Origin of the sequence: Arthrobacter sp. B3I4 (assembly GCF_030816855.1) — a bacterium.
GTDB lineage: Bacteria > Actinomycetota > Actinomycetes > Actinomycetales > Micrococcaceae > Arthrobacter.
Genome location: NZ_JAUSYK010000001.1, coordinates 730,064 through 960,749 on the forward strand (window position 1 = coordinate 730,064; position 230,686 = coordinate 960,749).

Annotated in this window: 195 protein-coding genes, 2 tRNA genes, 6 rRNA genes and 4 pseudogenes (2 of these 207 cut by a window edge); 121 read left to right on the forward strand and 86 right to left on the reverse strand. The window is 65.7% G+C overall.

All coding sequences use genetic code 11. The features are described 5' to 3' along the window. The 5 genes in view from QFZ61_RS03505 to pknB are tightly spaced (at most 6 nt apart) and all read left to right on the forward strand, a layout consistent with a single transcriptional unit that may run on beyond the window. On the forward strand, positions 1 to 1,035 hold the 3' portion of the coding sequence (locus QFZ61_RS03505; RefSeq protein WP_373427123.1) for a PP2C family serine/threonine-protein phosphatase. The gene continues 675 nt to the left of window position 1, outside the view; 1,035 of the gene's 1,710 nt are visible here — the last part of the coding sequence; its start codon lies beyond the left edge, outside the window; its stop codon occupies positions 1,033 to 1,035. After that, complete coding sequence (locus QFZ61_RS03510) at positions 1,032 to 2,489, forward strand: FtsW/RodA/SpoVE family cell cycle protein (RefSeq protein WP_307033347.1); 1,458 nt, start codon at positions 1,032 to 1,034, stop codon at positions 2,487 to 2,489. The genes QFZ61_RS03505 and QFZ61_RS03510 overlap by 4 nt, the downstream gene beginning before the upstream one ends. Next, entirely contained in the window at positions 2,486 to 3,943 is a 1,458-nt protein-coding gene (locus QFZ61_RS03515; protein ID WP_307033350.1) for a penicillin-binding protein 2, read from the forward strand. The genes QFZ61_RS03510 and QFZ61_RS03515 overlap by 4 nt, the downstream gene beginning before the upstream one ends. Next, on the forward strand, positions 3,940 to 5,766 hold the full coding sequence (locus QFZ61_RS03520) for a protein kinase (RefSeq protein WP_307033352.1): 1,827 nt from the start codon (positions 3,940 to 3,942) through the stop codon (positions 5,764 to 5,766). Before QFZ61_RS03515 ends, QFZ61_RS03520 begins: the two co-directional genes overlap by 4 nt. A 6-nt stretch (positions 5,767 to 5,772) precedes the next feature. Further along, positions 5,773 to 7,773 (forward strand): Stk1 family PASTA domain-containing Ser/Thr kinase, encoded by a 2,001-nt coding sequence (gene pknB / locus QFZ61_RS03525; protein ID WP_307037984.1) that lies wholly within the window; start codon positions 5,773 to 5,775, stop codon positions 7,771 to 7,773. A gap of 13 nt (positions 7,774 to 7,786) precedes the next feature. Here pknB and QFZ61_RS03530 read toward each other — a convergent pair whose 3' ends face one another. Continuing rightward, positions 7,787 to 8,428, reverse strand: a complete 642-nt coding sequence (locus QFZ61_RS03530) for an aminodeoxychorismate/anthranilate synthase component II (protein WP_307033354.1) — start codon at positions 8,426 to 8,428, stop codon at positions 7,787 to 7,789. Between the two features lie 289 nt (positions 8,429 to 8,717). Between QFZ61_RS03530 and QFZ61_RS03535 the strand changes: the two genes are divergently transcribed. Together QFZ61_RS03535 and QFZ61_RS03540 are read left to right on the forward strand one after the other, a co-directional pair. After that, positions 8,718 to 8,972 (forward strand): cell division protein CrgA, encoded by a 255-nt coding sequence (locus QFZ61_RS03535; RefSeq protein ID WP_307033356.1) that lies wholly within the window; start codon positions 8,718 to 8,720, stop codon positions 8,970 to 8,972. A 115-nt stretch (positions 8,973 to 9,087) separates the two neighbouring features. Then, a complete protein-coding gene (locus QFZ61_RS03540) occupies positions 9,088 to 9,693 on the forward strand; it encodes a DNA-3-methyladenine glycosylase I (protein ID WP_307033357.1) in 606 nt (201 codons plus the stop codon). An 853-nt stretch (positions 9,694 to 10,546) separates the two neighbouring features. On the opposite strand, the gene QFZ61_RS03545 is transcribed toward QFZ61_RS03540, so the two are convergent. After that, a complete protein-coding gene (locus tag QFZ61_RS03545; RefSeq protein WP_307033359.1) occupies positions 10,547 to 11,440 on the reverse strand; it encodes a rhomboid family intramembrane serine protease in 894 nt (297 codons plus the stop codon). A 7-nt stretch (positions 11,441 to 11,447) separates the two neighbouring features. After that, a complete protein-coding gene (locus QFZ61_RS03550; RefSeq protein WP_307033361.1) occupies positions 11,448 to 11,993 on the reverse strand; it encodes a peptidylprolyl isomerase in 546 nt (181 codons plus the stop codon). Between the two features lie 154 nt (positions 11,994 to 12,147). On the opposite strand from QFZ61_RS03550, the gene QFZ61_RS03555 reads away from it, so the two are divergent. Beyond that, on the forward strand, positions 12,148 to 13,083 hold the full coding sequence (locus QFZ61_RS03555; RefSeq protein ID WP_307033362.1) for a hypothetical protein: 936 nt from the start codon (positions 12,148 to 12,150) through the stop codon (positions 13,081 to 13,083). Between the two features lie 147 nt (positions 13,084 to 13,230). Further along, entirely contained in the window at positions 13,231 to 14,106 is an 876-nt protein-coding gene (locus QFZ61_RS03560; RefSeq protein ID WP_307033364.1) for a glycosyltransferase family 2 protein, read from the forward strand. A gap of 3 nt (positions 14,107 to 14,109) precedes the next feature. On the opposite strand, the gene QFZ61_RS03565 is transcribed toward QFZ61_RS03560, so the two are convergent. From QFZ61_RS03565 to dnaA, 12 genes are all read right to left on the reverse strand, one after another. Further along, on the reverse strand, positions 14,110 to 15,024 hold the full coding sequence (locus QFZ61_RS03565; RefSeq protein ID WP_307033366.1) for a DMT family transporter: 915 nt from the start codon (positions 15,022 to 15,024) through the stop codon (positions 14,110 to 14,112). Between the two features lie 119 nt (positions 15,025 to 15,143). Continuing rightward, positions 15,144 to 15,219: transfer RNA gene (locus QFZ61_RS03570), tRNA-Ala, on the reverse strand. 68 nt (positions 15,220 to 15,287) lie between these two features. Beyond that, on the reverse strand, positions 15,288 to 15,431 hold the full coding sequence (locus QFZ61_RS03575; protein WP_373427124.1) for a DLW-39 family protein: 144 nt from the start codon (positions 15,429 to 15,431) through the stop codon (positions 15,288 to 15,290). 32 nt (positions 15,432 to 15,463) lie between these two features. Then, positions 15,464 to 15,537 (reverse strand) — tRNA-Ile (locus QFZ61_RS03580). Between the two features lie 97 nt (positions 15,538 to 15,634). Continuing rightward, a complete protein-coding gene (locus QFZ61_RS03585; RefSeq protein WP_307033368.1) occupies positions 15,635 to 16,273 on the reverse strand; it encodes a DUF3566 domain-containing protein in 639 nt (212 codons plus the stop codon). After that, on the reverse strand, positions 16,270 to 18,978 hold the full coding sequence (gyrA, locus tag QFZ61_RS03590; RefSeq protein WP_307033370.1) for a DNA gyrase subunit A: 2,709 nt from the start codon (positions 18,976 to 18,978) through the stop codon (positions 16,270 to 16,272). Before gyrA ends, QFZ61_RS03585 begins: the two co-directional genes overlap by 4 nt. A gap of 57 nt (positions 18,979 to 19,035) precedes the next feature. Next, complete coding sequence (gene gyrB / locus QFZ61_RS03595; RefSeq protein WP_307033372.1) at positions 19,036 to 21,120, reverse strand: DNA topoisomerase (ATP-hydrolyzing) subunit B; 2,085 nt, start codon at positions 21,118 to 21,120, stop codon at positions 19,036 to 19,038. 397 nt (positions 21,121 to 21,517) lie between these two features. Beyond that, the gene (locus QFZ61_RS03600) at positions 21,518 to 22,087 is read right to left on the reverse strand and encodes a DciA family protein (protein ID WP_307033374.1); all 570 of its coding nucleotides are present in this window, start codon (positions 22,085 to 22,087) and stop codon (positions 21,518 to 21,520) included. Then, positions 22,084 to 23,298, reverse strand: coding sequence for a DNA replication/repair protein RecF (recF, locus tag QFZ61_RS03605; RefSeq protein WP_307033376.1), 1,215 nt, complete (start codon positions 23,296 to 23,298; stop codon positions 22,084 to 22,086). The genes QFZ61_RS03600 and recF overlap by 4 nt, the downstream gene beginning before the upstream one ends. A 22-nt stretch (positions 23,299 to 23,320) precedes the next feature. Continuing rightward, positions 23,321 to 24,205 (reverse strand): phosphogluconate dehydrogenase (NAD(+)-dependent, decarboxylating), encoded by an 885-nt coding sequence (gene gnd, locus QFZ61_RS03610; RefSeq protein ID WP_307033378.1) that lies wholly within the window; start codon positions 24,203 to 24,205, stop codon positions 23,321 to 23,323. Between the two features lie 165 nt (positions 24,206 to 24,370). Beyond that, entirely contained in the window at positions 24,371 to 25,495 is a 1,125-nt protein-coding gene (dnaN, locus tag QFZ61_RS03615) for a DNA polymerase III subunit beta (RefSeq protein WP_307033381.1), read from the reverse strand. 573 nt (positions 25,496 to 26,068) lie between these two features. Continuing rightward, positions 26,069 to 27,490, reverse strand: coding sequence for a chromosomal replication initiator protein DnaA (dnaA, locus tag QFZ61_RS03620; RefSeq protein ID WP_307033383.1), 1,422 nt, complete (start codon positions 27,488 to 27,490; stop codon positions 26,069 to 26,071). 464 nt (positions 27,491 to 27,954) lie between these two features. On the opposite strand from dnaA, the gene rpmH reads away from it, so the two are divergent. The 8 genes from rpmH to QFZ61_RS03660 all read left to right on the forward strand — a co-directional run bounded on the left by rpmH (position 27,955) and on the right by QFZ61_RS03660 (position 33,746). After that, the gene (rpmH, locus tag QFZ61_RS03625; protein WP_003800212.1) at positions 27,955 to 28,092 is read left to right on the forward strand and encodes a 50S ribosomal protein L34; all 138 of its coding nucleotides are present in this window, start codon (positions 27,955 to 27,957) and stop codon (positions 28,090 to 28,092) included. A gap of 41 nt (positions 28,093 to 28,133) precedes the next feature. Continuing rightward, complete coding sequence (gene rnpA / locus QFZ61_RS03630) at positions 28,134 to 28,544, forward strand: ribonuclease P protein component (protein WP_307033385.1); 411 nt, start codon at positions 28,134 to 28,136, stop codon at positions 28,542 to 28,544. Further along, a complete protein-coding gene (yidD, locus tag QFZ61_RS03635) occupies positions 28,537 to 28,944 on the forward strand; it encodes a membrane protein insertion efficiency factor YidD (RefSeq protein ID WP_307033387.1) in 408 nt (135 codons plus the stop codon). The genes rnpA and yidD overlap by 8 nt, the downstream gene beginning before the upstream one ends. A 16-nt stretch (positions 28,945 to 28,960) precedes the next feature. Beyond that, positions 28,961 to 29,935, forward strand: coding sequence for a membrane protein insertase YidC (gene yidC / locus QFZ61_RS03640; protein WP_307033389.1), 975 nt, complete (start codon positions 28,961 to 28,963; stop codon positions 29,933 to 29,935). Then, the gene (locus QFZ61_RS03645) at positions 29,935 to 30,543 is read left to right on the forward strand and encodes a R3H domain-containing nucleic acid-binding protein (RefSeq protein WP_307033391.1); all 609 of its coding nucleotides are present in this window, start codon (positions 29,935 to 29,937) and stop codon (positions 30,541 to 30,543) included. Before yidC ends, QFZ61_RS03645 begins: the two co-directional genes overlap by 1 nt. 14 nt (positions 30,544 to 30,557) lie before the next feature. After that, on the forward strand, positions 30,558 to 31,208 hold the full coding sequence (gene rsmG / locus QFZ61_RS03650; protein WP_307033393.1) for a 16S rRNA (guanine(527)-N(7))-methyltransferase RsmG: 651 nt from the start codon (positions 30,558 to 30,560) through the stop codon (positions 31,206 to 31,208). 85 nt (positions 31,209 to 31,293) lie between these two features. After that, entirely contained in the window at positions 31,294 to 32,361 is a 1,068-nt protein-coding gene (locus tag QFZ61_RS03655) for a ParA family protein (protein ID WP_307033395.1), read from the forward strand. A 68-nt stretch (positions 32,362 to 32,429) separates the two neighbouring features. Continuing rightward, positions 32,430 to 33,746, forward strand: coding sequence for a ParB/RepB/Spo0J family partition protein (locus QFZ61_RS03660; protein WP_307033398.1), 1,317 nt, complete (start codon positions 32,430 to 32,432; stop codon positions 33,744 to 33,746). Positions 33,747 to 38,353: 4,607 nt separating this feature from the next. Here the strand turns inward: QFZ61_RS03660 and trxA are convergent. The 5 genes from trxA to QFZ61_RS03685 all read right to left on the reverse strand — a co-directional run bounded on the left by trxA (position 38,354) and on the right by QFZ61_RS03685 (position 44,423). Beyond that, a complete protein-coding gene (gene trxA / locus QFZ61_RS03665; RefSeq protein ID WP_307033399.1) occupies positions 38,354 to 38,680 on the reverse strand; it encodes a thioredoxin in 327 nt (108 codons plus the stop codon). 35 nt (positions 38,681 to 38,715) lie between these two features. Continuing rightward, positions 38,716 to 39,672, reverse strand: coding sequence for a thioredoxin-disulfide reductase (gene trxB, locus QFZ61_RS03670; protein ID WP_307033401.1), 957 nt, complete (start codon positions 39,670 to 39,672; stop codon positions 38,716 to 38,718). Positions 39,673 to 39,857: 185 nt separating this feature from the next. Next, positions 39,858 to 41,501 carry an ABC transporter substrate-binding protein gene (locus QFZ61_RS03675; protein ID WP_307033403.1) on the reverse strand — a complete coding sequence of 548 codons (1,644 nt, stop codon included), beginning with the start codon at positions 41,499 to 41,501 and terminating at the stop codon, positions 39,858 to 39,860. 170 nt (positions 41,502 to 41,671) lie between these two features. Next, the gene (murJ, locus tag QFZ61_RS03680; protein ID WP_373427187.1) at positions 41,672 to 43,771 is read right to left on the reverse strand and encodes a murein biosynthesis integral membrane protein MurJ; all 2,100 of its coding nucleotides are present in this window, start codon (positions 43,769 to 43,771) and stop codon (positions 41,672 to 41,674) included. A 103-nt stretch (positions 43,772 to 43,874) separates the two neighbouring features. Further along, complete coding sequence (locus tag QFZ61_RS03685) at positions 43,875 to 44,423, reverse strand: NUDIX hydrolase (protein ID WP_307033407.1); 549 nt, start codon at positions 44,421 to 44,423, stop codon at positions 43,875 to 43,877. Between the two features lie 169 nt (positions 44,424 to 44,592). Here QFZ61_RS03685 and QFZ61_RS03690 point away from each other — a divergent pair, with 169 nt between their 5' ends. From QFZ61_RS03690 to QFZ61_RS03710, 5 genes are all read left to right on the forward strand, one after another. Then, on the forward strand, positions 44,593 to 46,065 hold the full coding sequence (locus QFZ61_RS03690) for a CCA tRNA nucleotidyltransferase (RefSeq protein WP_307033409.1): 1,473 nt from the start codon (positions 44,593 to 44,595) through the stop codon (positions 46,063 to 46,065). Next, positions 46,066 to 46,650, forward strand: a complete 585-nt coding sequence (locus tag QFZ61_RS03695) for a histidine phosphatase family protein (protein ID WP_307033411.1) — start codon at positions 46,066 to 46,068, stop codon at positions 46,648 to 46,650. A gap of 685 nt (positions 46,651 to 47,335) precedes the next feature. Further along, positions 47,336 to 47,476 carry a hypothetical protein gene (locus QFZ61_RS03700; protein WP_307033413.1) on the forward strand — a complete coding sequence of 47 codons (141 nt, stop codon included), beginning with the start codon at positions 47,336 to 47,338 and terminating at the stop codon, positions 47,474 to 47,476. 69 nt (positions 47,477 to 47,545) lie between these two features. After that, positions 47,546 to 49,015, forward strand: a complete 1,470-nt coding sequence (locus QFZ61_RS03705) for a glycosyltransferase family 87 protein (protein WP_307033416.1) — start codon at positions 47,546 to 47,548, stop codon at positions 49,013 to 49,015. 5 nt (positions 49,016 to 49,020) lie between these two features. Beyond that, entirely contained in the window at positions 49,021 to 50,460 is a 1,440-nt protein-coding gene (locus QFZ61_RS03710; protein WP_307033418.1) for an NAD(P)/FAD-dependent oxidoreductase, read from the forward strand. On the opposite strand, the gene QFZ61_RS03715 is transcribed toward QFZ61_RS03710, so the two are convergent. Beyond that, positions 50,457 to 51,155 carry an ABC transporter ATP-binding protein gene (locus QFZ61_RS03715; RefSeq protein ID WP_307033420.1) on the reverse strand — a complete coding sequence of 233 codons (699 nt, stop codon included), beginning with the start codon at positions 51,153 to 51,155 and terminating at the stop codon, positions 50,457 to 50,459. The two genes, QFZ61_RS03710 and QFZ61_RS03715, sit on opposite strands and share 4 nt — an antisense overlap. Positions 51,156 to 51,208: 53 nt before the next feature. Then, on the reverse strand, positions 51,209 to 52,300 hold the full coding sequence (locus QFZ61_RS03720; protein WP_307033422.1) for an ABC transporter permease: 1,092 nt from the start codon (positions 52,298 to 52,300) through the stop codon (positions 51,209 to 51,211). A gap of 186 nt (positions 52,301 to 52,486) precedes the next feature. Here QFZ61_RS03720 and QFZ61_RS03725 point away from each other — a divergent pair, with 186 nt between their 5' ends. The 10 genes from QFZ61_RS03725 to QFZ61_RS03770 all read left to right on the forward strand — a co-directional run bounded on the left by QFZ61_RS03725 (position 52,487) and on the right by QFZ61_RS03770 (position 66,307). Then, complete coding sequence (locus tag QFZ61_RS03725) at positions 52,487 to 53,800, forward strand: sensor histidine kinase (protein ID WP_307033424.1); 1,314 nt, start codon at positions 52,487 to 52,489, stop codon at positions 53,798 to 53,800. Beyond that, positions 53,797 to 54,453: a response regulator transcription factor gene (locus QFZ61_RS03730; protein ID WP_307033426.1), complete on the forward strand. Its 657-nt coding sequence runs from the start codon at positions 53,797 to 53,799 to the stop codon at positions 54,451 to 54,453. The genes QFZ61_RS03725 and QFZ61_RS03730 overlap by 4 nt, the downstream gene beginning before the upstream one ends. Before the next feature lie 74 nt (positions 54,454 to 54,527). Continuing rightward, a complete protein-coding gene (locus tag QFZ61_RS03735) occupies positions 54,528 to 56,504 on the forward strand; it encodes a penicillin-binding transpeptidase domain-containing protein (RefSeq protein ID WP_307033429.1) in 1,977 nt (658 codons plus the stop codon). Between the two features lie 57 nt (positions 56,505 to 56,561). Continuing rightward, a complete protein-coding gene (locus tag QFZ61_RS03740; RefSeq protein WP_307033431.1) occupies positions 56,562 to 58,244 on the forward strand; it encodes an ABC-F family ATP-binding cassette domain-containing protein in 1,683 nt (560 codons plus the stop codon). 165 nt (positions 58,245 to 58,409) lie between these two features. Then, positions 58,410 to 59,594, forward strand: a complete 1,185-nt coding sequence (locus tag QFZ61_RS03745; RefSeq protein ID WP_307033433.1) for an MFS transporter — start codon at positions 58,410 to 58,412, stop codon at positions 59,592 to 59,594. A 108-nt stretch (positions 59,595 to 59,702) separates the two neighbouring features. Further along, the gene (locus QFZ61_RS03750) at positions 59,703 to 61,205 is read left to right on the forward strand and encodes a bifunctional phosphatase PAP2/diacylglycerol kinase family protein (protein ID WP_307033435.1); all 1,503 of its coding nucleotides are present in this window, start codon (positions 59,703 to 59,705) and stop codon (positions 61,203 to 61,205) included. Positions 61,206 to 61,329: 124 nt separating this feature from the next. Then, entirely contained in the window at positions 61,330 to 62,274 is a 945-nt protein-coding gene (locus QFZ61_RS03755; protein ID WP_307033437.1) for an ABC transporter ATP-binding protein, read from the forward strand. A gap of 3 nt (positions 62,275 to 62,277) precedes the next feature. Continuing rightward, positions 62,278 to 63,171: an ABC transporter permease subunit gene (locus tag QFZ61_RS03760; RefSeq protein WP_307033439.1), complete on the forward strand. Its 894-nt coding sequence runs from the start codon at positions 62,278 to 62,280 to the stop codon at positions 63,169 to 63,171. Positions 63,172 to 63,428: 257 nt separating this feature from the next. Then, positions 63,429 to 64,871, forward strand: a complete 1,443-nt coding sequence (locus QFZ61_RS03765; RefSeq protein WP_307033441.1) for an amino acid permease — start codon at positions 63,429 to 63,431, stop codon at positions 64,869 to 64,871. A gap of 98 nt (positions 64,872 to 64,969) precedes the next feature. Continuing rightward, the gene (locus QFZ61_RS03770) at positions 64,970 to 66,307 is read left to right on the forward strand and encodes a M18 family aminopeptidase (RefSeq protein WP_307033442.1); all 1,338 of its coding nucleotides are present in this window, start codon (positions 64,970 to 64,972) and stop codon (positions 66,305 to 66,307) included. Positions 66,308 to 66,332: 25 nt separating this feature from the next. Here the strand turns inward: QFZ61_RS03770 and QFZ61_RS03775 are convergent, their stop codons facing one another. Continuing rightward, complete coding sequence (locus tag QFZ61_RS03775) at positions 66,333 to 67,019, reverse strand: DUF1345 domain-containing protein (protein WP_307033445.1); 687 nt, start codon at positions 67,017 to 67,019, stop codon at positions 66,333 to 66,335. A gap of 246 nt (positions 67,020 to 67,265) precedes the next feature. Between QFZ61_RS03775 and rpsF the strand changes: the two genes are divergently transcribed. The 6 genes from rpsF (at position 67,266) to QFZ61_RS03805 (ending at position 70,784) form a co-directional block, all read left to right on the forward strand. Beyond that, positions 67,266 to 67,571, forward strand: a complete 306-nt coding sequence (gene rpsF / locus QFZ61_RS03780; RefSeq protein WP_307033447.1) for a 30S ribosomal protein S6 — start codon at positions 67,266 to 67,268, stop codon at positions 67,569 to 67,571. Between the two features lie 53 nt (positions 67,572 to 67,624). Further along, complete coding sequence (locus QFZ61_RS03785; RefSeq protein ID WP_307033449.1) at positions 67,625 to 68,209, forward strand: single-stranded DNA-binding protein; 585 nt, start codon at positions 67,625 to 67,627, stop codon at positions 68,207 to 68,209. 122 nt (positions 68,210 to 68,331) lie between these two features. Further along, positions 68,332 to 68,571 (forward strand): 30S ribosomal protein S18, encoded by a 240-nt coding sequence (gene rpsR / locus QFZ61_RS03790; RefSeq protein ID WP_003800144.1) that lies wholly within the window; start codon positions 68,332 to 68,334, stop codon positions 68,569 to 68,571. A 17-nt stretch (positions 68,572 to 68,588) separates the two neighbouring features. Next, positions 68,589 to 69,041: a 50S ribosomal protein L9 gene (gene rplI / locus QFZ61_RS03795; RefSeq protein ID WP_307033451.1), complete on the forward strand. Its 453-nt coding sequence runs from the start codon at positions 68,589 to 68,591 to the stop codon at positions 69,039 to 69,041. 155 nt (positions 69,042 to 69,196) lie between these two features. Continuing rightward, positions 69,197 to 70,057, forward strand: coding sequence for a PhzF family phenazine biosynthesis protein (locus QFZ61_RS03800; protein ID WP_307033452.1), 861 nt, complete (start codon positions 69,197 to 69,199; stop codon positions 70,055 to 70,057). Positions 70,058 to 70,157: 100 nt separating this feature from the next. After that, the gene (locus QFZ61_RS03805; protein ID WP_307033454.1) at positions 70,158 to 70,784 is read left to right on the forward strand and encodes an FMN reductase; all 627 of its coding nucleotides are present in this window, start codon (positions 70,158 to 70,160) and stop codon (positions 70,782 to 70,784) included. A gap of 13 nt (positions 70,785 to 70,797) precedes the next feature. Here the strand turns inward: QFZ61_RS03805 and QFZ61_RS03810 are convergent, their stop codons facing one another. After that, on the reverse strand, positions 70,798 to 71,370 hold the full coding sequence (locus tag QFZ61_RS03810; RefSeq protein ID WP_307033456.1) for a hypothetical protein: 573 nt from the start codon (positions 71,368 to 71,370) through the stop codon (positions 70,798 to 70,800). A gap of 3 nt (positions 71,371 to 71,373) precedes the next feature. Beyond that, the gene (locus QFZ61_RS03815) at positions 71,374 to 71,841 is read right to left on the reverse strand and encodes a hypothetical protein (RefSeq protein WP_307033458.1); all 468 of its coding nucleotides are present in this window, start codon (positions 71,839 to 71,841) and stop codon (positions 71,374 to 71,376) included. A gap of 578 nt (positions 71,842 to 72,419) precedes the next feature. On the opposite strand from QFZ61_RS03815, the gene dnaB reads away from it, so the two are divergent. Next, entirely contained in the window at positions 72,420 to 73,802 is a 1,383-nt protein-coding gene (gene dnaB / locus QFZ61_RS03820) for a replicative DNA helicase (protein ID WP_307033460.1), read from the forward strand. On the opposite strand, the gene QFZ61_RS03825 is transcribed toward dnaB, so the two are convergent. Beyond that, positions 73,799 to 74,758: an acyl-CoA thioesterase gene (locus tag QFZ61_RS03825; RefSeq protein WP_307033462.1), complete on the reverse strand. Its 960-nt coding sequence runs from the start codon at positions 74,756 to 74,758 to the stop codon at positions 73,799 to 73,801. The two genes, dnaB and QFZ61_RS03825, sit on opposite strands and share 4 nt — an antisense overlap. Before the next feature lie 111 nt (positions 74,759 to 74,869). Here QFZ61_RS03825 and QFZ61_RS03830 point away from each other — a divergent pair, with 111 nt between their 5' ends. The 3 genes from QFZ61_RS03830 to QFZ61_RS03840 all read left to right on the forward strand — a co-directional run bounded on the left by QFZ61_RS03830 (position 74,870) and on the right by QFZ61_RS03840 (position 77,316). Next, complete coding sequence (locus tag QFZ61_RS03830) at positions 74,870 to 76,225, forward strand: MATE family efflux transporter (protein WP_307033464.1); 1,356 nt, start codon at positions 74,870 to 74,872, stop codon at positions 76,223 to 76,225. Positions 76,226 to 76,291: 66 nt separating this feature from the next. Further along, entirely contained in the window at positions 76,292 to 76,879 is a 588-nt protein-coding gene (locus QFZ61_RS03835) for a hypothetical protein (protein ID WP_307033466.1), read from the forward strand. Between the two features lie 89 nt (positions 76,880 to 76,968). Next, entirely contained in the window at positions 76,969 to 77,316 is a 348-nt protein-coding gene (locus tag QFZ61_RS03840) for a hypothetical protein (protein WP_307033468.1), read from the forward strand. Between the two features lie 23 nt (positions 77,317 to 77,339). Here QFZ61_RS03840 and QFZ61_RS03845 read toward each other — a convergent pair whose 3' ends face one another. Further along, positions 77,340 to 77,882: a CGNR zinc finger domain-containing protein gene (locus tag QFZ61_RS03845; RefSeq protein WP_307033469.1), complete on the reverse strand. Its 543-nt coding sequence runs from the start codon at positions 77,880 to 77,882 to the stop codon at positions 77,340 to 77,342. A 71-nt stretch (positions 77,883 to 77,953) separates the two neighbouring features. Between QFZ61_RS03845 and QFZ61_RS03850 the strand changes: the two genes are divergently transcribed. Next, the gene (locus QFZ61_RS03850; RefSeq protein ID WP_307033471.1) at positions 77,954 to 78,991 is read left to right on the forward strand and encodes a DMT family transporter; all 1,038 of its coding nucleotides are present in this window, start codon (positions 77,954 to 77,956) and stop codon (positions 78,989 to 78,991) included. A gap of 58 nt (positions 78,992 to 79,049) precedes the next feature. On the opposite strand, the gene QFZ61_RS03855 is transcribed toward QFZ61_RS03850, so the two are convergent. From QFZ61_RS03855 to QFZ61_RS03865, 3 genes are all read right to left on the reverse strand, one after another. Next, the gene (locus QFZ61_RS03855; RefSeq protein WP_307033473.1) at positions 79,050 to 81,377 is read right to left on the reverse strand and encodes a cation-translocating P-type ATPase; all 2,328 of its coding nucleotides are present in this window, start codon (positions 81,375 to 81,377) and stop codon (positions 79,050 to 79,052) included. An 85-nt stretch (positions 81,378 to 81,462) separates the two neighbouring features. After that, the gene (locus QFZ61_RS03860; protein WP_307033475.1) at positions 81,463 to 81,693 is read right to left on the reverse strand and encodes a heavy-metal-associated domain-containing protein; all 231 of its coding nucleotides are present in this window, start codon (positions 81,691 to 81,693) and stop codon (positions 81,463 to 81,465) included. Between the two features lie 67 nt (positions 81,694 to 81,760). Beyond that, on the reverse strand, positions 81,761 to 82,108 hold the full coding sequence (locus QFZ61_RS03865; RefSeq protein WP_307033477.1) for a metal-sensitive transcriptional regulator: 348 nt from the start codon (positions 82,106 to 82,108) through the stop codon (positions 81,761 to 81,763). A gap of 376 nt (positions 82,109 to 82,484) precedes the next feature. Between QFZ61_RS03865 and QFZ61_RS03870 the strand changes: the two genes are divergently transcribed. The 7 genes from QFZ61_RS03870 to QFZ61_RS03900 all read left to right on the forward strand — a co-directional run bounded on the left by QFZ61_RS03870 (position 82,485) and on the right by QFZ61_RS03900 (position 88,775). Next, on the forward strand, positions 82,485 to 83,624 hold the full coding sequence (locus QFZ61_RS03870; protein WP_307033479.1) for an exo-alpha-sialidase: 1,140 nt from the start codon (positions 82,485 to 82,487) through the stop codon (positions 83,622 to 83,624). Between the two features lie 9 nt (positions 83,625 to 83,633). Next, on the forward strand, positions 83,634 to 83,921 hold the full coding sequence (locus QFZ61_RS03875) for a MoaD/ThiS family protein (RefSeq protein WP_307033481.1): 288 nt from the start codon (positions 83,634 to 83,636) through the stop codon (positions 83,919 to 83,921). A 172-nt stretch (positions 83,922 to 84,093) separates the two neighbouring features. Then, the gene (locus QFZ61_RS03880) at positions 84,094 to 84,849 is read left to right on the forward strand and encodes an ABC transporter ATP-binding protein (RefSeq protein WP_307033482.1); all 756 of its coding nucleotides are present in this window, start codon (positions 84,094 to 84,096) and stop codon (positions 84,847 to 84,849) included. Next, positions 84,836 to 85,546 carry an ABC transporter ATP-binding protein gene (locus tag QFZ61_RS03885; protein ID WP_307033484.1) on the forward strand — a complete coding sequence of 237 codons (711 nt, stop codon included), beginning with the start codon at positions 84,836 to 84,838 and terminating at the stop codon, positions 85,544 to 85,546. The genes QFZ61_RS03880 and QFZ61_RS03885 overlap by 14 nt, the downstream gene beginning before the upstream one ends. 6 nt (positions 85,547 to 85,552) lie before the next feature. Beyond that, positions 85,553 to 86,434: a branched-chain amino acid ABC transporter permease gene (locus tag QFZ61_RS03890; protein ID WP_307033486.1), complete on the forward strand. Its 882-nt coding sequence runs from the start codon at positions 85,553 to 85,555 to the stop codon at positions 86,432 to 86,434. Next, positions 86,434 to 87,522, forward strand: coding sequence for a branched-chain amino acid ABC transporter permease (locus QFZ61_RS03895; RefSeq protein WP_307033488.1), 1,089 nt, complete (start codon positions 86,434 to 86,436; stop codon positions 87,520 to 87,522). The genes QFZ61_RS03890 and QFZ61_RS03895 overlap by 1 nt, the downstream gene beginning before the upstream one ends. Then, the gene (locus QFZ61_RS03900; RefSeq protein ID WP_307033490.1) at positions 87,519 to 88,775 is read left to right on the forward strand and encodes an ABC transporter substrate-binding protein; all 1,257 of its coding nucleotides are present in this window, start codon (positions 87,519 to 87,521) and stop codon (positions 88,773 to 88,775) included. The genes QFZ61_RS03895 and QFZ61_RS03900 overlap by 4 nt, the downstream gene beginning before the upstream one ends. Positions 88,776 to 88,783: 8 nt before the next feature. On the opposite strand, the gene QFZ61_RS03905 is transcribed toward QFZ61_RS03900, so the two are convergent. The 9 genes from QFZ61_RS03905 to QFZ61_RS03945 all read right to left on the reverse strand — a co-directional run bounded on the left by QFZ61_RS03905 (position 88,784) and on the right by QFZ61_RS03945 (position 98,093). Further along, positions 88,784 to 89,401 (reverse strand): PadR family transcriptional regulator, encoded by a 618-nt coding sequence (locus QFZ61_RS03905; RefSeq protein ID WP_307033492.1) that lies wholly within the window; start codon positions 89,399 to 89,401, stop codon positions 88,784 to 88,786. Between the two features lie 69 nt (positions 89,402 to 89,470). After that, entirely contained in the window at positions 89,471 to 90,883 is a 1,413-nt protein-coding gene (locus tag QFZ61_RS03910; protein WP_307033494.1) for an aminomethyl transferase family protein, read from the reverse strand. Positions 90,884 to 90,970: 87 nt separating this feature from the next. After that, positions 90,971 to 91,843, reverse strand: coding sequence for a formyltetrahydrofolate deformylase (gene purU, locus QFZ61_RS03915; protein WP_307033496.1), 873 nt, complete (start codon positions 91,841 to 91,843; stop codon positions 90,971 to 90,973). A gap of 9 nt (positions 91,844 to 91,852) precedes the next feature. Continuing rightward, a complete protein-coding gene (locus tag QFZ61_RS03920) occupies positions 91,853 to 92,749 on the reverse strand; it encodes a methylenetetrahydrofolate reductase (RefSeq protein WP_307033498.1) in 897 nt (298 codons plus the stop codon). 162 nt (positions 92,750 to 92,911) lie between these two features. Continuing rightward, positions 92,912 to 94,405 (reverse strand): aldehyde dehydrogenase family protein, encoded by a 1,494-nt coding sequence (locus QFZ61_RS03925; protein ID WP_307033500.1) that lies wholly within the window; start codon positions 94,403 to 94,405, stop codon positions 92,912 to 92,914. Continuing rightward, on the reverse strand, positions 94,402 to 95,481 hold the full coding sequence (locus tag QFZ61_RS03930; RefSeq protein ID WP_307033502.1) for a VOC family protein: 1,080 nt from the start codon (positions 95,479 to 95,481) through the stop codon (positions 94,402 to 94,404). Before QFZ61_RS03930 ends, QFZ61_RS03925 begins: the two co-directional genes overlap by 4 nt. Before the next feature lie 26 nt (positions 95,482 to 95,507). Beyond that, positions 95,508 to 96,587: a 4-oxalomesaconate tautomerase gene (locus QFZ61_RS03935; protein WP_307033504.1), complete on the reverse strand. Its 1,080-nt coding sequence runs from the start codon at positions 96,585 to 96,587 to the stop codon at positions 95,508 to 95,510. Continuing rightward, positions 96,574 to 97,284: a 4-carboxy-4-hydroxy-2-oxoadipate aldolase/oxaloacetate decarboxylase gene (locus QFZ61_RS03940; RefSeq protein WP_307033506.1), complete on the reverse strand. Its 711-nt coding sequence runs from the start codon at positions 97,282 to 97,284 to the stop codon at positions 96,574 to 96,576. The genes QFZ61_RS03935 and QFZ61_RS03940 overlap by 14 nt, the downstream gene beginning before the upstream one ends. Then, positions 97,281 to 98,093, reverse strand: coding sequence for a PIG-L deacetylase family protein (locus QFZ61_RS03945; RefSeq protein ID WP_307037988.1), 813 nt, complete (start codon positions 98,091 to 98,093; stop codon positions 97,281 to 97,283). The genes QFZ61_RS03940 and QFZ61_RS03945 overlap by 4 nt, the downstream gene beginning before the upstream one ends. A gap of 101 nt (positions 98,094 to 98,194) precedes the next feature. Here QFZ61_RS03945 and QFZ61_RS03950 point away from each other — a divergent pair, with 101 nt between their 5' ends. After that, positions 98,195 to 99,607: an aminomethyl transferase family protein gene (locus tag QFZ61_RS03950; RefSeq protein ID WP_307033508.1), complete on the forward strand. Its 1,413-nt coding sequence runs from the start codon at positions 98,195 to 98,197 to the stop codon at positions 99,605 to 99,607. 6 nt (positions 99,608 to 99,613) lie between these two features. On the opposite strand, the gene QFZ61_RS03955 is transcribed toward QFZ61_RS03950, so the two are convergent. Next, entirely contained in the window at positions 99,614 to 100,312 is a 699-nt protein-coding gene (locus tag QFZ61_RS03955) for a GntR family transcriptional regulator (protein WP_307033510.1), read from the reverse strand. 60 nt (positions 100,313 to 100,372) lie between these two features. Between QFZ61_RS03955 and QFZ61_RS03960 the strand changes: the two genes are divergently transcribed. Further along, a complete protein-coding gene (locus QFZ61_RS03960) occupies positions 100,373 to 101,185 on the forward strand; it encodes an NAD(P)-dependent oxidoreductase (RefSeq protein ID WP_307033512.1) in 813 nt (270 codons plus the stop codon). Between the two features lie 48 nt (positions 101,186 to 101,233). On the opposite strand, the gene QFZ61_RS03965 is transcribed toward QFZ61_RS03960, so the two are convergent. The 3 genes from QFZ61_RS03965 to QFZ61_RS03975 all read right to left on the reverse strand — a co-directional run bounded on the left by QFZ61_RS03965 (position 101,234) and on the right by QFZ61_RS03975 (position 104,287). After that, positions 101,234 to 101,494 carry a hypothetical protein gene (locus QFZ61_RS03965; protein WP_307033514.1) on the reverse strand — a complete coding sequence of 87 codons (261 nt, stop codon included), beginning with the start codon at positions 101,492 to 101,494 and terminating at the stop codon, positions 101,234 to 101,236. 115 nt (positions 101,495 to 101,609) lie between these two features. Beyond that, complete coding sequence (locus QFZ61_RS03970; RefSeq protein WP_307033516.1) at positions 101,610 to 103,304, reverse strand: alpha-amylase family protein; 1,695 nt, start codon at positions 103,302 to 103,304, stop codon at positions 101,610 to 101,612. Next, entirely contained in the window at positions 103,301 to 104,287 is a 987-nt protein-coding gene (locus tag QFZ61_RS03975) for a TIGR03885 family FMN-dependent LLM class oxidoreductase (protein WP_307033518.1), read from the reverse strand. Before QFZ61_RS03975 ends, QFZ61_RS03970 begins: the two co-directional genes overlap by 4 nt. 117 nt (positions 104,288 to 104,404) lie before the next feature. On the opposite strand from QFZ61_RS03975, the gene QFZ61_RS03980 reads away from it, so the two are divergent. Further along, positions 104,405 to 105,481 (forward strand): ATP-dependent DNA ligase, encoded by a 1,077-nt coding sequence (locus QFZ61_RS03980; RefSeq protein ID WP_307033520.1) that lies wholly within the window; start codon positions 104,405 to 104,407, stop codon positions 105,479 to 105,481. A 168-nt stretch (positions 105,482 to 105,649) separates the two neighbouring features. Here the strand turns inward: QFZ61_RS03980 and QFZ61_RS03985 are convergent. Further along, a pseudogene (locus QFZ61_RS03985) lies at positions 105,650 to 106,970 on the reverse strand (MFS transporter). A gap of 372 nt (positions 106,971 to 107,342) precedes the next feature. Here QFZ61_RS03985 and QFZ61_RS03990 point away from each other — a divergent pair. The 12 genes from QFZ61_RS03990 (at position 107,343) to QFZ61_RS04045 (ending at position 118,851) form a co-directional block, all read left to right on the forward strand. Continuing rightward, entirely contained in the window at positions 107,343 to 108,080 is a 738-nt protein-coding gene (locus QFZ61_RS03990) for an IclR family transcriptional regulator (RefSeq protein WP_307037990.1), read from the forward strand. A gap of 123 nt (positions 108,081 to 108,203) precedes the next feature. Then, a complete protein-coding gene (locus QFZ61_RS03995) occupies positions 108,204 to 109,085 on the forward strand; it encodes a shikimate dehydrogenase (protein WP_307033522.1) in 882 nt (293 codons plus the stop codon). Further along, positions 109,085 to 111,046, forward strand: coding sequence for a bifunctional sugar phosphate isomerase/epimerase/4-hydroxyphenylpyruvate dioxygenase family protein (locus QFZ61_RS04000; protein ID WP_307033524.1), 1,962 nt, complete (start codon positions 109,085 to 109,087; stop codon positions 111,044 to 111,046). Before QFZ61_RS03995 ends, QFZ61_RS04000 begins: the two co-directional genes overlap by 1 nt. A 48-nt stretch (positions 111,047 to 111,094) precedes the next feature. After that, the gene (pcaH, locus tag QFZ61_RS04005) at positions 111,095 to 112,003 is read left to right on the forward strand and encodes a protocatechuate 3,4-dioxygenase subunit beta (RefSeq protein ID WP_373427125.1); all 909 of its coding nucleotides are present in this window, start codon (positions 111,095 to 111,097) and stop codon (positions 112,001 to 112,003) included. Continuing rightward, positions 111,996 to 112,598 (forward strand): protocatechuate 3,4-dioxygenase subunit alpha, encoded by a 603-nt coding sequence (gene pcaG, locus QFZ61_RS04010; protein WP_307033525.1) that lies wholly within the window; start codon positions 111,996 to 111,998, stop codon positions 112,596 to 112,598. The genes pcaH and pcaG overlap by 8 nt, the downstream gene beginning before the upstream one ends. Next, entirely contained in the window at positions 112,595 to 114,091 is a 1,497-nt protein-coding gene (locus tag QFZ61_RS04015; protein WP_307033527.1) for a lyase family protein, read from the forward strand. Before pcaG ends, QFZ61_RS04015 begins: the two co-directional genes overlap by 4 nt. Next, entirely contained in the window at positions 114,084 to 114,902 is an 819-nt protein-coding gene (locus QFZ61_RS04020; RefSeq protein ID WP_307033529.1) for an alpha/beta fold hydrolase, read from the forward strand. The genes QFZ61_RS04015 and QFZ61_RS04020 overlap by 8 nt, the downstream gene beginning before the upstream one ends. Further along, positions 114,899 to 115,357: a 4-carboxymuconolactone decarboxylase gene (gene pcaC, locus QFZ61_RS04025; RefSeq protein WP_307033530.1), complete on the forward strand. Its 459-nt coding sequence runs from the start codon at positions 114,899 to 114,901 to the stop codon at positions 115,355 to 115,357. Before QFZ61_RS04020 ends, pcaC begins: the two co-directional genes overlap by 4 nt. Positions 115,358 to 115,380: 23 nt before the next feature. Continuing rightward, a complete protein-coding gene (locus QFZ61_RS04030) occupies positions 115,381 to 116,595 on the forward strand; it encodes a thiolase family protein (protein ID WP_307033532.1) in 1,215 nt (404 codons plus the stop codon). A 4-nt stretch (positions 116,596 to 116,599) separates the two neighbouring features. Then, positions 116,600 to 117,259, forward strand: a complete 660-nt coding sequence (locus QFZ61_RS04035; RefSeq protein ID WP_307033534.1) for a 3-oxoacid CoA-transferase subunit A — start codon at positions 116,600 to 116,602, stop codon at positions 117,257 to 117,259. After that, complete coding sequence (locus QFZ61_RS04040; RefSeq protein WP_307033536.1) at positions 117,259 to 117,927, forward strand: 3-oxoacid CoA-transferase subunit B; 669 nt, start codon at positions 117,259 to 117,261, stop codon at positions 117,925 to 117,927. Before QFZ61_RS04035 ends, QFZ61_RS04040 begins: the two co-directional genes overlap by 1 nt. A 105-nt stretch (positions 117,928 to 118,032) precedes the next feature. Beyond that, positions 118,033 to 118,851 carry an IclR family transcriptional regulator C-terminal domain-containing protein gene (locus QFZ61_RS04045; protein WP_307033538.1) on the forward strand — a complete coding sequence of 273 codons (819 nt, stop codon included), beginning with the start codon at positions 118,033 to 118,035 and terminating at the stop codon, positions 118,849 to 118,851. 21 nt (positions 118,852 to 118,872) lie between these two features. Here the strand turns inward: QFZ61_RS04045 and QFZ61_RS04050 are convergent, their stop codons facing one another. Both QFZ61_RS04050 and QFZ61_RS04055 read right to left on the reverse strand, forming a co-directional pair. After that, positions 118,873 to 119,499, reverse strand: coding sequence for a hypothetical protein (locus tag QFZ61_RS04050; protein WP_307033541.1), 627 nt, complete (start codon positions 119,497 to 119,499; stop codon positions 118,873 to 118,875). A gap of 108 nt (positions 119,500 to 119,607) precedes the next feature. Further along, positions 119,608 to 119,841: a hypothetical protein gene (locus QFZ61_RS04055; protein ID WP_307033543.1), complete on the reverse strand. Its 234-nt coding sequence runs from the start codon at positions 119,839 to 119,841 to the stop codon at positions 119,608 to 119,610. Positions 119,842 to 120,045: 204 nt separating this feature from the next. On the opposite strand from QFZ61_RS04055, the gene QFZ61_RS04060 reads away from it, so the two are divergent. After that, positions 120,046 to 121,068, forward strand: a complete 1,023-nt coding sequence (locus QFZ61_RS04060) for a diacylglycerol kinase family protein (protein ID WP_307033545.1) — start codon at positions 120,046 to 120,048, stop codon at positions 121,066 to 121,068. A 6-nt stretch (positions 121,069 to 121,074) separates the two neighbouring features. On the opposite strand, the gene mscL is transcribed toward QFZ61_RS04060, so the two are convergent. Beyond that, complete coding sequence (gene mscL / locus QFZ61_RS04065) at positions 121,075 to 121,545, reverse strand: large conductance mechanosensitive channel protein MscL (protein WP_307033547.1); 471 nt, start codon at positions 121,543 to 121,545, stop codon at positions 121,075 to 121,077. 194 nt (positions 121,546 to 121,739) lie between these two features. Here mscL and QFZ61_RS04070 point away from each other — a divergent pair, with 194 nt between their 5' ends. The 4 genes from QFZ61_RS04070 (at position 121,740) to QFZ61_RS04085 (ending at position 125,527) form a co-directional block, all read left to right on the forward strand. Further along, complete coding sequence (locus tag QFZ61_RS04070; RefSeq protein WP_307037994.1) at positions 121,740 to 122,816, forward strand: FUSC family protein; 1,077 nt, start codon at positions 121,740 to 121,742, stop codon at positions 122,814 to 122,816. Positions 122,817 to 122,943: 127 nt separating this feature from the next. After that, positions 122,944 to 123,723, forward strand: a complete 780-nt coding sequence (locus tag QFZ61_RS04075) for an IclR family transcriptional regulator (RefSeq protein ID WP_307033549.1) — start codon at positions 122,944 to 122,946, stop codon at positions 123,721 to 123,723. Positions 123,724 to 123,827: 104 nt separating this feature from the next. Then, a complete protein-coding gene (locus QFZ61_RS04080) occupies positions 123,828 to 125,018 on the forward strand; it encodes a 4-hydroxybenzoate 3-monooxygenase (protein WP_307033550.1) in 1,191 nt (396 codons plus the stop codon). Positions 125,019 to 125,134: 116 nt separating this feature from the next. Beyond that, complete coding sequence (locus QFZ61_RS04085) at positions 125,135 to 125,527, forward strand: nuclear transport factor 2 family protein (RefSeq protein ID WP_307033552.1); 393 nt, start codon at positions 125,135 to 125,137, stop codon at positions 125,525 to 125,527. A gap of 38 nt (positions 125,528 to 125,565) precedes the next feature. Here QFZ61_RS04085 and QFZ61_RS04090 read toward each other — a convergent pair whose 3' ends face one another. The 3 genes from QFZ61_RS04090 to QFZ61_RS04100 all read right to left on the reverse strand — a co-directional run bounded on the left by QFZ61_RS04090 (position 125,566) and on the right by QFZ61_RS04100 (position 129,621). Then, positions 125,566 to 127,377 carry an iron ABC transporter permease gene (locus QFZ61_RS04090; protein WP_307033554.1) on the reverse strand — a complete coding sequence of 604 codons (1,812 nt, stop codon included), beginning with the start codon at positions 127,375 to 127,377 and terminating at the stop codon, positions 125,566 to 125,568. After that, positions 127,374 to 128,438, reverse strand: coding sequence for an ABC transporter ATP-binding protein (locus QFZ61_RS04095; RefSeq protein WP_307033556.1), 1,065 nt, complete (start codon positions 128,436 to 128,438; stop codon positions 127,374 to 127,376). Before QFZ61_RS04095 ends, QFZ61_RS04090 begins: the two co-directional genes overlap by 4 nt. A gap of 79 nt (positions 128,439 to 128,517) precedes the next feature. Further along, entirely contained in the window at positions 128,518 to 129,621 is a 1,104-nt protein-coding gene (locus QFZ61_RS04100; protein WP_307033558.1) for an extracellular solute-binding protein, read from the reverse strand. Positions 129,622 to 129,848: 227 nt separating this feature from the next. Here QFZ61_RS04100 and QFZ61_RS04105 point away from each other — a divergent pair, with 227 nt between their 5' ends. Further along, complete coding sequence (locus QFZ61_RS04105) at positions 129,849 to 130,895, forward strand: FAD-dependent monooxygenase (protein WP_307033560.1); 1,047 nt, start codon at positions 129,849 to 129,851, stop codon at positions 130,893 to 130,895. A 15-nt stretch (positions 130,896 to 130,910) separates the two neighbouring features. Here the strand turns inward: QFZ61_RS04105 and QFZ61_RS04110 are convergent, their stop codons facing one another. The 3 genes from QFZ61_RS04110 to purB all read right to left on the reverse strand — a co-directional run bounded on the left by QFZ61_RS04110 (position 130,911) and on the right by purB (position 134,050). After that, positions 130,911 to 131,579 carry a histidine phosphatase family protein gene (locus QFZ61_RS04110; RefSeq protein ID WP_307033562.1) on the reverse strand — a complete coding sequence of 223 codons (669 nt, stop codon included), beginning with the start codon at positions 131,577 to 131,579 and terminating at the stop codon, positions 130,911 to 130,913. 53 nt (positions 131,580 to 131,632) lie between these two features. After that, a complete protein-coding gene (locus QFZ61_RS04115) occupies positions 131,633 to 132,502 on the reverse strand; it encodes an endonuclease/exonuclease/phosphatase family protein (protein ID WP_307033564.1) in 870 nt (289 codons plus the stop codon). Positions 132,503 to 132,592: 90 nt separating this feature from the next. Then, positions 132,593 to 134,050, reverse strand: a complete 1,458-nt coding sequence (purB, locus tag QFZ61_RS04120; protein ID WP_307033566.1) for an adenylosuccinate lyase — start codon at positions 134,048 to 134,050, stop codon at positions 132,593 to 132,595. Positions 134,051 to 134,236: 186 nt separating this feature from the next. Here purB and QFZ61_RS04125 point away from each other — a divergent pair, with 186 nt between their 5' ends. Together QFZ61_RS04125 and QFZ61_RS04130 are read left to right on the forward strand one after the other, a co-directional pair. Further along, complete coding sequence (locus QFZ61_RS04125; protein WP_307033568.1) at positions 134,237 to 134,533, forward strand: hypothetical protein; 297 nt, start codon at positions 134,237 to 134,239, stop codon at positions 134,531 to 134,533. Continuing rightward, complete coding sequence (locus tag QFZ61_RS04130) at positions 134,533 to 135,978, forward strand: hypothetical protein (RefSeq protein ID WP_307033570.1); 1,446 nt, start codon at positions 134,533 to 134,535, stop codon at positions 135,976 to 135,978. The genes QFZ61_RS04125 and QFZ61_RS04130 overlap by 1 nt, the downstream gene beginning before the upstream one ends. Positions 135,979 to 135,993: 15 nt before the next feature. Here the strand turns inward: QFZ61_RS04130 and QFZ61_RS04135 are convergent, their stop codons facing one another. Then, positions 135,994 to 136,422: a phage holin family protein gene (locus tag QFZ61_RS04135; RefSeq protein WP_307033572.1), complete on the reverse strand. Its 429-nt coding sequence runs from the start codon at positions 136,420 to 136,422 to the stop codon at positions 135,994 to 135,996. A gap of 59 nt (positions 136,423 to 136,481) precedes the next feature. On the opposite strand from QFZ61_RS04135, the gene QFZ61_RS04140 reads away from it, so the two are divergent. From QFZ61_RS04140 to QFZ61_RS04155, 4 genes are all read left to right on the forward strand, one after another. Further along, the gene (locus tag QFZ61_RS04140) at positions 136,482 to 137,600 is read left to right on the forward strand and encodes a histidinol-phosphate transaminase (RefSeq protein ID WP_307033574.1); all 1,119 of its coding nucleotides are present in this window, start codon (positions 136,482 to 136,484) and stop codon (positions 137,598 to 137,600) included. Positions 137,601 to 137,747: 147 nt separating this feature from the next. After that, complete coding sequence (locus tag QFZ61_RS04145; RefSeq protein ID WP_307033576.1) at positions 137,748 to 139,016, forward strand: thiamine pyrophosphate-dependent dehydrogenase E1 component subunit alpha; 1,269 nt, start codon at positions 137,748 to 137,750, stop codon at positions 139,014 to 139,016. Then, the gene (locus tag QFZ61_RS04150; protein WP_307033578.1) at positions 139,016 to 139,996 is read left to right on the forward strand and encodes an alpha-ketoacid dehydrogenase subunit beta; all 981 of its coding nucleotides are present in this window, start codon (positions 139,016 to 139,018) and stop codon (positions 139,994 to 139,996) included. Before QFZ61_RS04145 ends, QFZ61_RS04150 begins: the two co-directional genes overlap by 1 nt. An 11-nt stretch (positions 139,997 to 140,007) precedes the next feature. Next, complete coding sequence (locus QFZ61_RS04155) at positions 140,008 to 141,537, forward strand: dihydrolipoamide acetyltransferase family protein (protein ID WP_307033580.1); 1,530 nt, start codon at positions 140,008 to 140,010, stop codon at positions 141,535 to 141,537. Positions 141,538 to 141,782: 245 nt separating this feature from the next. Here the strand turns inward: QFZ61_RS04155 and QFZ61_RS04160 are convergent, their stop codons facing one another. After that, positions 141,783 to 142,073, reverse strand: a complete 291-nt coding sequence (locus QFZ61_RS04160) for a hypothetical protein (protein WP_373427126.1) — start codon at positions 142,071 to 142,073, stop codon at positions 141,783 to 141,785. 271 nt (positions 142,074 to 142,344) lie between these two features. Between QFZ61_RS04160 and QFZ61_RS04165 the strand changes: the two genes are divergently transcribed. Beyond that, complete coding sequence (locus QFZ61_RS04165; protein WP_307033584.1) at positions 142,345 to 143,946, forward strand: AMP-binding protein; 1,602 nt, start codon at positions 142,345 to 142,347, stop codon at positions 143,944 to 143,946. 50 nt (positions 143,947 to 143,996) lie between these two features. Here the strand turns inward: QFZ61_RS04165 and QFZ61_RS04170 are convergent, their stop codons facing one another. From QFZ61_RS04170 to QFZ61_RS04180, 3 genes are all read right to left on the reverse strand, one after another. After that, positions 143,997 to 144,428 (reverse strand): universal stress protein, encoded by a 432-nt coding sequence (locus QFZ61_RS04170; RefSeq protein ID WP_307033586.1) that lies wholly within the window; start codon positions 144,426 to 144,428, stop codon positions 143,997 to 143,999. Positions 144,429 to 144,476: 48 nt separating this feature from the next. Then, complete coding sequence (locus tag QFZ61_RS04175; RefSeq protein WP_307033588.1) at positions 144,477 to 145,769, reverse strand: PLP-dependent aminotransferase family protein; 1,293 nt, start codon at positions 145,767 to 145,769, stop codon at positions 144,477 to 144,479. A 137-nt stretch (positions 145,770 to 145,906) separates the two neighbouring features. Beyond that, positions 145,907 to 146,470 carry an NAD(P)H-dependent oxidoreductase gene (locus QFZ61_RS04180; protein WP_307033590.1) on the reverse strand — a complete coding sequence of 188 codons (564 nt, stop codon included), beginning with the start codon at positions 146,468 to 146,470 and terminating at the stop codon, positions 145,907 to 145,909. A gap of 121 nt (positions 146,471 to 146,591) precedes the next feature. Here QFZ61_RS04180 and QFZ61_RS04185 point away from each other — a divergent pair, with 121 nt between their 5' ends. From QFZ61_RS04185 to QFZ61_RS04210, 6 genes and pseudogenes are all read left to right on the forward strand, one after another. Beyond that, positions 146,592 to 147,197, forward strand: a complete 606-nt coding sequence (locus QFZ61_RS04185; protein WP_373427127.1) for a TetR/AcrR family transcriptional regulator — start codon at positions 146,592 to 146,594, stop codon at positions 147,195 to 147,197. 364 nt (positions 147,198 to 147,561) lie between these two features. Continuing rightward, complete coding sequence (locus QFZ61_RS04190; RefSeq protein ID WP_307033594.1) at positions 147,562 to 148,548, forward strand: ABC transporter permease; 987 nt, start codon at positions 147,562 to 147,564, stop codon at positions 148,546 to 148,548. Between the two features lie 2 nt (positions 148,549 to 148,550). After that, positions 148,551 to 149,558: an ABC transporter permease gene (locus QFZ61_RS04195; protein WP_307033597.1), complete on the forward strand. Its 1,008-nt coding sequence runs from the start codon at positions 148,551 to 148,553 to the stop codon at positions 149,556 to 149,558. After that, positions 149,555 to 151,828 (forward strand): ABC transporter ATP-binding protein, encoded by a 2,274-nt coding sequence (locus tag QFZ61_RS04200; protein ID WP_307033599.1) that lies wholly within the window; start codon positions 149,555 to 149,557, stop codon positions 151,826 to 151,828. Before QFZ61_RS04195 ends, QFZ61_RS04200 begins: the two co-directional genes overlap by 4 nt. A gap of 47 nt (positions 151,829 to 151,875) precedes the next feature. After that, positions 151,876 to 153,592: pseudogene (locus tag QFZ61_RS04205) on the forward strand (ABC transporter family substrate-binding protein). Positions 153,593 to 153,723: 131 nt separating this feature from the next. Further along, positions 153,724 to 154,807: pseudogene (locus tag QFZ61_RS04210) on the forward strand (Gfo/Idh/MocA family oxidoreductase). 74 nt (positions 154,808 to 154,881) lie between these two features. On the opposite strand, the gene ald reads toward QFZ61_RS04210, so the two are convergent. Next, positions 154,882 to 156,000, reverse strand: coding sequence for an alanine dehydrogenase (gene ald, locus QFZ61_RS04215; RefSeq protein ID WP_307033602.1), 1,119 nt, complete (start codon positions 155,998 to 156,000; stop codon positions 154,882 to 154,884). Positions 156,001 to 156,243: 243 nt separating this feature from the next. Between ald and QFZ61_RS04220 the strand changes: the two genes are divergently transcribed. Next, positions 156,244 to 157,464 carry a CdaR family transcriptional regulator gene (locus QFZ61_RS04220; RefSeq protein ID WP_307033604.1) on the forward strand — a complete coding sequence of 407 codons (1,221 nt, stop codon included), beginning with the start codon at positions 156,244 to 156,246 and terminating at the stop codon, positions 157,462 to 157,464. 22 nt (positions 157,465 to 157,486) lie between these two features. On the opposite strand, the gene QFZ61_RS04225 is transcribed toward QFZ61_RS04220, so the two are convergent. From QFZ61_RS04225 to ptsP, 3 genes are all read right to left on the reverse strand, one after another. Beyond that, complete coding sequence (locus QFZ61_RS04225) at positions 157,487 to 157,720, reverse strand: hypothetical protein (protein WP_307033605.1); 234 nt, start codon at positions 157,718 to 157,720, stop codon at positions 157,487 to 157,489. Between the two features lie 74 nt (positions 157,721 to 157,794). Then, positions 157,795 to 158,232: a helix-turn-helix domain-containing protein gene (locus tag QFZ61_RS04230; RefSeq protein WP_307033607.1), complete on the reverse strand. Its 438-nt coding sequence runs from the start codon at positions 158,230 to 158,232 to the stop codon at positions 157,795 to 157,797. A gap of 38 nt (positions 158,233 to 158,270) precedes the next feature. Next, positions 158,271 to 159,956: a phosphoenolpyruvate--protein phosphotransferase gene (gene ptsP, locus QFZ61_RS04235; RefSeq protein ID WP_307033609.1), complete on the reverse strand. Its 1,686-nt coding sequence runs from the start codon at positions 159,954 to 159,956 to the stop codon at positions 158,271 to 158,273. Positions 159,957 to 160,144: 188 nt separating this feature from the next. On the opposite strand from ptsP, the gene QFZ61_RS04240 reads away from it, so the two are divergent. The 3 genes from QFZ61_RS04240 to QFZ61_RS04250 are packed head-to-tail and all read left to right on the forward strand — an operon-like array spanning position 160,145 to position 164,086. Further along, positions 160,145 to 160,870: a TetR/AcrR family transcriptional regulator gene (locus QFZ61_RS04240; RefSeq protein ID WP_307033612.1), complete on the forward strand. Its 726-nt coding sequence runs from the start codon at positions 160,145 to 160,147 to the stop codon at positions 160,868 to 160,870. Between the two features lie 58 nt (positions 160,871 to 160,928). Further along, positions 160,929 to 162,938 (forward strand): PTS mannitol transporter subunit IICBA, encoded by a 2,010-nt coding sequence (locus tag QFZ61_RS04245; RefSeq protein ID WP_307033614.1) that lies wholly within the window; start codon positions 160,929 to 160,931, stop codon positions 162,936 to 162,938. Next, the gene (locus tag QFZ61_RS04250; RefSeq protein WP_307033616.1) at positions 162,938 to 164,086 is read left to right on the forward strand and encodes a mannitol-1-phosphate 5-dehydrogenase; all 1,149 of its coding nucleotides are present in this window, start codon (positions 162,938 to 162,940) and stop codon (positions 164,084 to 164,086) included. The genes QFZ61_RS04245 and QFZ61_RS04250 overlap by 1 nt, the downstream gene beginning before the upstream one ends. Positions 164,087 to 164,205: 119 nt before the next feature. Here the strand turns inward: QFZ61_RS04250 and cycA are convergent, their stop codons facing one another. Next, positions 164,206 to 165,672, reverse strand: coding sequence for a D-serine/D-alanine/glycine transporter (gene cycA / locus QFZ61_RS04255; RefSeq protein WP_307033618.1), 1,467 nt, complete (start codon positions 165,670 to 165,672; stop codon positions 164,206 to 164,208). Positions 165,673 to 165,814: 142 nt separating this feature from the next. Between cycA and QFZ61_RS04260 the strand changes: the two genes are divergently transcribed. Together QFZ61_RS04260 and QFZ61_RS04265 are read left to right on the forward strand one after the other, a co-directional pair. Further along, positions 165,815 to 166,279, forward strand: a complete 465-nt coding sequence (locus tag QFZ61_RS04260) for a MarR family winged helix-turn-helix transcriptional regulator (protein ID WP_307033620.1) — start codon at positions 165,815 to 165,817, stop codon at positions 166,277 to 166,279. 49 nt (positions 166,280 to 166,328) lie between these two features. Continuing rightward, positions 166,329 to 167,555 carry an MFS transporter gene (locus QFZ61_RS04265; protein ID WP_307033622.1) on the forward strand — a complete coding sequence of 409 codons (1,227 nt, stop codon included), beginning with the start codon at positions 166,329 to 166,331 and terminating at the stop codon, positions 167,553 to 167,555. A 107-nt stretch (positions 167,556 to 167,662) separates the two neighbouring features. Here QFZ61_RS04265 and QFZ61_RS04270 read toward each other — a convergent pair whose 3' ends face one another. The 3 genes from QFZ61_RS04270 to QFZ61_RS04280 form a co-directional block, all read right to left on the reverse strand. Next, a complete protein-coding gene (locus QFZ61_RS04270; protein WP_307033623.1) occupies positions 167,663 to 169,102 on the reverse strand; it encodes a sugar porter family MFS transporter in 1,440 nt (479 codons plus the stop codon). 126 nt (positions 169,103 to 169,228) lie between these two features. Further along, complete coding sequence (gene rraA / locus QFZ61_RS04275) at positions 169,229 to 169,714, reverse strand: ribonuclease E activity regulator RraA (RefSeq protein WP_373427128.1); 486 nt, start codon at positions 169,712 to 169,714, stop codon at positions 169,229 to 169,231. A 71-nt stretch (positions 169,715 to 169,785) separates the two neighbouring features. Then, a complete protein-coding gene (locus QFZ61_RS04280; protein ID WP_307033625.1) occupies positions 169,786 to 170,877 on the reverse strand; it encodes a thermonuclease family protein in 1,092 nt (363 codons plus the stop codon). Between the two features lie 427 nt (positions 170,878 to 171,304). Between QFZ61_RS04280 and QFZ61_RS04285 the strand changes: the two genes are divergently transcribed. Genes QFZ61_RS04285 through QFZ61_RS04295 form a run of 3 tightly spaced genes read left to right on the forward strand, consistent with a single transcriptional unit; the run spans position 171,305 to position 174,048 of the window. Beyond that, a complete protein-coding gene (locus QFZ61_RS04285) occupies positions 171,305 to 172,504 on the forward strand; it encodes an NADP-dependent malic enzyme (RefSeq protein WP_373427189.1) in 1,200 nt (399 codons plus the stop codon). A 35-nt stretch (positions 172,505 to 172,539) separates the two neighbouring features. Further along, positions 172,540 to 173,040, forward strand: a complete 501-nt coding sequence (locus QFZ61_RS04290; RefSeq protein ID WP_307033629.1) for a DUF456 domain-containing protein — start codon at positions 172,540 to 172,542, stop codon at positions 173,038 to 173,040. Between the two features lie 42 nt (positions 173,041 to 173,082). After that, positions 173,083 to 174,048: a hypothetical protein gene (locus tag QFZ61_RS04295; RefSeq protein ID WP_307033631.1), complete on the forward strand. Its 966-nt coding sequence runs from the start codon at positions 173,083 to 173,085 to the stop codon at positions 174,046 to 174,048. A gap of 42 nt (positions 174,049 to 174,090) precedes the next feature. Here QFZ61_RS04295 and QFZ61_RS16940 read toward each other — a convergent pair. Continuing rightward, positions 174,091 to 174,775: pseudogene (locus tag QFZ61_RS16940) on the reverse strand (LysE family translocator). A gap of 102 nt (positions 174,776 to 174,877) precedes the next feature. Here QFZ61_RS16940 and QFZ61_RS04310 point away from each other — a divergent pair. Beyond that, positions 174,878 to 175,333: an Lrp/AsnC family transcriptional regulator gene (locus QFZ61_RS04310; RefSeq protein WP_307033634.1), complete on the forward strand. Its 456-nt coding sequence runs from the start codon at positions 174,878 to 174,880 to the stop codon at positions 175,331 to 175,333. 8 nt (positions 175,334 to 175,341) lie between these two features. Here the strand turns inward: QFZ61_RS04310 and QFZ61_RS04315 are convergent, their stop codons facing one another. Next, positions 175,342 to 175,800 (reverse strand): Lrp/AsnC family transcriptional regulator, encoded by a 459-nt coding sequence (locus QFZ61_RS04315; protein ID WP_307037999.1) that lies wholly within the window; start codon positions 175,798 to 175,800, stop codon positions 175,342 to 175,344. Positions 175,801 to 176,132: 332 nt separating this feature from the next. On the opposite strand from QFZ61_RS04315, the gene gluQRS reads away from it, so the two are divergent. Then, the gene (gluQRS, locus tag QFZ61_RS04320) at positions 176,133 to 177,029 is read left to right on the forward strand and encodes a tRNA glutamyl-Q(34) synthetase GluQRS (RefSeq protein ID WP_307033636.1); all 897 of its coding nucleotides are present in this window, start codon (positions 176,133 to 176,135) and stop codon (positions 177,027 to 177,029) included. A gap of 9 nt (positions 177,030 to 177,038) precedes the next feature. Further along, a complete protein-coding gene (locus QFZ61_RS04325; RefSeq protein WP_307033638.1) occupies positions 177,039 to 177,650 on the forward strand; it encodes an HD domain-containing protein in 612 nt (203 codons plus the stop codon). 7 nt (positions 177,651 to 177,657) lie between these two features. Here QFZ61_RS04325 and QFZ61_RS04330 read toward each other — a convergent pair whose 3' ends face one another. From QFZ61_RS04330 to QFZ61_RS04345, 4 genes are all read right to left on the reverse strand, one after another. Then, a complete protein-coding gene (locus tag QFZ61_RS04330; protein WP_307033640.1) occupies positions 177,658 to 178,974 on the reverse strand; it encodes an ATP-binding protein in 1,317 nt (438 codons plus the stop codon). A 151-nt stretch (positions 178,975 to 179,125) separates the two neighbouring features. After that, positions 179,126 to 179,713, reverse strand: a complete 588-nt coding sequence (locus tag QFZ61_RS04335; RefSeq protein ID WP_307033643.1) for a DUF305 domain-containing protein — start codon at positions 179,711 to 179,713, stop codon at positions 179,126 to 179,128. A gap of 725 nt (positions 179,714 to 180,438) precedes the next feature. Beyond that, positions 180,439 to 181,395, reverse strand: a complete 957-nt coding sequence (locus QFZ61_RS04340; RefSeq protein WP_307033645.1) for an L-lactate dehydrogenase — start codon at positions 181,393 to 181,395, stop codon at positions 180,439 to 180,441. 18 nt (positions 181,396 to 181,413) lie between these two features. After that, positions 181,414 to 182,031 carry a uracil-DNA glycosylase gene (locus tag QFZ61_RS04345; protein ID WP_307033647.1) on the reverse strand — a complete coding sequence of 206 codons (618 nt, stop codon included), beginning with the start codon at positions 182,029 to 182,031 and terminating at the stop codon, positions 181,414 to 181,416. A gap of 348 nt (positions 182,032 to 182,379) precedes the next feature. On the opposite strand from QFZ61_RS04345, the gene QFZ61_RS04350 reads away from it, so the two are divergent. Further along, on the forward strand, positions 182,380 to 182,889 hold the full coding sequence (locus tag QFZ61_RS04350) for a hypothetical protein (protein ID WP_307033649.1): 510 nt from the start codon (positions 182,380 to 182,382) through the stop codon (positions 182,887 to 182,889). Here QFZ61_RS04350 and QFZ61_RS04355 read toward each other — a convergent pair. Further along, on the reverse strand, positions 182,865 to 184,274 hold the full coding sequence (locus QFZ61_RS04355) for an HNH endonuclease signature motif containing protein (RefSeq protein ID WP_307038001.1): 1,410 nt from the start codon (positions 184,272 to 184,274) through the stop codon (positions 182,865 to 182,867). The two genes, QFZ61_RS04350 and QFZ61_RS04355, sit on opposite strands and share 25 nt — an antisense overlap. Positions 184,275 to 184,406: 132 nt before the next feature. Here QFZ61_RS04355 and QFZ61_RS04360 point away from each other — a divergent pair, with 132 nt between their 5' ends. Beyond that, entirely contained in the window at positions 184,407 to 184,931 is a 525-nt protein-coding gene (locus QFZ61_RS04360) for a hypothetical protein (protein ID WP_307033651.1), read from the forward strand. Between the two features lie 11 nt (positions 184,932 to 184,942). Here the strand turns inward: QFZ61_RS04360 and QFZ61_RS04365 are convergent, their stop codons facing one another. Further along, positions 184,943 to 186,463: an amidohydrolase gene (locus QFZ61_RS04365; protein ID WP_307033653.1), complete on the reverse strand. Its 1,521-nt coding sequence runs from the start codon at positions 186,461 to 186,463 to the stop codon at positions 184,943 to 184,945. A 378-nt stretch (positions 186,464 to 186,841) separates the two neighbouring features. Between QFZ61_RS04365 and QFZ61_RS04370 the strand changes: the two genes are divergently transcribed. The 4 genes from QFZ61_RS04370 to QFZ61_RS04385 are packed head-to-tail and all read left to right on the forward strand — an operon-like array spanning position 186,842 to position 190,483. After that, a complete protein-coding gene (locus QFZ61_RS04370; RefSeq protein ID WP_307033655.1) occupies positions 186,842 to 187,204 on the forward strand; it encodes a hypothetical protein in 363 nt (120 codons plus the stop codon). Further along, positions 187,201 to 188,256, forward strand: coding sequence for a zinc-dependent alcohol dehydrogenase family protein (locus QFZ61_RS04375; protein ID WP_307033657.1), 1,056 nt, complete (start codon positions 187,201 to 187,203; stop codon positions 188,254 to 188,256). The genes QFZ61_RS04370 and QFZ61_RS04375 overlap by 4 nt, the downstream gene beginning before the upstream one ends. Next, entirely contained in the window at positions 188,253 to 188,702 is a 450-nt protein-coding gene (locus QFZ61_RS04380; protein ID WP_307033660.1) for a flavodoxin, read from the forward strand. Before QFZ61_RS04375 ends, QFZ61_RS04380 begins: the two co-directional genes overlap by 4 nt. Then, positions 188,699 to 190,483, forward strand: a complete 1,785-nt coding sequence (locus QFZ61_RS04385) for a DUF4389 domain-containing protein (RefSeq protein ID WP_307033662.1) — start codon at positions 188,699 to 188,701, stop codon at positions 190,481 to 190,483. The genes QFZ61_RS04380 and QFZ61_RS04385 overlap by 4 nt, the downstream gene beginning before the upstream one ends. Positions 190,484 to 190,550: 67 nt before the next feature. Here QFZ61_RS04385 and QFZ61_RS04390 read toward each other — a convergent pair whose 3' ends face one another. The 3 genes from QFZ61_RS04390 to QFZ61_RS04400 form a co-directional block, all read right to left on the reverse strand. Next, positions 190,551 to 191,684 carry a sulfite oxidase gene (locus tag QFZ61_RS04390; protein WP_307033664.1) on the reverse strand — a complete coding sequence of 378 codons (1,134 nt, stop codon included), beginning with the start codon at positions 191,682 to 191,684 and terminating at the stop codon, positions 190,551 to 190,553. A gap of 157 nt (positions 191,685 to 191,841) precedes the next feature. Next, positions 191,842 to 192,846 (reverse strand): aldo/keto reductase family protein, encoded by a 1,005-nt coding sequence (locus QFZ61_RS04395; RefSeq protein WP_307033666.1) that lies wholly within the window; start codon positions 192,844 to 192,846, stop codon positions 191,842 to 191,844. 40 nt (positions 192,847 to 192,886) lie between these two features. Beyond that, complete coding sequence (locus tag QFZ61_RS04400) at positions 192,887 to 193,249, reverse strand: hypothetical protein (RefSeq protein ID WP_307033668.1); 363 nt, start codon at positions 193,247 to 193,249, stop codon at positions 192,887 to 192,889. Positions 193,250 to 193,577: 328 nt separating this feature from the next. Between QFZ61_RS04400 and iolB the strand changes: the two genes are divergently transcribed. Together iolB and QFZ61_RS04410 are read left to right on the forward strand one after the other, a co-directional pair. Next, positions 193,578 to 194,471 carry a 5-deoxy-glucuronate isomerase gene (iolB, locus tag QFZ61_RS04405; RefSeq protein ID WP_307033670.1) on the forward strand — a complete coding sequence of 298 codons (894 nt, stop codon included), beginning with the start codon at positions 193,578 to 193,580 and terminating at the stop codon, positions 194,469 to 194,471. 74 nt (positions 194,472 to 194,545) lie between these two features. Then, entirely contained in the window at positions 194,546 to 194,974 is a 429-nt protein-coding gene (locus QFZ61_RS04410) for a YchJ family protein (RefSeq protein ID WP_307033672.1), read from the forward strand. Here the strand turns inward: QFZ61_RS04410 and QFZ61_RS04415 are convergent. From QFZ61_RS04415 to QFZ61_RS04425, 3 genes are all read right to left on the reverse strand, one after another. Next, positions 194,971 to 195,918, reverse strand: a complete 948-nt coding sequence (locus QFZ61_RS04415; protein WP_307033673.1) for a hypothetical protein — start codon at positions 195,916 to 195,918, stop codon at positions 194,971 to 194,973. The genes QFZ61_RS04410 and QFZ61_RS04415 overlap by 4 nt on opposite strands. Before the next feature lie 166 nt (positions 195,919 to 196,084). After that, positions 196,085 to 198,100 carry an acyl-CoA dehydrogenase family protein gene (locus QFZ61_RS04420; RefSeq protein WP_307033675.1) on the reverse strand — a complete coding sequence of 672 codons (2,016 nt, stop codon included), beginning with the start codon at positions 198,098 to 198,100 and terminating at the stop codon, positions 196,085 to 196,087. 63 nt (positions 198,101 to 198,163) lie between these two features. After that, positions 198,164 to 198,478 (reverse strand): hypothetical protein, encoded by a 315-nt coding sequence (locus tag QFZ61_RS04425; RefSeq protein ID WP_307033677.1) that lies wholly within the window; start codon positions 198,476 to 198,478, stop codon positions 198,164 to 198,166. Positions 198,479 to 198,798: 320 nt separating this feature from the next. On the opposite strand from QFZ61_RS04425, the gene QFZ61_RS04430 reads away from it, so the two are divergent. Genes QFZ61_RS04430 through QFZ61_RS04440 form a run of 3 tightly spaced genes read left to right on the forward strand, consistent with a single transcriptional unit; the run spans position 198,799 to position 204,616 of the window. Next, positions 198,799 to 200,253, forward strand: a complete 1,455-nt coding sequence (locus tag QFZ61_RS04430; RefSeq protein ID WP_307033679.1) for a DUF3375 family protein — start codon at positions 198,799 to 198,801, stop codon at positions 200,251 to 200,253. After that, positions 200,250 to 201,137 carry a DUF4194 domain-containing protein gene (locus QFZ61_RS04435; protein ID WP_307033681.1) on the forward strand — a complete coding sequence of 296 codons (888 nt, stop codon included), beginning with the start codon at positions 200,250 to 200,252 and terminating at the stop codon, positions 201,135 to 201,137. Before QFZ61_RS04430 ends, QFZ61_RS04435 begins: the two co-directional genes overlap by 4 nt. Then, positions 201,134 to 204,616: an ATP-binding protein gene (locus QFZ61_RS04440; RefSeq protein WP_307033683.1), complete on the forward strand. Its 3,483-nt coding sequence runs from the start codon at positions 201,134 to 201,136 to the stop codon at positions 204,614 to 204,616. The genes QFZ61_RS04435 and QFZ61_RS04440 overlap by 4 nt, the downstream gene beginning before the upstream one ends. A 31-nt stretch (positions 204,617 to 204,647) precedes the next feature. On the opposite strand, the gene QFZ61_RS04445 is transcribed toward QFZ61_RS04440, so the two are convergent. Together QFZ61_RS04445 and QFZ61_RS04450 are read right to left on the reverse strand one after the other, a co-directional pair. Next, positions 204,648 to 205,142, reverse strand: a complete 495-nt coding sequence (locus QFZ61_RS04445; protein WP_307033684.1) for an FBP domain-containing protein — start codon at positions 205,140 to 205,142, stop codon at positions 204,648 to 204,650. A gap of 411 nt (positions 205,143 to 205,553) precedes the next feature. Then, positions 205,554 to 205,841, reverse strand: a complete 288-nt coding sequence (locus tag QFZ61_RS04450; RefSeq protein ID WP_307033686.1) for a YciI family protein — start codon at positions 205,839 to 205,841, stop codon at positions 205,554 to 205,556. Positions 205,842 to 205,935: 94 nt separating this feature from the next. On the opposite strand from QFZ61_RS04450, the gene QFZ61_RS04455 reads away from it, so the two are divergent. Genes QFZ61_RS04455 through QFZ61_RS04465 form a run of 3 tightly spaced genes read left to right on the forward strand, consistent with a single transcriptional unit; the run spans position 205,936 to position 209,109 of the window. After that, a complete protein-coding gene (locus QFZ61_RS04455) occupies positions 205,936 to 206,424 on the forward strand; it encodes a MarR family winged helix-turn-helix transcriptional regulator (RefSeq protein ID WP_307033688.1) in 489 nt (162 codons plus the stop codon). Between the two features lie 46 nt (positions 206,425 to 206,470). Next, on the forward strand, positions 206,471 to 208,288 hold the full coding sequence (gene glsA, locus QFZ61_RS04460) for a glutaminase A (protein WP_307033690.1): 1,818 nt from the start codon (positions 206,471 to 206,473) through the stop codon (positions 208,286 to 208,288). A gap of 59 nt (positions 208,289 to 208,347) precedes the next feature. After that, a complete protein-coding gene (locus tag QFZ61_RS04465) occupies positions 208,348 to 209,109 on the forward strand; it encodes an SGNH/GDSL hydrolase family protein (protein WP_307033692.1) in 762 nt (253 codons plus the stop codon). 61 nt (positions 209,110 to 209,170) lie between these two features. Here the strand turns inward: QFZ61_RS04465 and QFZ61_RS04470 are convergent, their stop codons facing one another. From QFZ61_RS04470 to QFZ61_RS04480, 3 genes are read right to left on the reverse strand one after another with little or no spacing between them, the layout of a single operon-like run. After that, positions 209,171 to 209,965, reverse strand: a complete 795-nt coding sequence (locus tag QFZ61_RS04470; protein WP_307033694.1) for an FAD:protein FMN transferase — start codon at positions 209,963 to 209,965, stop codon at positions 209,171 to 209,173. Between the two features lie 40 nt (positions 209,966 to 210,005). After that, positions 210,006 to 210,548 carry an FMN-binding protein gene (locus QFZ61_RS04475; RefSeq protein WP_307033695.1) on the reverse strand — a complete coding sequence of 181 codons (543 nt, stop codon included), beginning with the start codon at positions 210,546 to 210,548 and terminating at the stop codon, positions 210,006 to 210,008. After that, positions 210,545 to 211,981 carry a ferredoxin reductase family protein gene (locus QFZ61_RS04480; RefSeq protein ID WP_307033697.1) on the reverse strand — a complete coding sequence of 479 codons (1,437 nt, stop codon included), beginning with the start codon at positions 211,979 to 211,981 and terminating at the stop codon, positions 210,545 to 210,547. The genes QFZ61_RS04475 and QFZ61_RS04480 overlap by 4 nt, the downstream gene beginning before the upstream one ends. Positions 211,982 to 212,443: 462 nt before the next feature. Here QFZ61_RS04480 and rpmB point away from each other — a divergent pair, with 462 nt between their 5' ends. From rpmB to rrf (QFZ61_RS04510), 6 genes are all read left to right on the forward strand, one after another. Further along, positions 212,444 to 212,680, forward strand: a complete 237-nt coding sequence (rpmB, locus tag QFZ61_RS04485) for a 50S ribosomal protein L28 (RefSeq protein WP_011693744.1) — start codon at positions 212,444 to 212,446, stop codon at positions 212,678 to 212,680. Beyond that, positions 212,680 to 212,847 (forward strand): 50S ribosomal protein L33, encoded by a 168-nt coding sequence (rpmG, locus tag QFZ61_RS04490; RefSeq protein ID WP_056737121.1) that lies wholly within the window; start codon positions 212,680 to 212,682, stop codon positions 212,845 to 212,847. Before rpmB ends, rpmG begins: the two co-directional genes overlap by 1 nt. Before the next feature lie 4 nt (positions 212,848 to 212,851). Further along, complete coding sequence (gene rpsN / locus QFZ61_RS04495; protein ID WP_043485315.1) at positions 212,852 to 213,157, forward strand: 30S ribosomal protein S14; 306 nt, start codon at positions 212,852 to 212,854, stop codon at positions 213,155 to 213,157. A gap of 679 nt (positions 213,158 to 213,836) precedes the next feature. Then, positions 213,837 to 215,362, forward strand: a 16S ribosomal RNA gene (locus QFZ61_RS04500). Between the two features lie 554 nt (positions 215,363 to 215,916). Next, positions 215,917 to 219,044: ribosomal RNA gene (locus QFZ61_RS04505) — 23S ribosomal RNA — on the forward strand. A 213-nt stretch (positions 219,045 to 219,257) separates the two neighbouring features. Beyond that, positions 219,258 to 219,374: ribosomal RNA gene (gene rrf, locus QFZ61_RS04510) — 5S ribosomal RNA — on the forward strand. Together the 16S, 23S and 5S rRNA genes form the textbook arrangement of a ribosomal RNA operon. 216 nt (positions 219,375 to 219,590) lie before the next feature. On the opposite strand, the gene QFZ61_RS04515 is transcribed toward rrf (QFZ61_RS04510), so the two are convergent. Then, entirely contained in the window at positions 219,591 to 221,963 is a 2,373-nt protein-coding gene (locus QFZ61_RS04515) for an HAD-IC family P-type ATPase (RefSeq protein WP_307033699.1), read from the reverse strand. 653 nt (positions 221,964 to 222,616) lie between these two features. Here QFZ61_RS04515 and QFZ61_RS04520 point away from each other — a divergent pair. From QFZ61_RS04520 to QFZ61_RS04540, 5 genes are all read left to right on the forward strand, one after another. Next, positions 222,617 to 224,142 (forward strand): 16S ribosomal RNA (locus QFZ61_RS04520). A gap of 554 nt (positions 224,143 to 224,696) precedes the next feature. Then, positions 224,697 to 227,823, forward strand: a 23S ribosomal RNA gene (locus QFZ61_RS04525). 235 nt (positions 227,824 to 228,058) lie between these two features. Beyond that, positions 228,059 to 228,175: ribosomal RNA gene (rrf, locus tag QFZ61_RS04530) — 5S ribosomal RNA — on the forward strand. Positions 228,176 to 228,482: 307 nt separating this feature from the next. After that, positions 228,483 to 228,770, forward strand: coding sequence for an HU family DNA-binding protein (locus QFZ61_RS04535; protein WP_011776355.1), 288 nt, complete (start codon positions 228,483 to 228,485; stop codon positions 228,768 to 228,770). 109 nt (positions 228,771 to 228,879) lie between these two features. Further along, positions 228,880 to 230,686: the 5' portion of a cytochrome c oxidase assembly protein gene (locus QFZ61_RS04540; RefSeq protein ID WP_373427129.1), read on the forward strand. The gene runs 347 nt beyond the window's last position; 1,807 of the gene's 2,154 nt are visible here — the first part of the coding sequence; it begins with the start codon at positions 228,880 to 228,882; its stop codon lies off the right edge, out of view.

The window sequence follows — 230,686 nt, forward strand, 5'->3', positions numbered from 1 at the left end:
ACCAAGGACCTGCGCGAGTGCGCCGAAATCCTCGTCGACCTCACTCTCGAGGCGGGATCACCGGACAACGTGACGGTCGTCGTGGTCGACATCGCAGAGCAAACGCCCGACGACGTGAGCACCGCCGCGGTCCAGGTTGTCCCCCGGCCGCCCGCAGCTGCTGCTGCCCTGCCACCGGCGCTGGCCGCCAAACCGCCGGCCGCAGCAGCCGGCAGTGCAGGAAGCACGTACGCCGGGAGCTCCGAGACCAAGGACGATACAACCGGGAGCAACTCCGGGAACGTCCCTGCCGGCGGTCCGGACCAGTCCAAAGACCCCGGGTCTCCCACCGACCCCCACCTCGGCGAGCACCTCTCCGCCGAAGTTCTGCGTGAAGAACTCTCCGGCCGCCCCCACGAGCTCGTAGGCGCGGCGGCTGCGGCGGCGGAGTCAGGTTCGATACCGTCCATCGCAGGCCGGACGGTGGCCCGCCGGGCCGCCACCATGCTGACGCACAAAGCGGACCCGGCCAAAGAAACAGGCGAAGAGGACAAGCCGCCGCTGAAACGACGCCGCTGGCTCACCATCTCCATTGCCTCCGCGATTGTTGCCGTCCTCGGAATCGGCCTGTGGCTTGGCTACGCCTGGACCCAGACCCGCTACTACATCGGAGAGCACGACCAGCATGTGGCCATCTTTAACGGGGTCTCCCAGCAGTTGGGCCCCATTCCGCTTTCCACCCTCGAAACGGTGACGGATATCCGTATGTCCGACCTGCCGGAGTTCTCGCAGCAGCGGGTGCGCCAGACCGTCCCCGCCAGGGACCTCTACGATGCCCAGCGGATCGTGAAAAACCTTGAGCGGACCGGTACGACGTCTCCTGCCGACGAGTGCCTGACGCCGTCGCCGACCGCCAGCGCTTCTCCCGGCGCCAGCGGCAAGCCACCCGCGACCGCCGCACCTGCGCCCGCACCGTCAGGGTCGGCGACCGCCACGGCAGCGTCCGGGTCGCCGGCGCCTTCACCGTCCCCGACTAACTGCGAGGGGGGCAAATGACTTCCATTGACCCCACTCCGAAACCCCGCCGCAACGCAGAACTCGTGCTGTTGGTCCTGGCCCTTATTGTGGGCATCGGCGCCAACGCCCTCGTGGGCGTCGACCGGCAAAAGGCCTTCGACACCGACTTCTGGTTCCAGTCCGGGCTGTTTACCGCGGCGGCGCTGGCCTTCCACGTGGTGCTCCGCATCCGTGCGAAATATGCTGACCCGGTAATACTTCCGCTGGTGGTTGCCCTTAACGGCCTTGGCCTGGCCATGATCCACCGTTTGGACAGAGTGGGCGAAGACACCGGAAACAACCAGCTGCGCTGGACCCTCGTGGCGATGGCCGTAGCGATCGCTGTCATTTTTTTTCTCAAAGACCACCGGATTCTGCGCCGGTTTACTTATATTTCCCTAGCTGCCAGTGCCGTGCTGCTGATCCTGCCGCTGATCCCCGGCATCTCCGCCGGAGAGGTGCTCGGGGCCAGTGTCTGGATCAAGCTGGGGTCCATGACCTTCCAGCCCGGTGAAATCGCGAAGATAACCCTCGCCATATTCTTTGCCGGGTATCTTTCGTCCAACCGCGATCTCATCCTCCTCGCCGGCCGCAAAATCGGCCCTGTGCAGTTCCCCCGGTTCAAGGACCTCGGCCCAATGATTACCGCCTGGCTGGTCAGCATCGGTGTGCTGATCTTCCAGCGCGACCTTGGTACTTCGATCTTGTTCTTTGGCTTGTTCCTGGTCATGATCTACGTCGCGACCAGCCGGATCAGCTGGGTCATTATCGGCGTGGTCCTTATGGTGGTAGGCGGATTTGCGGCGTCGAAGGTTTTCGCGCACGTTGCGCTCCGCATCGACGGCTGGATCAATGCCTTCACCGAGGAGGTCTACGGGCGCGAATTCGGCGGCAGCCGCCAAATCGTCGAGGGGCTCTTCGGGATGGCCAATGGCGGCCTGGTCGGCACCGGTCTGGGCCAGGGCCGTCCTAATCTTGTTCCGTTTGCCAACAGCGACATGATTGTCGCGTCCTTCGGCGAAGAACTGGGGCTGATCGGCGTTTTTGCCATCGTCCTGATGTATCTGCTGCTGTTCACCCGAGGGTTCCGTGCTGCTCTGGGCACCCGCGACGCGTTCGGCAAACTGCTAGCCACCGGGCTGTCCTTTGCCGTGGCGCTGCAGTGCTTCGTGGTGATCGGCGGTGTCACTCGGTTGATCCCACTCACCGGCCTGACCACGCCGTTCCTGGCCGCCGGTGGGTCCTCGCTGCTGGCGAACTGGATCATTGTCGGGCTGTTGCTGATGATCTCCCACACAGCCCGCGGACCTGTCCATACCACCCCGCTGCCCCCGGGGCAGGAACCTGACACGACGAAGGACGCTTCCCCCATGCCGGCCCAGCCCGCGGCGGCTCCGGTCGGCCGCACCAGCCCCAGCTCCGAAGCCCCGACCGAGGCGGTGAAACACCTGTGAACCAGGCAATCCGCAATTCCTGGATCGCCGCGATCGCGATGTTCGCGCTGATCTTCGGCGCGCTCAGCTACGTGCAGGTGGTAGGCGCGGACGAGCTTAAAGCCAACGCGTGGAACAAACGCACCCTGCTGCAGAACTACTGCAACGACCGGGGCGCCATCATCGTCGGCGGAACCGCCGTCGCGCAGTCCGTTCCGGGCAGCGAAAGCTGCCAGTTCCAGCGCAGCTACACCCAGCCGGAGCTGTATGCCGGCATCACCGGCTACTTCTCGAAGAACTACGGCCTGACCGGCATGGAACTGGCGATGAACGAACAGCTCGCGGGCAGCTCGGACCAGCTGTTCCTGGACCGCGTCGGCCAGTTGTTCCTCGGCAACCAGCCCAAGGGTGCCTCGGTAGAACTGACGCTGGACCCGAAACTCCAGAAACTGGCGTTCGACCTGATTCCGGAGGGCCAGCGCGGCTCGATTGTGGTCACTAACCCCAAGACCGGCGCGATCCTGGCGATGGTCTCCAAGCCCTCGTACGACCCCAACTTGGTCGCTACCCAGGACGCGGAGGCCGAGGCGGCCAACATCACAGCCTTGAATAAGATTCCCGGCATCAACCTGAACCAGTCCGTCAGCGGACCCACCGGGGCGCTGCTGGCGCCCGGATCCGTCTTCAAAATCATCGACACGGCGGCAGCCCTCAGCTCGGGCAAATACAACAAGGACAGTGTGCTGCCGAACCCCGCCGAGCTGTCTTTCCCGGGGATCCAGTACACGCTGCCCAACTACGCCGGAGGCAACTGCTACACCCGGGACACCGCCTCGTTCGCCTTCGCCCTGCAGCAGTCCTGCAACACCCCGTTTGCCAAGATCGCCCTCGACCTGGGGCAGAAAGCGATCGAGGACCAGGCATCGAAGTTCGGCTTCGGCCAGGGCTTTGGCGACCAGCTGAAGCTGGACTTCGCCAAGAGCACGTTCCCCAGCGAACCGCTGGACCCCTCCGGTCTGGCGCAGTCTGCCATCGGCCAGCGCGACGTCAAGGCGACTCCGCTGCAGATCAACCTGATGACCGCCGCCATTGCCAACGGTGGCGTCGAAATGAAACCCAGCCTGGTCAAGGCGGTCCGGTCCCCGGATCTGCGGGTCATCAGCGAGCCAAAGCCGGAGAAGTTGCGGACCTCCACCACCCCGGAGATTTCGCGCCAGATCACCGAGTGGATGACGAGCGTGGTGAGCGAAGGCATCGGCCGGGGAGCCGCGGTGCCCGGCGTCGAGGTGGCTGGCAAGACCGGCACGGCCGAGCTCGGGAACGGCCTGAACAATTCTTGGTTTACCGGGTTCGCTCCGGCAAATGACCCGCAAGTGGCTGTCACTATCGTCATGCAGGGCGTAGACATCACCACCGGCGCACAGCTAACCAGTCCGAATGCGAAGAAGATTTTTGAGGCGGTGTTGAATAAGTGAGGCCTACATCGGGAATCACCCTCGGCGGCAGATTCCAGCTGACCACACGCATTGCGATCGGCGGCATGGGGGAAGTCTGGAAGGCCAAGGACCTCATTCTTGGCCGGATCGTCGCCATCAAGGTCCTCAAAGAGGAATACACCGGCGACCCCGGATTCCTGCAGCGCTTCCGGGCCGAAGCGCGGCACACCGCCTTGCTCAACCACGTCGGCATTGCCAACGTGTTTGACTACGGCGAGGAGGAGGGCTCCGCCTATCTGGTCATGGAACTCGTTCCCGGCCAGCCGCTGAGCAGCATTATCGAACGTGAGCAGGTGCTCTCCCCGGACCGAACCCTGTCAATGATCTCGCAGACGGCGCGGGCCCTCTCCGTGGCACACGCCCAGGGTCTGGTGCACCGCGACGTCAAGCCCGGCAACCTGCTCATCACCCCGGAGGGGCGGGTCAAGGTCACGGACTTCGGCATCGCGCGGCTGGCGGACCAGGTTCCGCTGACGCAGACGGGCCAGGTAATGGGCACGGCACAGTACCTCGCCCCCGAGCAGGCGACCGGGCAGACGGCGACCGGAGCCTCGGACATCTACTCGCTGGGCGTCATTGGGTACGAATGCCTTACCGGGCACCGCCCGTTCTCCGGAGAATCGCAGATCGCGATTGCCTTGGCCCAGGTTAACGACGCGCCGCCGCCGCTGCCGGAGTCCCTGCCGCGACCGGTGCGTGCCCTGCTGATGTCGATGCTTGCCAAGGACCCCAAAAACCGTCCGGCCGACGCGATCAAACTGGCCGAAGCGGCGGAGGCGATCCGCAACGGTGACATTGCAGCGGCCCACGCTGCTGTGCCCGGCATGCTGCTGTTCGACGCGCCCGCCACCGGCCCCATCACGGCACCCGTTGACGTCCCTACGGCTGCCACCGGCGTCATCGGCACCTCAGAGGACAAGTCAACGTCGGCTCTCCCGGTCGTCGGCGCAGCCGGAGCCGGTGCCGCCGCGGGGCTGGCCGCGGGAGCCGCCGCTGCCAGCGGCTATGGTGCCCGGAACGCGCTGTCCCGCGCCAACGCGCTGGGCGCCGAGCGCACCTGGGTCCAGGAGGAAGAGGACTACGACGGGTACGAGCCCGAGGAGGAACCACAGCGGCGGGGGCGCAGTCCGTGGACCTGGCCGTTGATCGCCCTGATCCTGCTGGTGCTCTTTGCTTTGGTGGGTTTCGTCCTTTCACAGGCCGGCATGCTGTTCCCCTCACCGTCGGCCACCAGTTCAAGCGCCAAGGCCAGCACGTCGAGCGCGGCCCCGACCTCCAAGAGCCCGAGTCCCACCCCGAGCCCGTCGAGCAGCTCGGCTACGCCGACCCAGACGACGCCGCCGGCGATCAACCTCGTTCCTGAAGAGTATCTGGGCAAGCCTTACCAGGAGGTCCGGAGCAAACTGATAGGCCTCGGACTGGGCGTCACAGGTGAAGAGGTGTTCAACGATTCCGCTCCGGGAACAGTTACAGAGATCAACCCCGCCGGGTCGGTCCCACCTGGCACAACTATCACAGTGAGCTATTCGAAGGGCCCGAGACCAGTCGCCGTTCCCCGGCTGGATCCCGGTGCCTCCGAGACTGCCGTCCAACAGGCGATCGAAGCCGCCGGTCTGCGCTGGCAGAAGGGCGACCCGGTTGACGGCAAGAAAAACCAGCAGCCGGGCACGTTCGTAAGTTCCGAGCCCGCCTCCGGTTCACAGGTACCGGCCGGTTCCGTGGTCACCTACCATCTCGCCGCCGCCCCGGCACCGGCGTCGCCGTCGCCGTCGCCCACCCCGAGCGTCAGCTCCACCAAGTAGGCAATGATGTCCACTTCGCCACGCACTCCTTCGCACCGGGAGGACAGCAGCCCGGAAAGCGCCCAGCGCGTCCTCAGCGGACGGTATGAGCTGGGTGAGCTGATCGGCCGCGGCGGCATGGCCGATGTGTTCCGGGGAGTGGACACGCGGCTGGGTCGGACGGTGGCCATCAAGCTGCTCCGTCCCGATCTGGCGCGCGACCCGCAGTTCCAAGCAAGGTTCAAGCGGGAAGCGCAGGCTGTTGCAGCACTGAACCACCCGTCAATTGTGGCCATCTTTGATACCGGGGAACACGCGGTGCCGGGCGGCCACGACGACACCGTCCGGGTGCCCTATATCGTGATGGAATACGTCTCCGGCAAGACCATCCGGGACCTTATCCGGGCCAAAGAAGTCACTATCGACCAGGCAATAGATTTTGCACTCGGCGTACTCTCCGCCCTCGACTACAGCCACAAGGCCGGGATTGTCCACCGCGACATCAAACCGGCCAACGTAATGTTCTGCCCGGATTCCAACAGCGTGAAGGTGATGGATTTCGGCATCGCCCGGGCCATGGCCGATTCCTCGGCGACCATGACACAGACCCAGGCCGTCGTCGGAACTGCGCAATACCTGTCCCCGGAACAGGCACGCGGGGAGACCGTCGACGCGCGGAGTGACCTCTACTCGGCGGGCTGTCTGCTTTACGAGATGCTGACCGGACGGCCGCCCTTCATTGGTGACAGCCCCGTCTCGGTCGCCTACCAGCACGTTCGCGAGATTGCCGAACCCGCCAGCAGCCTCAACCCCGAGGTTTCCGAAGCGTTGGACAGCGTCCTGACCAAGGCGTTGCAGAAAAACCGGGCCGACCGTTTCCAGGACGCCGCTGCCTTTCGGCGCGCGCTCCGGGCGGCGCGTAGCGGCGTCGCCGTCACAGCTCTGCCGGCCAGCGAAGCGCCCACTGATCCCAATAACACCGTCGCATCCCCGGAAGCGGTTCCGGCCACCGCGCTGTTCTCCTTGACGGGTGCCAAGTTCCTCGACGACGCCCCTGGCAATCGTATTCAGCCGGACCCAATCAGCGGCGAGGCGCTCACCGCGGCCTCCGACGGCCATGAGCTACCGCCGGACACGGGGGGCCTGCCCCTAAGCCTGCCCCCCGAACGCGAGCCGACCGACAAGCAGAAATCGCGCCGCAGGACGGGGATCGCCGCGCTCGTGGTCTTCACGCTGCTGGTGCTCGCCGGCGGCGGTCTGTGGCTCTACGACATGGTGAACCAGCAGCCACCGCCGGTCGCCAAAGTGGACGTCCCCACGGTGACATCGCTGACTGAATCGGAGGCCTTACAAAGGCTCTACAACGCGGGCTTCAAGCCCCAGTTGAGCCGGATACAGCATGAGACGATACCGAAGGGAACCGCCGTCGGCACGGTGCCGTCGGCGGGAAGTTCGCTGGAACGGAATTCGGACGTTACGCTCAACATTTCCGAAGGCCCCAGCGTCATTAAGATTCCCACAGACCTCCCGGGCCGGACCGAGGCGGACGCGAGAGACGTACTGCGGCGAACCGGTCTGACGGGAGCGCCCAAGACCACGCTCAACAACAGCCCTACCGTTCCGACCGGCATTGTGATCACCACTAATCCCGCACCCGGCCAGAGCGTGGCAGTAGGAAGCACTGTGGAGATTATCGTGTCCACGGGCAAGGTGGCCGTCCCGCAGCTCATCGCGCTTCCGCAGGCGGAAGCGGAGGCTGCGCTGAAGAACGTCGGGCTCGTCGCAATCTTCAGGGAAGCAGAGAACACGCAGGTCGAACCCGGGAAGGTCACCGGGCAAAGTGATCCCGCCAACGCCCAGGTCGAGCAGGGCAAGACAATTACTGTCACCGTGGCAAAGGCACCCCCGCCGCCTCCGCCGCCGCCCTCGCCGACCCCCTCACCATCGCCGTCGGTGACCAAGACCAACGCCAAGGATTCGATCAAGGACAGCGCCGAGAAGCTTCTCGCCGACCTGACAGCCCCCTAGGGGCGGCTGGCCTTTAGTGCTGGATCAGCGGGCTCAGGGTTGCCGCCCGCGCCGATGCACCGGTCATGCCAAGCGATTCCAGCCAGTTGCCCAGCATCAGGTAACCGCCCTCGGTCAACACCGATTCGGGGTGGAACTGGACTCCAACCAGGGGGGCGCTGCGGTGCTGCAGTCCCATGACGACGCCGGTTCCGGTTTCGGCGGTTATTTCCAGGACCGCCGGGATGCTTTCGCGCACCGCAGCCAGCGAGTGGTAGCGGGTGGCGGTGAAGGGCGAGGGTATCCCGGTGAAGACGCTTGTTCCGTGGTGTTCCACCAGCGACGTCTTCCCGTGCATCAGTTCGGGGGCATGCGTGACCCGGCCTCCGTACGCCTCGGCCAGCGCCTGATGGCCAAGGCAGACACCCAGCATGGGCTTCTGGTGACCGCCGCACCACTTAATCAGGTCGATGCAGACGCCCGCGTCGCCAGGCGCCCCAGGCCCGGGCGAAACAAGGACGCCGTCACGGGCCTCTGCCATTTCGATAGCCTCGGCCAACGTCACGTCGTCGTTGCGGACCACAGTGGTTTCTGCACCGAGTTCCTGAAGGTAGCCGACAAGCGTGTAAACAAAGCTGTCGTAGTTGTCTACGACCAGGATCTTGGTTGTGCTCATGGGTGCTTTGCTATGCCAATCGTCGAATCAGTGAACGGGCCAAAGTGCCCCGTCCAGGAGAACAGGAACTCAACCATCAATACCAGCACTCCGGCCGGCAAACCAGCGCCGCGATCATACCCACCACGGTGGGCCCGGCAATCGTCGGAAAAGCGGCCTGAACAACAGCTAGAATTGGCTGCAATTAGGATTTTGCACCAACCTAGACAGCGTTGACCGCCGGCCGTTCCTCCTCAAAGGGTAGCAAGCCGGGTCACAAGCTTGTTATCCAGCCCGCCAAGGAGGACCCGTGCCCGAGTCGAAGCCGCGTAAGAGGACTGCCCCTGCGCAGCAGCAAACTCCTGCAGCGCAGGCGTACAAACCGAACCCGGTGTGGTTTAAACCTGTGATGTTCGGCCTGATGATCATCGGGCTGCTGTGGATCATTACGTTTTACATCAGCGAAGGCACCCTTCCGGTCCGTGACTGGGCCTCATGGAACATCGTCGCGGGCTTCGGCATCGCCATTGTGGGCTTCCTGATGACTACGCGCTGGCGCTCCTGAGCCCTGCCCATCTCTTCCAGCAAGCCGGCGCACCCTGTGTGCCGGCTTGCTTGTTCTGGGCAGCACACTTCGGTAGCGTGCGCCGGTACCCCTGGCCCCATCGAAGGACTTCCCAATGACAACGGACGTTAGCGGTTGCATCATCGGCGATGACGGTCTAGCCCGGCCCGCCTGGGCGGCCGTAGATCCCCTGCTCCGCACCTACTACGACACCGAGTGGGGCCTGCCGGTGCGGGACGAGCAGGGACTCTACGAGCGGATCAGTCTCGAAGCATTCCAAGCGGGCCTGTCGTGGGCCACCATTCTCCGCAAACGCCCGGCCTTCCGCGCAGCCTTCGCAGACTTCCACCCCGAGACCGTGGCTGCCTTCAGCGAAGCAGACGTCGAACGTCTGATGCAGGATGCGGGCATTGTGCGTAACCGGCTCAAGATACGGGCCGCAATCACCAATGCGCAGGCCACCCTGAACCTGAGGAGCGACGGCGGTCTAGTCGACTTCATCTGGAGCTTCCGGCCGCAGGTCACGCCTGAGCCCACCGCATTGGATCAGATCCCGACCAGCTCAGCCGAATCACTGGCGCTTTCCAAGGGCCTGCGGAAGCGCGGCTTCGTATTCGTTGGTCCCACCACGATGTATGCCCTGATGGAAGCCATTGGGATGATCGACACCCACCTGATGGAGAGCCACCGGCGTGGCACGGCGGGAATTTGGCCGCGGTAGTAGCCCTCCGAACCGGTCGCCCGGTCCTGAACCCCTGTGCACAAGTCTGCGCGGGTTATCCACAGCCTGTGCGCACGTCCAGCAGGGGTGTCATGAGCCCGGGCCGTGACAGCCTGCTGTGGCGCATCGGACCGTACAAAGGCACTTTACCTGGATGAAGTTACACGGTTGTGAGTTATTAACAGTGTGGATGAACTGTGGATAACCAGGGGAGGCCTCATCTGGGCCTTCGCCACTCGCCGCGACGGGTACCCGCGCGCCACGGGCAGCCGCCTCGTGCCGCCGAGCCTTCATCCTGGGCCGGCAACCACCAAGGGCGAGTTATCCACTTAGCAACAGACAAGTACCCACAAGTTATCCACACTTGGGGAAAAGTAGCTTCTTCAGGGTCGAGGGTCGCGGAAGAACGTACTGCAGCGGCGGCAGGAACGGGAAAACTCCAAGCCTCAAGTTATTAACACTGTGAACAAGCCTGTGCATAAGCGCTCCTTATACGGCCGCACCACAACTGCGAGGGATCCCTTCGACAGCTGAGCAGCGGGTTTGCCGCTCCTGCGCGGCCTCAGAGACGAACCTCTGCCCGGGACGGAGACTCTTAGGGCAGGAGTGTCCTCGGCGCGTTCTGGGGACCACCGTGCTGCCGTGGCGCCGAAGCCTGTGGTTATGCACATAACCACAAGGCTGGTGGCGAAAGTTATCCACAAGTGTGGACAGAGCTGGGGAACGCTCGCACACTTTCGCTACCTGACGCTCCGGAGTGCGGATTTACCGGTGAACTACACACATGTAAGTTACCAACAGTGTGGATAACCGCTGTGGAAAACCGTGGGGACCGCAACCAGGCTCGGGCGGATCAGACCGGCAGCGCTGCCGTACCGACGCGCAACGCCGTTGCCGCCGCGAGCAGACCTACCACGACGAGGAGTCCGGCCAGCTGGAGCAGCCCCTGCCTCCGGCCGCGGGGAGCGTACGCAATGACCGCAGCGCAGAGCGCACCGGTAATCAGGCCACCCAAATGGGCCTGCCAAGCGATCTGCGGAACGACAAAGCCGATGGCGCCGTTGATGGCGATCAGGACCCACAGTTGCTTCGTGTCCCCGCCGCGGTGGCGCTGGACAACCACCATGGCGCCGAAGAGGCCGAAAATGGCGCCGGAAGCACCCACGACGCCGCTGACCGGCTGCCCTGGAACGTAGGCAGGCGTAAGGAGGAGGTAACCGACGGACCCGCCTACGGCTGAGACCAGGTATACAGCTAGGAAGCGGATGCGCCCGAGGAGGGGTTCCAGCGCCTGGCCAAATATCCACAGCATGTACATGTTGAGCACGATGTGGAGGATGAAACCCTGGGAGTGGAGAAAAGCGGAGGTGAGCATCCGCCACGGCTCGAAGACCCCGTATTCGGGAGTCGCATAAACGGTGGCGAAGGCGAGGTTTCGGTAGGCAGCGTCGCCGGGAACTATCCACTGCAGCACATAAAGCAGGGCGCAGGCGGCGATAATCCCAAGGGTGGCCAGCGGTTTCCCCGCCGCGACGGTGCCGCCGTAGGGCGACCGCACAGCCGGCGTCGTACGTTTTGCTTCGTTGACGCAGTCAATGCACTGGAACCCGACGGCGGCCGCCCGCTGGCAATCGGGGCACGCAGGGCGCCCGCACCGCTGGCACCGCACATAGGCGGGCCGGTCCGGGTGCCTTGGGCACACCGGAACCTGCGCGGACGGCTCTGCCGACGGAATTCCGTAGCTCATGGGCTGGCTAGAGCTGCTCTACGTCGATGCTGTTGATGACGACATCTTCAACCGGGCGGTCGCCCATGCCGGTGCGGACGCCCTCGATGGCGTCGACGACCTTCTTGGATTCCTCGTCCGCCACCTCGCCGAAGATGCTGTGCTTACCCTGCAGCCAGCCGGTCGGGATGGTTGTAATGAAGAACTGCGAGCCATTGGTGCCACGGCCCATCTGGATTCCGGCGTTCGCCATGGCCAGCTTGTACGGCTCGTTGAAAGTCAGTTCCGGGTGGATCTCGTCGTCGAACTTGTAGCCCGGTCCGCCGACGCCACGGCCCAGCGGGTCGCCGGCCTGGATCATGAAGTCTTTGATGATGCGGTGGAAGATCGTGCCGTTGTAGAGCGGCGTGCCGGTCTTGTCCTCACCGGTTTCAGGGTGCGTCCAGGCCTGCTCACCGGTGGCCAGGCCGACAAAGTTCTTGACGGTCTTGGGTGCGTGGTTGCCGAAAAGGTTGACGACGATGTCGCCGAGGCTCGTGTGGATGGTTGCTTTTGCAGTTGCGATGGCAGTCATGGCCCTATTCTTCCACGCAACGAGTCTGGCCACAGGGGCGCACACCCAGTTCCGCGCTGGGTGAAATCGGCCTGAAATCCACCTGAAGAATAGCCCGTGGGGTCCCGGACCCGTAGGCTAACAACAGAACCGTCACATTAATCGGGAGGTAGTTGTGAAGAAAACGGATCGTATTGCCCGCGACCTGGAGCAGTCTGTGGCCAGCGCAGTAGAGAACGCCAGAGAATGGGCCACCCCGCGGGTTGAGGCCGCAGTTGACTGGGCCGTTCCGCGCGTACAGCACACGGTGGACACCGCTTCCCCCAGGATCCAGGAGGGCCTGAAGTCTGCGGCCCACAACCTGGCCGGCGGCGTCGCGACCGTGACCCCCCGCATTCAGGACGGACTGGCCCAGCTTGCGCCGAGGATCCACGACGCCGTCGAAGGGGCAACCCCGCGGCTGCACGAAGCCTTGGACAGGGCCACCCCCGTCATCGCCACCGCCCGCGACCGGGTCGTTGTCGACTACCTCCCCAAGCTATCCGACCAGATCGGTCTGGCCTCGGAGGTGGTGCACCGTACCCTCGAAGGAGCCCCGGCCCACGTGGATGCCGTGGCCCAGCGCCTGGTGGACACCGGCGTCATCCGCAACTTCCAGGAACAGGTGCAGTCAGCCAGCCAGCAGCTCAACGTCGCAGCTGCCGAGGCCAGCCGCGCGGTCAACGATGAATTGGCTGGGCCGCAGAAGCCCAAGCACCGCGGTTTCCTGATTCTCGGCGTCATCGCGGCTGCCGCCGCTGCCGGCGTCGCCGCTTGGAAGGCCTCAAAGCCTGTCGAAGATCCCTGGAAGACTCCGGCCCCCGTCAATCCGGTAGCCCCGGCTCCGGTGCCCGCCACCACGGTCACCGACGTCAAGGACAGCGGCGGCGATACTGCCGTTGCTTCGACCGCGACGGCGGATGCGGCCGACAAGCAGGCGGAGGCATCCTCGGACCTGGGCGCTGATGCAACGGCCAAGACCGAGGACGAGTTGACGGCCCCGGTTGCCACGGATGCTAAGACCGCGATCCGCAACATCGCCGCCAGCTCCAACGGCGAAGAGAAAAAGTAGCCCGACACCCGCCGCGTGCGGGCCGGAGTACGTGCAGAAGGAGGGATTTCGCCGATCGGCGGGATCCCTCCTTTTACTTTGCCACCAACCTGTTGCACCGGGGCCGCCGCAGGCTTCACAACCGGTTCAGGTGCTAAATTTGGGGTGATGTCACCCGCTGAATCCCTTGTGGATGCCCCCTACGATGCCGTGCGTGCCCCGGCCGTGTCCATCGTCATCCCGGCCTACAACGAGGAAAGCGTCATTCGGCAGTGCCTCATCGCCGCCGTCTACCAGTCCGTACCCGCCCACGAAATCATTGTGGTGGACAACCTGTCCAAGGACCGGACGGCGGACATCGTTCGGCAGATGCAGCAGGAGTACCCGGAGAGCCGGATCGTCCTGCTCAGCCAGGACACGGACCAAGGCCTGATCCCCACCCGCAATTACGGGCTTGATCACGCCACGGGTGAGATCCTAGGCAGAATTGACGCCGACTCCGTGCTGGAGCCGGACTGGGTGGAACAAGTCCAGAAGGCTTTCGCGGACGACTCCGTGCACGCTGCCACGGGTCCCGTGGTGTACTACGACATGCCAATGCGGCGTTTCGGTCTCAAGGCTGATGACAAGATGCGCCAGTTCATGCTCAAGCTGGCTAAGCACCAGTACCACTTCCTCTTCGGCTCCAATATGGCGCTGCGGCGCTCCGCCTGGGAGACAATCCGGCTGGAGACCTGCCGGGATGAAAAGGACGAGATGCATGAGGACATTGATCTCTCCCTGCATCTGGCCGAGCACGACCTCCGGATCCAGTACTGGCCGCAAATGGTGTCCGGCATGTCGGCCCGCCGACTCGAGGACTCGCCCCGGGATTACCGCTATTACGTCACTCGGTTCGACCGCACCTACAAGGCGCACAACGTGAAGAAGATGGCACTAAAGGCGCCCATGGTGGTCTTTTTCTCCGTGTATTTCCCGGCAAAACTGCTGCGTGCCATCCACACCGTCAACACGGCACAACCGGCCCGCCGCGGCGGGCAGTAGCGCTCAGTCCGTCCCCAGCTCGGCCAGGCGCTCCGCGTTGCGCCGTGTCGAACGGGAGCGCCGCTGGCCGGCCGCGACGACGGCGAGACCCACAAGGATCATCACCAGGCCGGCATAAGTTCCGCCCGGAAGCGTTTCACCAAGGAACGCCGCCGCGAGCAGCGCCGCACCGGGAATTTCCAGCAGGATGATCATCGAAACCAGCAACGGGCTCATCGTCGCCAGCAGGTGGTTGAACGCGGTGTGTCCCACCAGCTGCGCGCAGACCGTGATAGCCAGGATGCCAAGCCAGCCGGTCGCGTCGAAGCCTGCCAACGGCTGGCCGCTCGCCAGGGCGAGCACAGCGACGACCGCAGCGCACATGCCGTAACAGAGCGTCGTATAGACGCTGGTACCCATGGTCTGCCGCGCCTTGCCGCCGGCGAGCGTGTAAACGCCAGCGAGCATACCCCCGACGACGGCGAGGAGGTCGCCGGTCAGGGCGGTCGGGGAAGTGCCCATATCGAAGCCGGTGATTGCCACTACACCGGCGAAAGCCAGCCCCAGCCCGGCCAAGACCTGCCAGCTGTGCCGGACGCCGCGAAAGACTTGGAAAACGGCAATCCAGCCCGACTGCAGACACACCAGTGCGGTCGCGGCAGCCACCGACGTCAGTTGGAGTGAGGTGATGAAGCAGGCGAAGTGGAACGCCAGCGCCACCGCCGCGGCGAGTGACCAGCGGAACTCGCTGCCACTGACCCGGCCGAACTGCCGGGGCTGACGGACCAGAACGGGACCGGACATGACGACTGCGCCAATAGCGTTGCGCCAGAAAGCGATGGCCAGGGCGCTCACGGAGGTGGCACCCAGCGTGGCAGCAATCAGAGGCCCGGAGGAGGCAACGCCCAGTACACCGAGCGCCGCGAGGAAGAAGTTCACGCCTCCACAGTAGTGCTCCCGCACAGGTGCCCGCCGTCAGCGCCCTCAGGGTGGGGCCGGGGTGGGCGTGAACGCAAAAGGTCCCGGCCAGCTTTTCCGCTGGCCGGGACCTTTTCCTATGGTGGAGGCACGGGGACTCGAACCCCGAACCCCCTGCTTGCAAAGCAGGTGCGCTACCAATTGCGCCATGCCCCCATAAGAAGCAACCCGTCAATCATACCCCAGTGCCGGACCGCCGTTTCCGGCTCCCAGCCTGGCTTGGGCTAATCGACCGTATCGGTCGACTGGCTCCAGACTGCCTTACGGGCCTCGGATTCCTGCACTTTCCTGTAGAGCAGGACGCCTGCGATCGTGGCTGCAACTGCCAGCAACTTCTTCACACGCACCCCGTTCCGATCCAGTTTCACGTGGATCTTTACAGGAACCTGTACAGGTTCCGTGGGCGTACCAGGACTTGAACCTGGGACCTCTTCGTTATCAGCGAAGCGCTCTAACCGCCTGAGCTATACGCCCCGATGCCTCATCGGGCCGAGATATGACTTTACAGCACATCCCGGCCCGATCCAAAATCGAGGTCTTTTCCCGGGGTTCACCGGGAGGAAGGGGCCATTTAGTCGTCGGTGAGGGTCACACCGATGCCGCCGACCAGGGTGGCGGCAATGTTGTACAGCACTGCGGACAGCATCGACAGAGCGGTCAGCAGGACCACATTGATCACCGCGATGATCACGGCAAAGGAGGCAACCTGGCCGAGGGACGCGACCTTCTTCAGCTCGAAGCCGCCGCTTTCAGATCCGGCAAGGGTGCCCAGCAGGCTGTCCACCTGGTCAAAGATGCCGGTCAGATCCAACACTGTCCAGAGCACGATCGCGGCAACGACAGTGACGATACCGAGCGCTACGGAGAGCAGGAAGGCCATTTTCAGGACGGACCAAGGCTCAACTTTGCTCACGAGCAACCGTGCACGCCTGACCTTGGCCTTCGGTGCCGGCCGGACCAGGCCCGGCTGGCCCGGCCGCTGGGCCGCGGCCTCCGGACGCTGTCCGGCGGCCGCAGGACGCTGGCCCGGCGTCGCAGGGCGCTGGCCCGGCGTGACGGGCCGTTGCCCGGGCGTGGCCGGCCGTTGGCCGGTTCCAACGACGCCGGGGCGCTGCTGGGGACGCGAGGGCGCGTTGACCCGCGGGGCAGCAGGCTGGCGCGCGCCGCCGGGACCACTGCTCGATTTGGGATAGGACTCGGAATTACTCACGCGTTACCTCCGGTGTTGTCTTCGTCCAGCTCGGCATCGCCTGATGACTCATCTGAATCGGGGGCCGGTACTGATTCTGTCTCTACGGACCCCTCGCGCGATCCGTTATCTCCAGCCAACGTTACGTCATCTTGCTCCGCAGCCTGATCTTCGGCCTCGCTTTCGGGGCCTGTTTCGTCAGTGTCCAGGCCGCGTTCGCTGTTCCGGGCCACTTCGATGATGCGGTCGTTCTTGTCAGGCTTGGCGAAGATAACGCCCATGGTGTCGCGGCCCTTGGCAGGCACCCCGGCCACCGACGAACGGACCACCTTGCCGCCTTCCATGACAACCAGGACCTCGTCCTCTTCCTGGACGATCAGGGCCCCTACGAGGTGCCCGCGTTCCTCCTGGTACTTGCCGACCTTGATGCCCAGCCCGCCGCGGCCCTGAAGGCGGTATTCCTCCACCGCGGTGCGCTTGGCGAACCCGCCTTCGGTGACGATGAAGACGAACGAGCCGTCCCGAACGACGTCGGCGGCTAGCAGTTCGTCATCCTCACGGAACTTCATACCGGTGACACCGGAAGTGGCGCGTCCCATCGGGCGCAAGGCTTCGTCCGTGGCAGTGAACCGGATGGACTGTCCCTTGCGGGAAACCAGCATCAGGTCGTCGCTCTCGGACACGAGCTGGGCGGAGACGAGTTCGTCACCGTCGCGCAGGTTGATCGCGATCACACCGGCGGAGCGGTTGGTGTCGTAGTCCTCCAGCCGTGTCTTCTTGACCAGACCGCGCTTGGTGGCGAGCACCAGGTAGGGCGCGTGCTGGTAGTCGCGAAGGTCCAACACCTGCGCGATCCGCTCGTCCGGCTGGAAGGCCAGCAGGTTCGCGACGTGCTGTCCCTTGGCGTCACGTGCTGCTTCGACCAATTCGTAGGCCTTTGCGCGGTAGACCCGGCCCAGGTTCGTGAAGAACAACAGCCAGTGGTGCGTGGTCGTAACGAAGAAGTGCTCCACCACGTCGTCTCCGCGTAGCTGGGCGCCCTTGATGCCCTTGCCGCCGCGCTGCTGGGACCGGTAGTTGTCACTGCGGGTGCGCTTGACGTAGCCGCCCCTGGTGATGGTGACGACCATTTCTTCTTCGGGGATCAGGTCCTCCATCGACATGTCGCCGTCGAAGCCCATCAGCACCTTGGTCTTGCGGTCATCCCCGTGTTTATCGACAATCTCGGCCAGCTCGGTACTGATAATCTCGCGCTGGCGCTCCTCCGAGGCGAGAATCGAGTTGTATTCCGCAATCGCAGCTTCCAGTTCGGCGTGCTTGTCCTGGATCTTCTGCCGTTCCAGGGCAGCGAGCCGGCGCAGCTGCATGTCCAGGATGGCCCGGGCCTGCAGATCGTCGATGTCGAGCAGCTCCATCAGGCCGTCGCGGGCCATTTCGGTGGTGGTCGACGCACGGATCAGCGCGATGACTTCGTCGAGTGCATCCAGCGCCTTCAGCAGCGCACGAAGGATGTGGGCTTCTTCTTCTGCCTTCCGCAGCCGGTAGCGGGTGCGCCGGGCGATGACGTCCATCTGGTGGGTGACCCAGTGCCGGATGAATGCGTCCAGGCTAAGCGTGCGCGGCACGCCGTCGACAATTGCCAGCATGTTGGCCGCGAAGTTGTCCTGCAGCTGCGTGTGCTTGTAGAGATTGTTCAGCACCACCTTGGCCACGGCATCGCGTTTGAGCACGATCACCAGGCGCTGGCCGGTGCGGCCGGAGGTCTCATCGCGAAGGTCCGCGATGCCGGAAATCTTGCCGTCCTTGACGAGCTCGGCAATTTTGATGGCGAGGTTGTCCGGGTTGGCCTGGTAGGGCAGTTCGGTGACAACCAGGCAGGTGCGGCCCTGGAGTTCCTCAACGTTGACGACGGCGCGCATGGTGATGGAGCCGCGGCCGGTGCGGTAAGCGTCCTCGATGCCCTTGTGGCCCAGGATCGTGGCACCGGTCGGGAAGTCGGGTCCCTTGATCCTCTGGATCAGTTCCTCGAGCAGTTCTTCACGGCTGGCAGTCGGATTGGCCAGGTACCACTGCACGCCGTCGGCCACCTCGCGGAGGTTGTGCGGCGGGATATTGGTGGCCATGCCGACGGCGATGCCGGAGGAACCGTTGACCAAAAGGTTCGGGAAACGCGCCGGCAGGATGGTCGGTTCCTGATTCTTGCCGTCGTAGTTGTCCTGGAAGTCGACGGTTTCCTCGTCGATGTCCCGGACCATTTCCATGGCCAGCGGGGCCATCTTGGTTTCGGTGTAACGCGGGGCGGCTGCACCATCGTTGCCGGGCGAGCCGAAGTTGCCCTGGCCCAGTGCCAGCGGGTACCGCATGGTCCAGTCCTGGATCAGCCGGACCAGGGCGTCGTAGATCGCGGTGTCTCCGTGCGGGTGGTACTGGCCCATGACCTCGCCGACGACGCGGGCGCACTTGTTGAAGGAGCGGTCGGGGCGGTAGCCGCCGTCGAACATCGCGTAGAGCACGCGGCGGTGGACGGGCTTGAGTCCATCGCGGACGTCCGGCAGCGCGCGCCCGACAATTACGGCCATGGCGTAGTCGAGGTATGAGCGCTGCATTTCGGTCTGCAGGTCGACCTGCTCGACACGGTCGCTCAGGACGTCGGTATCAAGGACGGTGCCTTCAAGCACGGCTTCCGCGCCGGATGCGGGCGGGACCTCGGGTGTTTCGTCACTCATAGTCTATGTTTTCCGTTTCAGGTATATATCGGTTCTGGAATATGCAGGGCTGGGCCGCTAGATATCGAGGAACCGAACGTCCTTGGCGTTCTGCTGAATGAAGTTTCGGCGGGACTCCACGTCTTCGCCCATGAGGACCGAGAAGGTCTGGTCGGCTGCCAGGGCATCGTCCATGGTGACCTGCAGGAGGGTGCGGTGGTCCGGATCCATGGTGGTGTCCCAGAGTTCCGTGTAGTCCATCTCGCCGAGGCCCTTGTAACGCTGGATGCCGTTGTCCTTCGGGATGCGCCGACCCGCAGCCTGGCCGGAGAGCAGCTTTGCGTCCCGCTCCCGGTCGCTGTAGACGTAGTCGTGCGGGGCGTTCGACCACTTGATCCGGTACAGCGGCGGCTGGGCCAGATAGACGTAGCCGTTCTCAATCAGCGGGCGCATGTAGCGGAAGAGCAGCGTCATCAGCAGAGTCGTGATGTGCTGGCCGTCGACGTCGGCATCGGCCATCAGGACGATCTTGTGGTACCGGAGCTTGGCCAGGTCGAAGTCCTCACCGATGCCGGTGCCGAAGGCGGTGATCATGGACTGGACCTCGGCGTTGCCCAGGGCCTTGTCGAGCCGGGCGCGCTCGACGTTCAGGATCTTGCCACGAAGCGGCAGGATTGCCTGGGTCTCCGGGTTGCGTCCGCGCTTGGCCGAGCCGCCTGCCGAGTCACCCTCCACGAGGTAGACCTCGCACTTCTGCGGGTCCTTGGAGGAGCAGTCGGACAGCTTGCCCGGCATGCCAAAGGATTCCAGCGGGCTCTTGCGGCGTGCGTTGTCACGGGCCTTGCGGGCAGCCATACGCGCCTGGGCCGCGGAGATGGCCTTGCGGATCACGTCGCGGGCCGGGCCTGGGTTGCGTTCCAGCCAGTCACCGAGGCCGTCGGTGACCACGCGCTGGACGAAGCCCTTGACCTCGGAGTTGCCAAGTTTGGTCTTGGTCTGGCCCTCGAACTGCGGCTCGGCCAGCTTGACCGAGATGACGGCGGTCAAGCCCTCGCGGATGTCGTCACCGGTGAGGTTGTCATCCTTTTCCTTGATGATGCTCTTTTCACGCGCATACCGGTTGATCAGCGAGGTCATCGCGGCGCGGAAGCCTTCTTCGTGCGTTCCGCCCTCGTGGGTGTTGATCGTGTTCGCGTAGGTGTGGACGCTCTCGGAGTACGCGTTCGTCCACTGCATCGCCATCTCCAAGGCGATGTGCCGTTCCGTGTCTTCCGTCTCGAAGGCAATGACGTCCTCGTGCACGACGTCGACCTTCTTGCCGGAGTTCAGGTGCTTCACGTAATCGAGCAAACCCTCGTCGTACTGATACACCACCGTGTGAAAATCTGCGGGAACCTCGCCCTCAGTCTCCAGGCCGTCAAGATCCAGGTCTTCGTCTTCGGACGCTTCCGCCGCGCGGCGCTCGTCGGTCAGCGTGATGCGCAGCCCCTTGTTCAGGAACGCCATCTGCTGGAACCGGGCCCGCAGCGTCTCAAAGTCGAAGTCCGTGCTCTCGAAAATGGTGGGATCCGGGTAGAACGTCTGGGTGGTTCCGGTCTCGTTCGTTTCCTCGCCCTTCACCAGGCCGCCCTGGGGCTTGCCGCCGTCGGCAAAGGACATCCGCCAGACGTGGCCCTGCCTGCGGACCTCGGTATCGACGCGGCTTGAGAGGGCGTTGACGACGGAGATACCCACACCGTGGAGGCCGCCCGAGACCGCATAGCCACCGCCACCAAACTTACCGCCGGCGTGCAGGATGGTCATGACCACTTCCACCGTCGGCTTGTGTTCGGTGGGGTGCATGTCCACGGGAATGCCGCGGCCGTTGTCCACGACCGTTACGCCGCCGTCGGCCCGGAGGACGATTTCAATGTGCGTGCAGTAGCCCGCCAGAGCTTCGTCAACGGAGTTATCGACAACTTCATAGACCAGGTGGTGCAGACCACGGGGCCCGGTGGAGCCGATGTACATACCCGGGCGCTTCCGAACAGCTTCCAGACCCTCAAGCACGGTAATGTCGCTGGCGCCGTAGCCGTGCGGCTTCACCGCTTCCGCGGGGGCGTCCGCTGACGCACCTCCCGCTGCTGGGTCCGCTGCCGGGAAATCTGTATTGTCGTTAGCCACAGGCGCTTTCGACTCCTCTATGTTCGTTGAAGGCCGGCCGGAACCGCTTTCCAAGGAAAACGGACACCGCCAGCAGGCACGTCACTGATGGCGCCCGTGGCAGCTCCGTGAGCCGGTCTCCGCACAGAAAATTGCGTCGGAAACGGACTCAGTCGACGTTTCACCGGCGCCCAGTTATCTCCTGCGATTCTACCGTGTTATAGGACCGATTCCCGCATTCCGGAGGGCCAAACGGCTGGCAAAGTGCCGCTGGGAGGCCGCTGACTCCGTCTGCAAGGCTCCGGGGGTCCTTCCGCTGGGTGCCTATACCGGCCCGGGGCGTCTGAGCGCCCTACACGCCGTTCGCGGATTTTTCAATCTTTTTGGAACAACTGCTTCATAACGGCGGCTGCGGCTGCTAACCGTAAGTATCGCGTGGACCGCGTCCGTTCACGGTACGGGCACCCTTCCGCCAGCTGGGCGCTGCAGGGCCGAGCACCTGGATCTTGGTTACCACACCGTCACCGAGCTCCACGCGGAACTTTTCCAGCAGGCTCAGGCTAAGCAGCCGCAGCTGAGTCGCCCAAGCGGTCGAGTCGCAGCGCACATGCAACGTCGTGTCTTCAAAGCTCTCCGGGGTGCAGTGGGCCGAGATCTCCGGTCCAACAAGGGCCGGCCACTGCGCCATGACCGAGCCGACCGCCACCGGGGAACTCCAGCCGCGTTCTGCCACCAACCGTCCCACTACCTTGCCGAGGCCCAGCGGATCCCGTCCGGTTCCGTGGAACTGACTGAAGCCCCGCGTGCCGGCACCGCGCAGCGGTTTCTGGCCGCTTTTCTGGCTGCTGCCGGGGCGGGGCGGTGCTTTCCGGCGGATCTCACCTCGAGCTGCCGCGGCATCCCGCATGCGGTTCAGCGCTGCCTGGGCCGCATCGATGTCATCGGGATCGCGGCCCGGCTGCAGACCGCCGTCGGTGTCCTTGTTCATCGGTTGTCCGGCTCCTCGATTCCTCCCGGAATGACCTTTACCCGCCGCCCGGCCAGTTCCGCCGGTATGTCGTCCTCGACGGCGGCGGTCACCAGGACCTGTTCCGCGCCGGAAACGATTGCGGCCAGTTTACGCCGCCGCTGAACATCCAGCTCGGCGAAAACGTCATCCAAAATCAGGATCGGGGCGGACCCGCCGGTGCGTGCGTCATCGAGCATCACATAGTAGGAGGCCAGGCGCAGGGCCAGGCACATTGACCAGGTTTCCCCGTGGGAGGCATAACCCTTCGCCGGGGCCTGGCCCAGGACCAGTTCGAGTTCGTCCCGGTGTGGCCCTACCAAGGAAATCCCGCGTTCCAGTTCCTTCCGGCGCGACGCTGCGAAAGCCCGCACGTAGCGTTCGGTCAGGTCGTCGACGCTGAGCAACCGCAGGTCTTCGGCTGCGTCTGCCGGAGGCCCCGCCGCGGTCCCCGCTCCGCCGCGCGCTGCTTCGCCATCGTCGTCGACCACCCCCTGAAGAGTCGAGCGGTACACCGCTCCGGCCGCTTTGGAGCCGTCCGTGAGCTGGGAGTAAGCGTTCCTCAGGTGCGGCTGAAGCCGTTCCACCAATTCCAGCCGTGCGTGCAGGAGTTCGGCTCCAGCTCTCGCCATATGCTGGTCCCAGACATCAAGGGTTGCTTCATGCCCGGACGTGAATTTGCCGGTGCGGCCGGACTTCAGCAACGCGTTGCGCTGTTTCAGTACGCGGTCGTAGTCGCTGCGCGTGGCCGCGTGGCGGGGAATAAGGCTGACCAGCAGTTCATCGAGGAAACGGCGTCGGCTGGACGGATCGCCCTTGACCAGGGCGAGGTCCTCGGGGGCAAAGAGCACCGTCTGGCAGATCCCCAGGATGTCCCGGGCCCGGACCGGGTTGCTGCGGTTGATGCGGGCCCGGTTGGCCCGGCCGCCGTTGATTTCCAGCTCCAGCACGGTCGATTGCCCCCCGCGGACCAGTTTGGCCCGGACCAGAGCCCGGTCGGTGCCGAACCGAAGCAGCGGAGCATCGGAACTGACACGGTGCGAACTGAGGGTGGCCAGGTAGCCGACGGCTTCCATCAGGTTGGTCTTGCCGATGCCGTTGGAGCCCACGAGTACCGTGACCCCCGGCTCCAGGGTGAGGTCGACCTGGGCATAGCTGCGGAAATCTGTCAGCGACAGTTGTTCAAGGTACACGCCGTTTTCAGGACTCCGGGACTTACTTGGCCGGCCGGGTGGAGTGTCCGCCGAACTGGTGGCGCAGCGCTGAAACCATCTTCATCGCCGGTGAACTGTCTTCGCGGGAAGCGAAGCGGGCGAACAGTGCCGCGGTGATAGCCGGGGCCGGAACGGCGTTGGCGATCGCTTCCTCGACAGTCCAACGTCCCTCACCGGAATCCTCGACATAGTCGTCGATGGATTCCAGTCCCGGGTCCTCGTCCAAGGCTTTGACCATCAGGTCCAGCAGCCAGGAGCGGACGACGGTTCCCTTCTGCCAGGCCCGGAACGTTCCCGGCAGATCGGTGACGATGTCCTTGGCCGCAAGGAGTTCATAGCCCTCGGCGTAGGCCTGCATCAGGCCATATTCAATACCGTTGTGCACCATCTTGGCGTAGTGCCCGGCGCCTACACCGCCCACATGGACGAAGCTGTCGGCGCGGTCACCTTCCGGCCGCAGCGCATCGAAGACCGGGAGTGCGCGTTCAATATCGGCTGTATCCCCTCCGGCCATCAGGCCGTAGCCGTTCTGCAGGCCCCAGACGCCGCCCGATACCCCGCAATCCGCGAAGCGGATCCCCTTTTCAGCAAGGGCGGCAGCGTGTTTCTGGTCTTCGGTGAAGCGGGAGTTCCCCCCGTCGATCACGAGATCACCGGCGTCCAGCTTGCTCCCCAGTTCCGTAATCACGGCGTCCGTGATGGCGCCGGAGGGAACCATTACCCAGATCAGCCGGGGGGCGGGCAGGGCGGAAATGAGCTCGTCCACGCTGGCGACATCCGAGATTTCTGCGTTCCGGTCAAATCCGGTGACCTCGAGCCCAGCATTGCGCAACCGTTCGCGCATGTTGAAGCCCATTTTTCCGAGACCGATAAGTCCGATGTGCACGGGTGGAACTCTTTTCTGCGCTGGTGGGAGGGTGGGAAGCCCAACTGCGTGGGCCCACGCCGCCAGGGTTCCCTGGCCGTGGGGCCCCATCGGCGAGGGTCCCTGCCTGAGCTTGCGAAGGCTGGGAGCCGATGGGGACTTGCGAGGCGAAGGCGGCGGTGGGGTCTAGTTGGGCAGGCGGACCGGCATCACCAGATACCGGTAGTCGTCTTGGTCTTCGCCATCGGCATCCTGCTGGGCGGTGATCATCGCCGGTTTGGGAGCTGTGGTGAAGGAGAACCGGACGAACTTGGTCTCGATGACGCTCAAGCCCTCGATCAGGTAGTGAGGGTTGAAGGCGACCGTGATGTCTTCGCCGCTCAGCTGGGCCTCAAGCTCTTCAGAAGCCTGGGCGTCCTCGCCGGTTCCGGCGTCGAGGTGTAGCTGGCCCTGGGTAAACGCGAGCCGCACCGGGGTGTTCCGCTCAGCCACAAGAGACACGCGGCGGACAGCTTCCACCAGTTCCTGGGTCTGGACTGTGGCGTGGATCGGCGTCGAATCCGGGAAAAGGGAACGGATCTTGGGATAGTCACCATCGACGAGGAGCGACGTCGTGGTGCGGCCGCCGCTCTCGAAACCGATCAGCCGGCTGTCGTCCTCGGCCAGGGCGAGGTTGATGTCCCCGCTGCCGCCAAGCGTCTTGGCGACTTCGTTGAGGGTCTTCGCCTTCACCAGGGCGCTCGTGGAGATGCCCGGGGTGGCAGGCTTCCACGGTACTTCGCGCATCGCCAGGCGGTAGCGGTCGGTGGCCAGCAGGGTAATCAGGTCGTCCTCGATTTCCATCCGGACACCGGTAAGGATGGGCAGCGTGTCATCCTTGCTGGCCGCGATGATCACCTGCGAGACAGCCTGCGCGAACGAGTCGCCGGCCACCGTTCCGCTGATGGGAGGAAGTCCGGGCAACGGCGGGTATTCCGCTTCCGGCATGGTAGCCAGGTGGAAACTGCTCCGGCGGCAGGTCAGGGTGACCTTGTTGCCGTCTGTTTCAATTTCGACGGGTGCGGACGGCAGGCTGCGGCAGATGTCTGCGAGCAGGCGGCCGGATACCAGGATCGTGCCCTCGGTGCTGATGTCGGCGGGGATTTCGAGGCGGGCCGAGGTCTCGTAGTCAAAGCTTGAGAGGCTGACCGTGCCGGCTTCGGCTTTGAGCAGCAGACCGGAAAGAACCGGAACAGGCGGACGCGGCGACAACGACCGGGCGGTCCAGGTCACTGCTTCGGCCAGAACGTCCCGTTCGACTCTGAACTTCACGGAAGGGTGCCGCCTTTCATTGCTGCTGATAATGCCAAACGTGTCAAGCCCCGGGCTCACCGCTTGTGGTGCCTGATCTGCCAAGAAGGGTAAGTGCACGCGTCCCGGTGCGGCTTGCTGCTCCCGGCTCCGGAAGTCGAATCACACGAAAGATTCCGGGACGGACGCACTGCAGACAGCTTAGCCCCAAGAACGGACTTCTCCCATCCCTGGCTTACACCAGTGTGGTTCGAAGCGGGGTTTCGAGCTGGTCAGGGGCAGTTGGCGGAGGGGTGAGAAGAAACTGTTGTTTGAGGGAATTTCATTTTCTTGGGATTAGTAGTGTTAATAACTGCTGTGGAAACTGTGGATAACTCAGTCTGGCCGTGTCGTTCCGCGGTTAAGCCCTGTTCATGGACTGTGGGGGAAGCAGGTTTTAAACAGGGTGTGGATGGGGACAACATTTTGGGGCGTTTCGCCAGTCCACAGGCGCCTTAAGGGTTTTAAGCCCATTGACCGCCGTTGTCCCCTTAACTATCCACAGGGTTGTCCACAGCGCACTGCTAATAAGGTAAGAGTGCGCCGTGTGGGCGTTCAGGAATTGCGCTGTTGCTGCTTGATCCGGTTGGTCAGTTCGGTCACCTGGTTGTAGATGACCCGGCGCTCCGCCATCAGCTCGCGAATCTTCCGGTCAGCGTGGATGACCGTGGTGTGGTCACGGCCACCGAGTTCCTGGCCAATCTTGGGGAGCGACATGTCGGTAAGCTCCCGGCACAGGTACATGGCGATCTGCCGCGCGGTGACCAGGGTGCGGGTGCGCGACTTGCTGCAGAGCTCCTCCATGGTCAGCTTGAAGTAGTCGGCCGTCTGGGTGAGGATCTGCGCGGACGTGATCTCCTGGGCGCCGTCGTCCGTGATCAAATCCTTGAGTACCATCTCGGCAAGGGCTACATCTACCGGCTGGCGGTTCAGGCTTGCGAAGGCGGTGACGCGGATCAGGGCACCTTCAAGTTCGCGGATGTTGCTGGAAATTTTCGAGGCGATGTATTCCAGCGCGTCGTCAGGAGCGGAGAGTCCTTCACTCAGCGCTTTCTTACGCAGGATGGCGATGCGGGTTTCCAGTTCGGGCGGCTGGATATCGGTCAGCAGGCCCCACTCGAAGCGGGACTTCATGCGGTCCTCAAAGCCTGCAAGCAGCTTGGGCGGCTGATCCGACGTGATCACGACCTGCTTGTTGTTGTTGTGCAGGGCGTTGAACGTGTGGAAGAACTCCTCCAGCGTGCGGTCCTTGCCGGCGAGGAACTGGATGTCATCGATTAGCAGGACGTCAACATTGCGGTACGTCGTCTTGAAACTGGTGCCTTCGTCGTCGCGGATCGAGTTGATGAAGTCATTGGTGAACTCCTCCGAGTTCACGTAGCGGACCCGGATGCCGCTGTAGAGCCGCCGGGCGTAGTGGCCGATGGCGTGTAAGAGGTGCGTCTTGCCGAGGCCGGAGTCACCGTAAATGAACAGCGGGTTGTAGGCCTTGGCGGGAGCTTCCGCGACGGCGACGGCGGCCGCGTGGGCAAAGCGGTTGGACGAACCAATCACGAAGGTGTCGAAGACGTACTTAGGGTTGAGCCTGCCGAATTCGTGGGACGTGCTCGGAAGCATCGGCTGCGGCTTCAGCTCCACCATGGGATCAGCAGCGAGGGCCAGCTCGGGGGCAGGTTCCGGTTCCACGTGCACCGGCACAAGGTCGGTGTCGACGTCGATCGCGCAACGGATCTCGTCGGAAAATACGCTTCGCAGAGCGTCATCGAGTGCTTCCTTGACCTGGGTCTGCAGCACCTCGCGGGTAAGTTCGTTGGGCACGGCGACAAGCAGGGTCGAACCGATCAAGCCCTGGGCCTGGGCCAGGATCACAAAGCCGCGTTGACGGGGGGTGACACGGTGGTCGTTCTCCAGAAGGCTGACCACCCGCCGCCAGGAACTTCCGACGGTGTTCGCGTGGTTGGCTTCGTCTACCGTCATCAATCAGTTCCTCAAACCTTGCTTGCCTGCGTTTCCTGCAGCCGCAAGCCCTGAACCAGGCTGCTGGTCCCGGCTTAATCCACAGGGTTGTACACACTCAGTGGATAATGGGCTACTGAGCCACTCTAGGGGATGAAAACGGCAGAAGATAGCTGGCATTCCCCCTGTGGATAATTACACCGGTGTGGTTCCGGAACGGAGTCCAAAAGGCGGTTCATCCACAGGCGATGGGGCAGGTTAGCCACAGCTTGGGGACAGGCGATAGCGCCGCCCCCGGTTTGACTCTGGGGGGCGGCAGGCCCTAACGTTGTGAAGTCCCATGTGCACGCCTATCGCCTCATTTGAATCTCTCCCGACGCCCCGCGTCTTGCGAGCCGAGGTAGGCGGCACATACAAAACTTAGCGTCGACCAGTTCTTCCCCTTGATCGGGTGGGCGCACCTTTGATCCACTGGAGTAACTAACGTGAGCAAGCGGACTTTTCAGCCGAATAACCGCCGTCGAGCCAAGAAGCACGGCTTCCGCCTTCGTATGCGTACCCGTGCCGGCCGCGCCATTCTGGCAGCCCGTCGTGGCAAGGGCCGTACCGAACTGTCGGCCTAAATAACTGACTCATCGGTCACCCTCCCTATGCGAGTTGAGCGGTGCTAGCCACCCGGAACCGTCTACGGACACCGACCGATTTTTCAACAACTGTACGTTCCGGCGTCCGCAATGGACGCCGGAACTTAGTGTTATATACGGCAGCCCTGGCTGCCGGAGAACCAAGCCGGATCGGTTTCATCGTTTCCAAGAGTGTCGGGAACGCTGTTGTTAGGAACCTCGTTAAGAGGAGACTGAGAGAAGCCGGCGCTTTGTCGTTGCAGAAATACCCCACCGGGTTCGCTATCGTGGTTCGGGCACTGCCCGCCTCGGCGGTTGCAGGCTGGGATAGCTTGCGCTTCGACTATGACGCCGCTCTTGAGAACAACATGAAACGGTTGGGCAGCCGCCTTCCACAGGCCGCTTCTACAGTTTCTTACGAGACAACACAGGAAGGGACCCCGCGTGCGTAACTCAAGTGCCGCCGTCGTCCCCGTTCCTGAATCACGTCTCAAAGCCGCCGCAATCTGGCTTGGCCAGGCGGTCTGGAATCTGCCCCGCAACCTCCTCATCCTGCTGCTGATGACTTACCGGAAGCTTGTCTCACCGCTGTATGGACAGGTCTGCCGCTTCTTTCCCAGCTGCTCGGCCTATGCGCTGGAGGCGGTCACGATACATGGGGCCGTGAAGGGCAGCTGGCTTGCGGCCCGGCGCCTCGCTCGCTGTCATCCGTGGAATTCCGGTGGTGTGGACCATGTCCCCGCCGGGCACCGGGAGTGGCCAGCAGGCCACACCCCCAGAATTGTTGTGCTGAACAACCCGGACAAGTACCTGGCTGCGCAGTCTGATGGAGAAGGCCGCCCGGCGGCCTGACGAATAGGGATATCGTATGGACTTCTTTGAAACAATCATGTTTCCGTTCAAGTGGCTGGTTTCCATCATCATGGTGGGCTTCCACGACGGACTGAGCGCCATCGGCCTCCCGGCCGCCAACGGCTGGACCTGGACCCTGTCCATCATCGGTCTGGTGTTGGTCATCCGTGCCGCTCTGATCCCGGTGTTTGTCAAGCAGATCAAGGCCCAGCGCGGCATGCAGCTCCTGCAGCCGGACCTGAAGAAGCTTCAGGATAAGTACAAGGGCAAGACCGACCAGCTCTCCCGCCAAGCCATGGCGCAGGAGCAGATGGCGATGTATAAGAAGCACGGCACCAACCCGTTCTCTGCCTGCTTGCCGATGCTGATCCAGATGCCGTTCTTCTTCGCGCTCTTCCAGGTCCTTTCTGGAATCAGCAGCGCCAAGACCAGCGGCAAGGGCATCGGCGCCCTCAGCCATGACCAAGTCGTGCAGTTCGATGAGTCCAGCATTTTCGGTGCCCCGTTGTCGGCTTCCCTCCTGCACGGCGGTGGCGGCAACCAGATCGCGGTATGGATCCTCTCGATTGTGATGATCCTTGCGATGACGGCCTCGCAGTTCATCACCCAGAAACAGATCATGGCAAAGAACATGTCTGAAGAGGCCATGGCGAGCCCGTTCATGAAGCAGCAGAAGATGATGCTCTACGTCCTGCCGCTTGTTTTCGGCGTCGGTGGCATTAACTTCCCCATCGGTGTCCTCATCTACTGGACCACGACCAACCTTTGGACCATGGGCCAGCAGTTCTTTGTCATCCGCCGGATGCCGACGCCGGGATCCCCGGCCGCCAAGGCTCTGGAGGAGCGGCGCGCCGCGAAGGGCTTGCCCTCGCTGCCGCTGACGGGTGCCCGGAAGGCCGACGCCGAGGCTGAAGCGGCGGCTGCTGCGGCCGCCGTGACCGCCAGGAGCCAGCGCGTCCAGCCACAGCGCAAGAACAGGAAGAGGAAGTAATGTCTGCCGAGAGCACCGAACACGATATTTCCCCCGAACAAGGCCAGGACGACGTCCGGGACGGCGTCCTGGAGCACGGCCCCGGAGAAGTCTCCGAGGAGTCCGAGGACGCCGGCCGGGACGCGGACAAGCGGACCTCAGCCGGCCGGTTGGAGGAGGAGGGCGACGTTGCCGCCGACTACCTCGAGGAGCTGCTCGACATTGCCGATATCGACGGCGATATCGACATCGAGGTCCGCAACGGCCGCACTTATATCTCCATCGTGGCGGACGAGGAGGGCTCGGGGCTGGAGAACCTGGTAGGCCGTGACGGTGAAGTGCTGGAAGCTCTCCAGGAGCTGACCCGCCTTGCCGTGCTTTCCGCTACGGAGAGCCGATCCCGTCTGGTGCTGGACATTGACGGCTACCGTGCCGGCCGCGCCGGCGATCTGCAGCAGATCGCCGAGGACGCCATTGCTTCCGTGAAGGAAACGGGTGCGGCGGTTGCCCTCGCGCCGATGAGTGCGTATGAACGCAAGATTGTCCACGACGCCGTGGCCGATCTTGGGTTCGTCAGCGAATCTGAAGGCGAAGGTGCCGACCGGCACATCGTTGTCTCTGCAGACTGATTCCGGATAGCTTGATGGTGGAAATTACCGCGGCTGAACTTAAAGCCGCTGAGTCTGTATTCGGTGACCGGCTGGACCTTGCAAAGCGCTACGTTGAGCACCTCGCCACCTCCGGCACTGAGCGGGGCCTCATCGGCCCGCGGGAGGTTCCCCGGTTGTGGAGCCGGCACGTCCTCAACTGTGCGGTGATCGAGCGCGAGATCGCCCACGGGAGCCACGTCGCCGACGTCGGGAGCGGGGCTGGCCTCCCGGGACTTTGCCTTGCGATCGCCAGGCCTGACCTCGAATTGACCCTGATCGAGCCGCTGGAACGACGGGTGATCTGGCTGCAGGAAGTGGTCGATGATCTCGGCCTGGAAAACGTTACGGTGATGCGGACCCGGGCGGAACTGGCCGTGGGCCAGGTTGAGGCGGACGTCGTCACCGCGCGTGCCGTCTCTGCCCTCTCCAACCTCGCCGGCCTGACCATTCCGCTGCTCGCAGGCAAGGGTGAAGTTGTGGCCATCAAGGGCCGAAGCGCCGCGGAGGAAGTGGAGAAAGCTGCCAAGGCGATCCGCAAGCTCGGCGGCGTGGAGACCTCTGTGAAGGTAGTCGGCGAGGACCTTCTCGAAGAGCCAACGACTGTTGTTCGGATAGTTGTGAATAAGCCCCGAAAGATTGCCTAGCACCAGCCCGGTGCCCGCGCTCTTTTTGCGGAAGAGGTTAGGCTAGTTACCGGCAGCAAAAGCCGAACGAGAGTGAGAGTGGCAAGTGACCAGCAGCGAAGCCTCCACACAACGGATACCTCCGTTCGTGTCCCTGGGGTCAGCACGGGCGTTCACGGCACCTGCCGTCGCTTCCAAAAACTCACCAAAGCAAACCACTACGGTTGCTAACCGGCCTGGTTCGGCCAAAGTTTCACGTGAAACTTCGGCTTCCCCGGCCCGCAACGTACTGGACTCCATCGACGACTCCAGTCCAATCGCTCGTGAGCTGGCGCACGAGAACAAACGGCGTGAACGATTGCTGGGACGGGAACTTCCCAAACCTGACAAGACCCGTATCTTCACCGTCTCCAATCAGAAGGGCGGGGTGGGAAAGACCACCACCACCGTCAACATTGCCGCAGCGCTTGCCGCCGCTGGCCTGAATGTGCTGGTCATCGACATCGATCCCCAGGGCAATGCCTCGACGGCGCTCGGGATTGAGCACCACGCCGACGTCGACAGCATCTATGACGTCCTCATTAATGACGTGCCCCTGCAAGACGTTGTGGCACCCTGCCCGGACATCTCCAGGCTCCTTTGTGCGCCGGCCACGATCCACCTTGCGGGGGCTGAAATCGAGCTCGTCAGCCTCGTCGCCCGTGAACAGCGTCTCCGGCGCGCCATCGATGTTTATGCCAAGGAACGCGCCAAGAACGGCGAGGAGCGGCTGGATTACATCTTCATCGACTGCCCGCCAAGTCTGGGACTGCTGACGGTAAACGCCTTCTGTGCCGCCAGCGAGGTCCTGATTCCCATCCAGTGTGAGTACTACGCATTGGAGGGACTGAGCCAGCTGTTGAAGAACATCGAAATGATTCAAAAGCACCTCAACGCTGATCTGGTGGTCTCCACCATCTTGTTGACGATGTACGACGGACGCACCAATCTGGCAGCCCAGGTGGCCGCAGAAGTCCGCGAGCATTTCCCGGAGCAGGTCCTGGGCGCCGTAGTTCCGCGGTCGGTGCGCATTTCCGAGGCACCTAGCTACCAGCAGACGGTCATGACCTACGACCCTTCCTCCAGCGGTGCACTCTCCTACCTGGAAGCCGCAGCGGAAATTGCTGAACGTTAGACTTTTCTCAAAACTTGCACTAGCTAGAGCCGGAGCATGCCGGGCTCTTCCATCGGAGGGATTTATCCATGAGCGATAAGCGACGTGGCCTCGGCCGCGGCCTCGGCGCGCTAATTCCAAGTTCCGCCTCGGCCAACGCCTCCGGAAACGGCTCGGCCCCGTCCCGGCCCGTTGACTTGTTTTTCCCCGAGGCGAGAAAACGCCCCGTGGACGCCCAAGCGCAGGAAGAGATCTCAGTTGCTGAGCCACCCGTAGCGGAGAGGACGACGACCTCCGCCGCTTCGGATGAGGCTGCGTCGGTGCGGATCGATGAAGTGGCCGCGTCGGGCGAAACGGGGACACGGCCTAAAACTGCTCCGTCGAAGACTCCTTCCTCGAAGGCTCCGGTCCGAACCGGAGGGACCGAGGAAGATCTGCCGGCAGTGCCGGAGTCTACCGGTGCCAAGAAACAAGCCGGCCGGAAAGCCACAACAGCGAAAACGGAAGCTGCAGAGTCGGTCCCGCCGGCAGCTGACGTTGCGTCTGTTCCGCTTGCCGAGCGAGACAACGGCGTGGACTTGGTCGAGGTGCCAGGCGTTCGTTTCGCTGAGATTCCGGTCTCGGATATCCATCCGAACCGGAAGCAGCCACGTTCGGTCTTCGATGAGGACGACATGGCAGAGCTTGTGCACTCAGTCCGCGAAATCGGCGTGCTACAGCCAATTGTGGTGCGCACTTCAACCGAACAAGGTGGAGAACCGTACGAGCTCGTGATGGGCGAACGCCGGTGGCGTGCAGTGCAGGCGGCCGGACTCGACACCATCCCGGCAATCGTCCGCGACACCACAGATGACGACCTTCTGCGCGACGCCCTTCTGGAGAACCTGCACCGGAGCCAGCTGAACCCGCTGGAGGAGGCGGCGGCCTACCAGCAGCTGTTGGAGGATTTCGGAACGACGCACGAGCAGCTCGCTGACCGAATAGGCCGCTCGCGGCCGCAGGTATCGAACACGCTTCGCCTGCTGAAACTCCCGCCCCTTGTACAGCGCCGGGTCGGTGCCGGTGTTATCTCTGCCGGGCACGCACGGGCCCTTCTCGCCCTGCCGGACGCTGCCGCCATGGAGCGTCTTGCACAGAAGATCGTGGCCGAGGGCATGTCCGTTCGGGCAACCGAGGAGGCTGTGACGCTGTACCAGGGTCCCGCGTCGCCCACGAAGAACAACATTCCTAGGCCCGGCGCCCGCCACGAGCGCCTGGATTATCTTGCCTCTTCCCTCTCGGACCGCTTGGACACCAACGTGAAGATCTCGTTGGGTGCGCGCAAGGGCCGCGTCAGCATCGAATTCGCTAGCGTCGAGGACCTCAATCGCATCATGGACGTTCTCAGCCCCGGTAGCCCGAGCTAAAGCACACGGAATCGTCCGCTTGGGGCCTGTTTCACGTGAAACAGGCTCCCTTTTTTGTGCCAGATATATTGGAGGCGCAGCTAAACAAGCCGTCGTGCACGGCAAGTGTCCGACCTATTGGCGCCCCTCCCGTGGTTGGCGCCTCGTGGCTCCGTAGCCTCCAGATTGGCACCGCGAGTTCTCGGTGGGCTCCACGGGCCTCCTACATGGCCCTCCGGGTTTGCTGGGGGCATACAGAAGCCCTCACCGCGCCACTGCACCAGGAGCACCGTATGGCGCTGTACGGTGCCGCGGGGCCTACATTTGGCGTCTAAGTAGCCTCAGCTGCTCGCGTGGTGCACTACCAAGGGCTACCTAGGTGCGTTTGACGTGCTTCCATGGATGCACCGGCCGACGTGGTCGGCTGCGGGGTCGCGGCCAGCCGGCCGGTGTGCCACGGGATCCAACTGGCTACATCTGGTGTACTTCGGTGGGATGGCTTGGCTGGCTTTCGAAACGTTCGTGAGACCACAACGAGTTAGCTCATTCGCGGCGCCGCCGTTCTGCGGCACACCGAGTGCACGCAGTGGGCGTCGTTCCTTGACTCACCCAATTAGCGCCTGGCTGGTGCGCGTCCCTGCTAATTGACGGCACGGCCAGTTTCAGCAATATTTCGTATAGAACCCGCACTCCCAATCCCGTGGACTCTCGTGAACCTCCTTCCGGGACGGGCAGGGTTCTGGTCGCACTGTTTCACGTGAAACGTGCTCCTGTTCGCCCTGTTCTGAGCCGGCTTGGCACGTGGACATGAACTCATCACTTCTCACGGTCCGCCACCCTCTGCGACATCCCTCCACCTTGGACGCCACTTGCCCCCTTCACAATGGGCACCCGTCGAACAGGTAGGGTGTCGGGCACGCCCCGTCAGCGGAAGTGCCGTGTGCGCGTCGGCTTTGCCCTCGCGAGGCCGAACTCTCCGTGGACAGGCGAGGTTTCACGTGAAACGACAAGCGTCGATAGCCGACAGCCCGCAACAGGGCTAGGTTCCACCACCGTCCGCCGGCTGCCCGAGATCGCGCGACCTCACGGCCGGTGCCGTTGCGCACGAAGCAAGCCGGGCTACCGGATCTCCCATGACTTAGAGATGGCGGACCAGCCACACAGCTCAGGTTTGCTGACGAGTTGCTCCGTCTGCTTCGCTGTTCGAACCTACCGCCCTGCTGTGTGCGTGCTGTGCGCTCTTTCGCAGGCGATCATCCGTGCCGGTAGCAGAAGGGGTCCTATAGAACGACGTGGATCTGCTAACTCTCGGTACCGTTGTGGTCCCCTGTCCGCCCGTCCATTTTTTTGCCGATCCCCCAGCCCTCGGTCTCCTGTTCCCAGGGTTCCCCTGGATCCCATGGTCCCTGGTGGTTGTGTCCCTTGGGTCCCCCACGTTGCCGGGCCGCCTGTTCTGATGGAACGGTGACAGCCCACCGCGCGGGGAGGACAGCGTCGTGCTGGCGCGGCGAAGATGACCCTCCTCGCGTGCGTAGATGCACCACTTTTTAGGCTTACCGTATTGGCCTCTGGCCTCAGCAAATCCAAGCGCCACGAATCGTGAGACCGATGGACTGTCTGATGGGTTTCCCAAAGTCGTCCTCCTCTTCCTTCTGCGCACAGTAGACGCAGGCTCCGCGGTGGATGTGGCTGTGGATAACTTTGTGGACAGGTTAGGGGGACTTTCCCGGGTCGCACGTGAGATGGCAGTCGCGATAGAGGATCGAATCGGAGCGCCGGCCGTCTAGCCTGAGGGAAGGGCAGGGATGTTTCACGTGGAACAGAAGAAGTATGACTCCGCTGGGCGAGAAACGCGCTCCGTCAAGGTGTCGTTCGTCGTACGGGGGTTGAGTTTTGCGCGATCTGCTTCCCTTACGGGTGGCTGTACACTTGCATGAGCCTCCTGCGCTGCAGGAAGGCAAAGGGTTGCCAGGGCCACAGCAGCGTATCGCCCGCTGTCGCGTGAGCGTCCGCCTGTGGATATCGCTGTGGGTATCGGATGGCCGTGCTGTGGATAATCCTGTGCATAACCAAGTCAGGTAACCACGTAGTGGAGGGGGCAGACACCCGCGGCTCCACCGAATTGGGGCTGGTCGCGAGGCCGCCTGCCCACCAGAAAAATGTAACGGCCAGGCGCAACCAACAGCATCGGTGATGCGGAGCAAGCAGGGTACACTCGAGCGGCACAGAATCTCGGGCGCGGTCTGCGCGACTGTGTCCCCGGCACTGGTGGGTTTCTTTTGCCGCCACTAGGTTGGTGTGCCGCCGGCATGGCCCGCAGTGGGATGCGGGAGAGACTGAGCTGCCAGGGTGGAGCGGGAGAAGCGGCGGCGGTCCCGCGTGTTTCCCACGACGAGCAGAAGATGCTGGAAAGGCTGCAGCGTAACCACGCGCCCTACGGAATGATCACGAGCGCGGGTCGCCCGCTCTCCTTAGCCTGGTAACGGGACAGGGCGCTGTCAGCAATGCAGCGTAGGAGGATTCCCCTGGAATCGCGAAGAGGCACTCCATACGGTTCGAGGCCCAGGAATGGTTCCGATCCGGTGCCCAACGTTGCAGACGTTCTGAATAACCCCGACCAGCCCTTGAAATGCTGCTGCCGGCGGATCGACAATGGGGCACGCTTGCGATGATACCGTCGATGGCTCGGCGAGTCACTAGTGGCCAGCCTATTTCCGGTTGCGTTTGTCGATGCGGTGCCAGCGAAAGCTCCCCCGATCGGTGTCAGCACGGGACGACCAACGCGACCGGCTGGTGCATCACCCCCAGTGGGTCATGGCGAAGGCGATGCGGCGAATGAACTACTTCGGAGGCCGCCCGCCCGGTTCGCTGCGGCGGCGCGGGCTCGGTTAGTCCGCCTCAATAGGGCCGCAACTTGTGCTCTCTCTGAGGTCGCAGACGTCCATTCTGTGCGACAGTTTCACGTGAAACGTCGCCACGTTGGAGGTGCGGGCTTCGCCGTGAGCGGGTTTGAACGGCGTGCCACGGGGAGTTCCGCCGCCAGTGAGCAAGACTCAGAGACAGGTAGGTCGCGATAATCCTCGGGAAGGCGGCACGACAGTCGCATCAGCCTTCGCTACAGTCCGCGCCGGCTTGTTCGTAAATCGGCTACATCTCTCTGCCACATCCCTGCGTGCCCGGCATGCCCGGAAACCTGATCCCTGCACAGTCACTACACGACGCTATGGCGCGGCCGCGCTTGTGGCAGCCGGCAGTCGGTAGCGATTAGCGAGGTTTAGCCCGCGCCGAGCGATGGCCGAGGAGCGTTTTGCGGCAGACACGGTGGTTGGTAGCGGTTAGCGAGGTCTACACCGCTCTGGGCGTGACTGCCGCTCGCATCCTCTCGTCAACCGACTGGCTGGTTTCACGTGAAACATCGCAATCGGCAAGGACCGAGCCCGGTACACCGCGCTCACCAGAAGACAGTGGGTGCTGCGCGGCGCATCCGTAACCTGTCGTCGAGCGGCGGGTGAGGCTTGGGTACCACCGGCGCCGTCCCTTTGCATCCCCAACGAGTTCCATGGGTGTCTTCGCCATGGATGCCCAGGCCGCTTGGGCCGGAAGCAGCAGTGGGCAGGTATGCGTGTTCGCTAAACACCCGTGAGGGTGTAGTAGCGCACGTTAACTTTCAAAGCCGGCACCTGCGAAATGACCTGGGGGCGGCGCACATGATTCCGCGTTCCCGTTGTATGTGCACTCGGCTACGCTCGTGCAATCTCGGCCGGATCTCTAATGAGCGGACCGCCGGTGTGAGGCGTCTTGTTCTACCTATTTGCGTTAGCACTAGTACCACCAACGGGCTTGTCCCCCTACAGCGCGGGGCTGCACCACGCCCACCGCTGCCGGAGCGTGCTCGTTTCACGTGAAACACAAAGCAGCAGCCCTACTTTGCCCGTCTGCGTCCAACAAGCTACTTGGTCGTGGTGCACCCGTCATGACTGATAACGTGCACGGCCGCCGTTGCGCACGCGGTCGCGTCGGCCGGCCCGGGAACGCCCGGGGATCACAGTATAGTGCCGTGTTTCACGTGAAACGGTCGCGCAATTCCGCATCGGGTTGCGCGGACCTTTGGACGGGCGAATTGTTGCTTGCCGCGACCGTGGCTCTCTCACTCCCACTGCCCAGTGCCGCTTCCTACCACCGGACCATAGCAGCGGTACCCCGCGCTCCGCTCTGCTCGTCCCAGGCGGGACGCATCGGCAGGCAATCCGGGCCGACGCACGATGCCGGCCCTCACAACCGTCCCTTTAGCGTTGGCCGCCTTCGGCAACGCGACTTCGTCAGTCCACCATGACCAGGTTCGGTGTCGACAACCCTCATCTCGCCTTCTTCCACATTGGCTACCCTTCTCCATACTCGGCTCCACACGATTTTTCCTGCTGAGAGGGGCCTGGATGGACGTCAGGCGACGAAAGTGAACGGAACCGGTTGCTATTGAGTGCAATTTCCCCGGCAGTGCGGCTGCCGGGCGGCTGATACTCATTGGGCCCCTGTGACAACGACCGCAGTACAACAACAAAAAGCGGTGGCCCTCCTCAGGAGGACCACCGCTTCAGCGCGCCGACGCCGAGGGCCGGCGTGGCAAATACTTAGGACAGGACGTCGGCGAATTCCTTTTCGAAGAACTGCTTTGGCCGTGCGCCAATGACGGTTCCCTTGACTTCGCCGCCCTGGAACAAGTAAACAGCCGGTATCGAGGTGATACCGTACTCCGCTGCTATTCCGGGGTTGTCGTCGACGTTCACCTTGACGACGTTGACCTTCTCGCCGTATTCGACTGAGATCTCGTCGAGGATAGGGCTGAGTTTGCGGCACGGGCCGCACCATTCAGCCCAGAAATCGACGATGACGGGCTTGTCGGCGGCCAGCACGTCGGTGCTGAAGCTGGCGTCTGTTACATCTTTTGCGTTGCTCATAACCTTGTCTCTCTCTTGGGCTTACCGCGCTCTGGTCAGGCGTGGAGGTCTGCGAGGTAGTGCTCGACGTCGAGGGCAGCCACACATCCGGAACCGGATGCGGTGATGGCTTGACGGTAGGTCGGGTCAATGACGTCACCGGCGGCGAAGACGCCCTTGACGCTCGTCTTGGATGTACGGCCCTCGACGGCGATCGTCCCTTCCGGCGAAAGGTCAAGCTTGCCCTTGACGAGGTCGGTGCGGGGATCATTTCCGATCGCCACGAAAACTCCAGTGACAGCAAGTTCAGTTTCCGTGCCGTCTAGAAGGTTCTTCAACCGAAGTCCGCTGACCTTGTCCCCGCCCAGCACGTCTTCCACAGCAGTGTTCCAGATGAACTTGATCTTCTCGTGGGCAAGTGCACGATCCGCCATGATTTTCGATGCGCGCAAGGTTTCCCGCCGATGTACGACCGTCACCGACCTGGCGAACTTGGTCAGGAACAGTGCCTCTTCCATGGCTGAGTCACCTCCGCCGACCACTGCGATGTCCTGGTCCTTGAAAAAGAAACCGTCGCAGGTTGCACACCAGCTCACTCCGTGGCCGGACAGGCGCTTCTCGTTGGGCAGACCCAGTTCGCGGTAGGCGGAGCCGGTCGACAAGATGATGGCCCGGGCGCGGAAGGTCTCTTCGGTGGCGATAGTGACCGTCTTGATGTCACCGTCGATGTCCAAGTCGGTGACGTCCTCGAACTCGATCTGGGTGCCGAACCGGGCGGCCTGCTTCTCGAAGTTCTCCATCAGGTCCGGGCCCATGATGCCCTCGGGGAAGCCTGGGTAGTTTTCGACGTCGGTGGTGTTCATGAGCTCGCCGCCTGCGGTTACAGAACCTGCCAGAAGCAGCGGCTTGAGGTCGGCACGCGCCGTGTACACCGCCGCCGTGTAGCCGGCAGGCCCGGAGCCGACGATGATGACATCACGTACCTCGGACGCGGTGTTTTCTGCGTTGCTCACTGAACTGTGAACCTCTTCCCTGGTCGAAGGGCCCGCCTGGGTGGCCGGCCACATTGCACAACTAAAACAGGCATCCGGATATTCCGTCGACGCGGGTCATGACCAGCCCCTAGCGTTCTACCCGGACGCCCCGCCGGCAGGCTGTCATTCCGGATCCTCCGCCGGTACCGTCTGGCGGGCGGCGCCTACTGGACCTTGATCTCCGCAAGCCGCAGTCCGAAACCGTAGCGGGTCTTTGGCGCTGCGAGCTTCGGAAGGCTCTTGATCGAAACGATGACGTACTGGGCCGTGACAGGCTCCTGCAGCGGCATGGTGAGTTCCGGGGAGGTGAAGCTGTTGCTGCCAACCAGCTTGGCTCCTTCCAACGACGGCTGGTCGTTGGTGAAGACGCTGATGCTGCCACCGGAGGCGCCAAGCTGGCTCAGGGTCACCGACGATATCTGCGCCTCGTCCTTGAGCTTGACGACGAGCGGAACGCCGTCAGGAGCGAAACCGCCCCAGCTGTCACTGGCGAACTCCATATCGGACCAGTAGCTGGCAGCGTTGCCGTCGTAGGTCTTGACGAGGTCCCGGTCGTAGGTGGCGGCGAAATCGAAGTTGCCCTGGCGGGTGACCGACTCGATGGCCGGGGGTGCTGCCGCCGGCGGTGCACTCGGGGCCGCGGAGGGCGCCTCGGTTTGTTGCGGGGCACTGGCAGGCGCTGTCGTCTTGGCGGCTTCGGGCGTGCCGCCCTTGAAAAGCCCGCCTAGGTTCGTGACGGCGAAAATCAGTCCGATCACGAGCACTGCAGCCAGCAGGGCGCCCACCAGCCAACGCATGGACCGCGGTTCACGCCGCGGCTCGTCGTCGTCGGTGTCGTCTTCGTACTCCTCGTACCGGTCCGTGGACGGGGTCTTCTTGGCGAGAACCGGGAAACTACCCGCTGCCCGACCGGCAGCCGCTCCGGTGGATCCAGCGCGTTGCCTCGCCGCGGTCCGCTCGTCAGGCTCGGCGTCGTCGTAGTCATCGCCTTTCCAAAGCGAGACTTTGGGAGTCTTTGCAGCCGGCGCTGCTTGCGCAGCAGTCTGCACCGGCTGGGCGGCGGTAGCCTGCGGAGCCGCTTGCTGGGGGGCGGTCTTCGGGGATTTGGCAGCCTTGGCGGCGGCGGCACCGGCGGAACCAGCCGCTACAGCGGCGGCACCAGCGACGACGCCGGAAGCACCGGCACCCTGGGCACCGGCACCCCGGGCACTGGCGCCGCTCCTGCCTTGCGAGCCGGACCCGCTGGAGTCGCGGGCAGCGGGGCCACGGGAGCCTGCGCCCGGCGAGGACGCCGGCGGAGCAGGTACACGCTGCGGCGGCGCGGAGGGCGCCGCGGGACGCTGACCGGCCGGCCGGTGCTGCTCACCGTAGTTAATGTATCCCGCGTCGATTTCCTCGTCGTCGTAGAGACCGTCGTAGGTTTCCGGCTCGGTGGAGCGCGGCTGACCGAAGATTTCGCTGCCCAGTGTGTCGGTGAAGAACGGCTCCACATAGGGAGGGTTGGAGCTGACGACGAGGTCGAGCAGGTCGGCAGCCGAGGTGTGGTTGGTGATGAGGTAGGTGGTGGCGTCGCTGACCCCAAGGTCCAGGATCTGGACGTGCCCCGGACGTTCACCGGTTGCCACTTCCCGGGCGCCCTGGGCCACCTGGTCGGCGTTGCCAGGGCCGGCGACGAGGATGCTCACCGGGCGGTTGAGTACCTGGTCCACCCCGTCCAGCACCAGATCATGGTCATGCGAAGTCAGTACCATGGCTGTGACCTTGTAGCGGCCGCCAAGTACTGATCCGACATCGATCGGGTGGGACACGGGTTCCTCCTAGACTGTCCGGGAATTGCCGGCCTTGATGACGTCAACAGTCAACGCCGGCCCCCGGTAAAGCCGGTGGACCTAAGGTCTGCAACTCCCCTTATTAGTCTTCGATCCTAGCCGATGCACTGTCCGCGCCGCGTGATCCCGGCGCCGCGAGCACAAGGCGGCTATTTTTTAGTCCGGCGGCCGAAGGGGAAATAAGGGTTCTGCCCCGACTGGCCCTGGTAGGTCCGGCGGCCGGGTAAGGGAATCTCCGGCCGGCCCTGGCTGGCCCGGGCGGTGCCGGGCAGCTCCTCCTCAGGGAGGTATCCGCCGTCGGAATGCCCGCCCGGTTCCTCCTCTTCCCGGAGGTTTGGCCCTACCCGGAAGGAAGCGGTGTCGAACTCCCCCGAAATTCGCGGGATGAGGCCGGTATCCATCGAGGTGGTGGCCCTTTCCTGGGTGGGCCTGGCAGGTACGGGAGCTTCACTGGCGAGGGCGTCACTCGTGCGGGTGTCGGTACCGGCGTCAGCCCCGGCGGCCCGGTGTGGCGCCTCGGCGGGACTGCGCCGCAGTCTTCCCAGCAGAGGCTGCAGCAGGTCCTGCAGTTCGGTCACACGAAGGATCTTGAGCAGGAGGAAGTAAACAGCCAGCATGACTGGACCGACGACGACGACGGTCACCAGGGCCGCCGGCCGGCTGCTCCAGGCGAAGCCGTCAGGCTGGTAGCTGCCCAGCAACCACAGCGCTCCGGCAGCGGCCAGCGCCGAGCCGAGTGCCGCGTAACCCATGCGGATGTAGGAGCTGGCCACGCGTGGACCGTCCAAGTGCCCGAGAAGCCGGCGGAGGAAGAACGCACTGACCATGACCGAGAGGATATTGCCGCCGGTATAGAGGATCGCGATGGCGAAAATGATCTGGTCAAAGGGCAGGAACTGGATGAAGAAGGCGGCCACCACGTTGACGAGGGCCAGCACCAGCTGGATAAAGAACGGGGTCCGGGCGTCTTCGTTGGCGTAGAAGACCCGCGACATCATGAAGTTCGCGCTCATGAACGGCGTGCTCAGGGCCAGGATGGTGAGCGTCTGGGCCAGCATGACCCCGTCCTGACGCTGCCCGCCGGAGAAGAACATGCCCAGCGGCCCGGCGAGGGCGAAGAGCGCCAGCGCACCAAACACGGTGGCTACCGCCATGGTCCGCAGACCGTGGGACAGCGCCCTGCGCAGCCCGGCCCGGTCGCCGTCCTGGGATGCCCGGGTCATGCGGTTGAAGAGCACGGTGGCCAGAGAGAGCGCGATGATGGAGTGCGGGAGCAGGTAAAGCTGGCTGGCGACTTCCAGCACCGCGTTGCCAGGAAGGGTGGCCGCGGCCGCGTGGTCGCCGGCCTTTTCCAGCCTGAGGCGCTCGGCGCCGGGGATCGTCGCGATGCGCATGACGTAGAGGAAGGCGAGCTGCCCGACGGCGGCGGTTGACAGCGTCCAGACGCTGAGTTTGGCTGCCTGGCCCAGGCCCACGCCGCGCCAGCCGAAGCGGGGCCGCAGCCCCAGCCGCAACCGGAACACCGGAATCATCAAAATGGCGGTCTGGGCAATGACACCGATGGTGGAGAAGCCCGCCACGAGGAAGGTCTGGAATGACCCCCAGTTATCGAGTGTGTGCGGGTTGCTGGCGTCATTAGCTCCCAGGATCCAAATGAACATGCCCAGGCCGGCGATCGCGACGATGTTGTTAAGGATCGGGGCCCACATGGCGGGTCCGAACGCCCCGTTGGCGTTCAGGACCTGGGTGAGCAGGGCGTACAGGCCGTAGAAGAAGATCTGCGGCAGGCACCAGAAAGCAAACGATACGGCCAGGGCCTTTTGTTGCGGCGAATAGCCCTGGGTGGTCAGCTCGATCACCCATGGCGCGAGCAGGGTCACCAGCAACGTCAGCGAAAGCAACACCACGACGGCCAAGGTCAGCAGCCGGCTGATGTAGTCGGCTCCGCGGTCCGCGGCCTTGCTTGCCTTGATGATCTGCGGGACCAGTACCGCGTTGAAGACGCCGCCGGCCACCAGCAGGAAGATCAGGTTGGGCAGGTTGTTGGCGTTGACGAACGTGTCGGTGACGGTGGAGCCGAGGCCCAGGGCTGCCGCGAGCATCCAGGTCTTTACGAAGCCCAGGAAACGCGAAACCAGCGTTCCGGCGGCCATGATGGCGCTGGAACGTGCCTCTCCGGCGTGGGCGGCTGGGGTGGCGGCGGCCGCGGACGGGGCAGGCTTATCGGGCGAGGGCTTGGCAGCAGACATTGTCTTCATCGTCTCATCCGGGGATGCCTTTGTGCGCCATCAGGCCCGGGACGGCGGTAGGCCGCAGCGGGCTGGGGTCACGCCGGGCGCGGTGGGCGGCGCTTCAGCTGTGCTCGGGCAGGACTTCCCGTGCGAGGTCCGCGATCCGGCGCTCATTGGGGAAGGAGAGCCGGCGGGCCAGTTCGTGAAGCGGGACCCAGGCAACGTCGACGGCCTCCTGGTCCGGGTCATTCTCAATCGTCAGTTCCCCACCCGTGGCCTGCAACAGATAGTGGTGCACCGTCTTGTGTACCCGGTGCCCACTGACCGTGAACCAGTAGTCAATGCTCCCGAGCGGCGCCAGGATCTTGCCCTCAATTCCGGTTTCCTCGGCGATTTCGCGCACCGCGGCTTCTTCGTTGCTTTCGTTCCCCTCCGGGTGGCCCTTCGGCAGGCACCACTCGAGGCGCCCGCCGCGGTTGAGGCGGGCAATGATCGCAACCCGCAATTCGGCGTCGGATGTGTCCACGACGACCCCGCCGGCGGAGATTTCCTCGACGGTCGGCAGCGAAGCCTGTCCCAAATGCTGGGCTGGCGCGACGTTGGCACCGATTGCCGATGGCAACGGTGCGTTTGTCCTCCTGCCGGGAGCGCTCGGTACGGGATGGGCCATAAAGTCCACTCTAACTACTCTTGCCCGGACTTGATGACCTAAACAAGGCGCGAAAGTGGCTGGCAGGGAAACGGAATCGGCGTCGTGGCTCTCCTGAGCACGGACTGCAGCGGATGGCCGACCGTCCCGGTGTGGTGCTGGCGAGGATTTCTGACAAGCTTAAGAGACTATGGCGCACGCACATCACCAAACTGATTCTTCCACCATCGATTTTCAGGTAGACCCGGTGGTCCTCGAGCTTGGGCAGCGCTTTGTCGACGCCGGACACGAACTTTCCCTCGTGGGAGGGCCGGTGCGCGACCTCTTCCTGTGCCGGGTGTCGCCGGACCTGGACTTCACCACTGATGCCACCCCGGATGAGACAGTGGCGTTGATCAAAAAGTGGGCCGACACCTATTGGGAGATCGGACGCGCCTTCGGAACTATCGGGATGCGCAAGGCCGGGTTCCAGATCGAAATCACCACCTACCGCGCCGAGGCTTACGATCCGGAGTCACGAAAGCCAGTCGTGGCGTTCGGGTCGTCCCTTACAGATGACCTGCTGCGGCGGGATTTCACGATCAACGCGATGGCCCTGCGGCTGCCGGGGATGGAACTGGTGGACCCGTTCGGCGGCGTCCGGGATCTGCATTCCTCGACCCTGGCGACTCCCGGTTCTCCGGAAGACTCCTTCTCCGATGACCCGCTGCGGATGATGCGCGCCGCCCGCTTCGCTGCCCAGCTCGGGGTGGCCGTGCATCCGGAAGTGCGTGCGGCCATGACGACGATGGCTGAGCGGATCAAGATCATTTCCGCGGAGCGGGTCCGTGACGAGCTGGTGAAGCTGATCAGTGCCGCCCGGCCCCGGACCGGCGTCGACCTGCTGGTCGAGACGGGGCTGGCTGAGTTTGTGCTTCCCGAGGTGTCGGCCTTGCGCCTGGAGTCCGATGAGCACCATCGTCACAAAGACGTCTACCAGCACTCGCTTCAGGTCCTGGAGCAGGCGGCGGCACTCGAATCGGCTGCCGACGGACCTGTTCCCGGCCCTGATTTCGTGCTTCGCTTCGCTGCCCTGATGCACGACGTCGGCAAGCCGGCCACGCGCCGCTTCGAGCCGGGCGGTGCGGTCAGCTTCCGGCACCACGACATGGTCGGGGCCAAGCTGACTTCCAAGCGGATGAAAGCCCTCCGGTTTGATAATGACACTACAAAAGCCGTGGCACGCCTTGTGGAACTTCACATGCGCTTCTACGGGTACGGCGAAGCCGGCTGGAGCGACTCCGCGGTCCGCCGCTATGTCACCGACGCCGGCCCGCTGCTGGAGCGCCTGCACCGGTTGACCCGCTCGGACGTGACCACCCGCAACCAGCGCAAGGCTGACAGGCTCGCCTTCGCCTATGACGACCTTGAGACGAGGATTGCCGCGTTGCGGGAGCAGGAATCCCTCGACGCCGTCCGTCCCGATCTTGACGGCGGCCGGATCATGGCCTTGCTGGGTCTCAAGCCCGGGCCGGTCGTGGGCCGGGCCTACAAATTCCTGCTGGAAGAGCGGATGGAGCACGGCCCCCTGGAGCCTGCCGTGGCCGAAGCCAAGCTTCAGGAGTGGTGGGCGGCGCAGCCGGAAGCTGCCGCCGTCGACGTTTCCCCTACAGAGGAGTCCTAAGTGAACGCACCTTCCAATACTCCACGCCCGCAGCTCTGGATCCTGCGCCACGGCGAAACGGAATGGTCCAAAAGCGGGCAGTACACGGGCCTTACTGACCTCCCCCTCACCGTGGAAGGTGAGCAGCAGGCGGTGGAAGCGCGGAAAGTGCTCGACACCGTCGACTTCGACCTTGTGCTGACTTCCCCCCTCCGCCGTGCCCGCCGCACCGCGGAGCTGGCCGGCTTCCCGGATGCCCGGATGGAACCACTGGCGGTGGAATGGGATTACGGCGACTACGAGGGCATCAGTTCCGACCTCATCCGCAAGGACAATCCTGACTACCTGATCTGGACGCATGGCGTGCCGAACGGCGAAGACCTGGACGATGTCGCCGCCCGGGCCGACAAAATCGTGGCCCGCGTATTGGAGTCCGGTCTGGACAACGTTCTCATCGTGGCGCACGGCCATTTCTCACGCATCCTCACCGCGCGCTGGCTGGGGCTTGATGCCCATCAAGGCCGGCACTTTGTCCTGGGCACCGCCAAGGTTTGCACCCTCGGTTGGGACAAGAAGACCCCCGCTATCGTCCGCTGGGGACTCTGAATTACTCCAGACAAACGATTAGTTGAAGAAGTTTTCCTATTTTAGTAGGCAAACGCCGCCTTTAGGTGTATTTTTATTTCTGACCCCAGAGCGGCTCGCCGGGGTCACGGCGCACGTCACCCGGCCAGTGAGCCGGAGTCACGGCAGAACAGAAAAGGAGGTTGGGAAATGATTACTTTGACTAGCGGATGGATGTTTACCGCCACCCCGGCCTCTGTCGCTGCCCGGCGCCCGAAACTCGGACTTTCTGCCTCCTAGCTCCGGCTCCACCGGCACTGCCCGGCCCTAGACATACGGCGCGTTGCGTCGGTCAGCCCTTGGGTTGGCCGACCCCTGCATTGGCCGTCCTGTCGCGCTGGCCGGTGCGGGCGGAATGTTCGCTCGGCGGAATCACCTAGCTTCGCAGTATCCCCCATAATTCCGAACCAGCTTCTTGTTGGGGTTTGCCGCGCCAGCCGGTGTGTGGATTTTCCCGTCGCCCTCTTGAAATCACCTAATAGCCCTGCGCTATTTCCTTGCCGAAAACTCTTTGAATTTCGAGGCCTTAATTGTCATGCCCAATTTCAAGTCGCCCTCCGATAAACCGGAATACGGTGCCGTGGCCGCTGCTGCCGCTCCCCGCCCCGGGCGCCAGTCAGCCGTCCACCCTCTTTTCCTGCAAGCCTTCCGAAAGGAGGTGATCATAATGATGCGAAAACTGCACAACGTCCTGATCTTCGACGCCCGCCCGGTCCTCAAAGACCGGACGCAGTTCAACGCCCAGCTGCTGGAGCAGCGGCGTGAAGATATCTTCCTCGCCATGCACCAGATGGGACTTCTCCGCTGATGAAGCGTACTTTCGGCGCCGGACCCCGACGCCCGTCGTCGGGGTCCGGCTGCCCGGTAAGCTCAAGGCATGCAGGAGACAACGCCGCCGGACCACCGCACGCGGACCCGTCTGGTAGTCCCCAGCCGCAGCGACCTTTTGCTGCGGAACTTCACCGAAGTGATCGGCGGACCGCTGGGCCGCCGCACCGCTGCGGGCGTGGTCTCCCCCGGAGTCTTCACGGTAGAACGCGTCCTCGTCCTGCTCACGGTCCTGGCCGCCCTGTTGGCCGTCCTGGTGAAAGGCTACTGCCGCAGCAACGGCTGGGAATCCCCCACCCAGTTCTACGCAACGTGCTACTCGGACTTTCCGGAATTGTTCAGGAACCGGGGACTGGGGGACGGCGCCTTCCCCTTTGTCACCGCCGGCAGTTACTTCGAGTACCCGGTGATCATGGGCTTCATCGCCGGGGCCACCGCGCTGCTGGTGCCCGGCGGAGGGGTTAGTGATTCCCGCGTCCTCGCCTACTTCGACATCAACGCCACGTTAATTGCGGCCGCCTGGATCGTTACGGTGTTGGCCACCGCCCGCACCGCTGGTCGTCGACAGTGGGATGCGGCCATGGTGGCCGTTGCACCCGGCATCGTCCTGGCCGGCTTCATCAACTGGGACATGTGGGCCGTCGGCCTGCTGGCGCTGGGCATGTACTTTTTCTCCCGGAACAAGCTGCTGCTCGCCGGCCTCTTCATCGGCTTAGGCACTGCAACCAAGCTTTACCCACTGCTGATTCTGGGCGCTGTTTTGTTGCTGGCCCTCCGCACCGGAAAGATCCGGGCCTTCCTCGTTACCGCGGGAGCGGCTGCGGCCACCTGGCTGGCGGTCAACCTCCCGGCAGCCACCCAGGATCCGGCCGGCTGGAAATACTTTTACCAGTTCACGCAGTCACGTCCGGCGGGTTACAGCTCGCCCTGGTTCGGCTACAACCTGGTGGCCGGACGCCTCGGTTGGAAACCACTGGGCGCCGAGGCCATCAACGCCCTGGCTTTGAACGCCTTCCTGGCCGCGTGCGTCCTGATCGCGGTTCTGGCCCTCGCCTCGCCGCGCAGGCCCCGGTTCGCCCAGCTGGTGTTCCTAATTGTGGCGGCGTTCATCCTCACCAACAAGGTCTACTCGCCGCAGTTCGTGATCTGGCTGGTCCCGTTGCTGGCCCTGGCCCGGCCCAAGTGGCGGGACTTCCTGGTCTGGCAGGCAGTCGAGGGGCTGCACTGGGCTGCCGTGTGGATGTATCTGGGCCAAGTGACCAGCGGGGGACCCACGCAGCACAACATCGATATGCCGTATTACGTCCTTGCCGTCCTGGCGCATATGGTCGCAACCGGCTACCTGATGGTGCGGGTGGCCTGGGACATCTGGGACCCGCACTACGACGTCGTCCGCCGTTACGAGGTGGACGATCCCCACGGCGGCCCGTTCAACCGCGCCCCGGACTGGCTCCGCCTGGACATCCGGCGTCCAGCCCGGTCCGTCCTGCCATGGCGGAAACCCCGAGTGGAGGCCTGATTTGTATGCCTGATGTCGCAGTAGTAGGTTCCGGCCCCAACGGGCTCGCAGCAGCGGTGACGATGGCGCGTGCCGGCCTTGCGGTGCACGTCTACGAAACGGCCGACTCGGCGGGCGGCGGCCTCCGGACCTCGGAACTGATCGAGCCTGGATATCTCCACGACGTGTGCTCGGCGGTCCACCCGATGGCACTCGCTTCCCCGTTCTTCCGCGACTTCCAGCTGTCCCGCCGGGTCCGGCTGCAGGTGCCTGAGCTTTCCCACGGTGTGCCCTTGGACGGCGGCCGTGCTGCCCTGGGGTACCGCTCCCTTGACCGCACCGCAGCTGCCCTGGGCCGTGACGGTGAGGCCTACCGGCGACTGATGCAGCCTTTGGTCGACCGGGTGGAGGGCGTGGCGGACGTGGCTCTAAACCAGTTGTTCCGCATCCCCCGGCAACCGTTTGCGGCTGCCGTGTTCGGCCTGCGCACCCTTGAACAGGGGTCCCCTTTGTGGGACATAAGGTTCCGTGAAGAGCTGGCTCCGGCCCTGCTCACCGGCGTGGCCGCGCACGCCGTCGCACCCCTGCCGACACTGCCCGCGGCAGGCGCCGGACTGCTGCTCGGGGCGCTCGGGCATGCTGGCGGCTGGCCGATACCGATCGGCGGATCCGCGGCAATCGCCGGGGCGATGGTGGCGGACATCGAAGCCCATGGCGGTGTGGTCGAGACCGGGACGCGGATTGGATCCCTGGCTGAGTTGCCGGCGGTTCGCGCGACCCTGCTGGACGTCGCTCCGACGGGTCTGCTGCGGATCGCGGACGGTCGGCTTCCGCCGGGGTACCGCCGGGCGCTCGAGTCCTTCGGTTTCGGCAATGCCGCCTGCAAGGTCGACTTCATCCTCTCCGGCCCGGTGCCTTGGGCCGCTCCTGAACTCGCGGACGCCGGTACCATCCACGTCGGCGGCACCCGGGCCGAAACCGCCGAGGCGGAACACCTGGTGGCTGCGGGCCGGCACCCCGAGAGGCCCTACGTGCTCGTCTCACAGCCTTCCCGGTTCGATCCGGGCCGCGCCCCCGCCGGCCGGTGCATCCTCTGGACCTACTGCCACGTCCCGGCCGGCTCCACCGTGGACATGGGCGACGCGGTGATGGACCAACTGGAACGCTTTGCGCCCGGCTTCCGGGACCTGGTGACCGGGGTCAAGGTGACGACGGCGGCGGAACTGGCGGCCTACAACGAGAACTACGTGGGTGGCGACTTCGGTGCCGGGGCGATGGACCTGCGCGGCCTGATCCGGCGGCCCGTCCTCAGTCCCGTGCCTTGGCGGACCCCCTTGTCCGGCGTGTATCTCTGCTCCTCATCCACACCGCCCGGGCCAGGGGTGACCGGGATGCCCGGATTCCACGCCGCGAGATATGCCTTGAAGGACATGTTTGGAATGCGGGTCCCGGACCTGGGCATCTAACGGGCTGCTGAGAGGACTTCCGCGGCGGAAAGGCGGCCGTCCCGCATGGTTGCCACGGCGTCGGTATAGGAAACGAGCCCGATGTCGTGCGTCACCATGAGGGTAGCCACGGTGAACTCATCCGTCACCTGCCGCAGCAGCCGCACTATCTCCTCGCTCCGCTCCTGATCCAGCGCCGCCGTGGGTTCATCGACCAGCAGCACCGCCGGATCCGCCATCAAAGCGCGCGCGATGTTCACCCGCTGGCGTTGGCCGCCGGAGAGCTGGTGCGGCCGCTTGTTCAGCACCGAATCAAGACCGACTCTCCCCAGGAGCCCGGTCGCCTTCTGCTTGGCCTCGCTGACCGGCTCCCCCCGCAGGTGTGCCGCGATGACCAGTTGCTCGGTGGCGGTAAGCGCCGGCAGCAGGTTCGGCTGTTGGAAGATGATGCCGATCCCGTCCCGCCGCAGCGCCGTCCGCCCCGCCTCCGGGATTGTGGCCGCATTTTGGCCAGCCACCCAGACGGACCCGGAGGTAGGCTGGACCAGCGTTGCCGCGACGGCCAGCAGCGAGGACTTTCCGGAACCGGACGGCCCCACCAGGGAGAGGAAATCACCGCGGCGGAGTTCCAGGGAGACATCGTCGAGTGCCCTCAGGGTTCCCTCGCCATCCGGGTACTCCAGGGTGACATTGCTGAGCTTAAGGGAGACGTCCATAGATATGCCTTTCAGAGAATGTTTTGGTGTGAAGTGCCTGCTGACGTGACGGGTCAGTTACCGCCGAGGGCCAGCAGCGGATCGACGCGCGTGATGCCCCGGATCGCCAGCGCCGCTCCGGCCAGGCCGAGGACGACGATTCCGGTAACGGGCAGCAACGTGGTCAGTGGGGTGATGAGGAACGGCGCGGCCTGGGAGGCCGGGATTCCGGCCAGCACACCGGCGGCTCCGCCCGCGGCGGCCCCAGCGACCAGGACCACAGCCGCCTGCACCAGGGCGTCCTTAAGCACGTAAGCCGATGAACCGCCCATGGCTTTCAACACCGCGATGTCCCGGGTGCGTTGCACGGTCCAGACGGTCAGGAACGCAACGATGACGAGCGCGGAAATTCCGTAAAGAAAGGCCTGCATCAGCAACAACGAACCGTTTTCACTGCGGTAGGAGCCAAGGGCCTGGAAGGATCCTTCACGGGTGGTGCTGACCGTGCCGGCAGCTTTGTTCGCCGCCGCGACGTCGACACTGCCGTCGAAACTGACCGCGAGCACGGTCGCGATCGCATCCGTTCCCGCAAGGTGGGCCAACCGGCGCCAGTCCCCCACTGTGGTCCACACGACGCCGGTGTGCGAGTACCACTGCTCGGGAACGACAGCCGATACCGCCAATTCCGTACCGCCCACCGACACGCGGCTGCCGACAGAGAGCTGGAGTTCCTTGGCGAGCTCGGCACCGACCACCACCGTGCCCTCTGCCGTGGGGGCAGGAGCGACGCCGGAACCCGCCGCCACGCCGAACACCGCCACATTGGCGGTTCCGGCGGGAACACCGCCGGCTTCGAGGGCCTGCAGGCGGCCCTGGCTGATGCCCAGCGGTTCTGCCCGGCTGACGCCGTCACGGCCGGACCAATCGGCCAGCTGTTCCCGGGTCACCTCAGATTCCGTGAATGATGCCTTGGGGCTGCCGCCGGCTGGCGCGCCGAACACGACTTGATCGGCGGGAAGGTCCGCTAGGGCGGACGTTGACTGGTTGCCGAGTCCTGCGGTGAGCCCGGAGAGCATCACGAGCAGCAGCGTAATGAGCGCGACCACGCTTCCCATCAGGGCGAAGCGGCCCTTGGCGAAGCGGATGTCACGGATGGCGAGAAACATGGGTGTCCTTTGTCTGGGAATTTGACCTCCCTTTCACTCTGGCGGGGTGCGGCAGCCGTTCCATCAGGCAGACGGATAGTCTGCCGCGGCGGTGCGGTTGAGGCGCCCGTCAATCAAAAGGTTGATTGTGGCCGCAGGTGGGCGGATCCCAGCCCTGGGGCGGAGGTCCGGCATTAGGCTGAGACCATGAACGACAGCGGCAGCGGGGAGGAGCGCGAGACCACCGATGCCGCCGTAATCCTTCGGGTTCTGCGCGTCAGCCTGCACGTGGGCTTCGCCGCCCTGCTACTTGTGGCGCTGGTCCGGCTGCTGGCCCGCGGGATCTCCGGAACGGACTGGCTGGTGCTCGGCCTGGCCCTCTGCCTCGCGGGCGTCTATCTGGCCGGCACGGTGCTGGAGAAACGCCATTCCGTCCGCCCGGAGCGCTTCGACCCGCGGCCCGGTTCGGCGTGGTGGCTCGGAACGGTATGCCTGATCTGGGTGCTGCTGGTCTGGGCCAGTGCGGACTTCGTTTGGCTGGCCTTCCCACTGTTCTTCCTGCAACTGCATGTCCTGCCCAGGGGCATGGCGCTGGGCGCGATCGCGGCCAGCACACTGCTGGTGATCGCTGTGCTGTGGTTCCATAACGACGGCCCGGGCGGGCACCCCCTGGAGCTGCCCACGGTGCTGGGCCCGGTTTTCGGTGCGGTGTTCGCCGTCGTCACCGGCCTGGCGTACCGCGCGCTTTATCTGGAGGCGGAAAACCAGCGGCTGGCGGCGGATGAGCTGCGGCGCACCCGCGCCGAACTGGCCAGCAGCCAGCACGAGGCCGGCATCCTGGCGGAGCGGACCCGGCTGGGGCGGGAAATCCATGACACCCTCGCCCAGGGCTTTTCCAGCATTGTTTTGATGGGACGCTCCGCGGAGCAGGCGCTGGACGCCGGGGACCCCGCCATGGCAGCGGTCCGGCTCCGGACCGTTCAGGAAACCGCAGCCGCCAACCTCGCCGAAGCCCGCAATTTCGTCCGCGGCCTCCAGTCGCCCGAACTGGAACAAAACTCTCTGGTGAACAGCCTGCGCAGGCTGTGTGCCCAGACCGAAACGGAGGCGGCCGCCCGGTGTACCACGCTGCGCTGCCGCCTGGAAACCGACGGAACCCCGGCCGAACTGCCCAACCCCTACAGCACCACCCTGCTCCGTGCCGCCCAAGCCAGTCTTGCCAACGTTTGGACCCACGCACACGCTGCCGCCGCCGTCGTGACCCTGTCATTCCTGGGAACGGAGGTGGCGATGGACATCTTCGACGACGGCGTCGGTTTCGATCCCTTGGGAGTGTCGGACCGGCCGGATGGATCCGGGTACGGGCTGAGGTCCTTGCGGGAGCGGGTTGCAGCACTTTCCGGGACCCTCGACGTCGAGTCAGCGCCCGGTGAGGGGACCGTGGTGGCCATCCGGCTGCCGCTTCCGGGCGGCATCCTTCCGGCCGGACCATCCCGTGTGCCGGGGAAGGACGGGCAATGAAGGAGATCCGCGTGCTCCTCGTGGATGACCACCCCGTCGTCCGGGCCGGTCTGCGGGCCATGCTCACCGACTTCGAGGGCATCGTCGTCGCCGCGGAAGTCGCGGACGGCGCCGCCGCACTGTCGGCGCTGACGCGGCTGCACACCCTGGCCGAACCGGTCGACGTCGTCCTGATGGATCTCCAAATGGGCGCCGGCATGGACGGGGTCACTGCGACGGGGCGGATTATGGCCGGTGAGGGGGGAAGCCCGCCGCCGCCGGTGCTGATCCTCACCACCTTCGACTCTGACGCGGATATCCTCGCCGCAGTCGAGGCCGGGGCCAGCGGCTACATGCTCAAGGATGCGCCGCCCGAACAGATCCGCGAGGCGGTCCTGGCCGCCGCCGCCGGCCAGACGGCGCTGGCCCCGGAAGTCGCGGCCCGGCTGCTGGGGCGGATCCGCAATCCCGAGCCGGCGCTTTCGGCCCGGGAGATCCAACTGCTCGAACTGCTGGCCACCGGGCTGGGGAACCGCGCCATCGCCAGGGAGTTGTTCATTTCCGAGGCAACCGTCAAGACGCACTTGGTGCACATTTATTCCAAGCTCGGCGTCGACAGCCGCACCGCTGCCATCGCTGCGGCGACGCAGCGCAGGATCATCCGGCGAACGTAGCGCCGCCCCCGGCGGACACCCGCACGAACGCCATGACGGGAGGAAAGTCTCCGGCACAGGGCATAATGACGCGAATGGGGAAAATTCAAACGCTTTCACTTGGCCTGGTGGGCCTCCTTCTCGGCACCGTGCTCGTGGCCTGCGACGACGGACGGGCCGGCGCGCAGGATGCCGCGAAGCAGCTCGCGTCTGCGGTTGCCGCGCTCGACGTCGGATCCGTCCCGTTCGAGGGCAAGGACTCCGCGGCCGCGAACGACCGGCTGCACGAAGCCTTCAAAGCGCTGGACCCGGCCAAGCCGACGGTGCAGAGCGGAGAGCTCAAGCTGGACAAGGACACCGCCACGGTCCCGCTGGACTACAGCTGGAAGATCGGCTCCGGTGAGTGGAAGTACACGGTGACCGCCCAACTGAAGAAGTCGGGTGACAAGTGGTTGACGGTGTGGAGCCCGGGGCTGCTGGTGCCGGGACTGGCCGAGGGTGAAATCCTCGGCACCTCATCTCAGTCCCCGTCGCGGGCCGACATCCTGGGTGCCGGTGACGCCAAGCTGGTCACTTACCGTCCGGTGGTCCACGTTGGCATCGATAAGCCCCGGCTGGGGGCGGCCGATCCGGCAGCGTCCGCGACGAAGCTGGCCGGGCTGGTGGGTGTGGACCCTGCAGCCTATGCCCAGCAGGTGCAGGCAGCCGGTGCCGAGGGGTTTGTCACCGCCATCACGCTGCGCGAGGACGGCCGGACCATCTCCGATAACCAGATCGGCGAGATTCCCGGCGCCCGGGCCATCCGCGACTGGCTTCCGCTTGCCCCAACCCGCACCTTCGCCCGAGCCCTGCTGGGCAGCGCAGGGGAGGCGAATGCCGAACAAATCGAGAAATCCGGCGGCTCGCTCCAGGCCGGGGACACCACGGGAACCGGCGGCCTGCAGCAGCAATACGACGCGCAGCTGCGCGGCACGAACGGCATCCAGGTCTTCGCGCAGACCGCGGGGCTTACCGCGGAACAGCGCCAGGGACTGCTCAACGGTGGCCGCCGGATCCTCTTCCAGGTTGAGATGAAGGTGGGCACCCCCTTGAAGACCACCCTGGACCCGAAGCTTCAGCAGCTGGCTGAGGACACCCTGGCCAAAGTGGGCCCGGCATCGGCCATCGTGGCACTCCGGCCCTCCAGCGGCGCGGTGCTGGCCGCCGCGTCCGGCCCGGGAAGCAACGGCTATGACACCGCCATGCTGGGCCAGTACGCGCCCGGATCCATTTTCAAAATCGTCGATTCCCTGGCGATGATCCGCAACGGCATGACCCCCGACTCGAAGGTGGACTGCCCGGCCACCCTGACCGTGGACGGCCGGACCTTTAAGAACGCCGAGGGCTACCCCGCGTCGTCCCTCGGCTCGGTGGCGCTGCGGGACGCCTTCGCGCACTCCTGCAACACCGCGTTCATCAATGCGCGGGACACCGTCAGCCAGGCGCAGCTGGAGTCGGCCGCCACATCCTTGGGCGTCGCCGTGGAGGCCCCCAAGCTGGGCGCCGCGGCGTTCCTCGGGTCGGTTCCGGGCGAGGCCGCCGGCACCGAACACGCTGCCTCGATGATCGGCCAAGGCAAGGTGCTGCTGTCCCCGCTGTCCGCGGCCGTCATGGCGGGCTCGGTCGCGAAGGGCGCCCCGGTCTCCCCCGTGCTGGTGCTGAACCCGAACGCCGCCGCGGCGGGAAGCGCCGCACCGACCGCCGGAGCGACGGCAGCGCCGTCGTCGTCGGCTCCCGCCCCCGCCAAGTCGGCAGGCACGCCGGTGACAGCCGCGGAAGCTGCCTCCCTGGCGGACATGATGCGCGCCGTCGTCACCTCGGGCCACGCGGGGTTCCTGGCCGCCGTGCCAGGAGCACCCGTGGGCGCCAAGACCGGCACGGCCGAATTCGGCAAGGACAACCCGCCCAAGACCCATGCATGGATCGTGGCGGTGCACGGGGACCTCGCCGTCGCCGTGTTCGTGGAGGACGGCGGCCTCGGTGCCACCACCTCCGGGCCGCTGCTGAAGGAGTTCCTCACCGCCGCCGGCTGAGCGGACGGGCTCTGCCCCACGCCGGGCCGCCGTCAGGGCCGTGGGAAGATTGTCCGTGTGGCTCATATAGACGTTTCCGGCATCGACTACTTCCTCTCCGACGGCACGCAGTTGCTCAACGGGGTGACGTTCAAGGTGCCTGCCGGGACCAAGACGGCGCTGATTGGACCGAACGGAACGGGCAAGACGACGCTGTTCCGGATCGTCTCCGGGGACCTTGTTCCGGACGAAGGAACTGTCGGCCGCTCCGGAAACATGGGCATCATGCGCCAGTTTGTCGGTCAGGTCCGGGACGACTCGACCGTCCGGGACCTGCTGGTTTCGGCAGCGCCGCCGCCGCTGGCGGCCGCCGCGCGCGCCGTGGACGAGGCGGAAATGGCGATGATGGAGCACGACGACGAGCCCACCCAGATCAAGTACGCCCAGGCGATCGTGGACTGGGGGGACGCCGGAGGGTACGACGTCGAAACCGTGTGGGACGAAGTCTGCATGGCCGCGCTCGGCCTGCCCTTCGACCGGGCCCAGCACCGCCCGGCGTCGAGCCTCTCCGGCGGCGAGCAGAAGCGGCTGGTGCTGGAAGCGCTGTTCGCCGGCCCCGACGAGCTGCTGCTCCTGGACGAGCCGGACAACTACCTTGACGTGCCGGGCAAACGCTGGCTAGAGGCCAAGCTCAACGAGTCCAAGAAGACCGTGTTCTTCATCAGCCACGACCGCGAGCTGCTGAACAACGCCGCCGGCCGCATCGTCACCCTGGAACCGGGCATCAACGGTGCCGGCGCCTGGGTCCACGGCGGTGGCTTCGGCTCCTACGTGGATGCCCGCGCGGACCGCAACGCCCGGTTTGAGGAGTTGCGGAAGCGGTGGGACGAGGAACACGTCAAGCTCAAGGAACTCGTCAACATGTACAAGAACAAGGCTGCGTTCCGCTCCGATATGGCCAACCGTTACCACGCGGCCCAGACCCGGCTGGCCAAGTTCCTCGAGGCCGGGCCGCCCGAGGCGCTGCCGGTTGAGCAGAACGTGCAGATGCGGCTCAAGGGCGGGCGCACCGCCAAGCGGGCCATCGTGGCGGAGAAGCTCGAGCTCACCGGGCTGATGAAGCCGTTTTCCACCGAGGTCTGGTTCGGTGACCGGGTGGGTGTGCTCGGCTCCAACGGTTCGGGCAAGAGCCATTTCCTGCGCCTGCTGGCGACCGGCGGCACGGACCCCGAGCGGGAGCACCTGCCGGTCTCCGATGTTGACATCGCAGAGGTCCCGCACGAGGGCACGGTCAAACTGGGAGCCCGGATCCGGCCGGGGTTCTTCGCGCAGACGCATGTCCGGCCCGACCTGCTCGGCAAAACGCTGCTTGAGATCCTGCACCGCGGGGACGAGCACCGCTCCGGCCTAGGCCGCGAAGCAGCCGCCGGCGCCCTGGACGGCTACGGCCTCGCCTCACAGTCGGAGCAGAAATACGAATCCCTCTCCGGCGGGCAGCAGGCCCGGTTCCAGATCCTGCTGCTGCAGCTCTCCGGTGCCACCTTGCTGCTGCTGGACGAACCGACCGACAACCTGGACCTGCACTCGGCCGAGGCGCTGGAACGGGCCATCGACCACTTCGAGGGGACCGTCCTCGCCGTCACCCACGACCGGTGGTTTGCCCGCACCTTTGACCGCTTCCTGGTTTTCGGCTCCGACGGCAAGGTCTACGAATCGGCCGAACCGGTGTGGGACGAAAAGCGCGTGGAGCGGGTCCGCTAAACCCCGATCCTCCCTCACATCCTGCCCGTTTTCCGCGGACGCTCCCTCACCTGGTGAGGGAGCGTCCGGGTTCCGGCGGCCGGAAGGGAGGGAGCGTCCGGGTCCCGGCTGGCCCCGTGAAGAACACGCCGAACCCGCACAACGCCCCGTGGAGAAAGTGACGACATGACAAGCACCTCAACCGCTCCGCAACTCAATGCGGCAGCCGCGGCGACCTTTCTGATCTTCGGGATCAACGGCCTGGTGTTCGCCAGCTGGGCCGCCCGCATCCCGGCCGTCACTGAACTGCTGCAGATCACGTCGGGACAGATGGGCACCTTGCTGCTGTGTGTCGCCGTCGGGTCACTGATCGCGTTGCCCACGGCGGGCTGGGTGGTGGGCCGGATCGGCACCGCCAACACGGTGCGCGCGGCGGGGGTGCTCGCCGCAGCGGCCGGAGTCGGGATCGCTCTGTCCCTGAACGCCGCGACGATTCCCGGCACCGCTGCGTCGCTGTTTTTCTTCGGCATAGGCATCGGGCTTTGGGACGTCTCGCAGAACATCGAGGGCGCAGACGTTGAACACAAACTAGGCCGCACCATCATGCCGCAGTTCCATGCGGCCTTTAGCGGCGGGGCCTTCGTGGGCGCCCTCATTGGGGCGGGCCTGTCCCGGCTCGGCGTGGGCCTTCCAGTCCACCTGCTCGTCATCGCCGGGATTGTGGCCGCCGCCGCACTGCTGGCACCCCGCTACTTCCTTCCGCACGTCGCAGCACCTAAGGAAGCGGACGGCAGCGCCACCCCCCGGGGCGGAGCTGCCTGGCGGGACGGCCGCACCCTGCTGATCGGTGTCGTCGTGCTCGGAGCGACCCTCACCGAGGGTGCCGGCAACGACTGGATCGCCAAGGCCTCCGTGGACGGGCTGGGCGCCGAACAGTCGACGGGCGCTCTGCTCTTCGCGGTCTTCGTCCTGGCGATGACTGCCATGCGCTTCTTCGGGGGACGGGCGATCGATGCCTACGGCCGGGTGCCCGTGCTCCGCGGCAGCATGGCCGCCGCGGCAGCCGGACTCGCACTCTTCGTCTTCGCCGGAAACATCTGGCTTGCGGCCGCCGGCGCGGCCCTCTGGGGCGTGGGCGCGGCCCTGGCCTTCCCGATGGGCATGTCCGCGGCCGCCGACGATCCGCGTCAGGCCGCAGCCCGGGTGTCAGTCGTCTCGACACTGGGTTATGTCGCCTTCCTGGCCGGGCCGCCGCTGCTGGGTTACCTGGGGGACGTGACCGGGATCCGGCTCGCGTTGCTGGCTATCGCCGTACCGATTCTCGTAGCCTTGTTGCTTGCCGGTGCTGCGAAGCCCCTGCGCGCTGCCTAAACGGCCCAAACTGACCAGCGCCAGGCCGAAGGGCCCCGCCTCAACCACCGGCGCGACCACACCGGCGCAGCCGCTGTGGTCGGCAGTGCCCCGCAGTAGGGTGGTCAAATGCGAAGCCTGCTGGGACAAACGCCGCGCCACCTCGAGAAGCTGGACCGGAAACTGGTCCGTGCCCTCTCCCGGGTGCCCGGCGGCAGCCATGACGATTTCTTCCGGCGGCTCTCGGCCTCCGCCAACCAGGGCAAGCTTTGGCTGGGGATTGCCGCCGCGATGGCGATCTTTCCCGGCAAGACCCGGCGGGCGGCACTGCACGGCGTACTGGCGCAAGGCGTTGCCTCCGCCGTGACGAACGTGGTGTTTAAAACACTGCTGCCCCGCACCCGCCCGCTGCCCGAACACCTTCCGGTCTTCCGCTTCGTCCACCCGCAACCCACCAGTTCCTCCATGCCCTCGGGGCACTCCGCGTCCGCCGCCGCCTTCGCCCTGGGCGTCGGCCTGATCCGCCCCGCCCTCGGCGCAACGCTGGCCCCGGTCGCTGCCGGCGTGGCCTACTCCCGGGTGCACACCGGCGCGCACTGGCCCTCGGATGTCTTCTTTGGCTCAGCCCTCGGCGCCGGCGCAGCATTGGTGACGCGAAAATGGTGGCCGGTGCGTCCGCCCTTCCCGGCCGTCCGGCGCACCCCGGTGGAGGCCGCCCGGCTGCCCGACGGCGAGGGGCTCGGCATTGCCGTTAACACCTTGGGAGGCTCGTATGCCAGCGAGACCGCAGGGGCCCTGCAAGAAGTATTCCCCAAGGCGTACATAAAGGAAATCAGCCCCGATGAGGATGTCGCTGCCGAAATCGAGGCTGTAGCCACCCGGCCCGGCATCGTCGCGATGGGCGTCTGGGGCGGTGACGGAACCGTGGGAACTGCCGCTGCGGCCGCCCTCGACCACTCGCTCCCACTGCTGGTCCTCCCCGGCGGGACGCTCAACCATTTCGCCCGCGACGCCGGGATACCTTCCCTGCAGGCCGCCGTCGACGCCGCAACCAGAGGGGAAGCGGCATGTGCCGACGTCGGCCATGTCTCCGTGGAGCGGGGGCTGCCCGACAGCCCGGAGAAGCTGGAACTGACCATGCTCAACACCGCCAGCATCGGGCTGTACCCCAACCTGGTCCGCCGGCGGGAGCAGCTCCAGCCCGCCCTGGGGAAACCGCTGGCCGGCGTCGTTGCCATGTTCCGGACCTTCGCGGCCGGGACGCCGTGCACCCTTGTTGTGGACGGGGTTCGGCACAAGCTTTGGATTCTTTATGTGGGGCGTGGCCGCTACTACCCCCGGGACCACGCCCCGCTGGTGCGCCCGGTCCTCGACGACGGCGTGCTGGACCTGCGCATGATCACCGCGGACGAGTCCTTCGCCCGGTTGCGCCTGCTGTGGTCGGTGCTGACGGGCACCGTCGCGACGTCCCGCATCACCCATCTGCGCGAAGCCAGCCGGATCCGGGTTGAACCGGTGGGTCCCACCATGGTGCTGGCGGTGGACGGCGAGGTCATGCCCGGCGTCCGCGTCGTGGAGTTCTCGGTGAGGCACGGCCGACTGGTGTATTACTCCCCGAAGCTGCCGGACTGAGCCGGCTTCGGCGTGCGGGTCACCCTGATTCGTCCCTGATTCGTCCCTGAGAGCGGCGGATTCACGGGCGCCGGTCTGTAGCGTGGAGGTAACACAACCGAACGCAACGCAAAGGAACGCTTCCATGATCGAAGCCCGAGGCCTGACGAAGATTTATGGCGATAAAACCGCCGTCGCCGGAGTCGACTTCATCGTCGAACCGGGGAGGGTCACCGGCTTCCTCGGCCCCAACGGAGCCGGCAAGTCCACAACCATGCGCATGATCATGGGATTGGACCGGCCGACGTCGGGCTCGGTCACCGTCAACGGTGTGCCCTTCGCCCGGCACCACGCGCCGCTGCGGGACGTCGGCGCACTGCTGGACGCCAAAGCGGTGCACACCAGCCGCTCCGCGTACAACCACCTGCTGGCCATGGCCGCCACCCACAGCATTCCCAAGAAACGCGTCCACGACGTCATCGAAATGACCGGGCTCACCGAAGTGGCGCGGAAAAAGGTCGGCGGCTTTTCCCTCGGCATGGGCCAGCGGCTGGGTATCGCGGCTGCGCTGCTCGGCGACCCGCAGACCGTCATCCTTGACGAACCGGTCAACGGCCTCGACCCCGAGGGCGTCGTCTGGGTCCGCAACCTGGTGAAGTTCCTGGCCTCGGAGGGCCGGACTGTATTCCTCTCCAGCCACCTGATGAGTGAAATGGCGGTCACGGCGGACCACCTGATCGTGATCGGGCGCGGCAGAATCATCGCCGACGCCCCCATCCAGCAAATCATCACCGGAAAGGACCAGGGCCGCACCCGCGTCCGCACCGACCAGCCGGACCTGCTGCTGCGCGCGCTGGACGGCGACGGCGTCTCAGTCAGCGTGCAGGACACCGAACTCCTGGAAGTCACCGGTCTCCAGCCGCGCCAGATCGCCCGCGCCGCCCTCGAGCACCAGATCATGATCTACGAACTCACCCCGCTCCGGGCCAGCCTCGAAGAGGCGTACATGGAGCTGACCAAGGATGAGGTCGAATACCACTCGCTGATCACCACGGGCGCCCAAGCCCCCGCCCAGTCCGGAGGCCACTAAGCCATGAGCTCGACCACTCTCGAACCCACTCCGTCCCGCCGCGGAGCGCACGCCGGCACCCCACACGACCGGACCGGCGACGGCCTCAGCACCGGTCCGGGCCCCAGCTTCCCGCGGGTACTTAATGCAGAGTTCATCAAGTTCCGGACGCTGCTGTCCACCCTCATCCTGCTCGCCTCGACCATCGCCGTCATCGTCGGGGTCGGCGCCCTCGCTGCGTGGGGGATCGGCCAAGCGCTCCAAAGCGCCGGCTCAGATCCGCGCCGGAGCGCTGCGCTGGCCGCCCAGGGCGACATTGCCGCCTCGGCGCCGAGTGCCGGTATCTCCTTTGCCCAGCTCATCCTGGGCTCACTGGCCGTGCTGATCATCAGCTCCGAGTTCAGTACGGGAATGGCGCGGTCCACCTTCACCGCCGTTCCGAAGCGCATCCCGGCCTTCGTGGCCAAGCTGCTCGTCGTTGTCGTCTCCGCCTTCATCGTCACCGCCGTCTCCCTCTACCTTGCCGGCCTGGTGGCGGTGCCCATCTTCGGGCAGTACGGCCACACCCTCGACGTCTCCAGCGCCCAGTACGTCCGGACCCTGCTGATCAACAGCGCCTACGTCTCCGCCGTCGCCGCGATCGGCCTTGCCCTGGGCGCCCTGCTCCGCAACTCCGCCGGCGGGATTATGGCGCTGGTAGGCATCTTCTTCGTGCTGCCGATCGCGTTGCAGATCATCCAGGGGGACTTCGTCAAGGAACTGCGGAAGTACATTCCGGACAACACGCTGGCACCGATGACCGCAGCAGAACATCTTCCGGACACGCTCGAGGCGTGGCAGGCGGCTCTGGTCCTGGGTGCCTGGGTTGTCGTCCCGCTGGTGCTGGCCGGCGTTCTGCTGAAGAAGCGGGACGTGTAGCGCAGCCAGGAGCAGTTCCCGCAGCGGTGGTTTCCGGTACATTTCCGAATTGCCTGCCAGGCAACAACCAGCGCTCCGGGGGCCGTACGGCTGGAGCTGCGCCTCAATGGAAGCGTCGTAATCTGGAGGATTGCACAGGACAGCAGGGCGGTACCGCGGTCTAGGGTGAAACGACACTGTGGTCCGCAGCACAGCCGTCCCGGGTCCTGCCCGGCACGGAGGCCGGGCCGACACAACCCCACGAAGGACGGCGCTTCATGCAGGCTGACCAGCAACTCTCCAAATCCCTCAAGCCCAGGCATCTATCGATGATCGCCATCGCCGGCGTCATCGGCGCCGGGCTCTTCGTCGGTTCCGGCGCCGCCATCCAGCAGGCAGGCCCCGGCATCCTGGTCGCCTACATGGCGGCCGGGCTCGTGGTCATCCTTGTGATGCGGATGCTGGGGGAAATGGCCGCCGCCAACCCGGAAACCGGGTCTTTCTCCACCTATGCGGACAAGGCCCTTGGCCGCTGGGCCGGATTCAGCATCGGCTGGCTCTACGCGTGGTTCTGGATCATCGTGCTCGGCATCGAGGCAACAGCCGGCGCTGCCATCATGCACCGCTGGGTGCCCGGCATCGACCAGTGGGTCTGGGCGCTGGTGCTGATGGTGCTGCTGACCCTGACCAACCTTGGCTCGGTGAAGTCGTACGGCGAGTTCGAGTTCTGGTTCGCCTCCATCAAGGTCGCAGCGATCGTCCTGTTCCTGCTCTTCGGTGTGGCCGCCATCCTGGGTCTGGTTCCCGGCGTTCCGGCCCCCGGCCTGGACAACCTGATCAACAAGGGCGGCTTCATGCCCAATGGCCCCGGCGCTGTTCTGGCCGGCATCCTGGTGGTCGTTTTCTCCTTCTTCGGCGCGGAAATCGCCACTATCGCCGCCGGGGAGTCGGAAAACCCGGTCGACGCCGTCAAGAAGGCCGTGAAGTCCACGGTCTGGCGCATCCTGGTCTTCTACATCGGCTCAATCGCCATCGTGGTGACCCTGCTGCCGTGGAACGCTGCGTCTGTCGCGAAGAGCCCGTACGTCGCCGTGATCGAGCTCTTCGGCATCCCCGGAGCCGGCACCATCATGGACGTCGTCGTGCTCACCTCCGTGCTGTCCTGCCTGAACTCGGGCCTCTACACCGCCAGCCGCATGCTGTTCTCCCTCTCCCGCCGTGGCGACGCGCCCCGCTCCTGGATGCGGATCTCCAAAAGGGGCGTCCCGGCGGCCGCGGTCCTGGCCTCCACCGTGGTCGGCTTCATCACCGTAGGACTGAACTACATCGCTCCGGACACGGTCTTCCTGTTCCTGGTCAACACCTCGGGCGCCATCGCCTTGTTCGTTTGGCTGGTCATTTCCGTCTCCCAGCTGATCCTGCGCCGCCGGATGGGGACTGAATCCCGGGACCTTCAGCTGAAGATGTGGCTGTTCCCGTACCTGACCTGGGTCGCGATCATCAGCATCGTCGCCCTGCTGGTGGGCATGGTGATCCTTGATTCCACCCGTGAATCGCTGCTGCTGTCGCTTGCCTTGGGCGCTGTCGTGGTCGGTATCGGGCTGTGGCGCTACCGCAAACACGGCAACGCACCGGTTGCCGGAACGCGGACCGGGGACCGCGAGGCTGACGTCGACGCCGTCGGTGCGGATGCTGCGGCCGGAGCTGGCCCGGCGTCGTAGTCCCGCCGCACCTCCCGCCCCTCCCGCCCCTCCCGCCCCTCGCGGGAGGTGCGGGAGGTGCAGAGGTGGAGCATGGTGTCGGCGCTAGACTCGGAGCCATGCCTTCCTCCGCCACTGCCGCAGACCACATTCAGGACCTCGGCGCGTACGTCAGCGCCTCGCCGTCGAGCTTCCACGCCGTCCACGAAGCCGGCCGCCGGCTGGACGCAGCCGGCTTTACCCGGCTCGAGGAACTGGAGCCCTGGAACGCTGAGGCAGTCCAGGACGCGGCGGGTAAGTTCTACCTCATCCGCGACGGAGCCTTGATCGCCTGGGTGACGCCGGCGGGCGCCGGGCCCACTACCGGCTTCAACATCCTTGGCGCGCACACGGACTCGCCTTCCTTCAAGTTGAAGCCCAAGCCCACCACCGGCAAGTTCGGCTGGCTGCAGGCGGGCGTGGAAGTTTACGGCGGGCCGCTGCTGAACTCGTGGCTGGACCGCGAGCTGCAGCTCGCCGGACGGCTGGTCATGCTCGACGGCACCGAGCATCTGACAGCCACCGGTCCGCTGCTGCGCTTCCCGCAGCTGGCCATCCACCTGGACCGGGCGGTCAACGACGGCCTGGTCCTGGACAAGCAGCAGCACATGAACCCGGTGTTCGGCCTTGGCGACCCCGCGGACTCGGACCTCCTGGGCCTGCTCGCGGAGCGGGTGGACGGTGCCACCGTCGACGCGGCACAGATCGGCGGCTACGACGTCGTGATTGCGGACACGCAGGCCCCGGCTGTCTTCGGCGCGAAGGGCGAATTCTTCGCCTCGGGCCGGCTCGACAACCTTTCCGCCACCCACGCCGGGCTGGCCGCCCTCATCGCCCACGCTTCCGGGGCCGTGCCGGAGAACGGACCGATCGCGCTCCTGGCGGCCTTCGACCACGAGGAAATCGGCTCCGCCTCGCGCTCCGGGGCTTGCGGTCCGGTTCTCGAAGACGTCCTGGTGCGCATCTCCGAAGGCCTCGGCGCCACGGCGGGCCAGCGCCGGCAGGCGTTTGCGGCGTCGTTCTGCGTTTCCGCCGACGCCGGGCACGCCGTCCACCCGAACTATCCTGAACGCCACGACCCGGCCAACCGCCCGGTCCTCAACGGCGGGCCGCTGTTGAAGATCAACGCCAACCAGCGCTACGCCACCGACGCCACGGGCGCAGCGCTGTGGTCCCGGCTCTGCACGGACGCCGGGATCCCCTACCAGGAGTTCGTGTCGAACAACGTGATGCCGTGCGGATCCACCATCGGCCCGCTGACCGCCACCCGGCTGGGAATCCGGACGGTCGACGTCGGGGTGCCGCTGTTGTCGATGCACTCGGCCCGCGAGCTGTGCGGCGTCGAGGACCCGCACCGGCTTGCAACGGTCACGGAACTGTTTTTCCGCACCGCCTGCCAGGCTCCCCCGGCTTTCTAGCGCCGGTGTTCCGGCAGCCTGCTTCCTAGGAATCGGCGAGACCGACCACGAGGTTGATGGTCGTGGCCAGGATGACGGTGCCGAAGAGGTAGGACAGCAGGCTGTGTTTCAGGGCCTCCGCACGGATGGCATGGTTCTTCAGCGCCGTGTCGGACACCTGGTAGGTCATGCCCAGGCTGGTGGCAAGGTAGGCGAAATCGGTGTACTGCGGCGGTTCGTCCTGGTTGAAGTCGATGCCGCCCTCTGCCGATCCAGCCCTCGGCGCGGTGCTGTAGTAGAGCCCTGCGTAGCGCACTGTAAAGAGCGTCTGCACCAGCATCCAGGACAGCGCAACGGAGGCCAGTGCCAGCAGGCCGCCGGCCAGCCGGAAGCCGGCGTCGCTGTTGTGTGAGTCGAGCACGACAGCGGCGACGGCGGCCAGGCTGGCCATGTTGGCGGCCAGGATCATCAGGTCCGTGACGCCGTGGGACGGGTCTTCGGAGGTGGCATGCGCGCGGGTTCCGCGGGCGTCGAGCCGTCCAATCCTGATCCAGACCCACAGCACATACGTCAGGGCGGCGGTGCTCCAGCCGACCGCAGGGGCCTCCACCCAGCGCCCGCCCGACCCGGACGCGGCGGCGGCGAGCAGTCCCGCCAGCAGCATCACCGCGAAGCGGAGCCGGCTCCGGCGGACCGGGGCAGCGACGGACGGGGAGGAAGATCCGGTGCTCATGCCCCGATCATGGCACAGGCGCCCGGAAGGTTATCCACATCGCTGCCCGGGCCCTTCAGTCGCCGGCGCCAGCCGCCTAGGGTTAGAAGAAGAAATAGCCGAAACAGGCCCGGATGCACTAAGCTGTTGAAGTCTGTGCTGCGCTCTGCCTCCGTTCCGGCGGCGATGCGCGGCACGAGCACCGCAAATGAACCTCCTGTTACGGAAATGCCGTAACCGCTTAGCCCAAAGGAGGTGGGTTCACATATGCGTCCTTACGAATTGATGGTAATCATCGACCCCGAGGTCGAAGAGCGTACCGTTGAGCCGTCGCTTCAGAAGTTCCTGAACGTCATCACCAACGATGGTGGAACCATCGAGAAGGTTGACATCTGGGGCCGTCGTCGACTGGCTTACGAAATCCAGAAGAAGTCCGAAGGTATCTACGCCGTGGTGAACTTCACCGCCGCGCCGGCTACCGCCAAGGAACTTGACCGCCAGCTGAGTCTCAACGAGACCATCATGCGCACCAAGATCACCCGCCCCGAAGAGCAGAAGGTTGTTGCTGAGTAATCAGCTCCACCCCTCAATCTTTAACCCCGCAGGAACGCACAAGGAGGCAGTAGATGGCAGGCGAAACCACTATTACGGTCATCGGTAATCTCACCAATGACCCCGAACTGAGGTTCACGCCGTCAGGTTCGGCAGTAGCGAACTTCACCATCGCTTCTACGCCCCGCACCTTCGACCGCCAGTCCAATGAATGGAAGGACGGGGAAACCCTGTTCCTCCGCGCATCGGTATGGCGCGAAGCAGCCGAGAACGTCGCCGAGTCCCTCACCAAGGGCATGCGCGTGATCGTTTCCGGCCGCCTGAAGAGCCGTTCCTACGAAACGAAGGAAGGCGAGAAGCGCACCGTCATCGAGCTCGAGGTCGACGAGATCGGCCCGAGCCTGCGCTACGCCAACGCCAAGGTCAACCGCACCCAGCGCTCCGGCGGTGGGGGAGCCGGAAACGGCGGCCAGGGCGGCTTCGGCGGCGGCAACAGCGGCGGTTTCGGTGGCAACTCTGGCGGAAACCAGGGCGGCAACTCCGGTGGAAACTGGGGCGGCGGCAACCAGCCCGCACAGCAGGACGATCCCTGGGCCACGCCCGGGGTCAGCAATGCAGGCGGCTGGGGCAACGGTCCGGATTCCGAACCTCCCTTCTAAACAACATCTAAGGTCCGACATCGGGATCCGCGGGGCTGCACGGCAGCTGCGCGTCGACCGGTGCGGATCACCACCATCCCGTGGATCAATATCCACGGGCTCCATCGAAGAGGAGCTCCACGATGGCTAAGGCTGAACTCCGTAAGCCCAAACCAAAGTCCAACCCCTTGAAGGCCGCTGACATCACTGTCATCGACTACAAGGACGTAGCATTGCTGCGCAAGTTCATCTCCGACCGCGGAAAGATCCGCGCCCGTCGCGTCACCGGCGTCACGGTCCAGGAACAGCGCAAAATCGCACAGGCAATCAAGAACGCCCGCGAAGTTGCTCTGCTGCCTTACTCCGGCGCTGGCCGCGGCTAAGGAAGGGATTAACTAACATGGCAAAGCTCATTCTGACCCACGAAGTAACCGGTCTCGGTGCTGCTGGCGACGTTGTCGAGGTCAAGGACGGTTACGCACGTAACTTCCTGCTGCCCCGCAACTTCGCCCTGACCTGGTCCAAGGGTGGCGAGAAGCAGGTTGAGTCGATCAAGACTGCCCGCGCCGCCCGCGAGCACGCTTCCCTGGAAGACGCTCAGAAGCAGGCCGCTGCACTGCAGGCCAAGCCGGTCAAGCTCGTTGTCAAGGCTGGCGAGACCGGACGCCTGTTCGGTACCGTCAAGCAGGGCGACGTGGCGGACGCTGTTGAGGCTGCCGGCCTCGGCCGCATCGACAAGCGCAAGGTTGAACTGCCGGCTCACATCAAGTCGACCGGTTCCTACCAGGCCAACGTCCGTCTGCACGACGACGTTTCCGCTGTGATCGAACTCGACGTAGTTGCAGGCAAGTAGCCTTCCCGGCTGACTGGACTGCGTAAGAGGCCCCCGCCGCCGGATTCCCATAGGGTCCGGAAGCGGGGGTCTCTTGCTATACCGCATCCCCTTCAGGCCCGCAGTTGTTCCCGCCCACACCCCGCCGGGACCGGTGCCGGTGATAGCCTGCCGCAGTGACCCCTGATGCTTCCGCTTCGCCCCGCCTCCGTCCCTTCGCCCAGGTGGACGTCTTCACGGACGTGCAGTACCGCGGCAACCCGCTGGCCGTCGTCGTCGACGCGGCGGGCCTCTCCACGGCAGAGATGCAGCGGTTCGCCAACTGGACGAACCTCTCGGAGACGACGTTCCTGCTGCCGCCCACCGACCCCCGCGCCGACTACCGGGTCCGGATCTTCACGGCCAGCGAGGAATTTCCCTTTGCCGGGCACCCCACGCTCGGCTCGGCACATGCCTGGCTTGAGGCCGGCGGTATGCCGCTGCAGGACGGCACGATAGTGCAGGAGTGCGCCGCCGGGCTGGTCCGGGTGAAGCGCGACGGCGGCCGGTTGGCTTTCGCGGCTCCCCCGCTGACCCGTTCGGGTCCGGTAACAGAGCAGGATCTGGCCCGCATCGCTGCGGGTCTGCGGCTGCCGCGGGAGTCGTTGCTGGACGCCGCCTGGCTGGTCAACGGACCTGAATGGATCGGTGTATTGCTCGAGTCGGCGGAGCAGGTCCTGGCCGTCCGGCCGGACTACGCGGCCATGGCGGGTTTGAAGATCGGTGTCATTGGGCGCCATCCGGCCGGTGCCGCGGCGGATTTTGAAGTGCGGACGTTCATCCCCGGCGACGCTGCCGCGGAGGACCCCGTCACGGGCAGTTTCAACGCCGGTGCGGCCCAGTGGCTCATCGGGAGCGGGCGGGCGCCCACGTCCTACCTGGCGGCGCAAGGAACGGTGCTGGGGAGGGCCGGCCGGGTCCATGTTGATGCTGCCGGGGACGACATCTGGATCGGGGGAAGCTCGGTGAGCTGCATCGAGGGGTTTGTGATGCTCTGAACCCGGGCGGGAATAAAGCTCCCGGCAGCCGCCTTCTGTATATAGATGCATATGCATGTACTGGGGTCTGCATCAGTTGAACAACCTGAGGAGCTGCACCGTGGAATCCCGCCGCATCACCGTTCTTTCCGCCGGGCTCGGCGTCCCGTCGTCGAGCCGCCTGCTTGCGGACCAGTTGGCGGCCTCGGCCGAGCAGCAGCTTGCCGCTGCCGGCTACGCCGTGAGTGTCGAGACGGTTGAGCTGCGTGACATCGCAGTGGAGATCGCCAACAACTTCGTGACCGGCTATGCACCCCCGCGGCTGGCAGAGGTGATCGCTGCGGTGGAAGCCTCGGATGGCATCATCGCGGTCAGCCCGGTCTTCAGCGCCTCATACAGCGGGCTGTTTAAGTCCTTCATCGACGTGCTCGATCCAAAGTCACTGGACGGCAAAGCCGTTCTGCTGGGTGCCACCGGTGGTACCGACCGGCATCAGATGGTGCTCGACTATGCGATGCGGCCGCTCTTCAACTACCTGCGCACCCGGAACGCCGCCACGGGAGTGTTTGCCGGCCCGCAGGACTGGGGAACCGCCGGCGCAGGTGGCGCGGCCCTGTCGGCGCGGATCGAGCGGGCGGCGGGGGAGTTCAGCAGCCTGCTCAAGGGCTCCCAGCCGCGGCAGCAGCCTGCCCCGCTGGAGTCGCTGCCGTTTGAAGAGCTGCTCGCCGGGATAACCGGGCGCAACTAGCGGCCGCTGCCGGTCAGTCCTCGAGCAGGGCGATGAACTCGCGGGCTTGTTTGAGTGAGATGTCGGAGTGCCGGGTCAGCGCGGTCGCGGCGGCTTCCGAGTCGCCGTTCCTTGCCAGGGTGCGGATGCGCCCATAAATTTCGTCATTGAGCATGTTGCTGCTCACTTCCCGGGTGACGTCGCCCCTGCTCGCTATCGCCCGGTAGCGGTACGGGAAGCGCTGGGGGGCGTCGTCGTCCTCGTCATCGACGGGCTGTCCAGGAGCTTCCGGGGGCCTGAACGGCTGGGGGTGGGCAGCCAGGGCCCCGACCGCGTCCCGCGAGGCTCGCAGGCCTTCCCCTGTCACTTCCAGATAGAGCTTGATGGCAGCCATGGCCTGGCCCTGGGCGATCAGCGCGTACAGGCGGCGGTGCTGCTCCTGGTCCAGCCGTGCGGCGGCGGCGCGGGCCAGCTCCGCCGAGTTGCGGCCGGGTTGCGGCGCCTCCTCTTGCCTGGGCTGCCGACGCCGGCCTATGGCACGGGCGGCAAGCGCGACACAGACGCCGACGAGCACAAGGATCAGGGCGGGTACTAGCAGGGCTTCCATGGACTACAGCCGATCTACGAATTGCTTGGCGGTCAAGAGATCTGTGTGGGTGGCCTGGCGCAGCAGCCTGACGGCCTGTACTTTATGGCCGGAGGTTGCCAGGGCCCTGAGCTGCAATGCGAACTCCGGACTCAGCTGGCCTCCGGGCAGCACGCGGCCGTGGCGGTCCGGACGCCCGAAGTCCCCGGCGAAGCTTGCCGGGATGCCCCGCGCGGCGCGGGCATGCTCGGCCTGCTGCGAGTGCTGTTGTTCGTTCTGGCTGGGGCGGGTCGCAGCGTCTATCCGGGAGCGGGCGGCGAGGGCGTCCCTGACCTGCGTCTCGTAATGCGCGCGGGAGCGGGCGGCCAGCTCCGACTGGTAGCGCTCGGCCTCGGAGACGCCGAAATGGCGCGGCCGAAGCGCTGTGGCCACAGCCCATAGGACTCCCGCGAGAACGACAGCGGGCAACACCGCAACCAGAACGTCTCCCATGGCCAAAGCTTATGCCTAATCCGAGCCGCGAACCGTATATTCCCGCTTCGGGATACGTGCACGATGCGCGGCAGAGAAGCAGGAGCCGTTTTCGTGGCGCGCATCACGAAATTCGCATATTTCGGCCGATCTGTGCCCTCAGCCGCCGGAGGCTATCCCCAACTCCCAGCTGCAAGCTGTGGATGAAAATTGCCGGAAATTTCTTTGTCTCCACAGGGCGCCAGCGACGTTTCCGCAGGTCACGGCATGTTTGGTACTCAAAGAATTCCGCTATCCACAACTGTCCCCACAGGCTGTGCACAAGCAGGGCGCGGTAGTCCACACCTTATCCACAGGCACCGCCCACGGCGGTGTTGGTCCCGGCCGGATCGGAGGATAACGTTGCGGGGGATCGGCCCGGCGGTACCCGGAGTAGCGCTCAGGTAGCGGCACCGCTGCCTGAGGCGAAGACAGCTTGTCGGACCCGGCTGATAGGAAGTATCCAGCGGAGACCTGCCGTCTTATCGGGCAGGCGCACGACGCATGGATTCGATGCCGCCGGACGTCAGTCCTGCGGCACACAGTGAAGGACGGCAGTTTTGTCAGTAACGCATCTGGACTCGATCGAGGGCACTCGGGGCTCCGAGGGTAGCCGCAAACCGCCGCAGGACATTCCCGCGGAGCAGTCTGTGCTGGGCGGCATGATGCTGTCCAAGGATGCCATTGCCGACGTCGTGGAAATTCTGCGCGGACAGGACTTTTACCGGCCCGCGCACGAGACCATCTACGAAGCCATCATCGATCTTTACGGCCGGGGTGAACCGGCCGATGCCGTGACCGTCTCGGACGAACTGACCAAGCGCGGTGAGATCAACCGGATCGGCGGCCCCGCCTACCTGCACGAACTGATCCAGACGGTTCCCACCGCCGCCAACGCCGGTTACTACGCCGAGATTGTCGGCGAACGTGCTGTCCTCCGCCGACTGGTCAACGCCGGCACGAAAATCGTCCAGCTTGGCTACGGCCAGGACGGCGAGGTGGAGGACCTGGTTAACCAGGCGCAAGCTGAGGTCTACGCCGTGGCAGAACGGCGCACCGCCGAGGACTATGTCGTGCTCAAGGACGTCATGGAATCCACGGTGGATGAGATTGAAGCCTCGGGACACCGGGGCGAAGGCATGGTGGGTGTGCCGACCGGGTTCTATGAACTCGACGAACTGACCCACGGCCTGCACCCGGGGCAGATGATCGTAATCGCCGCCCGGCCCGCCGTGGGCAAGTCCACCTTCGCGCTCGACTTCGCCCGCTCCGCAGCCATCAAAAACAATCTCGCTACCGTCATGTTTTCGCTCGAAATGGGCCGCAACGAAATCGCAATGCGCCTGCTGTCGGCGGAGGCGACGATTGGCCTGCAGGACCTGCGCAAGGGCACCATCAAAGACGAACAGTGGTCCAAGATCGCCACCACCATGGGCCGGATGAACGATGCCCCGCTCTTCATCGACGACAGCCCCAACATGTCGCTGATGGAAATCCGTGCCAAATGCCGCCGCCTCAAGCAGCAGCATGACCTCAAGCTTGTGATCCTTGACTATCTGCAGCTGATGAGTTCGGGCAAGAAGGTGGAATCACGCCAGCAGGAAGTTTCCGAGTTTTCCCGTGCGCTGAAGCTGCTCGCCAAGGAACTGCAGGTTCCCGTTATCGCTCTGTCGCAGCTGAACCGTGGCTCCGAACAGCGCCAGGACAAGCGGCCCATGGTTTCCGACCTTCGAGAGTCAGGCTCGATCGAGCAGGATGCGGACATGGTCATCCTGTTGCACCGCGAAGACGTTTACGACAAGGAGTCTCCGCGCGCCGGCGAAGCGGACATCCTGATCGCCAAGCACCGCAACGGCCCCACCAAGGACATCGTGGTGGCCTTCCAGGGCCACTATTCCCGCTTCGCCAACATGGCAGGCGACGCCGGAGGCGGAGGCTTCTAGAGCAAGTGGTTCGGCAGCCGGTTTCCGGGCGCCCGGCCGCGGATCTCCAGCAGCTCACGGGCATGGGCGTGCAGGCGCTTGTCCTCATCCGAAACCGGCACCCAGCGGGGAATCGGCACCGAAGTGCCGGTCTCGTCGCGGGCCACCATGACAGTCAGGCAGTACGTGGTCAGACTCAGTTCGTGGCCCTTGGGATCGCCGGAACGGACATGGACGGCAATGTGCATCCCCTTCGTTCCGGTGTAGACCAGCCGGGCTTCGACCTCCACCAGGTGCCCGATCAGTAACGGCCGGTAGAACCGGACGCCGCCGGAGAAGACCGCCACGGTGTCTTTACCGCAGTAGCGGGAGGCGCAGACGTAGGCGGCTTCGTCGATCCACTTCATGACAATTCCGCCGTGGACCTTTCCGCCCCAGTTGACATCTGTCGGCGCGGCCATGAACCGCAGTGTCACGCGCTCGGCGGTGCCGGCATCAGTGTATTCCTGCGCGTTCATGGCTTGCACGATGTCCTCGCGGACCTTGATCCGCGCCAGCGCGTGATCGCGTTCCTCAATCCGGGCCGGCGTCGCCGGCTCGAACTGGGGCACCGGGATGGGCTTGCCGTCCGCCCCGACAGCTACGAAGATCACCAGGCACTGGCTCCGCATCGTGGCCGGGCCGCCCCTGGGGTCCCCGGACGAGACGACGGTGCGGATATGCATGGAGGACCGCCCGGTATAGACGATGGTCGCGGTGACCTCCACCATGTCGCCGCTGTTGACCGGATCGGCGAAGTGGATGTTGCCTACATAAGCGGTGACGCAGTAGGACTTCGCCCACCCGACGGCTGCGGCGTAGGCTGCCTTGTCCACCCACTCCAGCACCGTCCCCGCATCCACCGAACCACTGTGGCCGACATCGGTGGGGGCGGCCAGAAAGCGCAGGGTGACGGCATTGGCGGAAGTCTCACTCATGCAAGCGAGTGTACTGACGGAACGCCACCGGGCAGCGGCGGGCTGACACAATTGCGCTGGGGCCGCCACAGACGGATGGGGGAATGCTGGGCGCGGCACTAGGGTGGTTCCGTGCCCGCCTCAGCCCCCTCCCCCGCGACCCGGCCATCCGCGGCGGTTGGGCGACGCGAAATTCTCCGCCTCGCCGTTCCCGCCTTCGGGGCGCTAATCGCCGAGCCGCTGTTTCTGCTAGCGGATTCGGCAATCGTGGGGCCTCTGGGTGTGGCCCAGCTCGCCGGCGTCGGGCTGGCGTCGGCTGTACTGCAGACCGCCGTCGGACTCATGGTGTTCCTGGCCTATTCCACGACTCCCGCCGTGGCGCGCGCTCTTGGCAACGGCCAACTGCCGAAGGCGCTGGCGGCCGGGCGGGACGGGATTTGGCTCGCTTTGCTGCTGGGTGCGGTCCTGGCGGCGGCCGGATCCCTGGCCGCGGAACCGCTGGTGGATCTGATGGGCGCGAGCGGCGACGTACGGGTCTTTGCCGGGGACTACCTGCGCTGGTCCATGCCGGGACTCGTCGCCATGCTGCTGATCTTCGCCGGCACCGGCGTGCTCCGCGGTCTGCAGGATACGCGGACCCCGCTGGCTGTGGCCACCGCGGGGTTCACCCTCAACATCGCGCTGAACTTCTTCCTGGTCTACGGGCTGGAACTCTCCGTCACCGGGTCCGCTCTCGGTACCAGCATCGCCCAGTGGGCGATGGCGCTCGTCTACATCGTTATGGTGCAGCGGAACGCCCGCAGCCACGGTGTGTCCCTGCTCCCGCACTGGCAAGGCATCCGCGCCTTGGCAAGAGTCGGTTCCTGGCTGATGCTGCGGACCCTCAGTCTGCGGATCGCGATCCTTGCCACCGTCGTGGTGGCGACAGCGCAGGGCCCGGTGAATCTTGCGGCCCACCAGCTCGCCATGAGTCTCTTCACGTTCCTGGCCTTCGCACTCGACGCCCTCGCCATTGCCGCCCAGGCGCTGATCGGCAAGGAACTGGGCGCGTCCCGACCGATAGCGGCGCGTGAGCTCACCCGGACGATGGTCCGCTGGGGACTGGGGTTCGGCGCGCTGGCGGGGATCCTGCTGGCGGCCGCCGCTCCGTGGGCAGGACTGCTTTTCACCCCGGACGCCGGCGTCCGGTCAGCCCTCACCCTTGCTCTCTTGGTGCTGGCAGCAGGTCAGCCGATTGCCGGCTACGTCTTCGTCCTGGACGGCGTTCTGATCGGTGCCGGCGACGCCCGGTACCTGGCGATCGCCGGCGTTGTGAATCTTGCTGTCTACCTGCCGCTGTTGCTCATGGTCCGGCTCTCCGGCGCCGCGGGGGAAACGGCGCTGCTTTGGCTCTGGGTCGCTTTCTCCTTCGGCTACATGCTGGCCCGCGCGGTCACCCTTGGCTGGCGGGCACGCAATGACCGGTGGATGGTGCTCGGCGCACGGTGACACCCGGGCGTCCCGGCGGGCGCAGCCCGCGCCCGGTCCGGCGCCGGCACGCACTAAACTGGACGGGTGACTCTCCCCGAAGCCCCCTCCGCCTCGACTGCCCTGCCTGCCGCCCCGGACCTGTGGAAGCCGGTCCTGGTCCGCGCTGCCCTCGCGCTGGCGTTCGGCGCGGTGACCGTCTTCTGGGCAGCGCCCCCGGTCGAGGCGATGGCCTGGACCGGCGGAGTTTATCTACTGGCCACGGGTCTGGTGGTGATCTGGGGCGTCAAAAAGACCGGCCTGCCGGCCGGGGAGGGCGGGGCCAAGGCCCTGGCCGCCGCCGGGGCGGTGCTGATCGGCACGGGGGCGGCGGTGGCGCTGATTCCGGGGAACCTGGTGTTCGGTACCATCGGCGCGCTCGGCCTGGCGCTGGCCGGCGCGGCCGAGCTCTACCTGGGGCTCACCTCCCGCCGCCGCTCGGTGCTGGCCCGGGACTGGACCGCCTCCGGCGTGATCGGCCTGGGCACCGCGGCGGCGCTGCCGTTCTTTATTGACCTCGGTCCGCACGCCTTGCTTGGCGTTGCCGGCGGCGGCGCGATCCTCGGCGGTATGCTGTGGATCCTGGCCGGCCTGACGCTGCGGCACGATGCGCGCGGCCTTTCTACAAGGCCGTAAACTAGTAAGGACAGGTTCTACCCTGCGTAGAACAACCGCGGTATCAGACTGCCACGCCTGCCCGGCGCTGGCGGCAGGAGGAAAGCATCTTGGCAGAGCCGAAATCAGGAGAACGCCGCAATCTGCGGACCTCGGTCAAGGGGCCGCTCATGTTTTCCGCGTTCTGGGCAGTGCTTGCCTTCGTCGCCGTCCTCATCTTTGCTTCCGGCGGCAGCGCCAAAGTTCCGCGTTTCGACTTGGCCTTTACCGGCGCGGGGATCGCCTTCATCGTCACCCTGGTGATGGCAGCCATGCTTTCGATGAGCTACAAGGACAACGCGGAGCACCTGGGCAAGGGCTCCGGCGTCAACCTCAGCTCGAAGCGGCCCGCCTCCGCCCGCGGCGGCGACCGCCCGCAGCCGGGACCCGACGCCGGTCCCGACAGTAGCGCCCACTAAGTCCACTTTCTGCCCAGCTTCTGTTAGGAGACGGCCTTCCTGGCCCGGTAGGCCGCGACGTGTGCGCGGTTGGCGCAGTTCCCCGTGTCGCAGTAGCGCTTGGAACGGTTCCGGCTGAGGTCCAGCACCACGGCGTCGCAGTCGTCCGCGGCGCAAACCAGCATCCGGTGCATTTCCTTGCTCCGAATGACATCCGCCAGTGCCATCGCCGCCTCGGTGCTCATCCGGTCGGCCAGCGGCGCCTCGGGCGTGGTGGCGTGCAGGTGCCAGTCCCAGCCGTCGTGTTTCATCAGCTGGGGAAGGGCGCGGGCCTCGCGCAGCAGTCGGTTGACGATGACCACTGCCGAGTCCTCGTCGGCCAGCCACAGCGCGGCGAGCTCGGTGCGCAGCCGGTGCACGCTGGCCAGCTCGGCGGCCTCGTGGCTTCGTGAGCCGCTGAACCCCTCGGCGGCGAGGAAGCGGTCCAGCTCCGCGAGTCCGGACAAGTGCTCCTCGCTGTTCGCGGCTGTGTTGATCAGAGCGACCACGGAGCGCAGCGCGACTTCAGTGTCAGGCGCAAAGACCATCTTGACTCCTTACGTTCCCCGGGCGTACTGTCATGACCATAACCCCACTTTACTCCTGACAGGAGCAGTCCATGTCTGCCGCACGCCGCGCCGGGGCCCCGGCCCAGAACCTGCAATCTGCCGGCGCCACTGCCGCGGCCACTGGCGTGGCAGGTTTCCTGGCCTCCGGGCTGGGAGTCGCCTTGTTTTCCTCGGCGGTGTTCGGCCTCTCCGGGTCGTTCGCCAAGGCGCTGCTGGAGACCGGCTGGACGCCAGGTGCTGCTGTCACCGCCCGCCTCACCGGAGCCGCGCTGATCCTCGCCGTTCCCGCTGCCCTGGCGCTGCGAGGCCGCTGGCACCAGCTCCGCGACAACTGGCTCACCGTCCTGCTGTTCGGCCTCATCGGCGTCGCGGCATGCCAACTCTTCTATTTCAACGCTGTCGCCCGGCTCTCCGTCGGAGTGGCGCTCCTGCTGGAATACCTGGCTCCGGTGATGATCGTGCTCTGGCTCTGGCTGGCGAGCCGGAAGCGGCCGCGGCCGCTGACCATCGCCGGCACCCTGCTTTCACTCGCGGGCCTGGTCCTGGTACTGGACCTTACCGGGGCGGTGAAGATCGATTTCATCGGTGTGCTGTGGGGGATCGCGGCCGCCGTCTGCCTGGCTATCTACTTCTTCATAACCGCCAAGGAGAACGACACGCTGCCGCCGATCGTGCTGGCCTCCGGCGGGCTGATGGTGGGCGCGCTGGTCATGTGGCTCACGGCCGCGACCGGGCTGCTGCCGATGGCCACCAGCACAGCCGACACCCGGCTGGGTCCCTGGGTGACGCCGTGGTGGGTCGCGCTGGGCGGTCTGGTCCTCCTTGCCACCGTGCTCGCCTACGTTTCCGGCATCGTGGCCGCCCGCGCCCTCGGCTCGAAGGTGGCATCGTTTGTCTCGCTGACCGAGGTGCTCTTTGCCGTCCTCTGGGCCTGGCTGCTCCTCGGTGAACTTCCCGGGCCGGTCCAGCTGCTGGGCGGCATCCTGATCGTCGGCGGTGTGGTGCTCGTCCGCCTGGACGAGCTGCGCCGTGCACCAGAGCCGTCGGTCGAACTCGACCATGCGAACGACATCGAACCCGTCCCCTGACGGCGTACGGACGGCGCCGCATGTCCTAGGAGCCGCCGTCGGGAGCCGCCGTCGGGGCCTACTTGCCGAAGCGCCGCAGCCGCAGCGAGTTCGCCACCACCAGGACGGAGCTGGCCGCCATCGCCGCGCCGGCAATCATCGGGTTGAGCAGGCCCAGTGCGGCCACCGGGATACCGACGGCGTTGTAGAAGAAGGCCCAGAAGAGGTTCGTTTTGATGGTGGCCAGGGTCCGGCGGGACAACTCGATCGCCTGGCCGACCTGGCCCAGGTCGTTGCCCATCACGGTCAGGTCCGCGGCCTCAATGGCCACATCGGTGCCCGAGCCCATGGCGATGCCAAGGTCGGCCTGGGCCAGGGCGGCCGCGTCGTTCACTCCGTCACCAGCCATCGCCACCGTGGCACCGCGGGACTGCAGCGCCCGGACGGCCTCGACCTTGCCCTCGGGCAGCACGCCGGCGAAGACGTCTTCGGCAGGGATTCCAACGGCGGCTGCGACCTGGCCGGCCACTGCGGCGTTGTCACCGGTCAGCAGGATGGGCCGCAGCCCCAGTTCCCGGAGCCGGGCGATGGCTGCGGCGGAACCAGGCTTGAGCGTATCGCGCAGGCTGATGATGCCTGCAGGTTCACCGTTTACGGCCACCCAGATGGCGGTGGCGCCGGCGTCCTCGGCGGCGGCCAGGGCGGCCTGCTGCCCACCGGAGGCAGGAACGTTGTTTTCCTGCAGCCAGCCGGAACGGCCCACGGTGACCAGACGTCCGTTGACCGTCCCGCGGACCCCGCCGCCGGGGGCCGAGTGAAAGTCGACGACGCCGGGCAGCCGGGCTTCGTCGCCGGGCTGCCGTTCGGCGGTGAGCGCAGCGGCGGCAATCGCCCGGGCGACCGGGTGCTCGGAGGCGGCCTCCACTGCCCCCGCGAGGCGGAGCACCTCCGCGCCGGTGAACGGGCCAAACGCCTGAGTTCCCTCTACGGCCAGGTGGCCGGTAGTTACCGTGCCGGTTTTGTCGAGCAGGATGGTGTCCACCGTGCGGGTGTCTTCCAGGACCTGCGGACCCTTGATCAGGATGCCGAGCTGGGCGCCGCGGCCGGTGCCGGTCAGCAGCCCCACCGGGGTGGCCAGGCCCAGTGCGCACGGGCAGGCGATGACCAGCACCGCGACGGCCGCGGTGAAGGCGGCGCGCAGTTCGGCGTTGCTGATGTCCGGGCCGGCCGCCAGCAGCCAGCCGGCGAAGGTGACGGCGGCAAGGATGAGGACCACCGGGACGAAGACCGCGCTGATGCGGTCCGCGAGGCGCGCGATGGGGGCCTTTGCGGTTTGTGCCTGGGACACCAGGCGCCCCATCTGGGCCAGGGTCGTCTCGCTTCCGACCCTGGTGGCCCGAACGAGGAGCCGCCCCGAGGTGTTGATGGTGGCGCCCGTGACCGGGCTGTCCGGGCCGACCTCGACCGGGACCGATTCGCCGGTCACCAGCGAGGCGTCCACGGCGGACGTCCCCTCAAGGACCACGCCATCGGTCGCGATCTTCTCACCGGGCCGCACCACGATGATGTCGCCGACCCGCAGTTGCTCGGCCGGTACCATCACCTCCGTGCCGTTGCGCAGGACGGCTGCATCCTTGGCGCCCAGGTTCAGCAGGGCCTTAAGCGCGTCCCCGGCTTTCCGCTTGGCGTTGGCCTCGAGGTAGCGGCCCAGCAGCAGGAAAGTGGTGACGACGGAGGCTACCTCGAAGTACAGGCCTCCCGTTCCCATCTCCTCCATGCCCGGATGCTCAGTCATCCGGGGGTCGGCCAGGAGCTGCCAGGCGGAGAAAAGGTAGGCGGCGGTCACCCCGATAGATACCAGGGTATCCATGGTGGAGCCGAGGTGCCGGGCGTTCACGGCAGCGGCTCGGTGGAACGGCCAGGCGGCCCAGGTCACCACCGGCAGGGCCAGCGCACCCGCAACCCAGCCCCAGTTGGGGAACTGCAATGCCGGGAACATGGAAATCAGGAAGACCGGGACGGTGAGGACGGCCGCGACGATCAGCCTGGGTAGCAGCTTGCCGGAGGGGTGCGACGGCGGACCCTGGACCGGGACGGGGTTTTCGCGGTCGGTTCCGCTGGCATCCGCTTCCGGCGTTGCCTCGGTCCTGGGAGCCGGGTAGGCCGCCGGCCGGACGGTGGCTTTGTAACCGGCGGCCGCCACCGTGGCGGTGATCTGCTCGTCGGTGACGTTGGCCGGCACGGTTACCTGCGCCGATTCCAGCGGCAGGTTGACGAGGGCTTCCACGCCGTCGATCTTTACCAGCTTGCGCTCAACCCGGCCGACGCAGGACGAGCAGGTCATCCCTTCAATATCGAGTTCGATGACCCGGCGTCCGGGCTGTTCTAGAAGCTGCTGGTTGCTCACTGTCTGTTCCCCTCGGTCCTGCGCGGTGGTGCTCGGTGACGCTTGTGTCTGCGTCAATGCCCGGCGGAGCTGTCCGCCATCGGGCTCAGGCCTCGTTCGCGACGACCAGGTATCCGGCTTCGGCGACTGCTTCTCCGATTTCGGACGGGGAGAGCGCCGTGGCCGAGGTGATCGTCACGGTGGAAATCCCCCCGGCGTTGAGGTCCACGTCGACGTTTTCGACGCCGGCAAGCGATTCGAGTTCTTCGGACACGGAAGATACGCAGTGGCCGCAGGTCATGCCGGAAACTTCAATGGTGGTGGATACGGTGCTCATGGCGTGCTCCTTGGTGGGGGACTGGTCATGGTTGAGCAGTCCGATCGTGTGGTGAGTGGTGTTGCCGCTACCGCAGCAGGCGCCCGATGGCATCGGTGGCCTCCTTGACTTTGAAGTCGATGGCTTCGGCCCGGAGCTCCGGGTCCGGTTCTGCCGCCGCGCCGACGACGCAGTGGCCGATATGCTCTTCCACCAGCCCGAGGCTGACAGCGTGCAGAGCCTTAGTGACCGCGGCGACCTGGGTCAGGATGTCGATGCAGTACTTGTCATCATCGACCATCCGCGCAATGCCGCGGACCTGTCCCTCGATCCGTCTTAGCCGCTTAAGGTACGCATCCTTGTTGTTCGAGTAGCCGTGCTGCTGGGGCGGGGCCTCAGCAGCGACTGCCGACATGGAAGCTTCTGGCTCAGTCATGGCTATAACATATACCCGGCGGGGGTATAGCGCAAGTACCCCTCGGGGGTATCGAGGATGCGATCTGGGCCGGGCGGACATTAAAGAGCTCCGGAGTGCGTTATTGGGGGATACGCACTCCGGAGCGGCTATGGGGTAGGGGCTCTTTCGCCTACAACAGCAACCCTACGTTGCGGTCCGGACCAGGCGCCAGCACCTCGAATAATTTCTTTCGCTTTATTTACCCGGGCCATTTTCCCGGGCCAAAATTACCCGCAGGTTTCGGCCATCCTGTGCCCTGGCGTGCCGCACGTGCGGGTTTCGAAGCCGCCGGGATTCGTCGATTGACCGGCGGAAACCATTGCAGGCGCAGGCCCGCGGTGGTTCGATGTAGGGCATGGCAACCTCTGAGAGTTTCCTCCTCGCGATCGGTACCAAAAAGGGCCTCTGGCTGGCTACCAGTCCGGACCGCCAAAATTGGTCCTTGACTGGCCCCCACTTCCTGATGAGCGAGATCCCCAGTGTCGGCATCGACACGCGCGATGGCCGGACCCGGATCCTGGTGGGCGTCCGCTCGGAGCACTGGGGGCCCACCGTCTTTCACTCCGACGACCTCGGAGCGACCTGGAGCGAGCCCGAAAACGGAGCCATCCGTTTTCCCGAGGACACGGATGCCGCACTGGAGCGGGTCTGGCAGATCCATCCTGACGCGGATTCACGCCCCGGTGTGGTGTGGGCCGGCTGCGAGCCGATATCGGTCTGGAAATCCACCGACGGCGGTGAGCATTTCGAGTTGAACCGCGGCTTGTGGGACCACCCGCACCGGGGTGAGTGGGGGGCCGGTTACGGTGGCGCCGCGGCGCACTCGATCGTGGTCAACCCCGACGGCGACAAAGTGCACGTGGCCATGAGCACCGGCGGGGTCTACCGTTCAATCGACGGCGGCGCCTCCTGGGAGCCGCGGAACAAGGGCATCTCGGCTTACTTCATGCCCGATCCCAACCCGGAGTTCGGCCAGTGCGTCCACAAGATCGCCGCGGACGCCGCCGTCGACGGCCGCTTGTACGCGCAGAACCACCACGGCGTTTACCGCAGTGACGATGGCGGCGAGAACTGGCAGTCAATTGCCGAAGGGCTGCCGGCCGACTTCGGCTTTGTCATGCTGACGCATCCGCGCCGGGCGGGCACGGCCTGGGTCATCCCGCTGAAGGCCGACGGCGAACGGATCCCGCCGGACGGAAAGCTCGCCGTCCACCGTACCGACGACGCCGGGGCCAGTTGGAAGCGGCTGGATTCCGGGCTGCCGCAGGCGGAGTTCAACTCCGTCCTGCGCGATGCCGCCTGCGTGGACGGGGCCGAACCCGCCGGCGTGTACTTCGGCACCCGCGGCGGCAGCGTCTACGCCAGTGCCGACGAGGGGGAGCACTTCACGGAGGTGGCCGCCCACCTGCCGGACGTGCTGTGCGTTCGGGCGGCGGCGGTTGCCCAGGTGCCGGTCCCTGCCGCAGAGCGCTCCGGGGCCGCGGTTTCCGCGTGAGGTTCCCCGATGGCTGAGATCAGCGTGCTGCTTCCCAGTGTCCTGGCGCCACTGGCCGGCGGCCAGCCGGTCCTGACCGCGTCCGCGGACCGGCCGGTGACGGTCGGCTGGCTGCTCGACACGGTGGGCGGGGCCTTCCCGGCCCTGGCCCGGCGCCTGCGGGACGAGACCGGGGCTGTCCGCCGGTACGTGAACGTTTACGTGGCCGGCACGGAGATCCGCAGGCTGCAGGGGCTCGGCACCGAGGTGGCGCCGGGCCAGGAGGTCCTGATCATCCAATCCGTCGCCGGCGGCTAGCGGCTGCCGCGCCTTCTCAGGCCGCCCTTTAGCCTCCACCGCAAATCGTTGACAATTTCGTCTGCGATCCGTACCGTCGGTCTCGAGTGGTCGGGAGCGAGGACCGCGCCGATTTCCTTGCAATGGTGCGACGGGAGGTACGCCGGTGGCGGCAGGGCTGAGCCTTAAAGACGTGAACCTGCACTTCGGCGGGGTCAAGGTGCTGCAGGACGTAAGCTTCGACGTCGAGCCCGGCGTCATCCTCGGCTTGGTGGGCCCCAACGGCGCCGGCAAGACGTCACTTTTCAACTGCATTAGCGGCCACTACAAGCCGAGCTCAGGTTCCATCACGATCAACGGCACCGAGGTGCTGGGCAGCGCCCCGTCCCGGCTCGCCCGGCTCGGGCTGGCGCGAACCTTCCAGCATCCGGCCCTGCGGCTGAATGCCACGGTCCTGGAAAATGTGTTGCTGGGCGGGCACACCCGGCTCCCCGGCGGCCCCGTGTCCTGGGCGCTGCGGCTGCCGAACACGGTGCGGGCGGAGCGCGGCATCCGCACCGAAGCCCTCGAACTCCTCGAGCGGGCGGGTCTTGGCTGGGCGGCAGACGTCCCGGCCAACGAACTTTCCCACGGCCTGCACAAAGGCGTTGAACTGTGGCGGGCCATGCTCTCCAGGCCGGCCCTGCTGCTGCTCGATGAGCCTGCGGCGGGACTGTCGCACGGGGAGGTGGAACAGCTCATCGCGACGGTGAAACGGATCCGCGCCGAGCAGGACACCACCATTGTCGTCGTCGAGCACCACATGGGCCTCATCTCAGCCCTCACCGATCAGGTCGTCGTCCTCGACCACGGGCGCAAACTCATGGCGGGCACCGCGGCCGAGGCGCAATCCGACCCGCGCGTGATTGAGGCCTACATCGGGAAGGACGCCGCCGATGACGCTGCTTGAGCTCTCCGAGGTAACCGCTTCCTATGGACCGGTCCAGGTGATCGACGGGGTCTCGCTCAGCGTGCCGGAGGGCGGCTCCGTCGGCATCCTCGGTGCCAACGGCGCGGGGAAAACCACCACACTGCGGGCGATCAGCGGGACCGTGCGGACCGGCGGACGGATCACCTTCGACGGACGCGACATCCGGGGCCTCCGCCCCGACCAGGTCGCCGCCCTCGGCATCGCCCATGTCCCGGAGGGCCGCGGAACCCTCGGGCAGCTGAGTGTCCGGGAGAATCTGCTCGTGGGGGCGTATCTTCGCAAGGACCGCAAGGCGATCTCCGCGGACCTGGATTACTGCCTGGACCTGTTTCCGCAGCTCAAGGACCGGATCGGCGCCCGGGCGGCAGCGCTGTCCGGCGGTGAGCAGCAGATGCTCGCAGTTGGCCGGGCTTTCATGGCGAAGCCCCGGCTGCTGCTGCTGGACGAGGCGTCGCTGGGGCTGGCGCCCAGCACCGCCAAAACTGTCTACGACGCAATCCGCCGGCTCAGGCGGGAGTCAGGGATTGCCATGGTGGTCGTCGAACAAAACGCCAACCTCGCTTTCTCCCTGGTGGACACGGCAACCGTGCTGGAAACGGGCCGCAACGCGTTGACCGGGACTTCCGCCGAACTCAAGGGCATGGACGAGATCCGCCGCGCCTACCTGGGGGGCTGACCGGAGATGGGAACCTTTATCCAGCTCGTAGTGGACGGCCTCTCAGCCGGGTCCATCTACGCGGCACTGGCCCTGGCGATCGTGCTGGTGAACCAGGCGACGGGCCTGATCAATTTCGCGCAGGGCGGCCTGGCGGTACTGTCGGCCTACATCGCCTACGCCTTCGTGCAATTCGGACTGCCGTTGATCGCTGGCATCATCCTCGCAGTGGTGATCTCGTTCTTTATCGGCGCACTGGTGGAGCGTTTCCTGGTCCGCCGGTTCGAACGCGGCGACCCGGACACCGCCGTCGTGGTCACGATCGGCCTGCTGACCCTGGTCACCGGTATCACCGCCATCATCTGGAGCTACAACAACCTCGGGTTCCCGTCACTCTTTCCGCTCAGCAGCGTGGATATCCTCGGCGCTGTGGTGAGCGTCCGCTCGCTGGCCACCACGGTGACCATCCTCGTGATCATGGTGCTGCTGCAGCTGTTGTTCCTCCGCACCAAACTCGGCCTCGCCCTCCGCGCAGTGGCCGACAGCCCGGCGTCGGCGGCGTTGTCCGGGCTTCCGGTGGGGCGGCTGCTGATGGTTGGCTGGGGTCTCGCCGCAACCCTCGGCGCCATCGCCGGAGTTCTGGTCGCGCCGCAGCTGACCCTGACCCCGGGCATGCTGGACACCGCGCTGGTCTACGCGCTCGCAGCCGTCATCCTCGGCGGCCTGAGCAGCCCGCTCGGCTGCGTTGTGGCCGCCTCGGCCATCGGCGTCCTGGAGAACCTCGTGGCGGTGTACATTCCACTGATCGGCCACGACCTGAAAATCGCCGTGCCGTTTGTCCTCATCTTTGTCATCCTCATCCTCCGTCCGCAGGGCCTGTTCGGCCGAAAAGTCGTGGTGAGGGTCTGATGAGCAGCGTACTGCCGGTCACCCGAAAGCCGGTCACCCGAAACAGGGCCGGGCGGACCGTCCTCGTTGTCGTCGTTGCGCTTGCGCTGCTGGTCGCCCCCCTCGTCCTGCCGGCGTTCGCCAACCAGACCCTGATCCGGATCGGCGTCTACGCCGTCGCGGTGCTGGGGCTCAACATCGTCATGGGCTACACCGGGCAGGTGAACCTGGGGCAGATCTTCTTCCTTGGACTCGGCGCCTATGTCACCGCGTACGGGGTGAAACAGGGCTGGAACATCGTCCTGGTCTTCGTGCTGGCGTGCGTCATCGCGGGCATCGTCGGGCTGCTCGTAGCACTTGCGGCGGCCCGGCTGGGCGGACTCGCCATCGCGATGGTCACCATCGCGCTGCCCATCGTCGGTGTTCCGCTCGCCAAGCGGCTCGACGAATTCACCGGCGGTTCCCAGGGCATCTCGGCCCGTTTCACCGACGCGCCCGACTGGTCCGGCCTGTACAACGACCAGTGGCAGTTCTACATCATCCTGCTGGTGACAGCGGCCGCGTTCCTGCTCGGCCGCAACCTGGTGCGCGGCAAGTACGGCCGCGCATTCGGCGTCGTACGGGAAAACGAGGCCGTGGCAGCGTCGATGGGTGTGTCGCCTTACCGCACTAAGGTGCTCGCGTTCACGCTCGCCTCGATCTTCGGCGGAGCCAGCGGATTCCTGTATCTGGCAGCCGTGCAGTACACCTCGCCGGAGACCCTGAGCTTCGGCCACTCCATCACGCTGCTCGCAGCCATGGTCATCGGCGGCGCCGGAAGCATTACGGGGTCGCTCATCGGCGGCGCCTACTACGTTCTGGTTCCGCTACTCACAAACGCGATCGACCCCAGCTTCACCACCGCCAGCCAGGGCGCGATCCTCCTGCTGGTGCTGTTCCTGTTGCCTGAAGGGTTGGTGAGCCTTCCGCGGGTGGTCCGCCGGCTCACCCGCGGTCCCACCAAACGCCCTGTACCCGGGAATCCCCAGCAGCCCGCTCCCGCGCGTCGTCCGGTTCCGGAAGACGCGCCGGAGGGACTCGAACAACCAGAGAGGCACGATCGATCATGAAGCTCAGGAAAAAGTCAGACGGGGTCCTCGGCGTCGTCGCGATGGCATCCATCGTGGCACTCTCCCTCTCGGGGTGTACCCGGGACAGCGGCGGCCAGGGCGGCGGGTCGGGATCGTCCCCGGGCATCACCGACTCCTCAATTACGCTCGGCATCACCACCCCGCTCAGTGGCGCGACTGCCGGTCCCGGAACCTGCACGGTTGCCGGCGTAACCGCCTACTTCGGTGCGCTGAACGCGGCGGGCGGGGTGAAATTCGGTGACGGAAAAACCCGGACCGTGAACATCAAGACCTACGACGACGGGTACGACCCGCAAAAATCGCTGGCGAACTTCCAGCAGATGGTGTCCGACAATGTCTTCGCGGCCACGGCCGGCCTGGGGACGCCCACGAACCGGGCCTTCCGGGAGGCCGCCATCAGCCAGAAGGTCCCGCAGGTGCTGGTGATGACCGGTGATCCGCTCTTCAGCGACCGCAAGCAAAGCGCCTGGCAGCTCGGGTTCGTGCCGATCTACCAGAACGAGGGTGCCGCCTTCGGCAAGCTGCTGGCCGCATCCAAGGACCAGCACAAGGTGGCCATCCTGTCGCAGAACGATGACTACGGCAAGGGTTACGTGCAGGGTTTCAAGGATGCCATCAAGGGAGCGTCGAACATCTCGGTGGTCGGGGAACAGACCTACGAGGCCACGGATACGTCCGTGGATGCGCAGCTGACCCAGTTGGCGTCGTCGGGAGCCGACGTCGTCTTCAACGCCATGTCGATCACGCCGCTGGCGATCGCGTCGCTGCAGAAGGCGCAGCAGATCGGCTGGAAGCCCAGCTGGTTCCTGCCGTCAAACACCTCCAGCCCCACCGCGATCCTTGAGCCGGGGCGGGCCACCGCCTATCCGGGCATCTACTCCGTGTCCTTCGCAAAGGCCCCGCAGAGCCCGACGTTCGCCAAGGATCCGGACGTAGTCAAGTTCCTCGCGGACCTCAAGCAGTACGGCAAATACCCGGACATGCCGGCCTTTCCGCACTGCATGTGGAGCTACATGGTGGGTGCCACGCTGGAGCAGGCGTTCAAGAACATGAACGCCCCGACGAGGGACAGCTTCATGACGTCCCTGCGCAATATCAAAGGACTGCAGGCGCCGCTGATGCTCTCCGGCACGTCGGTGGACACGACGGTTGACGGCCAGCCGGCCGTATCGTCGGTGCTCGTGCAGAAGTACAACGGCAAGGGCTACGCCACGGTGGAGAACTTCGGCTAGCCGCCGGTTCAGGCGCTGGAGGCTTCCGGCTGCGCGGTGCCGCCGGAAGCTTCCAGTTCGCCCACCAGTTCCAGCCCGCGCTGCGCCCAGGCGATTTCGATGCGTGCCCGGTCGACGAGGCCCTCGTAGGTGAAGCGTTTGAACGCGATTGTGCGTTCCCAATCCCCGGGGTCTGTCGCGGCGAGGCGCCGCACCAGCATGGGATTGGCGACCTCGGCGATGCGCAGTAGTTCGCCTTCCCACTGGGCGAGCTCGGCCTCCCATTGCTTGCCGTGCCGCCGGAAGAACTCTCGGGCAGCTTCCGGCGACGCCGCTTCCAGGTACGCGGCGCGCAGATGTGCGGGGTCGCGGACGCGGGCATACTCCAGAGGTGTTTGCATCCAGGCCAAAAAGGCCGCGTCGCCGTCGGCCGTGACGTGATAGACGCGCCGGGTGGCGCGCTGGCCCCGGGGCTGCTCTTCGCCCTCGATCAGGTTCTCGGCTTCCATCTTGCGTAGCTCGGGGTAGATCTGGGAGTCCGGGGCATGCCACACGTGCCCCACCGACGCGGAGAACTGCTTCTGCAGTTCGTAGCCGGAGAGCGGGCCGACGCGCAGCAACGCCAGCAGCGCGTAGCGCAGGCTCATGCGGTACTCCTTTGGGACGGCGGGAGGGTGGAGGGGGCTTCGCCGCCCCCTCCACCCGGGATTCCCAGCCTAGGCGGGCTGGTAGTTCGTGCGCCACCCGCCCTGGTAGCTGGCGCGGGCGACCGTGGAGTAGGGCACGGGGCTGACGACGGCGCGCACCTCGGTCTGCACGTGCGGTTCGACGGCGGCCTTGGCGGTGCCTCCATTCGGCTCGCCCCAGACCACCTTCAGTTCCGTGCCTTCGGGGACCTTGGGGTCGATCGTTGCCAGCGAGAGGGCGCGCCGCTCGTTCGCGCTGTAGCCGGTGAACATCGAATAGCCGACGACCGTTCCGTCCGCGTCGACCACGGAGTCGTAATTGGCCGAGCCGTAGTTGGCCAGCGGCAGGTCGAAGAACTTGTAGCTGGGACCTTCGACATTGAAAAGCGAAGCGTAGATCGCGGTGACGTCCTCGGCGTCCCAGGCCAGGGTGACTTTCTTGCGCTGGGATGCCTTGTCCATCCGCTCCAGGGCGTCCCGGCCGATGAAGTCGTGGTCGAACTTCACGAAGGATCCGTAGCCGAGCTCCCACGGCGTCAGGTAGTAGTCCTCGATGTTCTCGGAAACGAAGGACCCGGCCAGGGTTCCGGTTGCCTCGTAACCGTCGGCGGGCAGCCACTCACGGTAACCGCGCTCCGCTTCCCCGGTGTAGATAGCCGGCAGCGGGGAGGGGATCCAGCCGGATTCCAGTGTGTTCGACGGATAGGCGCGGGACCCGACCGGGACGAGGCCGAACTCGGCGCCGGCCGTGACGATGGCGTCCCGGATGCGGTCATGGTCCGCGTACGGGCCCCAGACCTCCAGCCCGGGCGCGCCGGCCATGCCGTGGCGGAGGGTCCGCACGGTGGTGCCGTCGATCGTCATGGTCGACATGTTGAAGAACTTCAACTGCTCCAGCGGACCGCCGTTGAGCTTTTCGATCACCTGCCAGGCGTTCGGCCCCTGGATCTGGAAGCGGTAGTACTGGCGGTCCACCGGGTGTCCGTAAGGCCGCGACGGGGAGCGGCGGTCCACGCTGATGTCGAGGTTGCTGAAGCCGCCTGTTTCCCCGTGGTAGAGCAGCCAGTTCGCTGCCGGGGAACGGCCGACGTAGGTGTACTCGTCTTCCCCTTCGCGGAAAAGAATGCCGTCGCCGATGACGTGCCCCGACTCGGTGGTCGGGACGTACTGCTTCGCTTTGTTGACGGGGAACATGGCGGTGGAGTTGATCGCGGTGGACGTGATCAGCTTGATTGCGTCGGAGCCCTTCATGAACAGGTTGTCCATGTGGTGGGACTGGTCGTACAGCACGGCGGTCTGGCGCCAGGCGGTTTGTTCCTTGATCCAGTTCTGGAAGTCGGCGGGAACCACCGGGTAGATGTATGAGCCGATCTGCGAGTTGCGCAGCAGATCAACCGCGCCGCGGGACGCGTCGAGAACTTCCTGCAGATTCTTAGGTGCCACGATGAACCTCTTGTTCTGTGTCGGATATTTCTGGTCGTTTTTCGGGGTCAAACTGGTACTGGCCGGACAGCCGTTGGACTGCCCCGGTCAGAAGACGATGGTTTGGTTGCCGTGCCGGACCACCCGGTCCTCGGCATGCCACTGCACCGCCCGCGAGAGCACGGCCCGTTCCACGTAGGCGCCGCGGGCCTGGAGGTCAGTGGCCGAATGCGCGTGCGTCACGCGGGCGACGTCCTGTTCGATGATCGGACCCTCGTCGAGGTCCTTGGTCACGTAGTGCGACGTCGCGCCGATCAGCTTGACGCCGCGCGCCTTGGCCTTCCGGTACGGGGCAGCCCCAATGAACGCGGGCAGGAACGAATGGTGGATATTGATCAGCGGCACCCCCACCCCGTCCAGGAAACCCGGGGAGAGGATCTGCATGTAACGCGCCAGCACCACGAAATCCACGTTGCCGTCCAGCAGTTTCAGGATTTCAGCTTCGGCCGCGGACTTGTCTTCGCCGTGCGACGGGACGTGGAAGAAGGGGATGCCGAAGGAGCGGACGTCCTCGGCGGTATTCGTGTGGTTGGAGATGACCATCGGGATGGTCACTGGCAGTTCGCCGCGCCGGTGCCGCCAGAGCAGTTCGAGCAGGCAGTGGTCCGACGTCGACACCAGGATGGCCATGCGTTTGGGGACGGACCGGTCGGTGAGCGTCCAGCGGAGCCCCAGGGGCGCCAGGGTGCTCTCCAGATCAGCCTCGAGCGCGGGCATCGCAGCGGCCAGGTCCGGCCGGTTGAACACCACCCGCTGGAAGAAATCGCCCGACGCCGGGTCGGAGGAGTATTGGTCCAGGGTGACGATGTTGCCGTGGTTGCGGGTGACCAGGGCAGCCACTGCCGCGACAATCCCGGGCTGGTCTGGGCCGTGCACGATCAGGCAGGACTGGTCCTTGAGGGATTCGGTGTGCAGTGCCATGGCCGCCGCTCAGCCCTGCTCGGCGACGAACTGCCGGACCCAGTCCGCCGTCGCCAGCAGGCCGCCGAAAGTGTAGAAGTGCAGCCCCACCCGTCCGCCGATCTGCGGCTGCTGGCCGGGCGTGTGTTGTGCCAGTACGGCGGCCAGGTCGTTGACGAACCGGTCGGGGCCGGCGTCGCCCATTAGGTTGGTCAGCGAGAAGCCGTACTTCTTCACGATCATGGCGTTGGCGCCGACGCCGAAGCGGCGGGCGAAGCCGAGCAGGCGTTTGATGCCCGCCGGTCCTGGCGTGCCGACGCGGACGGGGGCGTTGATGCCGCTGGAACGGAGGGTGTCGATCCAGTCGGCGACCGGGTCGGTGTCGAATGCGAACTGGGTGAGGATGACAGCACCGAGGCCTTGCTCGGCGAGGGCCGCGGTTTTGTCCGTCAGGGCGCGTGAGAGCACCTCTTTCGGAATGTCGGGGTGTCCTTCCGGGTAGCCGCTGATGCCGACTTCACGCACGCCGAACTGCTGCAGGATGCCGCTGCTGATCACCGAGAGTGAATCCTCGTAAGGGCCTTCGGGCGTTGCCGGGTCGCCGCCCACCGCGAAAATATGTTCCGAGGCACCGACTTCCTGCAGGCGGCCGAGGAACTCCTCAAGCTGCTGCTGGGACTTCAGACGGCGCGCCGAGACATGCGGAACCGGCACGAAGCCGAGGTCCCGCACCGCTTTGGCCGCCGCCACCCGCATTTCCAGGTCCTCGTTGCCGAGGAAAGTGACGTTGATCCGCGTGCCCGGCGGGATGTGGCCCTGGGCCTCCGTCAGCGCGGGGATGTCCTTGCCGGTCATCTCGAGGGAAAAGTCGTGGATGAGTTCCAGTGATGCTGCCCGGTTGATCGCGGGCGTGCTTCGAGTCGCCATCGGGAATCCTTTCGGTCGGTGCGACGGTGCACCTGCTTCCGACTTTAGCTATGTAGATAGGGACTGTCCATAGGTAATGCGGACCAACTTGTCGTCGCGGCCGCCGGTCAGCCGGCCAGGTGGGCCAGCCTGCCCGGTTGGACGGCCGGCCCGTCCGGACGGTCAGCCGGCCGCGGGGGTCTCCGGTTCGAGGTGGGCGATGGCGCGGGTGTCCTGGAACGCCCGGACGCCCTCGATGCCCTGCTCGCGACCCATGCCGGATTGCTTCATGCCGCCGAACGGGGCGCGCAGGTCCAGCCTTGTGGCCCCGTGGTCATTGACCCAGACGTAACCGCAGACCAGTTGTGCGCCCACGCGGTCCGCCGTCGCACGCTCGGCCGTCCACACCGAGGCGCAGAGGCCCGCCCAGCCGGAATTTGCTGCCCGCACGGCTTCCTCCTCGGTGTCGAACGGCAGCAGCGGGATGACGGGCCCGAACTGCTCCTGGGTGACCACGCGCAATTCGGGATCCGGGTCGATGACCAGCGCCGGGCGCAGGAAGTTCCCGCCCTGCAGGGCCGGGTCCGCGGGCAGGGACCCGTACTCCCGGACGTCGGCGCCGGCGGCCTTCGCTTCCTCGATGAGTTCGGCAACGAAAGCCTTCTGCACCGGCGAGTGCAGCGGACCCATGGTGGTTCCTTCGTCCAGGCCGTAGCCGATCACAGCCTGCTCCAGCCGGCTCGCCAGCCCCGCGGCGACCTCATCCAGCCGGGAACGATGGACGTAGATCCGCTTGGCGTTCATGCAGATCTGGCCGGTGGTGTCGAAAACCGCGGCGTACAGGCGGTCCAGGTGGGTTTCGTCCAGGACCGCGTCCTCGAGGATGACGGCGGGATCGTTGCCGCCGAGTTCCAGCGTCACCCGGGTCAGCGATTTGGCGGCCATTTCCATGATCCGCCTGCCGCCGCCGACGCTGCCGGTGAAGCAGACCTTGGCGATGTCGGGGCTGGTGATGAGCGCTGCCATGTCGGCGTCCTTGCCGGTGACGACGTTCAGCACCCCGGGCGGCAGCTTCTCCGCGATCCGCTGGACCACGCGGGTTGTTGCAAGCGGCGCTGTGGGCGGGGGCTTTACGATGGCGGTGTTGCCCGCCAGCAGTGCGTGCGGCAACGACGCGGCCAGGATCGCGATGGGCCAGTTGAACGGCACGATGACCGTCACCACGCCCAGCGGCTGGAACGCGACGGTGGTGGACACGGGGATCCCCGGGGCCGGCGGGAGCACCTTGGCGGCGTCCACCTCGTCGGCCAGGGACAGGGCGAGGTTCCAACGGATCTCGAACACCAGCGAGTCCACCCATGCCTCCTGGCGGATCTTTCCGTTCTCCTGGGACAGGATGGCGGCGTCCTCGTCACGGAAATCGGCGATGCCCTCCAGCGCGGCGCGCATCTGCTCTGCGCGCTGCTGGGCGCTTAGTGCCGACCACGCGGGAAACGCCGCCTTCGCTGCGGCGATGGCGTCATCGACGTCGGCGGCGCTGGCAGCGGCGGCGTGCCCGACGACGACTCCGGGCTTCCCCGGGTCCGGGATTTCCAGGGTGGAGCCGGCCTGGCGCTCGCTTCCCCCGATGAACAGGCCGGTGGTCACCGGCGCGGCGGTGTCTGTTGTGTTGGTCATGACTGTGCACCTCTCTGTGCAAGGTTGGTCTGTGCGGTCCTGGGCTGGTCTGTCCCGGGCTGGGTTGCGCTGGGCTCGGTTGTGCCGGAGTCGGCGGATGCCGTCCTGGCTCCGTCCGGGACGTTCGGCGTCCCGTGGGTGTGGAACGTTTCGATCGTTTTCATGCCCCAGGCCTGCCCCTTCTTACGTTCCTCCTGGGACCATTCCACGACCGGGGAGTCCGGGTCCAGCAGCAGCCGGGCGCCGGCGTTGGCGAACTCAATGCGGTTGCCCCCGGGCTCCCAGACGTAGAGGAAGAAGGTCTGGTTGATGGCGTGCTTGTGCGGGCCGGACTCGATGTGGATGCCGTTCTCCAGGAAGATGTCCGCCGCCTTGAGGATGTCTTCCCGGGTGTCGGGGGCGAAGGCCACGTGGTGCAGCCGGTTGCCGTGCTTGAGCCAGTCATCCGAGTAGACGATGTCGTAGGACTTGTTGTTGAAGTGAAACCACCAGGCGGCATATCCGCCGTCGTCGAGCTTGATGCGCTCGCTCTCCCGCCCGCCCAGGGCCTTCAGCACGAACTCGCCGTTGGCCACGACGTCCTTGGCCAGGTAATTGATGTGGTCCAGCCGCCGGGCGTTGACCCCGCGCCCCGGAAACGCCGACGCCTGGTTCTTCAGCGCAGGCTTGTCGTCGGTGGCGACGTAGCGCTCGGTCTCGTAGTAGATGCCCAGGTCGTGCCCGTCGGGATCCCGGAACGTGTAGGTGGGCCCGGTGCCGACCTCGCCGTCCACCCAGCCGACGCCAAGAGCGGTCGCCTCGATCGCCGCCACCCGGCGCTCCAGTGCCGCCTGGCTCGTGGCCCGGAACGTGGTCCGCCCGACGCCGGCGTCAGCTGACTCGGTGAGCTTCAGCGTGAAGAGCTGATACTCATCCCACGTGCGCAGGTACACGGATTTTGCGCCGGGACCGCCGGATTCCGCGACGACGCGCATGGCGAGCAGGTCCCGGAAGAACCACAGGCTCTGCTCGAAGGTCGGAGTCAGCAGCTCCACGTTCCCCAGGTGCGCGACGTCGAACGAGGTGTACTCGGTCATGGATTAGTCCTCTCTTGCGGTGGGTGTCAGAGCCGGGGGCGCGGGAAGACGCGCCCCTCGAAGATCTTCCGGGCCGTCCTGAGGGCTGCCGAGGAGGTGACGGCGAAGCCGCCGGCGGCCGGCTCAAGGCCCACCTCGACGTCGAAGGAGCCCGTGGGGTGTTCGATCCGGAACGGCGAGCTCGGCGCCGGCAACACCGCGAGGTCGTGGCCGACGGAACCGTCCGCCAGCACTCCCGCGGCCACCGTGAGGGCGCCGAGCACGCCGATGGAAGTGTGCACGCGCACCGGCAGGAAACTGCGGGTGCGCACGGCGCCGCCGGCCGCCGGAGCGGACAGCAGGACCAGTTTCGGCACGGTAGCGCCGCTGACGTCGCCCATCCCCATCAATTCGGCTGCGGCCAGGCGCAGGTCGTGGAGGCGGCCGGCCAGGCCGGCGTCGGCCTCGAGGTCACCGGGGGATTCATTGCCGGTCAGGCCGAGGTCGGCTGCCCGCAGCAACACGCTGGGCATGCCGTTGTCCACGCAGGTCAGGTCGATGTCCTGTACCCGGTCCAGCACGTTGCCGGTCGGAAACAGCGCCCCCGTCGACGAGCCTGCGGTGCCCTCGAAGTTGAGTTTGATCGCGCCTGCCGTGCCGGGAACCCCGTCGATCGGGAGGTCGCCGTCGTAGTCCACGTTGCCCCCCGGAGTGGCAAACTGCGCGGTGGCGATGCTGTCCGTGTTGACCATCCGGATACGCACCGCGGTGCGCTCGCCGCCGGCCCGGACCAGGCCCCGCTCGACGGCGAACGGCCCGACTCCGGCGAGGATGTTGCCGCAGTTCTGGCGGTCACTTACGGATGCCGCGTCGATGCCCACTTGCAGGAAGAGGTAGTCGACGTCGGCCAGGTTGTCGGGCGAGGGGGAGATGACGGCGACTTTGCTGGTGAGCGGGTGTGCCCCGCCCAGGCCGTCGATCTGCCGGGGATCGGGTGTGCCCATGATCCGCAGCAGCAGTCCGTCGCGTTCTTCCGGATCTTGGGGCAGGTCCGAGCCGAGAAAGTACGCGCCCTTGGAGGTGCCGCCGCGCATCAGCAGGCAGGGGATGCCGTCAACCGCTGCCATCGCCGGCCTCGTACTCCGCGGCGGTCAGGTACCGGACCCCAAGCCCGGCAAGCACGCCGCGGAGCCGGTTGCGGTCCAGGCTAAGCTCGCCGGTACGGTAGGCAGCCCTGGATTCCTCCTCGCGGGCAACCCGGGCGTCGGCGGCCTCGAGTGCCCCCCGGGCAGCGGGCCGCGGCACGCAGAGCACACCGTCGTCGTCGGCCACGATCACATCGCCGGGGCGCACGACGGCGCCGCCCACCGTTATCGGAACGTTGACCGACCCGGCCGTGGCTTTCACTGTGCCCTGGGCGTTGACCGCGGCGGACCAGACCGGAAAGCCCATTGCCCGCAGCTCGGCCACGTCGCGGACGCCGCCCGTTGTGACGAGTCCGCGGACCCCGCGGTGCTGCAGCGCGGTGGCGAACAGCTCACCGAACGAACCGTCCAGGGAGGGCGAGGTGGTGGTCACCACCAGGATGTCGCCCTCACGGCACTGTTCCACGGCGGCATGGATCATCAGATTGTCCCCCGGCCAGCACAGGACGGTGACGGCGGACCCGGCGATCCGGATACCGTTCTGGATGGGCCGCAGCGAGGCGCCGACCAGGCCGCTGCGGCCCATCGCCTCGTGCACGGTGGCCACGCCGTGCCCGCCAAGCGCGCCGATCACCGGGGTTTCGACCCGTGCGATGTCCGTGACCACGACGGGTTTCACTCGAGGACCTCGGTGACCTGGGGGTAGTAGCGCATGTAAGCCTCACCCTTGGTATCCACCGGCAGGCCAAGGTTGGGACCGGCGTTGCGTTTGACCTGCACGCCGCGGCGCACGGCGAGCGAGGTGTAGTAGTCCCACATGTGCTGCTGGGCGGGCAGGCACTTCATCGCCTGTTCCTTGGCGGGAAAGGCGGCAGTGATATCGAGCAGGACGTCGGGTTTGAAGTCGCATTGTTCGGGCTGGTGCGGCTCGAAGAAGAACACTGGCGGCGCGCCGAGCACCTCACCGGGCGCGTCGTAACCGATGGCCTGGGCCAGGATCCGGGCTTCGATCGCCAGCCGGGCGGCCGCCGGGTGGTCGCCGTTGTAGGGGTCAAGCAGGGGATGCGTCAACACCACGGTCGGCTGCACCCGCCGGTAGATGCGCACCAGCTGATCGAGCAGTTCACGGCTCGGCAGCAGCGGGTAATCCCCGGCGTCGAGGAATTCGACTTCCGCCCCCAGCGCCGTGGCGGCGGCTTCGGCCTCGGCGCGCCGGAGGGCCTTGATTTCGTCCAGGGACTTACCGGCCAGCCACTGGCTGGCGGACTCGCCGCGCTCGCCGTAGGAGAGGCAGACGACGACGGCGCGGTCACCCCGGGCGCGGTGGCGGCGGCAATCGCCCCGCCGGCCCGCCAGACGAAATCGCCGGCGTGCGCGCTGACGACGAGGACACTGCCTCCGTTGCCCATGTTCCTGGTCCCTCCCGGATCGCTTGCGCGTCTTTGTGCCAGCGAACCACGCTCTGGCATCCCGGTCAAGGCATCGAATACAATTTTGTTAGCAATCGGGATTTCACTCCTGCGACGGCATGCCCCGGCTCCGGTCGAAACCAGGGAGTTCAACCCGGTCCAACTGAAGGAGAACAGCTGATGGCTCAGAAGTCCCTGCAGGATGTGCTCGATGCGGCAGGTAACACTGTCGAACACTTGCGTAACTCCCAGCTAGGCACCTACATCTATCCGGTGGTTCCCGCGGAGTTCACCAACTGGCGGCGCGAGCAGCGTGCCTGGCGGGAGACCGCCGTGCTCTACGACCAGTCCCACCACATGGTGAACTTCTTTATGAAAGGACCGGATGCACTCAAACTCGTCTCGGACACCGGCATCAACAGCTTCGCGAACTTCCCGGTCAATACCGCCAAACAGTTCGTACCGACGGCCTCCAACGGCGGCGTAATCGGCGATGGCATCCTGTTCCACCAGGCCGAGAACGAGTTTGCCTACGTGGGACGGGCCCCTGCCGCGAACTGGCTGCAGTTCCATGCCGAAACCGGCGGCTACGACGTCGAATGCGTCTATGACGACCGGTCCCCCTCGCGTCCCTACGGCCAGGCGGTCCGACGCGAGTACTACCGCTTCCAGATCCAGGGCCCCAACGCCTGGCAGATCATTGAGAAACTCAACGGCGGCACCTTGGAGCAGGTGAAGTTCTTTCACATGGGAGAGCTGGGCATCGCCGGGGAACAGGTGCGCACCCTGCGGCACGGCATGGCAGGAGCTCCTGGCCTGGAAATCTGGGGACCGTACGAGCAGCACGGGAAGATCCGCGACGCCGTGCTCGAAGCCGGTGCCGAGTTCGGCATCGAACCCTGCGGGTCCCGCGCTTACTCCTCCAACACGCTTGAATCCGGCTGGATTCCCTCCCCGCTGCCGGCGATCTACAGCAGCGAGGCCGAGCGCGCCTACCGGGAGTGGCTGCCGGCCGCGAGCTACGAGGCAACCAACGCGCTCGCCGGTTCGTTCGTCTCACAGAACATTGAGGACTACTACCTGACGCCGTGGGAGCTCGGCTACGGTTCGTTCGTGAAGTTCGACCACGACTTCATCGGCCGCGACGCCCTTGAGCGGGTGGACGAGGCCTCCCAACGCAAGAAGGTCACGCTGGCGTGGAACGACGAGGACCTGGCAAGGATCTGGGCGTCTTTCCTGGACCGCGACACCCCCGGGTACCAGTTCTTCGACGTGCCAAACGCCAACTACGGCTCGTCGAACTACGACTCGGTGGTGGACGCCGACGGCGCAGCCGTCGGGCTCTCGCTCTTCACCGGTGTCACGGCCAATGAGCGCCGCGGGCTTTCACTGGCGACGGTGGATCCGAACGTGGAGGTCGGGACCGAGGTGCGGGTCATCTGGGGGGAGCCCGACGGCGGCTCGCGCAAGACCACCGTGGAGCCGCACGAGCAGATCAGCGTGCGCGCCGTCGTCAGTCCCGTGCCCTACGCTGTCACCGCGCGGACCGAGTACCACGGCGGGTGGCGCACGGCGGGAGCGCCGGCAAACTGACGCCGCTCAGGTGGCGAGGGGTGCTGCGGATTCCGCCGACGAGACGTCGCGGAGGGCCTCGATGACGCTGAGCAGGTGGCTGCGCACCGCCTGCTCGGCGGCGTCAGGATCCCGGGCGACAACGGCGTCGATGATGGCGGCGTGCTCCAGCACCGAGACCTTTGCCCGCTGCGGCCGGGACGACAACTTGAACTGGTGCCTGACGCTCTGGGCGTGCAGCCGCGCCAGAACCTCGGAGGCGGTGGAATGGTGGCTGAGCTCCCGGATCCGGTTGTCCAGGGACAGGTTCAGGCGCGAATATTCCACCAGGTCACCCTCCGCCACGGACTCCATCATCCGGGCCCGCAGGGTTTCCAGGGCGGCGGCGTCGTCATCCGAAAGAGTGGCGGCGGTCTTCGCGGCGCAGAGTCCCTCGACGCCGATCCGTACCTCCAGGATCTCGATTGCCTCGTCCACGGAAATCGATCTCACCCGGGAACCCCGGTTCGGCAGGCGTTCCACCAGCCCCTCGCCTGCGAGTTCGAGCAGCGCGGTGCGAACGGTGGCCCGGCTGGCGGAAAACGCAGCACTGAGGTCGGCCTCGATCAGGCGCTGGTTCGGAGCGTACTCACCCCGGATGATCGCGCCCCGGATGACGTCGGTGACCCGCGGGTCGGCGGCTGGCGCCCCGGCCTGCGCTGCTGGACTGCCAGCTGCTGACGACATGTGCACTCAACTCCCGGAGAAGACGGATCAAGGAAGGGGCCCCCGGTGCGGGACACCATTTTGTTTACAATCTTAGGAGCATCCGGGCCGGGCGTCCGCCAGCACGTCGCTGTGTTGGGTCTGGGGGAGGCCGGAAGCATTTATGCCGCGGACCTGGCCGGCTGCGGCGTGGCCGTGACGGCAGCCGACCCGGCGGTTCCTGCCCCGCCGGCCGGGGTCACGCTGGCCGCATGCATTCCGGAGGCGGTCCGCGGCGCGGGCCTGGTCCTGAGCCTGGTCGGGGGGAGGGCTGCGGAAGCTGTCCTTGCGGAAGCCCTGCCCGCGATGGAACCGGCAGCCATCTACGCAGACCTGAATACCGCCGGCCCCGACGACAAGCGGCGGTTCGCACAGCAGGCGCAGCAGCACGGCATCGCGTTCGCTGACGTCGCCATCCTGGCACCGGTTCCCCGGGCCCGGCTGAGAACGCCGCTGGTGCTCAGCGGAGGCGGCGCGGAGGGGTTGCTGCCCGTCCTGGCCGGCTGGGGGATCCCGGCGGCCAGCGTCGGCAACGAACCCGGGACGGCCGCCGGATTGAAACTGTTGCGCAGTGTCTTCATGAAGGGGCTTGCGGCCACGATCCTCGAGTCCGTTGCTGCCGCTCGGGCGGTGGGGGCAGAGGAGTGGCTTGTCGACCAGATCGCCTCGGAGCTGGGCCCGTCCGGCCACTCGCTGGTGGTGCGGATTCTGGAGGGCACGCCGGTCCACGCCGCGCGCCGGGAAGCTGAGATGTCCGCCGCGCGCGGGTTCCTGGAAACCCTTGGCGCGGCGCATCCGATCACGGACGCCACCATCGAGTGGCTGCATTCTCTCGCCCCGGGCAAACCATCCTGACGGCGCGGTCGGCCCTTCCATGGCTGCCGCCCTACGCTGGCTGCCGCCCTACGCTGGCTGCGGCGCCGAAGCTCGGGTCACCCGCCAGAGGGTGCACTCGTCGGCGTTAACCACCTTGCGAGCCCCCGTTTGCCGGTCCAGGATCCAGACGACGCCGATTCCGGGAGCCGTTTCCTGGACGCAGCCGCGGCGGATCACGACGTCGTCGTAGTTCGGTCCGACCCGCAACCGGGCCTCGATCTCATCCCCGCGGTGCAGCTGGTCGAGGGCGCGGACCCGGACTACCTGTGCTTTGGCTTCCTTCAACATGGCGGGCCTCCTGGAGCTGGAGCGTGGACCTGCGGGCACTTCCAGTGTCCGGCGCCGATGTTGCCGCCGCGTTTCCGGTCGGTAAGGAACGCGTTAGTTTACGGAGCGCAATCGTTCAGGGGCTGAGGCGGTCCTCCGGATGACGGATCCGGAACCAGCGGAAACCGTAGTGATCCAGCGCGAGTTCGAAACTACCGTCGTCGCCCAGCGGCACGTCTTCGCCGTCCAACAGGTCCTGCAAGACCGCGCCGGCGTAGGAGCGGTCCGGCTCGTCCGGCGAGGCCGCGTTGGCGCTGACCGAGACGGGGCCGGCCCCGAAATTGTGGGCGAGGACCAAGGCGGACCCGTCCCGGCTGCAGCGGTGCACCAGCACGCTGGCGGCAGGCTGGCTGATCAGCTCGAACCGGCCCCAGCCCAGTTCGGGGCTTTCGCGGTAGCGCTGGATGAGCACGGCAATGAAGTTCCACAAGGACTGCGGATCCCGTTTCGCCGCAACCGCGTTGATGTTCTTGGGGCCGAAGTAGCCGTCCACCACGCGGGCCACCAGCCGCTCCTCGGGCGCCGTCGAGAATCCGGCGTTGGCGGTGTCATTCCACTGCATCGGGGAGCGGACGGCGGAACGGCCCTCGGCCCGCAGGTCTTCACCCATCCCGAGCTCCTCGCCGTAGAAGAGCACGGGGGTGCCGGGCAGCGAGAACATCAGCGAATACACCATCCGGATCCGGGCGGGGTCGCCGTCGAGCATGGTCGGCAACCGGCGGCGTAGCCCGCGGCCGTACATCTGCATGTCAGGATCCGGGCCGAATGCCGCGAACACCTCCGCCCGTTCCGCCTCGCTGAGCTTGTCCAGCGTCAGCTCGTCATGGTTGCGGACAAATATCGCCCATTGGTTGTCGGGGTGGATTGCCGGCCGGGACTTGAGCGTCCTTGCCAGCGGCCGGGCGTCGCCGCGGGCCAGGGAAAGGTACATGTTCTGCATGGCGAGGAAGTCGAACTGCATGTTCAGCTCGTTCCCCGCCGCACCGCCAAAGTATTTGAGCTGTTCCTTGTAAGGCAGGTTGACCTCGCCGAGCAGGACGGCAGTGCCGTCCCTCCGGTCCAGGAAGCTCCGCAGGGCGGTCAGGTATTCGTGGGGATCGATCCGTGCGGCCTTGTCCTTCGGCTCGCCGAGCAGTTCGAGGAAGAACGGGACGGCATCGAGCCTGAAGCCGTCCAGCCCCAGTTGCAGCCAGAAGCCCATGGATTTGGCAATTTCGTCCCGGACCCGCGGGTTCATCACGTTCAGATCCGGCTGGTGCTTGGCGAACATGTGCAGGTACCACTCACCGGTGGTCTTTTCCTGGGTCCAGATCGACGTTTCCTCACCGGGGAACACCACCTGGGCGGAGGTGTCCGGCGGGGTGTCCTTCCGCCACACGTAATAGTCCCGGTAGGGGTTGTCCACCGATTTGCGGGCCTCCACGAACCAGGGGTGCTTGTCCGAGGTGTGGTTGATGACGAAGTCCGCGATCACCCGGATGCCGCGGTCGTGGGCGGTGCGGATGAACTCGACGACGTCGCCAAGGGTCCCGAGCCGGCGGTCCACGCCGTACATGTCGGTGACGTCATAGCCGTCATCGCGGTCCGGGGACGGGTAGAAGGGCATCAGCCAGATGCAGGTCACCCCGAGGGCTGCGAGGTAGTCCACCCGCTGGGTCAGGCCGGCGAAGTCTCCGATCCCGTCGCCGTCGTTGTCGAAAAAGGTCTCCGGGTCGAGGCAGTAGATGACGGCATTCTTCCACCAGAGGTCCGAGGTCTCGGCGATTCTCACGCGGGCACTCCCTGGGTCCGGCGGCCCGCCCGGAGTTGGGGAAGGACGTGTCCGGCGAAGGCATCGATGAAGGGGGCCTGGTGCTGGCCGACGAAATGCAGGTAAAGCTCGTCGAAGCCGAGGTCCAGGTAATCTGCAAGCCACTGGGCATGCTCCGCGGTGTCGGCCGAGATGTTGACGACCTTCCGCACCTGGTCGGGGCCGACGTCGGCGCTGACGCCGTCGAAGTGGGCGGCGCTGGCCAGGTCCCAGGGGATCGGCGGACTGAACACGTTGGTCCGCCACTGGTCGAGGGCGACAGCGAGGGCTTCCGCCCCGGTCGGGGCCCAGGAGAGGTGGACCTGCAGCACCGCCTTGCCGGCGCCGCCGGCGTCCCGGTAAGCGGACAGCATGTCCCGAAGCTTGGCCGCGGGCTGGTTCACGGTCACGAGGCCATCAGCCCAGGCCGCGGCACGGCGGGCAGTTTCAACACTGACGGCCGGAGCGATCAGCGGCGGTTTGACCTCCGGCACGTCCCACACCCTGGCTTGTTCCACCGTGACCAGTCCGTGGTGCGTGACCTCCTCGCCGGCATGCAGCCGGCGGATCACCTCCACGCACTCCTCAAGCCGGCGCTGCCGGGTTTCCTTGGAAGGCCACGGGTCGCCGGTGATGTGCTCATTCATGTTCTCGCCGCTTCCGGGCGCCATCCAGAAGCGTCCGGGAAACATGTCTGCCAGTGTTGCCGAGGCGTGCGCGATGATTGCCGGGTGATAGCGCTGTCCCGGGGCAGTCACCACACCGAACCGCAGGCCCGTGGTGGCCAGGGCCGCGCCGAGCCAGGACCAGGCGAAACCGGAGTGGCCCTGGCGGGCAGACCACGGTTCGATGTGATCCGAGCACATCGCGGCGTCGAATCCAGCCTGTTCCGCCAGTTGCACATCCTTGAGCAGCTGGCCGGGGTCGATTTGCTCGTGCGAGGCGTGGAACCCGATGGTAGCCATGGCTCATGTCTACCGGGCCGTTCGGGGGTCTGTCGAGGGAACTGTTCCGGCGGCCACCCCGCGCTGCGGGCGCGTGCGGGATCGACGCGGGCTGGCGGGCGCGTCAGAATGGGCCGTATGCGACTGCCTCTTATGCCCCCGATCGCGCCAATGCTGGCGAAGGCCGTACCCGCCCTGCCGGAAGGAGAGCTGAGCTTCGAGCCGAAGTGGGACGGATTCCGTTCCATCATCTTCCGCGACGGCGACGAGGTGGAGATCGGCAGCCGCAACGGTAAGCCGTTGACCCGGTACTTTCCCGAACTCGTTGAGTCCCTGAAACGGAACCTCCCGCCGCGCTGTGTGGTGGACGGGGAGATCATCCTGGTCGGGACCAGCGGGGACCGGCTCGACTTCGACGCGTTGCAGCAGCGGATCCACCCGGCCGCCAGCAGGGTCCGCCTGCTTGCCGGTCAGACCCCAGCCAGTTTCGTTGCCTTCGACCTGCTGGCCCTGGACGAGGCGGACCTTACCGGCAAGCCGTTTGAGGAACGCAGGGCAGCCCTTGGGCAGGCGCTCGCGGGAGCCTCCGCGCCGGTGTATGTCACCGCCGCGACCAGGGACCGCAACACGGCCGAACAGTGGTTCCGGCAGTTCGAGGGCGCTGGCCTGGACGGCATCGTCGCCAAAACCCTCAGTTCCCGCTACCAGCCGGACAAGCGGACCATGTTCAAAGTCAAACACCAGCGCACGGCCGACTGCGTGCTGGCCGGCTACCGGGTCCATACATCCGGATCGGACCGGATCGGTTCACTGCTGCTGGGGCTGTATGACGACGAGGGCGTGCTCGCCAGTGTCGGCGTCGTCGGCGCCTTTCCGATGCAGCGCCGGAAGGAGCTGTTTGAGGAACTCCAGCCGCTGGTCACCGACTTCGGGGACCACCCATGGGCCTGGGCCCGGCAGGAAGACGGCACCCGCACGCCCCGCAACGCCGAGGGCAGCCGCTGGAGCGGGGGCAAGGACCTCAGTTTCACGCCGCTGCGACCCGAGCGGGTGCTGGAGGTGAAGTACGACCACATGGAGGGGGAGCGGTTCCGGCACACCACCCAATTCGTCCGCTGGCGTCCCGACCGTGACCCGGAGTCCTGCACGTATGCCCAGCTGGAGGAGCCCGTCAGCTATGACCTCGCCGAGGTGCTGGGCGCCGACGGCAGCTAGGCCCCGGCCGTGGCCGGCGCTCCTGCCCGGTTACTCCGGCCGACACCGGCTGACACCGGCCCGACGCGCCGAAAAGCCCGGCGTGTTCCGTGGACACGCCGGGCTTTTCACCGAGCAACTGGGCAGTAACTGGGCAGGAGCGCCAGGCCGCGGGGGCGGGGCCGGGCGTCAGCGCAGTCCGAGCTCCCTGGTGGGGACCTTGAAGGTCTCCTTGGCTGTCATCGCCGAGACCGCGGCGATGACGCAGATGATTCCGGTGAAGATCGTGATCTGGACCCATCCGCCGGGCTTGATGCCGCCCATGGCCGCCACGATCGCCGGGGCGAAGCCGGCCATCAGGAAGCCGAGCTGGGTGCCGATCGCCAGACCGGAGAAGCGGACCTTGGTGCTGAACATCTCGGCGTAGAACGACGGCCAGACGGCGTTGGAGGCTGCGTAACCGAAGGAGAAGAAGCCGATGGCTGCCAGGAACATCAGTACAACGCTGCCGGACTCGAGGCTGAGCAGGAACACCGGGGTCAGGACCGCGCTGGACAGGGCGCCGTAGATGAAGACCGGCTTGCGCCCGATCCGGTCGGCCAGCTTGCCGAACAGCGGCTGGGTTCCGAGGGCCACGAGGTTGGCGCCGACGACGAGCCACAGCGTGACCGTGCCGTCCACGTTGGCGACGTTTTTGGCGTAGCTGATGGCGAGGGTGCCGAACACGGTGGACACGGCGGCGATGAAGGCGCAGGCCACCACGCGAAGGACGTCACGCCAGTGGTGCTTGAGCAGGTCCGCGACGGGGAGCTTGGAGATCTGGGCGCTCTTCTGAGCCTCTTCAAAGGCCGGCGGCTCGTGCAGCGTGCGGCGGATGAAGAAGGCAACGACCACGACGACGGCGCTGAGCCAGAACGGGATACGCCAGCCGATGCCGTACTTGATCTCGTCCGGCAGCGCCAGGAGCGGGGATGAACACGAGGGCGGCGAGGATCTGGCCGCCCTGGGTGCCGGTCAGGGTCCACGAGGTGAAGAAGGAGCGGCGATTGTCCGGTGCGTGCTCCAGGGTCATTGAGGACGCGCCGGCCTGCTCGCCGGCAGCGGAGAGGCCCTGGCAGAGCCGGGCGATGACGAGCAGTACCGGAGCCCACCAGCCGACGGTCTTGAAGTCCGGCAGGCAGCCGATCACGAAAGTGGAGGCGCCCATCAGCAGCAACGTAAACATCAGGACCTTCCGGCGGCCCACCCGGTCACCGAAGTGGCCGAGAATGATGGCGCCGACCGGGCGAGCCACGTAGGCGAAGCCGAAGGTCGCGAAGGACATGATGGCGGCGTTGGTGTCGGCGTCCGGGAAGAAGACCTTCGGGAAGATCAGGGCGGCGGCGGAACCGAAGATGAAGAAGTCGTAGTACTCGACGGCGCTGCCGAGGAAGCTGGCGAGTGCTGCTTTCTTGGGCGTCCCGGCCGGCGCGGCAGTGCCCGGCGTAGTAGACGGGAGTGTCTGGCTCATGGTGTTCCTTTGGTGTGACGACGTTGTCGCGAATGGATCGGGAGTCTCGCCGGCCGGTGGCTTCTTCGATGCGGCAGCCGGAGGACCCAGGAAAGACCCCGGACTTGTAGCCACATGGTGGGAGCTACTTGTGCGATGTAGCAAGCATGGCTGTGAGCGGCATCACCTGTCAAGAAAAATAATCACCATCTAGCAATAGCTCTCACCATGTGACAACATCGAGGCATGAGTGTGAACCAAGACACAGATTTGCCTCTCCTGACAGAGCCGCCGACGGAGAGCCCGCAGGGGACGCCGGTAGAGCCGGCCGAGGCCCGGCAGAAGTCCGGTGCGAAGCCGGGCCGGCAGGCGCGGGATGACTCCCGCACCGACATGGTCGGAAAGGCCCTGGGGCTGCTGGTCCTGCTCGGGGATGAGCCCCGCGGTGCCAGCGCCGCCGAGCTCTCACGCCGGGCGGACCTGCCCTTCAGCACTACCTACCGGCTGCTCGGATCACTGACCCGGGACGGCTTCGTTGACTACGAGCCGGACGGGCGCCGCTACCACCTTGGCCTCCGCGTTTTCCAGCTCGGCCAGCGCGTGTCCAATCACCACGGCTTCGCCGGAACTGCCCTTCCCATCCTGCGGCGGGTGACCGAGGAGACCGGGGAGGCAACCATCTTGTCCGTCCGCGACGGGAACCACCACCTCACGGTCAACAAGGTGGACGGGCCCCAAACCTTCCGCGTCACCTCCGATCCGGGGCATCTCGGCGCCCTGCACACCACCTCCGTGGGCAAGGCACTGGTTGCGTTCGCCGACGATGCCACCCGGCACCGGTTGCTCGACGAGCTCGAACTCGAACCGCTGACAGGGCTGTCCATCACGGACCGGGACGCCTTCCGGACCGAGATTGAGCTGGTCCGGAAGCGCGGCTACGCCACGATGGATGAGGAAAACGAGCTGGGCATGCGCGCCGTCGCCGTCCCGGTCTTCAACTCCCAGGGCCACGCCTTCGCCTCCCTGGCAACGGCGGTGCCGGTCTTTCGCATGGGCATGGATGCCCTCGTGGCGCTGGTGCCGCTGCTTCAAGCCGCCGCGGCCGAACTCTCGGCCCGGCTTCCCCAGTAACAAAAAGTTCGCAATAAGAACACCCGTGCAACATGTGAACATGTGCGGTACTGTAATCCCTATCACCCGGCCCGCCGCCTGCCACAGTGGCCAGCCGAGTGTCTTGTCAAAGGAGCTAGACGGATGAGCAATCGAGCAGAGTCCTTCCTCGTGGGCCTCGTAGGCGATGGCGTCACGCCGTCCCTCACGCCCGCCATGCACGAACGCGAAGGCGATGTGCAGGGCCTGCGGTACCTCTACCGCCCGATAGATCTCACCGAACTCGGCCTCCCGGGCAGGGCCGTGGGTGAACTCCTGACCGGCGCCCACAGGCTCGGCTTCAACGGCTTGAACATCACGCACCCCTGCAAGCAACTGGTGCTCGACCACCTCGACGAGATTTCCCCGGACGCCCGTCGCCTCGGGGCCGTCAACACGGTGACCATTAAGGACGGCCGCTTCGTCGGGCACAACACCGACTTTTCCGGCTTCGCCTCGGCCTTGGCCACCGGCCTCCCCGGGGCGAAGCTGGACCGCGTAGTGCAGCTTGGTGCCGGCGGCGCCGGGTCCGCCGTCGCTTACGCCCTGCTGACCGCAGGGGTTCGCCGGCTGGACCTGGTGGACACCGACGCGGCCCGCTGCGCCGCGCGCGCCGCCGAACTGGCCAGCTTCTTTCCGCACGCCAGGGTCACGGCGGGGACGGCGGCGGACCTCGTCGACCTGATGCCGCTCGCCGACGGCCTGGTGAACTGCACCCCGGTCGGCATGGCCGCCCACCCCGGCGTACCGCTCGATCTGTCGCTGCTGGAAGCCCGGCACTGGGTCGCAGACATCGTCTACCGGCCGATCGAGACGGAGCTGGTCCGCGAAGCCCGGGACCGCGGCTGCGACGTACTCGACGGCGGCCGGATGGCCGTGGGCCAGGCAGCCGACGCCTTCCGGATCTTCACCGGCCTCGAGGCCGACGCGGAGCGCATGCGCTCTCATTTCCTGGAGCTCGTCGCCGCCGAGGAGGTGGCCGCCTGATGCGCACCGGAATCGCCACCGTCTGCCTCTCCGGAACCCTCAAGGAAAAGATGCAGGCCTGCGCCATCGCCGGCTTTGACGGCATCGAAATCTTCGAGCAGGACCTTGTCACCTCTTCGCTCAGCCCCGAGGAGGTTCGTTTGATGGCGGCGGATCTGGGCCTCACCCTTGATCTATACCAGCCCTTCCGCGACTTCGACAGCGTTTCCGAGGAGCTGCTGGCCGCCAATCTGCGCCGCGCCGAGGCCAAGTTCCGGCTGATGGCGCGGCTGGGCATGGACACCATTTTGGTTTGCTCGAACGTGGCCACCGCCAGCGTCGACGACGACGGGCTCCGCGCCGCCCAGCTTTCCCGGTTGGCCTCGCTGGCCGGGGAACACGGGGTAAAGGTCGCCTATGAGGCCCTGGCCTGGGGCAGATACGTCAACGACTATGAGCATGCCCACCGTCTGGTGGAGCTGGTGGACCACCCCAACCTCGGCACCTGCCTGGATTCCTTCCACATCCTGTCCCGCGACTGGGACACCGCCCCGATTGAGCGGTTCAACCCGGACAAGATCTTCTTCGTCCAGGTGGCGGACGCCCCGAAGCTGTCCATGGACGTGCTGTCCTGGAGCCGCCACTACCGCGTTTTCCCCGGCGAAGGGCAGTTCGAGCTGGCAAAGTTCATGGGCCACGTCGTCCGTGCCGGCTACTCCGGGCCGGTCTCGCTGGAGGTCTTCAACGATGTCTTCCGCCAGTCCGACGTCGAACGCACCGCCGTCGACGCCATGCGCTCACTCATCTGGCTCGAGGAACAAAGCGCGAAGTGGCTGGACGCCAACCCGTCAGCGGCTGAGCGGCCCGGCGGCGCCGGGGGTACCGGACGACGCCGCCATCCCATGGAACTGGCCACGCTGCCGCGGGTCGCGGAACCTGCCGGATTCAATTTCGCCGAGGTGCGGGCCGCCGATACCGGAGCGCTGGAGACCTTGCTCGCGCAGCTGGGCTTCGGCTTCAACGGCCGGCACCGGACCAAGAATGTGCAATTGTGGAGCATGGGCCACGCACGCGTGATCATCAACGAGGAAGCCCCCGCTGCCGCGGAAACGTCGATCGCCGCTGTCGGCTTCGACGTCGATGCACCCGTGATCGCCGCCGCCCGGGCCCAGCAGCTCAAGGCCCCGGCGGTCCCGCGGAAGAACCAGGCAAATGAGGAAGTGTTCCAGGGCTTTGCCGCCCCCGACGCCACCGAAATCTTCCTGTGCCAGGGCAACCCCGACGGGACGGCGGCCTGGGTTAACGAATTCGGCCCGCCGGGTACGCCGGATAGTTCGCTCGCAACCGGAGGCGCTGCGGGCCCGAACGCCGGCGCTCCGGCAGTGATCGACCACGTCAACCTCGCCCAACCCTGGCAGCATTTCGACGAAGCCGTGCTCTTCTACACCAGCGCCCTGGCCCTGGAGCCGCAGCCCTACGCCGAGGTGGCCAGCCCCAGCGGGCTGGTGCGCTCCCAGGTGATGACGACCCGCGACCGCGGCGTCCGGCTGGTGCTGAACCTCGCCCCGTTGCTCATGCAGGAGGCCGGCACGGAGACTCCGGGCGGCCCGCCCCTGGCCGGAAGCCCGCGCCGAACCTACCAGGAACACATCGCCTTCGCGGTGGGCGACCTGGTGTCGACAGCCCGGGACGCCCGCGCTCGCGGCCTGGAGTTCCTGCGCATCCCGGCGAACTATTACGAGGACCTCGACGCCCGGTTCGACCTCGACCCGGCCTTCCTTGCCACCCTGCGCGAGTTGAACCTGCTCTATGACCGCGACGCCGACGGCGAGTTCCTGCACTTTTACACCGCCACCGTGGGCAGCGTGTTCTTCGAAGTGGTCGAACGCCGCGGCGCCTACGACGGTTACGGCGCCCCCAATGCGCCCGTCCGGCACGCTGTCCAGTACGACCACCTGCACCAGCTCAAACTCACCGCCTGACCGCACCGGCCAGGACTGTTCCATCCAACACAACGAAAGGAGGCTGCTGTGCCTGAAGATATCAACCGCGAAATTTTCAACGCGGACCCGCTTACCGAGGACGTGTCCGACACACCGACCGAGGCCCCGTTGAAGGCCGCTGCGAAACCCGTTCCGGCGCTGGACACTGCCGGGGAATCGCAGCAGATCCTCAGCGACGAGATCAAGGCGCTCGGCGAGGCCTACGCGCAGGCCCGCCAGACCGGCGCGCCGGCGGAAACCCAGCCGCGGCTGGACTACCCGCCGTACCGCAGCAGCATCCTGCGTCACCCGACCAAGAGCCTGCAGCACGCCGATCCGGAGACCATCGAGCTGTACTCGCCGGCCTTCGGGCACATGGACGTGCACGCGCTGGAATCCGATCTCACCATCCAGCACAACGGCGAACCGATGGGCGAACGGATCATCGTCTCCGGACGGGTGCTTGACGGCGATGGCCGTCCGGTGGCGGGCCAGCTGGTGGAGATCTGGCAGGCGAACTCCTCCGGCCGGTACATCCACAAGCGGGACCAGCACCCTGCTCCGCTGGACCCGAACTTCACCGGCGTCGGCCGCTGCATCACCGGGGCGGACGGCTCCTACAGCTTCATCACCATCAAGCCCGGCGCGTACCCGTGGAAAAACCACCTCAACGCCTGGCGCCCGGCGCACATCCACTTTTCCCTGTTCGGCCAGGAATTCACCCAGCGGATCGTCACGCAGATGTACTTCCCCGGCGACCCGCTGTTCGCCCTGGACCCCATTTACCAGTCGATCGTGGATCAGGACGCGCGCGACCGGCTGGTCGCCACCTACAACCACGACCAGACCAAGCCGGAATGGGCGCTGGCCTACAACTGGGACATTGTCCTGACGGGCTCCAAGCGGACCTGGACTGAAAACGAAGCCCTCGGCGCGGAAGGTGACGACCATGAGTAAATTGACCCCCACCCCCGGCCAGACGGTCGGGCCCTTCTACGGCTACGCGCTGCCCTACGCCAAGGACCGGGAACTGCTGCCGCCGGGCACGCCCGGATCCATCCGCCTGCAGGGCACGGTGTACGACGGCGCCGGCCACCCCGTGCCGGATGCCATTCTCGAGATCTGGCAGGCCGACGGTGAGGGCCAGATCCCGCAGCACACCGGCTCGCTGGTGCGCGACGGTTATACCTTCACCGGGTTCGGCCGCAGCGCCGTCGGCAACACCGGCGTGTTCACCTTCACCACGGTGAACCCCGGACCCGTGGCGCCCGGGGCAGCGCCGTTCATATCTGTCGTCGTCTTCGCCCGAGGCCTGATGAACCGTCTCTTCACCCGCATCTACCTGCCCGAAAACGAGGAGGCGCTGGCGGCGGACCCGCTGCTGGCATCGCTGCCGCCGGAACGCCGCCAGACCCTCATCGCCCGGCGCGACCCCGACGGCGGCCTCAGCTGGGACGTCCGGCTGCAGGGCGAAGGCGAGACCGTGTTCCTCGACTTCGATGGCAATGGTGCAGGCGCTGAGGACGCTGGCCGCGGGGGCACCGCAAAGTGACGACCCCGCAGTCCGGCGGCAGTGACCTCGGCCAGGATGGCGACGTCGGTCTGCTCAGCCCCGTGTCGGCGTCGCCGAAAGTGGCGGCCCTGACCGGGGACCGGGCAGTGCTCGCCGCCATCTTGCGGGTCGAAGCCGGCTGGGCGCAGGTCCTCGAAGACGCCTCCCTGGCCCCGGCCGGATCCGCCGCCGTCGTGGCCGACGCCGCCGACGTCGGCCGCTACGACCTGGCCGGAATCGCGGTGCGCGCCCAGGGCGGGGCCAACCCGGTGATCCCGCTGCTCGCAGACCTCCGGGACCAAGTCAGGTCCCTCGACACCGCGGGCGTCGGCGCGGCGAAGGCCGTGCACACCTCGCTGACCAGCCAGGACGTGCTCGACTCCGCCCTGATGCTGCTGGCTGCCGGCGCCGTCCGGGAATTGCTCGCCGAGGTCCGCCGCGCGACGTCGGCCTTGGCCGCGCTTGTGGAAGGGCACCAGGACACGCTGTGCGTGGGCCGCAGCCTCACGCAGCACTCTCTACCGTTCAGCTTCGGGCTCAAAGCAGCGCAGTGGTTCTCCGGGCTCGCCGCGGCCGCGCACCGGCTGGAGTCCCTGGAATTTCCCGTGCAGACCGGGGGAGCTGCCGGCACGATGGCGGCCGGCACCGTACTGACCGCGGACTCGGGGCTGTCGCCTTTCGACCTGTCGGACCGGCTGGCGGCGCGGCTGGAACTTGCGCCGGTGCCGGCGCCATGGCACACCAACCGGCTTGCGGTCACCGCACTCGGTGACGCCCTGGCCGCCGTGACGGACGCGGCCGGCAAAATCGCCGCCGACGTGCTCTTCCTGGCCCGTCCCGAGGTGGCGGAACTCGCCGAACCCCGGGCTGCGGGCCGGGGCGGCTCCTCGGCCATGCCGCAGAAACAGAATCCGGTGCTGTCCGTGCTGGTGCGCAGCACCGCATTGCAGGCTCCTGCCCTGGCTGCCCAACTGCACCTCGCGGCGGCGACCTTCAATGACGAACGCGCCGACGGGGCCTGGCACAGCGAGTGGCCCGCACTGCGCTCCCTGCTCCGCCTGAGCCTGGGCGCCGCCGGACAGCTCCGCGAGCTCGCCGAAGGCCTGCAGGTTTTCCCGACGGCGATGCGCCGGAACCTCGACCTCTCCGGCCCGCTGCTGCTCTCCGAGGCGGTAAGCGCTGCCGTGGGGCCCCTGCTTGGCGCTGACGGCCGGCGCCGCCTGCAGGACGTGGTGGACCAGACCCTGGCAGTGCCTGCAGCCGAACAGCCCGGCACGTACCGAAAACTGCTCCGGGCAGCAGTTCCGGCCGAGATGCTCTCCGATGAACGGATCGAGGAGCTGCTGGACCCGGCCAACTATTTGGGCCAGGCAGCCGAGATCTCCCGCCGCATTCTTGCAGCCTGGCCGGACTTCGCGCTGTCCCCGGCTCAACCGACCCAAGAGTCCGAACCGGACAACCCGACCAAAGAGAACGGAGCCACCCGTGGCTAGACCTACCGTCAAGGCCGTCCTGCTCTCGCCCGTGCGGGAGCTCGGCGACAAACCCCTCCTGGTCGTCGGCCCGTCGCTGGGCACGTCCACGCTGCTCTGGAGCCAGGCCGGTGCCCTGCTGGGGGACGGCGCCGACGTCGTCGCCTGGGATCTGCCCGGCCACGGTGTCTCGCCGGCCGCGGCGGAGAGCTTCACGGTCGCGGAACTGGCCGACGCCGTCGTCGAACTGGTCGATTCGATTGCCCCCGGCGCGCGGTTCCATTACGCGGGCGTCTCGCTGGGCGGCGCGGTCGGCCTGCAGCTGGGCATCAAACACGGTGAACGGCTCAAGAGCCTGTCAGTGCAGTGCAGCGGTGCGAAGATCGGCACCCCCGAGGGCTGGCTGGAGCGGGCCGAGACCGTCCGCAACCAGGGCACCCCGGTGATGATTGAGGGCTCGGCCCAGCGCTGGTTCGCGCCCGGTTTCATGGAGCACGAGCCCGAGCGCAGCAGCCGGCTGCTGCACACCTTGCGCGACGCCGACCGATTCAGCTACGCCTACTGCTGTGAGGCCCTCGCCGGCTTCGACGTGCGCAGCGAACTCGGCAGTATCCGGGTCCCCATCCAGGCCCTGGCCGGCGCCGAGGACACCGTGGCGCCGCCGTCGTTGGCCAAGGAGATTGCGGACGGCATCAGCGCCGGCGGCGGAACCGCCAACGCGGCCACCCTGGCCGGGGTGGCCCATCTGGCGCCCTTCGAGGCACCCGGCCATGTGGCCGAACTGCTGCGCGGCCTGATCGGCTGGGCCGAAGCCAGCGGAGCCGGCAAATGACCGGGGCGGAACGGCAGGGCCTGGAACGGCACGGAGCAGTCCAGCCGGAGGCCACCAGCCGGGAGATCTACGACGGCGGCATGAAGGTCCGCCGCGAGGTCCTTGGTGCCGCCCACGTGGACCGGGCGAATGCCAACAAGGATTCCTTTACCGAAGACTTCCAGGACATGATCACCCGGATCGCCTGGGGCGGGATCTGGACCCGGCCCGGGCTCAGCCGGCAGATGCGGTCGGCCGTGACCATCACCGCGATGGTGGCACACGGCCACTGGGACGAGCTGGCCATGCACATCCGTGCCGCCCTCACCAACGGTCTGAGCCGGGACGAGATTAAGGAAATCCTGCTGCAGACCGCCATCTATTGCGGGGTCCCCTCGGCCAACACCGCCTTCAAAACCGCGCAGCAGGTGTTCCGCGAGCTGGACACCCCAGGCGCGGCGGCCCCACCCAACTAGCTCGCCATCCAAAGGGACAAATTATGACTGAGGCTTTTGTGTACGACGCCGTGCGGACCCCGTTCGGCAGGTTCGGCGGCGGACTCGCCGGGGTCCGACCGGACGACCTCGCCGCACACGTGATCAGCGAGGCGGTGAAGCGTGCCCCCGGGCTCGACGTCGAGCGCATCGACGAGGTGGTGTTCGGCAACGCCAACGGTGCAGGCGAAGAAAACCGCAACGTCGCCCGGATGGGTACCTTGCTCGCGGGCCTGCCGGTCTCCATTCCGGGGACCACGGTCAACCGGCTGTGCGGATCCTCTCTGGACGCGGCAATCATCGCGTCGCGTCAGATCAACACCGGCGACGCGGAGCTGATGCTGGTCGGCGGGGTTGAATCGATGTCCCGGGCGCCGTGGGTGCTGCCCAAGACTGAGAAGCCGTACCCGGCCGGGAACATGACCCTGGTCTCCACGACGCTGGGCTGGCGCCTGGTGAACAAGGCCATGCGTCCGGACTGGACCGTGTCCCTGGGCGAGGCCACCGAACGGTTGGCCGAAAAGTACCAGGTGGGCCGCCGGCAGCAGGACGAGTTTGCAGCCAACTCTCACAACCTCGCAGCGGCAGCCTGGGATGAGGGCTTCTATGACCGGCTCGTCACCGCAGTTCCGGGCACGGACCTGGTTCGGGACGAAGGCATCCGGCCCGGGTCCACGCCGGAGAAACTCGCCGCCCTGAAGACCGTGTTCCGCAAAGAGCCGGAGGGCGCCGAGGTCGGCGGTACCGTCACCGCCGGCAACGCTTCGCCGCTCTCGGACGGCGCATCCGCGGCGTGGCTGGGCAGCGAAGCAGCCGCCGGGATCCTCGGTCTGGACCCGCTGGCCCGGATCGCCGGGCGCGGTGCGCACGCCAACGACCCGCAGTACTTCGGTTTCGCCCCGGTGGAGGCGGCGAACAAGGCCCTCGCCAAGGCCGGCATCGGCTGGGATCAGGTGGGCGCCGTCGAGCTTAACGAAGCGTTCGCCGCGCAGTCATTGGCCTGCATCAACGCCTGGGGTATTGACCCGGCCATCGTCAACCGGCACGGCGGTGCCATTGCGATGGGACACCCGCTGGGCGCGTCGGGCGGCCGTATCCTCGGTACCCTCGCCCGCTCGCTGCAGGCCTCCGGGCAGCGCTGGGGCGTCGCCGCTATCTGCATCGGCGTCGGCCAGGGCCTGGCTGTCGTCCTCGAAAACGTGACCGCCGGAAAGGCCTAAGGGAATGCTCAGCTTTCTAGACACCGTCGGCGAGGCCGTCGCCTCGATCCAGGACGGTTCAACCGTCATGATCGGCGGCTTCGGCAACGCGGGCCAACCGTTCGAACTCATCGACGCGCTGCTGGACTGCGGCGCCACGGACCTCACCGTGGTCAACAACAACGCCGGCCAGGGCGACCAGGGCCTGGCGCTGCTGATCAAGGAGGGCAGGGTGAAGAAAATGATCTGTTCCTTCCCGCGGCAATCCGACTCCTGGCATTTCGACGCGAAATTCCGCGCCGGCGAGATCGAGCTGGAGCTGGTCCCGCAGGGCAACCTGGCCGAACGGATCCGGGCCGCGGGCGCAGGGATCGGCGGGTTCTTCACCCCCACCGGGTACGGCACCATGCTGGCTGAGGGCAAGGAAACCCGCTTCCTGGACGGCAAATGGCAGGTGTTCGAAACGCCCCTCCACGCCGACGTCGCACTGATCAAGGCGCTGAGGGCCGACGGCAAGGGCAACCTCGTCTACCGCAAAACTGCGCGGAACTTCGGCCCGATCATGGCCGCCGCGGCAAAGCACACGATCGCGCAGGTCGCCGAGCTTGTCCCTACCGGCGGCCTGGACCCGGAGAACGTCGTAACCCCCGGAATCTACGTCAACAGCATCGTGAAGGTGGCCTGATGAGCATCGAGACAAGCCTCCAGACGTCAGCGACACCCCTGGGCCGTGATGACCTCGCCCGCCTGGTCGCCCGGGACATCCAGCCCGGATCCTTCGTCAACCTCGGCATCGGCCAGCCCACCCTGGTCTCCAACTACCTCAAACCCGAGCAGAACATCACCCTGCACACCGAGAACGGCATGCTCGGCATGGGCCCGGAAGCCACCGGGGACCAGATCGACGGCGACCTCATCAACGCCGGCAAGATTCCCGTGACCGAACTGCCCGGAGCGTCCTACTTCCACCACGCCGACTCCTTCGCGATCATGCGCGGCGGCCACCTGGACATCTGCGTGCTGGGGGCCTTCCAGGTCTCCGCGACCGGGGACCTCGCCAACTGGCACACGGGCGCGCCGGACGCGATACCCGCCGTCGGCGGCGCGATGGACCTGGCGACAGGGGCCAAGGACGTCTTCGTGATGATGACGCTGCTGACCCGTGAAGGTGCGTCCAAGCTGGTTGAGGCGTGCAGCTACCCGCTGACCGGAATCGGCTGCGTCACGCGCGTCTACACGGATAAGGCCGTCTTCCTCACCGGGCCCGACGGCGTCCGGGTACGCGAGACCTTCGGCTGCACCTTCGAGGAGCTGCGCGGCCTCGTGCCGGTGCCGCTCGAGCCCGCACCCTGACCCGCCAGAGCGCGAACGTACACTTGGGGCCCGGCCGGAGCGCCGTTTCGGGGCCTGAAGTGTCCGTTCGCGCGGATAAAGTGATGCGTGATCGAAAGGCGTGACATGACCGAGACAGCACAAGGCAACCAGGCCGGTGACGGGCCCGCGGCCAGCGACCAGTATGTGCAGTCATTGGCGAGGGGACTGGCGGTGATCCGGTCCTTTGACTCGGAACATCCGCTGATGACGCTGACCGAGGTGGCGGCGCGGACAGAGCTGACCCGGGCCACGGCGCGGCGTTTCCTGCACACCCTGGTGGAGCTGGGCTACGTCCGCACCGATGGCAAGGCTTTCGCACTGACCGCCAAGGTGCTGCAGCTCGGCTACGCCTACCTGTCCGGGCTGTCGCTGCCGCAATTCGCCCAGCCGCATCTGGAGGAGCTCTCACTGAAGCTGGGGGAGTCGACGTCGGCCGCGGTGCTGGAGGGGACGGACATCGCCTACGTCGCCAGGGTCGCAACGCGCCGGATCATGACGGTCGGGATCACCGTCGGCACCCGCTTCCCCGCATACGCCACGTCGATGGGCCGGGTCCTGCTGGCCGCTCTTCCGCCCGCACAGCTGCAGCAGTACCTGGCTGCCGCGGAGATCCGCCCCCTGACCCCCCGGGCCATCGGCACCCAAGAAGAGCTGCTGGCGGAACTGGACAAGGTGCGGGCGCAGGGCTGGTGCCTGCTGAACCAGGAACTGGAGCTCGGACTAATGTCGCTCGCCGCACCCGTCTATGACGGGCCGGACAAGGTGGTGGCGGCCATCAACGTCTCACTGCAGGCTCAGTCAGTCGCGGCGCAGCCGGATCCGGAGGCGTTCCTGGATTCCGTGCGCCAGGCGGCCGTCGCCACCGCGAAGCTTATTTCCGCGGACCTTTCCGCTGGCCGCTGACTGCTTTAGCACGGCCGGCGGCTAGGTGCGGCGGGACTGGGCGAACAGCTGCCGCAGCGTGAAGAAACAGCCCAGACCGCTGAAGATCAGCGCCATGACGAACTCTTTGAGGAGCCCCTGGACGAGCTCCGGATTGTTGCCCAGGTTGTACACCAGCATGTTCCATGCTTCCGGCTCGAACAGCAGGGCCAGCGGCGAGGCCGCAAAGTACTCCGCCACATCCAGCCAGATGGTGCCGAGAAAACCGAGCAACACGGTCACCACCGTCACCGCGACCACCACCCACGCCCCGCGCCGCGTCATGGTGCCGCCCCTGCCCGCGGTGCTGCCGGCCAGATAAAGACGGGCGGCCCCGGCAGCCGATACGAGCGCCACGATTGATGCCATCCACCCCAGCTCCCAGAGGATCAACCACAGTCCGACGCCGACCGGTACCACGGCGAGGGCAAAAACCGTGCCGCGCACCGCGTTGTCCAGGTTCTCCGTGGTGGCTCGGGGAAGGGGCAACGCCGGCAGTTGGGCCTGTCGGTGCTCCGAGGAATCAGGCCAAGGCGCACCCTCCGGCCAGCGCTGGCCGTATTGCGGCTCGGCGTGTCCGGAGACGTCTGGTTCATTCCTGGCGTCAAATTCTGCGCGCTCGGTCATCATTCCCCCAAATGAGATGAGTCTGCCGGCCAACCGGCCGGCAATTCGCGCTCAGTCTGGCACACCCCGGGGAAAAGGGATGGTTTTAGCCGGACTGTTTCATCTGCGGCGTCAGTGCCCCGATGGCTCCTGGGTCGACAGCGCGATCATTACCCCGGACTCGTGGTCGCTGATCCGCAGGTGCAGCGGCCGGTCCACGAGGCTGGCGTGCATGTCCTCGCTGTCCTCGGGGGCCAGTTGCTCCGCGAGCCGGGTGAGCGCCAGGGCCATGGCCCGTCCCCAGTCGTGCGGGTCCCGGCTTGATGCTTCAGCCTCTGCCGAGTAATTCTCTTCTGGTCCGGTCATGTGCCCGCCTTCCGCGTCCAAAACGCGGCCGCCCCGGCGAATCCGGAGAGGCGTCCGGCCGGGCCGGCACGCTTCAGTCCTTGAACATGCCAGTGTAGTGACCGCCGGGACAATGCGTCCACGTTTGGCCGCTGCTCCGCGAGTTGCCGTGCACAGCTAAGATTTCCTTGCGGGGCCCTTCCCGCCACTCGCCCGAAGGACGACATGCCCCAGACCAGTCCCGCCGCCCCGACCAGTCCCGCCGCGCCGGCCAAGCCCGACGGGCAGGCGCCGGCCGCCCAGACCAGCCCCGCAGAGGACACCCCCGCCCAGCTCAAGCGCGCCGCCGTCGTTGTTAACCCGATGAAATCCTCCGGCGAGGATTTCAAGGCGGCGTTCTTCCGGCTGTGCGAGACCCAAGGCTGGGCGGAACCGCTGTGGCTGGAAACCACAGCCGAGGACACCGGCCTGGGCCAGACGCGTGAAGCGCTCGAGGCCGGGGCCGACGTCGTCATCGCCGCCGGCGGCGACGGAACCGTCCGCTGCGTGGCGGAGATCCTCGCGGGCACCGGCACGCCGATGGGCCTGGTGCCGATGGGCACCGGCAACCTGCTGGCCCGCAACATGAACGTCGAGATCAGCGACCCGGTTGCCGCCAGCTACGACATCCTGAACGGCTCGGACGTCAAGTTGGACGTGGTCAGGGCGACGCTGGACCACAGCGAGGACGAGCAACTCTTCCTGGTCATGGCAGGTCTCGGCTACGACGCGGCCATCATGGCCAACACCGTCGATGAACTCAAAGACCGCGTGGGATGGCTGGCGTATGTGGAGGCCGGCATCCGGCACCTGCCCGGCAAGCCGGTTCGGGCGAAGATCAGCGTCGACGGCGGGCATCCGGTCCGGCGTCGGATCCGCAGCGTAATGGTCGGCAACTGCGGCAAAATCACCGGCGGCGTGGAGGTGTTCCCCGACGCCCGGCTCGATGATGACATCCTCGACGTCCTCATCCTGGCCCCGCAGGGCAAGCTGGGCTGGTTCGGTGTGCTGGCGGGGATGTTCGGGCGCAAAAAGGGCAAGACCAAGTCGGTCGAGTACTTCGCCGGAAAGACCGCGGAAATCAGTCTCGAACACGCCCTGGAATTCCAGCTCGACGGTGACCACATCGGCAAGGCCAAACATCTCAAGGTCGCCGTGGAACACGGGGCGCTGACCATCCGGATGACGAAGCCGGCCAAGCTCACGTAGCGGTTTTCAGTGGCGGGCTGCGGACCTGGTTGCTCCGGTGTCCGCTGCGTTGTCCGGCCGGGCGATGGTCCCGGTGTCCGCCAGCCCGGCCAGCAGGTCGCGGATTTCCGCCAGTAGCGCGGTGTCAGCCGGCAGGGGCTTCTCCTCCGGTTCCGCTGTGGCGAGCCGGTGCTTGACGATCCTGTTGATCCGGTTCATCGGCGCCACGAAAATGAAGTAGACCACGGCCGCGGTGATGAAGAATGTCACCAGTGCCGTGATGACGGCACCGATGTTGACGAAAGTCTTCTCGTTGCCAGGCCAGATGTGGAAGCCGAGGCCATCAGTCTCCACGCCCCCGGCGGCGGCGATGATCGGGTTGACGATGTTCGTGGTGAACGCCGTCACCAAGGCGGTGAAGGCCGTGCCCACGACGACGGCGATGGACAGTTCGATCACGTTGCCGCGCAGGATGAAGTCCTTGAATCCTTTGAGCATGGGGGTCCTCCGGAGGAATGCCGAGTGGGTGGTTCAACCGCTCGACGCTACCACCTTGCACGCCTCCGACCGCTTCCATTGACCGGAAGATGAAGCGGCTGGAGGCCGGATCCGGGCGTAGTCTTCAGGCGGATGCCAGTGCCGCCGTCATTCTCCCCGAATGCGAAGGAAGGCCCGTCCCACCTGTGAAGTCCATGAAGTTCCTGGCCGAGATGTTCACCATGGCACCGGCCAACAAAGACCACCACCCCGCGATCCGCTGCGCCGTCGGGGTCTTCGTCCCGCTGATCTCGCTCGTGCTGCTGGGCCGGCTTGACCTGGCCATCTTCGCCTCCTTTGGCGCCTTCACCGGCATCTACGGCCGGAACGAGCCGCACGGCCGGCGGTTCGTCCTCCAACTGCAGGCCGGCACGCTCATGCTGGGCATCATCTTGCTTGGGACCCTGACGGCCCGGGCCGGCACAGCTTGGGCCCTGGCACCCTCTGACCGCACCTGGCTGCAGGTCCTCGCCACGACACTCGTGGCCGGCGGTTGCTCCCTGATCGTGGCCTGGTGGCGGCTCCGCCCGGCCGGCTCGCTGTTCCATATCTTCGCCTTCGCGGCCATCGCCTCCATACCGAACCAGCCGTCGCTCTGGCAGGGAATGCTGGTGGCGGTCTTGACGGTCGCCTTTTCGCTGCTCGTCGGCCTGTCAGCGCGCGTGGCCCCCAGCCGCCGCCGGCCGTGGTCCTGGCCCCGGCGCGTACGGCTCACCGATGCTGAGCGCCGTGTCGCCTGGCTCGAAGCCGGCGGTTATCTGGTGGCGGCCGGGCTGGCGGGAACCCTTGCCACTGTGGCCGGCGAACTGCTTGGCTTCGGCCACAACTACTGGGCCATGGTGGCCGCCGTCGTGCCGCTCGTGGGGCACACCACCCGGCACCGCATCAGCCGCGGTGTTCAGCGCATCATCGGCACCGGCCTGGGCCTGGTGCTGCTCGCGGCAATCCTGCTGCTGGAACCGGCGCCGTGGCTGACCGTGCTGATCATAGCCGTCTGCCAGTTCGGCGCCGAGATGTTCATCGCCCGCCAGTATGTGCTGGCCCAGGTCTTCGTTACCCCGCTGGCACTGATCTCGACCCTGCTGGTCGCTCCGGTGCCCGCCGGGACCCTGCTGCGGGACCGTTTCCTCGAGACCCTCATCGGAGCTGCCGTCGGCGTCGCGGTCGTCCTCGCGCCGGCCGTCTGGCGCCGGCTGCGTTCCCGCCCAGCTTCCGCCCCGCAGCCCAGCTAGCCCGCAGCAGGCGCCGCTGTGAGCCCCCAACGACCTCGAATGCAGGCCAGCCGGGGCGGGGGAGCGGTGATGACCGTTCAATGGAAGACTGGTTATTGGACTGTCAACAGTGCGGGAAGCGGGAAGCATGGCCAACTCCAGATCGGGAGACTCCGTCGTGGACCGTGTGGTGCGCCTGCTGGAGGCCTTTCCGGAAGGCTCCGAAGCCTTGCAGCTCTCCGAGCTCGCGGACCGTGCCGGCCTGCCGCTGACTACCGCGCATCGGCTGGTCCGGCAGTTGGCCGGGCACGGACTCGTTGAACTGGGCGACGGCGGCTCGGTCCGGCCGGGGCTGCGGCTGTGGGAGCTGGTCAACCGGAATTCGCCCACCTTGGCCCTGCGGCAGGCGTCGATGCCTTTCATGGAGGACATCCAGCAGGTGCTGAACCAGAACGTCAACCTTGCCGTGCTGGACGGCTGGGACACCCTGTTCGTGGAGCGGTTGTCCCGCCGGGGCTCGGTAGCAAACCGTGCGAAGGTCGCCGGCCGGATGCCCGTTCATCTCTCCTCAGCGGGAATCGCTTTGATGGCGCACCAGCCGGCTGCGGTGCAGGCAGCCTACCTGCGCCAGTTCCGTGACCCCGCCGGCACGCTGCGGGCTGCCGACATCCGGGTGCTCCTGGCCTCAGCGGCCAGCCACGGGTATGCGGAGCTGGCCGGGGTAATCGACCCGGACACCTGGGGAATCGCCGTGCCGGTGCGGGATGCCGGGAAGCGGACTGTCGCGGCGCTCGGCGTCGTGGTCCCGTTGCACGAAGTCCGGCTCCAGGCCCTGGTTCCGGCGCTGCAAACCGCGGCGCGAGGCATCGGGCGCGGCCTCGGGAACACCCGTGCTGCCGCGCGATTCCGTTCAACGGAAGGCCTGTAACGCACGTCACTGGTTGGGGGGCACACTGATACCAGACACTCACCCGGTCCGGAACCAGTGCACAGCAGCGCGAGGACCCGGCCCCGCAATGAAGCGAGGACACCATGGCAGCGCGAAAAGTCATCACCACCCAAGTGGCCATTGTGGGCGGCGGCCCGGCCGGGCTGATGCTCTCGCACCTGCTGGCCAAGGAGGGCATCGACTCCACCGTTGTTGAACTGCGCAGCAGGCAGGAGATCTCGGAGACGGTGCGGGCCGGCATCCTCGAGCACGGCACCGTCAACCTCCTCGTGGACAGTGACGTCTCCGATCGGGTACTGCGCGACGGCGACCGCCACGACGGAATCGAACTGCGGTTCAACGGCGAAAGCCACCGGATCGACTTCCAGGACCTGGTGGGCGAATCGGTCTGGCTCTACCCGCAGACCGACGTCTTCATGGACCTCGCGGCACGGCGGGAGGCCGACGGCGGCGATGTCCGGTACGGCGTCACGGACACCAGCATCCACGACCTCGAAGGCTCGCCGCGGGTCTGGTTCACGGACGCCGACGGCACCGAGGTCGAACTGCAGGCCGACTTCATCGCCGGCGCGGACGGCTCCCGCAGCCACTGCCGCGCCCAGATCCCGGAGGCAGACCGGAAGTGGTATTTCCACGAATACCCCTTCGCCTGGTTCGGCATCCTGGCCGAGGCCCCGCGCAGCTCCGATGAGCTGATCTACGCGAACTCGGAGAACGGTTTCGCGCTGATCAGCCAACGGACCGAAACCGTGCAGCGGATGTATTTCCAGTGCGACCCCAACGAGGACGTCCGGAACTGGACCGATGAGCGGATCTGGGAGGCGTTCCGCAGCCGTGTGAACGGCAACGGCTTCGAACTCAAGGAAGGCCCGGTCATCGACAAGACAGTGCTCAAGTTCCGCAGTTTCGTGCACGCCCCGATGCGGCACGGCAAGTTGTTCCTGGCCGGCGACGCAGCCCACACCGTGCCGCCGACCGGCGCCAAGGGCCTGAATCTGGCGATCCAGGATGTACGGGTCCTTTTCGAAGGCCTCGACAGCTTTTACAAGACCGGATCAACCGTGCTCCTTGACCTGTACAGCGACCGAGCCCTGGACCGGGTCTGGAAGGCGCAGCATTTCTCCTACTGGATGACCTCCATGCTGCACACCCCGGTCGACGCCGGCGACTTCGCCCACGCCCGTCAGCTCGGTGAGCTGAATTCGGTGGTCTCCTCACGGCACGGCAGGGCTTACCTTGCCGAGGCGTACACGGGCTGGCCGGCTGGCCGCTAAAAGCGCGCCGGAGCGCCCGCAAGGTGCCCGGTTTTCCGTCGACACTGCCCGGGGGCAGGACTAGCCTTGAACCGTCCCAGCACAACCCGACAAGGACGACGGAGAGGTGTCCGATCATGGGAAACGCAGAGAATGTTGAGCTGGTCCGGCGTGGCTACGAAGCCTTCAACGCCGGAGATATTGCAACCCTCGGTGAGATGTTCGCGGAGGATGCCGTCTGGCACGTGGCCGGAAGCGGTGTGCTCTCGGGCACGAAACAAGGCCGCGAGGCCATTTTGGCCTACTTTGGCGAGCTCGGCGGGCGGACCCAGGGTCATTTCCAAGCCAAGGTCGAGGATATCGTCGGCGGGGGCGGCCACACCGTCGCGATCCACCGCACCCTCGCGGAAAGCAACGGCAAGGCCCTGGACCTGGGCACCGTAATCGCCTTCGTGGTCCGCGACGGAAAGATCGCCGAAGCCCGGGAGTACTACGAGGACACGGCAAAGTCAGACGACTTCTGGGTCTAGCCCGGTTCCGCAGCGGTCACCCAGCAACCCTGCGCCGGTCACGGGACGAGGGCTGCGTCACTTCGCGCCGTTTCAGCCAGGGCCGCCGTCGAGCTCTCCTTGTCCTGGCCCCTGGTCTTCGATGCTTTGCCGGGCTTCCGTCCGGACCTGCCGTAGACCAGGTACATCGTCAGACCGGTGATCACCATCAGCAGCACCGTGTAGACGAAGGTGTTGGACACCCCTTCCACGCCCTCCGCGCCGTCGGTGTTGGCCTTGATGATGAGGCCCAGAGGCTGGAACAGTGGGTGGGCCAGGAAGATGGCGGTGTCGTAGTCGTCCAGCATGCTGTTGAAGTTGAGTGCTGTGACGGCTGCCGCGGCTGGCAGCACGATCGGCAGCAGGATGCGCCGGAAGATGTACAGCGTTTTAGCGCCCATGATCCCGGCAGCCTCCTCGAGGGAGGAGTTGACCGCGGCAAAGGACGCCTTGAGCATCCGCAGCGTGAAGGGTATCTTCACCGTGACGAATGCGATCAGCAGGATGACCGTCGTCCCGGTCAGCACGGCACCGCCAACGAGCGGGTTGGGGTGGTCGTAACTGAGGATCAGGCCAAGGGCCAGCAGCGCCGCCGGCAGGATCCACGGGATGTGCAGCAGGTATTCGAAAACGGCGGTGGCCCAGTTCCGATACTTCTGCAGCTGGCGGGCCACGAACAGCAGGCCGCCGACGGCGATCACGGCGGCGAGGGCGCTGTAGGCGATGCTGATGAGGAAGGGCCGCAGCCCTGAGGGCTGGGTCAGCACCCGCACGTAGTTCTCCAGAGTCAGGCTGCCGGGGTGCAGTTGCCCGGTCTGGATCGCGGCGCCGTCGGCGAAGGAGTACAGCACGATCAGGACCACCGGCAGCGTGTAGACCGCGAACAGCAGGTACGCGAGGACATGCACGACGGCGTTGGCCGCAGGGCTGGTGATCTGCTGCTTCTGCAGGCCGGCGGAGACCTTGGATACAGAGAAGTACGTTCCGCCTTTTTCCAGCCGGGTCATGACCGCAAGCATCACCATGGTTGCCACGCCGAGGATGAGGGCGAGCAGGGCGGCGAGGTCCCGGGAGGTGGGGCTGTTGGTGAAGGTCAGGATCATCGGCGTGATGGTCTGGAAGTCACGGCCGCCGAGGACCTGCGGCGCGGATAGTGCCCCCAGACCAGTCAAGAAGGACAGCACCGTTACGGCGAAGAGGGTGGGCTTGAGCATCGGCAGCACGATCCGGCGCAGGATGGTCCAGGTGGAGGCGCCCATGTTCCGCGCGGCCTCGATGGTCTGGTAGTCGACGCCCTTCAGCGCATTGGTGACAAAGAGCATGTGGTTGGTGGTAGTGGCGAAGGTCATCACGGCCAGGACGGCGAAGAAGCCGGAGAACCAGCCGCGGTCCAGATCCGGGATCAGGGAGACCAGGAAGCTTGTGACAATCCCCTTCTCGCCGTAGATGAACTTGTAGCCGGCGGCGAGCACGATGCCGCCGTAGATGAACGTGGTGGCGTAACCGAGGAACAGGATCCGGGAACCGCGGATCTTGAAGTACTGGGTGACCAGCACAATGAAGATCCCCACTACATTGACCGTGATGGACAGCGCGACGGCCAGCAGGAAGCTGTTGGCGAGGGATTTCATGGCCCGCGAAGAGGAGAAGAGCTTCTCGGCGGCGCGGCCGGAGAACTGGCCGTCCGGGAAGAAGGTTTGAATCAGCACGTTGGCGTTCGGCCAGACCAGGAACGCGGCGATGAACCAGGTCAGAACGACGCCGGCGATCAGAACGGCAGGGGAACGCAGTATGCGCCGGGTGCTGGTGCCCGTGGCACCCGTCCGGCTCACGTCCGGTTCGCTTCCTGCAGCCTGTGCCGCAGTGAGACGCCGGTTTCCGGGTGGTACTGGAGCACGTGCGCGGGCTGGACGTACACGGTGGCAGCGCTTCCGGTTTCCGGATGGGCTCCGCCGTCCTCCCGCACCAGGAGGCGGATCTCGGAACCATGGCAGCGGACGATGTAGCGGCTGTGGAGGCCGTGGTAGGTGCGGGAAACGACGGTGCCTTCCACCGGAACGGCCGACCCGTCCGCCGCCGGGTCCAGCGACGCCTTCTCCACCCGGAGGTAGGAGTTGGCCACCGGGTCCAGGGTGTGCCGGGACTGCCGGTTCAGTTCGGCGACGAAGTCGGCACTGAGCCTTGAGCTGTCGCCGATGAAGTTGCAGACAAATTCGGTGGCCGACTCGTCATAGATGCTCTGCGGCGTCCCCACCTGCTCCACGACGCCCTTGTTGAAGACGGCCACCCGGTCACTCATCGCCAGCGCCTCGTCCTGGTCGTGGGTGACGTAGACCGTCGTGATGCCGAACTCGCTCTGCAGGTCCTTGAGCTGCTGCCGGAGCTGGTGCCGAAGCTTCGCATCCAGGTTCGACAGAGGCTCGTCGAGGAGCAGGATTTTGGGCTGCAGCACCAGCGCCCGGGCGACGGCGACGCGCTGCTGCTGGCCGCCGGAAAGCTCGGCGACGTTCTTGTGCAGCTGCTCCTCGGAGAGGTCCACGCGGCGCGCTATGTCACGGACCAGCCGGTCGCTGTCAGCGGCTTTCTCCTTGCGCACCCGCAACCCGAAGGCGATGTTTTCCCAGACGCTCATGCTGGGGAACAGGGCGTAGTTCTGGAACACCATGCCCACCTGCCGCTTGTCGCTGGGCAGCCGGGTGACCGCCTTGCCGTCGACATAGACCTCCCCGGCAGAGGGTTCGATGAATCCCGCCAGCGTCCGCAGGGCGGTCGTTTTTCCGCAACCCGAGGGTCCCAGCAGCGTGAAAAACTCACCCGGCTTCACGTCCAGGTTCAGCTCGGGGATGGCGGTGAAGTCACCGAAGGTGACCTCGATATTTTCGAAGCGGATCATGGAACCTGTCTTTTCTGGCGGGTCGGAAGACGCAGCGGCGGAAGCCGGGCCGGCAGCGCTGCCGGCCCGGCCGTCCCGGTTAGCTCATGTATTCAAGCTCGATCTTCTCGACCCACTTGCCCATGTTCGCCTGCACGAAGTTCCAGTCGATGTCCTGCTGCTTGAGCGTCTTGAAGAACTCAACGACCTCGGGTTTGGCCTGTGCCGCCGCGGCGGTGTTGACGGGCATCGCGTTGAACTGCTGGGCAAACTCGCCCTGCGTTTTGGCGCTGCCGAACCAGTTGATGAACTTCAGGGCCTCGTCTTTCTTCTTCGAGCCCTTGACCAAGGCCACCTGCTCAATGGCGAGCGGGACGCCTACGGAGGGCATCACGGTGTCGACCTTGACGTTGAAGGACTTTTCCCGGTCAGGAATGATCGAGGACGGCATCTGGCCCATGTCCGTGTCGCCGGACGCGATCCGTGCGAAAAGGTCGGTTTTGGCGACCGCGGGGGTGCCGTTCTTGAAATAGCCTTCAATCTGCTTCCAGCCCTCGTCAGAGATGCCGAGGTCGCCGCCGTCGTCCTTGTAGCGGGTCAGGATGCTGGCGAAGACCAGCTGGGCGGTGGCGGTGCCCAGGCCGGTGACGCGCTCGTAGCGGGTCTTGAACTTGTCCTGGTTCCACAGGTCGGTCCAGTCCTTCGGGGCCTGGTCTTTGCTGTACTTGTCCGAATTGTAGCCGAGCAGGATGGCCTGCTGGACGAGCGGCCAGTACGCCTTGGAGTCGGATTTGTCGCCCTTCGCGGGGTCGACTTCGCCGGACCAAGACGGCGTGAACGGTTCGATCGCGCCGGCGGCCTTGACCTGCTCGAAGTACATGTTGTTCAGGCCGAATGCCACGTCGGCGATCGGATTGTTTTTCTCGGCGATGAGCTTGTTGGTGGCGTCCGCGCCGCCGGCGCCCACAATTTCGATTTTGAAGCCGGCCTCCGCGGCTTTCTTCGTGAGCCAGTCGCCGCGGCCCTCGCCGTTGGAGTTCGTGTAGACGACAAGGGTCGCACCGGACGGCGGGCCGGACGGGGCCACCGCGGGCGGCCCGGCCGGGGCTGCGGAGGAGGAGCCGGGCGCTGCGGCACCGGTGCCGCAGCCGGCGAGAAGGCTGACGGCGACGGCGGCGGCAGCCAGGGTTTTCAACTTGCGCACGGGCGGTCTCATTTCTGATCGGGGCCAGGGGGCATGGTGGGGCCAGCCTATAGCCGGGAAAGGTGGATGGTGGCCATTATGCCTATCGATTCGATAAAGTTGTCGGCCGCGGGTGTCGAGCCTGCCCTGCGCGCCGGAACGGATCGCGCCTGCAGCGTTAACGCCGCATGAATACCGGTGGCTCATCCATGGGGGTGCCCAGACCCGGGCCGCCGTAGACTCTGGGCATGGAGGCTATATCGGTCGTCGGCGGCGGCATCGCGGGGCTGGCGCTGGCAGCACGCCTTGATCCCGGCCGCTTCCGGGTGACGGTCCACGAAGCGCGGGAAGAGCCGCCCCGGGTGGAGACGTCGCTGGCGATGTGGCCGGAGGCTCAACGTGCGCTCGAGAAGATCGGGATACTCTCGGCCGTCGCTGCGGCGGGCGCAGATTTTGGCAGGATGGCCCTCCGTGACGGCTCGGGCGCTGTGCTTCTCGAGGCCGGGGCGCCAGGAGTCATCGGCGTGTCACGGGCCGACCTGCTCCGGCTGTTGGATGTGGCCGTGCCAGGGTCTGTGGCGAGGGCGTACGGCACGGTGGCAACATTGCCTGCTTCAGGTCTTGTCGTGGGTGCGGACGGCGTGCACAGTGTGGTTCGCCGGAACGTCTGGGGCGCACGCGCCCGGGCCAGACTAAGTCCGTACCTTGCCCTGCGCGGCATTATCGAGGCGCCCGTGTCGCCGGACGGCGGCGGCGAGTACTGGGGACGCGGGCAGCTGTTCGGCATCCTCCCCGCGTCTGGTGGCCGGACCTACTGGTACGCGTCCTACCGGTCCGCCCTCGGGCCAAGCGGTGTCGACGTCGAAGAGGCGCTGGAACTGACCCGTGCGCATTTCCGTGGCCGGGTGGGCGACATAGACAGCATCCTGGCGGCGGTGACACCGGAGACCACGCTGGCACAGCGGATCTGGACGGTGCCTTATCCGGGCAGCTACCACCGGGGCGGGGCGGTGCTGGTGGGGGACGCGGCGCACGGCATGGCACCTAACCTGGGGCGCGGGGCCTGCGAGGCGCTGATCGACGCCGTCACCCTCGCGGATCTGCTCAACGCCGGTCCGGTCCCTGCCGCCCTGCAGGCATACAGCCGGCGCAGACTGCTCCGCAGCCAGGCGCTGCGCCTGGCCTCAAGCGCCATGGTACGGCTGGCCCTGGCCGAGCAGGCCCAGCCGTTACGGGACAGACTGCTCCGGCTGGCGGGGAAGGCACAGGGCGGCGCGCCGTCGAAGGCTGAGTGACTGCGTACGTCCAGGTTAGGCCGGGCGGCCGGTGGGATCCTCCGCCGTCGGGTCCGCCAGGGCGAGGCCGCCGACGGGACTGCCGTCCCAGTGGATCAGCCGCCAGCCGGCGTCGGGATCGCCTTCAAGCGCCACGATGCCGGTGTTGGCGAGCACGTGCCGCGCCGCGAACTCCGCTTCGACGTTGGCAGCCCGCAGGCCAGTCCAAACGCGGATCGCCGCACCGTGGCTGACGACGGCGACCGTGGCGTCATCCGCGCCGGGCGCTGCGGCGGCGATCTGGGCGATCGAGTCGTAATAGCGTTCAAAGAACTCGTGACCGCTGGGGCCGGCGGGCATCCGCCGGTCCAGCTCGCCCGCGGACCAGGCGAAGACAGTGCCCAGATAGTGCAGGTGGGATTCACGGTCGGTGAGCTTCTCCAGCGCGCCCGCTTCGATCTCGCGCAATCCTTCCATTACCTCGATGTCCAGCCCGCGGCTGCCGGCCAACGGCGTGGCTGTGAGCTGGGTGCGGACCAGCGTGGAGGCGTACAAGAGCTCGATCCGCTCGTTGGCCAGAGAGCGTGCCAGCGCGGCCGCCTGGCGCTCGCCGAGCGCGGTCAAGCCGGGACCGGGATGCGCGGTGTCCAGCTGGCCCAGCACGTTTCCCGGGGTTTGGCCGTGGCGGATCAAGAGAAGCCTCATGGCTAGAATTTTACCGGGCATCCGGGGTCGGCCGGCTGGCGGCGCCTACGACGTCAAGGGATCCTGACGGTGGCCTGAACCGGAGCGTGGTCGCTGGGGTACCGGTCCGCCAGGCGGAAGGTGTTGACCGCGGCTTCGGAGACCTGGATCTGCGGGGTCACGGCAATCCAGTCGATCCGGCGCTCGCCGATGACCGGATCCTTATAGTTGGGAAATGTCCCGTATTCGGGCGTAAGCCGTTGCTTGGCGGCCTCCCACGAATCCCGGAAGACTCCGCTTCCCACCAGAGCGGTGTACGCGCCGGAAGCGCCGGCGTCGGCGTTGAAGTCGCCCATCAGGACGGTGGGCAGCCCGGGCTCGAAGCGTGCCCTGTGGTCAATGATCGCCTCGGCGCTGCGCAGCTGCGCGTTTTCGGACTCGTGGTCGAAGTGGGTGTTGACCACCATCAGCTCCCGGCCGGTACAGCTGTCCTCGAACCGCCCCCAGGTGGCGATCCGGGTGACGTCATTGCCCCAGGTGGCGGACCCAACGACGTCGGGGGTGTCCGAAAGCCAGAACTGGTCCCACGTCCGCAACCGCAAGCGGTTCGAATCGTAGAAGATGCACGAATGCTCGCCCCGGCTGCCGCCCTCGCGGCCGTGGCCGATCATCCGGTAGTGCTCCGGAAGGGCCTCATCTATGACGGCCAGCTGGTGCGCCAGCCCTTCCTGGATCCCCAGGACGTCGGGGCGTTCCTCGGCCAGAACGGCCTGCAGCGCCGGGACGCGTTCGGGCCAGTAATCTGCCTGTCCAGGCAGCGTCGCCGAGACGTCACAGCGGATGTTGAAGCTCATCAGGCTCAACGGCTCTGCTGCCTCGCGCGCTGGGCCCGGTCGGGCGCCGGTCGGATTGGTCCGTGCCGTCGACTCTGTGTCGCTCCGCAAGGGGGTCTCCTCGTGTCGGTAACAGTCCCAGCTTCTACGATAGGTCTGGCCGGTTCTCGACGGGCACCTAAACGGCGGCCTGCCGCAAAGTTAATTTCCGGCGTCGGCGGCCAGGTGGTCGACCAACTTGTCCGCGATGCCCGTGTACTTGCCGGGAGTGAGGGCCAGCAGCCGGCCTTCGGCCTCAGGCGACAGGCCCAGACCCTGAACGAACTCCTGCATCCGGGCCGCATCGACGCGCTGGCCGCGGGTCAGGTCCTTGAGCCGCTCGTACGGGTTTTCCATGCCTTCGACGCCGGCGATCGCCTCGGCCCGCATGACCATCTGGATCGCCTCGCCGAGGACTTCCCAGTTGGTGTCCAAATCCCGGGCGAGCACGTCCTCCGCCACGTCGAGCCGCTCCAGGCCCTTCGCGACATTGGAGATGGCCAGCAGGGAGTGGCCGAACGCAACGCCGATGTTGCGCTGCGAAGAGGAGTCGGTGAGGTCCCGCTGCCAGCGGGAGGTGACCAGGGTGGATCCCAGTACATCCAGCAGTCCGGAGGAGATTTCCAGGTTGGCTTCTGCGTTCTCAAAGCGGATCGGGTTGACCTTGTGCGGCATGGTCGAGGAGCCGGTGGCGCCGGCTACGGGGACCTGCGCGAAGTAACCGATTGAGATGTAGCTCCAGATGTCCGTGCAGACGTTGTGCAGTATCCGGTTGAAGCGCGCGACGTCAGCGTACAGTTCGGCCTGCCAGTCGTGGCTTTCGATCTGGGTGGTCAGGGGATTCCAGGCAAGGCCGAGGCCCTCCACGAAGCTGCGCGCCACCTGCTCCCAGTCGGCGCCCGGAACGGAGGCGACGTGGGCAGCGTAGGTCCCGGTGGCGCCGTTGATCTTGCCGAGGTATTCGGTCCGGGCGATGCGGTCCAGCTGGCGGGTCAGCCGGTGGGCGATCACGGCCAGTTCCTTGCCCAGCGTGGTGGGGGTGGCGGGCTGGCCGTGCGTGCGGGACAGCATCGGGACCGCACGGTTGGCCCCGGCCATGGCGCTGATCTGGGCGACCAGCTGGCGGGCCGCCGGAAGCCAGACATCCTCCACCGCGCCCTTGACGCCGAGTGCGTAGGAGAGGTTGTTGATGTCTTCGGAGGTGCAGCCGAAGTGGACCATGGCCGTCAGATGCTCGATGCCGATCCCGGGCAGCCTGCGGCCGATGTAGTATTCCACGGCTTTGACGTCATGGACGGTGACGGCCTCGATCTCGGCCAGCTCCGAGACGGATGCGGCGTCGAACTCCGTCACGATGCTGCGCAGTTTCTCTTGCTGCTCTGCGCTCAGCGGCGCGGCTCCGGGCAGGACGTTGTTGCTGGTCAGGTGGATAAGCCATTCGACTTCGACGGCGACACGGTCACGGTTGAGGGCCGCCTCGGAGAGGTAGTCGACGAGCGGCGCCACGGCCGCCTGGTAGCGGCCGTCAAGCGGGCCGAGCGCGATCTGGGAGTCGGACGCGGCAAGGGCCAGGCGTCCGGACGGCGTGCGGGTCTCAGCTGTGGCGGCAGTTTCAGGCATGAGCCGATTCTTTCACGAAGTGCCCCGGGCCCTTAAGCGGGGTGTTGCGTATGACCTCCCGCACCGAGCCCCGCCCGCCACGGCGGCGGACCTTATCCACATGGCCGTCCCTGCAGGTTCCGGCCAGCCACGGCCGGGCCCTAGCGTCTAACCGGGATCCGAACAAGGACGAAGGGAGTGCGGTTGATGAGCGGCACCCTGACGGCAGCAGATGCAGCGGCCTGTGCTTCGCGAAGTTATGAAGTGCAGCAGTTGGCGAACCAGGTGGCTGGCTGTGCGGAGCGGGCAGACGCCGTGCTCGCGGCGCTGGGAAGGCTGGAGATGCAGGCCTGGCAATCACCGGCGGGCCGCGCCTACCGGACGACGCTTTCCCTTCAGGCGGCTTCACTCCGGCGAGCCCGCGCTGGCCTGCTGGAGGCGGCTGCGGTGGTCCGGGCACACGCCCAGCACGTGGCGCTCTCGTCCGGACGCCCAGGGTACTGATGGCAGAACCCAGCCCGTCCGGCTCCGGCGACGCGCCGCGGCCCTCAGCGCCGGCGCCGGACGGGATGCTGCGCATCCGGGGCGGTGTGGGGGGCCTCAGCTTCCAGTTTGAGGAACTGCTGGCCGGAGCCGCGGCGCTGGACGGTGCGGTAAGCCAGCTCTATGCCCTGGAGGCGGAGGCCGACAGCGTGCGGCGGTCGCTGTTCGGCTACCAGCCCGATGCTTACCGCAGCGGCAGCAACGCCATCATTGCCGTAGGGGAGGCCGGCCGGGACATTGGCCGGGTAAGGGCGGAGCTGGAAAACATTGCGGCCCAGGTCCGGGCCAGCCACCGGGAGTACGAGTTCACCGAGGCCCGGAACGCCCTTTTACTCAGGATGGGCTTGTCCGGACCCGAGTACGGTTCCGCCGAGGGCGCCTTCCAGCTCCCGGGCCTCCGCGACCAAGTGGAACAAAGAGTCGCACTCGTCCCTCACGGATTGGCGCTGCTGCTGGGCGTGCCTCTTCCGCTGGCCGAGGCCCTGAAGGCGTCGGGGGCGGTGGCGGGCGGCCCCGGCGACCTCCGGCGCACGATCCGCGAACTGACCGCAATGCCGGGACTGGGGTTCCTGAAGCCCAGGCCTGTCTCGGTCATTCGTAGCGAATCGGGCACCGCCGAGGTCGACCTGTCTGCGGCAGGGCTGCTCCGGCAGGCGGAGGCCGTCGGCCGGACCAGCGGTGACATCGAAGTCATCCAGACCGACGTCGGAGACAGCCGGGCCTGGGTGGTCGTTCTACCGGGAACGCAGCTCGACGGCCTGCCCGCGGGGACGAACCCCTTCGACACTGCGGGGATCGCCGAGGCCCTCGGGTACGATTCGCGGGAGACCGGCCTGGCCATCCGGCAGGCACTCCGCGACGCCGGGGCGGCCGCGGGGGAGCAGGTTGCCGCCGTCGGCTACAGCCAGGGCGGGATCCACGCCATGAACCTCAGCAGTGACGAGGCCTTCCTCGCCGAATTCGACCTCAAATTCGTGCTGACCGCCGGTTCACCGGTCGGCGGGATCACCCCCGGGCCCGGCATCAGCAGCCTCCACCTGGAGCACCAGCACGACTGGGTGCCGGGAAGTGACGGGACGCCGAACCCGGACACCCGGGACCGCGTTACCGTGACGCTGACGAACGACCTCGTCCTGCCGCCGGGGCAGGACTTCGGGCTCGGACCCGGCCACCGGCTGGAGAACTACGTTGAGGGGGCGGAAGCAATCTCCGGTAGCCGGGACCCGTCGCTCCAGGCATCGGCGGCAGCCCTGGCCGCCGTGGTCGGTTCAGGGGGCACGGCATCGGTAACGAGGTTTTCGCTGCGCCGGGAAGCGTCTCCGGCAGGCCCCGCCACTGCGACGGGACCGGAGCCGCGGGTACGCCACCCGGACGCATCGCGGGGAGCGCGGCGGCTGCGCGGCTAGCCTTGGGTCTGCGCGCTAGCGCCGCCGGCCGCCCGGCAGTCTGTTCGCCACCAAGGAAACGACGGTGATGATGATGGCCGCCAGCACGGCAGTCCAGAAGAACGAGTCGATGGTGAAGTGCACCGGCGTGTAGGAGCTCAACCAGGAGGTGAGGTAGAGCATCGCGGCGTTGATGACGATCGTGAACAGCCCCAGCGTCAGGATGGTGAGCGGCAGTGAGAGGAGGCTGACGAGCGGCTTGACGAGGGCGTTGACGATGCCGAAGATCAACCCGATGAACAGGTACGCCAGGACGATACCGATAGCGTCTGTGCCCTGGCTGGCTCCGCTGTTGGCGACAGCGCCGGTCGTGGCGGAGGTGGAGATATTCAGTCCAGGAAGAATCCAGCTGGCGATCCACAGGGCCAGCGCATTGACGATGACCCGCACAATGAGTGAGCGCATGGCCCCATGCTGTCACATCGCCGGACCGTCAGGCAGGAGTGCGAAGTAGGCTAGGTGCCATGACTTCTTCAGAAAACCCGGCCGGCGGAATCCGCCCCCGGCCGGTGGTAGACCTGCTTCCCCGTTACGCGGCCGGAAAACCGCCGGTCCCTGTCGAGGGGCTCGCGAGCTACAAGCTCTCCTCCAACGAGAACCCGCTGCCGCCGATTCCTGCAGTGCAGCAGGCCATCGCAGCACGGACCGACTTCAACCGTTACCCGGATCCGCTGAGCAGCAAGCTCCGGGGGGCGCTCGCCGATTTCCTCGATATTCCGGCCGAGGACATCGTCACCGGCGCCGGCAGTCTCGGTGCCCTGAACCAGCTTTTGGCCACCTTCGCCGGCCAGAACGACGACGGCAAAGCCGACGAGGTCATCTATGCCTGGCGCTCGTTCGAGGCCTATCCGATCAGCGTGGGCCTCGCCGGCGCTGAGAGCGTGCAGATCCCGCTGACCCCCGAGGGCCGGCACGATCTTGACGCGATGGCAGCCGCGGTCACGGCCCGCACGCGGATGATTCTGCTCTGCACCCCCAACAACCCGACCGGCCCCATCCTTACGACTGCCGAGACGGAGCGGTTCCTCAAGACGGTCCCTTCCGACGTCGTGGTCGTCATTGACGAGGCCTACCAGGAGTTTGTCCGGGCCGCCGACGCCGTCGACGGCATCGAGATGTACCGAAAGTACCCCAACGTCGTGGTGCTGCGGACCTTTTCCAAGGCTCACGGCCTGGCCGGGTTGCGGGTTGGCTACAGCGTGTCCCAGCCGGAACTGACCCAGCACCTGCGGGTTACCGCGACGCCCTTTGCAGTTTCCCAGATCGGAGAGGACGCCGCCGTCGCGTCCCTGCAGCACTTCGGGGAGGTTGTAGAAAGGGTACAAAGCCTGGTGGACGAGCGGGACCGCGTAACGGCGGCTCTGCGTGAGCTGGGATGGTTCGTGCCGGACGCTCAAGGGAACTTCATCTGGCTCAATCTGGGCGCTAACAGCGCTGAATTTGCCGCTCTGGCAGGCGAACGCGCGCTGTCCGTCCGGGCGTTCGGAAATGAGGGGGTACGGGTCAGTATCGGTGAGGCCGAGGCGAACAGCCGGTTCCTTGAGCTGTGTGCGATCTATACAAAAGCCCCCCGGCGTTCCTAGCGCTTAACGCGAAGCCTGCAGGCAGCGGGCGGCGGCTAAAGTAGGGACGAGTTAGCCAAAATATATGCCGGATCTGGAATGTATTCCTTGTCCGTTATATATCCCAGCGATTGCAGCGCATGCGGATGCGGCAGGCAAGGAGACGGTATGGGCGCCACACATCTGCCCTCAACCGAGTTCGACGGACTTGACGTGGACGACCAGCTAGAGGCGCAGGCGGAAGCCGTGCTGGGTGCCCCCGACGCCCCGATGGTCCAGCTGTTAAGCCCGGAGGGAACCCTGGGAACGGATCCGGTCTTTTCGGAGTACGCCGCCCGGCTGGACGCCGCCAAACTCCGGGGTTTCTACGCCGACATGGCCAAGATCCGGCGGTTCGACGTCGAGGCGACTGCCCTGCAACGGCAAGGGCAGCTGGCGTTGTGGGTTCCGCTCACAGGCCAAGAGGCGGCGCAGATCGGCTCCGGGCGGGCGAGCCAGCCGCAGGACTACATTTTCCCCACTTACCGTGAGCACGGCGTCGCGTTGACCCGCAAAGTCGACCTGGCCGAGCTGCTGCGCCAGTTCCGGGGTGTGTCCAACGGCGGCTGGAACCCCAAGGACACCAACTTCCACCTGTACACGCTGGTCCTCGCTGCCCAGACACCGCACGCGGTGGGCTACGCCATGGGCATCCAGCGGGACCAGAAGCTGGCGGCCGCCCGCGCCGCTGCGGGCGGGACGGGGCCCGAGAGGCAGGCGCCCAAGGCCGCCGTCATGGTCTACTTCGGCGACGGAGCCAGCTCCGAGGGCGACGTGCACGAATCCATGGTCTTCGCTTCCTCCTACAACGCTCCCGTCGTGTTCTTTTGCCAGAACAACCACTGGGCGATCTCCGTTCCCACCGCCGTGCAGACGCGGATCCCGCTCTCCAACCGGGCCAAGGGATACGGCTTCCCCGGCATCCGGGTGGACGGCAACGACGTCATCGCGGTCCACGCCGTCACCGAGTGGGCCCTCGAACGGGCCCGCGAAGGCAAAAGCCCGGTGCTGATCGAGGCTTTCACCTACCGCGTCGGCGCGCACACCACCGCTGACGATCCGACGAAGTACCGCGGCTCCGAGGAAGAAGCGCAATGGCGGGCTAAGGACCCACTGGAGCGGCTGGAGAAGTATCTCCGCGCCGAGGGTTTCGCCGATGATGCCTTCTTTGAACAGGTCAGGGCCGACGGCGACGAGCTCGCCGCCTACGTGCGCAAAACCACCCACGACCTGGAAACCCCGGACATCCGCACCGCGTTCGCCAACACCTACGCCGAGGCGCACCCCTTGATCGCCGAAGAGCTGGCCTGGTTCGAGGACTACAGCGCCGGCTTTGCCGACGAAGCCGGCGCCGGCGGGTCGGGGAACCAGGCAGACACAGACGGGGCCGCCAGCTGATGACCACCATGACCATTGCCAAAGCCATCAACGAGGGCCTCCGCGCAACCCTGGCAAACAACCCGCGCACCCTGCTGATGGGCGAGGACATCGGGCCCCTCGGCGGCGTCTACCGTGTCACCGACGGGCTGATCCGCGAGTTCGGGGCCGACCGGGTGGTGGATACCCCGCTTGCGGAATCCGGCATCATCGGCACCGCGATCGGCCTGGCGCTGAGCGGCTACCGGCCGGTCTGCGAGATCCAGTTCGACGGTTTCGTCTTCCCGGGCTTCAACCAGATCACGACGCAGCTGGCAAAGATGCACTCGCGCAGCAACGGCAACCTCACCGTGCCCGTCGTGATCCGTATCCCCTACGGTGGCGGCATCGGCTCGATCGAGCACCACTCGGAATCACCGGAAGCACTGTTCGCCCACACCGCGGGGCTGCGCATCATCACCCCGTCCAACCCGCATGACGCCTACTGGATGATCCAACAGGCCGTCGACTGCCTGGACCCGGTGATTGTCTTCGAGCCCAAGCGCCGCTACTGGCTCAAGGGCGACGTCGACACCGACGCCCCGGGCCGGTCCGCCGACCCGTTCGCCGCCCACGTGCTGCGCGCCGGAACGGAGGCCACCGTCGTGGCCTACGGACCGCTGGTCCCCGTGGCCCTCGCCGCGGCAAACGCCGCCGCCGAGGACGGCCACAGCATCGAGGTGATCGACCTGCGCTCCATCTCACCCATCGACTTTGACACGGTCACAGATTCGGTCCGGAAGACCGGCAGGCTCATCGTGGCCCACGAGGCGCCCACCTTTGGCGGTATCGGCGGCGAAATCGCCGCTCGGGTCAGCGAGCGGGCCTTCCATTCCCTGGAGGCGCCGGTCATCCGTGTCGGCGGCTTCCACATGCCTTACCCGGTGGCCAAGGTGGAGGAAGACTATCTGCCGGACATCGACCGCATCCTTGAGGCGCTGGAACGCGCCCTCTCCTACTGACGGGGATTTCCATGACCGTGAACAAGTTCAACCTTCCCGACGTCGGTGAAGGCCTCACCGAGGCCGAAATCGTGTCCTGGAAAGTCAAGGCCGGGGACTCGGTGGCCGTCAACGACGTGCTGTGCGAGATCGAAACCGCCAAGTCCCTGGTGGAGCTGCCCTCACCGTACGCCGGCACCGTGACCGAACTGCTGGTCGCCGAAGGTGTGACCGTCGACGTCGGAACGCCGATCATCAGCGTCTCCGATGCGGCAGCCGCCGCAGCACCGGCTGCTCCCGCGGCAGCCGCCGAGCCGCCCGTTGTCGCAGCCGCGCCCGCCGCGCCCGAGCCGCCGATGTACGGCAAGCTGGAGCCGGACACCTCCGACGCCGACGAGTCCGCCGGGCCCCCCGCCGGCGGTCCGCTGGTCGGTTCCGGACCCAAGGCCGACGCCGTCAAACGCCGCCGCCGGGTCTCCTCCGCCGCGCCCGCACCGGCAGCGGTCCCCGCGTCGGCGTCGCCCAACGCCACGGAGCCCGTGGAAACGCACGACATCTGGATCAGCCCGGAGGCGGTTTCCTCCGTGGACCGCCCCGTTCCCGCCCAAGCCGGGGCTGACGATTCCCGCCCGACCCTGGGCGGCGCCATCACAGGCCTCGTCAACCGCGTGCTGGCCAAACCTCCGGTCCGGAAGATCGCCCGCGACCTCGGAATCGACCTGGCCGACGTCGTCCCCACCGGTTCCCGCGGCGAGGTGACCCGCGAGGACCTGGTCAGCTACCAGGCGCAGCGCGACGCGGAGCTGGACCAGGCCGACTCTTTCTGGGGCAAGACGGGCCGCCGGCAGGAACACCGGATCGAGCGTATTCCGGTCAAGGGCGTGCGCAAGGCCACCGCCCGAGCCATGGTCGACTCGGCCTTCGCCGCGCCGCACGTGAGTATCTTCGTGGACGTCGACGCCAGCCGCACCATGGAGTTCGTCAAGCGGCTCAAGGCGTCCCGCGACTTCGAAGGCATCAAGGTGTCACCGCTGCTGATCCTGGCCAAGGCCGTGATCTGGGCCGCCGCCCGCAATCCCAGCGTTAACGCCAGCTGGGTGGACGCCCAGGACGGCAGCGACGCTGCTGAAATCCACATCAAGCACTTCCTCAACCTCGGCATCGCCGCAGCCACTCCGCGCGGCTTGATGGTGCCGAACATCAAGAACGCCCAGGACCTCTCACTTAAGGAACTGGCGCTTGCTTTGAACGAACTTGCCACCACCGCCCGCGCAGGCAAGACCCAGCCGGCGCAGATGCAGGGCGGAACCCTGACGATCACCAACATCGGGGCCCTGGGCATCGACACCGGCACGCCGATCATTAACCCCGGCGAGGTCGCCATTGTCGCGTTCGGCACGATCAAGCAGAAGCCCTGGGTGCTCGACGGTGAAGTGATGCCGCGCTGGATCACCACGCTGGGCGGCTCCTTCGACCACCGGGTGGTGGACGGGGACCTGTCGGCCCGCTTCATGGCCGACGTCGCGTCCATCCTGGAAGAACCTGCGCTGCTGCTCGACTGAAGGCACGCCGCCGGCCGAACCGGCACGCGTACCCCGACGTTCCCGCCCAGTTACCGTTGCCCGGGATGCGCGGCGCCGACGTTCCTGCCCAGTTACCCGGGGCCGGGATCTGCGGTGACCGCTGAATCCCGCGCGTTTCGGCCGGTTAGCCGCCCCGCGAGGGCCAGTAACTGGGCAGGAGCGCTGCGGCCCACGGTGCAGGAGCGCTGCGACCCTGCCGGCGCAGGACCGGCGGCCCGGGGATCCTAGCTGCCGGAGTAAACGGACAGCACCTGGGCGAGGGCCGGATCGCCCAGCCCGGCAACAGCCGCCGCGGCTGCGAAGACGACGCCGACGAAGCCGAAGCTGCCGGCCGTAACCGCCGCCAGGAACTTCCAGTCCTCGTGCAGGATGCTGCGGACTGTGTCCGGCATCCGCAGTGCCGGGGAGATCAGGTTCGGCGCACTGTCCACTGTGCCGTTATCGAGGTAGGCAATCACCCGGCCGGCGGCGCGGTCCACCCTCATGGCGCTGATGTGGTTTCCGTGACGGGCCAAGAGAATATCGTGACCAACAAGCTGGCGGCGCTGAAGAACGGGCATGGTGGGGCCTCCCGGGGAATGGAGTGGATAGGGCTGTCCGCACCATCGGGGGCACCTTCCATTTTACGGCTGCCCAAGGGGCCGGTTCGGGCGAAAGCGGGGTGAGACTGCCCACTGGAGCTGGTGACGGCCATCAAGCCGCAGGAATCCTGTCCGAACCCGGCCCGCGGCACTAGAGTGGCACCAGCCGCAACGGAGCGGCCCACGCCGATCAAAGGAGATTTTGGTGTTCTCTAGCCCGTTCCCCGCTGTTGATATCCCGGACATCAGCCTCTACGAGTACCTTTTCGGCGGTCTGCAGGAAGAGGACCTGGGCCGGGTCGCCGTCGTTGACGGAACGAGCGGCACCGAAACGAGCTACCGCGAGCTGCGCGATGGGATCAACGCTGTGGCTGGCTACGTCGCCGCCCAGGGACTGGGTGTCCACGGCGTCGCTGCCATCCTCTGCCCGAACATCCCGGCCTTCGCCGTCGTCTTCCATGGCCTGCTCCGCGCGGGCGCAACCGTGACGCCCATCAACTCGCTGTACACGGCCGACGAGGTCGAAAAGCAGCTCACCGACGCGGGAGCCAGCTGGCTGTTCACGATCTCCGCCCTGCTGCCGGCCGCCCGTGAGGCGGCCGAAAAAGCCGGGATCCCCGCTGACCGCTTGGTGGTGCTGGACGGAGCGGAGGGGCACCCTTCACTGCGGGATCTGCTGACGTCCGGCGCTCCGGCCCCGGACGTCAGCTTTGATCCGGCGACCCACGTCGCGGTGCTGCCGTACTCCTCCGGGACCACCGGCCGGCCCAAGGGCGTGATGCTTAGCCACCGGAACCTGGTCGCGAACGTTGAGCAGTCGCGCGCCCTGCTCAAGGTCACGCCCGAGGACCGGCTGTTGGCGCTGCTGCCGTTCTTCCACATCTACGGACTGACCGTGCTGCTGAACCTGGCGCTTCGTGAGCGGGCGCGGCTGATCACCATTCCGAAGTTCGACCTTGCCGAGTTCCTGCGCATGATCCAGGACCACCGGTGCACGTACCTGTTCATCGCCCCGCCGGTCGCTGTGGCCCTGTCCAAGCACCCGATGGTTGCGGAATATGACCTGGGCTCCGTCCACACCACACTGTCGGGAGCGGCGCCGCTGGACGGTGAGCTTGGCACCCGGCTGGCGGAACGGCTGGGCTGCAGGGTTCTGCAGGGCTACGGCATGACGGAGATGAGCCCGGTATCGCACCTCATCCCGGTTGACGCCACCGAGGTGCCCGTCAGCTCGGTCGGCTACACCGTTCCGAACATGGAGTGCCGGCTGGTGGACCCCGCAACGGGCGAGGAAATAGAGGTTCCGGCCGAGGGAACCAGCGGACCGGGCCATCTGCTGTGCCGGGGGCCCAACGTGATGCTCGGCTACCTGAACCGGCCGGAGGAGACCGCTGACACCCTGGACCCGGACGGCTTCCTGCGCACCGGCGATATCGCCACGGTCGGGGCGGACGGTGTGGTGACGATTGTGGACCGGCTCAAGGAGCTGATCAAGTACAAGGGCTACCAGATCGCCCCGGCCGAACTCGAGGCGCTCCTGCTCACCCACCCTGGCATCGCCGACGCCGCTGTGATCGGAACGCCCGACGCCGACGGCCAGGAGGTGCCGATGGCCTTCGTCGTGCGGCAACCGGGCGAGGTTGGCGAACAGCTGGACGAGGCGGCCGTGGAGGAATTTGTGGCCGGCAAAGTAGCGCCGTTCAAGAAAATCCGCCGCGTCCAGTTCATCGACGCAGTGCCGAAGTCATCCTCCGGCAAGATCCTCCGCCGGATGCTGAGGACCACGGAGCCCGCGTCACAGGCCTAGGAAGCAGCCGGCGCCTGGGTGTGGCGCCGGCTGGTCTTCGGACTTGCGGTTTATTCGGCCAAGTCGGTTTTGGCGATGTAGACGTCGCAGGGGGCGCCGTGGGCCACGCTGTTCGCGACGCTCCCCAGGACCCGGCCGAGGCCGCGCATCCGGCGGTTGCCCACCACGATCAGCTGTGCCTCGGTACGCTCAGCCTCGTGGATGAGGGCCTCCGCAGGCTTGCCGCGGGCGGCGGCGTAGGTGACGTTGGTGCCGCCGGTGCGCAGGCTGTCGGCAATGCCCTTGGCCACCTTTTCGGCCTCGCCGGCATCCGAAACGACCCACCGGTCGCTGCCGCTTCCGAACACCTCGGTCCGGTCACTGTCGAAGGCGCTGACCACATGCAGTGTGGCGCCCAAGGAGGCGGCCAGGTCGCGGGCGGTGTGAGCCGCCCTCAGGGCAGTCTCGCTGCCATCGACGCCGACAACGATGATTCCGGTCATGAGATCTCCTCTGGTCAAGCACAGATCAAGCCACAGCAATGCTTCAGGCTACAACGCCGCGACGGCTTCCTGCAGTACCGGCGCCAGCCGCCGCACGCCTTCCTCGATGGCCTCAGGCGGCACCGCGCTGAAGGCGAGCCGCAGCTTGTTGGATGGCTCGTCCGAGTGGGTGAAGGCCGCGCCGGGGATGAACACGACGCCGGCATCAATGGCTTTCTGCAGCAACGGGTACGTGTCGACCCCTTCGGGCAGCGTGACCCAGATGAAGAAGCCGCCCTCGGGACGCGTCCAGCTCAAACCCTCCGGCATGTGCTTGTCGAGGGCAGCGAGCATCGCCTCACAGCGTTCCCGGTAAAGCCCTCGGTAGGTGGCGATCTGGCCGCGCCAGTCGTAGTCGCGCAGGTACGCCGAGACGAGCATCTGGTTCAGCGTCGGCGGGCAAAGCGTGACCGCCTCCGAGGCCAGGTAGTAGCGGCGCTGCAGGTGCGCCGGAACCAGTGCCCAACCGATCCGCAGCCCCGGCGCGAAGATCTTGGAGAAGGAGCCCATGTAGATGACATCGTCGGGGTTTCCGGCCCGCAGCGGGGTCAACGGCTGCCCGTCAAAGCGGAGCAGTCCGTAAGGGTTATCCTCGAGGACCAAAATATTCGCGTTGCGGCATATGTCTACTACCTGTTGCCGGCGCTCCGGGGACAGGGTGATGCCGGACGGGTTGTTGAAGCTGGGGATGGTGTACAGGAACTTGATGTTCTTGCCGGCCGTCTGGAGGGCGGCAATTTTTGCCTCGAGGAGATCCGGAACAATTCCAGCGTCGTCCATCGGCACCGTGCCCACCTCCACCTGGTACGCCTCGAACGTGTTAAGCGCCCCGACGTACGTCGGGTCCTCCACCAGGATGACGTCTCCCGGGTTGCAGAAGACCTTGGTGGCGACATCCTGGGCGGACTGCGAACCGGCCGTGATGACAACGTTTTCCGGCTTCGCGTCGAGGATGCCCTCGGCCGCCATGACTTCGCAGATCTGGGTCCGGAGCTCCTCCGTTCCCTGTCCTCCGCCATATTGCAGTGCCGTCAGCCCCTGCTCGGCGATGATCTTGGCTGCCGACTCGCCGAGACGCTCCAGCGGGAGCGACTGAAGGTACGGGCTGCCGCCGGCAAGGGAGACGAGGCCCGGGCGCAGGGAGATGTCAAAGACGTCCCGGACTGCCGACTGTTTGATGTTTGCTGCGCGCTCCGAGAAAAGCCTCTCGTGGCGGTGGGCGGACGTAGCCGCACGTTCGATTGCGTCAATAGCCTCGGCCGGAAGGAGCTCTGCGGCGGCATCAAGTGTTTCGTGGGTCACAGGTCAAGGATACAGTCCTGCGTTGTCAGTGGGAAAACATTTGTTCACGGCGCCGCGGGCGGACAACGCGGGCGGACAACGGACACCCCCGGCAGTGGGGGGCGCTGCCGGGGGTGTCAGTCTGTCTGCCGGAGGTGCTACGCGGCTTCCGCCGTGCGGGCTTCGGCAAAGGCCTGGAAAACGCCCTTGATCTGTTCCACAACCTCGGCATCATCCTTCGGGTGCACCTCGGCGAAACGCACCATGGAACCGGGGACGGCCAGCTTGACGTCCTCAAGCACCCGGGCGCCGGCGATGCCGACAGCCTTGCGGGCCTCGTCCTGCGCCCACACGCCGCCGTACTGGCCAAAGGCGGTGCCGACGACGGCGGTCGGCTTGCCGCTGAGGGCGCCGGCACCGAAGGGGCGGGAGAGCCAGTCGATGGCGTTCTTCAGCGGTGCGGGGATGGTGCCGTTGTATTCCGGAGTCACCAGGAGGAGGCTGTCCGCCTCGCTGGCGGCGGCACGCAGGGCCGCCGCGGCGGCGGGAACCTGGCCCTCGACGTCGATGTCCTCGTTGTAGAACGGGATGTTGCCGAGGCTTTCGTGGATGACTACCTCGACCTGCTCGGGAGCGTTTAGCTGGATGGCCTCGGCGAGCTGGGCGTTGGTGGAGCCGGCGCGCAGGCTGCCGACAAGGGTGAGGACGGTGTTGGTGGACATGGGAACTCCTTCTATCGCGCCGCGGGACCCGCGGCCGGACAAGCGGGGAGGCTCGGGAGCCTTCATCCATGCTAAACGGACTGCGGTCCGGTTCTTATTCCCCAGCGCTACAATGAGGCGTGTGAGCCTCATCCCAATCCGGCCCGAAGCCCAGGCCGCCCAGGCAGAGCGCCGGGACGCAGCCCGCAACCGACAGCTGCTGCTGAGCGCCGCCAGGGAACTGGTCGAGGAGTGCGGGGTCGACGGCCTCACCATGGCGTCCCTGGCCGGGCGTGCCGGCGTCGGCAAAGGGACAGTTTTTCGCCGATTTGGAAGCCGGGCGGGGCTCATGATGAGCCTGCTCAGCGATGCCGAGGCCCAGTTCCAAGACCGGTTTATGTTCGGCCCGCCGCCGCTGGGTCCCGGCGCGCCGGCCACGGAGCGGCTCACTGCCGTCGGAGCGGAGCGGATCGTCTGGATTTTGGAATACGGCGACCTCGCCCGCGCCGCCGACGCGTCAGCCTACAACCGCTTTGACGTCCCGGCGGCAGTGCTCTGGCGCCGCCACCTGGAACTGCTGCTGCGTGAGGCCGGGGTCACGGCCGACCCCTGGCTGATGGCAGGCGCCCTGGCTGCGACCCTTGAGCCGGAGCGCATTCTGCACGCGGTCCGCCTCCACGGCGTCGCTCCCGACCGGCTGATCGAGTCCTGGCGCGAGCTGGCCAGTCGCGTTGTGCAGCCCGCGTAGGCTAGCCCAGTTCCGCACCGGCTGCCAAGTCAATTGCGCCCCGGTGGGTTCTTCATAACGATCTGGTAGTGGGCCTCCCGTTTCGCTCCCTGTTACGCGCCAGCACGCGATTCCTATGTGGTAGTTTCCTCTGGAATGTGACCCGCAACATACAGCCCCACGGGGTCGGCCGAGAGGCCAGCGGGTGGCCAGGCACCCGCTGGCCGGAATCCCGGATCGGCAGCGGAGACCCCCTGCCGCACGGGGGACGACGGAAGGAACCATGCTGTGAACGTTGAAATGAACCCGGCTCCCGGACAAGCGGCCACGGGCCGTCCCGTAGCGCCGGGCACCTCGCAGGCAACGGCAATCCTGATCTAGTCCCATGTTCCGATACCTCGCCAAGCGTGCCGTTACGTATGCATTCATGATTTTCCTGACCACGAGTGCCGGGTACTTCCTGGCCGTCACCAGCCTGCAGCCGGCGTTGCTGGAGCAGGAAAGGATTCCGCGCCCAACTCCCGAGCAGGTCGCCAACTCCTTCCGGCTCAAGGGCCTCGACCCGGCCCTCAGCCCCTGGGAGCGGTACGTGGACTGGCTTACCGGAATCGTCACCCGCTGGGACTGGGGGCGCAGCCCCAACGGGGCGTTCATCAACGCCGAGTTCGGTGACAGGGTCTGGATCTCCACCCGTCTGTTCCTGGCCTCGATCATCCTGACCCTGATCATCGGCGTCGCCCTGGGCGTCTACACAGCAGCCCGGCAATACAAGTTCTCCGACCGGGCCATCACCTCGTACAGCTACCTCGTGTACATCGTGCCCGCCCCGATCGCCTACTTTTTGGTCCAGCTCGGCGCGATCAACATCAACGAAACCGTCGGCGACCGCATCCTGTTCGTCACGGGAATTTCCACCCCGGGCCTGGACGGCGACGGCTGGGCCCAGTTCCTGGACATGCTCGCCCACTACGCCGTGCCCACCTTCGCCATCACTATCGTGGGCTGGGGCGCCTACCAGATCGCCCAGCGCCAATACTTGCTGGACAACGTCAACGCCGACTTCGTCCGCACCGCCCGCGCCAAGGGCCTCACGCGCAACCAGGCCATCAGCCGGCACGCCCTGCGGGTGTCGTTCATTCCGGTGGCCCAAAGCATCGCCTTCACCATCCCGGCCATCTTCGCCGGCGGCTTCTTCGCGGAGAAGATCTTCGCCTGGCACGGCGTTGGGTCCTGGAGCATCGACGCCATCGCCCTGCAGGACGTCAACGCCGCGACGGCCACGCTCGCCTACGGCTCCGTGATCTTCGCAATCGGGGCGATCCTTGCCGACTTCGCCACCACCCTGGTCGATCCGAGAGTGCGGGTGCAGTAGCCATGACGAACCTGAACGCCATCGACCCCGCAGCGGTCGCAGAAGAAGCAAAGATCGAGAACAGCGACGTCGTCATTGCGAAGTCGAGGATCATCCTTCGGCGCTTCCTGCGCAACAAGACCGCCGTCGCCGGCCTCATCATTTTCACTCTGTTGACCGTGCTGTCCCTGGTCGGCGGGAGCTTCTCCAGCTGGGACAAGGAAACGATCGACCCCTTCAGCATCGGCATGGAACCCTCAGCCGAACACTGGCTCGGCACCTCCCAGGCCGGCATCGACCTGTACGCCCTGACAGTGGAAGGCACCCGGGTCTCGATCCTGATCGGCCTGGTCGTGGGTCTGGTTTCCGTCCTGATCGCGGCAGTCTACGGCTGCACCATGGCCTACTTCGGCGGCAAGGTCGACAAGGTCATGCTCTTCATCCTGGAAGCGCTGATCATGATGCCGGCCCTCCTGGTGGTGGCCGTGGCGACCAGCGGCGGCGGAGACGGGCTGAAGAAGAACCTGCCCAGCTGGATGCTGCTGATCATCGTGCTGCTGGTCTTCAGTTGGATGGGCACGGCACGTTTGATCCGTTCACTGTCGATGTCGCTGATGCAACGCGACTTTGTGAAGGCCGCACAGTACATGGGCATCCCGGCCCGGCGCATTGTCTGGCGCCACCTGGTGCCGAACATCGGCTCGCTCCTGGTCCTCGATATAACCCGCGGCGTGACCGGCGCGATTCTGGCCGAAGTCGCGTTCTCCTTCATCGGCATTGGCATCAAGGTCCCGGACGTGAGCCTGGGCGTGCTGATCGGCCAGGCCACTTCCCAGGTGTCCACGTTCCCGTGGATGTTTTGGGTTCCGCTGACCGTGATGTTCCTCCTGACCGGTTCACTGGCCATGATGAACGACGGCCTCCGCGACGCCTTTGACCCGAGTTCCAGCTCGATCGGCAGCGCAAAGAAGAAGACCGGTGCCGTGGCAAAGAACGGTCCCGCGACCAGTGCAAAGAAGAAGAACTCATGAGCAGCGACATCACCGCCACCGACCTGAGCACCGCCGAGCGCCTGCACGTCGCCGGCCTGCATGCCCCAAGCGACGCCGTGCTCTCCGTCCGGGACCTCAACGTCCGCTTCAACACCGAGAACGGGGTAGTGCACGCGGTCCGGGGCATCGACTTCGACCTGATGCCCGGCAAGACCCTCGGCATTGTCGGCGAGTCGGGATCGGGCAAGTCCGTCACCTCCATGGCCATCATGGGCCTGCTGCCGGACACCGCCGAGGTGACCGGTTCGGTCCGCCTCAAGGGCAACGAACTGCTGGGCCTGAGCGACAAGGCGATGTGCCGGTTCCGCGGCAACGACATCGCCATGGTCTTCCAGGACCCGCTGTCCTCATTGACCCCCGTCTATACGGTGGGGGCCCAGATCGTCGAGGCGCTCACGGTGCACAACCCGACGATGAGCAAACAGGCCAAGGAAGCACGCGCCGTCGAATTGCTCGGCATGGTGGGCATCCCCAGTCCCAAGGACCGGCTCAAGGCCTTCCCGCATGAGTTCTCCGGCGGCATGCGCCAGCGCGTGATGATCGCCATTGCGATCGCGAACAACCCGCGCGTGCTGATTGCGGATGAGCCGACGACGGCGCTGGACGTCACCATCCAGGCGCAGGTGCTTGAGGTGCTGCACACCGCACAGGAGGAAACCGGCGCCGCCGTCGTCATGATCACGCACGACCTGGGCGTCGTGGCTGGCATGGCGGACGACATCATGGTGATGTACGCCGGCAAGCCCGTGGAAACCGGCAGCGTCGATGACATCTACTACAACCCCCGGATGCCGTACACCATGGGCCTGCTGGGAGCCGTGCCCCGGGTGGATGTGGCCGAGAAGACCTCGCTGGTGCCGATTGAAGGCATCCCGCCGAACCTCATCCACACGCCCACCGGCTGCTCCTTCGCCCCGCGCTGCCCGCTGGTCAGCGAATCCTGCCTCAAGGGCGAACCCGAACTCTGGCCGGTGGGCGGGGACAACCTCGACGGCGGCCTGCCGCACCGGGCGGCCTGCATCAAGACGGACTCGCTGGGCCTCGAGGTGGATGTCCGCGAGGTCTTCCGGGCCCCGGACGTGCCGGTGTCCCGCTTCGACGCGGTGCCGCGCGCCGACCGCAAGGCGGTCCTGGAACTCAAGGAGGTCCGAAAGCACTTCCCGCTGATGAAGGGTGCGCTGATCAAGCGCCGGATCGGTACGGTCAAGGCTGTCGACGGCTTGAGCTTCGACATCCGCGAAGGCGAATGCTTCTCGATCGTGGGGGAGTCCGGCTGCGGCAAGACCACGACCCTGCTGGAAATCATGGAATTCCACCGGGACCAGGATGGTGAGGTCCTGATCGGCGGGCTCAGCAACAAGGCCGCCTCGGACGCCCGGACCAAGTCCGCCATGCGCAAGGAACTCCAGATGGTGTTCCAGGACCCTACCGGAGCCCTGGATCCGCGCTTCACCGTGTACGAGGTGCTGGCCGAACCGCTGGAGAACTCGGGGATGGCCAAGCCAGCGATCCGCAAACGCATCATGGAGCTGATGGAGCTCGTAGGCCTGCAGCCGGACCACGTGAACCGGTTCCCCAACCAGTTCTCCGGAGGCCAGCGCCAGCGCATCGGTATTGCGCGCGCCCTCGCGGTGAACCCCAAACTGGTGGTCCTGGACGAGCCGGTGTCCGCGCTGGATGTTTCCGTCCAGGCCGGAGTCATCAACCTGCTCGACAAGCTCCGCGCCGAACTGGGGCTCAGCTACCTCATGGTGGCCCACGACTTGTCCGTGGTCCGCCACATCTCCAACCGGGTGGCCGTCATGTACCTGGGCAAGATCGTGGAAATCGGAGATGTGGACGACGTCTTTGATAATCCGCGCCACCCGTACACCAGGGCGCTGCTCTCGGCGATCCCGGTGCCGGACCCCAAGCTGGAACGCACCCGCGAACGCATCATTTTGCAAGGCGACCTGCCCTCGCCGCTCGATGCCCCGAAGGGCTGCAACTTTGCCACCCGCTGCCCGGTCTTTGCCGCGCTCCCCGCCGCCAAGCAGGAGAAGTGCCTGACCCTTGAACCGCTGCTGGAAACCGCAGCACCGTTGCCGGGAACCGCAGCACCGCTGCTGGAAGCCGCGGCGGCATCCGCTGCGGCTACCGGCCGCCCGGCCGACGCAACGCCGTCGGCCTCCACTGACCAGCAATTCGCCTGTTTCTACCCGGACGGCGAACTGGACGCGGACATGCTCGTTGTCCACGAATCCATCTGACTTACCCGTCAGACGCAGCACTGCAACAGAAGAAAATGAGGGGAAAAATGAAGAATCTGACCAAGATCGGCGGCGTTTCCGCCGTCGTGGCAGCGCTTGCGCTGACCGCCTGCGGCGGCGGCGGGGGTGCGGCCAAGGGCGGCCCCGAGACCGCCAAGGGGCAGGAATCCGGAAGCGACCTGTCCAAGCTCATCAGCATCAACGCCAAGGACGCCAAGGATCTGCAGCCGGGCGGCAAGGTCACCCTGCCGCTGGGCAACATCGGGCCCGACTTCAACGGCTTCTCCAACACGGGCAACAGCGCCGACAACACCGCGTTGCACCGGCCGATCGACCAGGCCGGCACGTGGGGCTGCTGGAACTTCGACTTCGACGGCACGGCCACGCCGAATAAGGATTTCTGCGAGGACGTCAAGAGCGAGGTCAAGGACGGCAAGCAGACCATCACCATCAAGGTGAACGACAAGGCCAAGTTCAACGACGGCACACCGATCGACGCCAAGACGTTCGAAAACACCTGGAAGATGCTCAACGGCCAGAACAAGGACATCGACGTCGTCAGCTCCGGCGCGTACGAGTTTGTCGATTCCGTCAAGGGCCGGTGCCAGCGACAAGGAAGTTGTTGTCACCACCACCCAGCCGGTCTACCCGCTTGACTCCCTCTTCACCGGGTTTGTTCACCCGGCGGTGAACACCCCGGAGATCTTCAACACCGGCTTCACCGGTGAGATGCACCCGGAGTGGATGGCCGGCCCGTTCAAGGTCGACAAGTACGACGCCGCCGCCAAGACCGTCACCATGGTCCCCAACGACAAGTGGTGGGGCACCAAGCCGGTCCTGGAGAGCGTCGTCTTCCGCCAGCTGGAAACCAGCGCCCAGATCGCCGCGTTCAAGAACGGCGAGATCGACGGCGTTTCCGCCAACACCATTTCGCTCTACAAGCAGCTGGACGGCACCAAGAATTCCGAGGTCCGCCGTGGCCAGCGCCTGTTCGCCGGCGGTCTGAACATCAACGCCCAGAAGGCGCCGATGACCGACGTCGCGATCCGCAAGGCGATCTTCACCGCTGTGGACCGCGAGGCCCTGCGCAAGGTCCGCTTCAACGGCCTGAACTGGGAAGAGGAAAGCTCGGGCTCAATGATGCTCCTGCCGTTCTCGAAGTACTACCAGGACAACTACCCCGTCACCGAGAGCGGTCCGGACGCTGCCAAGAAGGTCCTGACCGACGCGGGCTACAAGGCCAACGCGGCAGGCATCATGGAGAAGGACGGCGTTCCCGCCGCGTTCAAGATCAGCAACTTCGGCGACGATCCCACCACCCTTGCCTTTGCCCAGACGCTGCAGAAGCAGCTTCAGGCCGGCGGCATGGACGTCGGAATCGACCAGCGCGGTTCCGCCGACTTCGGCAAGGTCGTGGGCAGCCGCGACTTCTTCCTGAGCATCTCGGGTTACACCGTCGGCTCCGACGCCACCGATTCCGTCAAGCAGTTCTACGACTCCAAGACGAACACGAACAAGCTTGGCGACGCGGAGCTCGACGCCAAGATCAAGAAGCTCTCCACCATCGCCGATGACGCCGAGCGCAACAAGGCGGCGATGGAGGTTGAGAAGGAGCACATGGCGAAGTACTTCTCCATGGGCGTCGTGATGAACGGTCCGCAGATCTCCTTCGCGCGCACCGGTCTGGCCAACTACGGCCCCTCCCTGTTCAAGAGCCTGTCCCAGGTTCCGGACTGGACCACCATCGGCTGGGAAAAGAAGTAACTCCCTTTCCGACGCTCCCTCAGCTATAGCCGCTTTTCAGCCGGCGCTTCCTCACCTTGTGGGGGAGCGCCGGCTGTTTTGTTGCCGGAGCTGAGGGAGCGGCGGGCGGGGGCCGCGGGTAGCGTGGAGCTATGACTTCGCTTTCGACGGCCCCTGCCCCGCCGGCGCCGATCCGTACCGCCGTCGCAGGGTTCGGCCTTTCCGGCAGCGTGTTCCACGCGCCGCTGATCGCCGCCAACCCTGCTTTTTCCCTGGACGTCATTGCCACTTCGGACGCCGGAAGGAAAGCGGACGCTGCTGCCCGCTATCCGGCCGCCAGGATCGTCGACACCCCCGGCGGGCATCCTCGAACTTGCAGGGCACCTGGACCTGCTCGTCCTGGGCACGCCGCCGGCGACGCACTATCGGCTGGCGAAGGCCGCACTGGAGGCGGGCCTCGACGTCGTCGTCGACAAACCCTTCACTGTGACCAGCGCCGACGGCGCGGAACTGGTCGACGTTGCGGCGAGCCTGGGGCGGGTGCTGACTGTGTTCCAGAACCGGCGCTGGGACGGGGACTTCCTCACCGTCCGCGGCCTGCTGGAGCGCGGCATCCTCGGCACAGTCACGCGGTTCGAATCGCGCTTTGAGCGCTGGTCGCCGGCTGTCACCAAGCCCTGGAAGGCGGCCGCCACAGCGGGCGACGGCGGCGGCGCCCTGTTCGACCTCGGCACGCACCTGCTGGACCAGGCCGTGCAACTCTTTGGTCCGGCCACCGTCACCCATGCCGAGCTCGCCGTCCGCCGGCCCACCGGACAGGCCGACGACGACGTGTTCCTGGCCCTGCGCCACGACACCGGCGTCACCAGCCACCTCTCGATGAACCTGCTCTGCGCCCAGCAGGGCCCGCGTTTCCGCGTCCTCGGCAACGAAGGCGGCTTCACCAAGCACGGCGTCGACCCGCAGGAACCGTACCTGGCCTCGGGCGGCAGCCCGCTGGACGCCGACTACGGGCTGGAGGACCGGGACTGGGCGGGGCTGGTGGGCCGCGACGGCCACCTCGACCGGCTGCCCACCGAGCGCGGCGACTACCCCGAGTTCTACCGGCTCCTGGCCGACAAGATCACCGACGGCGGCGCGGCCTCCCCCCTGCCGCTCCCGGTCGACCCGAAGGACGCCGTCGAGGTCCTCACGCTGATTGAGCAGGCGCGGGAGCTGGTGAATAGGCGCCTTTAACGCACGCAACGCTGGACGACGGGCATCCCAGAGGAAGTCTGTCGCCCAGCGCAGCGGGACGATGACGGTCTGACTTACGCGGAGACGAGTTCGTGCCAGTCGGCCACGAGGGGCAGGTTGTGGGCTTCCGAGACCGAGCGGTGCGCGACCTTGCCGGCGGCGATGTTCAGGCCCCCGGCCAGGGCAGCGTCACGCTCGAACGCGGCCTTGACGCCCAGGTTGGCCAGCGCGACGGCGTAGCGCAGCGTGACGTTGGTCAGCGCGTAGGTGGAGGTGTTCGGCACGGCGCCGGGCATGTTGGCCACGCAGTAGAAGATCGTGTTGTGGACCTTGTACGTGGGTTCCTGGTGCGTGGTGGGGTGGGTGTCCTCAAAGCAGCCGCCCTGGTCCACGGCGATGTCCACCAGCACGGAACCGGCCTTCATCCGCGAAACCAGCTCGTTGGTGACGAGCTTGGGTGCCTTCGCTCCGGGGATCAGCACCGAGCCGATCACGAGGTCGGCGTCGACAACCGACTTTTCGATCTCGTAAGCGTTGGACGCGACGGTCTTCAACCGGCCCTGGTACTGCGCATCGAGTTCACGCAGACGGTTGATGTTGATGTCCAGGATGGTGACGTCGGCACCGAGGCCAAGGGCCATTGCGGCAGCGTTGGTGCCGGCAACGCCGGCGCCCAGGACGACGACCTTGGCCGGGCGCACGCCGGGAACGCCACCGAGCAGCACGCCCTTGCCGCCGGCGGGGGCCATCAGTGAGGTGGCACCGACCTGGACCGAGAGCCGGCCCGCAACCTCGGACATCGGCGCGAGCAGGGGCAGCGACCGGCCGTCCTGGACGGTCTCGTAGGCGATGGCAGTGACGCCGCTGTTGATGAGTTCCTGGGTCAGCTCCGGCTCGGCGGCCAGGTGCAGGTAGGTGAACAGGATCAGGCCCTTGCGGAAGCGGTGGTATTCGGCGGCAACCGGTTCCTTGACCTTCATGACCATGTCGGCACGTGACCAGACGTCGTCGGCCTCGGCAACGATTTCGGCCCCGGCGATGGAGTATTCCTCGTCAGTGATGCCCGAGCCCAGGCCCGCGCCGCGCTCCACCAGCACCGTGTGGCCGTGAGTGCGGAACTCGTGCACGCCAGCGGCTGTGATGGCGACGCGGAATTCGTTGTTCTTGATCTCTTTAGGGACACCGATGATCATTTTTGGGCTCCAGTGGTGGCGGCCGTTGGGCCGGGTGTATGGGGGAAGACGTGTTTCCAGAATAGAACCGCCTGTGAGGCACGCGACAAGGCTGCCGCGGCTGGCTAAGTCGGTTTTCCCGTCATTCCGCGGCTCAGAGAAAATTGCGTTCGACATTCGTCGACCCGGAGGGCGGCAGGTGTCGCCTGCTGTCCGTTGCGGCCCGGTTCGCCGGCAACCGCCGCTGGGCAGTAATGTGGCAGCATGCAACAGCAGGACGTGGAGCAGCTCGTGGAGCGCGTTGCTCTCCGGCTGGGCCGCGGGCTCTCGCTCGAAGACCTCGACGGCGTCCTGCTGGCCTACAGTTCCAACCAGTCGCACGCGGACCGCGTCCGGGTGAACTTCCTGCTCAGCAAGCGCGTGCCGGTGGACGTCAGCGCCTGGCAGCTCTCGCACGGCATCGCCACCGCGGTGCGCCCCGTGGTTGTCCCCGCCAATGAGGAACTTGGGATGCTCGGGCGGGTCTGCGTGCCCCTGCTGGTCCGCGGGTTCCGGGTGGGCTACCTCTGGGTCCAGCTCGACGCCGAAGAGCCCACCGCCGGTACCGTCCTGGCGCAGCTGCCCGATGTGGCGCCCGAACTGGAGCAGCTGTCGGCCCTGTTGCTGGACTCCAACACCGCCGAATCCGAGTTCCGACGCCGGCGCGAACAAGAATTCCTGGCCGCGTGCCGGGGCGAGGCGAACGCCGTCGCGGCCGTCGCGGGCTGGAAGGAAGTGCAGGGCCGGGGCCCGTGGCAGCTCGTGACGGTGCTCGACGCCGACGGCTGGGCGGAGGGCTCCGATCCCATCGCTTCCACGCTGATCCACCGTTCCGCCGCGCTCCAGGCGACCATCGGGGTGGACGCGGCACTGTTCAGCGCCGGGACCGAGACGCATGCCGTGGTGCTCTTCAAAGAGTCCACCGGCCGTGCCGATCACGCCCAGGTGCTGGTCCACTACCAGTTGGAGCTGGCCAAACGTGCGGGCCGTCCGGTCCGGCGGATTATTCTGGGCACCTCGGAGGGGTTCTCCCGGCCGCGTGGTCTGGCCGAAGCGTACCGCCAGTCCCGCCAGGCGGCGCAGGCGGCGGCCGTCGATCCCCAGCTCGGTGAACTCGTGGACTGCCGGTCCACCGGCCTGTACCAGTTGCTGGCCTCGGCCGGCGGGGGTGCCGGCGCCTGGGCCGACGCGGGGTCCGTATACTTCCGGATGCTGGAGGACCATGACCGGAACGGGGAGCTGCTGCCGGTGCTGGAACTCTTCTACGACAACGACAGTTCGGTCCAGGAGGTGGCCGGCAAACTGCACCTGCACCGCAGCAGCGTTTACAACCGGCTCGGGAGGATCAGGCAGGTGCTGGGCGTCGATCCGCTCAAGGGCATGGTCCGGCTGGAACTGCACGCGGCGCTGAAAGCGCGGCGCTGGGCCGAGAGGCCGAGGATTTAGCTGGCCGGCCGGCCGGTGCAGGTCAGCGGTCGTCCCGCACGGCCGGCCCGTGGGCCTGCTCGGACGTGGTTTGCCGGGCTGCTTTATCCCTGTGCCGGGAAATCCGGCTGTCGGTCCACAGGGCGACGCCCACAAACGCGACGCAGCCGGCCATGAACGCTGCGGTGTTGTTCAGACCCATCACGGTTCCGAGGATGCCGGTGGCCACCATGGCGGCTATGCCGGCCAGGAAGTGCCACCCTCTGAACTTACCCACAATCCAAGCGTAACCCCGGCCTTCGCCGCGCCTCCGCACGGGGCCGGGATCGTTGTTGGATCCTTACCACGCCGTCACGAACCGTCGGTGCGGCCGTCATCTTCAACGCCAGCGGAGTCCGCGTCCGCTGCCGTTTCCGCTGCGGTCTTCTTCTTCTGGGTCTCCAGCCACGCCATGATGTCCGCGAGCCGGATCCGTCGGTGCGTGCCCCGGTACTCGACCGGAATCTCCCCCCGGTCGGTCATGTTCCGCAGGTAGGTGTGCGAGATGCCTGCCAGCTCCGCCGCTTTCGACGTCGTCAGCATCTCCTCCACGCTGCTGACGGTCACGGACTCACCGCGGCTGAAACGCCCCAGCAGGTCGATGACGGCGTCCCGCGCGGTGTCCGGCAGTCGGTGCACGGTCCCGTCGACGAACACCGTGATGTCACTGCTGCCCTTGAGCGCGTACTGCAGCGTCTGGGCGTCCTCAGCCGGAAGGCCGGCCGTCACCCGGGGAGCGATCAGTGTCATGAACTGCATCCTAGCGCCCCGGGAGCGCCCGGCTTCCCTTACAGGCCGAGTTCTTCCAGCACCGGCAGCTTCGCGCGCACCCAGGCCCGCGCCTCGGTGGCGGTCGGGGCCGACAGGGCCAGCTTGGCCAGCTCCTGCGCCTCGGCCAGGGTGACGGTTTTCAGGACCGCTGCCACGGCGGCGATCGAACGGGCGGTCATGGACAGGGTGGTGACGCCCAGACCGGTTAGAACGACGGCGAGGGCCGGATCCGCTGCTGCCTCGCCGCACACGCCCACGGGCTTGCCGTGGCCTTCCGCGGCCGAGCCCTCGACCGTGAGGCCAACCAGCCGCAGCACCGCCGGCTGCCAGGGGGTATTGAGCGCTGCAAGCGGGCCGAGCTGCCGATCCGCTGCCATGGCGTACTGGGTCAGGTCGTTGGTGCCCAGGCTGGCGAAGGACACCTCGCGCAGGATGGCCTCGGCCGTGAGGGCCGCCGACGGCACCTCCACCATGACGCCGGGGGTCTTGATTCCAGCCTCGGCACACAGGGAAGCGAACCGCGCGGCCTCTTCCGCTGTCGAGATCATCGGGGCCATCACCCAGACGTCCGCCTCGGAGTCCTGGTCCGCCTGCGCGATCGCCCGCAGCTGGCGTTCCAGGACGCCGGGGGTGGTGAAATCGGTCCGGTAACCACGCACGCCGAGGGCCGGGTTGGGCTCGGTGGCGTCGGTCAGGAACGGCAGCGGCTTGTCGGCGCCGGCATCCAGGGTGCGGAGTACGACCTTCTTGCCGGGGAAGGCGTCGAAGACACCCTTGTACGCGGCCGCCTGCTCCTCTACGGTCGGTTCCGTGTCGCGTTCAAGGAAACAGAACTCGGTCCGGAACAGGCCCACGCCCTGGGCATTCAGCCGTGCGGCGGCCACGGCGTCCTTGGCGCCCCCGACGTTGGCGAGCAGCGGCACGAGGTGGCCATCCGCCGTCGCGCCGGTTCCATCAAACTCCGCCAGCAACGAGGCGGTCGCAGCCCACTGCTCCGCGGCTGCGCGCTGGGCGGCCTCCGGTTCCGCCGTGATGGTGCCCGCGGCGCCGTCAACGAAGACCTCGGTGCCGTCCGGCAGAGCGTCCACGCCGGCTGCGGCGACGACGGCGGGCAGGCCGAGCGAGCGGGCGATGATCGCGGTGTGCGACTGGGGTCCACCGCCGGCCGTGAGCAGCGCCAGCACCTTCTCCGGATCGAGCGTGGCCGTATCCGCCGGTGCGAGATCCTCCGCAATGAGGATGAACGGCGTCGGGGAGGAGGGGATACCCGGGGCTGGAACACCCCGCAGTTCGGCCACGATCCGCGCCCGGACGTCCAGGACGTCCGTGGCACGCTCAGCCATGTAGCCGCCCAGGTTGTGCAGCATCTCGGAGACGGAGGCGCCCGCCTCCCAGATGGCCCGCTGGTTGGAGGTGCCGCGGCCTATCAGCTTTGCCGCGGACTTCAGCAGCATGGTGTCTGTGGCCATCAGCGCCGTCGCCTCCAGCACCGCTTTGCCGTCACCGCTGACGGTTTCGGCCCGGGCTTTGAGCTCGTCGTGCACTGCCTTGGCTGCGGTCTTGAGGGCCGCCGCCGCGTCCTCGGCGGTGACGCCGGTCGGCAGCTGTTCACCCGCCGGCGGCTCACTGACCGGTTTCGGCATTTGACGGATGGTGCCGATAATCCGGCCGGGGCTGACGCCTACTCCTTGGAAGTTCTGCACTGAATGTCCTCGTTCCCTGCGGTGAGCCAGTAAATCGGTTCAGGTGCCGCCGCTGATCCGCTTATGCCTACATTTCCTGTGGCTGTCCGCTTCGTCAACCGGCCACCCGTTGCACGTCAACGGGGTCCCTGAAAAAGTCTATGTGATGCACTTCATATAGCGTTGCTATAGGTGCTAGGGTAGCGGCTATGAGTATCGATGGCCAGCTGCCGCCCAAGGTGCGGCTGCTCCGAGCAGCGGCCGGATTGCTGGCCAAGTCGGGAGGAGCCGCAGTCTCCACGCGGCAGATCACCCAGCTGGCGGGTGTCACTGCGCCCACCCTCTACCATCACTTCGGCGACAAGGAAGGTTTGTTTGACGCTGTCGTCGCCGCCGGTTTTGAGGAGTACGTCGCGGGGGAGAGGGACTTTGCCCCGTCCGGGCAGCCGCTGGAGGACATTCGGCGGATGTGGGACCAGCACGTGCAGTTCGGGCTTAAGCAGCCGGAGCTGTACCTGGTCATGTTCGGCAACATCCGCCCGGAAAGCCGTCCCGCCGTCGTCGCCGACGCCGAGGCGCTGATGGAGGAAATGCTCAACAAGGCAGCCGTGGCCGGGCAGCTCGCGGTACCGCCCAAGGAGGCCGCCCGGAGCATCCTGGCTGCCAACGTCGGCGTGACCCTGATGCTCATCACCGAGAAGGCGCCGGAGCGCAACCTCGAGCTCTCCACCATGACCCGCGACGCGATGATCTTTGCCGTCTCCACGGAGCAGGCCCGGGAAGCCGAGCCCGACTCCGGAAAGTCGCCGGTCGTGGTGGCGGCGATCGCCTTGAACGCGGCCCTGCAGGCCTCGCACTCGGACCAGCTCTCCAGCTCGGAACTCAAGCTCTTCCTCGAATGGCTTCACCGGATCTCTACCAGCTCCACCAGTTAGCTCGTCGAAAATATCGGACAATCCTGCGGTGCAGCAGGAATCACGGTTAGGAAATCACATGGCAACAGAGACAGTTGCAAAACCCCGGAGCAGCGTGCGGGTTGGCGTCCAGAAGTTCGGCACCTTCCTGTCCGGCATGATCATGCCGAACATCGGTGCCTTTATCGCCTGGGGCATTATCACCGCCTTCTTCATCCCGGCCGGCTTCACCCCCAACGGCGACCTGGCCAAACTGGTCGGCCCGATGATCACCTACCTGCTGCCGCTGCTGATCGGCTACACCGGCGGCCGGATGGTCTATGGCGTGCGCGGCGGCGTCGTCGGCGCGGTCGCCACCATGGGCGTGATTGTCGGAACGGACATCCCGATGTTCATCGGCGCCATGATCATGGGCCCGCTGACGGCGTGGCTGTTGAAGAAGCTCGAAAGCCTCTGGGAGAACAAGGTCAAGCCCGGCTTCGAGATGCTGATCGACAACTTCACCGCGGGCATCGTCTCGGCCATCATGGCCATCTTCGGCATGCTGGTGATCGGCCCGATCGTGAAGAGCTTCAGCAACGGCGCGAGTGCCGTCGTCGAGTTCCTGGTCAACAACGGCCTGCTGCCGTTCACGAGCATCTTCATCGAGCCGGCGAAGGTCCTGTTCCTGAATAACGCCGTCAACCACGGCATCCTGACCCCGCTGGGCACGGAGCAGGCGCTCGCGCAGGGCAAGTCCATCCTCTTCCTGCTCGAGGCCAACCCCGGCCCGGGCGTCGGCATCCTGCTGGCTTACATGGTCTTCGGCAAGGGCATGGCCAAAGCCTCGGCCCCCGGCGCGGCGCTGATCCAGTTCGTCGGCGGCATCCACGAAATCTACTTCCCGTTCGTGCTGATGAAGCCGATCATCATCCTCGCCGCGATCGGCGGCGGCATGACCGGTATCTTCACCCTCGTCCTGACCGGCGCGGGCCTGCGCTCGCCGGCGGCCCCCGGCAGCATTCTCGCGGTATTCGCTGCTACTCCGGCGGACAGCTTCTTTGGTGTGGCTTTGTCCGTGCTGCTGGCAGCGACCGTGTCCTTCCTGATCGCCTCCGTCATTCTCAAGGCCAGCAAGGACGTCGAGGGTGACGAACTCGGTGAGGCCACCACCCGGATGGAGGCCATGAAGGGCAAAAAGAGCTCCGTCTCGTCAGCCCTCGCGGGTGCGGGTGCGGGTGCCGGCGCCGGCGGTGTTGCGGTGCTGGCCGGGCCGGTCAAGAACATCGTCTTTGCCTGCGACGCTGGCATGGGATCCAGTGCCATGGGCGCCTCGGTGCTGCGGAACAAGATCAAGGCTGCCGGTTACCCGGACGTCAAGGTCACGAACTCCGCCATCGCGAACCTCAGCGACAGCTACGACGTCGTCATCACGCACCAGGACCTGACGGAGCGGGCCAAGCCCGCAACCTCCAGCGCCGTGCACGTCTCGGTGGATAACTTCATGAACTCGCCCCGGTACGACGAGATCGTGGACCTGGTCCGCAGCAGCAACGCGCCGGCGGACGCCTCCGGGGTCGGCGCTCCGGGGACGACGTCAGGCACTGCGGCGGCAGGCGGAGCTGCCGGTGCCTCTGCGGCAACGGTCGTGACCACCGAACCTGAAGCGGCAGGACCGTCCGGCATCCTGGCGGCCGACAGCGTGGTCCTCAGCGGCAGCGCGGCCACGCGGGACGCCGCGATCGACGAGGCCGGACGGCTGCTGCTGGACCGCGGCGCCGTCGACGCCGGCTACCTGGACGCCATGCACGAGCGTGAGGAGTCCGTCTCCACGTATATGGGCAGCTACCTCGCAATCCCCCACGGCACCAACGCCGCCAAGGACCACATCCGGAAGTCCGCAGTCTCGGTGGTCCGCTACCCGAACGGCATCGACTGGAACGGCAAAGAGGTCAAGTTCGTCGTCGGCGTCGCCGGCGTCAACAACGAGCACCTCCAGATCCTGTCCTCCATTGCCAAGGTCTTCACCAACAAGGCCCAGGTCGCGCAGCTGGAGGCGGCCACCACCGTCGATGAAGTGCTCGACCTGTTCGGAAAGGTCAATTCCTAGTGAAGGCTGTACATTTCGGAGCCGGAAACATCGGCCGCGGGTTTGTCGGACTGCTGCTGCATGACGCCGGGTACGAGGTGGTGTTCGCGGATGTCGCGGAGGCCCTCATCACCCAGCTCGCCGAGGCGGACACTTATCAGGTCCATGAGGTGGGGGACGACCCGGCCGTGCGGACCGTGGACAACTTCCGCGCGTTGAACTCCGGCACCCAGGAAGCCGACGTCGTCCGGGAGATCGCGACGGCGGACATCGTCACCACCGCCGTCGGGCCGCACATCCTGAAGTTCGTGGCGCCGGTCATCGCCAAGGGGATCGCGGCCCGGGCGGCGGACCTGGCGCCGCTGCAGGTCATGGCCTGCGAAAACGCCATCAACGCGACCGACATCCTGAAATCCGAAATTACTGCCCAATGGGATCCGGCCGCCGGGTCCCTGGCTGACGCGGCCGTGTTCGCCAACACGGCGGTGGACCGGATCGTGCCCAACCAGGAAGCCGGGCAGGGCCTGGACGTCACGGTGGAGACGTTTTATGAGTGGGTCATCGACCGTACTCCGTTCAGCGGCAACCAGCCGGTCATTCCGGGGGCCACCTTCGTCGATGACCTTGCGCCCTACATCGAGCGCAAGCTCTTTACGGTGAACACCGGGCACGCCGCCGCGGCCTACTTCGGTTTCGACGCGGGCCTGGCCAAGATAGCCGAGGCGATGGCGGACCAGGACGTCGCCGCCGATGTGCGGGCGGTGCTGGATGAGACCAAGGAACTGCTGGTGGCCAAGCATGGCTTCAACCGCGAGGAGCAGGAAGCCTACGTGCAGAAGATCCTCGGACGCTTCTCCAACCCCCACCTGCCGGACACCGTAAACCGGGTCGGCAGGGCGCCACTGCGCAAACTCAGCCGGCACGAGCGGTTCGTCGGCCCCGCGGCCGAGCTGGCGGAGCGCGGCATCGTTCCGGAAGCGCTGCTGGGGGCGATGGCCGCCGCGCTGCGCTTCAACGACCCGGCCGACGCCGAGGCCGTTGAGCTCGCGCAGATCCTGAACTCCTCCACCCCGGAGGACGCCGCAGCCAGGATTACCGGCCTGGACGCCCAGCACCCGTTGTTTCCGGCGGTCTGTGCTCTCGTGGCGGAAGCCAAAGCCGCCGTCTAGCTGTACCTGCTGCACCGCAAACGACGGACCCTCCCTCACATCAAGTGAAGGAGGGTCCGTCGTTTAAGCTGTGGAGCTGAGGTAGCGTCGGCCGCTGGCCTGCCGGAGTTGCGGGAGCGTCAGGCGCGGACGGCAGCGGTGGTTTCGGCGTCGGCCATGGCGTTCCACTCGGCCACGCGTGCCTGGTGCAGCGGCGAACGTCGGACGACGGCGTAGGCCACACCGAGGATGGCAAACCACACCGGCGTCACCAGCAGGGCCACCAGGGTGTCCGGCTGCGTGGTCAGTGCCCAGACCAGGAAGGCGAAGAAGGCAAAGACGACCCACACCATCGGAATGCCACCGGGCATCTTGAACGTGGAGGACGTGTGCAGCTGCGGACGGCGCTTCCGGAACACCAGGTAGCTGGCCAGGATGATGCTCCAGACAAACATGAAGCAGACGGCTGAGACTGTGGTGACCATGTCGAAGGCGACGCCGACGTCCTTGCCCGCGTAGAGCAGGGCAACGCCGGCGAGCAGCAGCACGCAGGACAGGAACAGCGCGTTCTGCGGGACCTTGCGGCTGGAGAGCCGGCCGAAGAGCTTGGGCGCGTCGCCGTCGTTCGCCAGTCCGTACACCATCCGGGAGGTGGAGTAGATGCCGGAGTTGGCCGAGGACATCGCGGACGTCAGCACCACGAGGTTGACCACGGTGGCGGCCATGCCGAGGCCGGCAAGGGAGAACATGGCGATAAACGGGCTCTGGCCGGCCTTGAAACCGGTCCACGGGGTGACCGACATCAGGATGATCAGGGCGCCGACATAGAACAGCATGACGCGTAGCGGGATGGCGTTGATCGCCCGCGGCAGGTTGTGCTCCGGGTTCTTGGTTTCGGCCGCGGCGGTGCCCACCAGCTCGATTCCCACGAACGCGAAGACGGCGATCTGGAAACCGGCAACGAAGCCCATGAACTCCTTGGGGAAGAAGCCGCCATGGTTCCAGAGGTTGCTGAAGCTGGCGGTGCCGGCGTTGGACTGGAAGCCGGTGAAGATCATGACCAGGCCCACGACGATCAGCGCCACGATGGCCACGATCTTAATCAGGGCGAACCAGAACTCCGTCTCACCGAAGGCCTTCACCGTCGGCAGGTTCAGCAGCAGCAGGATGATGATGGTCGCGATTCCCGGAACCCATAGCTGGATTCCGGGCCACAGCTGATCGGCGTAACCGGCGATCGCGATCACGTCGGCGACGCCGGTGACCACCCAGCAGAACCAGTAGGTCCAGCCGGTGAAGAAACCGGCCCAGGGACCCAGCAGGTCGCCGGCGAAGTCGCTGAAGGACTTGTAGTTCAGGTTGGACAGCAGCAACTGGCCCATGGCTCGCATGACGAAGAACAGCATGAAGCCGATGATCATGTAGACGAAGATCACGGACGGTCCGGCGACCGAGATGGTCTTGCCGGAGCCCATGAAGAGTCCGGTACCGATGGCGCCGCCGATGGCGAGCAGCTGGATGTGCCGGTTGCTCAGCGAGCGGGCGAGATGGGGCTCAGTGTCCCGGCTGGAGGCAGCTCGCTGCTCCGCCGTTGTCTGTTGGGGCATGTCAACAATCCTTAGTACGGTCCGCCGGTTAGGTGACGGCGGTTACAAATCAGCCTTTCTAAAGTACAGCGTTAGCGAGGCTGACGCGTCATCGGACCCGCAGCTTGACCATTAGGGAGCCTAACTGTTAGGCTTCCTAACTATGAGCGACCACCCCGACCAGGCAGATGCAGCCCTGCTCGAACTTTCCCGGGACTTCCGTGAGGCTTTGCGCCACAGTATCTATCTGGTGCGGCGGCTGGACGCCGACGGCGAACTCAGCGCCGCCCAGCTCAGCACGCTGAAGATGCTGCTGGACAGCGCCGACGACGGCGGCGTCCGGGTCGGTGAAATCGCCCGTAACCTCGGCGTCAAGGTGCCCAGTGCGACCGAGCAGATCATCAAGCTTGAGCGGGCTGGGCTGGTCCGGCGCGAGATTGATCCGGCCGACTCCCGGGCCGTGCGCGTCAACCTCACCCGAGAGGGCCATACCGCCGTCGAATCCGCCAACACCCGCCGCAACGAAGTGATGGCAGGGATTCTCGGCACCCTTACGGACCAGGAACGGAAGGCCCTCGCTGACGCCCTCCCGGTGATCGGCAGGATCAACGACTCAGTCCAGCCCTAACAGCCAGGCCAGCAGCCTGGACCGAACCACAACGCAAGGAGCGCCCTCCATGGACGGCCAGCTCACGGCACCCGCGCCGGAAGCAACCTCAACCCTCGAGGCCGAAAAGGCCTCCCTACTCAAGCAGCCCAAGGCAGTCTGGGCCACCGCCCTGGCCGCGGTGTTCGCCTTCATGGGCATCGGGCTGGTGGATCCCATCCTGCCGGCCATCGCCAAGAACCTGGACGCCAGCCCCAGCCAGGTCTCGCTGCTGTTCACCAGCTACTTTCTGGTCACCGCGATCGCGATGCTGGTGACCGGTTTCGTCTCCTCCCGGATCGGCGGCAAGCGCACGCTGCTGACCGGCCTCGCCATCATCGTCGTGTTCGCCTCCCTTTCCGGCATTTCCGGCAGTGTGAGTGAACTGGTCGGATTCCGCGCCGGCTGGGGCCTGGGCAACGCACTCTTCGTCGCCACCGCGCTCGCCGTGATCGTCGGCGTTGCCAGCGGCGGTGCGGGAACGGCCATCATCCTCTACGAGGCGGCGCTGGGCTTGGGCATCTCGCTCGGTCCGCTGCTGGGCGCCCTGCTCGGCGGCTGGCAGTGGCGCGCCCCGTTCTTCGGCACCGCGGTGCTGATGGCGTCGGCCTTCATCGCCCTGATCGCCTTGCTGCCCCGGACGCCGCTGCCGGAACGCAAAGTCCGGCTGCGGGATCCGTTGCTGGCGCTGGGTCACAAGGGGCTGCGCACGACGGCGGCCAGCGGGCTCTTCTACAACTACGGCTTCTTCACCATCCTCGCCTTCACGCCGTTCATTCTTGGCATGGATGCGTACGGCATCGGCGGCGTGTTCTTTGGCTGGGGCGTCGCGGTGGCCGTCTTCTCGGTCTTCGTGGCACCGGCGCTGCAGCGGCGCTTCGGCGCCGTCCGGGTGCTCAGCGGCACCCTGGCACTGCTCCTGCTGGACCTTGTCGGTCTCGGGCTGGCCGCGGGGCATTCGGTTCCCGCCGTCGTCGTCCTTGTGGTGGTCTCCGGCGCGCTATTGGGGATCAACAACACCATCTACACCGAACTGGCGATGGGCGTGTCCGATTCGCCGCGGCCGGTGGCCTCCGCCGGATACAACTTCGTGCGCTGGATGGGCGGTGCGCTGGCGCCGTTCGCCGCTGCCCAGCTGGGCGAGCACTTCGGGCCGCAGGTTCCGTTCTTCGCGGCCGCAGCTGCCATGGCCCTGGCGATCGCCGTCGTCGTGGGCGGACGCCGCTACCTCAGCTCGCACGAGCCGCACCTGGTCTAAACCTCCCACACAGCCACACAGCCGCGCGAGAAGCGCGAACGGGCACTTGAGGCCCCTGTCTCCACGGAAACAGGGGCCTCAAGTGCCCGTTCGCGCCAGGGGCGGGGCTACTTCTTGGCCGAGCCCTTCGGCACGAAGAGCGTCTCGGCGTGCTCCAGCGCCATGCCGTTGGTTTCCGGCACCTTGAACATCACGAAGAAGAACGACGCCGCCGCGAAGAGGGCGTACATGGCGTAGGTCAGCGGCAGTGAAGCGGCTGCCATCACCGGGAAGCTCAGCGTAATGGCGAAGTTGGCGATCCACTGGGCGGCCGCGGCCAGGCCGAGGGCGCGGGCACGGATGCGGGACGGGAAAATTTCGCCCAGCAGCACCCACACCAGCGGTCCCCAGGAAGCCCCGAAGCTGATCACGAAGACGTTCGCGGCCACGAGGGCGGCCGGTCCCCACCCGCCCGGAAGGCTGATCGCGTCGCCGGAACCGGTGGCGGAGCCGAACGCGAATGCCATCGTCGCCAGCGAGACGGCCATGCCGATCGAACCTGCCAGCAGGATGGGGCGGCGGCCGATCCGGTCCACGAGCGCAATGGCCACGAGGGTGACCAGGATGTTGGTGATGGCGGTGGCGACGGAGATGGTCAGCGAATCCTTTTCCTGGAAGCCGACCGCCTTCCACAGCGTTGTTGAGTAGTAGAAGATCACGTTGATGCCGACGAACTGCTGCAGCACCGACAAGATGATGCCGATCCAGACCACCGGCTGGAGGCCCAGGGCTTTGCCTCGCAGTGAGCCCTTCTGGCCGGCAAGCTTGTCGTCCTCGATGGCCTGCCTGATGTCGCGCAACTGGCGGTCGGTATCCTCCTCCGGCGCGATTGATTCGAAGATCTTGCTCGCTTCCTCCTCCTTGCCCTTGAACACCAGGAACCGAGGTGATTCGGGCAGCGTGAAGGCAATCCAGCCGTAGACGACGGCGGGGACCGCGGCGGCGATAAACATCCAGCGCCACGCCTCTATGCCGAGCCAGAGGTTCTGGTCGGCGCCGCCGGCGAAGTTCGCGAACAGGGCGTCAGAGAGCAGTGCGGCGAAGATACCGGTGGTGATGGCGAGTTGCTGCAGCGAGGCCAGGCGGCCCCGGACGTGCCGCGGCGAGATCTCGGGAATGTACGCCGGCGCGATCACCGAGGCAAGGCCGATGCCCAGGCCGCCCACGAGGCGCCAGAAAATCAGGTCCCAGACGCCGAAGGCAAAGCCGGTGCCGAAGGCACTGACCAGAAACAGCAGTGCGCCGATCTTCATGGCCGGGATGCGGCCGTAGCGGTCCGCGACCTTGCCGGCGAGGTAAGCGCCGGCCGCGCAGCCCAGCAGGGCCACCGCGACGGCGAAGCCGGTCACGGCCTCACTGAGCGCAAATTCGTCCTTGATGGCGTCGACGGCGCCGTTGACGACGGAGGAGTCGAAGCCGAAGAGGAAGCCGCCGACGGCGCCCGCCACGGCGAGCCAGATGACCCGCTTGGGGATCTTGGCGGCGGTCTGGTCCTGGGTGGTGGTCATAAGGCTCCCTCGGCAGTTCGCGGTCCACGGCCAGCGGCCGCAACTACCCAGTCTTACACCGGTGCCGCCGAGGTGCCTGTCACACGGGACGGAAAAGTGAGGTGAAACATACGTTAATGAGGCTGCTCAGCGCTCCAGCAGGACCCCGTCGGGGTCGCACCAGATCTGCCGGCCCGGCCGGACGGTAACGCCGTCGATCTCCAGCTCCACGCCGGTCTCGCCAGCTCCCGCCTTGGCACTCTTACGGGGGTTGCTTCCCAGGGCTTTCACGCCCAGCGGCAGCCCGGCGATTGCCACCCGGTCGCGGATGGCGCCGTTGATTACGACGCCGGCCCAACCGTTCTCGACGGCGCTCGCCGCGATCAGGTCCCCCATCAGGGCGGTGCGCAGCGAACCTCCGCCGTCGACGACGAGAACCGCGCCGTTGCCCGGCGTCGCCAGCGCGGCCTTGACCAGCGCGTTGTCCTCGAAGCAGCGGATGGTCCGGACCGGGCCGCTGAAGTGCGTATGGCCCCCCAGCGACTGGAACTGCAGCGCGAGAGAGTCCAGCTCCTCGCCCCGCTCGTCGTAGAGGTCGGCGGTGTTGACGGGGTCGATGGGGGAGTCGATCAAGGGTTTCTCCTGGTTCTTCCACATATGCGCTGCGGCGGGTTGAACAAGAACCAGGAGTCCCGGTCCCTGACCTACTTCTTACTGCACGGAGTCCATGATCTTCCACCCGGAGCGTAACAGCGCGGCCCCGTGTATCCCGGGTAGGGGTTAGGGGCGGGGGCCTGGGCGGCAGGAGGGACATAAGCGGGCGGCACATAGGCGGGCGGGACATACGGGGCGGGCGCCGGCGGCAGGTTTCGCACCCGCTCCGCCTCGGCTGCGGCGGCTGCGGCACTAGCTTCCGCGGCCGCCTTAGCCTCGGCAGCCCGGCGCGTAGCATCGGCAGCAGCCTGAGCCAGGGCCGTCTTCCTCTTCGCAATGTCAGTCTGGCGCGCGGAGCCGCTGGCGCTGGCCGCCGTCAACCGGTTCACCATGGCCTTGACTTGGGAAGGTTGGTAGGCCGCCCAGGAAACCAGTTTCTTCGCGTCTGCGGCGGCTTTTAGTGCGGCCACAACAGCCAGTGCAGCGACCAGCCCAGTATGACCTTTGTCAAGATCGACATCTGTATCGGCGAGAGGCCCTGCCACCAGCGCTTCGACGGCCTTGGTCGCTTTGTCCACCTGCTGGGCAGGAAGGCACGCAATACTGCTCGAGTTGAGTCCCGCGCCCGCCTTGCGGGCCTCCTCGAACGCGTCAACCACAGGCTGGTAAAACTTCCTGTTGGGTTCGAAGAGCGCCGGAACACCGAGCCCTTGGCGGGCAACTTCCGCGTTTATCAGCCGGCCAGAAGAGTCAAGAACACCGGCCAATGTCCGCCCGTATTTGTCATGTGGTTCCTGGTCCAGCTCCAGCCGGACTTTGGCTCCAACCGGTAGGAGCTTCTCCAAGGCTTGTGTTGCTTCGGGACCCATGCACTCGACAGGCTGGTTCGGATCCTTGGTTTCCGGTGTATCGACATTCAAGAGCCGGACCGTTTTCTCGGCCCCGTCAGTGGAAGCGACGAAGGTATCCCCGTCGATGATTCGAACGACGACGGCGTCGCTGGTGCCGGAATCGGGATCGGACGTGGCGTCGCCCGTCGTTGGCTGCGCTGTAGCGGCGTTACAGCCACTTAATGCGAGGGCTGCCGCGGTCGCTAGGCCCGCCAACTTGATGCCGGCGAGTCGTTGCTTCGGTGATAACAAAATTCATTCCCCCATGGAACAAGTGATGATGCCTCCAGGCGGAGGTGCGAGGACGACACTACTGGCAAGTTCAGACAGACTTCTCTTTATCCCGCTCACGGGGACGACGGAGATAGCCAGAGAAACCGAGGGTCGCCGTTACGCCCGCTCCGAGTGGGCCGCTAGGGATGCTCGGACTGGCTGCCGGTCTAGACCAGTTACCCAAAAATGTCCGGCCGGGTTATCCGGACGCGGGCGTGTTTGTTTACGATGGCAGAACCGGAGCGGCGCCATGCCAGCACTTCCGGAAGCCCCGGCCGCAGTCCCACCACCCAGGGACCGCCGCACGACTTCCCCAATGACCATCCTGGGTACCCCGGTGCCCAGGCAGCCAAGTGCCGTATGCCCACGGTAAGCCCCAGGAGACAACGACGTGTCCACTGAAACAATCCTTTCCACTTCCCCCGACGGCGCCGCAGAAGCGCCTTTTGCCGCGCTCACCGATCAGGAAATCTTCGCCTCGCATCAGGGCGGCAAGCTTTCCATCGCCAGCACCGTTCCGCTGGACAGCAAGCGGGATCTCTCGATCGCCTACACTCCCGGCGTCGCCCAGGTCAGCCGCGCCATCGCGGCCGACCCGGAGCTCGCCAAGACCCTGACCTGGGCCCAGCGGCTCGTTGTTGTGGTCAGCGACGGCACCGCCGTCCTCGGGCTCGGCGATATCGGGGCGAGCGCCTCACTGCCCGTAATGGAGGGCAAGTCCGCTCTGTTCAAGGCGTTCGGCGACTTGGATTCGATTCCGCTGGTCCTCAACACCACCGACGTCGATGAAATCGTCGAGACGCTCGTCCGGCTCCGGCCCAGCTTCGGGGCCGTCAACCTTGAGGACGTGTCCGCGCCGCGCTGCTTCGAGCTTGAGGAGAAGCTGATCGAGGCCCTCGACTGCCCGGTCATGCACGATGACCAGCACGGCACCGCCGTCGTCGTCCTCGCGGCGCTCACCGGCGCCGCGAAAGTGACAGGACGCCAACTCGAGGGACTCCGCGTTGTGGTCTCCGGTGCCGGCGCCGCCGGGATCGCCGTCGCCGAGATTCTGCTGACGGCCGGAATTCAAGACGTCGTGCTGCTGGACTCCCGCGGGATCATCAACCGGGACCGCGCGGACATCGCCGCGGACCCGGCCAGCAAAAAGGCCCAGCTCGCGGCTCGCAGCAACCCCCGCGGCGTTGCGGGCGGACCCGGTGAGGCGCTCCTCGGCGCCGACGTCTTCATCGGCGTTTCCTCCTCCCGGCTGGACGAGGAGCACCTGAAACAGATGAACCAGGACGCGATCGTCTTTGCCCTCTCCAACCCGGACCCTGAGGTGCTGCCGGACGTTGCCGCAAAGTACGCCGCCGTCGTCGCCACCGGCCGCAGCGACTTCCCGAACCAGATCAACAATGTGCTGGCGTTCCCCGGGATCTTCCGCGGCGCCCTCGACGCCGGTGCCCGCCGGATCACCCCGGCGATGAAGCTGGCGGCGGCCCGGGCCATCGCCGGACTGACCGGGGACAAGCTTTCAGCTGACTATATTGTGCCCAGCCCGCTGGACCCGCGGGTGGCTCCGGCCGTCTCGGCCGCCGTCGCCGCTGCGGTGGAGCTGCCGTAGCGGGCCAGTCCGGCGGCCAGCCATAGACTGGGGCGATGAACCCCGAAACCGTTGTGACGATCCTCTGCGGCCTGGCGATTCTGGTGGGCGTGGCTGGCATCATTATTCCCGTGCTGCCCGGCAGCGTCCTGATCGCCCTGAGCCTGCTGGCGTGGGCGGTCTGGGGCGGTGCCGGGACCACCGGCTGGGTGGTCTTCGGAATCGGCGTGGTGCTGGTGTTGGCCGGCATGGCGGCCAGTGCAGTGCTGACCGGGCGGAAGCTCAAGCAGCACAGCATTCCCGGCCGTTCGGTCATCACCGGCCTGGTGTTCGGCGTCGTCGGTATGTTTCTCATCCCGGTGGTGGGGCTCGTAGTCGGCTTTGCGGCCGGCCTGCTGCTCAGTGAGCTGCACCGAACCCGGGCCTGGGGTACCGCCGTCACCTCGAGCTGGGCGGCGCTGAAGGCCACGGGCCTGGGCATGATCGTCGAATTCGGGTTGGCATGCCTGGCTGCCAGCACATGGGTGATCGGCGTCTGGATCGCAGCGGCCAGTTAGCCCTTCCAGCAGCCGCCAAGGCTGCGCTACTAGCATGACACCATGAGCGCCGGACAGCCCGCAGGACCTATCTACCGCGAAACCCGCGACCTTACCCCGTTCGGCAGCCCGCAGGTCCGCACGCCGGTGCGGGACATCGCGGACGGCGTCGGCGGCGTCCTGCACACCGTACTGGGCGGCCGGAACGCGGCGCTGCTCAGCGTGGACGGGCCCATTCCCCGGCTCAAGCGGATGCCCGGGAAAGCGGCCAGGGCGGTGTACGAGGGGGTCTTCCACAACGCCGACCCGAACCAGCTGATCTCCACGGGCCGCGCCTACCCCGGCTGGGCCGGACTCTGCTACGTCATGGCCGGGCTCCTGGCCCACAAGCAGGGCGGCTACCTGCGTGCCGCCGAACTCCTCCAGCGGGGGCTCACCACCAGGAACGACGACGACGCCAACCAGTTCGCGGCGGGCTATCTGACCCGGCTAGTCACCCGGGTCGAAGTAGCCGAGCGCATCGAGGTTCCGGTTCTCTTCAGTGAGGAAGCGGTGTTCCTGGCGCTTTCACATTCCCTCCGGGAGACAGGACGCCTCGAAACGGCGTTGCAGACCGTGGCCTCGCTTCCACCGTCGCTGCCGGCGGCTCTGGCCCGGTGCTCTGCGGCTTTCTCCTTGGGGCGGGATCGAGAAGTGGCCGTCTGGACGCAGGGGTTGCTCAATGCCGATGACCTCTCCGCCGCGCTGTTGCTGATCCGTGCGCGGTCACTCCGCCGCCTTGGTGCCGGCAAAGACGCCCAGACGGCGCTGACGGAGGTCCTTCGCCGGCGGAAGACCCACATGGCGCTCCGTAATGACGCTCTCACGGACCGGGCCCTGCTGCTGTTGGACAACGGACGCAAGACGTTGAATCCCCTCGACTGGCTGCGGGGACGGCCCGCCGAACTCGAGACCTTCGACGTCATCCGCAAGGACGTGGAAGAACGCAGGCTGTGGGAGCAGGAATGGAAGCAGCTGGACGGCGACTGATCCCTGGCAGCTCAAACCGCGGGCGTAAGGCGCGGGCTGCTGTCAGGCGAACGCGCCAAGCCTGCCGATCAGCGGGACCAGCTGCTCGATGAGCAGGACCAGGCCCAGGGCCACCATGATCACCCCGCTGGCGAGCGTCACCCGCCGGGCCGCACCGGGGCGGGAGTGCAGGAGCCGTCGGGCCAGCAGCGCCACGCACGTGTACACGACGGCGACGAGCAGCACGAACGTCAGGCCCATGACTGCCGACTGCAACGGGACGGACAGCGCGGCGTGCGGGCTGACAAACTGCGGCACCAGGGCGACGAAGAAAAGCAGGCCCTTGGGGTTGATGCCACTGGTGCCCATGCCCCGCAGGAAGACGCGGAACTGGCTGGACGCGGGCCGCGGCGGATGCACTCGCCGGCGCCGCTGGCCCGCCGGCCGGCCGGGTCGAGAAGCTGGCGTCGCGCCACGAGCGCATGGTGGCGACGCCGAGCCACAACAGGTATCCAGCCCCCGCCGCCGTCAGCCAGCTGAGCAGACCAGGCATCCCGGTGATCACCGCCGCGAGACCGGCTACCAGGAGGGTGGTATGCACGACGTAGCCTCCGCAAAGGCCGCCAACGGCCGGGACGAAGCTGCGTTCCTGCAGACCTGCTGCGATCGAGAAGGCCCAGTCAACGCCGGGGGTGCAGGCCAAGGCGACGGCGACGCCGATAAACGTGAGAAAAAGCTCGGGGTTCAAGGGGTCTCCTTAACTGGCTGGCAGGTTTAAGCCTAGGAAGTTGGAGGCCACAAGTGCTTACCAATCTTGCTCACAACCACGCGTCGACAGTAAGGTTCTTGCGTGATTGACCATATCGACAGAAATATTTTGCGCCACCTGCGTGAGGACGGGCGGATGACTGCGACGGCGCTCGCGGCGAAGGTCGGGCTGACGGTCGCCCCGTGCCACCGCAGGCTCCGGGACCTGGAGAAGTCCGGCGTGATCCGCGGCTACCGGGCCGACATCGACCCGGCCGCCGTTGGCCTCGGCTTCGAGGCGATCGTGTTCGTCACGCTGCGGCAGGTCGACCGCGCCACCATGGAGATCTTTGAGAACCGGGTGGCGGAGAACCCCAACATTGTCGAAGCGCAGCGGTTGTTCGGCGAACCGGACTACCTGCTCAGGGTCATCGCTGAGGATTTGCCGGCATACCAGCGGTTCTACGACGCGGAACTGACCTCACTGCCGGGAGTGGAGCGGCTCACCTCGACGCTGGTGATGAAAAACCTGAAGGCTTACGCCGGGCCGCCGGTCTGACTTGGCAGTCAGCCGCCCAGCAGTCCAGTTGTTCGGTACGGAATGACCTCGCGCAGGAACATGCTGGTGGAGGTCCGTACGATGCCCGGGCACAGGCGGATCTCCTCCGAGACCCGGTAGAGATCGTCGGGGCTGGACGCCACGACCCGGATCAGCAGGTCGGTGTCCCCGGCGGGGGCGTGGCATTCCAGCACTTCCGGGATGTTCCGCAGCGCGGCGATCGCTTCGTCCAGGTGGCTCTGGTCCAGTTCCGCGCTCACTGCCGCCGCGACTCCGCGCCCCAGCGCCGACGGCACCACCCGGCTGCTGTTGGCCCGGAGGGCTCCCGACGCTGTCATCCGCTCCAGCCGGGACTGGACTGTGCCGCGGGCCAGGCCAAGTCTTTGGGCCAGGACCATGATCGGCACCCGGGGATCGGCATCGAGAGCCAGGAGAATGCGCCGATCGGTCGCGTCCAGTTGCTGCAATCTGACCACTCCCTGTTCGTTAAGCGTCCGACTTCCGGTCAGTCTGACCAGTCGACCCGCTGCCCGTTGCACCAACTGTAGGCGTTCTGTTGAAATTGTGGCAACAAAGGGATGCGGGCCACCGCCGGCATCCCGCAGGCTACAGGATCACCGGTACACCTCCCGGACCCTGAAGAAAGGCACCCGCAAGGAGCCCGCCGCTGATCGACTCTTGTTCACAGCATCGTCTTTCCGCACACCTTTACGGCAAGAGCCCCTGAGCCCCCGACGTCGGACGCCCGAAGTCATCGGTGGCTGAGGGGCTCTTGCGTTGCCCGGCATAGGCTGGTGCCATGAACTCCGCCGGACGCTTTGCCCCCAGCCCCTCCGGTGAGCTCCACGTGGGCAACCTTCGTACCGCCCTTCTTGCCTGGTTTTTCGCCCGCTCCACCGGCCGCCGCTTTCTCCTGCGGGTGGAGGATCTGGACCGGGCCCGCGCCGGTGCCGAGGCCGAGCAGCTCCGCGACCTGGCCGCCATCGGCGTCACCTGGGACGGCGGCGTCGTTCGTCAGACGGATCGCGAGCATCTCTACACGGCGGCGATCGGGCGGTTGACCGAGGCGGGGCTGACGTACGAATGCTTCTGCACCCGGCGTGAAATCCAGGAGGCGCCGTCAGCGCCGCATGCCCCTCAGGGCGCCTATCCGGGGACGTGCCGGAACTTGACTGCCGCGGAACGTGCCGCCAAACGTTCGCTCCGCCCCGCAGCCCTGCGGCTTCGCTCGGCCGTCTCCGAAGTGACCGTGGAGGACCTCCTGCACGGTAGCTTTACCGGGGCGGTGGATGACTTTGTGCTGCGCCGCAACGACGGGGTGACCGCCTACAACCTGGCCGTGGTGGTCGACGACGCGGCCCAGGGGATCGACCAGGTGGTGCGGGGCGACGACCTGCTGCCATCCACCCCGCGGCAAGCATACCTGGCCTCGCTGCTGCATATTCCAGTTCCGGAATATGCGCATGTGCCCCTTGTTTTCAACGCCGACGGAGCCCGGCTGGCCAAGCGGGACGGCGCGGTCACGCTCGCCGACCTCGCCGGCGCTGGCATAGGCGTGGACCGGGTACGCGATGCGCTGCTGGTCTCGCTCGGGTTGCCGCCGGGGCCCCTGCAGGCCGCGCTTGCTGTCTTCGATCCGGCGGCACTGCCGCGGAGGCCGTGGGTATGGCCGGGGCTGGCCGAGCCCGGCGCGTAGGCTGGAACCATGTCACAACCAGAATTTGAAGAGGCGCGCGCGGCCGGGCGCGGGTTCACCGTCGAGACCGCCAAGGTCCTGGCCGAGGTGGCCCACAACCGGCAGAAGGACAAGCTCAAACGGCCCTACCGCGAGCACGTGCTCGCCGTCGGAGACGCGCTAGCCGACTTCGACGACGACGTCCGCATCGCCGGCTACCTGCACGACATCGCCGAGGACACCCCGATGACCCGGCAGGCGCTGCTGGATATGGGCGTTTCCGAGCGGGCGGCGGACATTATCGAGCGGGTCACGAAGCGCCTGCACGAAAATCCTGACGATTACCAGGCCGGCATCCGCTACATTGCCGAGGATCACGACGCGACGCTGGTCAAGATCGCGGACAACGCACACAACTCCCTGCCGGAACGGGTCAGGGCGCTGGTCGAGAAGTGGCCGGACAAGCCGCCGGTCACCCGCTACGCCGAGGCCCGGCCGGTGCTCTACGCCGCCGTCCCGGTGGAGGAGACCCGCAAAATCCTGGCCCGGATCAACCCTTGGCTGCTGGAGGAACTCGACGACCAGCTCGACGAGGCGGACGACACCGATTACGAGAACCTGTCCTACGACAGCGCGCCCTGACTGCCGCTTAGACCCGGCCGAGCAGGTCGATGTCCTCGAGGAACTGCTGGTGGACTTCATCGCTGACCGTGGTCCGCGTGTCCGCGATCGCATCAAGATAGTCCTGGGTCACAGGTCCCTTCCGCACCGACTCCCGGAGGGACACCTGTCCGCCGGAAGCGGCTCCGCCGTCGTCGTAAACGGCTTTCTCCAATGCCCGCTGGGAGGCGCTGCGGGCAGCGTACTCGATGTCCGCGGGAGAGAAGCCCTCGGTACGCTCCACCAGGAGCTCCACGTCGACATCGTCGACCACGGTGGCCGGGATAAAGCGCTGCCACATCGCTTCGCGGGCCAGACGGTCCGGCAGTCCGATCGGAATGACGTAGTCGAAGCGGCCGTGGCGGAGAAAAGCCGAGTCCAGGGCGCGGATGAAGTTTGTGGCGCAGACCAGCAGCCGACCGGGCTGTTCGCGGAACGCCGGGATTATTTTCAGCAGTTCGTTGGTGACGCCCTGCAGCGGAGAAGGCGGGTCCCCGGCGCGCTGGGAGGCAATCTCTTCCACCTCGTCGATGAAGACGACGGCGTGTTCCAGCTCGGCGATCTCAAGGAACGTCTCCCGCAGCGCACCGGCCAGGCCCAGCGGGTCCGCGGCCAGCCGGGACGGGAAGACCTCGACGAAGGGCCATTCCAGCCGGGAGGCAATCGCCTTGGCGAAGGTCGTCTTGCCGGTACCGGGCGGGCCGAACAGCACGACAGCGCGCGGCGGGACCACACCGTACTCGTCAGCGAGGTCCGCCTCCGCCAGCGGCAGCACGAGGCGGCGCTCCAGGAGTTCCTTTTCGTTGCGCATCCCGGCGACGTTTTCCCAGAGGTCGCGGGCCAGGATCCGGCCGCCGAGCTGGCTGAGCGGTTCAAGTTCCTGGCGCTGCACCGGGATCTTGCGTTCGAAGTAGCGCAGGTTCTTCTTCAGTACGAAGCCCCGGCCCAGGAAGGCCTCGACGCGGGTCTCGGACTCCGGCATCAGTGCCGAGAGCTTGTTCAGCCCGTGCGGGGCCATCCGGTTTTCGACGGCGGCCAGTAGCGAGGTGCCAATTCCGCGGCCCCGGAACTCGGGGAGGGTGGCCAGGAAAACGATCCAGCCCTGATCGTGCGCGGCCCGGCCGACGGCGGCACCGACGACCTGGTCGCCCTGCACCGCAACCACGGCGTGGTCCTTCTCGCACGAGGCGAGGACCTCGGAGAGCGCGTAGACCGGTTCGACGTTTGTGGCCTTGAGGGTTTCCCAGAGGTGCAGGATCCCGTCCAAGTCGGCCGAATGGAAATCCCTAATCCGCCAGTTGGTCATAAGGTGTCTCCCGAGTGGTTCGTCGCTGAGCCGGATGGAACAGTTCCGTCAGCCTGGGCCGACGGAACTGTTCCTCCGAGCTTAGGCGAACCATCCGGCTGCCGTGCTTCCGTTACGGCGGCCGCCAGTTCGGGTCCCCGGCGGGGAAGGGTTAGAGCACGGCCAGCAAATCCTTCATTTCCTTGATCTCGTCCGCCTGCGACGCGGCGACGTCCTTGGCCAGCTTGATGGCCTCAGAATTATTGCCGCTTCGAACCTCGGTATTGGCCATCTCCACGGCGCCCTCGTGGTGCGCGATCATCTGGGTCAGGAAAAGTTTCGCGGCTTCCGCGCCCGTGGCGGCGTCGAGTTTCCGAAGGTCATCCTCACTCATCATGCCGGACATTGCATGGCCGCCCGGCATCTGGGTGGCTTCATTCCAGCTGTCCAGCCAGCTGGTCATCCGCTCGATCTCCGGTCCCTGGGCTGCCTTGATTCGGCCAGCCAAGGCCGTCACCCTTGCGTCGATGCCCTGCTTTTTGAGCATCATTTCGCTCATCTCGACGGCCTGGGCATGGTGTGGAATCATTCCCTGCGCGAACATCGTGTCCGGGGCGTTGTGGTCGGCGGCTGTGGCTGCCGTGCTCGGACCCATGCTGTGGTCCATGCCCGGCATGGTGCTGCCGCCGGGGCTGGCGCAGCCAGCCAGGGTGAGAGCGGCAGCGAAAGCGGTCGCGGAAAGTGTCAGCGCTTTGTTCATGGTGGTTCTGTCCTTTAAAAATCCGGCTCATGCCGGCGTCGACGTGGGTCAGCAGCCGGTTGAGGGCTGCGGGCGCGGGCGGCGCCGAAGCGCGGCCCGACCGCCTCTACGTCCGGCTGATCGACAAATCCCCGGGCGTGGGTGTGACTGGTGAGAATGCTACGGCTGGAGCCAGTTCCGTTGGCGGCGCGATGCGCTGGGCAGGTCGCAGGGCTGAGGCCGGCGGGGGAGCGGTCGGGGAAGCTCCCGGTGGTGCAGGCGTGCAGGACGTGTGCGCGGTGGTCTGGCCGTCGCACTCACCGCCGCAGAAGCACGACGGCGATGCCGGGATGTCGGAGGACTCTTTGTGGACCGCAAAGCCCGGGCCGTAAACAGCCGCATGGGACGACACAGGGTGAACCGCGGCTGAGTGCCCTGAGGCGGTTTGGCTCGGGTCTGCGGCCTTGGCCTGGGCGGCCAGGTGCGAAGGTGACGGGTGGACGGCGTGAGAACCCGCCAGTACATGCATGCCCAGGAAGCCAGCCAGCACGGCGAGGACGGCCGCCAGGAGCGCAGTCCGAAGCAGGGCGGCAGCCATGCCCCGGTTGCCTCGCGTGGCCATGTCCTTCCCCTTCCTGTCCGGTGTGCCGCATTTCAGGCTACCGGGTTCAACGGTGGTGCCGGTCATCGCGTTCCGCGGGTTCCTGCGGTTGGTTCCCTGACCCGGCCCCCTCGAACCGGCTGAGTCAGATCCCGAGGGAGGCGAGGCTCTGCCGAAGCGTTTCCGCGCAGTGGTGGAGCGAGGCCACTTCGCCCTCGTCCATCGGCGTCTCCAGCACTGCGCGCACACCGCCGCTGCCCACGACGCTGGGCAGGGACAGCGCCACACCGTCGATCCCGAACTGCCCGGCTAGCACCGTTGACACCGGCAGCACCGCGTTCTCGGCCCGCAGCAGCGCCTCCACGATCCGGGCGCCCGAGAGTCCTATCGCGTAGTTCGTCGCACCTTTGCCGGCGATCACCTTGTAAGCGGCACGGGTAACCTCGCGGGCCGTCGCGGCGAGGGAGCCGGGCGTGAAGAGACGCTCGCCGTTGACCTTCCAGTCCCGGATCGGCACCGGACCGATGGTCGCGCCGGACCACACCGGAAACTCGGTGTCACCGTGCTCGCCGACCATGCTGGCGTGGACACTGCTGACCGCCACTTCCGCCTGGCGTGCCAAAAGCCAGCGCAGCCGCGAGGTATCCAGCACGGTCCCGGACGAGAAGACCCGCGACGCGGGCAGCCCGGTGATCTTCTGCGCGGCGACGGTCAGGACGTCACAGGGGTTGGTGACCAGGACGTAGACCGCGTCCGGTGCGTGGTTCAGCAGCCGGGGCATGAGGTCTTCGAGGATGCGGATGTTGGTGCCGGCCAGGTCCAGCCGGGTCTGGCCGGGTGCCTGCTTGGCCCCCGCCGTGATGACAACGACGTCGGCGCCCTCGGTGACGCTGATGTCCCCGCCGCCGTTGACGGTCGCCGCCGCCGCGGTGAACTGGGTGCCATGGGCCAGGTCCAGGACCTCCGCCCCCGCCTTGGCCGCGTCCACGTCGAAGAGCGCGACGTGGCTCGCCGAGCCGCGGATCAGGGCGGCGTAGGCCAGGGAAGTGCCCACACTGCCGGCGCCGACGATGGCGAGCTTGGAACCGGAAGGTCCCGACATGCGTCGCTCCCTATTCCCCTAGAGGTGCTGGATGCCCGCCCGCTGCATCGCGTCCTTATAAACCGCGATGTTCTTGGCAAGGAGCTCCTCCTGCTTGGCCGCGGAGACTGCAAAGGCGCGGCCGCCGAGGGCGGTGGCTTTGTAGATCTTCACGCCGCGGTTCTTCAGCGAGGAGTGGTAGGTCTTTTCGAAGAGCGTCAGGAACGCATGAGCGTCGGCGCCGTGGGCGATGATCGCGGAGGTGCGCTTATTGATCTTCATGAACTGGCGGAAGGGACGCAAGCCGTCGGTCTTCTCCTGGACATTCAGGGCGGAGGGGAGCTCGGGATCGCGGACCCACGGGTAGGCGTTCCACGGCATCACGTAGCGCGGATCGAGCTCAACGGCCTCGTAGATGGACGTGGCCCGGCGTGCGGCTTCGTCGTCATTGAAGTGGGAGACGAAGCCCGACTCGGTGCCCTTGCCGGGCGCTATATGGAGGCTGACGATCCGGCACTCGTCCTCATCATGGACGGGGTCGATGTATGGGACCACAGATCCCGGCTTCTTTTCCATCAGTTCGTCGCAAAGCTGCGTCACCGCGGCGATGTTCGGTTCCTGCAGCAGGGTCTTCTTTTCGTCCCAGTCAATCGTCACGATTTCTCCCTCAGCACTCGGCGTCCAGAATCAGGCGTCTTCTTCCACTCTACGCTCATGAGTTGGAGCGCGTTTTCGGAGGGCGCGGAAGAGTCGGCAGCCCCCTAGCCGGAGTCCCTAGCCCGGAAGTACGCTTATAAGGCCTGCAGGTGACCATCTGATTTGCTCGGGTCGTTCGGGACGTTCAGTCGTCCGGGCCAGCTCATAGCGAGATCGCGAAGGTACCTGCAGGCCCTGTGTCTGAGGCCGCGACCGGACGGAATACCGCGAACTCGGGGGCTCTGTCTGCACCACGGCTGCGGACGTTGGTTAGCTGGGCAGCGCCGAACCTCTGCGACACTGTCGCTCATGAACTTCGACAAAAAGTCACTCATTGCCGCTGGCTTCACCGGCTTCCGTTCGTTTGCGGAGCTCGAACTGAGCCAAATTCCGCAAGGGCCAGGTGTCTATGCGGTACTGATGCCGGAGGGCTTTGTTCCACGATTCTTAGTGACAAGCGCTGGCGGCCGATTCAAAGGCAAAGACCCCTCCCTTAGTAAGGCTGCCTTGTCTGCTGAGTGGATCGGTGGTGCTGACGTCCTCTACATCGGCAAGGCAGGTGCCGGTAAGGCTGGAAGACGCGGTCTGCGCAAAAGGATTCAGGAATTCGCGGATTTTAGCCGCGGTCTCCCGGTGGGCCACTGGGGAGGCAGGTTGCTCTGGCAGCTCGCGGATTCCCAAGCGTTGGTGATTGCCTGGATGGAGCTTCCGCCGAACCTAGTAGACGCGACGGAAGCTCGGTACCACGCGGAGTTCGTGGCGTTACACGGTCGGCTTCCCTTTGCCAACCTTGTTCAAGTACGGAGCACATCCAGGTGACCCTGCCCCGCTGAATTGCCTCTCAGCTGCGTCAATCTCCGCGCTTTTGCCTTGCGTCGCAGTTCTCGCCGCTGGCGGAATGCCGCCGCCGACGTATACGCCGTTTCCGGTAGCGGTGGCGCGGTGGAGTAGTAGGTGTGCCCGGTTGGGGTGGTGAGTTCCATCGTGTGCCGGCCGGGTCCGGGTCTGGGTTGCGCGCTCCAGCCGGGGGTTTCTTTGGTGTGGTTGCAGGCTTCGCAGAGTCCGGCGCCGTTGCTGGCGGTGGTCGGTCCGTCGTTGTGCCAGGGGATGATGTGGTCCAGGTGCCGGATGGGGGCGTCGCAGTAGGGTGTGCGGCAGGTGTCGTCGCGGGTTTGGATGAACCGGCGCAGTCCGGGCGGGAAGATGCGGGCGCGGGAGTCCATGGCGACCAGGTCCCCGGTCCCGGGGGCGGTGTAGAGCCGCCGGACCCAAGTCGCGAAGGCCGGATCGTCCCTGCTGGGGCCCGGGCTGCCGGTGCCGGGCTCCGTGCCGGCGGCCGGTCCGTTGAGTAGTTCCCGGGCCCAGCCGGCGGGGACGATGCCGTAGCCGGGGAGCCGGGCGGGTTCGCTGTCGGCTTGAAGGAGGGTGCGGTCGGTCATGACGAGTTGGATTTCGACTCCGTTGATCCCGCCGGGTGTGCCGGTGGTGCGTTCGACGAGGGTGTCGGCCATCAGCTGGCCGCGGGTGCGGGGGTCTCCGCCGGAGCGGAGGGTGTCGGCGTGCCGGGTGAGGGCCGCGTACATGGCGACGCCCTGGCCCACGGGCAGCAGGGCGGTGAGGTAGCACATGGTGTCCGGTGCCGGGCGGAGGCTGATGCGGCGTTCGGTCGCGGCGTGCGCGGCGCGCTGGGTGACGGAGCGGGGGTCGCGGCGGTAGGCGGCGGCGCGGGCTGCGGCGGTGATGGCCCGGTCCCCGGCGCCGTCGAAGGTGCCGGTGTCGGGGGCGAGTTCTTCGTCCACGGCGGTCCGGTCGGCCGCGGGCAGGCAGGCGGTTTCCCGGACCAGGACGGAGGCGCGCCATTCGTTCAGGTGCCCTGTTTCCAGGGCGGTGAGGGTGTGCGGCATTTCGGTGACGAGGGCTTTCGCCAGGCCCAGGAGCCGGCCGCCTTTGGCCGGGGACTCCCGCCGGGCCAGGGCGATTTGCGCCGCGATCCCGGTCCCGAGCTGGTCGGCGGGGATCCCGGCGGCGGCTTGTTCACGCCGCTGGGCCAGGTCAAACGCGACCGCGAGCCGGGCCTGACGGGCAGCCAAAGCTGACTTTTCGTCCTCCAGGGCGCGGATCTCCGCAATCAGCGCGGCCGAGTCTGCCGAAAGCGGGCGGCGCACCGCGATCTGCGCTGCGTCCGCGTCCGTCTTCGCTGACATCCCGCCCACTTCGGGCTCCCGCTTGCCGTCCATGGAAACACGCTATCGGGCACCGCTGACAATATTGGTCGGTCGCCAGGGAACGGTGAATCCGTAAGCTTTAGGGAACGTCCGCCTTAGCCGAGGAACCCCATGCCGATCACCAAAGCGTCGCTAAAACACGACGGCTTCACCGGATTCCGGTCCCTCTCGGACCTCGATATCAACCGGATCCCGCAGAAGCCGGGCATCTTCGCCGTGCTGCTGCCCGAGGGGTCAGCGCCCAACAGCATCCGGCCGCAATTCCTCGCCAAAAGCACGGCGGGCGTCTTCAAAAAGAAGGACCCCACCCTGAAGGCCGACCTGCTCGATGTCGAATGGGTCGACGGTGCGGAGGTCCTTTATCTGGGCAAGGCTGGCCCCGGCAGCAAGGGCAACCGCGGGCTCCGCCGGCAGATCCAGGAATTCGTGGATTTCGGCAGAGGCAAGCCGCCGGGCCACTGGGATGGGCGGTTGATCTGGCAGCTCGTCGGCGCCCCCAGACTGATCATCGCGTGGAAGGAACTGCCCCTCCAGGACCTCGCCGCGGAAGAGGCCCGCTACCACGCAGCATTCGTGGCAGAGTTCGGTCAACTGCCGTTCGCGAACCTGGTCCAGGCCCGAGTCAAGGGCGCTTGATAACCGGAGGGCTAAATCCCGCCGCCATGGGTAAACCGGCCGGCCACTAGCGTCGCGCCCACCGGCATCGCGGCAAATTCGGCGTCCGAAACGGCAAGCGGGTCGGCGTCGAGCACGACGACGTCGGCCGGGTCCCCGACGCTGATCCGGCGCCGCCCCCGTGAGGATGCCGCGAGGGCTTCCTGGCGGGTGAGCGCCTGCTCCGGGTGCCACGGCGGCCGTCCGTCGCCGCGCGCCCGCGTGGTGGCCGCGGACATCGCGACCCACGGTTCAAGGGGTGCCACCGGCGCGTCCGAGCCGAGCGCCAGCACAGCCCCGGCGTCGAGCAGCGAACGCAGCGGGAAGGCCCGCTCCGTCCGGCCGGCCCAGTTGGAGTCGGCGGCGTCGCGGTCATCGAGTGCGTGGGCTGGCTGTACGCTGGCGGTCAAACCCAGCTCGCCGAAGCGGGCGAAGTCCTGCTGCCGAACAAACTGGGCATGCTCAATCCTGCCCTTGATTCCGGCCGACCCGTAAGCATCCAGCGCCACTTCGTTGGCACCGTCGCCGATCGCGTGCACCGCCGGCACGAACCCGGCCTCCCTCGCCTTGACCAACAGTTCCAACAACTCGGTCTCGCTGACCGTGAGCAGCCCGCGACCGCCGTGCGGGTAGGGGTCGACGCAGAACGCGGTGCGCGTATTAAGAGAACCGTCAATCAGTACCTTCAACGGGCCCACGCGAAGGAGTCCGCAGCTGCCCGGAACCAGGTCCCCTGTCCGCATTTCCGCGGAGATGGCACGGTCCAGGTCCTGCGGATAGACGCCGGCCTCCACCCGGAAGGAGTCGAAGCCCGCGGCGATGCGCCGCAACCAAGGGTCCCGGTTCCAGACCATCTCGAAGTCGACCACCCCGACGATCCCGCGGGCAGCGGCTGCCTTGCCGGCGTCGCACACCATTGCATCTACCGTCTCCTCGGGCAGCCGTCCCAGTTCGCGGGTGAGTTCAAAGGCAGGTTCCTCCCGGAGCAGCCCGTCGTCGCCCACCGCAACCCCGTACCGTGCGGCCGCGGCACTGTTGAGCCAGACGCAGTGCAGGTCATGGCTGATCAGCGCGGCCGGGGCGCCGGCCGCGGCGACGTCGAGCAGTTCACGGCTGGGCAGGTCCGCCCAGCCGGCGTCCCTGAAGCCGACGCCGACCAGCGTCGAGCGGCCAGCGGGCCCGGTGGCGGCGCCCCGGGATGCGGGGCCGGCTAGGTGACGGCGGACGACGTCGGCCGTCTCACGCGCAGACGAGGTGCCGGACAGGTCGATTCGGCCGGCAGTCAGCGCCCACTGGGTCATGTGGACGTGCTCATCCCACAGTCCCGGAATAACGAAGCGGCCGTCCAGGTCCACGCGCCGGGACATGGGCGGCAGGCCCAGTGATCCGGACGGCGCGATCCGCGCAACGGAGCCGTCAGTAATGAGAATGTCACACAACGTCACTTCCGCCGGTTGTCGGACCGAAGCGAGAACGAGGTGCTGTTCGACGGCACCCTGAGCGGGTTTTGGCATAGGGACAAGGCTAGGCGGGCCGTGCTGCGGCAGCAATCCCGGTCCCGGCAGCCACTAGCGTCACAGCAACCCCGGCGCGGCAACTTTGGACTGCCGCAAGGGACTTTTGCCCCTTTGCTCGCCGGCGGGGGCAGGCCACTCTGGACTAGGAGCGATTCCTGCACGACATTCAGGAATTGGGGGACGAATCGCTCCGTACGAAATATCGGTCTCGCTATGACCCTGGGGTGAGGAAATGGCATATCCACTTTCCAGCTTGGGCAGGAAAGACAGGGGACCCGCCATCATGAGTAGTGCAAGTTTGAACGCTCGGCGCCGACCGATCAGCGCGTTTGTGCCGAGCGGGAGCGCTGAGGCCGTATGACTACGGTGCGCCAAATGAACCAGACCAGCCGAGCCAGGTCTTTCCACGCCCATCCGTCGCACGGTGATCCGAGGATCAAGGTGGTCATTCGGATTGACACCAGCGCAGAGTCCGCTCGGGTGGAGGTGCGGGGCGTCGTCACCATGGCGAACATCCGCGCCCTTCATGTCGTCTGCCGCCGCGTCACTTCCAAGCTTGCCGGCTACGAGATCATCGTCGACCTGGCCCATGCAAGGGTCAGCGGAGCCGCCTTTGATGAACTGCAGGAACATGCGCGTCAGTCCGTCATTTCATCCGGAATCGACTCCTCCGTCACCCCTTGCCAGCTGCGAATCATCGATCCGCCGGTCATTCTCCGACTCAAGGAGCTTGCATGAAAGCGCTGGTGTACGGCGGTCCCGGTCAGAAGTCCTGGACGGAGGTGCCAGAGCCGAAGCTCCAGCATCCCACCGATGTGATCGTCCGCGTGGACACCACAACCATCTGCGGCACGGACCTCCACATCCTCAAAGGGGATGTCCCCGCCGTAACGGAGGGGCGGATCCTAGGCCACGAGGGCGTTGGGACCATCACCGAGGCGGGTTCCTCGGTAACGGGCCTCAAGGTGGGGGACCGTGTCATTATTTCGTGCATCAAATCCTGCGGCCATTGTGCAAACTGCAAGACCGGCCTGTACTCGCACTGCATGGGCGAGGAGGGCCAGGCCGGGATCGGCTGGGTCTTCGGCCATTTGATCGACGGGACGCAGGCTGAATACGTTCGCGTTCCTTACGCCGAAAATTCGCTGCACCTGCTGCCGGAGGGTGTGAGCGACGAGCAGGCCGTTATGCTGTCCGACATTCTCCCCACCGGGTTTGAAATCGGCGTGCAGTACGGCCGGGTCAAGCCCGGCGACACGGTCGCCGTAGTGGGCGCCGGGCCGGTAGGACTGGCAGCCATCGCGACAGCCGGCCTGTACGGTGCCGCCACCATCATCGCCGTCGACCTGGACGCCAACCGGCTGGAAAAGGCGCGGGAGTTCGGTGCGACAGACGTGGTGCTCTCCGGCGACGCCGACTGGAAGAACCGGGTCTTGGCCCTGACGGACGGGCAGGGGGTGGATGTGGCCATCGAAGCGGTCGGCATCCCGGCCACCTTCAACATGTGCACGGATATTGTCAGGCCGGGCGGCAACGTCGCCAACGTGGGGGTGCACGGCAAGTCTGTGGAGCTGCACGTGGAAGACCTGTGGATCCAGAACATCAACATCAGCATGGGTCTGGTCAATGCCAACACCACCCCCATGCTGCTCAAGCTGGTGGCCCAGAACAAGGTGCCGGCAGGGAAATTCGCCACCCACCACTTCAGTTTCGACCAGTTCATCGAGGCGTATGACACCTTTGCCCGGGCTGCGGAAACGAAGGCCCTGAAGGTGGTGCTTACCGCGTGAGAGCCCACATTGTTTACGATTCGGCGTTCGGCAACACGAAATCGGTGGCCGAAGCCGTGGCCGGTTCGCTCGGCGCGCTCGCGACCAGCCCGATACCGGTCGGTGACTTCCGGCCGGTGGACCTTCTGGCCGGGGATCTGCTGATTCTCGGCAGTCCGATCAACGGCTGGCGTCCGACGCCGAAAATCGCCGAACTGCTCAGTGCCCTCGGGGACGGGCATCTCAAGGGGGTTAAGGCGGCCGCTTTCGATACCCGCGTGCGGATGTTCATTCACGGGGACGCGGCAAAGAAGATGGCGCACACCCTCCGGGACCAGGGGGCCGACCTGATCTCCGAGCCCATGCCCTTCTACGTCCAGGGCAGCGAGGGGCCGTTGCGCCCCGGCGAAATCGAGAAGGCGGCGCGATGGGGCAAGTCCCTGCTGGAGGCGTTGGACCAGTCATGAAACCGGGCCGGATCGTCATGCTGGTGCTTGGCACGCTTGCTGCGTTGCTGGGCCTGGGACTTCTGGCTGGCGCTGCCTTTTCCGGCTGGGCCAACTACCAGCAACGCGACGGCCGCTACTTCACCACCCCGTCGGAACGCTACAGCGTTGACTCCTATGCCTTGACCTCTCCGCGGCTCAACGTCATGTCCGACGCCGGACCCGCCGGCGTCGACCCGGCAGGGATCGCCGGCAGCGTGATGCTCCGCGGTTCGACAGCCGACTCCGCCCGGCAGATTTTCATCGGCATTGCCCCTCAGAGCGATGTTGCCTCGTATCTGAACAACGTCAAGCACTCGGAACTGGTCGAGGTCCGCTTCTCACCCTTCCGGGTCCAGTACAACGATGTTTCCGGCAGCATGCCCCCGGCCCGGCCGACCGAGCAGACCTTCTGGGCGGCCTCCGCCAGCGGCCCAGGTACCCAGGAACTCCAATGGAATCTGCGCTCCGGTAACTGGGCAGTGGTGATTATGAACGCCGACGCAAGCAGCCCGGTGTCTGTTGACCTGCGCGGCGGTGCGCGCTCGGACCTCCTCTGGCCGGTGTTCATTGGTCTGCTGATCGGTGGCATCGCGTTGCTCGCTATCGGCGTCCCGCTGATCGTGGCCGGCGCGGCCGGGCTCGGCCGGGGAGGTCCGCCGCACGGCCCGCAGTACGCCGCCGCTACGCAAGGTCAGGGGCGCAACGGTCTACCGTACGCCGGGCAACCACACAACGGGGCGCCCTACCCCCGGGTTCCCGCTGGCTATCCGGAACCCCCCGCCTCCGGCCCGCCGCCGGGCGGATATGTTTATCCGGCCCGGCTGAGCGGCTATCTGGAACCGCAGCTGTCCCGCTGGCTGTGGTTGGTCAAATGGTTCCTTGCCATCCCGCACTTCATCGTGTTGTTTTTCCTCTGGTTCGCTTTTGTCGTCACCACGATCGTGGCCGGGTTCGCGATCCTCTTCACCGGCCGTTATCCGCGCTCGATCTTTAATTTCAACGTCGGCGTCATCCGCTGGAGTTGGCGTGTGGCCTTCTACTCCTACTCGGCCCTCGGAACGGACCAGTACCCGCCCTTTACACTCGCCCGCACCGGTTATCCGGCGGACTTCGACGTCGACTATCCGGCGAAGCTGTCGCACGGGCTGGTCCTCGTGAAGTCCTGGTTGCTGGCAATTCCGCACCTGTTGATCGTCGGTGTCCTCACCGGGACCACCCGGGTGTGGGGCGCTCGCGAAGGGTACTGGGACGATGGTCGATGGATCGAGCAGAACGCGGGCATCTCCTTGATCGGGCTGCTGGTGCTCATTGCCGGCGTGGTCCTGCTCTTCACCGGGCAGTACTGGCGGGGCTTGTTCGACCTGCTCATGGGCCTGAATCGGTGGATATACCGGGTGATCACGTACGTAGCCCTCATGCGGGACGAATACCCGCCGTTCCACCTGGACATGGGGCCCACTGACCCGGGCGATCTGCAACCGGTCGGGCCCGGACCTTCGACGACGCCGGTGTACGGCCAAGCACCGCAACCGTACGGCCAGACGCCCCCGGGGGCCGGCGAGCGGGGCCAGTACGGCCGGTCGTCGGGCTATTTCGGCATTGGTGGTCCACCCGCATCGGTTCCACCGGAAGTTCACGAGGGCCGCGGCAGCCAGGACAGTCCTCCGCCGCCGGGGACCGGAAACGGGCCGGAACAAGGCCGCACGCCCGGGCCCGAGAGCCCGCTGCCCCCCGGGCCGGCTGCGCCGCCCCGGTCCTGAGCAGCGCCTCCCGTATCTGGGCAGCGCCGCCTGCAGCGCAACCGGGAAGGAACCGCCCCTAGCCCAGCTATTCCACCGTGACCTTGATTCGCTGCACCGCGTTGTTGCCCATGCCCTGGTAATTCCAGACCTGGTCAAGTGGCTGGGTGGCCCCGGTAGCGTCCGTGGCCCGGCAGGACAGTTCGTGGTCCCCGGGATCCGCCACCCACGGCAGTGACCAGGCTGACCACGCAAAAGGAGCAGGAGGCTGAGCCACTTGTGCCGGCAGCCACGTGCCGTCGATCCCGACATCGACACGCGTCACCCTGCCGTGGCCGGACCAGGCCCGTCCGCTCAGCATCACCGGGCCGGCGGGCATAATCCGCTGCCGGGTGAAGAAATCCGGAACGCCGGGCGGAACCATGAGTGCCCGGACTTTCATCCACGAAACGGGGGTGCCGGGGTCGTCCGCGTCCTGCTGGTAGCGGTAGGCCACCGACTGCTGGAAACCGGCGAAAGGCTTGGACAGCACCTTGATTGAGGAGAGCCACTTGACGCTGGCCATGCCGTACCAGCCCGGGACCACCAGCCGCAGCGGAAACCCGTGCTGGGGCGGTAGTTGCGTGCCGTTCATCCGGTAAGCAAGCACGACATCGGGTCGAAGGGCCTGGTCCACCGGCAGGCTTCGCGCGTACTGCTGCCGGACCCCGCCCTGGATGCCGGCGTCGGCACCGGTGAAAGCGACCTCCACGGCGTCGTCGTCGACGCCCGCCTGGGCCAGCAGGTAGGCCAACGGCACGCCGGTCCACACCGCTGTGCCCACGCCCTCCAGTGTCCATGGCTGGCTCAGCGGCCGGGGCTTGAGCAGGGATCGGCCGTTGCCCGCGCACTCCAGCGTGACCGGGACGCTGATGCTTGGCGCCCGGCTCAGCGCACGCAGGTTCAGTTCCAGGGACCGCTCCACCGCGCCGCCGATCCGCAGGTGCCAACTGTTCCCGTCGATGGCCGGGATGTCGAAATGGTCCAGCAGATAGTGCAGTCCGGGCGGAGTTACGTCATTCCGGAGTGCCTCCAGCGGCATCGAGTGGTTCCGCACCGCAAGTTGCAACTCTTCCGCGGTGAGCGGTCCGTCACTGGGTTCCGCCGGGTGCACCGCCAGCCGTTCCGTCTGCCTGCGCCGTGCCAGAACGGGGGAGATGTGCTTGGACAGTTGCTTCGGCATGGGACTGCGATTCTGCGAGGTCCGGCTTTCGGCGCCAGCCGGGAATCGGCCGGCGTCGCCTGCTCTCAGGTGTACGCCGGCACTTCGAGGCCGTCAATACCAAGCAGACGCGGCGCGGCGCCCGGTACTGACGGCCAACAAAAGGAGACCCCTCCGGTCAGGCCTCCCGGGAGGCCGGTGACTTGGTCTGCGCAGGGTCACGCTCGGCGAGGGATCCGATGGCGGCGTCGATCTTGTCCAGGACCTCCTGATCCAGCTTCACGCCGGCGGCCGCCACATTCTTCTCGATCTGCTCCGGCCGGGATGCGCCCATGATCGCCGACGCCACGTTCTTGTTCTGCAACACCCACGCAATGCTCAGCTGCGCCATCGTCAGCCCCGCCTCATCGGCGATCGGCTTGAGCTGCTGCACGCCGGTAAGGACCTCATCGGACATCCAGCGCTCGATCATCCGGGCGCCACCCTTTGAATCGGTCGCCCGGCTGCCCTCGGGGGCCGGTTTGCCCGGGTGGTACTTACCGCTGAGCACGCCCTGTGCCATGGGGGACCAGACAATCTGGGACAGGCCGAGCTCCTCGGAGGTGGGGACGACCTCCGCCTCGATGACGCGCCAGAGCATGGAGTACTGCGGCTGGTTGGAAATGAGCTGGAAGCCGAGCTCCTTCGCGAGGGCGTGGCCCTCGCGAATCTGGCTGGCGGTCCATTCGCTGACCCCGATGTACAGGGCTTTGCCCTGCCGCACGATGTCAGCGAAGGCCTGCATAGTCTCTTCCAGCGGCGTCTCGAAGTCGTAGCGGTGGGCCTGGTACAGGTCCACGTAGTCCGTCTGCAACCGGGACAGTGACCCGTTGATGGACTCCATGATGTGCTTGCGGGAAAGGCCCAGATCGTTGTGCCCCTTGGGACCGGTGGGGCCAAAGACCTTGGTGAAAATCTCCAGCGACTCGCGCCGCTCGTCTTTCAGCGCCTCGCCCAGGACGGTCTCCGCGGCAGTGTTGGCGTAGACGTCGGCGGTGTCAAAGGTGCTGATGCCGGCGTCGAGCGCGGCACGCACGCACTGGGTGGCGACGTCGTTTTCCACTTGAGAGCCGTGGGTAAGCCAGTTGCCGAAGGTGATTTCTGAGATTTTGAAGCCGCTGTGGCCGAGGTATCTGAATTCCATGGGTTCCAACGTAGCCCAGATGCCCCTCGCGGGTAAGGCTTCAGCTGGCCTTGCGCTCGGCGTCGGGGCTGGGTACTTCGCGGACCGAAACCTTCACCTCGGGAGCCGCAGCCGCCTTCGCCCGCGCACTGGCCCGGAAGTCGGCGCGCTCGACGGCGGCGGCCCACTCGGGGGACAGCTGAGCTTCCCTGCGCGCCGGCTTTGCCGGGTTTCCCGCCTTCACGGACGCCGTAGTCAGCCCCACGGGCACAAGGGCGGGAGTGCGGCGGCGGAACAGGGCAGCGCCTGCAGTGGCCACCAGCCGGCCCACTCCAGCGAGGAGCAAAATGGCGACGAAAGCGATGAACACTCCCACGAACATGACGAGGCCGATCCCGAGGGTGGCGAAAAAAGTCAGGTTCATTGCCATCGTCGTAGGGTCTTCCACTTCGCCTCTCCAGTCCACAGTTTGCCGCGAGGTCGTTGCTTGTCTCGCCGCTCAACAGCACTTCTAACCATACGGAGAACTCGCCGCCGGACACGAGGCGAAAGGGCGTATGCGGCAGGATGTATCCAAGCTGATACCTTCCACGCCCTCGAGGCGGCAATCACGACTGGCGCGGGACCGGGCAGCGACGGCGGACCGATTTTCTGAGGATCCACGCGAAGGTTCCCGGCCACCCGGAACCCCGCCCTGCTACCATCGGCGCATAGCTGACATGTCCTGCTGACCGAACGTAAGGAACGGCTCCATGACCAACTGGGTCTACCCGCTCGGAACGGCAGCAGACGGCAGATGGGATGTCTCCCTTGGGGCGTCCGGTTCCCCCCTCCCTGCCGAAGGGTGGAGCCACACGGGGTTGAAGGTGGCCACCCTCACGGCGGGCACCGAGGTCGTACTTCCCGCAGCCGCCGAGGAACGCCTTATCGTTCCGCTCAACGGATCATTCAACGTCCTTGTGGACGGCAGGGAGCACCACCTGCACGGCCGGCCTTCGGTGTTCCACGGGCCGAGCGACGTTCTCTACTCAGGCTCGGAGCGGATGGTCACCGTTAGATCTGACGGCGGCGGCCGGGTTGCCATAGCCACCGCGCCGGCCAAAGCCTCGTACCCCACCAGGCTGGTGCGAGCAGCAGAGATACCGGTCGAACTGCGCGGAGCGGGCAACTGCTCCCGCCAGGTCCACAATTTTGGCACCCCTGCGGTGCTGGAAGCCGACCGGTTCATTGTGTGCGAGGTCCTCACCCCCGCCGGCAACTGGTCCTCCTACCCGCCACACAAACATGACGAGGAAAAAGAGGGCGAAACCAGCCTCGAGGAGATCTATTACTTCGAGACGCAGACCGCGGCCGGTTCGGGGGCGCCCCCGGGCGCAGATGCCATTGGCTATCAGCGCGTCTACGCGTCCGACGCGCGCCCCATCGACGTTTCAGCCGAGGTCCGCACCGGCGATGTCGTCCTTGTGCCCTATGGCTGGCACGGCCCCGCAATGGCGGCTCCCGGTTACGACCTGTACTACCTGAACGTCATGGCGGGCCCCGGTCCTGTTCGGGAATGGCTCATCAGCGATGATCCGCACCACGGCTGGATACGCCAGAGCTGGGAGAACCAGGAAATCGACCCGCGGCTGCCGTTTGGGACGTAAAGGCCGCGAGATGCGGCGCCTATAGTCGAAGGGATCCCCGCCGGACCCGGTCCGGCCCGTCGGAAGGACTTCCATTGCCGCACCCTCAGGACACCGGCTCACAGCCCGCGGGCATCCCGTACGAAGGCAACTGCCCGTGCCTGTCCGGTGAGCAGTACAACGACTGCTGCGGCCGGTACCACCGCGGCGAAGCGGAGGCGCCGACGGCGGAACAGCTCATGCGGTCCCGCTACGCCGCCTTCGTGGTTCTCGACGCCGGCTACTTGCTGCGGACCTGGCACCCGGACACCCGCCCTGGCCTGCTGGAGCTCGATCCCGAGATCCAGTGGCGGCGACTGGACATTGTCTCAACCAGCGCCGGCGGTCCGCTGGACAGCGACGGGGTCGTGGAGTTCAAGGCATACTTCAGGCACGACGGCGAGCGTGGGCTTCAGCAGGAAACAAGCCGTTTCGTGCGCCGCGCCCGCCGCTGGTACTACCTCGGGGCGATGAAGCTGGCCTAGCGCTCCTCGACCGTTTCCACCGGGGTGAAGCCGGCGCGGTCCACCTTGCGGTGGAAACGCATGCCGGCAAGGCCGCCCAGCATGGCGCCAATGAGGGCCACGACGGCTACAACGATGGCGGCGATAAGGCTCATGGTGGTGAGTTGGCCTTCGTTGACCGGGATCCGGGGGAAGCTGTTCAGGTTCGCGAGGACGTTGAACTGCTGTCCTGCGGTCGCGGCCAGGATAGCGACAATGACGGCCGCGATAATGGCCCAGATCCACACCATCAGGCCTTGGCGCGCGCCGTTGAAGCGAGCCATTCGGCCTGCCACGTAACCGCCGCAGTAATACGACACGAAGAGAATCACCAGCAGCGCGATGATGCCGGCGATCCCTACGCTTTGGTTGTTCGTCGCCTGGTTGACGGCCTCGTTGACGTTGGTGTTGGTGGCGAGGCCGACGGCTGTGCCTGCGGCGGCGACCAGGGCGGTCAGCAACACAGCCATGCCGGTGGCCGCGAGCCAACCGAAGAACGCCGATCCCACCTTGATGCCGCCGAACTGCTCCTTTTCACGGGCCACCACCGTCTCGCGGGTGGGGACCTCCTCGACGACGGTGTCCCGTTCAAGGCGGTCCTGCCGGTCATGCCGGGTTCCGTGGATTACGCCGGTGTCGCGGCTGGCTGCCGTCCCGCCAGCCGTCGCTCCTGCGACGGGTGCGGCGGGGAAAGCGCGGGTATCGTCGGTGCGCGACGTCCGGGTTTCTGCCCTGGTTTCTGCGCGGTCCTCGTCCCGGTAGTCGGCGCGGTCCTCTGACCGGTGGCTCCGCTCGGCGACGACGGGCCGTTCAGCGGTTGCGCCCGCCTCGCGGGCGTCGTGGATCCGGTCATCGTGACCGAGGGTGGCGTCGTCCTCGCGGGCGCGGCGCGGAGCGCTGTCTTCGGGGCCTACTGTGCTGCTCATGATGGCTGCTCGCTTTCATTGATTGTCCCGCGCTCATCGTTTGAGCCGGGCACCGCAATGCTTCGACCGTCATCAGGTCTTACTCCACCTAACCATGCCCCCGAGCCCAATAGCAAGGATGCTTACTATTGAGCCACGAGCCGGGTCGGGCCGACATAACCGCACGTCAGCGATAGGTTCGGTGCAGGTTTTCCTTCGTTGAGGCGCGGGGAGTCGCGTCAGCGATCCAGGGCCCGGTCCCCTCGGACTGATCCAGCACCCCGGCCTCGAGCCACTCGTAATCCCCGGCGAGAACCTTGCGCGTCAAGGCGCGGTCGCCGTCGTCGGTATTGCGCCAAAGCTGCTCGAAGTATTCCTCGACCCGGACCCTTGCTTGCTCGCAGTAAGCATCCGCGAGTTCGTAGGCTGAGGCGCCGCGTTCCGGAGAGGTCCGCAGCAACATCTCTGCCCGCGAGCAGCACGCCGCCATTGCGAACAGCTCGGCACCAATGTCCACAATCCGGCCAAGAAATGCCTGCTTGTGCTCCAGTTTCGCCTGCCAGCGGCCCATCGCGTAGAAGGTCTGCCGGGCCAGCCGCCGCGAGGCCCGCTCCACAAAACGCAAGTGCCTCGCGAGCCGGCCGAAGTCACCGAAAGAACGCGGGTCCATGCCTGTTCCGGCCACGAGCTTTGGCAACCACCGCGCGTAGAAACCGGAGGCGCCGACGGCGGCCTTTGCCTTTTCGGACAGGCTGGCGTCCTGCGAGGCGAGGGCCCCCGCGGCGGCCAAATGGGCGTCCACTGCTTCCCGCGCGATCAACAGCCGCATGATTTCCGAGGACCCCTCAAAGATCCGGTTGATGCGCAGGTCCCGCAACTGCTGTTCGGCCGGAACTGCACGCTCGCCGCGGGCCTCCAGCGAGTCCGCGGTTTCGAAACCCCGGCCGCCGCGGATCTGAACCAGTTCGTCCGCAATCCGGCAGCTGATCTCGGTAGCCCACAATTTCGCAAGGGCAGCTTCGATGCGGACGTCCTTCTGGCCGGCGTCGGCCATTTCCGCGCAGAGCTCGAAGACGGCGTCGAGGGCGAAGGCGCTCGCGGCGATGAAGGCGATCTTCGTGCCCACCGCCTCGTGCTGGCCGACGGGCCGGCCCCACTGGGTGCGGGCGGTCGACCATTCCCTTGCGATCTTCAAGCTCCAGCGGCCGGAGGCGACACACAGCGCAGGGAGGGCGAGCCGGCCGGTATTGAGCGTGGTGAGTGCGATCCTCAGGCCTTGGCCTTCCCGGCCCAGCCGGTTGGCGGCCGGCACCCGGACCTGGTGGAAACGAGTCACGCCGTTCTCGATGCCGCGCAGGCCCATGAAGCTGTTGCGGTTCTCAACGGTAATGCCGGGGGAGTCCATTTCCACGACGAAAGCACTGATGCCGCCCTTGTGGGCGGAACCGTCGGCGTCGGTGTGCGCCGGGACGACCGCCATGACCACCACGAGTTCCGCGATGACCCCGTTGGTGGTCCACAGCTTCACCCCGTCCAGCAGGTAGGAACTCCCGTCCTCCGAGGGAACGGCGGTGCTGCCCATCCGGGCCGGGTCGCTGCCGACGTCGGGTTCGGTCAACAGGAACGCCGTCACCGCGCCGGCGGCACAGCGCGGCAGGTACTCCCGCTTCTGCTCAGGCGTGCCGAAAACCTTCACCGGTTCCGGCACCCCGATGGATTGGTGAGCGGACAAGAGCGCTCCGATACTCGGATGCACCGAGCCCAGCAGCGCCAAAGCCCGGCCGTAGTAGACGAGCGAGAGACCCAGCCCGCCGTATTCGCGGGGGATCTTCATGCCAAAGACCCCCAGGTCGGCGAGCCCGTCCAGGTATTCGTCCGGAATTTTCGCGTCCCGCTCAATTCTGCGACCCGACATGGTGCGGCAGTATGCGGTGAGCCGTTCCATGAACGCTTCACCACGTTCGACGTCGTCTGCCGGCGCTTGCGGCCAGGGGTGGATGAGGCTCAGGTCGAAGCTGCCCAGGTAAAGGCCCTTCGCAAAGCTGGGCCGGTCCCAAGTGGTTTCGCGGGCTGCTTCGGCAATGGCCCGGGCATCGGCAGCGGAAGCCTCGGGCCCGATGGTCTCCGGGATTCCCGGGACCGCGGTGTCGGTGCCGCCGGCGGCTGGATCTTGGGTTGCGGGGTTATCGATGGCGGAGCTCACTGGGCATCTCCTCTAACCGGTTGGCCGGCTCGAGCCCTGGATCCGCCGCGGGTGGAGGACCCTTCAGCTGTCCCGCAATACTACCCGCGGGTAGGTGCCTGTACTAGGGGAGGGCTGCCCGATTAGATCACCAGGGAAGTCGCTTGGAAGCTCCACCCTGCGGGCGTGATGCAGCAGCCGGTCCCAGGTCTCGTTGATGCCGTGGACCAGACCGAGCAGGAGGCTCGCTGCGATGAACCAGGCCAGCCGCCCGACTCCCAGCAGTGCCAGGGCCGCGAAGGCTGCCGTCAGGATGAAGGCGGTAATTGTCATGGCGAAGACCAAGGTTCCAGCGAACACCATCGTGCTGGTTTCTACCGCACTTATATCGAACTGCATTCTTCCTCCTGCACCGTTACTCGGCTGAATCGGTAACCTGAGCGTAGGGGGCGGTAAGAGAGCCCGGCCAGTGCTCCCGGGCGTGCCGCTGCCGGTTGATACGGGATCGAAATGCTACTCAGGCGTAGGTCACAGGCAGGTGACAATAATCCCACCAGTAACATCCGTAACAGGATGGCGGCCGGTTGCGGCGGCACCGGACGTGCGCCCGCTCCTGCCTTTGGTCGGACTTCACACCGTTCCGGCCAGCCCTGCGTTAACCTTGTATCTGGCAGTTTCCCTGGTCCGCTGCCCCACCCACCTCCAGCGATTGGAGAAAAGTGCCCCGTTCGGCTGTGTCCTCCGCCGACGCAATCGGCGCCCGGCTCCGGGACCTCGAGCTCCTCACCAAGGGACCAGCCTGGGCGCTGACCCGTTCCGCGCCTTGGGTGATCGCCGTGCTGCAAGCCTCCTTTACCCGGACCCGGCCGCAACTGCCGCTGGAACAGTTCCACGCCGACGTTGACGCGTTCCTTGAACAGCTCCGACGGCAAGACCCGGGACTCGGCGGGGGTTCCAATGGCAAGGGCTTCGGCGACGAATGGACCCGCAAGAACTTCCTCACCCGCCGCAACCAGTCCGGCCAGATCGTCTACGAGGTCACCGAGCCGGCGGCCCGCGTGCTCGCCTTCCTCGACAGCCTCTCCAGTGAGCGCTCCACCCTCAACGGGTCCCGGCTGGGGACGCTCCTGGGCGACGTCGAGAAGCTCGCCAACGAGACCAACCCGGACCAGAGCGCGCGCCTGGAGTCGCTTGAGGAGGAGATTGGCGAACGCCGTCAGCTCATTGAGGACATCAGCTCCGGCGAGTTCGACGGTCTGCTCGACGACGAAGAAGCCGTCGAAGCAGCCGGGAACATTCTGGACCTGGCGGCGAGCCTGCCCGCTGACTACAAGAAGATGCGTGACCGGATTGAAGAGCTGGTTGGCGAGTTGCGCAACCAGATCATCGAGGAATCGCTCAGCAAAGGCGCGACAATGGCCCAGGTGCTGGAGGCGGACAAGCGGCTGCGGCAGAGCCCGGAGGGCAGGACCTTCCGGTCCTTTACCGCCTTCCTGGAGGACCCGCAGCAGCAGCTGCGGTTCCGGTCCGCGATCGGCGAGGTGCTCAGCCGGCAGTTCGCCGACGAGCTCAGCCAGGACGAACGCGAGACGCTGAAAAACCTGGTGGCCGAGCTGCGCAGCCAGCACAGCCAGATCCAGCGGATCTACGGCAAGCTCAGCGAAAGCCTCAACACGTACGTCCAGAGCGACGATTACCGCCAGTCGGTCCGGCTTCGGAGGGTGCTGCGCGAGGCGGAGCAAGCGATCCGCTCGTTGCCGTATGAACGTGACCGTCCAGGCCTGGTCCGCGGACCGGTATTGTTCAACGCCGGTTTCGAATCCCTGGCAATGGTCAAGCTGTTCGACCCGGACGAGTTCGCGGCGCCGCCGAGGTTGGCGGAGCCGATCGCCTTCAGCGACTCCGACCGGGTGCGCTCGCCGAGGACGGGCAAAGCCAGCCCCCAGGCGATCCGGTCCGCCGTCGCGGGGGCGTCCACCCTGGGGGAGGCCTGGGCGCAGCTGCCGGACGAAGAGCAACACATTAATTCGATCCGGGCGCTGCTCGCACACGCGCTGCACCAGGGCGCCTATTTTGACCGTCAGGCCTGGGAACCGTTGGACTTCGAACAGATCGATGGCACCACCCGCACCGCGTACCTGCCCGTCGTCACGCTGAAGAAGGATGAACGATGACCGAGCTTTCCCAGGAAACGTCCGGGACGGGACACGAGTCGGATTACGAACCCGCCCGGGAGCCGGAGCGGGAGCCCGCGCGCGTCCACCCGGACCCCTTCGCCGTCACCCCGCGGGACACTTTCGTCGACGGCGCCGCACTCTTCCCCGGGGACACCGGCGTGTTGCCCATGAAGGTCCGCCAAGCGCTGGTGAAACTGCTCAAGGGGCCGTACATCGACGGCGGCCGGGACGAAAAACTCTGGACCACGCTGCTGGACAACCAGCTCATCCTGCGCAGCCGCCTCTCCGAGCTGTTCCTGACGCTGCAGCTGGACCACGAGCGCAAGGTGGCCGTACTGCGACCGGTGGACCCGGAAGCGATCGGTGGCAGCACCCGCTCCAGCATCCTGCGCCAGCAGCGGGCCCTGAGCCGGGTGGAAACCATCGTGTTGCTGCGCCTGCGCTTGCTGTTGGACCGCCACGTCACCGCCCAGACCGATCCCACGATTACGCGGGAGGAAATCGCCGACCTCGTCGCCCACTACCAGCCGGCCGGGCAGCAGGACGCGCTGCGCGATTCAGACGTCGTCAACCGGGCCATCACCAAGCTCCTGGCCCGCCAACTCCTACTCCCCACCGGCTTGGATGAGGTTTTCACCATCTCTAACGCCCTCCCGTTGGCCCTCCCCTTCGAAAACATCGGCGACATCCCGGCACAAATCGAAGCCCTCATCGCCGCCAGCACCGATCCCACCGGCACCGAACCCCTCCTGGACCTCGACGGCGAGAACCCTGCTAGCGCTGAGGACGACTCTGAAGACACCGACGACTCGGACAATGAGGTCGATGGGGCGGCATCGCCGTCGGCGTCACTCAGCCACAAGGAAGAGGAAGCCAAGTGAGCATCGCAACCATGCTCCCGCTGGGCGAGCTCACAAACCCCGGGCAGATGCGCCTCGCCCTCGTCCAGGTGGTCAACTGGGGTACATTCCACGGCGCGCATACAATGCACGTGGACCGCAACGGCACCCTGCTGACCGGAAACTCCGGCGTCGGCAAGTCCACGCTGTTCGACGCCATGCTGCGGGTCTTCGATGCCCGGCCGCGCTCCAACGAGGCGGCCGCCCAGCGTGCCGGCGGAGCCGTTGAGGACAAGCGCACCACCTTCACGTACATGCGGGGCAAGGTGGGAGACAAAGCGGTGGGGGAGGGCTCGGCCAGTGCGTTCCAGCGCCCCGGGGCGACGTGGTCCGCCGTCGCACTGACTTTCGACAACGCTGCCGGCACCCGTGTCACCATCTCCGCGTTGTTCGACCTGCCCAAGAACGGTACCGAATCGAGCGTCGGCCGGTACTACCTCATCGACCACAAGCCGCTGGACCTGGCCGCGCTCGAGAGCATCGCCGAGAAACGGTTCACCAAGGCAGCGCTGGACTCGGTCTTCCCGGACGCCCAGATCTTCGATGTCCACAAAGCCTTCGCCGAACGCTTCCGCCGGCTGCTGGGGATCAACTCGGACCAGGCCCTGCCGCTGCTGCGCGTGATCCAGGCCGGCAAGGGCCTGGGCGGCAGCGTCAACACCTTCTTCCGTGACCAGGTCCTGGACGCGCCCGCCACCCTGGCGGCCGCGGACGACGTCGTCGAGGAATTCAGCAATCTGATGTCCATCCGGCAACGGCTTGAGGATGTCCGGCAGCAGCGCGACCAGCTGGCCCCGGTGCCTGGGCTGAACAAGGAATATGCCCAGTCCCTGTTGGACGCAAACCGGTTGCGGGAGCTCACGGGCGAGGAATTTGAGGCCTATAAACAGCAGCTGGCCGTCAGCGTGCACGAGAAGACCCGGGAACGGTTTAGGGTGCTGGCGCAGGACAAGGCCCGACAACTGAGCGCAGAACGCGGCATTCGGGACGGCCTGGCCAAGGAACTGCGCCAGCTGGAGGCGGACTACAACAACCAGGGCGGCAACGCGATCTCCGCGATTGAACAGTCGTTGGAGAACGCCAGGGTGGGCCTCAAGCTCCGCGAACAGGTCCAGGAGGCGGCGCGCAAGGCCCTGACCGACGCCGGCCTGCAGCTGGAGTGGACCGCCGCCGGGTGGGAGCAGGCGCACGAACACGCTGCCGCCCGCTCCGCGGAGCTTAAGGACGACTCGGAAGCGCTCAAGGAGCTGCGCTTTGAGGCGTTCGACGGCCACGCTGCCAGGAAGCGTGAACTCGCCGCCGCCCAGCAGGAACTCGTCTCACTCAAAACCCGCAAGTCCCTGCTGCCGCCGTCGAGCATTGAAAACCGCAGCGCCATTGCCGCTGCCACGGGCGTCCCCGAGGAGCAGATGCCTTTCGGCGGTGAGCTGATCGACCTGGCCGAGGGCCAGGAACAGTGGCGTCCGGCCGCCGAACGCGCTTTGCGCAGCCTCGCAACTACCCTGCTGGTCCCGGGTACGCACTTCGCCGCCGTCACCCGTTACCTCAATGACCATCAGGTCCGCGGCGCGCTGCGCGCGGTGGACATCTCCAAGCCCCTCGCGGGCGGCGCGCTGGCCGTGGAGGACGTGGCCGACGGCGACCTGCTCACCAAGCTGGATATCCTCACCGCTGGAGCTGCGGCCGAGGCAGGCGAATGGGTCCGGGAGCGCATTGCCCTGGACTTCGCCTACCCCTGCGTCGAGGACCCGGAGGAGCTGTCCCGGCTGGACAAGGGGCTGAGTCTGGGCGGGGTGGTGAAGCGCAACCGCCACAGTGTCGAAAAGGATGACCGGTTCACCTCACGGCAGGACTACGTCCTCGGCTTCGACAACGCCGCCAAGCTCGAACTCGTCGCGGCGCAGGTGGAGGACCTCCAACAGGAACTCGCCAAGGCCGCCGAACTTGCCCAAAGCCGGGAAGAGTCGCATCAGGGCATGACCCGCCAGCTGGATGCCTTGCGCCGCGTGGCCGAGGACCATCGGCCCTGGGAACAGGTCTCGGCCGCGGTTGCCGGCGAGGAACTGGCACGGATTGAGCAGCGGCTCAAGGACGCCCTAGCCGCACAGGCCGACCTGGAACCGCTCCGGGCCCGGATCGAGGTTGCCCGGCAGAAGCACCAGGCCAGCACCGAGGCAGCTGCCGTGCTGCAAAGCGAGTACAAGACCCTCGACGGGCAGCTCACTGCAGCGGATTCCCTGCTAGAGGCCGCGCGGACGCGGGTGCTCCAGCAGCCGCCGTCAGAGCAGTCGGCAGCGGCACTCGAACCGTACTTCGCCGGCTTCGGGGACGTACTCGAAATGCACGAACTCGACAATCTGGCAGGCCAGGTCCGGACCAGGCTGCTGGCCGAGCTGCACGCGGCCGAGTTCCGGGGGCAAGCCACGGCCGAGCGGCTCACGCGCATCTTCGAGGGCTTCGTCCGGGAGTGGGGCACCGCGATTTCGGCGGACCACGGCACCACGATCGGCGCCGCAGGGGAGTTCGAAGCCCGATACCACGCCATCGTAAGCGACGGGCTGCCTGCGCAGGAGGCCGAGTTCCGGCAGTTCTTCAACCAGCGCACACACGAGTCGTTCAGCACCCTGCTGCATTTGCTGGACGAGGAACGCCGGTCCATCACAAGCCGCATTCTTCCGCTCAACGGCATCCTCTCCGAGGTCAACTTCCACGAAGGCAGCTTCCTGGAACTCGACATCAAGCAGACCATGCCGGCCACCGCCAAACAGTTCAAGGACGCCATCCAGAACGCGCTCAAGGTCCGGCACACCCGGGCGGGCAAGTCAGGTCCGCCGGTGGCCGGCTCCGGCGCGGAACCGGACGACGACGTCGAGCTCACCAACCGCTACAAGTCGCTGGAGACGCTGGTGAAGCGGCTGGGTTCGCAGACTCCCGAGGACCGGCGCTGGCGTGCAGAGGTGCTTGATGTCCGCGGGCACCTGTTCATCCAGTGCAAGGAACACCGCGAGGTGCAGGACTCCGGTTCCAAGACCGCCGGGAAGGGCGGTAAGAAGAAGACCGAGGTCTTCATGCATGCCGACACCGGCTCGATGTCCGGCGGTGAGCGGCAGCGCTTCACCGCCTTCATCATGGCCGCAGCGCTAAGCTACCAGCTGGGCATCGCCGAGCAGGGCTTCACCACCTATGGCACCGTGATGATGGACGAGGCCTTCGTGCTGGCCTCGGAGGAATTCGCCGGTGCCGGCATCAAGGCGCTGCACGAGTTCGGCTTCCAGCTGCTGCTGGCGGCGCCGGAAAACGTGATCGATCTGTCCCGGCACCTTGGATCGGTCACCGAGATCCTGCGGGACAAGCGAACCAACCGCTCCGGCGTCCTCACCGCCCCGGTGGTTACTCCGGCCCCCGGCTCGGAGGGCACCTGGCGCTCGGAGGCGAATCCGGTGGACATCGTCCTGCGCTGACCCAACCCCGCCGGCGTTGGCGGTCCGGGGGCTACCGGCCCTGGATGCGGCCCACGAACTGGGCGGTCCGTGCCACCAGGCCTTCGATCTGGCGGCTCACGACGGCGCCCGGGTCCGGGTTGATTTCGTTGACCGGCGGTTCAACGCGCACGTTGCGGCAACAACCGAAGTCCGCGCAGATCAGGGTGCCGACGGTGTTTCCGTTGCGGCCGGACTGGCCGGCGCGCCGGGCTACCCAGAGCAGTACGTCGTCCTTGGAATGGATGTCCCGGCACAGTTCGCAAAGGACCGCGCGCTTCTTCTTTGCGCCGCCTTCCGGTGCCCGGAGCAGGATCGCTACCGGTCCGCCCGGGCCGGGCAGAACCAGATAGCCGCGTAACGGCATTTTGGCGTCGCGCCAGCCCAGGAAGTCGAGGCTGTCCCAATCAAGGCTGTCGAAGTTCTTGGGCAGGTTCAATTTGGCGGTTTCGGAACGGCTGGCGTTAATGAAGGACGAGCGGATACGGGCAGGGGTGAGCTGTTGCATGTCGGAATCTTTCAGCATCGGGAGGCTCCGGCCCCGCGGGACTGCGCGCGGGGGAATCGGGGAGGCGGGCAGGCGGCCGCTAACCGTGATTTCCGGTACGGTCCGGGACTGCGGGGGCGCTAGGCCGCGGCAGGGCCGGGTGTCAAGGAACGGGCTGGCGACTGTGCGGGCGCGCAGCAGGCCAGAGCGGCCACCCCGCTGACTGTGGCAAGAGCAATCATCATGATGCCCACGCTCACTTCCGTGTCGGTACCAGGTCCCTTAGGACGCCGGGTCCGATGCGCCCGGCTCCGCCATCCTTGCAAACGCAGAAGTACCTGTCCAGTTTTGCGCCGCGAAGACGGCCGTGTGCAGGTGCCCTGCAAGGGCGGATTGAAAGCGCCCGGCTAAGCTGCCCGTCCAGCCGGCGCGCTACCCGTCCAGCAGGTTCTCGTACCCCGGTGCGACCCGGCTGGCGTGGAACTCCTCGACGTCGAACTCCGCCACCCCGTTGACGTAGAACGGGTCCTTCGCCAACGCCGCGTCCAGGTCGGCACGGTCGGCGTTGGACAACAGAAGAGCGCCGGTCCGGGGGATTTTGCGTCCCGCCACCATGAAAATTCCGCGGTCGAAGGCGTCCTGCAGCCAGGCGACATGCGCAGGGAGGTGGAAGTCGACGATCTCTTCGGGCACCTTGTAAGTCAGGGAGACTACGTACATAGCGCCAGCGTACCCCGCCAGCAGCGGGCCGGCGGGGCCGCAGAACGCCGTTGAGGGTTGAATCATCAAGCATCCCGCCTCCTAGAATGGAGCAATGACCGAACCGCGCTGGCTCAACGCCGACGAGCGCCGGGCCTGGCTGGCCCAGCTCAGTATCAACACGCTGCTCCCCGCCGCCCTGGACACGCAGCTGCACGCGGCCGGGAGACTCTCGTTGTTCGACTACAACGTCCTTGCCATGCTCTCAGAAGCGGAAGGCCGGTATCTTCCCATGAGTGAACTCGCGGCGCGCACCAGTGCTTCGCTGTCCCGCCTCTCGCACGTGGTGACCAAACTCCAAAAGCGCGGCTGGCTGGAACGGCGGCCGCATCCCGGTGACGCCCGCGTCACCACCGCGCACCTCACTGAGACCGGAATGGCCACCATTGAGGGGCTGGCCCCGGCGCATGTGGAAGCCGTCCGGGCACTGTTCCTGGACGCCCTGGACGCGGAGGACATCGCGCACCTCGCCCGGATCGGCGAGAAAGTCGTGGGCCGCCTGGACAAAGACCACTGGATCCTGCGGGAGAGCAAGCCGGCCTGATGCCCCAAGGGCTGCCGTGCCACCAGGGTCGCCTAGTGTTGGCCGTATGGAATCGCCGATCGACAGCTACCTGCGCCAGATCCACGCCGAGATCGCCGAGCTCAAGGACGGCAAGCCCTACAGCACCATTCCGGCCATGGCCAGTGTGGACCCGGACAACTTCGGCATCGCCCTAGCCACGGTCGACGGCAAAGTGTACGAAATCGGGGACACCCGCGAGGAATTCACCATCCAGTCCATCTCCAAGCCCTTCACCTACGGGCTGGCCCTCGAGGATCTCGGCGCGGAGGCCGTGGACGCCAAAGTGGATGTGGAACCCTCGGGTGACCCGTTCAACGAGATTTCGCTGGCCGAAGGGACGGGCCGGCCGGCCAACGCGATGATCAACGCCGGCGCCCTCACCGCCACCTCATTGATCCGCGGATCCGGCGGCCAGTCCAGTTTCAAACGGATCCTCAGCACATACTCTGCTTTCGCCGGCCGCCAGCTCTCAGTCAGCGAAAAGATCTTCGACTCCGAGCTCAAGCACGGCCACCGCAACACAGCGCTCGCCCACTTGCTGCGTTCCTTCAACATCATTGAAGACGATCCGGCGCCGGTCCTGTCGGACTATTTCCGCCAATGCTCCGTTCTGGTGAACTGCTTCGATCTCTCGATCATGGCCGCCACCCTCGCCAACAGCGGAAGGAATCCGCTCAGCGGCAAGCAGGTGCTGGAGATCGGATCGGTGGAACGCGTGCTGTCCGTCATGATGACCTCGGGCATGTATGACGACGCCGGTGCCTGGATCAGCAGTGTCGGGATGCCCGGCAAAAGCGGGGTGGCCGGCGGCATCCTCGCTGTACTGCCCGGCCAGGTGGGACTGGCGGTCTATTCGCCGCCGCTGGATGAACACGGTACCAGCGTGCGCGGCCTCGCAACCGCCCAGCGTCTCTCCCGGGACATGGAACTTCACTTCGTCCGGGCCGCCCGCACGGGCCGCTCCGCCATCCTCGCCGCATATGACGTCACCGAGACGCCCTCAGGCATCCGCCGCAACGACGAGGCGGCTGATGTCCTTCGCAACCACGGGGACCGGGCCCGGGTAATCGAGGTCAACGGCGACCTCCATTTCGCCGGCACCGAATCCATGGTGCGCGAACTCAGCAGCCTGGCGGACGACGTCGAGCTAGTGGTCCTGGACTTGCGCCGCACCGACCAAGTGAGCGACGTTGCCGTGCGCACGCTGGCCAGAATCAGGAAGGGGATGGCCGACTCGGGCCGCGAACTAGTGCTGGTCGAGGGGGACGGGTCAGTAACGGAGGCGCTGGGAACGTCTGCCAGGCGCCCGGTGACTTCCTTCGCTACGCGCAGTGCCGCCGTCGAATACTGCGAAAACCGCCTGCTGGAGCGCTATGGTACCCACCTGCTGCTTCCGGACCACGTTCCGGTCACGGCCTCACCGGCGCTGGCGCCGCTGGAGGAAGCCGATGCCGTGGCGCTGGAAGCACTGATGACCCCGAAATCCTATGCCGACGGCGACGTCATCCGGCGCGTCGGGCTGCGCTTCGGCGGTGTCTACTTCATCACCTCCGGACAGGTCAGCAGCACCTCCCCGGGGCCCACGGCGGACCGGGTGAAGCTGAACACCCTCAGTGCCGGCATGACCTTTGGCGAGCTGGCGCTGGGCAGCGGGAACCGGCAGGAAACCACCGTCCGGGCGGTGGGCCCGGTGGAGGTCATGGTGCTCAGCGCGGAGGCAATTTCGGAGCTGGAAGTAGCCGACCCGCGCCTGGCCGTCGCGCTCTGGAAGGCGCTGACCCGGGATGCGTACACGCGGGTGGAACAGTACCTGCGCGAAACGGCCGTCCGGATCCGCGAATAACGGGTGCCGGGGCTCCAGACCGCTTGGTTGCTTTTGGCAACGACTGGCAGACTAGACCCATGAATTTCACCACCCGCTACGTTGCCCTCGGAGATTCCTTCACGGAAGGAGTGGGCGACGACGATCCGAACCGCCCCAACGGAGTGCGCGGCTGGGCGGACCGTGTTGCTGAGCAGCTGGGCGCCGCCGACCCGGATTTCGGCTACGCCAACCTCGCCATCCGCGGACGGAAGCTGCGCCAGATTATGGCTGAGCAGGTGGACGCCGCCGTCGCGCTCGACCCCACGCTGGTGACCATTTACGCGGGCGCAAATGACATCCTCCGCCCGAAGGTGGACATCGATGATCTGCTGGTGGAATACGACGCTGGAATCCGCAAACTCAAGGCCACCGGCGCCACCGTGGTGATGTTCACGGGCTTCGACGCGCGGGGGTCCAAGGTCTTCGGGACCATGCGCGGCCGAACCGCCATCTATAACGAACTCGTCCGCGGCATCGCCGGGGACCACGGCGCCCTGCTGGTGGACTACTGGCGGTTCAGTGAGTACTACGACTGGGGCATGTGGGGGACCGACCGTATGCACATGTCCGCGGCCGGCCACGCGAACATGGCCAAGCGGGTGCTCACTGTGCTGGAGCACGACCACTCGATCGATGTCCCGCCGATGACGCCGGTCCCGGAACTCAGCCGCTCCGAGGCGATCCGGGCCAACGCCCGGTGGGTGCGCGAGTTCGCCGGGCCCTGGGTGGCGCGCCGCCTCACCGGCAGGTCCTCCGGCGACGGACTTTCCCCGCGCTACGCCCAGCTCACCCGCCTCTGACCGGACGGCCGCAGCGGCCGCAGGCACGACGGTAGGGTTGCGGCTGCCAAGCCCTCCCGGCTTAGGCGCGGAAACCGGAGCTCGCCACGATGCCGCCGTCGTTCTGCACGGCAAGCACCTCGATGTCCCAGTGGTCTGTCGCGCGGTTGAGCATGCTCATTCCGCCGGCGATGACGGCTGTTGCCAGTACGTCTGCGGTCACGATGTCCGCGGCGGCAACGGAGACCTGAAGGAATTCGCTGACACCGGCGCTGCTGGTCCAGATATGGTCGCCGCGTTCGGCGGAGCCGGAGGTAGCCAACGCCGCCCAGCCGGTCCTGGTGCCGCCGGTGCCGACGCTGGCACCGCGGCCGCTGGCTCCGCCGCCGCCGAGCGGACAGGCGGCGATCAGCGCCGCGCGGTCCTGCGGATCGACGATTCCCGCTTGCCACGGCGCGCCGCCGCCCGGGATGGGTGAGCCCCCGACGAGTACATCGCCGCCTGCGTTCAGGCACCAGTCGGCCAGCCCCAGCAACTCAAGCGCAGCCCCGGCCTCGCGGATCGCGGCCCCTTTGACCAGGCCGGACAGATCGGGCACGCCGTCCGGCCGCTCCGGCGTGAACGACCCCTGAGTGAGGAGGCGCCACTCATTGGCCTCGGCGTAGCGGTCACGGAATTCCTGCGAACTTTCCCGCATGGACAGTTCTCGGCGCGCCAGCCGGCTGGCCTCAGACTCGGGCCGGTAGAGACTGAAACGGCTGTCGAGTGCCTGGAAGAGCCGTTCGACGGCAGCCGTTGCGGCGTCCAGCGCGGCCTCTGCAGCGGCGGTCCAGCCTCCTGCAGGGGCCGGCACGGTAAGGCTGATGACCGTGCCCATGCACCGGAAGGTCCTTGCTTTCAGCATTGGCTGGCGGAGCTCAGAAGTTGGCCGCATCGAGGGCCGCCTGGAGCGAGGTCAGGTAGGCCTCGCTGGTTACCGTGGCGCCGCTGATGGTCTGCACGTCGGCTGATTGGGCCTTAAGGACCTCCGCGCGCAGCAGCGGGGCAGCGCGCTTGCTGATCTGCGCAGATTTCCGGTCCTCATCCGTGAGCTGCAGAGCGGTAACGTCCGTGATGGTCCCCGACTTCACCGTGACCTGGACCTCGACCGACCCGAAGCGGGTCTGCACGACATCGCCGGTAAAGGTTCCACCGGCCTTTGCGGCCGAACCCGAGGACGGGGATGAATTGGATGACCCGGCGGTCCCCGTGGATCCCGACGACCCCGTGGATCCCGTGGATCCCGTGGATGCCGATGATCCCGGAGTTCCGGCGGTCCCGTTCCTGGCGGCTGTCGCCCCGGAGGAGCCGGCCGCGGCGCCGGCACCGGCCGTCTCCGCCACGTGGGCTCCCGACTGCCAGCCGGCGAAAAGGATTCCGGCCGAGGCCAGGGCTGCTGAAACTACTGCGCGGATTCTCACCAGTCGAACCTTTCGTAGTGGAGTTGCTCTTTCCGCACACCGGCCCGGCGGGCGTCGTCGAGCACGCTTTGCGCCCAGCCGGCGGGCCCGCAGACGAAGACATCGGCGTCGGCCAGGTTTGGTGAGTAGCTCGCCAGCCGGTACCCGGAACGGGCCTCGCTCTCGGGCAGCCAGGTCTGCCTGCCCGGGGGCCGCCGACCGGTCAGATGGAAAAGCGTCGCGCCACGGCGCTGGCAAAGCTCAAGGATTTCGTCGGCGAGATAAAGCCCGGACTGGTTGTGGCCGCGGAGAATTACGGTCGCATCGCCGGGTGCGAAGGGAGTGCTCTCCAGCAGGGCACGGATGGGGGTGATGCCGATGCCTGCACCGATCAGCACGAGATGACGGCGGCTGCGGGATGCGGTGCTGAACAGGCCATAGGGTCCTTCAATCGCTACCCTGGTGCCGGGCTTCAGCCGGGCCAGGCTGGCGGAGCCCCGGCCCAGGTTGCGAACCGTGATCCGCAGCCGGCCCCCGCCGTCGAACAGCCCCGGCTCAGCGGAGAGGCTGAACGGGTGCGGGTGCCACCACTGCCCTGGGGCGAGGAACCGCCAGATGAAGAACCGGCCACCGCTGCCGCTCAGCTCGTCGAGATGCCGTCCCGCCATCTCGACGCTCACCACGCCGTGCCCCGCGGCCGTCACCCGGGTGATCCGCAACTGGTGCCGGACCGTAGCGACGATCGGCTCAAGGACTCGATAGTGCGCCAGCGCAGCTCCTGTTCCGATGCAAACCGCCAGCCAGTACCAGCGCTGCCACGTTCCTTCGGCGAAGAGCCCGCCCACGCTGAACTGGTGCGGCAAAGAAGTCAGCACGGCGGCGTAGGTGAGCAGGTGGATGGCGTACCAGAACTCGTAGGGAAAACGACGCCGCACGGCCACCAGGGAGGTGACGACGACGGCGACAAACAACACGGTGGACACATAGGCAAGCCACATATCGGGAACCTGGACCCAGAGTGCTACCGCCTCACTGACAGGATCCAGCCCTTCGGCCAGCCCATAGCCGACGGCGAGCAGGACCCCGTGCGCCAGCAAAAGGTACAGCGAAGGTTTGCCGAGCTTGCGGTGGAACTCAAGCGCACGGTCATGTCCGAGCGCGCCGTCAATGATCGGAAGACGTGCCGCGAGGAGCAACATGAGCAGCACCAGGTCCATACCGGCGAGACCTGCAACAATACCCGCCGCGGCGAAGGCGCCGGCGGGGCTTGAGAAACCGTCGGCACCGCCGTCGGCCAGCCACAACGCCAAGGCGCCGGCAACGGACGCCCACGCGACCACGGTGAGGAGATCAACTCTTCGCATCCGCTTGCGGTGCTGTTCCTTGAAGGGGTTCCCGGCAGCAATGACCCGCGGGGCCGCGGGGTGCAGGGCGGTCTGGTTCGACGGGTTCATGTATCCAGAGTCTTCCCGTTGCCTATCATTTCGCTGTGAACGGACTGCGTCCCGCATATGATTTGCCTGCGGGTCCGATGGCGGGGCTTATACACCCTTCAAGCCCGGATTGGTCTTTAAAACGCCAAGCTCGTAGACTTGGTAGGCGCTAGGTGGCGCGGAGCGTGTGCAATTGCTCCGGTTGGCGGAAAATCACTGCGAAGCAGGGACTCCGGCGGCCGGTAGTTAGGGGCTCAAGTTGCGCGCATTCCTGTATTCGCCCAGAAATCCGGTGCCGCAGTGACTGCCCATGGTAGTCACCGCAGGTGGCCCGGGACCCACTCGTTCGCCGCAGTTGCTGCAGCTGGTTCAACCGGTTGTCGGCGGCACCAGGACGGGGTGGGGCTGGATCCGGACGCTGCCTATCGCACGGTTAGGGGGAAATCCGCCAGCCGTTTCATTTCATTCATGAGGAGAGTCGTCATGGCAGCACACTGCCAGGTGACCGGAGCCGAGCCGGGCTTTGGACACAGCATTTCGCACTCGCACCGCCGCAACAAGCGCCGGTTCGACCCGAACATCCAGAAGAAGCGCTATTGGGTTCCGTCCCTGCGCCGTAACGTCACCCTGCAGGTCTCTGCACGTGGCATCAAGACCATCGACGTACGCGGCATCGACGTTGTCGTCGCCGCCATCCTGGCACGAGGAGTGAAGCTCTAGTGGCAAAGGACAAGGACGTACGTCCGATCATCAAGCTCAAGTCGACCGCGGGCACGGGCTACACCTACGTGACGCGCAAGAACCGTCGTAACGACCCGGACCGCATGGTCCTGCGGAAGTACGATCCGAAAATCCGCCAGCACGTCGAATTCCGAGAGGAGCGCTAAACACATGGCTAAGAAGTCAATGATCGCTAAGAACGAACAGCGTAAAGTCATCGTCGAGCGTTACGCTGCAAAGCGCCTCGAACTGAAGAAGGCTCTGGTTGACCCCAACTCGACCGATGAAGCACGTGAAGCAGCACGCCTCGGCCTGCAGAAGCTTCCCCGCAACGCTTCGCCGGTGCGTTTGCGTAACCGCGACATCATCGACGGCCGCCCCCGCGGTACGTTCCAGAAGTTCGGTATCTCCCGTGTTCGCTTCCGCGACATGGCTCACCGCGGTGAGCTCCCGGGCATCACGAAGTCTTCCTGGTAATTCAGCACTCCTGAGTCCAGTGGCTTGAAAGAGGGCCGGCAACCGATGGGTTGCCGGCCCTCTTTGCGTTTACGCCAGGGGCCGCGGTGGAGTCGCAGGTGCGCCTGCCTGCCGCCGGGCTGCTTGGTTCCCGCATCGGTGACGGTGCCCACACCGGCCGCTTTCGACGCCGAATCCGGCCTTCTGCACCCCCGGGACCAGGGATTCGGCGCCGTTGCGGGGTTGTGGCGGTGGGGGAGGCCCCTGGAGGGTGGATTTGTGTGGGCGGGGGTTCGTGTGTAAAGTTGTTCGAGTCGCCGCCGCTGAAGCGGAAAGATAGCGACCGACCCCCTCTTTGAATGGCCTGAAAATGGTGCGGATTTCTGCGCCGGTTTTTGGGTGGGGACCCTTTCGATGCTTTGGAATTCGGCGAATACGCCGGTTTGCAAAGTGGTTCGGACTCGGGTAAGTTTGAAAAGTTGCTCCGGAGCGATCCACGGCTGAGGTTGTGGTGGTGCCGGGTGTGTCTGTTGTTTGAGAACTCAATAGTGTGCCAAGTTTGTTGATACCAATTGTTTTATTGATTGGTTGTTTTGGCTGTGTTGTCCATCCCGTGGATGGCATGGTTTTTACAGCTGGTTTCAAATTTTGTGCAGCCTGGTTCCGCGTTTTCCCGTGGTTCTTTGGTTGTGTCTGTTCTTCAACGGAGAGTTTGATCCTGGCTCAGGATGAACGCTGGCGGCGTGCTTAACACATGCAAGTCGAACGATGATCTCCAGCTTGCTGGGGGGATTAGTGGCGAACGGGTGAGTAACACGTGAGTAACCTGCCCTTAACTCTGGGATAAGCCTGGGAAACTGGGTCTAATACCGGATATGACTCCTCATCGCATGGTGGGGGGTGGAAAGCTTTTTGTGGTTTTGGATGGACTCGCGGCCTATCAGCTTGTTGGTGAGGTAATGGCTCACCAAGGCGACGACGGGTAGCCGGCCTGAGAGGGTGACCGGCCACACTGGGACTGAGACACGGCCCAGACTCCTACGGGAGGCAGCAGTGGGGAATATTGCACAATGGGCGCAAGCCTGATGCAGCGACGCCGCGTGAGGGATGACGGCCTTCGGGTTGTAAACCTCTTTCAGTAGGGAAGAAGCGAAAGTGACGGTACCTGCAGAAGAAGCGCCGGCTAACTACGTGCCAGCAGCCGCGGTAATACGTAGGGCGCAAGCGTTATCCGGAATTATTGGGCGTAAAGAGCTCGTAGGCGGTTTGTCGCGTCTGCCGTGAAAGTCCGGGGCTCAACTCCGGATCTGCGGTGGGTACGGGCAGACTAGAGTGATGTAGGGGAGACTGGAATTCCTGGTGTAGCGGTGAAATGCGCAGATATCAGGAGGAACACCGATGGCGAAGGCAGGTCTCTGGGCATTAACTGACGCTGAGGAGCGAAAGCATGGGGAGCGAACAGGATTAGATACCCTGGTAGTCCATGCCGTAAACGTTGGGCACTAGGTGTGGGGGACATTCCACGTTTTCCGCGCCGTAGCTAACGCATTAAGTGCCCCGCCTGGGGAGTACGGCCGCAAGGCTAAAACTCAAAGGAATTGACGGGGGCCCGCACAAGCGGCGGAGCATGCGGATTAATTCGATGCAACGCGAAGAACCTTACCAAGGCTTGACATGGGCCGGACCGGGCTGGAAACAGTCCTTCCCCTTTGGGGCCGGTTCACAGGTGGTGCATGGTTGTCGTCAGCTCGTGTCGTGAGATGTTGGGTTAAGTCCCGCAACGAGCGCAACCCTCGTTCCATGTTGCCAGCGCGTAATGGCGGGGACTCATGGGAGACTGCCGGGGTCAACTCGGAGGAAGGTGGGGACGACGTCAAATCATCATGCCCCTTATGTCTTGGGCTTCACGCATGCTACAATGGCCGGTACAAAGGGTTGCGATACTGTGAGGTGGAGCTAATCCCAAAAAGCCGGTCTCAGTTCGGATTGGGGTCTGCAACTCGACCCCATGAAGTCGGAGTCGCTAGTAATCGCAGATCAGCAACGCTGCGGTGAATACGTTCCCGGGCCTTGTACACACCGCCCGTCAAGTCACGAAAGTTGGTAACACCCGAAGCCGGTGGCCTAACCCCTTGTGGGAGGGAGCTGTCGAAGGTGGGACTGGCGATTGGGACTAAGTCGTAACAAGGTAGCCGTACCGGAAGGTGCGGCTGGATCACCTCCTTTCTAAGGAGCACCTACAACAACCCTGCCAAGCCAATGTGCCTGTGTGGTGGTGTTGTCAGGAGTACGCCCGTTGCGCAGACGAAAGTTCTGCGGCGGGTGCTCACGGGTGGAATATCAGCAAATAGCGGCCGCCGGTTTTTCTGCCGGCACCCAGTACGGACATGTTCGTTCCCTTCGGGGTTCGGGTGTCCTGGAACGGTGCGGACGGGGATGGGGCGGTTTCGTGTTTGGCACACTGTTGGGTCCTGAGACAACAGGACCATGGCCTGTGCGTTCTTCCTCTTTTGCGGGGGGTGGGGGTGCGGGGTGTGGGGCTTGTGTGTTTCTGGTTTCCCGGCTGCAGCGAGCATGCACTGTGATGTGCCCCTTTTGCGGGGGTTCTGGTGTGTGGGGTGTGTGGTCTGGGGTTGTTGTTTGAGAACTACATAGTGGACGCGAGCATCTTTTATAAGAAGCAATTTCCAAGAATATGAACCTGGATCTGTCGTTTCTGTCCTTTGGGGCGGGGCGGTGGTTTTCATGGTTCTCTCGAAAATTACTGATTGATCTTTTGTGGTCAAGTTTTTAAGAGCACACGGTGGATGCCTTGGCATTAGGAGCCGAAGAAGGACGTAGGAATCTGCGATAAGCCTGGGGGAGTCGATAACCGGACTGTGATCCCAGGGTGTCCGAATGGGGAAACCCCGCCAGGCGCGCGAGTGACCTGGTGACCCGCATCTGAACACATAGGGTGCGTGGAGGGAACGCGGGGAAGTGAAACATCTCAGTACCCGCAGGAAGAGAAAACAATAGTGATTCCGTTAGTAGTGGCGAGCGAACGCGGATCAGGCTAAACCGTTCCATGTGTGATAGCCGGCGGGCGTTGCATGGTCGGGGTTGTGGGACTTTCCGTTCTGTCTCTGCCGGGACAGTGGGGTGTGTTGCATGGGCATAGGTGAACGGTCTTGAAAGGCCGGCCAGAGAGGGTGTGAGCCCCGTAACCGAAATGTTGTCATGCCGCCCGGAGAGTATCCCAAGTAGCACGGGGCCCGAGAAATCCCGTGTGAATCTGTCAGGACCACCTGATAAGCCTAAATACTCCCTAATGACCGATAGCGGACCAGTACCGTGAGGGAAAGGTGAAAAGTACCCCGGGAGGGGAGTGAAACAGTACCTGAAACCGTGTGCTTACAATCCGTCGGAGCAGCCTTGTAGTTGTGACGGCGTGCCTTTTGAAGAATGAGCCTGCGAGTTAGTGTTACGTCGCGAGGTTAACCCGTGTGGGGAAGCCGTAGCGAAAGCGAGTCTGAACAGGGCGTTGCAGTGGCGTGATCTAGACCCGAAGCGAAGTGATCTACCCATGGCCAGGTTGAAGCGACGGTAAGACGTCGTGGAGGACCGAACCCACTTCAGTTGAAAATGGAGGGGATGAGCTGTGGGTAGGGGTGAAAGGCCAATCAAACTTCGTGATAGCTGGTTCTCCCCGAAATGCATTTAGGTGCAGCGTTGCGTGTTTCTTACCGGAGGTAGAGCTACTGGATGGCTAATGGGCCCTACAAGGTTACTGACGTCAGCCAAACTCCGAATGCCGGTAAGTGAGAGCGCAGCAGTGAGACTGTGGGGGATAAGCTTCATAGTCGAGAGGGAAACAGCCCAGACCACCAACTAAGGCCCCTAAGCGTGTGCTAAGTGGGAAAGGATGTGGAGTTGCGAAGACAACCAGGAGGTTGGCTTAGAAGCAGCCATCCTTAAAAGAGTGCGTAATAGCTCACTGGTCAAGTGATTCCGCGCCGACAATGTAGCGGGGCTCAAGTACACCGCCGAAGTTGTGGCATTCAGATTTTTGCTAAGCCCTTGTGGTTCAGGCGTCTGGATGGGTAGGGGAGCGTCGTGTGGGCAGTGAAGTCGCGGTGTAAACCAGCGGTGGAGCCTACACGAGTGAGAATGCAGGCATGAGTAGCGAAAGACGGGTGAGAAACCCGTCCGCCGAATGATCAAGGGTTCCAGGGTCAAGCTAATCTGCCCTGGGTAAGTCGGGACCTAAGGCGAGGCCGACAGGCGTAGTCGATGGACAACGGGTTGATATTCCCGTACCGGCGAAAAACCGCCCATGCTGAACAGGGGATACTAACCGCCCGAGACCTGCCCTTTTCACCCTTGTGGTGTGAGGGTTTTGGTGGAGCGCGGGACCTGATCCTGGGAGGCAAGCGTATTAACAGGTGTGACGCAGGAAGGTAGCCGGGCCGGGCGATGGTTGCCCCGGTCTAAGGATGTAGGGCGAACGGTAGGCAAATCCGCCGTTCATGATGCCTGAGACCCGATGGGACCCCCGTATGGGGGGGATCCGGTGATCCTATGCTGCCGAGAAAAGCATCGACGCGAGGTTTTAGCCGCCCGTACCCCAAACCGACACAGGTGATCAGGTAGAGAATACTAAGGCGATCGAGAGAATTATGGTTAAGGAACTCGGCAAAATGCCCCCGTAACTTCGGGAGAAGGGGGGCCCCTATCGTGATGGACACATGCTGTCCGGAGCGTGGCGGGGCCGCAGAGACCAGGGGGAAGCGACTGTTTACTAAAAACACAGGTCCGTGCGAAGTCGCAAGACGATGTATACGGACTGACTCCTGCCCGGTGCTGGAAGGTTAAGAGGACCGGTTAGCCGCAAGGCGAAGCTGAGAATTTAAGCCCCAGTAAACGGCGGTGGTAACTATAACCATCCTAAGGTAGCGAAATTCCTTGTCGGGTAAGTTCCGACCTGCACGAATGGAGTAACGACTTCCCCGCTGTCTCAACCATAAACTCGGCGAAATTGCAGTACGAGTAAAGATGCTCGTTACGCGCAGCAGGACGGAAAGACCCCGAGACCTTTACTATAGTTTGGTATTGGTGTTCGGAGTGGCTTGTGTAGGATAGGTGGGAGACGTTGAAGCCCGGACGCCAGTCCGGGTGGAGTCATCGTTGAAATACCACTCTGGTCACTTTGGACATCTAACTTCGGCCCGTAATCCGGGTCAGGGACAGTGCCTGATGGGTAGTTTAACTGGGGCGGTTGCCTCCTAAAAAGTAACGGAGGCGCCCAAAGGTTCCCTCAGCCTGGTTGGCAATCAGGTGTCGAGTGTAAGTGCACAAGGGAGCTTGACTGTGAGAGAGACATCTCGAGCAGGGACGAAAGTCGGGACTAGTGATCCGGCGGTACATTGTGGAATGGCCGTCGCTCAACGGATAAAAGGTACCTCGGGGATAACAGGCTGATCTTGCCCAAGAGTCCATATCGACGGCATGGTTTGGCACCTCGATGTCGGCTCGTCGCATCCTGGGGCTGGAGTAGGTCCCAAGGGTTGGGCTGTTCGCCCATTAAAGCGGTACGCGAGCTGGGTTTAGAACGTCGTGAGACAGTTCGGTCCCTATCCGCTGCGCGCGCAGGAAATTTGAGAAGGGCTGTCCTTAGTACGAGAGGACCGGGACGGACGAACCTCTGGTGTGTCAGTTGTACTGCCAAGTGCACCGCTGATTAGCTACGTTCGGATGGGATAACCGCTGAAAGCATCTAAGCGGGAAGCTCGCTTCAAGATGAGATTTCCATACACCTCGTGTGTGAGAGGCCCCCAGCCAGACCACTGGGTTGATAGGCCGGATGTGGAAGCGAGGACTAACGACTCGTGAAGCTGACCGGTACTAATAGGCCGATAACTTACACCACACACCCCACCTTCGTGAACGGATTCAAAAGACGTTCACACCACGAAGGAGGGGGAAAGAGACAAGACTGCTTGCGTCCACTATGTGGTTCCCAAACAACAAACCGTTGTCTAAGGGAACCAACAACTGAATAACAACACCACAACTGCACCACAAGTGCAGGAAACATGTTGTAACCACAGATTTCCCACCCCCAGGGGTGCGGACACAGGGTTACGGCGGTCATAGCGTGGGGGAAACGCCCGGTCCCATTCCGAACCCGGAAGCTAAGACCCACAGCGCCGATGGTACTGCACCCGGGAGGGTGTGGGAGAGTAGGACACCGCCGGACAACCATTACAGCCAGGCCCCGACACACGTCGGGGCCTGAGCTCTTTAACCCCCAAAACACCGACCCACCCCTCTCAGCACCGGCGCCCGGAACCCGTCCCTCCCACACAATAGGATCCGCACCACCAACGCGAGGTGCGTCACCGTGGAGGCTGCCGGAACTGAGCGAACGTCCGACCGGAGTCAGCCGGAGCGAGGGAGCGTCGGGAACCGGTGGTCAGCGGGGGAACCTGCGCCGGTGGACCAGCGCCAGGAGCTCTATGGCGAGCCCGCCGCCGACGCTGACCGCCCCGGCAGTGATCAGCAGGTCGATCGGCGGCCAGGAGAGGATGAAGAACTCCTGCGCCAACGGAAAGTTGAAGAGGATGACGAGGGCCGCGCACATGGCGGCCAGCACCCCCACCCGTCCGGCGTTAAGTGGTCGGGAAACCGCCGCCAGGATCCAGAGCCCCACGAACGAAAGCGTGAGCACCGAGGCGGAACGCGCAGCGTCTGGCTCCGAAGGCGCTTCCGCCGTCGCGATGCCGTTGACAGCGAGCAGACACGCCGCAACGATCAGCCCGGCCGGCACCGAAAACCAAAGGGACCGTCGCAGGAATCCAGGTCTGTACCGGCGGGCGTTTGGCATCAGCGCTAAAAAGAAGGCGGGAATGCCGATAGTCAGGCCGTCCGTAAAGGACAACTGTCGTGGCAGGAAGGGGAAGGACCACTGCAGCAGTCCGAAACTCACCGCGACGGCAATCGAGTAGGCAGTCTTGCTAAGGAAGAGGCTCGAGACGCGCTCTATGTTGGCGATGACGCGTCGCCCCTCCGCGAGGACCTCCGGCAGCCGGTCGAAGCGGCCATCGAGGAGGACCAGACGGGCCACGGCTTTGGTGGCGGGCGCCGCCGAGTCCATGGCAATGCCAAGGTCCGCTGCCTTAAGGGCAAGGGCGTCATTAACTCCGTCCCCGGTCATTGCAACGGTGTGTCCTAAGCGCTGCAGTGCCGCAACCATGTTCCTTTTCTGATCGGGCGTGACGCGGCCGAAGACAGTATTGCTTTTCATCACCCCTTCGAGAAGCGTCGGGTCCTCCGGTAATGACCGTGCGTCATAACCCTCGGTGACGTCCAGGCCCACCCGCCCCGCGATGGCTGCCACGGTCCGCGGATCGTCGCCGGAAATGATCTTCACCTCAACTCCTTCCGCGCGGAAGAACCGCAAAGTGTCAAAGGCATCACCGCGTAGCTGTTCCCGGAACGTCAGAAGGGCGACCGGTCGGAGCCCGTCCGGCAACGTCTCGGGCTTACCAGGCAACCCATCTGCTGCGCCCAGGAGTAACGTCCGCAGGCCTTTGCCGGCCAGCTCGCCGGCTTGTTCCAGCACGTCAGCGTGACTACCCGGAGCCAGGATCATCTCCGGCGCCCCCAAGACCCAGCTGGGCGTTGCACCGCTGCCTCGGGAGAACGTCACTGCGCTCCATTTGCGGGAGGAAGAGAACGGAACGTACGAGATCGACTGGAAGCCGGCGTCGTCGTCAAAGGCTACGGCGAGGCTGCGCGCGGTGGCGTTAGCCTCCGGTTCAGAGGCGAACCAGCCCAGGGCGTGTTGCCACCCCGTGTCCGGGGCTGAGGTTAGCTGGTAGACCGCCTCGAACTTAAGCCCTCCCTCGGTCAGGGTTCCCGTCTTGTCCATGCACAACACGTCAACCCGGGCCAGCCCTTCGACGGCGGCGAGCTCCTGAATCAGGACCTTGTGGGCGGCAAGCCTGAGTCCGCCGACCGCGAAGGCGACGCTGGTCAACAGCACGAGGCCCAGCGGCACCATGGCGATGATGCTGGCGATGACGCCCACCAGGGCCACGGTCCACGCGCCGGTGGCGAACGCGTCCTGCCAGCCTCCGAGCGCCTGCAGTTCTCCGACGACGACGAGAACCGCAACAGGTACGATCGCCCAGGTGATCCAGCGCAGGACGCGGTCAAGGCTGTTGCGGATCTCTGAATTCACGAGAGAGAATCGGCGCGCGTCGGCCGTAAGACGACTTGCAAACGCTTCGGCACCCACCCGGACCACGCGTGCTTTGGCATGGCCGGCCACGATGATGGACCCTGAAAGGAGTTCTGATCCGGCGTCCTTGCCCACCGGGTCCGATTCCCCGGTAAGCAGGGACTCGTCCGCTTCCAGCCCTGCGGCTTCGAGCACTGCGGCATCGGCCGTTACCTGATCGCCGGAGCGCAGGATCAGCACGTCGTCCTGGACGACGGCGTCCGCGTGAATCTCCTGCAGTTCTCCGTCCCGCAACACCCGCGCCTGTGGGGCATCCATGATGGCGAGCCGGTCCAGGGATCTCTTGGCCCGAAATTCCTGAACCGCTCCGATGACGGCGTTGCCCGCCGCGGCCAGCCCGAATAGGGCGTCCTGCCAGCGCCCTAAAAGCAGCAGAACAAGGAAGCTCGTGCCAACGATGGCGTTGAAGAGGGTCAAGACGTTGGCGCGGAAGATCTGCCACAGGCTTCGACTGGTCTGATCGGGCGTTCGGTTGTCCAGGCCGCTGCTGATGCGCGCCAGCACGTCCGCCTCGGTGAGGCCGGTGAGAGGCGGCCCGGCCACGCGCGGGTGTAGTAGGCCTGGTATCTGGCTCCGGCGCTCTGCCCTCACTCCTCGATGGTAGCGGTCCCTCCAGAAAAGTGACGGAGCGTACAGTCCCGAGCGACTGCGGCGACGGCCTGCACGGGCACTTGAGCGGGGCTCGGAAGGGTGGAACGGCCCGCATCCCGAGTGGTCCTGGCAGGGGGTAGCGCCGGGACTGGGGACGTTTGCCATTGCCACCTGGAGGGTGTATCGTTTTCTAAGTCGCCGCGAGGGAGACCAGCTCAAAAGGCTGGGGACCGGAGGCGGCCAAACCCCCAAAATAATTCGAAACCAAGTTCACTTGGCAATTCATTTGCCGACACATCTTGGCGGGGCTGGTTCGTCCGCTGGTGCGGGTCCGGGAAACCGGATTTGCTTTGGAGGCTGGGACCGGGTAAGTTTGAAAAGTTGCTCCGGAGCGATCGTGGACCTTTTGGTTTGGGGTGGTGCCGGGTGAGTCTGTTGTTTGAGAACTCAATAGTGTGCCAAGTTTGTTGATACCAATTGTTTTATTGATTGGTTGTTTTGGCTGTGTTGTCCATCCCGTGGATGGCATGGTTTTTACAGCTGGTTTCAAATTTTGTGCAGTCTGGTTCCGCGTTTTCCCGTGGTTCTTTGGTTGTGTCTGTTCTTCAACGGAGAGTTTGATCCTGGCTCAGGATGAACGCTGGCGGCGTGCTTAACACATGCAAGTCGAACGATGATCCGGTGCTTGCACCGGGGATTAGTGGCGAACGGGTGAGTAACACGTGAGTAACCTGCCCTTAACTCTGGGATAAGCCTGGGAAACTGGGTCTAATACCGGATATGACTCCTCATCGCATGGTGGGGGGTGGAAAGCTTTTTGTGGTTTTGGATGGACTCGCGGCCTATCAGCTTGTTGGTGAGGTAATGGCTCACCAAGGCGACGACGGGTAGCCGGCCTGAGAGGGTGACCGGCCACACTGGGACTGAGACACGGCCCAGACTCCTACGGGAGGCAGCAGTGGGGAATATTGCACAATGGGCGCAAGCCTGATGCAGCGACGCCGCGTGAGGGATGACGGCCTTCGGGTTGTAAACCTCTTTCAGTAGGGAAGAAGCGAAAGTGACGGTACCTGCAGAAGAAGCGCCGGCTAACTACGTGCCAGCAGCCGCGGTAATACGTAGGGCGCAAGCGTTATCCGGAATTATTGGGCGTAAAGAGCTCGTAGGCGGTTTGTCGCGTCTGCCGTGAAAGTCCGGGGCTCAACTCCGGATCTGCGGTGGGTACGGGCAGACTAGAGTGATGTAGGGGAGACTGGAATTCCTGGTGTAGCGGTGAAATGCGCAGATATCAGGAGGAACACCGATGGCGAAGGCAGGTCTCTGGGCATTAACTGACGCTGAGGAGCGAAAGCATGGGGAGCGAACAGGATTAGATACCCTGGTAGTCCATGCCGTAAACGTTGGGCACTAGGTGTGGGGGACATTCCACGTTTTCCGCGCCGTAGCTAACGCATTAAGTGCCCCGCCTGGGGAGTACGGCCGCAAGGCTAAAACTCAAAGGAATTGACGGGGGCCCGCACAAGCGGCGGAGCATGCGGATTAATTCGATGCAACGCGAAGAACCTTACCAAGGCTTGACATGGGCCGGACCGGGCTGGAAACAGTCCTTCCCCTTTGGGGCCGGTTCACAGGTGGTGCATGGTTGTCGTCAGCTCGTGTCGTGAGATGTTGGGTTAAGTCCCGCAACGAGCGCAACCCTCGTTCCATGTTGCCAGCGCGTAATGGCGGGGACTCATGGGAGACTGCCGGGGTCAACTCGGAGGAAGGTGGGGACGACGTCAAATCATCATGCCCCTTATGTCTTGGGCTTCACGCATGCTACAATGGCCGGTACAAAGGGTTGCGATACTGTGAGGTGGAGCTAATCCCAAAAAGCCGGTCTCAGTTCGGATTGGGGTCTGCAACTCGACCCCATGAAGTCGGAGTCGCTAGTAATCGCAGATCAGCAACGCTGCGGTGAATACGTTCCCGGGCCTTGTACACACCGCCCGTCAAGTCACGAAAGTTGGTAACACCCGAAGCCGGTGGCCTAACCCCTTGTGGGAGGGAGCTGTCGAAGGTGGGACTGGCGATTGGGACTAAGTCGTAACAAGGTAGCCGTACCGGAAGGTGCGGCTGGATCACCTCCTTTCTAAGGAGCACCTACAACAACCCTGCCAAGCCAATGTGCCTGTGTGGTGGTGTTGTCAGGAGTACGCCCGTTGCGCAGACGAAAGTTCTGCGGCGGGTGCTCACGGGTGGAATATCAGCAAATAGCGGCCGCCGGTTTTTCTGCCGGCACCCAGTACGGACATGTTCGTTCCCTTCGGGGTTCGGGTGTCCTGGAACGGTGCGGACGGGGATGGGGCGGTTTCGTGTTTGGCACACTGTTGGGTCCTGAGACAACAGGACCATGGCCCGGGCGTTCTTCCTCTTTTGCGGGGGGTGGGGGTGCGGGGTGTGGGGCTTGTGTGTTTCTGGTTTCCCGGCTGCAGCGAGCATGCACTGTGATGTGCCCCTTTTGCGGGGGTTCTGGTGTGTGGGGTGTGTGGTCTGGGGTTGTTGTTTGAGAACTACATAGTGGACGCGAGCATCTTTTATAAGAAGCAATTTCCAAGAATATGAACCTGGATCTGTCGTTTCTGTCCTTTGGGGCGGGGCGGTGGTTTTCATGGTTCTCTCGAAAATTACTGATTGATCTTTTGTGGTCAAGTTTTTAAGAGCACACGGTGGATGCCTTGGCATTAGGAGCCGAAGAAGGACGTAGGAATCTGCGATAAGCCTGGGGGAGTCGATAACCGGACTGTGATCCCAGGGTGTCCGAATGGGGAAACCCCGCCAGGCGCGCGAGTGACCTGGTGACCCGCATCTGAACACATAGGGTGCGTGGAGGGAACGCGGGGAAGTGAAACATCTCAGTACCCGCAGGAAGAGAAAACAATAGTGATTCCGTTAGTAGTGGCGAGCGAACGCGGATCAGGCTAAACCGTTCCATGTGTGATAGCCGGCGGGCGTTGCATGGTCGGGGTTGTGGGACTTTCCGTTCTGTCTCTGCCGGGACAGTGGGGTGTGTTGCATGGGCATAGGTGAACGGTCTTGAAAGGCCGGCCAGAGAGGGTGTGAGCCCCGTAACCGAAATGTTGTCATGCCGCCCGGAGAGTATCCCAAGTAGCACGGGGCCCGAGAAATCCCGTGTGAATCTGTCAGGACCACCTGATAAGCCTAAATACTCCCTAATGACCGATAGCGGACCAGTACCGTGAGGGAAAGGTGAAAAGTACCCCGGGAGGGGAGTGAAACAGTACCTGAAACCGTGTGCTTACAATCCGTCGGAGCAGCCTTGTAGTTGTGACGGCGTGCCTTTTGAAGAATGAGCCTGCGAGTTAGTGTTACGTCGCGAGGTTAACCCGTGTGGGGAAGCCGTAGCGAAAGCGAGTCTGAACAGGGCGTTGCAGTGGCGTGATCTAGACCCGAAGCGAAGTGATCTACCCATGGCCAGGTTGAAGCGACGGTAAGACGTCGTGGAGGACCGAACCCACTTCAGTTGAAAATGGAGGGGATGAGCTGTGGGTAGGGGTGAAAGGCCAATCAAACTTCGTGATAGCTGGTTCTCCCCGAAATGCATTTAGGTGCAGCGTTGCGTGTTTCTTACCGGAGGTAGAGCTACTGGATGGCTAATGGGCCCTACAAGGTTACTGACGTCAGCCAAACTCCGAATGCCGGTAAGTGAGAGCGCAGCAGTGAGACTGTGGGGGATAAGCTTCATAGTCGAGAGGGAAACAGCCCAGACCACCAACTAAGGCCCCTAAGCGTGTGCTAAGTGGGAAAGGATGTGGAGTTGCGAAGACAACCAGGAGGTTGGCTTAGAAGCAGCCATCCTTAAAAGAGTGCGTAATAGCTCACTGGTCAAGTGATTCCGCGCCGACAATGTAGCGGGGCTCAAGTACACCGCCGAAGTTGTGGCATTCAGATTTTTGCTAAGCCCTTGTGGTTCAGGCGTCTGGATGGGTAGGGGAGCGTCGTGTGGGCAGTGAAGTCGCGGTGGAAACCAGCGGTGGAGCCTACACGAGTGAGAATGCAGGCATGAGTAGCGAAAGACGGGTGAGAAACCCGTCCGCCGAATGATCAAGGGTTCCAGGGTCAAGCTAATCTGCCCTGGGTAAGTCGGGACCTAAGGCGAGGCCGACAGGCGTAGTCGATGGACAACGGGTTGATATTCCCGTACCGGCGAAAAACCGCCCATGCTGAACAGGGGATACTAACCGCCCGAGACCTGCCCTTTTCACCCTTGTGGTGTGAGGGTTTTGGTGGAGCGCGGGACCTGATCCTGGGAGGCAAGCGTATTAACAGGTGTGACGCAGGAAGGTAGCCGGGCCGGGCGATGGTTGCCCCGGTCTAAGGATGTAGGGCGAACGGTAGGCAAATCCGCCGTTCATGATGCCTGAGACCCGATGGGACCCCCGTATGGGGGGATCCGGTGATCCTATGCTGCCGAGAAAAGCATCGACGCGAGGTTTTAGCCGCCCGTACCCCAAACCGACACAGGTGATCAGGTAGAGAATACTAAGGCGATCGAGAGAATTATGGTTAAGGAACTCGGCAAAATGCCCCCGTAACTTCGGGAGAAGGGGGGCCCCTATCGTGATGGACACATGCTGTCCGGAGCGTGGCGGGGCCGCAGAGACCAGGGGGAAGCGACTGTTTACTAAAAACACAGGTCCGTGCGAAGTCGCAAGACGATGTATACGGACTGACTCCTGCCCGGTGCTGGAAGGTTAAGAGGACCGGTTAGCCGCAAGGCGAAGCTGAGAATTTAAGCCCCAGTAAACGGCGGTGGTAACTATAACCATCCTAAGGTAGCGAAATTCCTTGTCGGGTAAGTTCCGACCTGCACGAATGGAGTAACGACTTCCCCGCTGTCTCAACCATAAACTCGGCGAAATTGCAGTACGAGTAAAGATGCTCGTTACGCGCAGCAGGACGGAAAGACCCCGAGACCTTTACTATAGTTTGGTATTGGTGTTCGGAGTGGCTTGTGTAGGATAGGTGGGAGACGTTGAAGCCCGGACGCCAGTCCGGGTGGAGTCATCGTTGAAATACCACTCTGGTCACTTTGGACATCTAACTTCGGCCCGTAATCCGGGTCAGGGACAGTGCCTGATGGGTAGTTTAACTGGGGCGGTTGCCTCCTAAAAAGTAACGGAGGCGCCCAAAGGTTCCCTCAGCCTGGTTGGCAATCAGGTGTCGAGTGTAAGTGCACAAGGGAGCTTGACTGTGAGAGAGACATCTCGAGCAGGGACGAAAGTCGGGACTAGTGATCCGGCGGTACATTGTGGAATGGCCGTCGCTCAACGGATAAAAGGTACCTCGGGGATAACAGGCTGATCTTGCCCAAGAGTCCATATCGACGGCATGGTTTGGCACCTCGATGTCGGCTCGTCGCATCCTGGGGCTGGAGTAGGTCCCAAGGGTTGGGCTGTTCGCCCATTAAAGCGGTACGCGAGCTGGGTTTAGAACGTCGTGAGACAGTTCGGTCCCTATCCGCTGCGCGCGCAGGAAATTTGAGAAGGGCTGTCCTTAGTACGAGAGGACCGGGACGGACGAACCTCTGGTGTGTCAGTTGTACTGCCAAGTGCACCGCTGATTAGCTACGTTCGGATGGGATAACCGCTGAAAGCATCTAAGCGGGAAGCTCGCTTCAAGATGAGATTTCCATACACCTCGTGTGTGAGAGGCCCCCAGCCAGACCACTGGGTTGATAGGCCGGATGTGGAAGCGAGGACTAACGACTCGTGAAGCTGACCGGTACTAATAGGCCGATAACTTACACCACACACCCCACCTTCGTGAACGGATTCAAAAGACGTTCACACCACGAAGGAGGGGGAAAGAGACAAGACTGCTTGCGTCCACTATGTGGTTCCCAAACAACAAACACCCAAACCCACGGGAACGTTGCTTGACGAACCAAAACAACTGAATACAACACCACATGTTGTAACCATAAGATTTCCCACCCAGGGAAAACCGCCCGCCAGGGCCGGCCACCAGGGGTGCGGACACAGGGTTACGGCGGTCATAGCGTGGGGGAAACGCCCGGTCCCATTCCGAACCCGGAAGCTAAGACCCACAGCGCCGATGGTACTGCACCCGGGAGGGTGTGGGAGAGTAGGACACCGCCGGACATAAATTAGGTCGAGAGCCTCCAACCGCAAGGTTGGGGGCTCTCCCCCTTTAACCACTGAAACCGCCCGTCGGCAGGAGTGACCTGCAGTCCCGCCCTCTGGCCGAGCGGGCATCTCCGGTGGCGGTGTCCGCTGAAGGCTGAAATACGGTGCCCCAAGTCTGATAATCCCGCTATTTTTCCCGAAAAAGGGCGAAAACACGCGGAATTTGCCGCTCTCGCGGCGCCAAGCTGGTAAGTTTTCGAAGAGTGGCTTGTGCGCACCCGCGTGCAGGCTTCAGAAATCAGAACCGTCCAGGAGGACATAAATGGCTAAGAACCGTAGTGAACTTGTTGCAGAGGTAGCTGGCAAGGCCGGCACCAGCCAGGCAGCCGTCAACTCCGTGCTCGATGCACTGTTCGAGGTTTTCGAAACCTCTGTCGCCGCGGGCGAGAAGATCACCATCCCGGGCTGGCTCGCCGTCGAGCGCACCGACCGTGCAGCCCGCACCGGCCGTAACCCGCAGACCGGCGAGACCATCCAGATTGCCGCTGGCCACAGCGTCAAGCTGACCGCCGGCTCCAAGCTGAAGGCTGCAGTCGCCAAGAAGAAGTAGTCCACTTCAGGCACCTGAAAGGAGCGGCAGCCCAACGGGTTGCCGCTCCTTTGCGTTAACCACCCCGAACGGATTCGGCCCCCGGGCAGGCGTAGCGGACAATGGAGTTGTGCCTTTTGCAACAAAACCCCAGAGCCCGGCAGCGCCCACCCCGACGGGGGGAGCGTCTGGCTCAGGTGCCGAAGCGGCCGGAATCCCCCGGCCCTGGCAGTGGGCCGGCCTGGGCGTTCTGTTCCTGGCCCTGGTATCGGCATTGCTCTTTTCCGGTGCGGCCAACGCTCGTGCCGTCTCAGATCCGGGTGCTCTGGTCCGTTGGGGACTGCCGGTCAGCAAGGCCATCCACAACGTCGCCCTGGCAACGGTGATCGGCGGTCTGATCTTTGCGGTGGGCATCCTGCCCAGGAGCCTCTCCGCCTCGCGGACCAAGAACCGTGATGCGCCCGAGCATCCCGCCTTCACCCGCGTGCTGGCCATTGCCGCCGTCGCGGGCGTTGCATGGACCCTCTCAGCCGTTGGCGTGCTCGTCCTGACCTATTCGGACATAGCCGGTCAGTCGCTTTCAAGCGGCCCGGAATTCACGAGGTCCCTCGTGTACTACATGACGGACATTGATACCGGCAGGGCGTGGTTGGCGGTGGTCATCATCTCCGCCGTGGTGACAACCGCATTGTTCGGCGTCCGCTCACGCGGCGCGCTGGCGCTCACTTTAGTTCTTGCGGTCGCAGGGCTGGCGCCTGCGGCGCTGATCGGCCATTCAGCCAGTTCCAGCGACCATGAAGGCGCGATCAACTCCTTGGGCCTTCACCTCGTCGGGGTATCGGCATGGGTGGGTGGCATCATTGTGCTCACCCTGCTATCCGGCGTCCTGGCCGGCGCCTCGGCTGCAGGGGGCAAGGGCAGGGCCGACATCACCGAAGCCACCCTCCGCCGCTTCTCGGCCTTGGCCGGCTTCGCCTTCGCCCTGGTCTTCGCCTCCGGGGTGATCAACGCCAGCATACGGCTCTCCAGTTGGGGCGATCTCCTCGGCTCTGCCTACGGTCAGCTGATCCTGGCCAAGACCGCAGCGACACTGGTTCTGGGCGGCGTCGGCCTTATGCACCGGCGGTGGGTCATTCCGCAGCTGAGTGTCCAGGGGTCTCGCCTGTCGGCCCGCCGGGTGCTCTGGCAGCTGGTGCTTGTCGAGTTGTTGGTCATGGGCGCGACGTCGGGCATCGCTGTCGCACTTGGCCGCTCCGCCCCGCCGGAACCCACGACGTTCGCTCCGGATGCGACGCCGGCCTTCATCCTCTCCGGTTACGAATTGCCTCCGGAGCTGACCCCGCAACGCTGGCTTACCGAGTGGCGACTGGACTGGCTTTGGGTCGCCGCCGCCGTTTTCGGGCTCGTGTCCTACTTCCTCGGAATCCGCAAGGTCCACAAGCGCGGGGACTCCTGGTCCTGGTTCCGGTCCGTCAACTGGGTGATCGGCCTCGTGGTGCTCACCTACATTACGTCCGGGCCGCCGGCGGTCTACGGCCGCGTACTGTTCTCGGCGCACATGGTGGACCACATGGCCCTGACGATGGTGGCGCCGATCTTCCTGGTCCTCGGGGCGCCGGTCACGCTCGCGCTCCGCGCGCTGACCGCACGACGCGACAGTTCGCGCGGACCCCGCGAGTGGCTGCTGCTCTTTGTGCACTCCAAGTTCTCCCAGCTGGTCACGCACCCGCTGTTTGCCGCGGCCAACTTCGCCGGCTCGATTGTGCTGTTCTACTACTCGGATGCTTTTGGCTACGCCATGCGCGACCATGTGGGACACGAACTGATGAACCTGCACTTCGCCCTGACCGGCTACATCTTCGTGCTGACCATGATCGGCACCGATCCGTTGCCGCGGCGTGCCCCGTACCCGATGCGGCTCCTGCTCCTGCTGGCCA

Coding starts and splice junctions, on each gene's coding strand:
- QFZ61_RS03510 (WP_307033347.1), top strand. CDS start 1,032: ATGACTTCCATTGACCCCACTCCGAAACCCCGCCGCAACGCAGAACTC.
- pknB (WP_307037984.1), top strand. CDS start 5,773: ATGTCCACTTCGCCACGCACTCCTTCGCACCGGGAGGACAGCAGCCCG.
- QFZ61_RS03530 (WP_307033354.1), bottom strand. CDS start 8,428: ATGAGCACAACCAAGATCCTGGTCGTAGACAACTACGACAGCTTTGTT.
- QFZ61_RS03540 (WP_307033357.1), top strand. CDS start 9,088: ATGACAACGGACGTTAGCGGTTGCATCATCGGCGATGACGGTCTAGCC.
- QFZ61_RS03545 (WP_307033359.1), bottom strand. CDS start 11,440: ATGAGCTACGGAATTCCGTCGGCAGAGCCGTCCGCGCAGGTTCCGGTG.
- QFZ61_RS03550 (WP_307033361.1), bottom strand. CDS start 11,993: ATGACTGCCATCGCAACTGCAAAAGCAACCATCCACACGAGCCTCGGC.
- QFZ61_RS03560 (WP_307033364.1), top strand. CDS start 13,231: ATGTCACCCGCTGAATCCCTTGTGGATGCCCCCTACGATGCCGTGCGT.
- gyrA (WP_307033370.1), bottom strand. CDS start 18,978: ATGAGTGACGAAACACCCGAGGTCCCGCCCGCATCCGGCGCGGAAGCC.
- QFZ61_RS03600 (WP_307033374.1), bottom strand. CDS start 22,087: ATGAACAAGGACACCGACGGCGGTCTGCAGCCGGGCCGCGATCCCGAT.
- dnaA (WP_307033383.1), bottom strand. CDS start 27,490: ATGACGGTAGACGAAGCCAACCACGCGAACACCGTCGGAAGTTCCTGG.
- yidC (WP_307033389.1), top strand. CDS start 28,961: ATGGACTTCTTTGAAACAATCATGTTTCCGTTCAAGTGGCTGGTTTCC.
- QFZ61_RS03645 (WP_307033391.1), top strand. CDS start 29,935: ATGTCTGCCGAGAGCACCGAACACGATATTTCCCCCGAACAAGGCCAG.
- rsmG (WP_307033393.1), top strand. CDS start 30,558: ATGGTGGAAATTACCGCGGCTGAACTTAAAGCCGCTGAGTCTGTATTC.
- QFZ61_RS03660 (WP_307033398.1), top strand. CDS start 32,430: ATGAGCGATAAGCGACGTGGCCTCGGCCGCGGCCTCGGCGCGCTAATT.
- trxA (WP_307033399.1), bottom strand. CDS start 38,680: ATGAGCAACGCAAAAGATGTAACAGACGCCAGCTTCAGCACCGACGTG.
- murJ (WP_373427187.1), bottom strand. CDS start 43,771: ATGTCTGCTGCCAAGCCCTCGCCCGATAAGCCTGCCCCGTCCGCGGCC.
- QFZ61_RS03685 (WP_307033407.1), bottom strand. CDS start 44,423: ATGGCCCATCCCGTACCGAGCGCTCCCGGCAGGAGGACAAACGCACCG.
- QFZ61_RS03690 (WP_307033409.1), top strand. CDS start 44,593: ATGGCGCACGCACATCACCAAACTGATTCTTCCACCATCGATTTTCAG.
- QFZ61_RS03700 (WP_307033413.1), top strand. CDS start 47,336: ATGATGCGAAAACTGCACAACGTCCTGATCTTCGACGCCCGCCCGGTC.
- QFZ61_RS03705 (WP_307033416.1), top strand. CDS start 47,546: ATGCAGGAGACAACGCCGCCGGACCACCGCACGCGGACCCGTCTGGTA.
- QFZ61_RS03710 (WP_307033418.1), top strand. CDS start 49,021: ATGCCTGATGTCGCAGTAGTAGGTTCCGGCCCCAACGGGCTCGCAGCA.
- QFZ61_RS03715 (WP_307033420.1), bottom strand. CDS start 51,155: ATGGACGTCTCCCTTAAGCTCAGCAATGTCACCCTGGAGTACCCGGAT.
- QFZ61_RS03720 (WP_307033422.1), bottom strand. CDS start 52,300: ATGTTTCTCGCCATCCGTGACATCCGCTTCGCCAAGGGCCGCTTCGCC.
- QFZ61_RS03725 (WP_307033424.1), top strand. CDS start 52,487: ATGAACGACAGCGGCAGCGGGGAGGAGCGCGAGACCACCGATGCCGCC.
- QFZ61_RS03730 (WP_307033426.1), top strand. CDS start 53,797: ATGAAGGAGATCCGCGTGCTCCTCGTGGATGACCACCCCGTCGTCCGG.
- QFZ61_RS03735 (WP_307033429.1), top strand. CDS start 54,528: ATGGGGAAAATTCAAACGCTTTCACTTGGCCTGGTGGGCCTCCTTCTC.
- QFZ61_RS03745 (WP_307033433.1), top strand. CDS start 58,410: ATGACAAGCACCTCAACCGCTCCGCAACTCAATGCGGCAGCCGCGGCG.
- QFZ61_RS03750 (WP_307033435.1), top strand. CDS start 59,703: ATGCGAAGCCTGCTGGGACAAACGCCGCGCCACCTCGAGAAGCTGGAC.
- QFZ61_RS03755 (WP_307033437.1), top strand. CDS start 61,330: ATGATCGAAGCCCGAGGCCTGACGAAGATTTATGGCGATAAAACCGCC.
- QFZ61_RS03760 (WP_307033439.1), top strand. CDS start 62,278: ATGAGCTCGACCACTCTCGAACCCACTCCGTCCCGCCGCGGAGCGCAC.
- QFZ61_RS03765 (WP_307033441.1), top strand. CDS start 63,429: ATGCAGGCTGACCAGCAACTCTCCAAATCCCTCAAGCCCAGGCATCTA.
- QFZ61_RS03770 (WP_307033442.1), top strand. CDS start 64,970: ATGCCTTCCTCCGCCACTGCCGCAGACCACATTCAGGACCTCGGCGCG.
- QFZ61_RS03775 (WP_307033445.1), bottom strand. CDS start 67,019: ATGAGCACCGGATCTTCCTCCCCGTCCGTCGCTGCCCCGGTCCGCCGG.
- rpsF (WP_307033447.1), top strand. CDS start 67,266: ATGCGTCCTTACGAATTGATGGTAATCATCGACCCCGAGGTCGAAGAG.
- QFZ61_RS03785 (WP_307033449.1), top strand. CDS start 67,625: ATGGCAGGCGAAACCACTATTACGGTCATCGGTAATCTCACCAATGAC.
- rpsR (WP_003800144.1), top strand. CDS start 68,332: ATGGCTAAGGCTGAACTCCGTAAGCCCAAACCAAAGTCCAACCCCTTG.
- rplI (WP_307033451.1), top strand. CDS start 68,589: ATGGCAAAGCTCATTCTGACCCACGAAGTAACCGGTCTCGGTGCTGCT.
- QFZ61_RS03810 (WP_307033456.1), bottom strand. CDS start 71,370: ATGGAAGCCCTGCTAGTACCCGCCCTGATCCTTGTGCTCGTCGGCGTC.
- QFZ61_RS03815 (WP_307033458.1), bottom strand. CDS start 71,841: ATGGGAGACGTTCTGGTTGCGGTGTTGCCCGCTGTCGTTCTCGCGGGA.
- QFZ61_RS03825 (WP_307033462.1), bottom strand. CDS start 74,758: ATGAGTGAGACTTCCGCCAATGCCGTCACCCTGCGCTTTCTGGCCGCC.
- QFZ61_RS03845 (WP_307033469.1), bottom strand. CDS start 77,882: ATGGTCTTTGCGCCTGACACTGAAGTCGCGCTGCGCTCCGTGGTCGCT.
- QFZ61_RS03850 (WP_307033471.1), top strand. CDS start 77,954: ATGTCTGCCGCACGCCGCGCCGGGGCCCCGGCCCAGAACCTGCAATCT.
- QFZ61_RS03860 (WP_307033475.1), bottom strand. CDS start 81,693: ATGAGCACCGTATCCACCACCATTGAAGTTTCCGGCATGACCTGCGGC.
- QFZ61_RS03865 (WP_307033477.1), bottom strand. CDS start 82,108: ATGACTGAGCCAGAAGCTTCCATGTCGGCAGTCGCTGCTGAGGCCCCG.
- QFZ61_RS03870 (WP_307033479.1), top strand. CDS start 82,485: ATGGCAACCTCTGAGAGTTTCCTCCTCGCGATCGGTACCAAAAAGGGC.
- QFZ61_RS03875 (WP_307033481.1), top strand. CDS start 83,634: ATGGCTGAGATCAGCGTGCTGCTTCCCAGTGTCCTGGCGCCACTGGCC.
- QFZ61_RS03885 (WP_307033484.1), top strand. CDS start 84,836: ATGACGCTGCTTGAGCTCTCCGAGGTAACCGCTTCCTATGGACCGGTC.
- QFZ61_RS03890 (WP_307033486.1), top strand. CDS start 85,553: ATGGGAACCTTTATCCAGCTCGTAGTGGACGGCCTCTCAGCCGGGTCC.
- QFZ61_RS03895 (WP_307033488.1), top strand. CDS start 86,434: ATGAGCAGCGTACTGCCGGTCACCCGAAAGCCGGTCACCCGAAACAGG.
- QFZ61_RS03900 (WP_307033490.1), top strand. CDS start 87,519: ATGAAGCTCAGGAAAAAGTCAGACGGGGTCCTCGGCGTCGTCGCGATG.
- QFZ61_RS03905 (WP_307033492.1), bottom strand. CDS start 89,401: ATGAGCCTGCGCTACGCGCTGCTGGCGTTGCTGCGCGTCGGCCCGCTC.
- purU (WP_307033496.1), bottom strand. CDS start 91,843: ATGGCACTGCACACCGAATCCCTCAAGGACCAGTCCTGCCTGATCGTG.
- QFZ61_RS03920 (WP_307033498.1), bottom strand. CDS start 92,749: ATGGCGACTCGAAGCACGCCCGCGATCAACCGGGCAGCATCACTGGAA.
- QFZ61_RS03925 (WP_307033500.1), bottom strand. CDS start 94,405: ATGACCAACACAACAGACACCGCCGCGCCGGTGACCACCGGCCTGTTC.
- QFZ61_RS03930 (WP_307033502.1), bottom strand. CDS start 95,481: ATGACCGAGTACACCTCGTTCGACGTCGCGCACCTGGGGAACGTGGAG.
- QFZ61_RS03935 (WP_307033504.1), bottom strand. CDS start 96,587: ATGGCAGCGGTTGACGGCATCCCCTGCCTGCTGATGCGCGGCGGCACC.
- QFZ61_RS03950 (WP_307033508.1), top strand. CDS start 98,195: ATGGCTCAGAAGTCCCTGCAGGATGTGCTCGATGCGGCAGGTAACACT.
- QFZ61_RS03955 (WP_307033510.1), bottom strand. CDS start 100,312: ATGTCGTCAGCAGCTGGCAGTCCAGCAGCGCAGGCCGGGGCGCCAGCC.
- QFZ61_RS03965 (WP_307033514.1), bottom strand. CDS start 101,494: ATGTTGAAGGAAGCCAAAGCACAGGTAGTCCGGGTCCGCGCCCTCGAC.
- QFZ61_RS03975 (WP_307033518.1), bottom strand. CDS start 104,287: ATGGCTACCATCGGGTTCCACGCCTCGCACGAGCAAATCGACCCCGGC.
- QFZ61_RS03980 (WP_307033520.1), top strand. CDS start 104,405: ATGCGACTGCCTCTTATGCCCCCGATCGCGCCAATGCTGGCGAAGGCC.
- QFZ61_RS03990 (WP_307037990.1), top strand. CDS start 107,343: ATGGTCGGAAAGGCCCTGGGGCTGCTGGTCCTGCTCGGGGATGAGCCC.
- QFZ61_RS03995 (WP_307033522.1), top strand. CDS start 108,204: ATGAGCAATCGAGCAGAGTCCTTCCTCGTGGGCCTCGTAGGCGATGGC.
- QFZ61_RS04000 (WP_307033524.1), top strand. CDS start 109,085: ATGCGCACCGGAATCGCCACCGTCTGCCTCTCCGGAACCCTCAAGGAA.
- pcaG (WP_307033525.1), top strand. CDS start 111,996: ATGAGTAAATTGACCCCCACCCCCGGCCAGACGGTCGGGCCCTTCTAC.
- pcaC (WP_307033530.1), top strand. CDS start 114,899: ATGACCGGGGCGGAACGGCAGGGCCTGGAACGGCACGGAGCAGTCCAG.
- QFZ61_RS04030 (WP_307033532.1), top strand. CDS start 115,381: ATGACTGAGGCTTTTGTGTACGACGCCGTGCGGACCCCGTTCGGCAGG.
- QFZ61_RS04035 (WP_307033534.1), top strand. CDS start 116,600: ATGCTCAGCTTTCTAGACACCGTCGGCGAGGCCGTCGCCTCGATCCAG.
- QFZ61_RS04040 (WP_307033536.1), top strand. CDS start 117,259: ATGAGCATCGAGACAAGCCTCCAGACGTCAGCGACACCCCTGGGCCGT.
- QFZ61_RS04045 (WP_307033538.1), top strand. CDS start 118,033: ATGACCGAGACAGCACAAGGCAACCAGGCCGGTGACGGGCCCGCGGCC.
- QFZ61_RS04050 (WP_307033541.1), bottom strand. CDS start 119,499: ATGATGACCGAGCGCGCAGAATTTGACGCCAGGAATGAACCAGACGTC.
- QFZ61_RS04055 (WP_307033543.1), bottom strand. CDS start 119,841: ATGACCGGACCAGAAGAGAATTACTCGGCAGAGGCTGAAGCATCAAGC.
- QFZ61_RS04060 (WP_307033545.1), top strand. CDS start 120,046: ATGCCCCAGACCAGTCCCGCCGCCCCGACCAGTCCCGCCGCGCCGGCC.
- mscL (WP_307033547.1), bottom strand. CDS start 121,545: ATGCTCAAAGGATTCAAGGACTTCATCCTGCGCGGCAACGTGATCGAA.
- QFZ61_RS04070 (WP_307037994.1), top strand. CDS start 121,740: ATGAAGTTCCTGGCCGAGATGTTCACCATGGCACCGGCCAACAAAGAC.
- QFZ61_RS04075 (WP_307033549.1), top strand. CDS start 122,944: ATGGCCAACTCCAGATCGGGAGACTCCGTCGTGGACCGTGTGGTGCGC.
- QFZ61_RS04080 (WP_307033550.1), top strand. CDS start 123,828: ATGGCAGCGCGAAAAGTCATCACCACCCAAGTGGCCATTGTGGGCGGC.
- QFZ61_RS04085 (WP_307033552.1), top strand. CDS start 125,135: ATGGGAAACGCAGAGAATGTTGAGCTGGTCCGGCGTGGCTACGAAGCC.
- QFZ61_RS04095 (WP_307033556.1), bottom strand. CDS start 128,438: ATGATCCGCTTCGAAAATATCGAGGTCACCTTCGGTGACTTCACCGCC.
- QFZ61_RS04105 (WP_307033560.1), top strand. CDS start 129,849: ATGGAGGCTATATCGGTCGTCGGCGGCGGCATCGCGGGGCTGGCGCTG.
- QFZ61_RS04110 (WP_307033562.1), bottom strand. CDS start 131,579: ATGAGGCTTCTCTTGATCCGCCACGGCCAAACCCCGGGAAACGTGCTG.
- purB (WP_307033566.1), bottom strand. CDS start 134,050: ATGCCTGAAACTGCCGCCACAGCTGAGACCCGCACGCCGTCCGGACGC.
- QFZ61_RS04125 (WP_307033568.1), top strand. CDS start 134,237: ATGAGCGGCACCCTGACGGCAGCAGATGCAGCGGCCTGTGCTTCGCGA.
- QFZ61_RS04130 (WP_307033570.1), top strand. CDS start 134,533: ATGGCAGAACCCAGCCCGTCCGGCTCCGGCGACGCGCCGCGGCCCTCA.
- QFZ61_RS04135 (WP_307033572.1), bottom strand. CDS start 136,422: ATGCGCTCACTCATTGTGCGGGTCATCGTCAATGCGCTGGCCCTGTGG.
- QFZ61_RS04140 (WP_307033574.1), top strand. CDS start 136,482: ATGACTTCTTCAGAAAACCCGGCCGGCGGAATCCGCCCCCGGCCGGTG.
- QFZ61_RS04145 (WP_307033576.1), top strand. CDS start 137,748: ATGGGCGCCACACATCTGCCCTCAACCGAGTTCGACGGACTTGACGTG.
- QFZ61_RS04150 (WP_307033578.1), top strand. CDS start 139,016: ATGACCACCATGACCATTGCCAAAGCCATCAACGAGGGCCTCCGCGCA.
- QFZ61_RS04155 (WP_307033580.1), top strand. CDS start 140,008: ATGACCGTGAACAAGTTCAACCTTCCCGACGTCGGTGAAGGCCTCACC.
- QFZ61_RS04170 (WP_307033586.1), bottom strand. CDS start 144,428: ATGACCGGAATCATCGTTGTCGGCGTCGATGGCAGCGAGACTGCCCTG.
- QFZ61_RS04180 (WP_307033590.1), bottom strand. CDS start 146,470: ATGTCCACCAACACCGTCCTCACCCTTGTCGGCAGCCTGCGCGCCGGC.
- QFZ61_RS04190 (WP_307033594.1), top strand. CDS start 147,562: ATGTTCCGATACCTCGCCAAGCGTGCCGTTACGTATGCATTCATGATT.
- QFZ61_RS04195 (WP_307033597.1), top strand. CDS start 148,551: ATGACGAACCTGAACGCCATCGACCCCGCAGCGGTCGCAGAAGAAGCA.
- QFZ61_RS04200 (WP_307033599.1), top strand. CDS start 149,555: ATGAGCAGCGACATCACCGCCACCGACCTGAGCACCGCCGAGCGCCTG.
- ald (WP_307033602.1), bottom strand. CDS start 156,000: ATGATCATCGGTGTCCCTAAAGAGATCAAGAACAACGAATTCCGCGTC.
- QFZ61_RS04220 (WP_307033604.1), top strand. CDS start 156,244: ATGCAACAGCAGGACGTGGAGCAGCTCGTGGAGCGCGTTGCTCTCCGG.
- QFZ61_RS04230 (WP_307033607.1), bottom strand. CDS start 158,232: ATGACACTGATCGCTCCCCGGGTGACGGCCGGCCTTCCGGCTGAGGAC.
- QFZ61_RS04240 (WP_307033612.1), top strand. CDS start 160,145: ATGAGTATCGATGGCCAGCTGCCGCCCAAGGTGCGGCTGCTCCGAGCA.
- QFZ61_RS04245 (WP_307033614.1), top strand. CDS start 160,929: ATGGCAACAGAGACAGTTGCAAAACCCCGGAGCAGCGTGCGGGTTGGC.
- cycA (WP_307033618.1), bottom strand. CDS start 165,672: ATGCCCCAACAGACAACGGCGGAGCAGCGAGCTGCCTCCAGCCGGGAC.
- QFZ61_RS04260 (WP_307033620.1), top strand. CDS start 165,815: ATGAGCGACCACCCCGACCAGGCAGATGCAGCCCTGCTCGAACTTTCC.
- QFZ61_RS04265 (WP_307033622.1), top strand. CDS start 166,329: ATGGACGGCCAGCTCACGGCACCCGCGCCGGAAGCAACCTCAACCCTC.
- QFZ61_RS04270 (WP_307033623.1), bottom strand. CDS start 169,102: ATGACCACCACCCAGGACCAGACCGCCGCCAAGATCCCCAAGCGGGTC.
- QFZ61_RS04290 (WP_307033629.1), top strand. CDS start 172,540: ATGAACCCCGAAACCGTTGTGACGATCCTCTGCGGCCTGGCGATTCTG.
- QFZ61_RS04295 (WP_307033631.1), top strand. CDS start 173,083: ATGAGCGCCGGACAGCCCGCAGGACCTATCTACCGCGAAACCCGCGAC.
- gluQRS (WP_307033636.1), top strand. CDS start 176,133: ATGAACTCCGCCGGACGCTTTGCCCCCAGCCCCTCCGGTGAGCTCCAC.
- QFZ61_RS04325 (WP_307033638.1), top strand. CDS start 177,039: ATGTCACAACCAGAATTTGAAGAGGCGCGCGCGGCCGGGCGCGGGTTC.
- QFZ61_RS04330 (WP_307033640.1), bottom strand. CDS start 178,974: ATGACCAACTGGCGGATTAGGGATTTCCATTCGGCCGACTTGGACGGG.
- QFZ61_RS04335 (WP_307033643.1), bottom strand. CDS start 179,713: ATGAACAAAGCGCTGACACTTTCCGCGACCGCTTTCGCTGCCGCTCTC.
- QFZ61_RS04340 (WP_307033645.1), bottom strand. CDS start 181,395: ATGTCGGGACCTTCCGGTTCCAAGCTCGCCATCGTCGGCGCCGGCAGT.
- QFZ61_RS04350 (WP_307033649.1), top strand. CDS start 182,380: ATGAACTTCGACAAAAAGTCACTCATTGCCGCTGGCTTCACCGGCTTC.
- QFZ61_RS04355 (WP_307038001.1), bottom strand. CDS start 184,274: ATGTCAGCGAAGACGGACGCGGACGCAGCGCAGATCGCGGTGCGCCGC.
- QFZ61_RS04360 (WP_307033651.1), top strand. CDS start 184,407: ATGCCGATCACCAAAGCGTCGCTAAAACACGACGGCTTCACCGGATTC.
- QFZ61_RS04365 (WP_307033653.1), bottom strand. CDS start 186,463: ATGCCAAAACCCGCTCAGGGTGCCGTCGAACAGCACCTCGTTCTCGCT.
- QFZ61_RS04370 (WP_307033655.1), top strand. CDS start 186,842: ATGAACCAGACCAGCCGAGCCAGGTCTTTCCACGCCCATCCGTCGCAC.
- QFZ61_RS04375 (WP_307033657.1), top strand. CDS start 187,201: ATGAAAGCGCTGGTGTACGGCGGTCCCGGTCAGAAGTCCTGGACGGAG.
- QFZ61_RS04385 (WP_307033662.1), top strand. CDS start 188,699: ATGAAACCGGGCCGGATCGTCATGCTGGTGCTTGGCACGCTTGCTGCG.
- QFZ61_RS04390 (WP_307033664.1), bottom strand. CDS start 191,684: ATGCCGAAGCAACTGTCCAAGCACATCTCCCCCGTTCTGGCACGGCGC.
- QFZ61_RS04395 (WP_307033666.1), bottom strand. CDS start 192,846: ATGGAATTCAGATACCTCGGCCACAGCGGCTTCAAAATCTCAGAAATC.
- QFZ61_RS04400 (WP_307033668.1), bottom strand. CDS start 193,249: ATGAACCTGACTTTTTTCGCCACCCTCGGGATCGGCCTCGTCATGTTC.
- iolB (WP_307033670.1), top strand. CDS start 193,578: ATGACCAACTGGGTCTACCCGCTCGGAACGGCAGCAGACGGCAGATGG.
- QFZ61_RS04415 (WP_307033673.1), bottom strand. CDS start 195,918: ATGAGCAGCACAGTAGGCCCCGAAGACAGCGCTCCGCGCCGCGCCCGC.
- QFZ61_RS04425 (WP_307033677.1), bottom strand. CDS start 198,478: ATGCAGTTCGATATAAGTGCGGTAGAAACCAGCACGATGGTGTTCGCT.
- QFZ61_RS04435 (WP_307033681.1), top strand. CDS start 200,250: ATGACCGAGCTTTCCCAGGAAACGTCCGGGACGGGACACGAGTCGGAT.
- QFZ61_RS04445 (WP_307033684.1), bottom strand. CDS start 205,142: ATGCAACAGCTCACCCCTGCCCGTATCCGCTCGTCCTTCATTAACGCC.
- QFZ61_RS04450 (WP_307033686.1), bottom strand. CDS start 205,841: ATGTACGTAGTCTCCCTGACTTACAAGGTGCCCGAAGAGATCGTCGAC.
- QFZ61_RS04455 (WP_307033688.1), top strand. CDS start 205,936: ATGACCGAACCGCGCTGGCTCAACGCCGACGAGCGCCGGGCCTGGCTG.
- glsA (WP_307033690.1), top strand. CDS start 206,471: ATGGAATCGCCGATCGACAGCTACCTGCGCCAGATCCACGCCGAGATC.
- QFZ61_RS04465 (WP_307033692.1), top strand. CDS start 208,348: ATGAATTTCACCACCCGCTACGTTGCCCTCGGAGATTCCTTCACGGAA.
- QFZ61_RS04470 (WP_307033694.1), bottom strand. CDS start 209,965: ATGGGCACGGTCATCAGCCTTACCGTGCCGGCCCCTGCAGGAGGCTGG.
- QFZ61_RS04480 (WP_307033697.1), bottom strand. CDS start 211,981: ATGAACCCGTCGAACCAGACCGCCCTGCACCCCGCGGCCCCGCGGGTC.
- rpmB (WP_011693744.1), top strand. CDS start 212,444: ATGGCAGCACACTGCCAGGTGACCGGAGCCGAGCCGGGCTTTGGACAC.
- rpsN (WP_043485315.1), top strand. CDS start 212,852: ATGGCTAAGAAGTCAATGATCGCTAAGAACGAACAGCGTAAAGTCATC.
- QFZ61_RS04535 (WP_011776355.1), top strand. CDS start 228,483: ATGGCTAAGAACCGTAGTGAACTTGTTGCAGAGGTAGCTGGCAAGGCC.